Raw genomic sequence first — 221,256 nt, forward strand, 5'->3', positions numbered from 1 at the left:
AAGGCCACGATGAAACCACATCGAGGCCTTCACTCCAGCACGCCGAGCTACCGCACCGAGCACCTGCTCGCTACGGCGCTGGACCGTCAGACACGACCTACTGTGACCCAGACCCCTGGTGACACGGGTCACGAGGAGGGGACTCACAAGGGAACACAGTCCTACTCTCGGGTACATGGCGACCGAGAAGGATCGACCGTGGGTGATGCGGACCTACGCGGGCCACTCGTCCGCGGCGGAGTCGAACGCGTTGTTCCGGCGGAACCTGGCCAAGGGCCAGACCGGGCTGTCGGTCGCGTTCGACCTGCCGACCCAGACCGGGTACGACGCGGACCACGCGCTGGCCAAGGGTGAGGTCGGAAAGGTCGGCGTGCCGATCGCGCACCTGGGCGACGTACGGGCGCTGTTCGATCAGATCCCGCTCGCGCAGATGAACACCTCGATGACCATCAACGCGACCGCGATGTGGCTGCTCGCGCTGTACCAGGTCGCCGCGCAGGAGCAGGGCGCGCTGCCCGACGAGCTCACCGGCACGACGCAGAACGACATCGTCAAGGAGTACCTGTCCCGCGGCACGTACGCGTTCCCGCCGGACGCGTCGCTGCGGCTGACCACCGACCTGATCGCCTACACGGTCGCGAACGTGCCGAAGTGGAACCCGATCAACATCTGCAGCTACCACCTGCAGGAGGCGGGTGCGACGCCGGTGCAGGAGCTCGCGTTCGCGCTGTCGACGGCGATTGCCGTACTGGATCGGGTTCGCGATGCCGGTCAGGTACCGCAGGAGCGGTTCGGTGACGTCGTACAGCGGATCTCGTTCTTCGTGAACGCCGGGGTGCGGTTCATCGAGGAGACCTGCAAGATGCGCGCGTTCGTGCGGTTGTGGGACGAGCTGACCCTGCAGCGGTACGGCGTGACCGATGCGAAGGCACGTCGCCTGCGGTACGGCGTCCAGGTCAACTCACTCGGGTTGACCGAGGCCCAGCCCGAGAACAATGTGCAGCGGATCGTGCTCGAGATGCTCGGCGTCACCCTGTCGAAGAACGCCCGCGCCCGCGCGGTCCAGCTGCCGGCGTGGAACGAGGCCCTCGGCCTGCCGCGCCCGTGGGACCAGCAATGGTCGCTGCGGATGCAGCAGATCCTCGCGTACGAGTCGGACCTGCTCGAGTACGACGACATCTTCGACGGCTCGTACGTGATCGAGGCGAAGGTGGACTCGCTGGTCGCCGGGGCACGCGAGGAGATCGACCGGGTGCAGGCGATGGGCGGTGCGGTCGCGGCCGTTGAGAGCGGTTACTTGAAGCAGGCGCTGGTCGCGTCGCACGCCGAGCGCCGGCAGCGGATCGAGTCCGGCGAGCAGATCGTGGTCGGCGTGAACAAGTTCGAGAACACCGAGCCGTCGCCGCTGACCGCGGACCTCGACACCGCGATCCAGACCGTCGACCCGGCCGCCGAGGCCGCCGCGCTCGAGTCGCTGCGGTCGTGGCGGGCCGAGCGGGACGAAAAGGCGGTCGAGACCGCGCTCGGCAAGCTGCGTGAGGCCGCGAAGGGCACGGACAACCTGATGCCGGTCACTCTCGAGTGCGCCCGCGCCGGTGTGACGACGGGGGAGTGGGCCGGGGTGCTGCGGGAGATGTTCGGCGAGTACCGCGCGCCGACCGGGGTCTCCGGGTCCGTCGGTGTCTCGGCCGGTGGTGAGGCGATCGCGGCCGTCCGGGAGAAGGTTTCCGTCACCTCTGAGGAGCTCGGCGGACGGCTGCGGTTCCTGGTCGGGAAGCCCGGGCTCGACGGACACAGCAACGGTGCCGAACAAGTCGCCGTACGCGCTCGGGACGTCGGCTTCGAGGTGATCTACCAGGGCATCCGGCTGACCCCCGAACAGATCGTCGCCGCCGCGGTCGCCGAGGACGTCCACTGCGTCGGCCTGTCCATCCTGTCCGGCTCCCACATGGAACTCGTCCCCCAGGTAGTAGCCGGCCTCCGCGAAGCCGGCCTCGAAGACGTCCCCGTAGTAGTAGGCGGCATCGTCCCCGACGCCGATGCCCGAGCCCTGCGCGCAGCCGGCGTAGCCGCCGTCTACACACCCAAGGACTACGACCTCACCGGCATGATGTCCGACGTAGTAGAAGTCATCCGCCACGCCAACAAGCTCTGACCAATCTGGTGGGGTGGTAGATGTGGTGCATGGCTGATCAGGTGACGCGGACGTTGTTGAACGGGGCGGAGATTCCGGTGCTGGGGCTGGGGGTCTGGCAGGTGCGGGACGGGCGGGAGTGTGAGCGGGCGGTCGCGGCGGCGCTCGAGAGCGGGTATCGGCTGATCGACACCGCGCAGGCGTACCGGAACGAGGCGAGTGTGGGCCGGGCGATCCGGGCCAGTGGTGTCCCGCGGGAGGAGATCTTCCTGACCACGAAGTTCTACCCGGGCAGCCGCGACCCGCTGGCCGAGGCCGAGCGGAGTGTGGAGCGGCTCGGGACCGAGTACGTCGACCTGTACCTGATCCACTGGCCGCAGGGCGGGCCGACCTGGGCGTGGCCCGGAATGGAGAAGGCCAGCGAGGCGGGCCTGGCCAAGGGAATCGGGATCTCGAACTTCAGCACCGCGGAGCTTCAGGAGCTCCTGAAGGTGGCCCAGATTCCGCCGGCGGTGAACCAGATCCAGTTCAGCCCGTTCGAGTACCGGCGGGCCCTGGTCGAGGCTTGCGAGGAAGCGGGCGTCATCGCCCAGGCCTACAGCCCACTGGGAACCGGCCGGCACCTCGACAACCCCGTCGTCGGCCAGATCGCCTCAGCCCTCGGCCGCACCCCCGCGCAGGTCCTGATTCGATGGGCGATCCAGAAGGGCCTCTCGGTCATCCCGAAGTCCACCCACCCCGAACGTATCCAGGAGAACTTCGCCGTCACCGACTTCGAACTCGACGAGGCCGCCGTCTCCGCCCTCGACGCCCTGGACACCACCAACCAAACCCCCGACGCCCTCTCCCGCTCCGGCAAGTGGTGGTCCTGACCGGCCGACGCCCCAGGTGCTAGCCGGCCTTCTCCTGGATTAGGTCTTCTACTGCTTTGGGGAGGGTGGTTTCGAAGTCGAGGAGTTTGGCCCAGGTGAGGGTGATGGTGATGAGGACCATCTCGTCGTAGAGGGCTTCTACGCCGGACTTCCAGTCGGGGTACTGGTCGTCGGTCATCACCTTGTGGCCGGCTTCCAGGTAGCCCTGGGGGATGCCTTGGACCAGTTCGACGTCGGCGGTGCCGCGGAGGAGGAGGACCTTGGGCGGGAAGGCGCCTTTGTCGATGGTGATCGCGACGGCCGGGTTCTTGCGGAGGGCGGCGACCTTGGCCGCCTTCGGCACGGTGGCGATCTGGAGGCGGTCGCCGTCGACCCAGAAGCCGATCGGGACCACCCGCGGGTCGCCGTCGAGGGCGGTGTAGGCGAAGCGGGCCGGCTCGGGGCCGTACAGCAGCTCCTGGGCATAGGGCTTGGCGAGGATCTCGGCGATCTGGTTCTTGTTCATGGTTCGCGTCCTTTCGTGAGCGGCTACTCACCAGGGGGACGAACCCGGTACCCGGTTCTCGACATCGATAGGTTGACCAATCGTGGAGATCTTCGGATGCGGCGCGGGTACGGCGTACGTCGCCGACGACGGCGCGGTCGATCAAGCGGTCCACCCGGACGGCCGTCAGTTGCTGCTCGACCACGGAGTGTGGGGCAACGGCGTCGTCACGACCAACCAGGGCGGCCACCGTTTCGACGATCCGGTGCTGGTGCGGTGGCGGCAGAGCGGGATCGACGTGCTGCACCAACTGGGTCCGCTCGAGGTCCGCATCGGCCGGCGGTTCGGCGAGCAGTGGATCGAGACGTACGAGATCCGCAACACGAGCACCGAGCCCATCGAGATCGAGTCGATCAAGGTCAGCGCGCCGTACCGCGATCCGGCTGACCCTGGTCTCACCGTCCAACTGCTCGAAGGTCAGCCGTTCAGCACCGGCGAGCACTACCTCCACAGCACCGGCGGGGCGATCACGCTGGCGCCGGGGTCGTCGTACCGGTGGACCTGGCAGCTGTCCTGGGGTGAAATTCCACCGGCAGTTGACGAAGGATAGCTACCTTATCGCAGAAGTCTTTGGTAGCTTTTTCGCCACAACTGAATGCCACCGAGTGGTGGCTGACTGTGGTGGGGGGATGTCAGGTGGTTGGTGACACAACTGCCGGCCTCAGCCGGCGTCTGCACGAACCGTCCGAGCACGAGCGACTGGTTCGGGAAGTGCTGCCGGACGACGTCGCGGACGCGTACCTCGAGCTGACCGTCACCGGCGGCCGTCCGGCCCGCGAAGGCCACCCGGTCGATCAGGAGCTGGTAGATCGGCACCTCGCCTACCTGCATCGCGGCCCGGCCGCCGAGGTACTGCGTCCGGTCGACTCGCTGATCGCGGTGACCGGTCTGCTCACCGAGGTGCACCGTGAGGTCACCAAGCAGCATGATCGCCTGCTGCAGGGGTACGTCGCGGCCGCCGAAGTCCACCAGTTGCAGTTGCACGACCGGTCGGCCGGCGAAGTGTCCTCGGTGCTGGCGCAGGTGCTGACCGACCCCAACGAGATCGCGGAACGGTGGAAGACGTCCATTCACACCGTGCAGTGCGCCTACCGCTCGATCACCGTCGACGATCCTGACCTGCCGTTGCCGTCTCAGCTGAACGCCCAGTGCTCCGGCATGAGTTTCCGCGAGCTGTGTACGCCGGACTTCGTCGCCGACCCGCGGGGTGCGGAGGCGGTGCGGTCCGCGGTCGAGGCCGGAGTGCAGGTCCGGACCGTCCGGACGCTGCCGACCCGGATGGTGATCGTCGACGACCACTTCGCCCTGATCGGCCTGGTTCCTAACGGGGAGACGGCCGCGTTGCTGGTGCGGTCGTCCGTGCTGATCGGCGCGTTCACGCAGTACTACGACCGGCTGTGGGCTTCGGCGACTCCCGTCGTACCGGCGCGGTCGGCGGAGACCAAGGGACTCGGCGCCACCGAGCAGGAAGTCCTCGCGCTGCTGGTGCACGGGTTGAAGGACGAGGCGATCGCACGGCACCTGAAACTCAGCGTTCGGACGGTACGGCGGCACATCGCGACGGTGATGGAGTTCGTCGACGCACCGACCCGCTTCGCCGCGGGCGCCGCCGCCCAACGCCTCGGCCTACTGGGCGACCACCCGTGAAGAACGTGGCCAGTTAGGGAACTTGTCCACTTCTTCCCTGTCGGCGCCGCCCCGTTCCGCCGCACGCTGGTGACGTCCGCCCCGAGTTCCCGGCCACGACCGCCCCCGTCGCCGAGGCGCCGGCCCCTGCCGGCGTTCCCGGCCGCTGTGCCGTGCCCGGGAACGGTACGCAAGAGAGGTCCGCCATGTCCGCATTCCCGAGATCGCGCCTGCTGCGCGTCTATCCGGGGCGCCGATCGGCGCGCTGGATCGGTGTCACCGTCGGCCTGGCCCTGGTCGCCGGACTCCTCCAGGAGACCGGCGATGCCGAGGCCGCACCGACTGACCAAACCGCCCCGACAACCGCCTCCGAGGTGCCGCTGGAGCGCCCCGACGACGCCTCCGCCGCGGTGACCGCGCGGATCACCGGCAAGCCGGTGCTGATCACGAGCCGGACCACCGAGACGACCGAGTTCCGCGCACTGCCCGACGGCAGGATCGAGGCGACCATGGCGTCCGGCCCGGTCCGGATGCGCAGCGACTCCGGCACCTGGATCGATGTCGACGTGTCGCTGGTCCGCCGACCGGACGGCACGATCGAGTCGCTCGCCCACCCGTACGGCCTGAAGCTGTCCGGTCCGGCAGGCGTTGGCGACCACGAACTCGTCTCGATAGGTGCCGAAGGCAAGCGTTCCGCGCTCGGCTGGTCCGGCCCGCTGCCCGCCCCGGAGTTGGACGGCGCCACGGCCACCTATCGGGAGGTCAAGCCAGGCGTCGACCTGGTCGTCGAGGCCACCCGGACCGGTTATGAGCAGCACCTGCTGGTCAAGAACCGGGCCGCCGCGGCGCAGCTCAAGCAGATCCGGATGCCCTGGACGATGGAAGGCGGGCTGACGGCCAAGCCGGACGGCAAGGGCGGTCTCACTGTCCGCGCCGGTCGGCAGGCGTACGACGTACCCGCGCCGATGATGTGGGACGCGACCGTCGACGAGGCCTCCGGTGAGCACGTCCGCCGGGCGCCGGTCGGACTCGCGCTGGCCGGGAAGGCGCTCGTGCTGACCCCGGACGCGGCGTTCCTGAATCACCCGGCGACCGTGTACCCGGTGACGATCGACCCGTCGCAGAGCGCGGGTGCGAGCTTCGACGCGTTCGTCGAGAACACCTACACCTCCGACCAGTCCGGGGCGACCGAGCTCAAGCTCGGCACGTACGACGGTGGGTCCACGAAGGCCCGGTCGTACCTGCGGTTCGACAACCAGGAATGGCTGTGGGACAAGCAGATCCAGGCCGCGACGCTGAATCTGTGGGAGCACCACTCGTTCTCCTGCACGGCCAAGGGCTGGGAGGCGTGGCGCACCCCGGACGTCACCAACGCGGTCCGCTGGTCCAACCAGCCGACCTGGATCGAGCGAGTGGGTACGTCGACGCAGACGAAGGGCTTCTCCTCGTCCTGTGGCGACGGCTGGGTGACGATCCCGGTGACCGCGGCGTTCCAGCACACGGCGACCGCCAAGCTGGCGAAGACCAGCATCGGGGTGAAGGCCGCGAGTGAGAGCGACAGCTACGGCTGGAAGCGGTTCGCCTCCCGCGAGGCCGCGGCCAACCCGCCGTCGGTCACGATCACCTACCAGACCAAGACGGCGGTCGACGCGATGGCGACGGCGCCGGACACCACCTGTGCGACCGGTGCGACCCGCCCGTACATCTCGAGTACGACGCCGCAGTTGCGCGCACTGGTCAGCGACGGACTGAGCTCCCAGGTCTACGCGAACTTCGAGTACAAGCAGGTCGGCGCGGCGACGAGCACCACAGTGACCGAGGGCCCCGGCGCATCCGGCTCCTGGCTCGGCACCTACATCCCCGACGGCGTGTTCGCCGAGGGCGGCAGCTATGCCTGGCGCGTCCAGGGCAGCGACGGTACGACGGCCGGCGCGTGGTCCAACTGGTGCGAGTTCACCGTGGACACCATGGCCCCCGCAGTGGCGCCGACGGTCTCGTCGCCGACGTACCCGGTCGCGGAGTGGTCGGGCAGCGCAGGTACGGCGGGCACCTTCACCTTCGGCGCCTCAGGAGTCGGCGACGTGGCGGCCTACGAGTACGGTGTGGACTCGAACCCGCCGGACGAGGTAGTGAACGCGGCCAGTCTGGGTGCGACCACCTCGGTCTCGATCACGCCGACCGCGGACGGACCGCACACGCTGTGGGTCCGGACCCGTGACCGCGCAGGCAACCGGTCACCGCTGACGGCGTACCAGTTCTCTGTTGGTGGTGGAGCGGTGCTGACGCCGAAGGCCGGTGACATCAGTGCGGCGAAGACCGCCATCACGGGTGCTGGCCGGTCGACGGCGACCGGTGTCACCTACCAGTGGCGGCGCGGCGACACCGACACGTGGACCACCATCCCGGCGGCCCACGTGACCCAGGCCGCCGGCGGTGCTGCGGTGACCTGGCCGCTGCCGACCAGTGGCGGTGGCCAGTTCCCCAAGCTGAACTGGGACATCGAAGCGACCCTGGCCGCGGTCGACGCGCAGTCAATCCCGCGCGACGGCCCCCTGCAGCTCCGCGGAGCATTCACCGGTGGTACGGCGGCCAACTCGGGCGCAGTGAAGATCACCTTCGACCGCAACCTGGCGACCGCGGCGTCGAAGGAGATCGGTCCGGGTGAGGTCAATCTGCTGACCGGCAACCTGACGCTGACGGACACCGACGTGTCGGTGGACTCGTACGGCAGCGACCTGACCGTCAGCCGCACCTACAACAGCCGGCAGGCGGCCAAGACGGACCCGTCCGGCATGTTCGGGCCGGGCTGGATCTCCGGTGCGATCGTTGACGAGGCGCAGACGCCGTACACCTCGCTGGACGTCTTCGGCTCGCTGCTGCAGGTCGGTACGCCGGACGGCGATGTCGTCGGCTTCACCGCCCGCGACGGCATCAACTTCGACCCTGAGGTCGGTCAGGAGACGCTCAAGCTGACCTACACGAGCTCCACGGACACGTACCGGCTGACCGACGACCAAGGCTCGATCGTGGTGTTCGGCAAGGTCACTGGCGCCGCAGCAGGGAAGTACTTCCCGACGTCGACCACACTGCCCGGCAGCAACCAGACCACGACGTACGCGTGGGAGAAGGTGACCGTCGGCGGTCTGGACGTGGTCCGTCCGACCCGCGTGATCGCGCCGGTGCCGGACGGAGTCAACTGTGCGACGCTGTCTCGCGGTTGCCGGGCCCAGACCTTCACCTACGCCACGACGACCACTGCCGGCGGCTCGACGCTGGGTGACTACGCCGGACGGGTGAAGCAGATCTCCTTCACTGCTTGGGATCCGGACCTGGCGACGCCGGCGATGCGTACCGTGCCGATGGCTGCCTACGAGTACGACGCCACCGGACGACTCCGCGGCACCTGGGACCCACGGGTGGGGGCTGCGGCGAAGGAGTCGTACACCTACCAAGCCGATGGTGTGCTGGCTTCGGTGCAGCCTGCCGGTGAGGAGCCGGCGCAGTTCAGCTACACGACGACGGCCACGGACCCCGGCGCGGGTCGTCTGCAGAAGGTGACGCGGTCGGCGCTGTCCGCCGGTACCGCGGTAGAGACCGTCGTCTACAAGGTGCCGCTGTCGGGATCAGGCGCACCGAACGACTTGTCACCGGCGCAGACCAAGCGCTGGGGACAGGTGGAAGCGCCGACGGACGCGACCGCGGTCTTCCCCGCCGACCAGATCCCGAACGGCTCCAGCTACGAGCGGGCGACCGTCAGCTACCTGGACGCGAACGGGCGTGAGGTCAACGAGGCGCAGCCGGGTGGCCACATCTCGTCCACCTGGTACGACGCCTTCGGCAACGAGGTCCGCAAGCTCACCGCGGCCAACCGAGCCCGGGCGCTGAACCAGTCGGCAAGCGACGGCGACGTGGCCGAGCAGACGCTCGCGCAGAGCTACTCGACCGTCAACCTCTACTCGCTCGACGGTGTCCGGCTCGAGAGCGTGCTCGCACCCGAGACCGACGTACGGCTGGCCGATGGCACAGCAACCCGCGGCCGTCAGCTCACTCGCAACGTCTACGACCAGGGTGCGCCGACCAGTGGCGGTCCGTTCAACCTGGTCACCACAGAGCAGCTCGCGGTCCGGGTCTGGGGCACCGATGGTACGGCGGTCGAGGCTGACCGCCGTACGACGACCACGGCCTACAACTGGACGCTTCGGCAGCCGACTGTGGTCACCAAAGACCCGGGCGGCCTCGGTCAGACCGAGCGGACGACGCTGGACCCGGTGACGGGCCTGGTGACGGGCACGACCGGGCCGGCGGGTGGTACGACGACCAACACGCCGGCCACCCGCAAGACGATCAACTACCGGGCCACCTCGGGGTCAGGCTACGCAGAGTGCGACCTGCGCCCGGAGTGGGCGAACCTGCCGTGCCGATCGCAGCCGGGCGGTCAGGCAGCGACCGGACCGGAGATCCCGGCGGTCGTCACGACGTACGACATGTACAACCAGGAACGGACGGAGACGGAGAAGACCAGCGCGGGAACGCTGCGCACCACCACGACGACGTATGACGCGGCCGGACGGGTGCTGGAGACCGGCGTGACCGGTCCCGGTACGGCGGTGCCTGCCAAGCGGAACGTGTACGACCCGGTGTCGGGCCAGACGCTGCGGACCCAGTCCGTGTCCGGCGGCACAGTGGTCGCGGAGGTCGTGCGGACGTACGACACGCTCGGCCGGCTGACGTCGTACAAGGATGCCGATGGCAACCTTTCGGTGACCACCTACGACCTGCTGTCGCGACCGGCGACCAGCAACGACGGGAAAGCCACCAGGACCTACGGCTACGACGCACGGGGCATGACCACCTCGGTGAACGACAGCCAGGCGGGTGTCTACACCGGCAGCTACGACCCGGACGGCAAGCTGGTCAGCGAGACCTGGCCGAACGGCGTCAAGGTCGACACGACGTACGACGAGAACGGTGACAAGGCCGGCATCACCTACAGCAAGCCCGGCTGCGCTGCTGCAGACTGCACGCTGTTCCGGGAGGTGCTGAGCTGGTCGGCGCAAGGTCAGACGGCCAAGCGGGTGTCCACGCTGTCCAGCGAGGTCTACACGCAGGACAACGCCGGTCGGGTGACCAAGGTCGAGCAGACCGTCGGCGAGCAGTGCGTGACCCGCGTGTACGGGCTCAGCGCAGCGAGCGACCGCAACAGCGTCACCGAGTACGGTCCCGCTGCCGACGGCAGTTGCCAAACGACGACCGCTGCGTCGTCGCGGACCTGGACGTACGACACGGCCAGCCGGACGACCAGTCCGGGTTACCAGTACGACGCACTGGGCCGCACCACCACAGTGCCGGCAATCGACACCGGTGTTGCGGCAGCCGGTGACACGACAGTGACCTATCACGCCAACGACCTGGTGGACACGATCAGCCAGGGCGGACGGACCACCGACTACACCATCGACGTGATGGGGGAGCGGGTCCGCTCCTGGACGGACAACGTGACCGGCAGCCTGGTGCAGAACGTCCAGCACTTCGACGACGACAACGACAGCCCGGCCTGGACCCAGGAAGGTGCGGACCGCTACACCCGCGTCATCCCCGGTCTGGCCGGTCTGACCGCGATCTTCGAGAGCGACTCCGGTGTGCCGGAGTGGCAGGTCTCCGACCTGTCCGGCGACATCGTGGCGACCATCCACGCCGGTGAAGACGGGTTGTCGACCACCTCCGGGTCCACGGAGTACGGCGTACCCACCGACGCCGAGGCGGTCGGCAAGCAGCGGTACGGCTGGCTCGGAGCCGAGCAGCGGGCCGCGGATGCGCCGTCCGGTCTGGTGCTGATGGGTGTTCGGCTCTACAACCCGGTGACCGGCCGGTTCCTGCAGACGGACCCGGTGCTGAACGGCGGCTGCAACGCCTACGAGTACGCCTGCGCCGACCCGGTCGACAAGACCGACCTGGACGGCAAGTGGCCGTGCTTCAGCAAGAAGTGCGCGGCCAAGTGGCTGAAGAAGAAGTGGAAGCAGGCCAAGAAGAAGATCCGGAAGAACAAGTACGTCCGGAAGGTCTGGCGGTTCGGCAAGAAGGTCTACAAGAACAAGTACGTCCGCGCCTGCGTCGTCGGCGGGCTGGGCGTGATGTCGTACGACACCATCAAGAACGGCTGGAAGGCGTTGAAGAAGAAGTGGTTCCGCTGGGGCCTCGCCGGGTGTGCCGGCGGTGTGGTCGCGTACCACGCGAAGCGAAAGGGCTGGTACTGACCTGATGCGAAGCTGGGGCTGCCCTGAGCGGCAGCCCCACTCTCCTCAGCTCAGCGAGGGCAGCAGTTGACGGAGCACGTCCATCAGGTGCCGGTGGACGCTGGTGCCGTACGAGATCCGGATGGCGCCGGCCGCGGCCAACTCGGCCGGGGTCGGCCCATCCGGTGCGGCGTGGGCGTTGATCGGCCCACCGATCCCGGCGACCACCTCCGGCAGGACGTCGATCGGCGCGAAGATCGGATACGTGCAGTCGGCTCCGGCCCGGCGGTACTCGCGACCCCGCCGGACCGCCTCGGCGACGTCACGGGATGTGCCGGCGATGAAGCTGTCGATCCGGGCGTTGATGACCAGGTCCGCCCCCGCGGTCGCGCGAACCTCGGCCAGGTAGTCCGCGTGCTTCGCCGGCTCGGTCAGCACGTCGCCGACCGAGTCCTCCAGGTTGCAGCCGACCGCTCCGGTCTCGAGCAGCCGCTCGGCGAACTCCTTGGCAGGCAGGCCGTACCCCGCCTCCAGATCGGCAGTCACCGGTACGTCGACCACGCGAGCGATCCGCGCCACCGCCGAGAACATCTCCTCCGGCGGGGTCAGCTGACCGTCGTCGTACCCGAGGACCCGGGCCATCGCGCCGCTGCTGGTCGCGATCGCGGGGAATCCGGCCTCGGCCACGATCCGGGCGCTGACCGGATCCCAGGCGTTCGGCAGCACCAACGGCGTACCGGCGTGGTGCATGGCGCGGAACACTGCGGCTTGTGTGGGCATGCCGGTCAGCTCGGCTTGTAGTGGCCGGGTTCCATCCGCCCGGTGACACCGATCCGGGTCCAGGCGTTGATGGTGATGATCAGGGCGATCAACCGGGCCAGATCCTTCTCGTCGAACGCCTTCGCCGCGACGTCGTACACCTCGTCGGGGACGTGGTCGACGCTGATCAAGGTGATCGCCTCGGTCAGCTCCAGCGCCGCCTGCTCCTGCTCGGAGTAGAACTTGCGCGACTCCCGCCAGACCGGCAGCAGGCTGATCCGCTGCTGGTTGTCGCCGAGCTGCAGCAGGTCGAGGGAGTGCATGTCGGTGCAGTAGGCGCACCCGTTCAGCTGGGAGGCCCGGATCCGGACCAGGTGCGCGAGGCCGGCGTCGAGCCCGGTGTCGGAGACCGCGTCCAGCGCGATCATCGCCTGGTAGAAGTCGGGGGCCAGGTTGGCGAGCTTGACCCGCCGCGTCGTTGTGCTCATACCTCCACGCTAGGCGGAGATCGGCCCAGATCCCTGGTCCACTTTCCGGGCGATTCCAGGGGCCAATCAGTCGGACGCGGACTGGGCGTACGCGGCCGCGAACTCGGCCGACGGCGGGATCGGGGTGATCACGTCGACCAGCGTGCCGCTCGGGTCGACGGTCATGAAGTGCCGCTGGCCGAAGTCCTCACTGCGCAGGCTCAGCGCGATCTCGTGACCCGCCGTACTGATCGCCTCGTGGACGGCGTCGACCGGAGGGTCAAGCGCGCGCGAGACCGTCGAGGATCAGCGTCAGGCCGAACTCGAACTCGTTGCCGAAGTCGTACCCGCCCTTGTTCGTGTACTCGGTCGCGATCTCGACCATGTGCGGATACTCGCCGGTCGCGAACCGCTCCATGATCGCTTCCGAGACCTGCGCCACGCTGTCCGGACCCTCGAACGGCAGCGAGGCCTCCTGGATGGCGAACCCGTAGATGTAGCTGTCGAGCAGGGCATAGGCGTGCGCGGTCTTCTCCACCGAGAATCCCGCCGCCCGCAGGGTGCCGAGGACCGCGTTGTGGTGGCGCAGGGTCGCCGGTCCCGGCGACGTCCGCGACTCCATCAGTCCGATCGCCCAGCTGTGCCGGCGCAGCACCTGGCGAGCCGACTCCGCACGCTTGCGCATCTCGGTCCGCCAATCGCCGTCGGCGGACGGCAGGTCGATCTGGCTGAACACGTAGTCGACGATCCCGTCGAGGATCTCCTCCTTGTTGGCCACGTGGTAGTACACCGACATCGGCTTGACGCCGAGCTCCTGCGCCAGCGAGCGGATCGTCAGCCCGCCGATCCCGCCCGCGTCCGCGACCGCGACGGCGGCCTCCAGCACCCGGTCGCGGCTGAGCCTCGGGCGCTGTTGCCGAGTTGGCGCGGACTTTTCCATCCCCGGACCATAGCAGTTTCGTACAAAGTACGTTACCTTGGCCGTACTAAGTACGAAAGGTGCCGCAATGACCATGACCACCACCATGATGCGAGCAGTCGTCCAGGACGGGTACGGCGCGGCCGACATCCTGCGCGCCGACCGGATCGCCCGGCCCGAGCCCAGCCGGCTCGGCGACCACGACCTCCTCGTCCGCGTGCACGCGGCCGGCCTCGACCGCGGCACCTGGCACCTGATGACCGGCAAGCCGTACGCGCTCCGCCTCGCGTTCGGCCTCCGCCGCCCGCGCAACCCCGTGCTGGGACGAGACGCCGCCGGCACGGTCGAGGCGGTCGGCTCGGCGGTGCGCAGGTTCGCGGTCGGTGACGAGGTGTACGGCGTCGCGCCCGGCTCGTTCGCCGAGTACGCCGTGACCCGCGAGCACAAGCTCGCCCGCAAGCCGGCCAACCTGACGTTCGAGCAGGCTGCGGTCGTCCCGATCTCCGCGATGACCGCCTTGGACGCGCTCACCGTCGGCCGCATCACGTCCGGCCGGCACGTGCTGATCACCGGCGCATCCGGGGGAGTCGGCAGCTACGCCGTACAGCTCGCCAAAGCCTTCGGCGCGGAAGTCACCGGTACGGCGAGCACCGCGAAACTCGACCTGGTCCGATCCCTCGGCGCCGACCACGTCCTCGACTACACCCGCGAGGACTTCGCCGCGACCGGGACCCGCTACGACCTGATCATCGACATCGCCGGCAACCCGAAGCTGTCCCGGCTGCGGAGCGCCCTGACGCCGACCGGGACCGCGGTCATGACCGGTGGCGAGGGCGGCGGCAGCCTGACCGGCGGAATGCACCGGCAGTTGGGCGCCAGGATCATGTCGCTGTTCGTCCGCCAGCGGCTGACCAGCTTCATCAACAAGGAACGCGGCAGCGACCTCGAGCGGCTCACCGAGCTGATCGAGGCCGGGAAGGTGACACCGAGCATCGACCGGACCTACCCGCTGGACCAGGCGCCGGAGGCGATGCGCCAACTCGACGCGGGCAAGGTGCGCGGCAAGATCGCCGTCACCATCTGACCGGCACGTGATCAGCACGGCATAGAGTCCTTCGCATGGAGGACTCCGGAGCGGATCTGCACCTGGATCTGACGGCGGCGCGCGGGCGGAACGACCTGGTCCGCGCGCTGCACGACTCGATCCGGAGCGGGCGGCTGCCGGCCGGGACCCGGCTGCCGTCGTCCCGGTCGCTCGCGAAGGACCTCGGCATCGCGCGGAACACGGTCGCCGACGCGTACGGGCAACTCGTCGCCGAGGGCTGGCTGACCGCGCGCCAGGGCTCCGGCACGGTCGTCGCCAACCGCACCGGCACGCCGCCGGACGCCGTACCGCCGCTGTCGGCGTCGTTGTCGGAGGCAAAGAGCTTCCGGTACGACCTGACGCCGGGCGCGCCGGACCTGGCCATCTTCCCGCGGGGCGAGTGGCTGGCCGCCGCGCGCAAGGCGTTGCCCTCGGCACCCAACGAGGCGTTCGGGTACGGCGATCCGCGCGGCCGGATCGAGTTGCGGCGGATGCTCGCGGACTACCTGGCCCGGGCGCGCGGTGTCCGGGCCGATCCGGAGCGGATCCTGATCTGCTCGGGGTTCGTGCAGGCGTTGAGCCTGCTCAGTGAGGTGCTTCGATCGCAGGGTGGTACGTCGGTGTCGGTCGAGGAGTTCGGGTACGCGCTGCACCTGGACGTGATCCGGTCGCGCGGGCTGGAGCCGGTGCCGGTCCGGGTGGACGAGTTGGGTGCCTGTGTCTCCGGGCTGTCGGGTCAGGGCGCGTTGCTCACGCCGGCGCACCAGATGCCAACGGGCGTGCCGCTTGCGCCGGAGCGCCGTACGGCGGCTGTCGAGTGGGCGCGGGAAGCCGGGGCGGTGTTGATCGAGGACGACTACGACGGGGAGTTCCGGTACGACCGGCAGGCCGTGGGGGCGTTGCAGGCGCTGGATCCCGAGCGGGTCGTCTACACCGGCACCGCGAGCAAGAGCCTCGCGCCTGGGATCCGGCTCGCCTGGATGGTGTTGCCGCAGCACCTGATCGAGCCGGTGGTCGCGGCCAAGCGGACCGCGGACTACGAGACCGCGACGCTCGACCAGTTGACCCTCGCCGAGTTCATTGCCTCAGGCCACTACGACCGTCAGGTACGGCGTTCCCGCCTGCACTACCGGCGACGCCGCGACCGCCTGGTCGAGTTGCTCGCCCAACGCGCCCCCGAGGTCAAGGTCGCCGGCATCTCAGCCGGTTTGCACGTCCTCCTGGACGTCCCCGGTGACGCCGAGGACGTCATCACCCGGGCCGCCCGCCAGGGCCTCGGCCTCACCACCCTGACCAACTACCACTTCAACCCGACCCCAGCCACCCGCCAAGCAGTGATCGTCGGCTACGGCACCCCACCCGACCACGCCTACCAAGGCGCCCTCGACCTCCTCTGCCAGGTGCTAGGCGTTTAGCGACTGGGCCAGGGCGTGGATGTCGTCGGGGCCTACTCGGCAGCAGCCGCCGATGTAGGTGGCTCCGGCGGTGAGCCAGGTGGTGGCGAGGGAGGTGGTGTCTGTGGCTGCTCCGGTCCAGCGGCGGCCGCCGGCGTCCCAGGTCTCGCCGCTGTTGGGGTAGGCGATGGCCGGCTTACCGGTGACGGCTACGGCTGTTTCGACCGCGGGTTGGACGTCTTCCGGGGCGCAGCAGTTGATGCCTACTGCAACCACCTGCTCGAGGTCGGCGGTTGCGAAGGCTTCCTCGAGCGGTTGGCCGGCTCGGGTTTGTGATCCTGCGATGGAGTACGAGAACCAGGCGGGGAAGGCGAGTTCGGTCAGCAGGTCGGCGAGGACTGCGGCCTCGTCGGTGTCGGGGATGGTTTCGACGGCGAGGAGGTCGGGGCCGGCCTCGATCAGCAGCTCCAGGCGGGGGCCGTGGAAGTCACGCAGTACGGCGGGAGGCACGCCGTACCGGCCGCGATACTCGGAGCCGTCGGCAAGCATCGCCCCGTACGGGCCGACGGAGGCGGCCACGAGGCGACGTCCGCCGGGGAGGGAGTCGCGGACCTCGCGGGCGATGCGGACGCTGTCGCGGATCAGGCGTTCGGCTTCGGCACGCTCAACGCCGTGGCGTTCGAAGCCGGGGACGCTGGCCTGGTAGCTGGCTGTGGTCGCGACCGTCGCGCCGGCTTCGTAGTACGCGCGATGCACTGCGGCGATCTCCGCCGGCGCGTCCCGCAGCAACCGGGCAGACCACAGGGCGTCGGAGAGATCGTGGCCCCGGTCCTCCAGCGCGTTCGACATCCCGCCGTCGAGGATGATCGGCCGGTCAGATGTCATGGATGAGCTCGAAGACCTCGTTGGCGCAGCCCCACGACAGCGTCACACCGGAGCCGCCGTGCCCGTAGCAGTGGATGACGGGCTCGCCGGTCGTGGTGCGGACGAGCTCGCAGCGGATCGTCGGCCGGGCCGGACGGAGTCCGACGCGGTGCCGCAGCACCTTCGCCTTCCGCAGTTGCGGGACCAGTTCGGCAGCCCGGGTGCGGATCTGGTCGGCAGTCGCCGGATCGACGGCCAGGTTCCAGTCGTTGGGCTGACTGGTGCCGCCGACAACGACATCCTTCTCGCGCGGAATGACGTACGTCAGGTCGTCGGGCGCCCGATCGGCGATCAGCCAGTCGGTCAGCCCGCACTGCTCGACCGTCATCACCTGCCCGCGGACCGGTGTCACGGTCGGGTCGGACGCGGTCAGCCGGGCGCCAAGGCCAGTGCAGTTCACGACCACGTCCGCCGTCGTAGGCAGCGCCGACAGCGCGGCCCGGGTCAGCGTGCCGCCGGCCTGCTCGAGCCGCTTCACCAGCGCCTGCAGGTAAACCGGCATCTCGATCACCGGCGCAGTGAACGCCCACCCGTCCTCGAATCCGGTCGGCGGCGACGCGACCCTGGTCAGGTCCGGCAGTACGTCGGCCCAGCGCGGATCCGGCATCCGGTGCACCAGGAACTCGCGCCCGTGCCGCATCCGCACCGACGGCTCGATCTCGGCCAGCTTGGCGAACTCGTCGTACGACGTCCTGGACCAAGCCGCGACGCGGTCCTCGGGCGCGGACAGGTACGGGTACCAGATCGCGGCTGCCACCGCCGAGGTGGTCTCGAGCGGCAGGTCACGGCCGAGGACGGCCACCTCGTACCCACCTTCGGCCAGCCGGACGGCACAGCTCAGCCCGATCACGCCCGCACCGACCACGATCACGCGCATGACACATTGTTACCCGACCAGCGCTCTCACGCCATGTGAGTCAGTGCAGGTCGACCGCCAGCGAGTAGAAGCGGGTGATCTGGGTGGCGCCGTTGTTGTCGTCCGACAACAGATAGAGCTGCCGCCGCCCGCCCGGCAGATAACCACCGAGAGCGAGTGCCTCCACGTTGTCCAGCAGCGGGTTCGGCTGCGGTTGCTTGGCGACGGCACCCGACGGCGGGCAGTTCACCAGGTCGAACAGCAGTTCCTTCTGCAGGAACACCTTGTCCGGCGCATCCGCCAGCGACGCCTGCGCAGTCACGTCCGCGGCCCGTCGCAGTGACACCGTGAACACGCGGATCGTGTTGCCCACCCCCGCGACGAAGGTGCGCTCCATCGACACCAGCGTGTCGTGATCCACCACGGCCAGCTCGACCAGCGAGAGCCCCGGGTCGGTCTTGTAGGCGTACTGCGCGACCGGACGGTAGTCGTGGCCGGGCAGACCGGCGTACCGGATGATGCGGTTCCGGCCAAGGCCGTCGGGGGCGAGCGGTCCTTCCATCCCGGCGTACAGCGACAGTCCGTCCCTGCTGACCGCGAGGGACTCGAAGGTCGCGTTGGTCGTCGCCTCACCGGCGGGCGCGACCTGGAAGCGCGCGGGCACCGGCAGCGAGCCGACCTGCAGCCCGTCCGACAACCGGAACCGGCGGATCGACGGCTCCCGCTCGGACGTCGCGAGGACGGTCCGGTCGCCGCGCTCGACGACCAGTCCCTCGCCGTCGAAGTCGGCCCCCGTGTACGGCGTCCCGTCCGGCCGGCGCAGGATCGTCATCCCGTCCACACTGACCGTCGGCTTGCTGCTGATCGTCAGGTCGAACACCCGCGCCGGCGTGGTCCCGACGTTGTCCACCAACGCCACCGCGCTGTTCCGGTCCGTCACGTTCAGCGCGGAGAGCCCGGCCACCGGCTGACCCTCGAACGTCGTCTTGTCCAGCGCGTCGCTGAACCCCAGGAACCGCGCGTCCGGCGAGCAAGCACCACCCGCAGCGGGCGTTGCCGAGGCGGTCAGCGTGGTCGTGAGAGCGGTCAGGACAACAGCAGCGGCGAGCGGCTTCTGCCAACGCATTCAAGGCTCCTTGATCGAGACGACAGACCGATCGAAACCTACCCTGGGCAACACCAGGTGAACATCAGCGCACCAGACAGGGCCGCTTCGGGTCGAACACCCAGTCCTTCACCAGGTACTGCATCGCCACCGCGTCGTCCCGGGCTCCCAAGCCGTGCTCGAGATAGAGCTCGTGCGCAGCTTGCAACGCATCCCGGTCCAGTACGACGCCCAGCCCCGGAGCACTCGGTACGGCGATCGCGCCGTCGACGATCTGCAGCGGCTCCTTGGTCAGCGCCTGCCCGTCCTGCCAGATCCAGTGCGTGTCCAGCGCGGTGATCTCACCCGGCGCGGCGGCGCCCACGTGGGTGAACATCGCCAGCGAGATGTCGAAGTGGTTGTTCGAGTGCGACCCCCAGGTCAGCCCGAAGTCGTTGCACAACTGGGCGACCCGGACCGACCCGGCCATCGTCCAGAAGTGCGGATCCGCGAGCGGGATGTCGACCGCGTCCGTCCGGATCGCGTGCGCGAGCTCGCGCCAGTCGGTGGCGATCATGTTGGTCGCCGTCCGCAGGCCCGTCGCCCGCCGGAACTCCCCCATCGTCTCCCGCCCGGAGAACCCCGCCTCCGCGCCACACGGATCCTCGACATACGCGAGTACGTCGTCCAGACCCGAGCACAACGCGATCGCCTCGCGCACCGGCCACGCGCCGTTCGGATCGATCGTGATCCGCGCCGACGGGAACCGCCGCGCCAGCGCGGTCACCGCCTCGATCTCGGTGCCACCCTCGAACACGCCACCCTTCAACTTGAAGTCAGCGAACCCGTATCGCTCCTGAGCCGCCTCGGCCAGCGCCACCACCGCACCCGGATCCAACGCCGGCTGCCGCCGCAACGCCGACCACCGATCGCCGAACCCGTCGCCGGTCAGATACGGCAGATCGGTCCGTGCGGGATCACCCACGTAGAACAGGTAGCCGAGCACCGGCACCGACGCGCGCTGCTGCCCGTCGCCCAGCAACTCGGCCACCGGTACGCCGAGATGCTGCCCGAACAGATCGAGCAGCGCCGACTCGAGCCCGGTCACCGCATGCACCGTCGTCCGCAGGTCGAACGTCTGCAACCCGCGCCCGCCGGCGTCGCGATCGGCGAAGGTCTGCGAGATGGTCCGCAGCAGCTGCCGATAGCGCGAGATCTCCTTGCCCAGCAGGAACTCCACCGCATCGGTGATCGTCGCGGCGATCTTCGCGCCGCCCGGCACCTCACCGACTCCGGTGTTGCCCGAGCTGTCCGTGACGACGACCACGTTGCGGGTGAAGTACGGCCCGTGCGCGCCACTCAGGTTCAGCAGCATGCTGTCGTACCCGGCCACAGGCACGACCTCGACGGACGCGACGGTCGGAGTCACTTGACCTTCCCGATCAGGTCGGTGAGTTGGGCGAGCTCGTCGTCGGTCAGGTTCTGCAGGGGTGGGCGGACCGGTCCGGCGGAGCGGCCGATCGCGGTGACGCCGGCTTTGACGATCGAGACGGCGTACCCCTTGGTGCGGTCCCGGATATCGAGGTACGGGAGGACGAACTCGTTCAGCTTGCGGTAGACCGACGCGCGGTCCTGGGCCAGCACGTCGGCGTAGAAACCGAGCGCGAACTCGGGGACGAAGTTGAAGATCGCCGACGAGTACGTGCTCACGCCGAGCTGCAGCAGCGGCAGCGCGAAGGTCTCCGCGGTCGGCAGGCCGCCGATGTAGGTCAGGCGGTCGCCGACCCGGGCGTAGGTGCGGGTCATCAGCTCGATGTTCCCGACCCCGTCCTTGAGGCCGACCAGGTTCGCGTTGCGGTCCGCGAGCTCCGCGACCGAGAAGTCGGTCAGGATCGCGTTGGCCCGGCTGTAGACGGTGACGCCGAGCGACGTACTGCGGCAGACGGCGGACACGTGCTCGATCAAGCCACGCTGGCCGGCCTCGGTCAGGTACGGCGGGAGCAGCAGGACGCCATCGGCTCCGGCGGCTTCCGCGGCCTGGGCTTGCTCGACCGCGGTCGCCGTACCGCCGGTGGCCGGGGCGATCACCGGGACCTTGCCGTCCACCTCGGACACCGCAGTCCGCACGACCGTGTCGATCTCGGCCGGGGTGAGCGAGAACCCCTCGCCGGTCCCGCCCGCGGCGAACAGGCCGGCCACGTCGTACTGGCTCAGCCAGGCCAGGTGCTCGCGGTACCCGGCCTCGTTGAAGCTCAGGTCCGCGTGGAAGTGCGTCACCGGGAACGAGAGCAGTCCGGTCTTGAGTCGAGCGGCCAGTTCGGCGGGAGACAAGTGGGTCACGCCGTCACGGTAGAAGCGCTTTGCGATGCCTGTCCAAGATCATTTTTGGATGGATTGATGCTCTGGGAGCATCGTGAGCACGCGGTGAAGCACTGGATTCGTCGACTCCCGGTTCCAGATCGCGTGCAGCTCAACTGGCTCTCCCGGTACGCCGACCTCGCAGAAGGTGACGCCCTCGACGCCGAGGCTGCGGGCAGCCGCCGGGACCAGCGCGACCCCACGACCGGCGGCGACCAGCAAGATCACGGTGAGGATCTGCTGGACCCGCTGCTCGATCCGCGGATGGGAGTCGGCCAGGAACCGGACCGTCAACTCGTGGAAGTACCGCGCCTGGGAGGGCGAGTAGCTGATCACCTGCTCGCCGCCGAAGTCCTCCGGTGTCAACGGCCGGCCGCGGGCGGCGAGCCGATGGTTGCTCGGGACAACGGCACACAGCGGCTCCCGGGACACGATCCGGGAGTCGAGCACCCGGGAGTCGAACGGCGGCCGGCCGAGCCCGAGATCCAGCTCTCCACGCAGTAGACCGTCGATCTGCGCGGGCGTGACCCGCTCGTGCAGGATCACGTCGACCTCTGGCAACTCTTCGGACAGCCGCCGCAAGAGCGGGCCGAGCGTCCGGATCGCCGACGTCGCCGTGAAGCCCAGGCGGAGGGTGCCGGCGGCACCTTGGTCGACGCGGCGGGCCAGATCGCCGGCGGTCTCGACGAGCGCCAGCACTCTGCGAGCTTCGCCGAGAAAGGCGCGACCCGCTTCGGTCAGCACCACCCGGCGGTTGTCGCGTTCGAGTAGCTGAACCCCGACCGCCCGCTCCAGCTTCTGCACCTGGCGGCTGAGCGGGGGCTGCGTCATGTTCAGCCGCTCGGCAGCGCGGCCGAAGTGCAACTCCTCGGCGACGGCGACGAAGGCGCTCAGCTGATCGAGCGAGAACATGATTCCCGAAAGGTATCACTCGATGCCATATCGGCCTTGGGTGGGCATTACCGACCCACCCGACGCTCCCGCAATCGGCCCGGCTTCAGTCCGGATACCGCTCGCCGGTGAGGCGGTGCCGGGTGTTCGACAGGTGCACCCGCGCCGCCGCCCGCGCCGCGTCCGGGTCCGAGCGGGCGATCGCGGCGTAGATGTTCTCGTGCTCGAGGACGACGCGGGTGAGGTGGGTCGCGTCGGACATCTCGTAGGCCGGGTCGAGGCGGGTCCGCGGCAGCATGATCATCATCGGGCCGAGCGAGTCGATCAGGTCGGTGTAGAAGCGGTTCCCGGACGCGGCCGCGACCTTGAAGTGGAACGCGAAGTCCGCCTCGACCGACCGGCTCGGGTCGGCCCCGATCCGCCGGAAGTCGTCCAGCGCCCGCTCGATCGCCTTCAGTTGGTGCTCGGTACGTCGTACCGCCGCCAGTCCGGCCGCCTCACTCTCCACCCCGATTCGAAACTCCAGCAGCTCCAGCACATCCCGATGCGACCGCACCTGCCGCAACCCGTCAGCCCGCTCCGGCACCTCCAGCACGAACGACCCGCGCCCCTGAAACGTCTCCACCAAGCCGGCCGCCTGCAACCGCGAAACGGCCTCCCGCACCACCGTCCGGCTGACCCCGAACTCCTCGACCAAGCTGTTCTCGGCAGGCAGCTTGTCGCCGGGCGCGATCTCTCCACTGAGGATCCGGCCCTTCAGCTGCTCGACGACCTCGTGGGCCAGCCCGCGCTTGGTCATCGGGTGCCGAACTCGCAGGAGTCGACGGTCCACGCGGCGCACTGGTCGCTGGTGGTGAAGCCGAGGCCGGGGCGGTCGGGGACGAGCATGCGGCCGTCCAGGGTCTCCAACCGCTCGTTGAACAAGGGGTTCAGCCACTCGAAGTGCTCGACCCACGGCTCCCGCGGGTACGCCGCCGCCAGGTGCAGGTGGATCTCCATCGCGAAGTGCGGCGCCAACTGCAGACCGTTGTGGTCGGCAAGTGCAGCCAGTCGCAGGAACGGCGTGATCCCGCCGATCCGCGGCGCGTCCGGCTGGATGATGTCCGCGGCCCGCGCCTCGATCAGACGGACATGCTCACCGACACTCGACAGCATCTCGCCCGTGGCGATCGGCGTGTCCAGAGCGGCCGCGAGTTGCGCATGTCCTTCGGCGTCGTACGCGTCGAGCGGCTCCTCGATCCAGACCAGGCCGAACTCCTCCAGCACCCGCCCGAACCGCAGCGCCGTCGGCCGGTCCCACTGCTGGTTGGCGTCGACCATCAGCGGTACGTCGTCACCCAAATGCTCACGGACGGCCCGCACCCGGTCCAGGTCGATCCGGGGGTCCGGCTGCCCGACCTTGATCTTGATCCCGCCGATCCCGTCCGCCAGGGACTTCGACGCGCGCTCCTTGACCTCCTCGATCGGCGCGTGCAGGAACCCGCCGGAGGTGTTGTAGGCCCGGACCGAGTCCCGGTGCGCGCCGAGCAGTTTCGCCAGCGGCAGGTCCGCCCGCTTCGCCTTCAGGTCCCACAGCGCGATGTCGATCGCCGCGATCGCCTGCGTCGCCACTCCGGACCGGCCGACCGACGCACCGGCCCAGAGCAGCTTGTCGTACACCTTCCCGATGTCCGACGGGTCCTCGCCGATCAGGTTCGCCGCGATCTCCTTGGCATGGGCGTACTGCGCCGGCCCGCCGGCTCGCTTCGAGTAGCTGAACCCGATCCCGTGCCGGTCCTGCGCGGTGGTGACTTCCGCGAACAGGAACACGATCTCGGTCATCGGCCGCTGTCGCCCGGTCAGCACCTTGGCGTCGCTGATCGGCTGGTCGAGAGGGAGGACGACGGACGAGAGACGGACGTGGCGGATCTGATCACTCGGCATCCAGTCATCATACAAGTCGGCAACCTATACGATGACTGGAGCTCAGCCGAAGAGCTTGCGCCACCCCCGCCTGGTCCACTTCCACGACCACCCGAGACCCGGGCCGGACAGGTCAGAAGTGGACAGTTTCCGGTACTGGCCAGCGCGCGTTTGATCCCGTGGTAACACCGCGGATCCACTGTGGAAACACAAGTTGGAAAAGCTGACTGCTTCGCCCGACAGTGTGGTCGCGCGCGCCCGTTTGCCTGGGGAAGGGTTCAGCGATGGATGTGTCGGAGTTGACGCACCGCCGGTTGTTCGACGCGCTCGACAAGGACGGCGACGGCCGGGTCTGGGCCTGGGAGCTGCTCAGCCCGCTGGGCCGAGCCGGGATCCAGCCGGGCGATCCCCGGGTCCGGGCGGCGCTGGCGGACCTGCGTGACCAGGACGGCAAGCCGTTCGGGCTCGACAGCCAGCCGGTGCAGATCGACTACCAGCAGTTCGTCGCGATCGCGCAGCACGGCGACGGCATCGTCCAGCGTGCACTGCAAGGTGACCTGGCTGTGTCGCCGGCCGAGTTCGGGGAGCTCGCCCGCGGCCTGCAGCGGATCTACGCCGACGTCGAGCCGAACCGGGACGGCGAAGTCGCGCAGTACATCCCGACCTTGAAGGACGCCGATCCGGAGCGGTTCGGGATCGCGATCTGCACTGCCGACGGGCAGGTGTTCGAGGTCGGTGACTCGCAGTTGCCGTTCAGCGTGCAGTCGACCTCGAAGCCGTTCAGCTACGCGATGGCGCTGGAGGAGCTCGGCGCCGACGAGGTGCACCAGTGGGTCGGCCAGGAGCAGAGCGGCGGCACCTTCAACGACTACCGGCTCTCCCTGGACGGGGAACGCAGGCCGCTCAACCCGATGATCAACGCCGGCGCGATCGGCACCCTCGCGCTGGTCGACTCCGGCAGCGACGAGTCGGCCCGGATGCGCACGGTCAAGCAGACCTGGACGGCGATGATGGGACAGCCGCCGGGCTCCGACGTGGAGACCTTCCTGGCCGAACGGGACACCGGCGACGGGAACCGCGGCCTGGCCAGCCTGATGGCCGCCGAGCAGATGCTCAAAGGCGCGAAGGGCCGCGAGGGCGCCGAACGGGCCGCCGAGTTCTACTTCCAGGTCTGCTCGCTGGAAGTGGACGCGGCGCGGCTCGCGGCTGCGGGCGCCACGCTGGCGAATGGTGGCGTTGCGCCGTACAGCGGTGACCGCGTGTTCTCCCGGGAGACCGCGGGCCGGGTGCTGTCGGTGATGGGGCACAGCGGGATGTACAACGACTCCGGCAAGTTCGCCGACCAGGTCGGGCTGCCGTCCAAGAGCGGTGTCTCCGGGAACGTGATGATGGTGGTGCCGGAGAAGCGGCTCGCGGTGGTGGTGTTCTCGCCACGACTGGACGAGGCCGGCAACTCGGTGCGCGGCGTCGAGGCGTGCCGCCGGCTGGTGAACGAGTTCGGCCTGCACCCGTACAAGGGCCTTGGCGCCGAACGGACCCTGCAGGCCGATCAGCAGGCCGCCATCGCCGACACGGTGCGCCGGGCCCTCGGCGGCATGCCGACGCCGGGACGCGAAGGCGCCGGCTCCCAGGACAGCAAGCCAGGCGCCCACCGCGCCGGCGGCGCCGGCCGCAACCAATGGGGCCAAACGCTCTGAAAACCGCAGCAGCCCCCGTCGAGGAGATCGGGGGCTGCTGCGTTCAGCGGGCGGTCACTCCACGGTGACGGACTTCGCCAGGTTGCGCGGCTTGTCGACGTCGTGGCCGAGGGCAACGGCCGCGTAGTACGCGATGATCTGCAGCGGGATGGTGAGCAGGATCGGGTCGAGCTCCGGCTCGTTCTTCGGGACCACGATCTGCGCCGCCACCCCGTCCGGCACGTCCACCCCGGGGTGCGTGACGACGTACAGCGGGCCGGACCGGGCGCCGATCTCGTGCAGCGCGCCGATGTTGCGGTCGAGCAGCTCGTCGTCCGGCACGATCGCGACACTCGGCACGTCCGGCGAGATCAGCGCCAGCGGGCCGTGCTTCAACTCCGAGGTCTGGTACGCCTCGGCGTGCCGGTAGGAGATCTCCTTCAGCTTCTGCGCGCCCTCGCGGGCGACCGGGTAGCCGCGGGTCCGGCCGACGAAGAACAGGCTCTCGTGCTGGGACAGCCGGCCGGCGATCTTGGCCAGCTCCTCCTCCTGGGCGACGATCTCGGCGATGTGCCCGGGGATCTTCTTCAGGCCCTCGATCAGCCGGCGGCCGTCGGCGGGGGAGACGTCGCGGATCCGGCCGAGGTGGATGCCGAGCATCGCGAACGCGACCGCCATGTTGGTCAGCGCCTTGGTGGACGCGACCGAGACCTCTGGGCCGGCGTGCAGGTAGACACCGCCGTCGACCTCGCGGGCGATGCTCGAGCCGACCGCGTTGACCAGGCCGATCACCCGGCCACCCTTGCGCTTCAGCTCCTGGACCGCGACCAGGGTGTCCAGCGTCTCGCCGGACTGGCTCACCGCGATGTACAGGGTGTCGCGCTCGACCACCGGGTTGCGGTAGCGGAACTCCGAGGCCGGCTCGGCGTCGGCCGGGATCCGGGCCACCTCCTCGATGAACTGCGCGCCCATCTGGCCGGCGTAGTACGCCGAGCCGCAGCCGAGGATCTTGACCCGCTTGATCTCCCGGGCCTCCCGCGCGTCCATGTTCAGGCCGCCCAGGTGGACGGTGTGGAAGCGCTCGTCCAGGCGGCCGCGGATCGCCCGCTGGACGGCCTCCGGCTGCTCGTGGATCTCCTTCATCATGAAGTGCTCGTGCAGGCCGCGCTCGTACTCGTCGGCGGTCCACTCGACCGTGCTCTCGGTCTTGGTGGTGGCCCGGGCGTCCTGGGTGAAGGTGCGGTACCCGTCGGCGCGGACGGTGGCCAGCTCGCCGTCGTCCAGGTACACGACCTGGCGGGTGTAGCGGATCAGCGCGGCCGCGTCGGAGGCGACGTGCATCTCGCCGTCGCCGATGCCGAGGATCAGCGGGCTGCCGTTGCGGGCGACCACGATCCGGTCCGGGAACTGCAGGTCGATCACGGCGATGCCGTAGGTGCCCTCGACCCGGCGCAGGCTGGCCAGCACCTTGTCCTCGAGCGTGTCGCCCTCGGCCTGCTCGATCAGGTGCGCGAGCACCTCGGTGTCGGTCTCCGAGCGCAGCTTGACGCCGGCGTCCTCCAGCTGGGCGCGCAGCGCGGCGGCGTTGTCGAAGATGCCGTTGTGTACCACGGCGATCCGCTCGTTGCCGCTGACGTGCGGGTGCGCGTTGTCCTTGCTCGGGCCGCCGTGCGTCGCCCACCGGGTGTGGCCGATGCCGAGCTTGCCGCCGAACCGCTTCGGCAGCGACGCCTCCAGCTCGCGGACCCGCCCGGCGTCCTTGTGCACCTTCAGCTCACTGGACCCCAGTACGGCGACACCCGCCGAGTCGTAGCCGCGGTACTCCAGCCGCGCCAGTCCGTCCACCAGGATGGGCGCGGCCGGCTTGGTGCCGACGTACCCGACGATTCCGCACATGTGTTCATGCCTTTCGGAGGTTGTCGCTGTCTGAGGTCAGACCCGTCAGCCGTAGACGATCCGTCGCAGCTGCCGGGCGGAGAGTTCGGGTGAGCGGACCGGCCAGTGCCGGAGCTCGGTGCCGAGCCGGGCGAAGATCTCGTCGTTGCGGGCGCCGTAGGTCTGCAGCTCACGGTGCCGGCGCCGGACGTACTCCTCGGTCGTCTCGGTGAAGTAGGCCAGGACGTCGGCGACCACCCGGCGCGCGTCGTCCGGCGGGAGGCCGGTGGTCCGGCTGATCTGTTCGGCGAGTTCGTCCACCGGACCCGCCGCCGCCTCACTGATCACGCGCTAACTGTGCAGCGTTTCGGGGTCCAAAGCCAAGCTCTTGCCCGAAATCGGGCAAATTTCGCTGTAACGACAGGAGGTGATCAGGCCGCTCCCGGCCGTGGACCTTACTCCTGTTTTCCAGCGTGAGGGAAATCCCCACACCTGGTGCACCCGATCTTGCCGGTGCCCGGAGCCGGGCGTAGGACTGGCGTTGACGGGGCGACCCTCGGGGCTGGGGTTCGGCCGGCCCGTCGACATCCGCTCGACCGGGGAGGTCCCTGTCATGAACAGATCGCCTGTCGTGGCCGCCCTAGCGGCCCTCGCACTGGTCACCGCCGGCGTCGCCACCGCGACCGCCGGGCCGGCGGCCCCCACGCCGCTACCCAGCGGTTCGTTCGCCCTGTCCGGAGCCGCCGCTCAAGGCTTCGCAGTACCGGCCGGGATGGTGAAGCTCTGGACCGCCGACCGGGCCGGTGGCGGTACCCAGACCCGCTATCAGCAAGTGGTCGGCGCGGCCCAGGTCCTCGGCGGCCAGTTGACCGTGCTCAAGAACAAGGCCGGCAAGACCGACGCCGTCATCGGGGCGTACTTCCCGGGCCTGAAGGCCAAGAACAGCGCCTCGGTGTCCACCGCGAGCGCCCGCGGGATCGCGGCCAAACGCGTCGGCACCGCCGGAAAGTGGTCGTCCAGCCTGAAGATCGACCCCAGGGACGGGCGGCTGTTCCACCAGGTCGTGAGTCAGCGCCCCGATCAGCGCTGGGTCCAGTGGGTCGACGCCTCGTCCGGCTCGGTGAAGAAGCAGTACGACGCGGTCGCGCACGGCGACGGCACCGGCGTGAAGGGCGACACCAAGGAGTTCTCCACGACCCGGATCGGCGGCACCTTCTTCCTGCGGTCGCAAGACCAGCGTCAGGAGACCTATGACGCCGCCAACAAGCAGGTCCTGCCCGGCACGATCATGACTGACGCCGACGACCACTGGAACTTCAACCTGCCGACCTTCAGGACGCCCAGCCAGGCGCCCGGCGTGGACGCCCACTACTACGCGAACGTCACCGACGACTTCTACAGCGACGTGTTCGGGCGCAACAGCATCGACGACAACGGCATGACGATCATCTCGACCGTGCACTTCGCCAACCGGTTCTGCAACGCCTTCTGGAACGGCGAGCAGATGACGTACGGCGACGGGGACAACAAGACCTGTCTCCCGCTGTCCGGTGGTCTCGACGTAGTCGGGCACGAGCTCACCCACGGCGTCACCGAGTTCACCTCGAACCTCATCTACGAAGACGAGTCCGGTGCGCTGAACGAGGCCTTCAGCGACATGATGGGCAACACGATCGAGTTCTACGCGGCTCAGCACGGTCTCGACCCGGCCGGGTCGCCGGACTGGCTGATCGGCGAGGACGTCATCCTCACTCCCGACATCAGGCCGGGCTTCCGGAACATGGGTGACCCGCAGGAGGACGCCGACCCGGACCACTACAGCGAGTTCATCGTCACCGAGCTGGACAACGGCGGTGTGCACTCCAACAGCGGAATCCCGAACCACGCCTACTACCTGGCGGTCAACGGCGGCAAGAACGCCGGCTGCGCGCCCGGTAGCCTGAGCGGTCACACGCACACCCTGGACTGTGGCGTGACCGTGCCGGCGATGGGGCTGGCTACCGCGAGGTCGGTGTTCTACCAGGCGTTCACCAGCCTGCCGGAGTTCGCGAACTTCTGCGACGCCCGCAACGCCACAGCGGCGGTCGGCGGCGCGGCCGGCGCGGCCGCCTGGGATGCCGTCGGTGTGCACGCAGGATGTACGCCCGCGACGCCGCCTCCGCCGCCGTGCGTGAGTGACCCGGACGCCGACATCCCGTTCGAGTCGCCACATCCGTACGGCAACAACGGCGACTGCACCTGGACCTACGACAACGGGACCGCCGGGTTCGCGTTCCACTTCAGCCTGCTCGACACGGAGAAGAACTTCGACTTCATCACGGTGTCGGACGGTAACGGCGACGTCTTGGCGACGTACACCGGCCTCGACCGGAACGGTGCGACGTCACCGTGTATCAGCACCCCCACCGGCTCGGTCCGCCTCACGACCGACGGGTCGGTGGTCGCTCAAGGCTTCATCGTGGATGCGGTGGTGGCCTGCTAGAAGAGACGCAGTACGTCCGACTCCATGCCGCGTAGCGCGTCGTAGTCGACGGTCAGGCACTCCAGGCCTCGGTCCGTGGCGAGGACCTTGGCCTGGGGCTTGATCAGCTGGGCGGCGAAGATGCCCCGGACCGGGGCCAGCATCGGGTCCCGGTTCAGGAGCTCGACGTACCGGGTGAGCTGCTCGACGCCGTCGATCTCGCCGCGGCGCTTGATCTCGACCGCGACGTGCTTGCCGTCGGCGTCGCGGCAGAGCAGGTCGACCGGGCCGATCGCGGTCGGGTACTCGCGCCGGACCAGGGTCCAGCCGTCGCCGAAGGTGTGCACGTGCTCGGCCAGCAGCTCCTGCAGGTGCGCCTCGACACCGTCCTTGATCAGACCGGGGTCGGTGCCCAGTTCATAGGCGGTGTCGCTGTGCACCTCCTCGATGGTGATCCGGAGCTCCTCACCGGCCTTGTTGGTGACACTCCAGACCCCGTCCTCCTCGGTCAGCCTGCACGGCGGCGACATCCAGTTGAGCGGCTTGTAGGAGCCGCCGTCGGCGTGGATCAGCACGGAGCCGTCCGCCTTCACCATCAGCAACCGGGGTGCCATCGGCAGATGAGCCGTCAGCCGGCCGGAGTAGTCCACGGAACAGGTAGCAATCACCAAGCGCACGACAAAGCACCGTAGTCGACTCCTTACCGCGACTCCATGGCGCCGTGCCGGTGTTGGTGCGAAGCTGCCGGGTATGAGACCAGAGTCCAGCCCGCGGGCGCGATCGGAGTACGACGCTGTCGCGATCGCTCTGGAGTCGTCGGGGGTCGTGCCGGGCAGCATGTTCGGGATGCCATGCCTGAAGATCGGCCGCAAGACACTCGCCGGGTTGTGGGGTGATGCGATGAACTTCAAGCTGCCACCCGAGCCGCGGGCGCAGGCGCTGGCGTTGCCGGGTGCCGAGCCCTTCGATCCCGGGATGGGGCGGCCGATGAAGGAGTGGGTGCTGGTTCCGCTGGAGCACTCGGCCAGCTGGACCAGGTACGCGGAGCAGGCGATGGAGTTCGTCCGCGAGTGACAGCCGGGCGGATCGGCCTACGCTGAAAGCATGAGCAGGGCCGAGACCGATCTGCTGGTCATCGGAGCGGGGCCTGCCGGACTCTACGCGGCGTACTACGCCGGCTTCCGGCGGTACTCCGTCACGCTGATCGACTCGTTGCCCGAACTCGGCGGCCAGGTGTCGGCGCTGTACCCGGAGAAGGTGATCTACGACGTCGCCGGATTCGTCGCGATCAAAGGGCAGGAGCTGGTCGACGCACTGGTCGATCAGGCCGCGACCGCGAAACCGCAGTACCTGCTGGGCCATCGGGCCGAGGAACTCCTGGTCGACGACGAGGTCGTCACGGTCACCACGCACCTCGGCGCCGTCGTCCAGGCGAAAGCCGCGCTGATCACCGGCGGGATCGGGACGTTCACGCCGCGGCCGTTGCCGGACGCCGACGACTTCGCCGACCGTGGCCTGCGCTACTTCGTGAAGCGGCTGGACGACCTGGCGGGACAAAAGGTGCTGATCGTCGGGGGCGGCGACTCGGCGTTCGACTGGGCCGTGAGCCTGGAGCCGATCGCCGAGTCGGTCACACTGATCCATCGGCGGCCGGCGTTCCGGGCCCACAAGGCCACCGTCGACGCCGTACTGTCCAGCCGTGTCGAGGTGCTGACGCCGTACGAGGTGGTCCGTATCAACGGCAACGCCCGGGTGGAATCGGTGGAGATCTTCGACAACCTGACCGGCGAGCGGCGGACGCTGCCGGTGGACAGCGTTGTCGCCGCGCTGGGTTTCACCGCCGATCTCGGGCCCTTCACGCGCTGGGGGCTCGACCAGCGCAAACGGCATATCCTGGTTGACTCGGCGATGCGGACGAACCTGCGGCGCGTGTTTGCCGCAGGTGACATCGTCGAGTACGACGGCAAGGTCAAGCTGATCTCGGTCGCGTTCGGCGAGGCCGCCACCGCGGTCAACAACGCTGCGGGCCTGATCGAGCCCGGTGCGAAGGTGTTCCCCGGGCATTCCACGGGCGCGGAAGGCCCGTGAGACTGTGAGGCATGAATCTCATCTGTCCGGCGCGGATTCTGCTGCTGCCTGGGGACCTGCTGGACCCGGTGGTCGGGGAGCGGGTCGCTCAGGTCTACGCCGGGCCGTTCGAGGCGGCGGCCGGGACGCGGCTGGCGGACGGGCTTGGCGTGCGGCTGACCGTCGTACCCGAGCTGGTACGGCGTCCCGACGAGGAGTTGCAGGCGATCGCGGACCTGCATCGTGGCGAGACCGTGGTCGTGCTCGGCGTGGACCTCGGGCTGCACCTGCCCGCGATCGTCGAGCACACCGGCGACGGGTGGACGCGGGTGCCGACCAACAACGAGCTCACGCTGGCGACGTACGAGCAGGCCGCCGAGAAGTTCCGGGAGTCGATCCCGGTCGAGCCCAACGCGCTGCTCATCGACCTGCTCGACGGCGCGCTCGCCCCCGGTGCGCGGGTGCTCGAGCTCGGCAGCGGGACCGGTCGCGACGCGATCGAGCTGGAGCGGCGAGGTTTCGTCGTACGGCGGACCGACGCCGCGTCGGCGTTCGTGGAGATGATGCGCGCGGACGGGTACGACGCCGAGCGGCTGAACGCGATCACCGACGACTACGGCGGACCGTACGACGCGGTGTTCGCCGACGCGGTGTTCATGCACTTCGATCGGGCGCAGTTGACCGGCGTACTCCGGAAGGCGGCCCGCGCCGCGCCGGTGCTCGCCTTCACCACGCGGGAGGGCAAGGGCGAGGAGTGGTCGAACCGGAACCTCGACCTGCCGCGGCACTTCGTCCTGTGGCAGGAGGAGCCCCTGCGCGAACTGCTCGCCGCCACCGGCTGGATTGTCGACCAACTCAACCGAGGCGAGACCCGCATCGGCTGGTGGTTCCACGTACTGGCCAGGCACTCGTGATCCGGGCTGGAGTCTCCGGTGGTGTTCGACGAGGTGTGAGCTTGGACTCGGGGGTGACTCAGCTCATGGGCGGACCACTGGGCGGACTGGCATAGTTCGGGGCATGGCTCGGGAACTGAAGACGGTGGGTGTGGTCGGTCTCGGCACGATGGGCGCCGGGATCGCCGAGGTGTTCGCGCGCAACGGGCTGACCGTGGTCGGCGTCGAGCGCGACGAGGCGGCCGCCGAGCGCGGTCGCGGGCACATCCAGCACTCGACCGACCGGGCGGTGAAGCGCGGCAAGCTGTCGGTCGAGGACCAGCAGGCGCTGTTCGACCGGGTCACCTTCGCCACCTCGCTGGAGGCGCTGTCCGACTGCGACCTGGTGATCGAGGCCGTGATCGAGCGGCTCGAGCTGAAGCGCGAGGTGTTCTCCGCGCTGGACAAGATCGTCCGCGAGGACGCCATCCTGGCCACCAACACCTCCAGCCTGTCCGTCACCGAGATCTCGGTCGCCACCGAGCGCCCGCGCCGGGTCGTCGGCATGCACTTCTTCAACCCCGCCCCGGTGCAGGAGTTCGTCGAGGTGATCAAGACCGTCGTCACCGAGCCCGACGTGGTCGACGACGTGCAGGCGCTGGCCCGCCGGCTGGACAAGGTCCCGGTGGTCGCGGCCGACCGGGCCGGCTTCATCGCCAACGCCCTGCTGTTCGGCTACCTGAACCACGCGGTCTCGATGGTGGAGTCGCGCTACGCGACCCGTGAGGACGTCGACGCGGCGATGCGGCTCGGCTGCGGCTACCCGATGGGCCCGCTCGCGCTGCTCGACCTGATCGGCCTGGACACGGCGTACGAGATCCTCGACACGATGTACAAGCAGGGCCGCAACCGCCTGCACGCGCCGGCCCCGATCCTCAAGCAGATGGTCACCGCCGGCCTGCTCGGCCGCAAGACCGGCCGCGGCTTCTACACCTACGAGGCCCCGGACTCCCCGGTCGTGGTCGACGACGAGCACACTCCGTCGACGGCCGCCGAGGCGCCGGCGGTCCGCCCGATCAAGCAGGTCGGCGTGGTCGGCTCCGGAACGATGGCGGTCGGCATCATCGAGGTCTGCGCCAAGGCCGGGTACGACGTCCTCTACGTTGCCCGCGGCACCGAGAAGGTCGACCGGGTCCGGGCGGCCCTGGAACGCTCGCTGGAGAAGGGCGTCCAGCGCGGCAAGCTCTCCTCCGAGGAGCGCGACGCGGCCCTGCGCCGGATCGTCGGCACGGCGAAACTCGACGACCTGGCGACCGTCGACCTGGTCGTGGAGGCCGTGGTCGAGGAGCTGAGCGTCAAGCAGGCGCTGTTCGAGACCTTCGACGAGATCTGCAAGCCGGGCGCGATCCTGGCCACCACCACCAGCAGCCTGCCGGTGATCGACCTGGCGATGGCGACCAAGCGGCCGAGTGACGTGGTCGGCGTGCACTTCTTCAACCCGGCCCCGGTGATGAAGCTGGTCGAGATCGTCAGCACGGTCAGCACGTCGGCCGAGGTGGCCGACACGGTCGCGGCGCTGGCGGTTGCCGCCGGCAAGCACCCGGTGCGGTGCGGCGACCGGGCCGGGTTCATCGTGAACGCGCTGCTGTTCCCGTACCTGAACGACGCGGTCCGGATGCTCGAGGCGCACTACTCGAACGTCGACGACATCGACGCCGCGATGAAGCTCGGCTGCCGGCTCCCGATGGGCCCGTTCGAGCTCCTCGACGTGGTCGGCCTGGACGTCTCGCTGGCCATCCAGCGCACCCTCTACCTGGAGTTCCGCGAGCCCGGCTTCGCCCCCGCCCCTCTCCTGGAACACCTCGTCACCGCCGGCTACCTCGGCCGCAAAACCGCCCGCGGCTTCCGCGACTACAGCTAGGCCCGAAGGCACCGGACGCGGGCTAGCCTTGGCTTCATGGGCCAGGACGAGGCGCGGGAACACATCACGTCGGCGCTCGGCGGCAGTCCGGGCGAGCCGTTGAGCGACGAGGAGCGGGTCGAGCGCGAACGCGTCCGGAACCTGATCCAGGCCGTCGCCGCCTGCTACAACACGCTGGTCAGCCAGGAGACCGACACCGGCCGACGGACCGACCTGGTCGCCAAGCTCTCGTTCCACGACGAGGAGTTCCGCCGCCGCGACACCCTGACGCCCGCCGAGCGCGCCGAGATCCTGCGCACCTACCCTGAACTGCTGGAGCGCCTGCGAGCAGAGATCGGCGAATGACCGCCGACCTCGCGCTCACCCCGGCCGAGGCGGACGCAGTCATAGCCTCGACGTTGTCGGTGCCGGTCGTGCGTTCGGCGGGTGGTGGGCACTCCGGGCGGTCGGCGGGGGAGTCGCTGGACCGCTGAGCTGGAAGACTCACGCGGCATGCGGAGGATGAAGTATCAGCGGGACCTGGTCGGGGTCTGTGCGTCGCTGCTGCTGGTGTGTACCGGGATCGGGCTGATCGGGATACCTGGGGTCGTCGGTGCAGAGTGGCCCGGATGGTCCTCGCTGATGTTCCTCGTCGCGGTGCTGGTGCTCCCGGTGGCGTGGGTGCTGCTGCGGATCTCCTCCGGTACGGCGACAGTGGCCCGGTGGATCGCGTTGGCGGCGGTCGGCGCCGTACTGGTCCGGCTGGTCTGGTCCGCGTACGACGTGGGCCCGGCGATCGTGATCGCCGTACTGCCGTTGCTGGCGATTCTCGTTCTTGCCGCGGTGGTTCTCGTGTACTCGTGGCCGCAGGCGACGTCGCGGGCCCTGCAGGACGTTGCCCAGCGCAACGGCTGGCGGTTGCTCGACCCACGGGAGCTGGACCTGCCGCCGCTGCCGTTGCCGGTCGGGCGGGCCTGGAGTGTGCGGAACGTCGTACAGACTCCGAACGGGACGGCGTTCGAAGCGCGGTGGCTGCGGTGGCACGGGGTGCTGTGCCGGCGGCGTCGGTTGTCAGCGTTCGTCGCGCCGCGACTGTCCGCCGCGCTGCCGCCGATGGAGGTCCGCCCAGGCGGGCTGTCCCGGTCGGACATCACGCTGGAAAGCGTCGAGTTCAACCGCAGTTTCGATGTCATCGGCAACGATGCGCGCTACCTGACCGCCGTACTGCATCCCCGCACCATGCAGGCGCTCCTCGACGCCCGCCCGGTCTCGCTGGCGCTCGCGAGTACGGCGCTGGTCCTGTACGACGACCAGCCGCTGACCCCGGAGTCGCTCACCCGCGGCCTGGCGAACCTCGAGCGGATCAGCATTCCGGGTCACGTGCTCGACGACTGGGGTCAGTACGCGGGCCAGCCCAGCCGCCGCGGCCTCCGCTTCACCGATCGCGGATTCGACCTGTCGGCCGGTGCGCTGATGGCACGACTGACAGCCATGACCACCGGGCTGCTCGGCTTGACGCTGCTCACCTGCCTCGCAGCAGCCGCGACCGAGCCGGACTTCGACCCGCCCCGCTCGGTCAGCACCCTGCTCATCGCGGCCGGCCTTCTGCTGGCCGTCGCCGTAATTTGCGTGCTGGTCCCGAAGCGGAGACCTACGCTGGGCGGGTGATCGAGCAAAGGCGTGCACCGCTTCCGCGGTCGTTGCTGCCCGACGCCGAAGGGCAGTGGGTACGGCGCTGGACCGGCGACGACTGGCTTGCCGAGGCGGACGCGTGGGTGGGGAAGCAGTTGGCCGGGACTGGGACTGCTGTGACCGGTGCGCCGGTGCCGTACAAGATCCGCTTCTGGGCAGCCGTCTGGTGCTACCCGACCGACCACGGACTGTACTGGTTCAAGGAGAACAACCCCGGTCAGGCGTTCGAGGCTGCCCTGGTGGGTGCGATGGCGGAGGCGCTGCCGCAGCACGTCGTCGCCCCGCTCGCGATCGAGCCGGAACGCGGCTGGTTCCTGACCGCCGATCAAGGTCCGACGCTCGACGAGAACGATGTCGCCTGGCGTCGGCTCGTCGTCGAGTACGCCGCTCTGCAGCGCGACAGCGTGCCGGTGGAGAGCGCCCTACTCGCCAGCGGGCTCACATCACTCGCCCCTTCCCGCCTGCCCGACGCCGTGCATCGGGTCGCGGAGTGGTTCACGGACCTCGCCGACGATCATCCGCTGCGCCCTGACCAGTCGATACTTGACGGCGTACGGCGGGCCGCCGACAACCTGTCCGGGGTGGAGAAGTTGCTGCCCGGCGCCGTACCGATGGCTCTTGATCAGAACGACCTGCACGCGCGGAACGTCTTCCGGCCGGATCCGAGCGGTCCGTACCGGTTCTTCGACTTCGGTGACGCCGTGTGGGGTCACCCGTTCGCCACGATCGGGAGCGTGCGGAAGGACGTCGACGACGAGGTCATCACGTCGTACCTCGCGGAGTGGTCGGACTTCGCGCCACTCGACGTACTGCGCCGCGAGCTGGAGATCGCCGAGCCGCTGCACACGGTGCACCGGATGGTGTCCTGGCACCGGCTGCTGTTGCACGCGGACGAGCTCGAGTGCGCCGCCTGGATCGTGCACGTCGAGCACTGGCTCCGCGAGCTCGTGCGAACCTACGGCTAACGCAGGAACGGCGTCAGTACGGCGAGGAAGTCGTCGAGGCGCTCGGCGTGCACCCAATGGCCGGCTTCGGGGACCTCGGCGTACTGGACGTTCGGGAAGTACGACGCGATCGTCGCGCGGTGGTCCTGCTGGACGTAGTCGGACTTGCCGCCGTAGATGAACAGGGTCGGGCCGTCATAGCGTCGGCCCTCCGCCTCGTCCGGCCAGCCGGAGATCGCCGGCAGTGCGGCCTCGATCACCGGGAGGTTCGGCCGCCACCGGGCCCCGGCGTCGTCGAGGATCAGGTTCTGCAGCAGGAAGGCGCGAGTACCAGGAGTCTGGACCGCTTCGGCCAGTTGAGCGTCCACGTCGGCGCGGCGGTGGACGTTCGACAGGTCCGCGTCGCGCATCGCCCTGGCGTACTCGACGAAGGCCGGCGGGTAGGCCACGGGGGCAGCGTCGACCACGATCAGCCGCGCGACGACCTCCGGGTGCTCGAGGGCGGTGAGCATCGCGGTCTTGCCGCCCATCGAGTGACCGACCAAAGCGACCGGCCCGACACCGAGGGACTCGATCGTCTCCCGGACGTCGTCGGCCATCTCCGGGTAGCTCATCGTCTCGGTGTGCGGTGACGTGCCGTGGTTGCGCAGGTCGAACGCGAACACGCGGTGCTCCCCGGACAACCTCCGGGCCGCGGTCATCCAGTTCCGCCCGGAGCCGAACAGGCCGTGCATGACCACGACCGGCGTACCACTCTCGCCGTACGACGTGACCGGAAGCTTCATCGAAGACCCTTGGGGGTTAGCGGCGGCGCTGCCAGCAGGCGGAGTGCCAGTGGCGTCGCTCGTCGAGGGACTGGGCGCCGCCGATCGCGGCGAGCAGGCTGGGGTTCTCCGGCCAGACCACGACGTGCGGCGTGGCCGGCGGGATCAGCTGGTCGCACCCCGGGCAGCGGTACGCCTTGCTCGACGAGGACCCGGACACCCGCCGGACGATCCACTCACCGTCGGACCGCTCCTCCCGGGCCTGGGTACCACCGAGCAGCGGCCGGTCACTGACCGGCCGCTGCCACTTGGAAGGCTTCCGGCGCGACATAGCCCTTCAAGGCTATCCGTATGAGCCAGATCACCCCGGTGCAGGATCAGCTGCGTGCTACGGCGTAAGCCGCGGTGCCGATCAGCTCCATCGAGACCTGGAGCCGCTCCAGGCTGACGTTCTTCGCGATCGTGTCCTCCGGCGAGTGGTACGGCGGTTCGAGGAACGCCGGCGAGATCTCGCCGCGCCAGGAGAAGTTGGCCGACGCGATGCCGACCTCCTGGAACGACTGGTGGTCGGAGGCGCCCCGCTGGACCGGGCCGACCATCCTTGGGTCGTACCCGAGCCGTACGCCGGCCGCCCGGACCGCGTCCGTCGCCGTGTTCGCCAGACCGGTGAAGGACAGCAGCCAGTAGGTGATCGCCGGGTCCCAGCTGGTCGCGACCATGTCGTTCTGGAACACCGCCGCGTGCCGGTCCCGCTGGGCCTGGTCCAGCTGCGCCACGTGGTACCGCGACCCGACCAGGCCCTGTTCCTCCGAGCCCCACAGCGCGAACCGCAGCGTCGCGTTGGTCGGGATCCGGCTGAACACCCGGGCCAGCTCCATCGTGAGCACGGTGCCGGAGCCGTCGTCGTTCGCTCCCGGTGCCCCGATGACCGAGTCGTAATGACCGCTGACGGCCACGATCGGCGCGTTCGCGCCGCCCCTGCCGCGCCGCTCACCGATCACGTTGTTCGAGATCAGCCCGCGGTGCGCGGTGGTGGTGATGCGCAGCGGCAATGAGTTCACCACGGCGAGCGCCTCGCGGATCAGCCGCTTCTGCACCTGGGCCACCCCGATCACCGGGATCGTCGCCTCGGTCAGGCCGGTGGACGGCGAGAACGCCGAGGCCCGGCGCGGGAACACCTGGTCGGCCGGCAGCAGGATCACTGCCACCGCTCCGCGCGCCGCGGCCTCCGTGACCACGGCCTGGCGCGCGGTCGCGGTGTCGTCGGCGATCACGATCGAGCCGGCGACATCGGCCGGCCAGACCGGAGCCGTCGCCGGACCGACGTCCCGCACCGGCCCCTCGACCGTGACGTCGAGCTTGCCGGCCGGAGCGGCGCCCGCCTGCCAGCACAGGTCGTCCGGCAGGATGCCGCGGACGTCCTCGAGTTGGGCGGTGAACTTGTCCGCGACCGGGAACGGCTCCAGCCGGGTGTTGTAGCCGTACTTGTCGAGTTGGCCGGCGATGTAGTCGGCGGCCCGTTTCTCACTCTGGGTGCCACCGATCCGCGGTCCGATGTGCTCGGACAGCACCTGCAGGTGGCGCAGCGCCTTCTCCGACGACAGGCCGGAGACGATCTGCCGGTCGTACCTGTCGAGGGTCGGGCGGTTCACCGCACCGGGCCGTACGTCGTCGGCTCCCCAGGCCGGTACGGCGGGCAGGGCGGTGGCGGCGGTGACGCCGGCGACGGCGCCGAGCAGGCCACGGCGACTCAGACCGGATCTGTCGGTCATGCAGGTCTCCTCACAAGGTGGGCGGCCCCGAGACCCCAGACCGTAATCGATCCGCGACAGGTCTGCTATCGCTGATCGCGAAGTTCGCTGCCCACCTCGTGCATGTGCTGCAGGCCCATCCGGTAGGACTCGATCAGGCCGGTGCTCAGGTACGGCATGCCGATCCGTTCGCAGTACGCCTGGACGATCGGCTGCGCGGCGCGCAGGTTGGCGCGCGGCATGCTCGGGAACAGGTGGTGCTCGATCTGGTAGTTGAGCCCGCCCATCATCCAGTCGGTGACCAGGCCGCCGTGCACGTTGCGGGAGGTGAGCACCTGCTTCTCGAGGTGGCCCCAGGTGGTGTCGGCGTCGGGCATCTCCATGCCCTTGTGGTTCGGCGCGAACACGCTGCCCAGGTGCAGGCCGAAGACCATGTGGTGGATCAGGGCGAACAGCACCGCCTGGCCCGGCGACATGAGCAGGAACAGCGCGCTGAAGTAGAGCACCAGGTGAGCGGCGATCAGGCCGAGCTCCAGCCGGGCCTCACGCCGCGGGCGGCCGAGCAGGAAGGTGATGCTGGAGACCTTGAGGTTGAAGCCTTCCAGGGTGAGCAGCGGGAAGAAGATCCGCGCCTGGTTGCGGGTCAGCCAGCCGTACAGGCCGGTCCGGCCCTCGGCCTGCTCGAGCGTCCAGACCAGCACGCCCTCGCCGACGTCCGGGTCCTTGTCGGTGTGGTTCGGGTTCGCGTGGTGGCGGTTGTGCTTGTCGTTCCACCAGCCGTAACTCATCCCGCACAGCAGGTTGCCGTGCAGCATGCCGATCCAGTCGTGCAGCTTGCGGGAGCCCGAGATCTGCTGGTGTCCGGCGTCGTGGCCGAAGAAAGCCGCCCTGGTGGTCAGGACGGCCAGCGGGATCGCCAGCAACAGCACCCACCACGAGCCGCCCAGGAGCGCGACACCGGCCCAGGTCGCGGCCAGCAGGGCGACGTTGATCCCGATCGCCATGCCGTAGGCCGCCGTACGCCGTTCCAGTAAGCCGGCTGCCTTGATCTCGCGCAGCAGCGGAGCGAAGTCGCTGCCCTTGGTGGCAGCGGGGGATGTAACCAATGGCTGAGCCATTCAGGTCCTCGTCTCAGAGCGGTGGGGGCCTAGGCGTACAGCCGCGGCCAGCGTACGGCATCAAGCCTCATCGCCCTAACGGCCGAAAACATGAGTGCTATTACCCGAACTCGTTGGGGACACAGTTCCCCACAGGAAGTGGAGTTAACACCACCGCTCCAAGCCTCACGCTCGGTCATGATGGACGCATGACCACCGTTGCCACCACTCCGGCGCCGCCGATGCGGTACCCCAAGCTCGCCCAGCCGTGGATCGCGCTGTTCCTCGCGGTCCTGGCCGAGCTCGGGATCGCCTTCTTCGTGCTCAACGTGGTGGCCGTGCCGCTGATTGCGGTCTGGGTCGGAATCCCGATGCTGCTCGCGTTCGTCCCGGCCACCCGCTGGTTCGCGAACTGCCACCGGACCATGCTGGCCGGCTTCACCGGTGAGCGGATCCCGCGCCCGTACAAGAAGCCGCCGATGCCCGGCATCCTGATGTGGCTGCGGACCACGCTGACCGACCCGGCCACCTGGCGCGACATCATCTGGCTGATCGTGAACGCGACCATCGGGTTCACGCTGTGCATCCTGAGCGCCGTACTGTTCCTGGCCACGTTGTTCTACGCGGTCTACCCGCTCCTCGTCGGCGTGACTCCGGAAGGCGTTTTCACCGAGCCGTTCGGTGGGTTGCTCACGGTGAACTTCTGGACCAGCTTCCTGGTCACGCCGTTCGCGCTGATCGCGTTCATGATCTGGATGGCCGCCGGTGAGCGGCTGCTGAAGGCGAACGCTTTCATGGCCCGTTCGCTGCTCGGCCCGACCGAGAGCGCCAAGCTCGCGCTGCGGGTCCGGGAGCTGGCCGAGTCCCGCGCCGAGACCGTCGACACCCAGGCTGCCGAGCTGCGCCGGATCGAGCGCGACCTGCACGACGGCGCCCAGGCCCGGCTGGCCGCACTCAGCATGAACCTGGGCATGGCCGAGGAGATGGTCAACCGCGACCCGGAGCAGGCTGCCGCGCTCCTGACCGAGGCCCGCCAGTCGGCCAGTACGGCGCTGTCCGAGCTGCGTGACCTGGTCCGTGGCATCCACCCGCCGGTGCTCGCCGATCGTGGGCTGGAGGGCGCGGTCAAGGCCCTCGCCCTGTCCTGCCCGTTCAAGGTCGACGTCACCTTCGACGTCCCCGGCCGACCGCCCGCGCCGGTCGAGTCGGCGGCGTACTTCGCGGTGGCCGAGGCGCTCGCGAACGCGGTGAAGTACTCGGCCGCGACGAACGCCTGGATCCAGATCACGCACGAGGACGAGAAGCTGCACATCCTGGTCGGTGACGACGGCATCGGAGGCGCGGTGATCAAGCCCGGTGGCGGTCTGTACGGTATCGAGCGGCGGCTGGCCGCCTTCGACGGTACGTTGACCGTGGTCAGCCCGACGGCCGGGCCGACCACCGTGATCATGGAGCTGCCTTGCGAGTCCTCATCGCTGAAGACCACGCCCTCCTCCGGGACGGCCTGATCCGCCTGCTGGAGGCGCACGACTTCGAGGTCGTCGAGGCGGTCGACAACGGTCCCCGGCTGGTGCCCGCCCTGGTGGAACACCGGCCGGACGTGGCCGTTGTCGACGTACGGCTGCCACCCACCTTTACCGACGAGGGCCTGAAGGCCGCGATCGAGGCCCGCCGCCAGGTGCCCGGGCTGCCGATCCTGGTGCTGTCGCAGTACGTCGAGCAGCTGTACGCCCGCGAACTGCTGACCGGCGGTGGCGGCGCGGTCGGCTACCTGCTCAAGGACCGGGTCTCGAACGTCGCGGAGTTCCTGGACTCGGTACGGCGGGTGGCCGCCGGCGGGACCGCGATGGACCCGGAGGTGATCGGCCAGCTGCTGGCCCGCAACACCCGGGACGAGCCGATCGGCCGGCTAACTCCCCGGGAGGCTGAGGTGCTGGGCCTGATGGCCGAGGGGCGCTCGAACGCCGCCATTGCGAACGCCCTCTTCGTCACCGAGAAGGCGGTCAGCAAGCACACCAACAACATCTTCGCCAAGCTCGACCTCCCCCCGTCCGAAGACGACAACCGCCGCGTCATGGCCGTCCTCACCTACTTGTCCTCCCGCTGATCCCTCGCGGCGCTGAGCGGAGATCCTCGGGTAAGCGGTTGTCTGTAATCCATTGACCGTCACCTGAACATCTCGGTAAGTTTTCTACCCAGGATCCATGAACTGGGTGGTGGTGGCGATGGCAGTCCGGACCAGCGCCGAGCGTCTGCCCGGCGAGCCGGGGCTGTTGTGGGAAGGGACCTCGCGATGATCCGGTCCTTCGAGGTCGGCGACGGGCCGGCGTTGGCCGCAGCATGGACCGTCGCGGCACCGGCGGATCCGATCGGCTATCAGCGCTTCCGCGATCTGTTCCTGCTCGACCGCAACTTCGATCCCGCTGGGCTGAAGGTCGCCGTCGTAGGCGATCAGGTGGTCGGGGCGGCCTACGCCGTACGTCGGTTGGTCGCGACGTCCGGCTCGGATCTCGAGCCGTCGACCGGGTGGATCCCGTTCTTCTTCGTGCATCCCGATCATCGTGGCCGCGGACTCGGTCACGCGTTGCTGACCGCCGCCCTGGACTGGCTCCGGTCGCACGGGCGGTCCGAGGTGTTCTTCTCGTCGTACACACCGAACTACTTCCTGCCCGGTCTCGACATCGCGCGCTACCCGAGTGCTTCGAGGCTGCTGTCAGCGCTGGGCTTCGAGCGCCGGTACGACGCAGTCGCGATGGACCGGAGCCTGGTCGGGTACGAGATTCCTTCGGAGGTCCGGTCGCAGATCGCCGGGTTGTCGGTGGACGGCTACAGCTTTGGGACGCCATCGGGGGATGAGCTGACGTCGTTGGTCGCGATCGCGGGCGACTTCAACCCGGACTGGGCGCGGGCGATCCGCGAAGCCGTCGTCGCCGGGCTGCCGCTCGACCGGATCGTCGTCGCACGCGAACCCGGCGGTCGCCTGCTGGGCTGGGCGATGCATGGGACTTACGAAGGCGTCATCGACCGGTTCGGACCGTTCGGCGTGCTGCCGGCGTCGCGTGGCGCCGGGCTCGGCAAGGTGCTGCTGCACCTGACGCTGGAGCGCATGGCCGGACTCGGCGCGCACAGCGCGTGGTTCCTCTGGACCGGCGAGCAGTCCGCGGCCGGCCAGCTCTATCTGAAGACCGGATTCACCATCACCCGAACGTTCACCATCCTCCGGGCGCCCCTGGTCCCGGCCACCGTGGCCTGAAGTGAGGAGTTGCTTGTGACCAGAACAGTGCTCGCCGTCGGAGCGCACATCGGCGACATGGACCTGACCGCCGGACCCACGCTGGCCAAACTCGTGCTGGAAGGCGCGAACGCGACCATCATCGCGCTCACCCCCGGCGAGCGCGGTCACCCGCGGATGACGCCGTCGGAGTACAAGGTGCAGAAGATCGCCGAAGGTGAGGCGTTCGCCACCGCGATCGGCGCCGACTTCATCGTCCTCGACCACAGCGACGGCTTCCTCCCCGACACCGACGACGTTGCGACCGAGCTCGCCGCGATCATCCGAGAGAAGCAACCGGACACGCTGATCACGCACTGGAAGCACAGCATCCACCGCGACCACGAACACGCCGCCAAGCTGACCGAACGCGCCCGCTTCCTGGCCGGCCTCCCCATGGACCCGACGGAAGAAGTCGAGGGCGCCCGCCACTCGGTCCGCACCTTCCTGCACGCCGAGAACTGGGAAGACATGGAAGGCTTCCAGCCCACCCTGTACGTCCCGATCCCCGACGAAGCCTTCTACCGCTGGATCTCCGCCATCCGCCGCCAAGCCTTCGCCCGCGGCGAAACCTACGGCTTCCGCTACATCGACTACTACACGGCCCTCATGACCACCCGAGGCTGCCTAGCCGGCTACCCCCGAGCCTGCGCCTTCCACAGCACACCCACCCCGGAGATCACCAAACTCGGCCCGTAGTTCCTCCCCACGCGCCACTACGCGAGCTCCCACGCCGCCCGCTCGCCACCACTCCCACCCACCCGGCACAGCGATCCACCCGGTGATCACTGGCCGGCTTGAAGTACGGCGAATGCATCTTGTGCGATGTGTAGCGCCGCGCGCATGGTCTTCTTGTGATCCGGTAGGGCCGAGTAGGCGATCAGCGTCGCGCGGATCGCGCCGACGGCGGCCCTGGCCAGCACGGACGAGCGCAGCGGCGCGTCCTCGCCAGACCCGTCCAAACGCTCCATCAACGCCCCGGCGATGCCGTCCTCGAACTCGAGCAGGACGGCGTCCGGCCTGCGGGACGATGGGACGAATCTCGCCGGTGGACCGCTGAAGAGAACTCCGACGCCACCGCTGCGCTTGGCTGCGACGGCCAGCAGCGCGTTCAGGACTGCGGTGTAAGGCGGTTCACCGGCCGGGCGGGACCGGATGTGCTCGGTGAGAACCGGAAGCAGGTCGAGCACTTCACCGAGCACGAGATCCTCCTTCGACCGGAAGTACCGGAAGAAGGTCCGCTCAGTCACGCCGGCCGCGTCGGCGATGTCACGAACGGTCGTCTCGGTGTAGCCCCGCTCCTCGAACATTCGCAGCGCGGCCTCTTGCAGGGCGCCGCGGGTGGCCGCTTTGTGCTGCTCGCGGCGTCCAGGTGTGACCACCGTCGCAGTATCCCAGACCAGGAAGGAACTGTCAGTCCTGACACTTTTGGCGATAGTGTCAGTCCTGACACTTTGTGGATCGTGCTGTCGGGCGCCCCGCCCGGCGCGATCCGACGACTCAGAGAGGCAAGTAATGCGAATTCCTCGCAGGGCGGCGCGCGTCAGCGCCGCACTCATGGCGCTGACGGCCGCCGTTGCCGGCGCCGCAGCCGTGGGCCCAGTGCGGCCGTCGGGTGCGACCGCGGCCACGGATCAGCCGAACATCGTCATGATCCTGGCCGACGACCTGGACGCGCGGACGACGCCGTACTGGGATGCGATGCCGAAGACCAAGGCTCTGCTGGCCGAGCGCGGTACGACGTTCACCAACGCGTTCGCGCCGATGCCGATCTGCTGCGCGGCGCGTGGCTCGATCCTGACCGGCAAGTACGGTCACAACACCCACGTGCTGACCAACTCCGGCGACGAAGGCGGCTACACCTCCTTCGTCGAGCACGACAACGAAGAGCACACGTTCGTCAAGCAGTTGCACGACTCCGGCTACCGGACCGGGATGGCCGGGAAGTACCTGAACGGCCTCGAGGAAGACCCGACGCACATCCCGCCGGGCTGGGACGACTGGAACGCCGGGGTCACGAAGTCGCTCTACAGCGGCTACGACTACACCCTCAACGAGAACGGCGTGATGGTCGACTACGGATCCGACCCCGACGACTACCAGGTCGACGTCATCGCGAAGAAGTCGACCGACTTCATCGCCGACGCGGCCGCCGACGGCCAGCCGTTCTTCTGGTACGCCGCCGCGACCGCGCCCCACCTTCCGATGGAGGCCCCGCCGCGATACGCCGACAACCAGTTCGCCGACGCCACCGCCCCGCACCTGCCCAACTTCCAGGAGGAAGAGATCGGCGACAAACCGACCTGGCTACGCACCACCGCCGGCGAACGAGCCCTCACCGTCGCCGCGACCAACGACCGCGACCACCAGAACCGGATGGGATCGCTCCTCGCCCTCGACGACCTGGTCGCCGGCATCGTCACCACGCTCGAATCCACAGGCGAGCTCGACAACACCTACATCGTGTTCACGTCTGACAACGGGTACAACCTCGGCGCCCACCGGCTCGTGCAGAAGATGGCACCGTACGAGGAGTCCATGCGGGTGCCCCTCGTCGTCACCGGACCCGGCGTCCCGCGCGGCCGCACCAAAGACATCGCCATCTCGACCGACTTCGCGCCCACGGTCCTCGAGCTCGCCGGCCTGCCCACGCCGGACGACGTCGACGGCCGCTCACTCGTCCCGCAACTCCGTGGCGAGAAGGCAACCGACTGGCGGACCGACTTCCTCGCCGAGTACGGCGGCCCCGGGCCGCGCGGCCAGGACGGCGTCTACCAGGAATACGTCCCGGACCCACTGTCCAACGTGTTCTCCGAGGTGTTCCTGGTCGATCTGCCCTCCTGGAGCGCTGTCCGAGACGAGCGTTACCTCTACGTCCGCTGGTACGACGAAGAACGCGACGAGGACGACCGCGAATACGAGCTCTACGACCTCAGCAAAGACCCCTACCAGCTCGACAACCTCCTCGCCACCGAAGCCGGCCGCACCCAGTACGCCGACGAGGTCCGCCGCCTCGACGCACGACTCCAGCACCTGAAGGAATGCAGCGGAGCAAGCTGCCGCAACTAGCCGCAAGAGCCGCGGCCGGTGGCAGTTCCCACCAGGCCGCGGCTCGAGCATCTGCGCACACGTGAGTGTGTCCTCCGAACCCACCTCGGAGGACACTCACTCAGGTAGTAGGCCGAGTTGGCGCATTTGGGTGGCTACGTTGACTACGCCGTTGGTCTCGGTGATTTGGTTGTTGGTGAAGCGGAAGATGAAGATCTCGTTCCAGGTGATGCGGCGGCCCGTGGCGGGGACACCCATGAAGGTGCCGAGGTGGGTGCCGGTGACGGTGTTGCGGGAGACGAGTTTGTCGTCTTCGGCGATCAGGTCCTCGATCTCGACGTGGAGGTCGGGGAACGCGCTCAGGAGCATCGCCCAGACCTGCTTCTGGGCTTCCGCGCCGGTCGCGTCGACCGGGAGCGGTGTGCCGATCCGCACGTCCGGTGCGAGACCCTCGTCGATCGCCTTCGAGATCAGCTCCGGGTCGCGCGAGTTCATCGCCTCGTGAAGCCGCCGGAAGGTCGCCTTGTTGCGTTCTGCAGTGGACATGAAAGGGCTCCTACTTCTCCAGGACGGCCTGGATCTCGAGGTTGATGGTCACCTTGTCGCCGACCGCGACGCCGCCGCCGTCCAGCGGCACGTCGAGGTCGATCCCGAACTCCCGTCGGCTGAGCTGCGCGGTCGCCGAGAACCCGGCCCGGTACCCGCCGAACGGGTCCGGCCCGAATCCACCCACCTCGACCTCCAGCGGCACCCGCCGCGTGACGCCGTGCAGCGTTAGTTCGCCGTCCACGATCCAGCCTTCGGCAGTACGACGTACGCCGGACGACCGATATGTCATCGCCGGGTACGCATCGGTCTCGAAGTAGTCGGCCGAGCGCAGGTGGTCGTCGCGCAGCTCGTTGCCGGTGTCAACGGACGCGAGATCGATCGTCGCCTGGACCAACGACTCGAGCGGATCCGGCGTCGTCACGATCGTCACGTCGTACGTCGTGAACCGGCCGCGCACCTTGCTGAGCATCAGATGTCGCACGCTGAAGCCGACCTCGGAATGCGCGGGGTCGACCTTCCACGTGCCGATCAGGTAGTTGGGGATCGCGATCGCGACTGTCATGGTTCCTCCCTGGATGTCGGGGTCACATCCAGGCGACGAACGAGGCCGCGCCGCGGGGACAGCCCGCCTCAGAGTTCTTCCAGCCGCCGCTTCAGGAACCGCCGCTCGGGCGTCGAGGCGGCCAGACCGAGCGCGCGCAGGTACGCCGTACGCGCCTCAGCATCACGTCCGAGCCGCCGGAGAAGCTCCCCGCGGGTCGAGTGAAAGTAGAGGTAACCGTCCAAATCCAGGCGATCGACGGCCTCGAGCGCCGCAGAAGGGTCGCCGGCCTGCGCGACGGCGACGGCGTGGTTGAGTTCGACGACCAGTGAGCCGGTGAGCTCGACCAGCCGCCGATACAGCTCCGCAACCTGCGGCCAGTCGATCTGCTCGCGTGTCTGCAGCGACGCGATCGCCGCCTGTACGACGTACGCGCCGCGACCGCCCAACGCGATAGCTCGGTCGAGGTGCGCGCGCCCCTGGTCGAGCTGACCCTGGTCCCACAACGAACGGTCCTGGTCCTCGAGGAGGACGAGGTCGTCACCGGCGTACCGGGCCTGCCGGCGGGCGTGGTGGATCATCATCAACGCGAGCAGCCCGCGCGCCTCCGGCTGGTCCGGCATCAGCTCGACCAGCACGCGTCCCAGGCTGATGGCCTCGGCGCCGAGATCGATGCGGCCGCTGTAGCCCTCGTTGTAGATCAGGTAAATGACGGCCAGCACCGCATCGAGGCGATCGGGCAACAGTTGCTCGGCGGGCACCGCGAACGGAATCCCGGTCGCCTTGATCTTTGCCTTGGCCCGCGTCAGCCGGCGCTTCATGGTCTCCTCGGACACCAGGAACGCGCGGGCGATGTCCGCGGTCTGCAGTCCGCCGAGCGCCCGCAACGTGAGCGCCACCTGGCCCTCCAGCGCCAGGGCCGGGTGACAGCAGGTGAAGATCAGCTCGAGCCGTTCGTCCTTGATCACGGTCTCGTCGTACTCGTCCATCGCGACCTCGGTTGCCGGGAGCAACTTGATCTTCTCGGCCAGGGTGCGGTCCCGGCGGAGCCGGTCGATCGCCCGGTTGCGGGCGGTCGTGGTGAGCCAGGCACCCGGGTTGTCCGGCATGCCGTCAACGGGCCAGCGCTGCGCGGCGAGCGCGAACGCGTCCTGCGCCGCCTCCTCGGCCCGGTCGAAGTCACCGAGGAACCCGACCAGCGTGGCCAGCACCCGGCCCCACTCGTCCCGAAAGACCTGCTCCAGCGCGGTCAGCCCTGCACCACCGGCCTGACCTCCACGGTCCCACCCAGCCGCACCGCCGGAAACCGTGCCGCCAACTCGACCGCCTCGTCCAGGTTCGCCGCCTCCAGCAGGCAGAACCCGCCGAGCACCTCCTTGGTGTCGGCGAACGGCCCGTCCGTCATCAACGTCCGCCCACCCTGCACCCGCACGCAGGTAGCCGTCTCGACCGGCTGCAACCGAGCCGCTGCCACACACTGCCCGTCCCCGAACAACACCGCGTACTCCGCCACCACCGCGTCTCGCTCCGCCTCGGACAACCCCTCGTCGTACCCAGGCTCCGTGTAAATCATCAACGCAAACCGCATCCGGACCTCCTCACCCAGTACGACGAACAGACCCTCACGCTGGGGACACCACCGAGCCGACAATTTGTTCGGCCATCTGGTGGGCCAGGTTGGCTGGGGTGGTGTTGGGTCTGGTTGCGCCGGCGGCGAGGGTGCCGTCGACGAGGAGCAGGAGTTGGTCGGCGGCGGCTGCGGGCTCTTGGTGGCCGAGCTTGAGGAGTTCGTGCTCGAAGAGGCCGTGGAGGTGTTCGCGGTATTCGCGAGTGATCGCGTGCGCCGGGTGGTCGGGATCCGACAGCGCGAGGTCCGCGGACAGGTAGCGGCAGCCGCGGAAGCTCGGGTCGTCGATGACTCCGTCGAGCATGTCGAAGATTGCGAGCAGGCGAGTGGAGGGATCGTCGCCGGCGGCTTCCATGGTCCGGCGGTAGAGCTCCACGTCCTCCGCCGTTGTCTGGCGCAGCACCTCGGCGATCAGCCCGTCCTTGCCGCCGAAGTGCTCGTAGAGCGATCGGCGGGCGACCTTGGCCTCCTTGAGGATGGCGTCGACGCCGACGGCGACGCCGTACCGGTAGGTCAAGTCCCTGGCGGCGGTCAGCAGCCGTTCGCGCGGGCGGCTCGTGGTGCGGGGGTCCATGAAAGTCAGCGTGCCATGGGGTTGCCAGTAGATCAACCGGTCTATATGGTCTGAGTAGACCGATCGATCTATCTCAGGAGATCCGATGAGGACCACGGCAGAGACCATCGACCGCTTCAACCACGCGTTCGTCAACCACGACTCGGCCGCGCTGACCGACCTGGTCGCCGAGGACTGCGTGATGGAGGCGATCCAGCCGGCGCCCAACGGCGCCCGCTACGAAGGCCGCGAGGCGAACCTGATCTTCTGGCAGGCGCTGGCCGAGGACCGCAGCACCCAGTTCGAGGTGGAGGACGTGGTGGTTGCGGGCGACCGCGCGACGATCCGCTGGCGCTACCACTTCGGCGACGCGCCGGCGGACTCGGTGCGCGGTGTGAACCTGGTGCGGGTTCGCGACGGGCAGATCGTCGAAGCGCTCGCGTACAGCAAGACCGGCGAGGAGGTTCCGCTGGCGGCGATGGACGGCACCGACGACTGAACGCTCAGGCGCTCCGCTGTTTCGATACGCCGACGATATGTGCCAGCCCGTAGCATCGGTGGCGTGCGTGTCTTGGTCGTCGAGGACGAGCCCGACCTGGCAACGGCCATCCGCGATGGCCTGCGCCTGGAAGCGATCGCGGCCGACCTCGCCGGTGACGGGGACACAGCGCTGGAGCTGCTGAGCGTCAACGCCTACGACATCGCCGTACTCGACCGGGACATCCCTGGCCCGTCCGGCGACGAGATCGCCAAACGCATCGTTGCCTCCGGCAGCGGCATGCCGATCCTGATGCTGACCGCCGCCGATCGCCTCGACGACAAGGCCTCCGGGTTCGAGCTCGGCGCCGACGACTACCTGACGAAGCCGTTCGCTCTCCAGGAACTCGTGCTCAGGCTCAGGGCACTGGACCGTCGGCGCGGCCATAACCGACCGCCCGTGCGGGAGATCGCGGGCCTGCGGCTGGATCCGTTCCGCCGCGAGGTCTACCGCGACGGCCGGTACGTGGCGCTCACCCGGAAGCAGTTCGCCGTACTCGAGGTCCTCGTCGCTGCCGAAGGCGGTGTCGTCAGCGCCGAGGAGCTCCTGGAGCGGGCCTGGGACGAGAACGCCGACCCGTTCACCAACGCCGTACGCATCACTGTCTCGGCGCTGCGCAAGCGGCTCGGCGAACCCTGGATCATCGCCACCGTGGCGGGCGTCGGGTACCGCATCGACTCCGACCGTGCGGGAGGGGACCGTGGATAGGGAGCCCGGTTGGAGCGTCCGGCTCAAACTCACCCTCAGCTACGCCGGCTTCCTCATGCTCGCGGGTGCATTGCTGCTTGCCGCCGTCTGGGTGTTCCTGCTGCGGTACGTCCCCGACCGCGCGATGCTCTACGTCCCTGACGGCGACGCCATCTCTGGCGTCTTTCCCGTCCGGTCCGTCCTCCTGCGTACCTTCGCTCCAAGGGCAGCCGTGGTGATGGCGATCCTGCTGGTGTTCGGTCTCGTGGGCGGATGGCTGCTCGCCGGGCGCATGCTCGCTCCGCTGACTCGCATCACCGACGCCACCCGCCTGGCGGCGACCGGCTCGCTCGCCCACCGGATCGAGCTGAAAGGCCGCGAGGACGAGTTCCGCGAGCTCGCCGACGCGTTCGACGGCATGCTCGGGCGACTCGAGGCGCACGTCGCCGAACAGCGGAGATTCGCAGCCAACGCTTCCCACGAACTGCGCACCCCGCTGGCGATCACGCAGACCCTGCTCGAGGTGGCCCGCAACGATCGCAACCGCGACGTCGATGAGCTTGTCGAGAGCCTGTACGCCGTCAACACCCGAGCGATCGAACTCACCGAAGCACTGCTCGTGCTCAGCCGCGCCGACCAGCGGTCCTTCACCCGGGACCGTGTGGACCTGTCCCTGATCGCGGAAGAAGCTACCGAAACGCTGCTGCCGCTCGCCGAGGAACGCGGCCTCACGATCGAGACGTCCGGCGAACTGACGCCCACCATCGGCTCACACGCCCTGCTGCTGCAGCTGACCACGAACCTCGTGCACAACGCGATCGTCCACAACCTGCGCGAACACGGCACCGTGTGGGTCACGACCAGCCTGCACTCCACCACGGTCGCGCTCACGGTAGAGAACGCCGGCCGGCCGCTCGGCGCACAGTTGCTGTCCACGCTGCTCGAGCCGTTTCACCGCGGCAGCGAACGCATCCGCACCGGCCACGCAGGCGTCGGCCTAGGCCTCGCCATCGTCAAAAGCATCACCCAGGCCCACGACGGCACCCTGACCCTGACCCCCCGCCCCACCGGCGGCCTCCGCGTAACAGTCCACCTCCCCGCCGCGCCTGCGCCAAGCCGAGAAGCCGTGCCGGTGAAGCCGTAGGTCTGTCGCCGGGGCGGTATCGAACCGGATCGGCCCGGTATCAAGCCGGTATCAGTCCGGTTGACGCTCTGCGCCGACGGACGGACAGTCGAGAGGTGGGTATCGCTGTTCTGGGCCCGCTGACGATCGAGGGGGATCAAAAGCCTCTCGCTCGCCGCGACCGGGTCGTCCTGGCAGCGCTGGCGGTACATCCCGGCGATGTGGTCAGCGCTGATCAACTTGCCGACGTGCTGTGGGGTGAGCGGCCACCCGCGTCCTGGCCGAAGGTGGTCCAGGGTTGTGTGGTCCGGCTTCGCAAGGTCCTTGGCGCACATGCGATCGAGACAGCGCCACCCGGCTACCGCCTCGCCGTACCACTCGATGAGATCGATTCGCAGCGATTCGATCGCGCGGTGGTCCGCGCCCGCGGTCTGCTCGCGGCGGGCGAACCCGAACGATCCGGCCTGGTACTCGCGGACGCGCTGACACTCTGGCGCGGTCGGCCACTGACCGAGGTGGACGGTTGGGACACCGCCCGGATCGAGGTGTCACGGCTGACTGAGTTGCGCCAAGCCGCCGAGGAGCTCTATGTCGAGTCGGCGCTGCGATCGGGCCAGCACGACCAAGTGATGGCGAAGGCGCAGGCGCTGGTCTCCGAGGATCCGCTGCGCGAGCGCCGTTGGGTTCTGCTCGCGACAGCGCAGTACCAGGCCGGCCGTCAGGGGGAGGCGCTGCGCACGATCCAGCGACTTCGTGGTGCGCTGAACCGCGAGCTCGGCCTGGACCCCAGCACAGAGGTCGATGCGTTGGAGCAGGCGATCCTGCGCCAGGATCCGGCGTTGACCGTGCAAAGCCCGCTGCCGGAACCGAGCCCGGTGTGTCCGTATCCCGGTCTGCGGCCGTACGACGTCGACGACGCCGACGCCTTCTTCGGCCGGGACGCCGACATCGCGGCATGCCTGCGCACCCTGACCGAGAGTTCGGTGCTGGCGGTCGCCGGACCGTCCGGTTGTGGCAAATCATCACTGGTCCGCGCCGGGGTTGCGGCGGCGTTGCGGCGTGACGGCAGGCGGGTCGTCGTTCTCACACCAGGACCGCATCCGGTCGCCGCGCTCGCGGCTGCCTTGCCCACGAGAGGCTCGGCACCAGTCCTGCTGATCGATCAGTTCGAGGAGGTCTTCGCGCTGTGCCACGACGTTGCCGAGCGGGAGGCCTTCCTGGCAGCGCTCAACGCCCACCAGACCGTGGCGCCGCTGATCTTGTCGATCCGCGCCGATCGGCTTCCGGATGTCTCCTCCGACGCTGGATTCGCACGAGTCGTCGAGCGCGGGCTCTACTTGTTGTCCGGCCTGACACGTCCTGCCCTGCGGTCCGCCGTCGAGGAGCCGGCACGGCAGGCTTCGCTGGTCGTCGAACCTGGCCTCGTAGATCTGGTGGTCAACGACGTGGCCGATCAGCCGGGCGCGCTGCCGCTGATGGCACACGCCCTGCGTGAGACCTGGCGGCGCCGGGAGGGGCGCACGCTGACGGTCGCCGGGTACAACGCATCCGGCGGGATTCGCGGTGCGGTCGCGCAGTCGGCTGAACAGGTGCACGAACAGGCTTCGGCAGGCGAGCGTGCGGTTTTGCGCGACCTTCTGCTGCGGCTGGTAGCGCCCGGCCCGGAGGGAGAGCCAGTGCGGAGCCGCATGCCACGGCGGCTGGTGGTCTCCCGCCCCGAGGACGACACGATGCTCGATCGGCTGGTGGCGTCGCGGTTGGTGACGAGCGATGCAGGTGCTGTCGAACTCGCTCACGAGTCCTTGGTGCGCGCATGGCCGCGGCTGCGCCGATGGCTCGATGACGACCTCGATGGTCAGCGGATCCTGCACCATTTGGCGACGGCGGCCGACACCTGGAACAACGTCGGCCGAGCCGACAGCGAGCTCTACCGGGGTGTTCGGCTGGCCAAGGCCTTGGATTGGCGCGAGCGTGCGGCGCCCACGTTGACGGCTGTCGAAGAGGAGTTTCTGGCCGCAAGCAAACGACTGTCCGAACGAGAATTGCGTGCGGCCGAAGATCAAGCCCGTCAGCAGCGGAACATCAATCGCCGGCTACGTGGCGCTCTCGCTGCTGCCGCACTGCTTCTTGTGGGTGCACTGATCGCGGGTTTGGTCGCCGTACGTCAGGCCGACCGCCTGGAACTGGCTGCGATCAGCGATCTGGCTCGGCAGGCCTCGGCTCGCTCGCTGCAGACCGACGACATCAGCCTGTCGCTTCTGCTCGCCGTACAGGCCGCCCGTCTCGACGACTCCGCGGAAACCCGCGCGAACCTGGTGGCCGTGATGAACCAGCGGCCGCTGCTGACCCGGTCCATACCGTCGGCGTCGGGCCGGACCGAGACCATCGACGTGTCGCCGGACGGCAGCCGGATCGTCTCCGGCGACAGCAGGGGGACCTTCCACCTGTACGACGCCGAATCCGGACGGGTGCTCGCCTCGCACAGCTTCGGATCGATACCGCCCGGCGAGGAAGTCTTCGCCCGGCCACAGTTCAGTCCCGACGGGCGTCTGTTGGCTGTCATCGCCTTCGACCCGGCCGGCGATCCCTTCGCCCCCGAGTGGCCTGTTCGGTTGTTGAATGCCTACACCCTGGAACCGGTGGCACCACAGCCGGAGCTCGAGGGTATCGACCCGCTCGCCTTCACCAGCCTGGCCTTCAGCACGGATGGACGCTTCCTCGCTGCGGGCATGCACGTCGACCAGTCGTCGGTCGAGAACTACTCGTCCCCGACGGGGCTTGCCGTGATCTGGGATCTCACCGCTGTCGATCGGGCGCCGCGCACAGTGAGGATGCACGACAGACCTTTGAGCATCGAGCTGAGTCCCGACGGCGGAACTCTCTACAGCGCCTGGCCTCTCAGCGCCTACGACGTGCGGACAGGCAAGCCGAAGTGGCAGCATCGAGGAACGTTCGGTCAACTGGGCCTCGACCTCTCCAGGAATGGCGAACTGCTCGCGTACAACGAGTTCGGCGACAACTGGCCGTCCGCGGCGTTGGCCGACGCGCGAACAGGTGCGGTCGTCCGCGTGCTACCCACTCGATCGGACCCGGCTCGCGGCCTCGCGTTCTCGCCGGACGGCAAGCTGCTCGCGACGACTGAGTCCGGCGGCGATGCAGTCGTCTGGGATGTCGCCAGTGGGACCCGGCGGCACACGATCAGGACCGCCGAAGTGCCGTGGGCCGTCGGCTTCGGCCCGGACTCGCAAACCCTGTACACCGGTGGCGACGACGGCGTCCTGCGCAGCTACGACCTTGCGGGCCGGCGCCGCCACGTTCGTTCGACCACAGCCGTCCCGGCGCGTGCGTACGTCGATGTCCTTGCCTCCGACAACGGGCAACGGACCGCGTACCTGTGGCGGGAGGGCAATGCCACCTGGATAAGCGTCGCCGACCATGCCGCAGGCACGGTCACACCGCCGGTCCAGCTGGGCCTCGACTGGGACGTGGGGCCGATGGCACCGATGGCCTGGCATCCGAACGGCGCCCAGGTGGTCGTCCACGACGGGTCGTCCGTGCGGGTCGTCGACGCCCTGAAGGGCACCGTGGTCAAGGTGGTCGACGACCTCCCGGACCGCGCGAGGCTCGACGTGTACTCGATCGCGTACGTCGACAACGGCCGACAGATCGCTGTCGGTGGGTGGGAGCACATCATGTACTTCGACCCGGCGATCAAGCCGAACGACAAGGAGCTGTGGTCCACCGGCAAGACCACCTATCTGCCGGCAAGCTGCTGCATTGCCACGTCAGCGGATGGCCGCCTGATGGTGATCTTCGAAGACTTCACGGACGGCGATCGGCAGCGGTGGCGGGTCATTGACACCGGAACCGGGGCGATCGTCTCGGAGGGAGACGTCCCGCTACGCCTCAACTACGCGACCTTCTCGCCGGGTGCGGACCTCGTCGCCGGCACCGGTGCCGGAGGTGACGTCGTCACCATCGATGTCCGATCGGGCACGGTCAAGCGCGCGGCGACCACCGAACACACCGACCAGGGTCTCGCCGTTCGCTTCTCCTCGGACGGCAGCCGGATCGTTTCCGGCGCCGTCGACGGGACAGTCAGCCTGTGGGACGCCCGGACCCTCGCAACGCTCGGCACCGTATCGGTCGCTACCGAAGGCACGCCGACCGCAGTCTCGCCGGCCTTCCTGACGGACGGCACGGTCACGATCTCGTCGTACGACGGCAAGGTTCACCGCTGGGACATCGACCCCGAGAAGACCATCGCGTACGCGTGCACGATGGCGGGCCGCAACCTGACGGCCGACGAGTGGACCCAGGCCTTCGCCGACCGTCCGTACCAGAAGACCTGCCCCTGAAACTCGTTGGCCGACCGGGTGGTCAGGAGTCGTCGGCTTTGCGGACCCAGACTTCTCGGATGATGAGGAGGATGGCGGCGGCGCTGGGGATGGCGAGGAGGGCGCCTACTACGCCGAGGAGGGCGCCGCCGAGGAGGGCGGCGATGACGGTGACGGCGCCGGGGATGTCGACGGCTCGGCGCATGATGCGGGGCGCGATCACGTAGTTCTCGATCTGCTGGTAGATGATGCCGTACGCGAGGCAGGCGACGCCGATCCACAGGCCGCTGGTGAAGCCGATCAGGGCGACGATGACGACGCCGATCAGGCCGCCGACCATCGGGATGAAGGCGGTGAACATCACCACGATCGCCAGCGCCAGCGCGTACTCGCGCAGGCCCGCGATCTGCAGGAAGACGAACATGAAGAAGCCGGCGCACGCGGCGACCATGAACTGGCCGCTGACGTAGCCGCCGACCCGGCCGAGCACCTCGTCGCCGAGGATGGAGACGCGGGTACGGCGGCTGGCCGGGACCAGGCTGTACGCCGCCCGCTTGACCGACGGCAGCGAGGCCAGGAAGTACAGCGTCAGGATCAGGATCGTGAAGCCGGAGAACAGAGCGTTCGCGACCACCCGGCCGACGCCGAGGATGCCGCCGAACGCGCGCTGCGCCAGGGCCGGGTCCTGGATGTAGTCCTGGGCCTTCTGGATGAACTGGTAGCGGTCGTTGAGCTCGTTGAGGGTTCTCGACTTGGTCAGCAGGTCGAGGTACTCGGGGGCGTTCCTGATCAGGCTGTTGATCTGGTCGGTGACGACCGGGACGATCGCGAAGCCGACGCCGGCCACCGCGAGGATCATCAGCAGGAACACGACGCCGACGGACAGGCCGCGCTTCAGGCCGCGGCGCATGAACCATTCGACCAGCGGGTTCAGGCCGACGGCGATGAACATCGAGACCAGCAGCAGGATCAGGACCGAGCGGGCCTGGCCGAGGGCGTTCCACAGGCCCCAGGCGACCAGGACGCCGAGTGCGGCGAAGAAGCCGAACATGAACGGGTTCGAGCGCCGCAGCGGCGGGCCGGGCAGGCCCATGCCGACATCCGGGTGCCGCTCCTCGATCAGCAACTCACCAGCGAGGTCGCCATCCGCCTTACCACCGGCCGCCTTCTCCGCGTCGGCCTCGGACGCATCAGCCGCCTTCGCTGCAGCCTTGGCTTCGGCCTCGGACTCGTCGGCGGCCTTGGCCGCGGTCTCTGCCTCGGCTTCGGAGGAGTCGGCGGACTGTGCCGACTCCTCCGCGTCGTCGGCTGAGGCGTCCGCCTCCTCGGCCGAAGACTCCGCGCGGTTCGCCTGAACGCCGGCCTGGTCCGCCGATCCCTCGGCCTCGCCGGCCGAGTCGTCGGCATCGCGGGCAGACCGGTCGGCCTCGCGGGCGGACTGCTCGGCCTGCTGGGCGGCGGCTTCCGCTTCGGCGGCCGCGATCTGGGCCTCGCGGGTGGCTTCCGCGAGGTCCCGGTCGGGCGTCGCTGTGGAGTTTTCGTCGCCGGGTGGCGTCACATCTTGTCCTTCGGGGATCGCGAGCCGGCTGCGGCCTCGTCGGTCTTGTCGTCGTCGGCGGGCTCGTCGTCGACTGCCTTCTCGTCGGACGCCGCGGCCGCCTGCACCGAAGTCTCCTCGTCGGTGAGGTCACTCAGCCGGAACTCGTCGATCTTGGTCGAGTCGGCCCGCTCCTCGTCGTCGTCCACCGGACCGCCGGCGGACTTGCCGGCCAACTCGTCGGCGACCTTGGTGTCGACCCGCAGCCCGGTGTCGATCCGGGTCTCGTCCACCCGCGCGTCACCCGCGCCGGCGCCCACGAACGGGCTGGTCCCGGTGAAGGGGCCGTCCTCGTCGTCGTCGTCGTCCTCGTCCTCGTCCGCCTCCGGCGAGAGCGGAGTGGGCGTGGAGAACGCGCTGTCCCGCGGCGCGAACGGGCTGCTCGGCACCGCCGGCTCCTCATCCCGGTCGGCCTCCGCCGGCGGCACGGTCTCCCGGGGCGCGAACGGGCTGCCCGCCGGCGCCAGCGTCTCCGCCGGCGCGGCGAATCCGCTCGGCGCCGGTGCGGCCGGCGCGGCAGGCGACGCCGGGGGAGTGGTCTCGGGCCGGCCGAACGGGGTCACGTACGCCGGAGTGGCGGTCTCGGAGTCGAGCTCGGCGGCCTGCCGGGCGATGTTGCTGGCGATCTCGTTCAGCCCGGCGATCTGGGTGAGGATGCCGTCGCGGCGCTTGGCCAGCCGCTCGGTCTCCCGGGCGACGATGGTCCGCGACCGCTCGGCCTCGTCGGCGGCGTTGGTCAGCTCGGCGTCGGACCGGGTCCGCGCGGTGGTGAGCAGTTGCTCGGACTCGCGCCGGGCCCGGGCGATGGTCCGCTCGGCCGACTCCTCGGCCTCGGAGCGGATCTTGCGGGCCTGCTCGGTCGCCTCCGCGACGCGCCGCTCGGACGCCTCGGCGGCCTCGCGCATCTGGGTGGTCAGGTTCTCGGTGTCGGCGGCGATCTGCTGGTGCTTGTCGGCCAGCTCCTTGGCCTGCTGCTCGCGCTCGTCGGCCAGCCGGGCCCGCAGCGCCGCGGACTCGCGCTGGATCGCGGTCCGGATCTTCTCCGCCTCGTGCAGGGCGCCGTTCTTCAGCGTGCTGGCCTGCGACTCGGCGGTCAGCATCAGCTGCTCGGCCTTGCGCCGCGCGGTCTGCAGGACCTCGGCGCCCTCGGTCTCCGCGGTACGGCGGAACTCCGCGGCGTCACCCTCGGCGGTCCGGCGCATGCTGTCCGCCTCGTTCAGCGCGACGGTGCGGATGTCCTCGGCCTCGCGCTCGCCGGTCGCCCGGGTGGACGCCGCCTCCTTGGACGCGGTCGCCCGGAGCTCGTCGGCCTCCCGGCGGGCCTCCTCGAGCGCCTCGGACGCCTGGTCCTGGGCGAGCCGGAGGATCTGTGCCGCCCGGTCGCCGAGACCGGCGTACGACGGGTTGGCGCTCGCCTCCAGCTGCCGCCGGGTCTCCTCCAGCTGGCGCTGCATCGGGGCGACGCTGGCCTGGAGCTGGTCGGCCCGGTTGCGGGCCTCGACGAGTTGCATTTCCAGCGCGCGGACGTAGTCGTCCACGGCCTGCTTGTCGTACCCGCGACGGCTGACCGGGAAGCCCCCGGCCGCGGTCGCCGTACGGTCGAAGAACGGCAGGCTCGACTCGTCAGGCATTTCCCGAGATTCCCTTCTGGCGGCTCAGCGTGAATCCCCCACCTTAAGCCTGTCAGAACTAGGACGAAACCAGCCAATCGGGCCCCTGTGGAAGCCGCCGTGGAGAACTACCTGTTGCGGAAGCGATTAATGGCCGCCGCGTGCTTCTCGCGCAGTTCCGGGTCCCGGACGCCGAGACCCTCGGACGGGGCCAGGGTGAGGACGCCGACCTTGCCCTGGTGCAGGTTGCGGTGCACGTCGTACGCCGCCTGGGCGGTGTCCTCCAGCGGGTACACCTTGCTCACCGTCGGATGGACCATGCCCTTGGCAATCAACCGGTTGGCCTCCCAGGCCTCGCGGTAGTTGGCGAAATGGGAACCGATGATCCGTTTCAGGTTCATCCACAAATACCGGTTGTCGTACTCGTGCATGAACCCCGACGTCGACGCGCACGTCACGATCGTGCCGCCGCGCCGGGCGACGTAGACCGATGCCCCGAACGTCTCCCGTCCCGGGTGCTCGAACACGATGTCCGGGTCGTCGCCACCGGTCAGCTCCCGGATCCGGGCCCCGAACCGCTTCCACTCCTTCTGGTCCTGCGTGGTCGGGTCCGACCAGAACCGGTACCCCTCGGCGGACCGGTCGATGATCAGCTCCGCGCCCATCGCCCGGCAGATCTCCGCCTTCTCCGGTGACGACACCACGCAGACCGGGATCGCCCCGCCGTTCAGCGCGAACTGCGTCGCGTAGGAGCCGAGCCCGCCGGACGCGCCCCAGATCAGCACGACGTCGCCCTGCTTCATGTTGGCGCCGTTCGCCGAGACCAGTTGCCGGTACGCCGTGCTGTTCACCAGCCCCGGGGACGCAGCCTCCTCCCAGGTCAGATGGTCCGGCTTCGGCATCAGCTGGTTCGACTTCACCAGCGCGAGCTCGGCCAGACCGCCGAAGTTGGTCTCGAAGCCCCAGATCCGCTGCTCGGAGTCGAGCATCGTGTCGTTGTGCCCGTCCGGCGACTCCAGCTCGACCGACAGGCAGTGCGCCACCACCTCGTCGCCGGGCTTCCAGGCGTTCACGCCGGGACCGGTCCGCAGGACGACGCCCGCCAGGTCGGAGCCGACCACGTGGTAGGGCAGGTCGTGCCGGGCGGTCAGCGGCGACAGCTTCCCGTACCGCTTCAGGAACGCGAACGTCGACACCGGCTCGAAGATCGAGGTCCAGACGGTGTTGTAGTTGATCGCGCTCGCCATCACCGCGACCAGCGCCTCGCCCGGACCGAGCTCGGGGGTCGGGACGTCGTCGAGGTGCAGGCTCTTGCGCGGATCCTTCTCCTTGCTGTCCAGACCCTCGAACATGGTCGCCTCGTCGGCGTGCACGGTGATGCCGCGGTAGTGGTCCGGTACGTCGAGCACACCGACGGCGGCGGTGTCACCGGACAGAATCGCTTCGAGGATCTGCTTCACGTCGTACCTCCTGCAGCGGCGGTCTGGGTGAGCGGAACTTACCGCTGAGTATGCACGCCTGGCTGTGCGTTGTGACACAACGAGACGACCGTCACTTTTCAGTCCACCGTTGTCAGTGGTCTTATCAGCGCAGTCGCGTGTGCAGACGCACTTGCGTGAAGTCGTCCCCGGACCGCAGCTGGACCAGATCGCACAGCTGGTTCGCCAGCCAGACACCCCGTCCGCCGAGCCCGTCGAGCGGCGGCAGGACCCGGCCGACGAGCAGGTCGTCGATCCGGCCGCGGTCGGCCACGTCGCAGATCAGCGTCCCGTCCGCGACCCACACCGACAGCGTCCCGCGCCCGCCGCCGAACCGGATGCTGTTCGTGCAGACCTCGTGCAGCGCGAGCGCCAGGTCCTCCAGCCGGTCCCGGGACACCCCGTACGACAAGGCCTGGGCGTTCACCCACTGCCGGACCTGCCCCAGGTCGGCCAGCCCGAACTCCGAGCGCTCGGCCCGATCCGGTACGTCGCTCAGCGCCGTACGGAACGTCTTCTCCGCAAGGGCATCCGCGCCCGAGTGTGTCGCGGTCGGGTCGATGCCGACCGACGCCTCGTAAGTGCAGAGCAGCCGGAAGTTGGTGTCGGCCGCGAAAGCGATACCGATCAGCGCCTCATGCAGCAGGGCCTCGTCGTACTCCTCTGCGGTCCGGCTGGCGTAGGCAGGCTCGCCGATGCCACGGACCGCGCGGCCGCGGTGCTGCTCGATCACGTCGCGCCACAGCGGGATCAGCCGCGCCGGGTTGCGGCCGGCCTCGGTCACGTCGACGAAGCCAACGTGCTTGCTCTCGGCCCCGAGCGCCTCGCTGAGCACAGCGATCCGGGCAGGCGGCAGGGCAGCCACGATGGCCGCACCCGTCGCCAGGCCGTCGCGGACGAAAGGTGTCGCGAGTCGCACGAACTCCTCGTCCGACGTGTAGACGAAGGCGCCGTGCTGGAACCCCGTCGGCACACCGTCCAGAGAGTCGGTGGCGCTGTCCCTCAGCACCCGAACAGCGTAGTCCGCGAAGCGTCCCTCAGCAGGGTGTCGGCGCGTGCCGTCACCCGGTGTGGAAGAGCGGTAACGGTGAGGTTTCTTCAGCTTTGTCGAGAGATACCGTGCATCACTGGGAGCGCCGCTGCGGTGACGGAGAGCCTCAGGCGGGCTCGACCAGCTCGACCAGGACGCCGCCGGCCGACTTCGGGTGGATGAAGTTGACCCGCGAGCCGGCCGTGCCCCGCTTCGGCTCGTCGTACAGCAGCCGCGCGCCGCGCTCGCGCAGCGTCGCCGACACCGCGTCGAGGTCGCGCACCCGGTAGGCCAGCTGCTGGATGCCCGGCCCGCGCTGGTCGAGGAACTTCGCGATCGGCGACGCCTCCGACAGTGGCGCGAGCAGCTGGATCGAGGACCCGGAGTCGCCGACCGACAGCATCGCCTCGCGGACGCCCTGCTCCTCGTTGACCTCCTCGTGCGCGACGGTCATCCCGAAGACGTCGGCGTAGTACCGGACGGCCTCGTCGAAGTCGGCCACGGCGATGCCCACGTGGTCGATCGCTTCGAACAGGGTCTTGGTGGCGGCGAGGTGGTCCATAGCGCCAGCGTGGCCCAGTCGTCCGCGTGATTCCAACCGAAAGTGGCCGATGCGACACTGAGTCTGTGGCGGGGGACGTGCCCATCGGTCTCGGCCGGCTGCTGGCGGCCGTGCGGCCCTGGCGCGCGCCCGGCGCCTTCCACGCCCACGGCCTGACCCTGGCCACCCTGACGACGCTTGCCGCACGCAACCATCCCGGCGACGTCGCGCTGATCGACGACGACGGCCCGCTCACGTACGCCGAGCTCGAAGAGCTGACTCACATCCCGACCGACGGCGAACGCGTCCTCGTCCGCGAGCCCAACGGCCGATCCTTCGTCGCCGCGGTGGTCTCCGGCCTACGAGCCAACGCGGACGTCGTCCTGGCCGACCCCCGTGGCCCGTTCGTCGAAGTGGGAAAGCATCGGGCCGGGCGACGCGGTCAGGTGGTCGTCATGACGTCCGGAAGCACGGGTACGCCGAAGGTCGTCGAGCGGAAGGTGGCCGTGTCACAAGCCGTCCCGATCGCGACGCTGGTACGGCGTTTGCCCTTGCAGCACGGGGTTCCGCTGGTCGTCACCCAGCCCTTCTTCCACGGGTTCGGGGTCGGGTTCCTGGCGTTGGGGCTGGCCTTCGGGATGCCGGTCGTCGTACGGCGCCGCTTCCATCCCGACGAGGTCGCGGACTTCCTGCGTGACCACCCGGGCGCGCTGCTGACCGGCGTACCGCCGATCCTGTCGAAGGTCGCGCGGACCGGGGTCGAGGTGCCTCTGAGTGCTGTCGTCAGTGGTGCCGGGCAGTTGCATCCGCCCGTGGCGGAGCGGCTCACGAGAGCCTTCGGACCGATGCTGTTCAACCTCTACGGGTCCAGCGAGCTCGGATGGTCGACGCTCGCGACCCCAGCCGATCTGCGCGAGGCGCCGGGCACGATCGGTCGTCCGGCAGCCGGCGTGCAGGTCGAGATCCTCGGCGACGAGGGACGGCCGCTGCCGGCCGGCGACGTCGGTCGGCTGCACGTCGGCGGCCGGCTGGCCGGGACTCTGGCGGACTCCGGCGATCTCGGGCATCGCGACTCCGCCGGGCGGTACTTCGTCGACGGGCGGGCCGACGATCTGATCGTCACCGGCGGGGAGAACGTCTTCCCGGTCGAGGTGGAGAACGCGTTGCTCACGCACCCGGCCGTCGCCGACGCCCGCGTGGTCGGCGTACCCGACGACGAGTACGGCGCTCTGCTGCGGGCGGACGTCGTCCGGCGGGACCCTCTGGAGGCCCCGGAGCTGGTGGCCTACGCGCGGTCCCGGCTGACGCCGGCGAAGGTGCCGCGGTGGATCCTTTTCACCGATGAGCTGCCGATCACGTCGACCGGTAAACCCGCGGCACGTGTGACCTGATCGACAGGGTCGGACCAGGGGCGTACCAGTGCCGTCGCAGGTATCGTGACAGCATGTCTGACACGCGGAACCAAACCGTCATAGTCGCCGGTGCACGGACCCCGATCGGGCGGCTGCTGGGTGGCCTCAAGGGCTTCACCGGCGCCGAGCTCGGCGGGTTCGCGATCAAGGGCGCACTGGACAAGGCCGGCGTCGCGCCGGACCAGGTCGAGTACGTGATCATGGGCCAGGTGCTGCAGGCCGGCGGCGGTCAGATCACCGCCCGCCAGGCCGCGGTCAAGGCCGGCGTCCCGATGAACATCCCGGCGATCACGATCAACAAGGTCTGCCTGTCCGGCCTGAACGCGATCGCGCTGGCCGACCAGCTGATCCGCGCCGGCGAGTACGACATCGTCGTGGCCGGCGGCATGGAGTCGATGACGAACTCCCCGCACCTGCTGCCGAAGTCCCGCGAGGGCTTCAAGTACGGCGACGTGCCGCTGGTCGACTCGATGGCGTTCGACGGCCTGTGGGACGCCTTCACCGACCAGGCGATGGGCGCGCTCACCGACCAGGCGAACAACGACGGCCTGAAGCTCACCCGCGAGGAGCAGGACGAGTTCAGCGCCCGCTCGCACCAGCTGGCCGCGGCCGGCTGGAAGAACGGCGTCTTCGCCGACGAGGTGGTCCCGGTCGAGGTGCCGCAGCGCAAGGGCGACCCGATCGTGGTCGACAGCGACGAGGGTGTCCGCAGCGACACCTCGGTCGAGTCGCTGGCCAAGCTGCGCCCGGCCTTCGGCAAGGACGGCACGATCACCGCCGGGTCGGCCTCGCAGATCTCCGACGGCGGCTGTGCCGTGGTCGTGATGAGCAAGGCGAAGGCCGAGGAGCTCGGACTGAGCTGGATCGCCGAGATCGGCGCCCACGGCTCGGTCGCCGGCCCGGACTCGTCGCTGCAGAGCCAGCCGGCGAACGCGATCGTGAAGGCCTGCCGGAAGGAGGGCATCGAGCCGTCCGCGCTCGACCTGATCGAGATCAACGAGGCCTTCGCGGCGGTCGGCATCGCGTCCGCGCGGGAGCTGAAGGTCGACGTCGACAAGGTCAACGTGAACGGCGGCGCGATCGCCCTCGGCCACCCGATCGGCATGTCGGGCGCCCGCCTGGTGCTGCACCTGGCGCTGGAGCTCGGGCGTCGCGGCGGCGGCGTGGGAGCGGCGGCTCTGTGTGGCGGTGGCGGCCAGGGTGACGCGCTGATCGTGCGGGTACCGAAGAACTGATGCCACGACGCACCGCCCCAGTCGGCGAGTTGGTCGAGCGTGCCCGGGAGGGTGACTCCCGGGCCGTCGCCCGGCTGATCTCGCTGGTCGAGGACGAGTCGCCGCTGCTCCGCGAGGTGATGGCGGCGTTGTCGCCGTACGCCGGGAACGCGCATATCGTCGGGATCACCGGCTCCCCGGGGGTCGGCAAGTCCACCTCGACGTCGGCGCTGGTGTCGGCGTACCGGGAGACCGGGAAGCGGGTCGGCGTGCTCGCGGTCGACCCGTCGTCGCCGTTCTCCGGCGGCGCGCTGCTGGGCGACCGGGTGCGGATGCAGGACCACGCGACGGACGCCGGGGTGTTCATCCGGTCGATGGCGTCCCGCGGGCATCTCGGTGGGCTGGCGTGGTCGACGCCGCAGGCGTTGCGGGTGCTCGACGCGGCCGGGTTCGACGTCGTTCTGGTGGAGACCGTCGGGGTCGGTCAGTCCGAGGTGGAGATTGCAGGCATGGCGGACACGACGCTCGTGCTGCTGGCGCCGGGGATGGGTGACGGCATCCAGGCGGCGAAGGCCGGCATCCTCGAGGTCGGCGACATCTACGTTGTGAACAAGGCCGATCGGGACGGCGTGCAGGCCGTCACCCGGGATCTGCGGGCGATGCTCGCGCTGGCCGAACGGCCCGCGGGCGCGTGGTCGCCGCCGATCCTGAAGACCGTTGCCTCACGCAATGAAGGTGTCGCCGAGGTGGTGACCGCGATCGAGGACCGGCTGGCCTGGATGGCGGCCAACGGCGTCCTGGACGAGCGCCGCCGCAGCCGCGCCCGGGACGAGATCGAGGCGATCGCGATGACGGCGCTGCGGTCCCGGTTCGCGCACCTGCACGGCGACGCCCGGCTGGACGTGCTGGCCGCGAAGGTGGCCGAGGGCAACACCGACCCGTACACGGCTGCCGACGAGCTCATCGCGGCGCTGTGATCGTGGCACGATCTGCAACACTCGACCACACTCTGTCACATTGTGTCGTCGGGTGGGGCGGGAGTGACGCAAGTTCCGAAATCGGGCAAATCCGGGGAGATTTCCCCGTCGCGGCGCCTTCCGCATCTCACGGCGGCGCGCCGGTGGCTGCCATGCCCCCGAATCCGTTACAGAATGGGACTTGTAGCTGGTGGGCATTGTGCGGTGGGCTGTGTTCAGTCAGTGACAATTGGTGACGGTCCGTGATACAAATCCAAACACAGTCGACCGAGTGGTTGCGAACGAGGAGTGGTGACATGCCGAAGAAGCTGTTGATCTGGTCGGTCATCGCCTTTGCCGGCTTCTATCTGTTCACTCAGCCGGCGAACGCCGCCGACGCGGTGGGAGGCGCCTTCTCAGCCGTCGGGGACGCGTTCTCGAGCGTGATCACGTTCCTGACCGCGCTGTTCAGCTGATCTGCGTCCGAGTGTCCCGTGCCGAGCGATCGTGCGGGACACTTGGTTGTACGGGGTCACACAACAGCGTGACAGGGGAGTGAGCGGATGGCCGGAATAGGCCTGTTCCGGATCTTCGACCCGAAGGTCCGGCGCCATCTGATCTCGGACGAGGGCGAAGTCGTCATCGACGAGGTCCGGCAGCACTGGGTGGTGTACTCGGTGCCAATGCTCGAGGTCGCGCTGGCGACCGCCCTGCTGGTGGCGCTGGTGACGAACTCGATCGGCGGCACGCAGGTGCTGCTGGCGATCGTGCTGATCCTGCTGATGCATGCGTTCTGGCAGTTCCTCACTCACCACCGGGACCGGTTCGTGGTCACCAACATGCGGGTGATGCGGATCCGCGGCGTCTTCTCTCAGACGGTCGCGACCACACCGATCGCGCGTGTCCTCGACATCACCCTGAAGAAGCCGATCAACGGCCGGATCCTCGGCTACGGCCACTTCGTCTTCGAGTCGGCGGCGCAGGACCAGGGCTTCCGGGAGATCAGGTGGGTCAGCCGCCCGGACGACCGGGACCTGACCATCCAGCGGGTCATTCAGCGCACCGGTCTGCGCGCGTCGGCGAGTGTCGACGTGGTGGAGGGCGACGACGACTCCGACGACGACGGCACCGGTCCGATCGGGATGGACTCCGCGCAGGAGGTCACCACCACGGTGGCGCCCGCGCCGGTCCACCAGTCCCGTCCGGTGGCCGGCTCCGGCAGCAAGTCGATCTTCAACAGCGAGCGCGGCAACTGGACCGACGAGGACCGGGACTAACTGGACTTCTGCAGGAAGAGCTGCCGCCGCCGTTCGCGGTGTGCTCGTTCTGGGTCCGTGGCCGGGCCTTCCAGTGCTTGCATGAGCTCTGAAGCGGCTTCGGCGTACCGGTGATCGCGAGCGAGGAGCTCGGCGCGTACGGCGTGCCAGCGCGGGCTCGGCGGGAGTGCGTCGAGCCGCGCCAGCCCGGCCGCGGTGCCATCGGCCTCGGCTGCTGCGACCGCTTGGGCCAAGTGCGCGGACGTGCTCGGCGCGATCGACACGAGGAGGTCGTAGAGCCTGAGGATCTCGCGCCAGTCGGTCGCTGCGTAGCTGGGGACGCGAGCGTGCTCGGCGGCGATGGCGGCCTGCAACTGGTAGGGGTCGGCCTGGCGGTTCGACCGCTCCAGCGAGTCGTTGAGCAGCGTCACGCCGCGCGCGATCAGGTCCGCGTCCCACCGAGTGCGGTCCTGTTGGTCGAGCGTGACGACCTCGCCGTCGTCGTCGATCCGGGCCGGGCGGCGGGCCTCGGTGAGAAGCAGCAGCGCCAGGGCGGCGGTCGGCATCGACTGGTCGGGCAGTAGCTCGTGCAGCAGTTCGGCCAGGCGGATCGCCTCGGCGCAGACGTCGACGTCGTACGCGGTCTGGCCCTCGATCGGTGCGTGGCCGGCGGTGTAGAGGCTGTGGATCACCGCGCAGACGGCCGGGAGGCGATCGGGCAGCTCGTCCTCCGGCGGCACTCGGTACGGGATGTGGGCGGCCGCGATCTTCTGCCGGGCGCGGGTGAGGCGTTTGTTCGTGGCGACCTCGGTGGTCAGCAGCACCCCGGCGATCTGCGCGGGCGACAGTCCGCAGAGCGTCCGGAGGGCGAGGGCGACCCGGGTCGGCGGCGACAGCGTCGGGTGGCAGCAGGTGAAGATCAAGCGGAGCAGGTCGTCCTGCACGACGCTGTCGGGCACGATCCCGTCCGACTGGCTGAGCTCGATCAGTTCCAGCCCTTCGCGTTCCTTGCCGGGACGGGCCCGGTCGCGGCGAATCATGTCGATCGCCTTCCGGCGCGCGGTCACGGTCAGCCAGGCGCGCGGCTCGGGCGGTACGCCGGTCACCGGCCAGGCGCCGAGGGCCGCCAGGGTCGCCTCCTGGACGGCGTCCTCGGCGAGCTGGACGTCGCCGACCGTCCGGATCAGGGTCGCGAGGATCCGCGTGCCCTCGATCCGGATCGTCTCGGCGAGCGCGTCATCGGACACTGTCGGGCTACTTGTCGGGCTACTTGGCGGGCTACTTGGCGTTGATGACCGGCCGGACCTCGACGGCGCCGTTCCACGCGGCCGGGATCTGCGCCGCGATCGCGACCGCCTGCTCCAGGTCGTCGGCCTCGATCAGGTAGTAGCCGGTCAGCGCTTCCTTGGTCTCGGCGTAGGGACCGTCGGTCGTCACGACTTTCCCACCCCGGGCGCCTTCCACCCGTACGACGGTTGCCGTCGGCGTCGGATGCAGCACCGCACTCGCCTTGATGCTGCCCTCGTGGTCCACCCCGAACTGCCGGTACTCCGCCAGCTCACTAGCGTGCTCGGGCGCCCACCAGTCGACGTCCGGCGTGTAGGTCAAAGCAAGGTACTGCGCCATCGGAGGCCTCCTTCAGCTAGGACCACTCTGGTCCTTCGTCAAGGGAACGAACAGCCACCCCGGAACAGGACATCGCTCAGGTCGTGCACTCCGCGACCCGGGCCCGGAATTCCCGCACGACCCCTTCATCCCCTGCGGACTGGATCACGCTCGCGTCCAGCCGGCCCCACAACCACAGGAACACGGCATCGGCCGACCCGAAGATCTCGGCCGCCACGTCGCCCTCCGCGCCCTGGCTCACGACCACGCTCGTAGCGTCCGCGCGCACCGTCCACGACCTCCCATCAGCCGTGATCCGTACGGCGGCGTCGACCGGGTGCTCGGTGTCGCCTTCCTCCCACCACGGCCCGCCGAGGTTGGGGTAGAGCACCTCGTCGATCCCGTCGAGCGCCAGCTCGGGGTCGATCGGCGTGACCACGTCGTGCGCCTGCTCGACATCGATCCGGTGCACCACGCTCTCCAGGGCCATCCGCCGGAACCAGAACCCGGAGGTCTTGTCGTCCGGGTTGAACGTCCACGTCTCCCGCTCGGTCCCGGCCGCAACCAGCGCGTCCACGATCGCCGTGCGCGCCTCGTCGTACAACTCGAGCGCGTCGCGCGTGCCGAAGTCCGGCGGCCACGGGTCGGGCAATGCGCCGAGCCGCAGTACCTCCACCTTGTGCAGGTACACCGTGGCCACGTGCCGCACCACCGACTCGACCGTCCACCCCGGACAGCTCGGCACCGCGGGCTCCAGCCCCATCCGTGCGACCTCGCCGAGTCGCGCCGACTCGGCCCGCAACTGCTCGAGGTAGAACTCCGCCGACGTCATAGGCCAGAGCATGACACCCACGGCGGACAGAAATCAGATCGTGCGCGCGTTGAAGGCGTCCTCCCAGTCGGCGGTCTCCGCCTGGCTGATCTCGACCACCCGCTCGGCGAGCAACCGGACCGGGTCCGCGGCATCGGCGTACCGGCCGGCTCGTTGGGCGTACAGCCAGGCCTCGTTGCGGAGCTGCTGCGCGGTGCGGGTGTAGGTCGGATAGCTGTCGCGGTACCCGAACAGGGTGCGGATGCCCTCGGCCAGGGCGATCACGCCGCCGAGTGCCGGCGCCAGCCAGGTGGGCGCCGAGATGGCGACCGAGATCGCGATCACGAGGGCGGCGAGCAACTGCAGGGTGCCGAGTGCGCGGTAGGCGATCCGGGCCTGCCGCGCATGCTGGAAGTACCAGTTGAACCGCACACTGATCAGTTGCTCGGCGGGGGAGTCGTTGCCGAGGTCGGGGAAGTCCGAATGCCTGAGTTTCGCCCTGAATTTCGCGCTGAGGTTCGCCATGGTCTGCCTAGTGTGGAGCTAATCTTCGGCTCATGGCGAGGAAGAGGGCGTTGCCGTTCGATCCGATCGACGAGGCGTCGCGGCAGTGGGGCCGGCGCTGGGGCGCGGTCGAGCAGATGCGGGCCGTCACGTCGCTGATGCGGGCCCAGCAGATCGTCATCGGCGAGCTCGACGACATCCTGCGCAGGCACGGGCTGACGTTCGCGCGGTTCGAGGCGCTGGTGCTGCTCACCTTCTCCCGGCGCGGCTCGTTGCCGCTGGGCAAGATGGGGGAGCGGCTGCAGGTGCACCCGACCTCGGTGACGTCGATCGTACGGCGGCTGGAGGCAGCCGGACTGGTGACCCGGGAACCGCACCCGGACGACGGCCGCGCGGTGCTGTGCGAGATCACGCCCGAGGGGCGCGAGCTGGTCGAACGCGCGACCGCGGACCTGGTCGCCGCCGACTTCGCCCTGTCCGGGCTGACCGACGAGCAGCTCAAGATGCTCTGGTCCGTCCTCGAGCCGCTGCGCCACAACGCCGGCGACTTCACCTGACGGACCGTCTCACCAGCTGGGCTGCGGTTGGCCGCGTGAGGCCCCGCGGTTGGAAATAGTTGGACGTCCTAGTATTTTGGGACCAGTTTCCGAGGAGGTCTGACTGATGGATGCCGAGCAGATCGCCGCCGGCCGGAGCCGGTGGCAGCAGCGGTACGACGCGGCACGCAAGCGGGAGGCGGACTTCACCACGCTCTCCGGCACCGAGGTCGCGCCCGTCTACGGACCGCCCGACGGAGTGGACGACCCGCGGATGGAGCGGATCGGCTGGCCGGGGGAGTTCCCCTTCACTCGCGGTCTGTACCCGACCGGTTACCGCGGCCGGACCTGGACGATCCGCCAGTTCGCCGGCTTCGGCAACGCCGAGCAGACCAACGAGCGGTACAAGATGATCCTGAACGGCGGTGGCGGGGGCCTGTCGGTCGCCTTCGACATGCCGACCCTGATGGGTCGCGACTCCGACGACCCGAAGTCGCTCGGCGAGGTCGGCCACTGCGGGGTCGCGATCGACTCCGCCGCCGACATGGACCGGCTGTTCAAGGACATCCCGCTGCAGGACGTCACCACCTCGATGACGATCTCCGGCCCCGCCGTACCGGCGTTCGTGATGTACCTGGTCGCGGCCGAGCGGCAGGGCGCGGACCTGACCAAGCTGAACGGGACGCTGCAGACCGACATCTTCAAGGAGTACATCGCCCAGAAGGAGTGGCTGTTCCCGCCGGAACCGCACCTGCGCCTGATCGGCGACCTGATGGAGTACTGCGCGACCACCATCCCGGCGTACAAACCGCTCAGCGTCTCCGGCTACCACATCCGCGAGGCCGGCTCGACCGCTGCGCAGGAGCTGGCGTACACGCTCGCCGACGGGTTCGGGTACGTCGAGCTCGGGCTGTCGCGTGGGCTCGACGTCGACGTGTTCGCACCCGGCCTGTCGTTCTTCTTCGACAGCCACCTGGACTTCTTCGAGGAGATCGCGAAGTTCCGCGCGGCCCGGCGGATCTGGGCCCGCTGGCTGCGGGACGTGTACGGCGCCCGCACCGAGAAGGCGCAGTCGTTGCGCTTCCACACCCAGACCGCGGGCGTCTCACTGACCGCCCAGCAGCCGTACAACAATGTCGTACGGACCGCGGTCGAGGCGCTCGCCGCCGTGCTCGGTGGGACGAACTCGCTGCACACCAACGCGCTCGACGAGACTCTCGCGCTGCCGACCGAGGAGTCGGCCGAGATCGCGCTGCGCACCCAGTCGGTGCTGATGGAAGAGGTCGGGGTCACCAACGTCGCCGACCCGCTCGGCGGGTCCTGGTACGTCGAGGCGCTCACCGACGCCATCGAGGCCGAGGCCGAGGAGATCTTTGCCCGGATCAAGGAGATGAGCCCGGACGGCTCGATGACCGGCGGCATCCTGCGCGGGATCGAGGACGGCTGGTTCATGGCCGAGATCGCCGACGCCGCGTTCGAGTACCAGCAGAAGCTGGAGAAGGGTGAGAAGAAGATCGTCGGGGTGAACACCCTGACCGACACGGTCTCCGGTGAGCTGTCCATCCTCCGGGTCAGCCACGAGGTCGAGATCGAGCAGTGCCGGGTGCTCGCGGCACGCAAGGGGCACCGCGACGAGGACCGCGTCCGTCGTACGCTAGCCGCTCTGGTCGAGGCGGCCAGAGGGACCGGCAACCTCATCGAACCCATGCTGGAGGCGGCGCGTGCGGAGGCCACGATGGGGGAAATCTGTCACGTTCTTCGGGAACTCTGGGGCGAGTACCGAGAGCCCGCCCGCTTCTGACGACCCACCCGCAGCGACCACCACCGACAGCCGGCCCACTGCAGCAACGACGACCGCCTCGCTCGACGAGCGGGGCGTGGTCGTCTGCGGTTCGGATCGCACCATGCTGCGGGTCGTCACCGAGCTGGTCGGCTCCGGCGAACAGGTCACCGCGATCGTCAACCCCGCGTCCCGGCACTACGAACGGATCGGCGAGCTCGGCGCGAACGTGCTGGGCGTCCGCGTCATCAGCGAAGCGCTGCTCCGGCGCGCCGGGGTCGACGCGAAGGACGGGAAGCCGTCGACCGCGCGTGCCCTGGTGCTGCTGGACAACGACGACGTGCACAACGTCCACACCGCGCTGACCGCGCGGGACATGGATCCGGACCTGCGCATCGTCGTACAGATGGTCAATCCCCGATTGGGGGCGCAGTTGCACAGCCTGCTCGGCGACTGCGTGGTGATCTCGGGTCCGTCGCTCGCGGCGCCGGCGTTCGTGTCGGATGCGCTGGAGGACGACGAGCTCACCTGGCTCGACCTCGGCGGGCGCCGGCTGGTCGCGGGTCAGGCGGATCTGATCCGCGATCCGCATCTCGCCGTACTGGCCGACACGACCTCGTCGGCGACCCCGGAGTTGTTGCCGGCCTTCAGTGACGACCCGACCGGCGACATCGTGCTCGGCACCGGCGTCCGCAGCGTGTGGCGGACCAGGGACGTACGGCGAGCTGGCTGGCTGATGGCGATGCGCGACGTCTTCGATCGCCGGGTACGGCGGATCGCCGCCGTGATGCTGTTCCTCGTCCTGGCCGGGACGGTGCTGACGCACTACATCGCGAAGATCGACTGGTTGCGGGCGCTCTACCTGGCCGCGGGTGCGGTGACGTCGGCCGGGATCGAGGACGATACGTTCTCCGAGGCGGAGCCGTGGGCGAAGGTGGCCGCCGTACTCGTGCAGCTGACCGGCATCGTGCTGATGGCGCTGCTCACCGCGGTCGTCGTCGACTCGCTGATCGGCGCCCGGCTGTCGCGGGTGATCGGCGGTGTCCGCGGCCGGCCACGCAACCATGTCGTCGTCTGCGGTCTCGGTACGGTCGGTGCGCGCGTACTGGAGATCCTCGCCGAGCGTGGTGTCGCGGTGGTCGGGGTGGAGCACAATGAGGACGCGCCCGGTGTCCAGACCGCGCACCGGCTGCGGATCCCCGTGGTGATCGGGGACAGCAGCAACGAGGAGACGCTGCGGTCGGCCGGCGTCCAGCGATGTCAGTCGGTGCTCGCGATCACCAACGGCGACATCACCAACCTGGAGTCCGCGATGGTCGTCCGCGAGCTGAATCCGGAGGCGCGGATCACGATGCGGATGTTCGACCACGACCTGGCCGAGCGGGTCGAGCGGCGGCTGGGGCTCGGGCACAGCCGCTCGGTGTCGATGCTGGTCGCGCCGGCGATCGCGGCGGCGGTGGCGAACCGGCGCAGCCAGGTCACCGTGCCGGCCGGTCGTCGCGTCCTGCTGCTCACCGAGGTCACCGTCGAGCCGGGCTCGGTCGCGGGCGGGCTGCGGCTGGGCGAGCTGGATGAGGCCGGCGGTCTGCGGGTACTGGCCCGCCGGGACGGGACCGCCTGGGACTGGTCCCCGGCGGTGAAGGGCGAGATCCTCCAACCGGGCGACCGGATCGCCGTCGCCGGCACCCGCAGCGGCCTGGCAAGGTTGCTCCTGGCGACCCGGGCACAACACGCCTAGACCGCGTCGGGGAGGATGGACCTTGTGAACGTGAACGGAATGCGAGGGCAGTCGTGAGTCAGTCGAACTTCTCCCGTCCTGGGGCGATCGATCTGTCGTCCCTGCGCAGGCCCCCGGCGCCGGGCGGACCCGCTGGGGCTCCCGCCGCGCCCGGTGCTGCGGCCGGCGCGCCGCCCGCAGGTGGCGCCTCCGGGTCGTACGTGCTCAACGTGAGCGAGCCGACCTTCCAGGCCGACGTGATCGAGCGGTCGCTCCAGGTCCCGGTGGTGGTCGAGTTCTGGTCGCCGCGGTCCCCGGCCTCGACCGCGCTCAGCCAGATGCTGGCCAAGCTCTCCACCGAGTACGCCGGCAAGTTCCTGCTGGCCCGGATCGACATCGACGCGAACCCGCAGCTGGCCCAGGCGGTCGGAGTGCAGTCGGTTCCGCTGGTGATCGCCGTACTGCGGGGTCAGGTGGTCCCGCTGTTCCAGGGCGCGCCCGCGGAAGCCGAGGCCCGGCAGTACTTCGACCAGCTGCTCCAGGTGGCGGTCGCCAACGGCATCAGCGGTCGGGCCGAGCCGGTCGGGCCGGCGGCGGAGTCGCCGGAAGAGGAAGAGCCGGCGCCGAACCCGCGGTACGAGCAGGCGGAGAACGCGGTCGGCGCGGGTGACCTGGACGGCGCGATCGCGGCGTACGAGGAGCTGCTGAAGGAGACCCCGAACGACGCCGAGGCGAAGTCCGGCCTGGCTCGCGTGCAGCTGGTCAAGCGCACCCAGGACGTCCCGGGGGACGTCCGGACGCGTGCGGCCGACAACCCCGGCGACGTCGAGGCGCAGCAGTTGGTCGCCGACGTCGACCTGATGGGCGGTCACGTCGAGGACGCCTTCAACCGGCTGATCACCACCATCCAGGTGACCGCGGGCGACGAGCGCAACGCCGTCCGGCTGCACCTGCTGGAGCTCTTCGAGGTCGTCGGCGCCGACGACGAGCGCGTGATCAAGGCGCGTCGGCGGTTGATGGCCGCTCTGTTCTGACGACTCAGTCGCGATTCGACCCCCTTGGCCGTCGGCCGAGGGGGTCTTTTCGTGTGTCCGCTCCCGGCCGGGTGTGAACTCTTGCAATTCTTGCTCTCGCGGTTTGAGAATAATTCACATGAGCGTGAGTGGTGTCGTCGCGTCGCCCAGCCTGGAAGCCCGGATCAACGGGCTGCTGCCGGCGCTCAGCCCGGCCCAGGCGCGGATCGCGACCGAGGTACTGCGGGATCCCGCCGGGGTCGCGTCGTCGACGATCGGCCAGCTCGCCGCCCGCTGCGGGACGTCGCTGCCGAGCGTGACCCGGTTCTGCCTGGCGCTCGGCCTGTCCGGGTACGCCGAGCTCCGACTGGCGCTCGCGGCCGAGACCGGACGGACGAGCAGCAGCTGGGAGCGGGGGACCGGCGCCGAGGTCGGGCCGGACGACTCACTCGAGGATGTCCTGCGCACCCTGCTGCAGGCCGACACCCGCGCGCTCGAGGACACGGTCGCGTCGATCGACGTGAACGCGCTCGGCCGGGCAGTGCAGGCGATCTCCGACGCGCGTCGGATCGACATGTACGCCGTGTCCGGGTCGGCGTCGGTCGCCGAGGACCTGCGGTTGCGGCTGCACCGGATCGACCGCGCTGCCAGCACGTGGAGCGACGTACACAACGCGTTGACCAGCGCGGCGCTGCTCGGGCCCGGTGATGTCGCGATCGGCATCTCGCACAGCGGCGAGACGGTGGAGGTGCTGGAGCCGTTGCAGCGGGCGGGTCGTGGTGGTGCGACGACCGTTGCCGTGACCAACTATCCGCGGTCGCCGCTGGCGTTGTGCGCGGACGTCGTACTGCTGACCGCCGCTCGTGACGTCACCTTCCGGACCGGCGGGATGTCGGCCCGCCATGTGCAGATGCTCGTTCTCGACGCCCTCTATCTCGGGGTCGCGCAACGCGACTACCCGCTGGCCGAACAGGCCTTCGACGCGACCGCCGAGGCCGTCGCGTCGCACCGCAAACGGCCCTGAGCTTTCGACCCACCCGCCCGTGAGGAGAACCATGCAGAGCCCCCACCGCATCCTTGGTCCCAGCCGTCGCGCCTTGCTGCTCGGCGCCGGGGCCACCGCTTTGACCGCCGCCGCTTCTCCTGGGACGGCTGCCGCCACGTCCAGTGCGTCCGGCGCCTCGACCGCCGCCGTTGCGGTGCCGTCGCCGGACGACCTGCCGCTGACCGGTGGGCCGGAGTTCCCGATCGGGTTGTTCTGGCCGCCGCACCCGTACGCGAGCACCGCCGAGCGGTACGCCGAGATCAAGGCAGCCGGCTTCGACTTCGTCATCTCCGGCAACTACGCCGGCGACGGCAACATCTTCCGGTACCAGCTCGACCTGGCCCGCACCGCCGGGCTGCAGATGCTGATCTCGGACGACATCCAGATCCGGAACATGTCCCGCTGGTTCTCGATCTCCGACAACCCCGCCGACTTCCTCAGCGTCACCCCGGCCGAGGCGCAGGCGCTCTACATCCGCGCCCGGGACGCCTACGGCCCGTTCTCGTCACTGGCCGGTTTCAACCTGTACGACGAGCCGGGCGCCGGCTGGTTCGGCACGCTGGCCCGGGCGGTCGCGGTGTCGCGTGAGCTGGCCCCGCAACTGCTCCCGTACATCAACCTGTTCCCGTCCGACGACCCGGCGTACTACCGCAGCTTCGTCGACGCGGTGAAGCCGTCGCTGATCTCGTTCGACCGGTACCCGCTGCTGTCGCAGGGCCGTGAGGACGGGAACTACTTCCACAATTGGGCGATCGTGCGGGACGCGGCCCTGCACGGCGACATCCCGGCCTGGGTGTTCATCCAGACCCTTGCCTATGACAACCATCGGGAGCCGACCGCGGCCGAGCTGCTCTGGCAGGTCAACATCAGCCTGGCCTACGGCGCGAAGGGCATCCAGTACTTCACCTACTGGACTCCGGAGGCGGCGCGCGGCGAGGGGTTCGGGCCGGCGCTGATCACGGTCGACGGCCGGCGCACACCCCGGTACGCCGCCGCGCGCACGATCAACACCACCTGGCTGCACCAGGTCGGTCGCGAGCTCAAGCCGCTCGTGTCCGAGTCCGTCGTGCACGCCAACGAGACCCCACTCCCGAACGGCACCGTCGGATTCGCGCCTACGGGGTTGATCTCCGCCGTCTCCGGATCGGCCGTCGTGCTGGGGACTTTCGCTGCGCGGGACGGCTCGGCCGATCGATGGGTGCTGGTCGCCAACCGGTCGCATTCTCTGGATGCTCGAACCACTGTCACGCCCAACCCGGGCGGGGTCTCCTCGGTCGGCGTCTTCGACCCCCGCACTCAGACCTATGCCGGCCGCAGTGCCAGTCCGGTCCCGCTGAAGCTGGCCCCTGGCGCCGCCACCCTGCTCAAGCTTCAAGCCCGCTGACCCCGGTGTAGATGCCGAGAGCCCGGAACCGCAGCGCCGGCGCCGCGTACTCCTCCAGCGCGTGCGCGGTCCATCCGACGATCCGCGCGAGCGCGAACACCGCGTCGCCGGCGTCTGCCCGGAACTCGAAGGCGTGCATCATCGCGGCGATGGCCAGATCGCTGTTCGGGAACGCAGTCAGCCGCGCGCTCAGCACCTGGATCGTCTCGACGATCGGGTGATCGCCGAGCAGGGTGAGCAGCACCTCGGCGCGCGGATCGCGGTTCTGGTAGATCCGGTGCCCGAAGCCTGGCACCGGCTCTCCCGAACGAAGCTGGTCGGACAACGCCTGCAGTGGATCGCGCTGGGCCTTCTCGAGGAACTCGAACGCCAGCGTCGGCGCGGCGCCGTGGTACTGCCCGTCCAAAGCGCCGAGTCCCGCCGACACCACGGCGTACAGATTCGCGCGAGCACTAGCCGCCACCCGAGCCGCAACAGTCGACACAGCCAGCCCATGGTCAGCCAGCAAGATCAGCGCCGCCTCCAGCACCTCCGGCCCCACCGCCTCCCGCGCTTCCGGGTGCGGGGTTCGCTGTGCGAGCTTCGGCCATAGCCGCCTGCCGAGGGACCGCTCGGCTACGACCGGCCCGGGGAGTGCAGCTGTCAGGACGCCCATCAAGTTCTCCGCAGCCAGGATCACCGACCGCGGTGTGAGGTCGAACCGCATCGGATCAGCCGCTCCCAGTGCGGCGACCGCCACCCGCAGCCGGTCTGTCAGCCGCGCAGAGTCCGGCAGCACGTTCATGGCTGACCTGGCCAGCAGCACCGAGTCCCGCGACACGGGGAACGGCTGCCGATCGGTCAGCTCACCGGTCCACAGCAGGTGCGCCACCGACTCGGCCGACTGGCTGGTCGCAAGCTCACGCACGGAATGCCCGCAGTAGTACAGCTCGTCGTCCTTCAGCAACGTCAGCTCGGTCTCGATCTGCTCGACCACCCCGGAGTGCTCCACCGACTTGCTCGCCAGCCGCTCGACGTCGGCTGCCGCGAACAAGCTGCCGCGCCGCCCCCGCGCCCGCACGCTCGTCAGCAACCCCCGGCTGACGTAGGCGTAGATCGTCTCCGGCTTGACCTTCAGCCGCCGGGCGACCTCCGCCGTCGTCAGGTAATTCTCGTCACTCTGCGGGCCCATCCAGCGCTCCTCCGAGCTTCATGTTGACTGGATCAATATTGACAACCATTGATCTCCTGTCAACTCTGAAGATATGTCAACCACGATCAATGTTCCGCCCGGCCTGCGCAACGTCGTCGTCACCGAGACGACCCTCGGCGACGTCCGCGGTGACGAAGGGTTCTACCACTACCGCGAGTACTCGGCGATCGACCTCGCCAAGTCGAAGACGCTCGAAGACGTCTGGTTCCTGATGTTCGAGGGCCGGCTCCCGACCGCCGCCGAGCGGGACCGCTTCGTCGCCGAGCTCGCGCCGCTGCGGGTGCTCCCGGACGAGGTTCGCGCCGTCCTGCCCGCGATCGCGACCGCCGGCCCGGTGTTCAACCCGCTCGCCGGTCTCCGCACCGTCCTGTCGCTCCTGGCCGCCGTACGGCGTCTCCCGCCGCTGTGGGACGCGGATCCGGTACGGCGGAAGGCCGACGCGATGCTGGTGTGCGCAGTGACGCCGACGATCCTGGCCGCGCTGTACCGCCTCCGGGAGGGGCACGAGCCGCTGGAGCCACGCGCCGACCTCACCGCCGCGGCGAACTGGCTCTACCTGGTGACCGGCGTCGAACCGACCGCCATACAGGCCACTGCCATCGAGCACTACCTCGTGGCCACCGTCGACCACGGGTTCAACGCATCGACGTTCACTGCACGGGTGATCGCGTCGACCGGTGCCGACGTGGTGTCCGCCATCGCCGGTGCGATCGGAGCCTTCTCCGGACCCCTGCACGGCGGCGCACCGGACCGGGCGCTGGCCAGCCTGGACGAGATCGGTACACCGGACCGGATCGACGCGTGGGTGCGCGCGAAGGTGTCGGCGGGGGACCGGATCATGGGGTTCGGGCATGCGGTCTACCGGACCGAGGACCCGCGGTCGCTGATGCTGCGTGACATCGCCCGCGGACTGGGCGGAGACCTGGTGGACTTCGCCACCACGGTCGAGCAGCGCATCGTCGACGTACTCGCCGAACTGAAGCCTGGCCGCAACCTCTACGCCAATGTGGAGTTCTACGCCGGCGTGGTGATGGAGCTGTGCGGCCTGCCGCGGGCGATGTTCACCCCCACCTTCGCCGTCAGCCGCGTGATCGGCTGGTCCGCCAACATTCTCGAACAGTCCACCGATCCCAAGATCATCCGCCCCATCGCAACCTACGTCGGCCCGCAGCCCTCGGTCAGGCTGCCGGTTTGAACTGCATCGCGTCGTCGGTGATGGGGCCGAAGCGGAGGAGCACCAGGTCTCGGGGGTAGTTCTGGCGGAGGCGCCAAGGGCCGTGGGTGCCTTGGCGAGGCAGGATGGACGCGGCTCGCTGGATGTAGCCGGAGGAGAGATCGACGACCGGGCGGCGTGGGGCGTCGTACTCCGACTGGTCGATCTCGGGCACGCAGATGCTGTTGCCGGTGGCGGTGAGGTGGTTGAGCAGGCGGCAGACGTACTGCGACGTCAGGTCGGAGCGGAGGGTCCACGAGTTGTTGGTGTAGCCGATGCACCAGGCGAGGTTGGGCACTCCGCTCAGCATCATTCCCTTGTAGACAAAGGTGTCGTGCGGATCCACTGCCTGCCCGTCCACCGTCAGCTGGATCTTGCCGAGAGCAACCATGCGCAGTCCGGTCGCGGTGACGATCACGTCGGCTGCCAGCTCCTGACCGGACCGCAGTCGCAGACCGGTCGGCGTCAAGGTCTCGATCTCGTCGGTGACCACGGTGGCCGAGCCCTTGCGCAGTACCTTGAACAGGTCGGCGTCTGGGACCAGACACAGCCTCTGGTCCCACGGCTTGTAGCGCGGGGTGAAGTGCGGGTCCACGGGGATCGAGTCCGGCAGTTGCTTGGCCACTGTGTTGTTGAGGAACCGCGCAGCCTGCGCCGGCCACTTCCGAAAGGCGCTGTACACCGCTGAACTGAAGGCGACGTTCTTGCCTCGGATCACTCGGTGCGCAAGCCTTTCCGGCAGTACGGCGCGCAGCCGGTCGGACAACGCGTCGTGCGCGGGCCTCGACGCGACATAGCTCGGTGAGCGCTGCAGCATCGTCACGTGCTCCGCCGTACGCGCCATGGCGGGCACGAGCGTCACAGCCGTCGCTCCGCTGCCGATCACGACCACTCGCTTCCCCGAGTAGTCCAGGTCCTCCGGCCAGTGCTGCGGATGCACGATCTGGCCCTCGAACTCGCTCTGCCCCGGGAAGTCGACCACATAGCCCGAGTCGTAGTCGTAGTACCCACTGCACACGTACAGGAACGAGCACGTGTACGACGCCTTGGTCGTCTCCACAGTCCACCGCGCATCGGTCGACGACCACGACGCCCGTACGACGCGCTCGCCGAAGCGGATGTGCTTGTCGATGCCGTACGTGACCGCGGTCTCGTGCAGGTAGTCCAGGATCGACGGACCGTCCGCGATCGCCTTGGCTGCCTTCCACGGGTGAAACGGGAAGCCGAGCGTGAACATGTCGGAGTCCGACCGGACCCCGGGATACCGGAACAGGTCCCAGGTCCCGCCAATGCTGTCCCGCGCCTCGAGAATCGCGTACGACCGCCCCTGACTCTGCGTCTGCAGCCGGTAACCCGCACCGATACCGGAGAGTCCGGCGCCAACCACGAGAACATCCAGGTGCTCCACAAAGGCCTCCTGGGCCGCCGCGTTTATGCTTTCGATGACAGTACCGATCCTGGCTTTGCTGGACATCGAGGGGGGATCGCATGACGTCCACCGGCTGGCGGCTCGACGCAATCACGTACTCCGGGGGCACGCAGGACGGGCCGCGCGCCACCGTGAAGCTCTTCAAGTCCGGAGAACCGGTGCAAGCCGAGGGTTCTGGCACCGGGCTGATCGACGCGGTCTGCAGTTCGATCTCGCAGGCAACGGGAGTGGAGGCACGGGTCGTCGCGTTCCGGGCGTACTCGGTCGGCCCGGGCAGTGCGGCGGTCGGAGAGGTCGAGCTCGAGGTGGAGTTGCCGCGCCGCAGGCTTGCGGTCCGGGCGTCGTCCACCGACGTCGTGGAGGCTGCCGGGCTGGCCCTGATCGCGGCCCTGAACCAGTACAACGCGGAGCCGCCGCCACGAGGCTGAGGAAAGTTCTCGCCAGGGTTGTCGATTCCGTCGGGGATCGATCGTCAGGACGATGTCCAGTAGAAGCTCTAGGCAAGGGAGCCGGAGATGGCGCAGTACATGTTCCTGCTGTTCGACAGCGAAGAGTGGTACGACAACATCACGCCTGAGGAGTGGCAGCAGGCGATGAAGCTGCACGGCGCGTTCTCGGAGGCAGTGGAGAAGGCGGGCGCGCGGATCCTCGGTGGCGAGGCGCTGGAGCGGTCGAGCACCGCGAGCACGGTGCGGCAGCGCGAGGGCGCCGAGCCGCTGGTCACCGACGGGCCGTTCATCGAGACCAAGGAAGCCCTCGGAGGCTTCTACGTGATCGAGGCGCGCGACCTCGACCAGGCGCTCGAGCTCGCCAAGATCTGCCCGTCGGGGAACGTCGAGGTCCGCCCCGTGATGCCGACCTCGGGCGACGCCCAGCCGCCGGCGTGACGCAGCCGGCCTGAGACCGACATGGCGCGGCAGCCGGGTATCCCGACGGACCTCTCACCGTCGGCGTACCCGCCTGCGCCGGTCGAGGTGGCCCGGGTCGTGGACCGGGCGCACCGGGAGAGCTGGTCCACGGTGCTCGTGTCGGTGGTGCGGCTGACGCGGGACCTGGATCTGGCCGAGGACTGCACGCAGGACGCGTTCGTCCAGGCGCTGCGGACCTGGCCGGACGGCATCCCCGCGAACCCGGGTGGCTGGCTGACCACAGTCGCGCGGCGGCTCGCCCTCGACCGGATGCGGCGGGAGACGAACCTGCGGCGGAAGCTTCCGTTGCTGGTCGAGGATCCGGTCGCGCCGGACGACGTGGAGCAGCCGACGGATCCGCTGCGTCTGGTGTTCACCTGCTGCCACCCGGCGCTGGCGCGGGACTCGCAGGTGGCGTTGACGTTGCGGCTGATCTGCGGCCTGACCACGCGCGAGGTGGCGGCCGGGCTGCTGATCAGTGAGCCGACGGCGGCTGCGCGGATCACCCGGGCGAAGAAGAAGATCGCGGCGGCCTCGATCCCGTACCGGATCCCGGCCGACGAGGAGTTGCCGGCGCGACTGGACGCCGTACTGACAGTGGTGCACCTGGTCTACACGGCCGGGCATGTGGCGGCTGGGTCCGAGCTGACGCGGACGGACCTGACCGGGCGAGCTGTCGAGTTGGCGCGGTTGCTGGTGCGGTTGATGCCGAACGAGGCGGAGCCGCAGGCGTTGCTGGGGTTGCTGTTGATGACGGAAGCGCGTGGGGACGCGCGCGTGACCGAGGACGGCGAGTTGGTGCTGCTGGCCGATCAGGACCGGTCGCGGTGGGACATCCGCCTGCTGGCGGAAGGTGTGTCGCGGGCAACGGCCGCCCTGGAACGGGGACAGGGGCGGTTCGCGCTGCAGGCAGCCGTGGCAGGGCTGCACGTGACCGCGCCGTCGTGGGAGAAGACGGACTGGCGTCAGGTCGTGCGGATGTACGACGCGATGATGATCAGCTGGCCGACGCCGATCGTCGCGCTCAACCGGGCCGCCGCCCGCAGCCTCGTCCCAGGCGCCGACCTCGATCACGTCCTCGCCGAGCTAGATGCCCTCGGCAACGAGCATGCGCTGAAGTCGTACGCTTACCTGCCCGCTGCCCGGGCCGACGTCCTGGCCCGCCTCGGCCGAGTGACCGAAGCAGCCGACGCGTACCGCCTCGCCATCACCCTCACAGCGAACGAGACCGAACGCCGCTTCCTCAGCCACCGCCTGGCGGCAACTGAAGTGGCAGGCTGAATCTGGTCAGGAGTTCGGGCTCGTTGAAGACGTAGATGTGCGTCAGACCCGTGGGCGTAGGAGTGAGTACGGCGAGACCGAAAGCCTGGTGTGTCCCGGTGGCGTCTCGGACGTAGGCAGCCGCGGCCGGCTGGCCGTTGGCCGTCGTACTGATCATGCGCCAGTCGCCTGGGGAGCCGACGGCCTGTTCCAGCAGGCGCAGACAAGTGACGCGGCCGGCGAACCAGGTGGTGGTGCCGACCAACTCGATGGCTGCGTCCGCCCGGAGGGCACGTTCGAGCGCCGCGACGTCGGCCTTCTCGAAGCCTTCGATGTAGGTGTCGAGCAGCGCCCGGGCCTGTGGGTCGGTCGGTTCGATGACCGACGAGCGATCCGGTGCAGCCTCGTCCAGGCGTGCCCGGGCCCGTTGGAGGGTGCTCTTCACCGCCGCGACCGTGGTGTCGAGCATGACCGCGACCTCCGCCGCCGGGAACGCGAGCACCTCGCGCAGGATCAGTACGGCGCGCTGCCTCGGCGCAAGGTGCTGCAACGCCGCAATGAGCGCCAACCGAAGGCTCTCCCGCCCGGTCACCACCAGCTCCGGATCCAGCGAGTCCGGAAGCGGCTCGACCCACGCGACGTCGGTCGGCGACGCGGGACCGGTCGGGTCGTCGCCGGGCGCGCCGAGGCCGGACGGCAGCGCCCGCCTGCCGCGCTGTTCGAGCGCGGTCAGGCAGGCGTTGGTCGCGATCCGGTACAGCCAGACACGCAGCGACGACCGCCCCTCGAAGGACGAGTACGAGCGCCACGCCCGCAGGTACGTCTCCTGGACAAGATCCTCGGCCTCGTCCACCGACGCGAGCATCCGGTAGCAATGCGCCAGCAGTTCCTTCCGGAACGGCTCGGTACGGCGCTCGAACTCAGACCTGCCCGTCATCACGCCTACCTGTGTACAGCAGGTGCGGCCGAACCCACTCCGCCAGCCGCCGGATCGCGTCGTCGGCCTCCGGCGCCCGCCCCGCCGCCATCTGGAACGTGTGCTGCATCTCCGGAAACACATCGACCCGTACGTCGACCCCGGCCGAGCGAGCGTGTGAGGCAAGCAGGTGCGCGTCGTCCAGCAGCACCTCGTGCCCGCCCACCTGGATGTAGATCGGCCCGAACCCGGCCAGCTTCCCGTACAGCGGGTTGGCCAGCGGATCCCGCCGATCCCCATCCGGCCCGAGGAACGTGTCCACCAGCCCACGCACAAGCTCCCGGTGGAAGAACGCGTCCCGCTTCCGGTTGGCGTCGTACGACGAACCACTCACCTCCATGTCCACCCACGGCGAGATCGCCAGCGTGGCAACCGGCAATGGCAGCCCAAGCTCCCGGGCTCGCAGCTGCGTGGTAATCGCGAGCCCGCCCCCGCACGAGTCACCGCAGAACGCGACCGCCTCGACCCCTTGCTCCAGCAGCCATTGGTACGCCGCGACCGCATCCTCGACCTGAGCCGGATGCATGTGCTCAGGCGCCAGTCGATAGTCGAAGACCAGCGCCCGCGCCCCGACCGCCCGAGCCAGGTGCCCGAACAGCTTCCGGTGCGAGTACCGCGACCCGCTGATGAACCCGCCACCGTGCATGCACAGCAGCACCCGGTCCGGCGGTGCATCCTTCGGCACGACCCACAGCGCGGGCAGTTCCGCGACCGCGAGGTAGTCCACACCCGGCGGCTCGCTGGTCAGCCCCGCCCACGCGTGGTCCCCGGTCTCCCGGTCCGGCGCCTGTGCGAGGCGGGCCGCCTTCCAGTGCCGTCGTACCGCCTCTGACTCCTTGCTCGGCATCCTCGCCGCCCTTCCGTCGACAAACCGTTCGGCATACAGACCGGTGTGCGGCCGGAAAGGAATCGGTGACCGGGATTGCGCGACATGCTTGACTGGAGTATGAGTGCGCCTGGAGCCGGGCCGCCGCTGTCGGCCTCGGAAGAACGGACGTGGGGGATGGTTGCCCACGTCGGCGTGTTGGTCGCGGCCTGGTTCGCGATGGGATTCCTGTGCCCGCTGGTGATCTGGCTGGTGTACCGGTCCCGGTCCGACTTCGTCCGGCGGCACGCGCTGGAGTCGCTGAACTTCCAGCTGTCGCTGCTGATCTACACCGCGATCGCGGTGGTGCTGATCCTGATCACGTTCGGCCTGGGCGTGCTGATCATCATCCCGCTGGTGCTGATCGGCGCGGTCGCGGCGCTGGTGGCGATCGTCCTGGCCACCATGGCCGCATCGAGCGGCCGCGAATACCGCTACCCGCTGACGATCCGCCTGGTGCGCTAATCCAGTTGGCCCGCCCCGACCGGGTTTGGCAGAGTTCGCCGGGTGGAGCTGATCGGCCAGGGGATGGAAGGCGCCGTCTACGACCTCGGTGACGGCCGGGTGCGCAAGACCTGGTTCGACCGGCGGCCGGACGACGTACGCCCGCTGCAGGCGTTCCTGGACGAGCTGCCGCCACTTCCGTTCCGTACGCCGCGGATCCGCGAGGTCAGCTCGGACGCCGAAGGGCTTGCGGTCAGCGTCGAGGACAAGCTGACCGGTACGGCGCTCCAGGACGCCGGACTCGCCGAGCAGCAGGCTCTCGACGCGTTCGTCGCCGTGGTCGAGGCGCTCGGCACAACCACAGCCGGCCCGGCGAGCAAGGCGCTCCCTGTGCTCAACCAGCCGTTCTGGAGCGACGACCTGTCCTGGGGCGAGGCGCTGGCAGCTCTGGTACGGCGTCGCGCCGCCGAGTCCCACCACCACCTGAAGCGCGACGTCCCCGACTTCGACGAGCGCCTAGAACGCCTGACTACCAAGCTGGCGACGATCGAGCCGAGCCGGCTGAGTGTCGTCCACGGAGACATCTGCCCGCCCAACCTGCTGATGGACGGCCCGCGGACCGCCGCCGTACTGGACTGGGGCTTCTACTCGACGGCCGGTGACAACACCTTCGACGCCGCGCTGGCCGCCGGGTTCTTCGACATGTACGGCCCGGACGCGCAACGGCTCGACAACCTGCTGCTCGACCGCTTCGAGGCGCTCGGGCACGACCGGGAGCGGATGTACCTGTACCGGTCGGCGTACGCGATCACCACCGCGACCATCTACGACGCCGACGCCGCCGACGGCCACTACACCTGGTGCGTCGCCAACCTCAACCGGCTGGCGGGCTGATCGGCTTCCCGTCGCGGAGGTTGTGTAGGACCGTCGGCTTGGCGAGGAGCTGCGGCAGCCGGCGCGCGTTCAGCGGGGACACCAGCCCTTGCAGGGCGTCCGGCTCATGCCACGCGACACCGCGGATCTCGAAGCCGTCCGGCTGCAGGGTGTCGATCAGCGACGGGTCGTGGACGCCACCGTCGTACAGGATCTCGACGGCGTCGCCCCAGCCCTCCCACCGCGGCAGCCAGTCGATCGCGAGTACGCCGACCAGCGGCAAGGCGACTCCGATCTCCTCTTCCATCTCGCGGGACGCCCCGGTCGCCGGATCCTCGTCCGGCTCGACCACGCCACCGGGCAACTCGAGGTCCTTTTTGTAGCTGACCTGGCACAGCAGCACCCGGCCGGACGTGTCCCGCACGACCACGTGCGCGATGACGCGCTTCTTGGGCAGCGCGGAGTCCATCAGGGCCGTCCAGCCCGTGATCGTGTCCGGGCGCGGGTCGTCCTTGCGCATCCCGTAGATCGCGACGTCCCGGCGCTCGTCCTCGACCAGGGCGGCGCCGCGCAGGATCCCCTCGCGCCGGAAGCCGGACCGGATCGCGACCCGCGCCGACGCGTGGATCTCCGGGTCCACCTCGACCTGCAGCCGCTCCAGACCGAGCTCGTCGAAGGCGTACTCGGCCACCAGCCGGACCGCTCGCTGCGCAGTCTCCGGACCGCCGTCCATCGCCCAGGTGACCACGCCGACACCGAGCGTAGTCCGCCGTACCTCGACGGTTCCGACCGGTCCGCCGCGCTCGACGTCGAAGGTCACCACCTGCTGATCCTGCTGCGACAGACGCAGCGTCAACTCACCATCGGTCAGCGGGGAAACGGCGGTCACCCCGTGAACGCTACCCGGTGTGGCGCAGGTACACCGTGGCCAGGGGTGGCACGATCAGCTCGGTGCTGGTCTCCATGCCGTGCCAGCTGGGTCCGTCGGCGGTGACGCTGCCGAAGTTGCCGACCCCCGAACCGCCGTACGCGCCGGCGTCGGTGTTGACGGCCTCCTGCCACTCGCCGCCGTACGGGAGGCCCAAGCGGTAGCCGTGGTGCGGGATCGCGGAGAAGTTGGCGACGCACGCGATCGTCGGCTCGCCGTCCTCGCCGTACCGGACGAAGGAGAACACGTTGTTGCCGGCGTCGTTGGCGTCGATCCAGCTGAACTTCTCCGGCGCGTGGTCGGTCCGCCACAGCGCCGCGGTGTCGCGGTATACGCCGTTCAGGTCGCGGACCAGCTGCTGCAGACCGCGGTGGTCGGCGTGGTCCAGTAGCCACCAGTCGAGCTCGCCCTTCTCGGACCACTCCGACTCCTGGCCGAACTCGCAGCCCATGAACAGCAGCTGCTTGCCCGGGTGCGCCCACATCATCGCCAGGTACGCGCGCAGGTTCGCCAGCTGCTGCCAGCGGTCGCCGGGCATCTTGCGCAGCAGCGAACCCTTGCCGTGCACAACTTCGTCGTGCGACAGCGGGAGCACGAAGTTCTCCGAGTAGGCGTACATCATCGAGAACGTCAGCTCGTGGTGGTGGTACTGCCGGTGGATCGGCTCGTGCTCCAGGTAGCGCAGCGAGTCGTTCATCCAGCCCATGTTCCACTTGAACCCGAAGCCGAGCCCGCCAAGGTGGGTGGCCCGCGTGACGCCGGGCCATGAGGTGGACTCCTCCGCGACGGTGATCACCCCGGGGACCCGCTTGTACAGCGTCGCGTTCATCTCCTGGAGGAACGACACTGCCTCCAGGTTCTCGCGCCCGCCGTACTGGTTCGGCACCCACTGGCCTTCGTTGCGGGAGTAGTCGAGGTAGAGCATCGACGCGACCGCGTCCACCCGGAGGCCGTCGATGTGGAACTCCTCGGCCCAGTAGATCGCGTTCGCGACCAGGAAGTTGCGCACCTGCGGCCGGCCGAAGTCGAACACCAGCGTGCCCCAGTCCGGCTGCTCGCCGCGGCGCGGGTCCGGGTGCTCGTACAGCGGGGTGCCGTCGAAGCGGGCCAGCGCCCACGCGTCCTTCGGGAAGTGCGCCGGGACCCAGTCGACGATCACGCCGATCCCGGCCTGGTGCAGCTTGTCGACCAGGAAGCGGAACTCGTCCGGGTCGCCGAACCGCGAGGTCGGGGCGAAGTACGACGTCACCTGGTAGCCCCACGAGCCGCCGAACGGGTGCTCCATCACCGGCATCAACTCGACGTGGGTGAACCCCATGTCGTTGACGTAGGCAACGAGCTCGTCGGCCAGCTCACGGTAGGACTTGCCCTTGCGCCAGGAGCCGAGGTGCACCTCGTAGACGCTCATCGGCTCGGCGTAGGCCTGCGAGGCCGCCCGCCGCTCCAGCCACGCGGCGTCGTCCCACTCGTACGACGATTCGTGCACGACGGACGCGTTCGCCGGGGGAGTCTCGGCCAAGTTCGCCATCGGGTCGGCCTTCTGGCGCCACACGCCGTCGCGACCGCAGATGTCGAACTTGTATCGCGTCCCCGGGCCGACGCCCGGTACGAACAGCTCCCAGACACCGGAGGAACCCAGCGACCGCAGCGGATGCGCGCGACCGTCCCAGAAGTTGAAGTCCGCGGTGAGCCGGATGCCCTGCGCGTTCGGCGCCCAGACGGCGAACGACGTCCCGGTGATGGTGCCGGACGGGCCGTCGTACCGGCGGACGTGTGCACCGAGCACGGTCCACAGCTGCTCGTGCCGGCCTTCGCCGATCAGGTGCAGGTCGACCTCGCCGAGCGAAGGCAGGTAGCGGTACGGGTCGTCGAGCTCGATCGCGGGACCGTCGGTGTAACTCACCTCGAGGCGGTAGTCAGGCACCTTCTCGAGATCGAGCACGCCGACCCAGACGCCTTCGAACTCGTGCCGGAGCTCCAGCCGCTGGTCGTCGTACAGCACCGTCACGGACTGCGCGAACGGCCGCAGCACGCGAACAGTCACACCGCTGTCGCCGAGATGCGGTCCGAGCACCTGGTGAGGATCGTGGAACGTCCCGCCGACCAGTCGCTCGAGCACGGCCCGATCGACCGGAACCGCTGTCACCACAGGCTTGTCCGCCGCGACCACCGGCTGCTCGAAAGCCTCCACCGCCGGCCCGGCATCCCGCTCACTCGATCCCATGAACCCCATCCTGCCCGATCACTCGGCCATCTACCGAACCCCCGTACCCGTCGATGCCCGACGTACACAAAGTCAGGGGCGAGGGCTTCTTGGGGGTATCAGTGTTCGGCCAACTGGGCGGCCGCGGCCAGGGGGATCGGCAGCCAGGACGGCCGGTTGCGGGCCTCGTACAGCGTCTCGTAGACGAGTTTGTCGGCCAGGAACGCGCTCAGCAGCACCCCTTGGTGCCGCGGATCCGTGCCGGCGACCTCGGCGTACCCGTCGCAGAACGCCTGCTGGTTCCGGCTCGCCCACTCGGCGGCCCGGTAGGCGATCTGCTGGTCGCCCAGGTGGTCGGCCAGCAGCGACCGGGCCGCGTAGTCGAACGACCGCAGCATCCCGGAGATGTCCTTGATCGGGGTGTCCAGGGCCCGCCGCTCGACCAGCGACTTGGCCGGCTCGCCCTCGAAGTCGATCAGCTTCCAGCCGTCGATCGTGCGCAGTACCTGGCCGAGGTGGAAGTCACCATGGATCCGCTGCACCGTGACCGGCTGGTCGTACGCCGCGAGCGCGTCGAACGCCCGGGCCAGACCGGGAGCGTACGGCGTCAGCTGGGGGATCGCCGCCGCCGCGGCATCGAGCCGGCGCCGCATGGCCGCGGCGTGCTCGACCAGCTTCGCGGGCTCCCAGATGTCGGTGCCGAGCGCCTTGGCCAGCTCCGAGTGGACCTGTGCCGTGCTCGCGCCGAGCCGGTGCGACTCGGCCGCGAAGTCACCGCCGACCTCCTCGGCGTGCAGGTCCGCCTCGGCGTACAGGTCCCGCACCGACGAGGTCGCGAACGACCATCCGTCGGTCGCGTTCTTCTGGAACGCCGTCATCATCGCCAGCTCGCCGGCGTCGGTCCCGCCGCCCGCGCGCGGCCAGCTGCCGCGCGCCGACCCGAGCACCTCGGGGACGAGCTCCGACCCCGCCTCGGTGAGCGCCGACTCGATCTCGACCCCGGGGTTGCTCCCGGGCTCGAGCCGGCGGAACACCTTCAGCAGCGCCACGTCGCCGAACACCAGCGACGTATTGCTCTGCTCGACCGTCAGCACCAGCGACTGCGAGTCCTCCGGTACGACGGTCGCGTGCTCCGGAGCGTGGACGGGATGGAACTCCAGCCCGTCCAGCTGCCGTCCGTGCGTGAGGCCGTCCAGCCAGTACGGCGTGGCCTCCTTGTCGTGCAGGGCGTCGTACACCCAGACCTCGATGTCGCCGAGGTCCTGCTCGACCCACTCGCCGACCAGCGCGTGGCCGAGGTTCTCGACCGGTTCGCGGTGGTAGCTGAGCGGCAGCTGGTACACCCGGATCGGGATGTCCGACCCGGGCGGACCGGAACAGTAGACGAATCCGATCCGGACCGCGGGCCAGGCGTCCGCGCCGGACAGCCACACGGAGGCGGCCATCGCGTCGACATGGACGTCGTGTCCCTTCTCACCGAACCACCGCTGGCTCGCGCAGAAGGACTGGACCTGGTCCAGATGGGAAATCACTACATGCTCTCCTCGTGGTCAGCCGGCTTGTGCACCGGCAGCCGGAACCAGTAGAAACCATGGGCTCCGAGCGTCAAAAGGTAGGGCAACTCACCGATCGTCGGGAAGTGCACCCCGCCGAGCAGCTCGACCGGCTCCACGCCCTGCCACTGGCGCAGGTCCAGCTCGATCGGCTGCGGGAACCTCGACAGGTTGTTCACGCACAGCACCACGTCGTCACCGAACTCGCGGACGTACGACAGCACGCTGGGGTTGGAGCCCCCCAGGTCTGTGAAGGTACCCATGCCGAAACACGGGTGCTGCTTGCGGGTCTGGATCATCCGCCGGGTCCAGTGCAGCAGCGACGAGGCGTTCTCCATCTCGGCCTCGACGTTCACCGCCTGGTAGCCGTAGACCGGGTCCATGATGACCGGCAGGCTGAGCTTGCCCGGGGTCGCGGTCGAGAACGACGCGTTGCGATCCGGCGACCACTGCATCGGGGTCCGGACGCCGTCGCGGTCGCCGAGCCAGATGTTGTCGCCCATCCCGATCTCGTCGCCGTAGTACAGGATCGGCGAGCCGGGCAGGCTGAGCAGCAGCGCGGTGAACAACTCCATCTTGTTCACGTCGTTGTCCAGCAGCGGGGCCAGCCGGCGGCGGATGCCGATGTTGGCCTTCATCCGCGGGTCCTGCGCGTACTCGCCCCACATGTAGTCGCGGTCCTCGTCGCTGACCATCTCGAGGGTGAGCTCGTCGTGGTTGCGCAAGAAGATGCCCCACTGGCAGGTGTCCGGGATCTCCGGGGTCTGGGCCAGGATCTCCGAGATCGGGAACCGTGACTCGCGCCGTACCCCCATGAAGATGCGCGGCATCACCGGGAAGTGGAACGCCATCTGGCACTCGTCACCGCCCGACGACCGGTCCCCGAAGTACTCCACCACGTCGGCCGGCCACTGGTTCGCCTCGCAGAGCAGGACGCGGTCGGTGTAGTTCGCGTCCACCTCCTTGCGGACCCGCTTGAGGAACTCGTGGGTGCGCGGCAGGTTCTCGCAGTTGGTGCCCTCGGTCTCGAACAGGTACGGCACCGCGTCCAGCCGGAAACCGTCCACGCCGAGGTCGAGCCAGAACTTCAGCGCCTCGATCATCGCGTCGCCGACGGCCGGGTTCTCGAAGTTCAGGTCCGGCTGGTTGGAGTAGAACCGGTGCCAGAAGTACTGGCCGCGGACCGGGTCCCAGGTCCAGTTCGACGACTCGGTGTCGACGAAGATGATCCGGGCGTCGGTGTACTTGTCGTCGGTGTCGGACCATACGTAGAAGTCGCCGTACGGGCCGTCCGGGTCCTCCCGGGACGCCTGGAACCAGGGGTGCTGGTCGGAGGTGTGGTTCATCACGAAGTCGACGATGATCCGGATCCCGCGCGCGTGCGCTGCCTCCATGAACGCGGCGAAGTCGGCGATCGTGCCGACCTCGGGCATCACCCCGGTGTAGTCGGAGATGTCGTAGCCGCCGTCGCGCAGCGGCGACGGATAGAACGGGGGTAACCAGAGACAGTCCACGCCGAGCCACTCGAGATAGTCGAGTTTCTCGGTCAGGCCCTGCAGGTCGCCGATGCCGTCGGCGTTCGAGTCCTTGAAGGACCGCACGAGGACCTCGTAGAAGACGGCCCGCTTGAACCACAGCGGGTCACTCTTCGTCAGTCCGTGGTGCTGCTCCGGCAGCATGTCGGTCACGCTCACCTCCATCGGGTGTCTCCAAACCTAGCGGTACTGCGGCCTGCCGCCACGGACCGTGGCGGCAGTGTGGGTGGACTTTCCCGGGCGTGCACTGGTGTCCCATACCCCGTAACTGCGTTCGTACTCGGAATTGGGGGGACCGCACGATATGTCCGGTCTGTCGTCCGGTGATGTGGTGACGCCATGGGGTGGGCGGCTCCGGCCAGGCGTTGCGCTCAGTGTGACGGTCGTTTGCCAGTACAAGCAAATAGGGGCCTCATGCCCTTATCCGGCGAGTCTTCGGCGCCCGGGGGAAGGGTGGCCGGACGGCGTCAGCGCGGCGATCGCCCGTCGCGTTCACGAGCCGCGGACGGCGATTTCCGCCGCCCGCCCCGCCGCCCGCCGACGGCCCCCCGGCCAACCGCCCCCCGCGCGTCCGCAACCCCTTCCCGCGGATCCACAATCTCCTCCGCGCCCTGCGCCACCCCGGACGCTCGCGACGCGACCAGCTTGGGGTCCAGCAGCTCCTCCGGCGTCAGATCGACATCGCTGAGGATGCTCCGCAGAGTGCCCTTCGCGACATCCCGGCCGGCATGCACCGGGACCGTCGTCCCGCGCCCGTCGGCGTGCTTCATGATGTGATGACTGCCCCTGACCCGGTCGACCTCGAAGCCGTGCTTCTTCAGCTGGCCGACGACCTTCTCGCCGCTCAGCGACGGGACCCTAGGCATCGGGTGTCTCGACGGTCACGGTGATCAGCCTGGGGACGCCGAAGGACTCGACCAGGCCGGTGAGGGCTTCGCGGAGGTCGTCGATTGCGGCTTCCGGGGTGTCTCCCTCACCGTTGGCGCCGACGCCCTTCGCGAGGAGCGCGTGGGCGCACCAGACGCCGTCCTCGTCCTGTTCGAGGGTGTAGGGGACAGTCACGTCCTGCTGCACTGTCGTGCTCCTGTCCGTTTGGCGGTCAGCTGCGGCCGTCTCGGCCGCCGCGTCTGCCTCGGGTTTGTTGTTTGCCGGACTGGCGGTCCTGCTGGCCGGAGCCGCCGCGACCCTGGCCGCCGCCGGGGCGGGCGACGCCGTCGTTGGCCAGCCGCTGCGCCTGCTCGGCCTCCTTCGCGGCCTTCTCCTGCTCCGCGGCCTGGCCGACTTGGCGGCTGATGGACCGCCAGGTTCCGGCCGCGATCTCGTCGCCGTGGTTCGGGACCGTGACCGAGACGCCGCTCTCGTTCTTCCAGACCTCGTGGCTGCCCTTGCCCCGGCCCGACTGCTTCTCGAAGCCCTGCTTCTTGAGCTCCCGTTCGGCCTCGCGGCGCTTCTTGGGCGCCGCCATCAGCCGTCGACCTCGACCGTGACGGTGACCTGCTCCGGCACGCCGACCGCGTCGGCGAGCGCGGCGATGGCTTCCTTGAGGTCTTCGATCGCGGCCTCGCGGGTCGCGCCCTCACCGTTCGCGAACGACTGCGGAGTCAGGGCAGCTTCGGCGCACCAGGTGCCGTTCTCGTCCTGCTCGATGGTGTAGGGAACCGTGATGTCGCGCTGCAACTTGCGCCTCCTGAGTCGGTCGGTTTCCGCGATCGTAGGTCGGCCACGGGTCAGCGCGCAGGCGTCGATCACGTGGTGTCGACGACAGTCGGCAGGTGCCGATCAGTCGTGGGGATTGGCCGACTTGCGGGGGCGGCGGGTGTACTTGGTGAAGCCGGCGCGTTCGGCGTCGGACTCGGTGCGGAACCAGACCTGGGGTTTGGTCCGGCCGTAGTACGGCGAGTCGGGGGTGTGGAACAGCATCGACTGGGCGTTGCCCTTGATGGTGAACCCGTCCGGCGGACCCTGGTGCGGCACCGCATCGGCCGAGCCCTCACCGTACCGTCCGGGAGGTACTACGTCCGGCACCTGCGGCTCGGTCGCGTTTGTGTCGTCCTCGGGCTCGTCGTCGAACAGGGTCGGCTCGGCCACCCGCTCGGCGTCCATTCGCCGGGAGAACGCGGGCTCCGGTTCGCGCCGTACGTCGGGAGCCGGAGCGGACACGGTGTCCGCTGCTCCGACGGTGGCCCCGACCAGGACCTCTTCCCTCTCCTCCACCGGCTCCGCGGCTGCGGACATGGCCGGCGCGAGCTGCTCACGCCGTGCCAGCAGCAACCAGGTGATCGCCGCGCCGAGCAGGAACGCGAGCAGGGACCACAACCAGTTGTGGCGCAGCAGCCAGCTCATCAGCGCGCCCCTCTCGAGACCAGGCGGTGCAGCAGCCACGCGCTCGCGCTGCCGAGCACGAACGCGGCCAGCAACAGGATCCAGGTCTGTGCGATCAGCCAACTCATGGGTTCCCTTGCAGTACTCGTAGCTCGGCCCGGCGGTTGGCGATCCGGCCGGCCGAGGTGCTGTTGGAGGCGACCGGGAAGGCCTCGCCGTACCCGTTGGCGATCAGCCGGCCGCGGGCGACGCCGAGCCGCACCAGCGTCTCCTTGACTGCGGTCGCGCGCCGCTCGGACAGCGGCAGGCTGCTGGCGGGGGAGCCGAGGTTGTCGGTGTGGCCCGTGATCTCGACCCGGATGCCCGGGCACGACTTCAGCAGCGCCGCGGCCTTGGTGACCGCGGGCTTGGAGGCGTTGTTCACGATCGACGTGCCGGACAGGAAGATGATCGTGTTCCGGCGGCCGAACTCCGAGAGCCGGCTCTGGAAGGTCCGGCATGCCTCGCTCTGCTCGCTCTTCGGCGGCGCCGGCGTCTGCAGCTGGTCCGCGATCACCGCACCCGGGACCGCCTTCGCCGCCGCCCGCGCGACGGTGGCCTTGGTGGCCTGGTCCGGCACCTTCCCGGTCAGCGTGATTGTGGTGCCGTCGTACCGGACCGAGGCGTCGCCGGTCCCGATCGCGAGCGCGTGGATGAGCGCCGCCAGCGTCGTCGCGTCGGCCAGGCCGGTCGCCGGGTCGATCGTGATCCGGTTGTCGAACTCGCGGTCCTCGCCGAGCACGTTGTCGACCTGCGCGGCGATCGCGTCCTTGACGGTCTGGTCCTTGACCACGGCCCGGACCCGGATCGCGTTGTTCGTCCGGCCGACTTCGAACGGCGTCATCGCGGGTTCCGCGGCGGGCGCCTCGGTGGCCGTCGGGGACGGTGTACCGCCCTCGACCCGGACGGCGCGGACGCCTTCGACGCCGCCGACCACTTCCTTGACCAGCCCCGGATCGACCCCAGCCGGTACGGCGACGGTCGCGTCCCGCCCGTCCACGTCGACCTCGGCGCCGGTGATCCCGCGGGCCTGGAGTGCGGCGATCGACCGGTCCCGGAGGTCGTCCTCGGTGGTGCCCGCTCTGGCCGGAATGAGCACAGCCGTGAGCAGCACGGGTACGGCGAGGGCCGCGAGCAGCCAGACGACGATCGGCCGCCGAACGAGTCCGGGCACAGTTCCTCCGTCGGATGCGGTCAAAAGTGACCGTGCGCGAGGACATTACTCCGCGCGGCGCGCGGTCTGCACGCCGGTCCGGGGAGCGTCGCGATGATCACGGGATCATTTTTATTCAGGTTTCTTCTTTTCTTAACCCCATGTGCTCGGTAATGTGCGGACAGTCCTCTTCCGCCCCCATGGAGGCACACCTATGAGAATCAGGATCCTGGCCGTCGCTGCTGCGATGGCCCTGCTCGGCGCGGGCGCCGTACCTGCCGCCGCCCGGTCTACCGAACCGCACGACAGCGCGCGGCGATCCGGAAGCTGAAGTCGAAGGGCATCCCGGCCTCGAAGCTGCTGCTCGGGATCGGGTTCTACGGCCGCGGCTGGACCGGGGTCACCCAGGCCGCGCCCGGCGGCCGGGCGGCCGGCGCGGCGCCGGGGAAGTACGAGGCCGGGATCGAGGACTACAAGCTGATCTCGACCCGCTGCCCGTCCACCGGGACCGTCGGCGGTACGGCGTACGCGTTCTGCGACGGACAGTGGTGGGGGTACGACACGCCCGCCACGATCCGCAGCAAGATGACGTACGCGAACCAGCAGGGACTGGGCGGCGCCTTCTTCTGGGAGCTGTCCGGTGACACCTCGAACGGCACCCTGATCACGGCGGTCAAGACGGTCGGCTGATCCTCCCGGTACTGCGTCCGGGTCCGCCGCGCCGTTCCCCGCGGCGGCCCCGGACGCACTCTTGGCTGTCCTTTCTCGGACAGGTCGCATTTGTGCCATGCCACTGCGGGGGGAATCCCTTGACTTACTTCGCGTCGTAAAAGGTACTTGTGCCTGGCGTTTGACCAGGAGGGGACTCTGATGGAGAGGTCGTCGGGTTCGTCGTTGATCATCGGGGTGGCCACGTCCACGGCCGAGCGGGTCCAACTCGTCCGGCTGCTCGGCGGTGCGGAGGCCTTGTTGCTGGTGTCCAGCGCGGACCAGGCGCGGGCGTTCCTCGAGCTCACCGAGCTGGAGTCGCCCGCGGGTCCCGTCGTACTGACTCCGGCGGTGCTGCCCGATTCGATGCGGTCCGCATCCGGGCAGACCGCTGCCGTTGCCCAGATCGAGGCAGTGCGCCCGTCGGCGGGGGAGAGCGAGCTGTACCTGGACGTGGACCGGCGGGTCGTGCGGTGGAAGGACCGCGAGGTGCCGCTGACCCGGCTGGAGCACGACTTCCTGCACTGCCTGGTCGAGGAGCCCGGCCGGGTCTGGACCTACCAGCGCCTGCACCACGCCGTCTGGGGCAACGAGCACCTCGGCCACGGCTCCCACATCCACTCGGTCGTCAAGCGGCTCCGCCAGAAACTCGCCAACCTCGGCGCCACCGTCACCATCCACGCCGTCCGCGGCGTCGGCTTCCACCTCCTCCCCACCGCCTGAGGCACAAAGAACCGGCCCCACCCGAACTTCCGGGTAGAGCCGGTCCTTGCGTTACTCGGCTACCTGATGGACTTCAGTGCGAAGTCCTCGGTGACCGGCTCGCCTGCGAGCAGGCGGGTGGTGCGGGTTTGGGGCTTGTAGCCGTCCTTGGCGGCGATCAGGGTGAGCGGGTTGTTGCGACGGTCCAGCCAGTAGGCGTACTTGCCGTCGTCATCGGTGATGAAGGTGTAGGACTGGGCCCACGAGTCGACCTGCACGATCGCCCCCGGGAGCGGAGCCGTGACACCGGTCGAGCTGACGCCCGTGACGGTGCCCTGCAGCTTGCTCCAGGAGGTCGGCGGGGTGACGTTCATCGTCACGGCCACCGGAGCGACCTGGTACGGCGTGTTCTCGCCGATCGTGACCGACCCGCTGTAGGTACCCGGCTGGTCGACACTCGCGGTGAGCGTGACCTTGACCGTCGTCGACGCGCCCGGGGCCAGCGTGGCCTCGGTCTTGTCGATGGACAGCCAGCTCACGTCCGCCGACGACTCGGCGCAGTCCTCGAGACCCGGCAGGGCCTCGCTGTCCACCGTGGCGGTGAAGCCACCGGAGGAACCGCCGACCTTGTAGAAGCCGCAGGCCGCGCCACCGCGGTACCGCGGCAGGTTGGCGTTCGGCAGCGCCGACCAGGCGTCGGCCGCCGGGTCGTACGCCATACCGGCGTTGGTCACCGCACCGGCCTGGACACCGCCGACGACCAGCAGCTTGCCACCGGCGACGGCGTACGACGCCGCCCAGTGGTCAGCCGGAGCCTGAGCGATCGGCGACCAGGCGTTGGCACCCGGGTCGAAGACGTACGCCGACTTTTCCGAAGTGCTGCCGTCGTTACCGCCGGCGCAGTACAGCTTGCCGTCGATGGCGCCGCAGGACGCGAAGGCGACCGACTTCGGGTAGTTCGGCAGCGTCTCCCAGCTGTTCGCCGTCGCGTCGTACCGGACGACGCTGTTGCTCATCGGGAGGCAGCTGGAGGTCGTGCAGCCACCGACGGCGTACAGCTTGCCGTCGACGACAGCCTGACCGGCCGCAGCCCGCGGAGCCGGGTTCGGAGCGACTGCGGTCCAGGCGTTGGCGGCCGGGTCGTACGACCAGGTGTCCGCGGCCGGACCGGAGGAGCCCCAGCCGGAGCTGGCGATGATCTTGCCGCCCACGACGCCGACGGTGATGGCGTTGCGAGCACCCGGCAGCGGGGCGATGGCGGTCCAGGAGAGCGTGGCCGGGTCGTACACGTAGCTGTTCCCGGTCGACGCACTACCGTTGCCACCGGCAATCGAGTAGATCTTGCCCTCGAGGTTGACCACCCGGTTGTCCATCACGTTCGACGGGTAGTCGGCGATGTCGATCCACGGAGCCGCGAGCGGCTTCGCGACAGCCGGAGTACCGGCCGTCTTGCCCGACAGCACGCTGGCGAACGAGGTCGGGACCTCGAGCCGCTGCAGCGGGGCACCGGTGCTGGTCAGCACCTGGGTCTTGCTGGTGGTGGTGCCGTTCGCGTTCTGCAGCACGAAGCCGCCGTCACGCTCACCGAACTTCACCTCGACCGGCGCACCGCCGGTGTTGGTCACGGTGAACGACTTGGTCACCTTGCCGGTGGGCAGCCTCAGGTTTCCGGAGATGCTGCCCGGCGTGACGGCCAGCTTGCCCGCCGCCAGCGTGTAGTCGGCTGCCGTGGTCCAGTCGGCCTCCACGTTCACGCTCTGCTGCGCGCTGACGTAGTTGCCGGCCTTGGCGGTGAAGCCCTGCGCGCCGGACTCCGAGGAGTACAGCCAGTAGAAGCCGTCGGCCAGGCCGGTGTCCTCCGGCGTCGCCACGGTGGTGGCGGTCTCGGCGGCGTTGCCGTCGCGGGTGACGACCGCACCGTTCACGGCGCCGTTGGTGTTGGCGTCCTTCACGTTGCCGACGACGATGCCGCCGCCGTTCGGCTCACAGGTGACCTGGCTGCCGATGAGGACGTTGTCGACGATCCACCACCACTCGTACTGCGCGTTGTAGTAGTGGAACCGGACCTGGACGGCGGACTGGCCGGCCGCCTGCGGGATCGCGATCTCCTTGACACCGCGGACGTCCGCCGCCTGGGCGAGCACCGTGGTCCAGGTGGCGCCACCGTCGATCGACAGGTCGATGTCGGCCTTCTCGCCGCTGAGGTAGTTCAGGTCCTGGTTGAACCGGATCACCGGAGCGGTGACCGAGGTCAGGTCCACGACCGGGCTGACCAGCGAGGTGTCCTGCTGGCCACCGGGGCCGTACTCGTCGCTGTCGATGATCGCGAACTTGCCGCCACCGCCGGACAGGTTGCCCCGGTTGCCCGGGTTGTCGAACTTCCAGACCTGGCCGTTGCCCTTGTTGTCGACGACGGTCCAGCCACTCGGCGTGGCGCCGGACTCGAACGTCTCGTAGACGCCGTCGGAGCCGTACTTGTAGCCGGGCGCCGTGCTGCAGGCGTCGGTGCGGACCGGGACCGCGATGTTCTTGGTCAGGTTGCCGGTGCCGACCGTGATCGGCTCACTGACCGTCTGGTACCCCGGGTACTGCGACTCCACCTTCAGGGTGTACGCCGCGCTGGACGGCACCTGCAGGCTGAAGCGGCCGTTGGTCGGGGTGGTGTAGTCGAACACGCCGCCCGGACCCACGACGCTCACCTTCGCGTACAGCGGCCAGCCGTGGCCGGAGCCGTCCGAGATAGTGCCGCCGACGTTGACCTGCGGAGCGCTGGCCAGGGCGTAGTTCTTCGTGGTGGTGGCGCCGGTGGTGATCGTGGCGGTGTCGGTCTGGGTCACGTACCCGAACGACGCCACGGTCAGGTTGTAGCTGCCGGCCGGAAGGACCGACGAGAACGCACCGGTGCTGCTGGTGGTGAGGACGCGGTCGGGCTGGCCGTCGGCCTTCACCGTCACGCTCGCGCCGGCCAGCGGGGAACCTCCGGTCGCCGCGGTCACCGTACCGGCGAGGGTGCCGGTGTCACCGATCGGAGCGGCGTTCAGCAGAGCCAGCGCGTCCAGACGGCCCTGGCCGTAGACGTTGTTGTTCTCCGCCGTGCCGCCGCACTGGGCGTCGGCCTTGTCGATCGCGGTGCTGTTCAGCAGCGCGCGGGTCGCGTCGACGTCACTCTTCAGCGCCGGCGCGGCCGACCACAGTAGGGCAACGGCGCCTGCGAGGTGCGGGGTGGCCATCGACGTGCCGTTGAAGTTGCCGTAGGTGCTGCCCGGCAGGCTGGACCGGACGTTCACCCCCGGGGCCGAGATGTTCGGCTTGATCGTGTTGTTCTGGCCGACACCACGACCGGAGAACGACGCGATGTTGTTGTTGATGTCGTAGGCCCCGACCGAGTAGTTGCTGGCCAGGGAGCCCGGCGACCCGCTGCTCTGGCAGCCGAGCGAACCGCTGTTGCCGTTCGCCCACGCGCCGAAGATGCCGGACGCCTTCCAGGCGTTGGTGATGTCCTCCATGAACGGGTCGTTGGAGGGCAGCTGCGAACCCCAGGAGTTGTTGATGATGTCGGGCCGCTTGCTCGCGTCCGGGTTCTGCCCGTTGAGGTCGGTCGGCTCGAGCATCCACTGACCGGAGTTGATCAGGGCCGCGTCGCTCGGGCAGCAGCCGTTCGCGGCGATCCACTTGACCGCCGGGGCGACGCCGATCTGGTTGGCCGCGCCGTCGTCGCCGACCATGGTGCCCATCGTGTGGGTGCCGTGGCCGTTGCCGTCGGACGGTGCGTTCGGCGAGGTGCCGGCCGCGTCGAACCAGTTGTAGTCGTGGTTGAACGTTCCATCGGCGTTCTTGCCGCGGTAGCTGTTCACCAGCGCCGGGTGGTCGTACTGCACCCCGGTGTCGATGTTGGCGATCACGATGCCCGCGCCCTTGTCGCCGTACTGCGACCAGACGTCGTCGGCGTTGATGTTGGCGATACCCCACTCGACCGCGTTGATCTCGTGGGTCTGCTCGCCCGGCGTGACCGGCGGCACCTCGATGGCGACCGGGTTGTACAGCCCCTCGACCTCGGCGTGGCCGGCCAGCTTCTGGGCCAGCTCGAGGGTTCCGCTGTTGATCCGGATCGCGTTGGTGCCCCAGAACGACTGGTACTTGACCTTCTGCGCGTCCAGCTCGGCGCGAACCTTCACCTGGCTGTCGGCGGCGGTCTTCTTCAGCGCCGCCGCGACTGCGGTGCCGCGCTCGTTCCAGTCGGTGATCCGGCTGGCGGCGGTCAGGTCGGCCTTGGCGGCGAACCGGACCCAGTAGTCGGTCGCGGACTTCGCGTCCTTGCCGTCCAGCTTGGCCATCAGGTCCGGCTTGATCTTGCTCGCCGCCTGTTCGGGCTTGGTGGGCGCGGCCTGGGCCTGGCCGGCGGCGGCCATCCCGGTCGCGACGACGGCCACCGTCGCCAGGGCGCCTACCAGGGATCTGGCAAGGCCCCTTCTTCGTTGATGTGACATCTCTGCAGCCCCTCACTGGTAACGACCCCGAGTTGACTCCCCCGAGTCATCTGGTGCAGAGGTGCAGGCCGGTCCGCACGGGTGGTTGGTCCTGGCGCGAACGCTGCGTGCCCCCCAGGTCGCGGCATGTGACACCGAGAGCCTGACGTGGACCTTATGTGTCAGAACAACGTGGTAACAAGCACACTTCGTGAGCAAGATGTGACTAACCGTCGCACCGATCAAGGCAAAGTGGTCAAAGAATGGCAGTTCGTTGACGATCCAAGGCAGAGGTTGACATCGTGATCAGATGGTCACCGCCCGTGTCCCCGCCCCTGCGGACGTCGATCTGACCACGACCGACCGGAAGGCCTTTCCACTGCTGATCGCGGTGGCGGCCTCACCGGAGGACCGTGTCCGGCTCGCCGAACGTGTCGACGACGTCGCGCCGCTGCTCCTCGTGTCCAGCCTGGACGAACTGCGCCGGCTGCTGGTCCCCGGCCGGCAACCACCGCCGGCTCCCGAACAACCCGAGCCGCCGGAGCCCGCCGAGGTCGACTCGACGTCCGCCAAGGCGACCGACGGCGATCCCGACGCCGACGTGCTGACGATCGACCGGCTGCGGTCGGTCGCCCAGTGGCGCGATCGGGAGGTGCAGCTCACCGAGCTCGAGCACGACCTGCTCAGCCGGCTGATGTCGGCGCCGCTGCGGGTCTGGACGTACGACGCCCTGCACCAGACCGTGTGGCGGAACCGGCACCTGCGTGGCACCGCCGACATCCACTCGGTGGTGAAGCGCCTGCGCCGCAAGCTCGACGACCTCGGCACCACGGTCACCATCGACGCGGTCCGCGGGATCGGCTTCCGGCTCACCGACCACCAGCGCCCGACGGTCACCAACCTGCGCGCGGGGTAGTTTCTGCAGCTGTGACGTTCTCAGCGCTGAGCCATCTCGAGTGTCCCAGGTGCGGTCTGACTCACGACGCCGACCAGGTGATCGGGCTGTGCCCGTGCGGATCACCGTTGCTGGCGCGGTACGACGTACCCGCGGTGACGCTGACCAAGGACGAGCTGGCCGCGCGGCCGCCGGATCTGTGGCGGTATCACGAGCTGTTGCCGGTGCGGGCGCCGGAGAACGTGGTGACCTTGGGGGAGGGGATGACGCCGTTGCTGCCGCTGCCGCGATACGGGCGCGAGGTCGGCGTCGATCGGTTGCTGATGAAGGACGAAGGTCTGATCCCGACCGGGACCTTCAAGGCCCGGGGCGCGGCCGTCGGGGTGTCTCGCGCGTACGAGGTCGGCGTCCGGCGGATCGCCATGCCGACGAATGGGAACGCTGGGTCGTCATGGGCCGCGTACGCCGCTCGCGCCGGGATGGAGGCGTTGATCGCGATGCCGATCGCGGCTCCGGAGATCTGCCGGCGCGAGGTGAAGGTGGTCGGCGCGCGGCTGCACCTGGTCGACGGGCTGATCGGGGACGCGGCGGCGTACATCCGCGAGCAGGAGGGGTACTTCGACGTCTCGACGCTGAAGGAGCCGTACCGGATCGAGGGCAAGAAGACGATGGGGCTGGAGATCGCCGAGCAGCTCGGCTGGCGGATGCCCGACGTCATCCTCTACCCGACCGGCGGCGGGGTCGGCATCATCGGGATCTGGAAGGCCCTGGTCGAGCTTCGTGAGCTCGGCTGGGTCGAGGGGCCGCTGCCGCGACTGGTCGCCGTACAGTCGACCGGCTGCGCGCCGATCGTGCAGGCCTACGAGAAGGGGCTGCCCGAGAGCGAGCCGTGGCCGGACGCGCAGACCGTTGCCTTCGGCATCACGGTGCCGAAGGCCCTCGGCGATTTCCTCGTCCTGCAGGCGATCGCGGACACCGGCGGCTGTGCCGTTGCCGTCGACGACGAGTCCATCCTGGCCGAGCAGCACCGCCTCGCTCAGCTCGAGGGCGCCTTCATCTGCCCCGAAGGCGCTGCCACGTTTGCCGCCGTACGCCGGCTCCGCGAATCAGGCTGGATCGGTGTGGACGACCAGGTCGTCGCCCTGAACACCGGCGCCGGAATCAAGTACCCAGAGACCGTTCCTCTGTGACCTCGTCCTTGGCGCGGTCACGTTGCACCGACGTCATGACCACCAGCCCGGCGACGACGCCGAGCGGAAACCATAAGCCGAAAGCGGGCGAGTCGGTGGACCAGTCTCCGGGGACCATCAAGATCACCGCGAACGCCATCGTTGCGGCGGCCGGATAGCGGAGGCGCTCGGCGATGTCCCGGGGGCTTTACCACTGCCACAGCAGCCCAGCCGCGAACCCGGCCAACGCCATCCCGCCCGTCCAGAGCCGCTCCGACTGACTGACCGCATGCTCCGCCGTCTCCGGTAGCAGCACACCGATCAAGTTACCGATGGCCACCGGCACGACCCACCCCGTCCTGCGGCGGGTCTCCGCAGACACCCGATCCAGAACCGACATCCTCGCCCCCTCCTGTGTGAGGGCGAGGATCTCACGCCACGGGTCAGCCTGGGATCAGGCTTGGCCGCGACGGACGGCGAGGATGTGGGCCGGTTCGCCGTTGGGGTCGAGCTTGATGTAGTTCTGCTGGCCCCAGCGCCAGGTCGCTCCACTGATCTCGTCGTACACGGTGAAGGTGTCCTCGGGGCGCATGCCGAGCGCGGCCATGTCGAGATGGACCATCGACTCGCGGACCGAGTGCGGGTCGGTGTTCACCACCACGATGACCGTGTCACTGTGCCCGTCCGGCCCGGTGATCCGCTTCGAGTAGCACATGATCGCCTCGTCCTCGACCGAGTGCAGCGCCAGGTTGCGCAGCTGCTGCAGGGCCGGGTGCCGGCGGCGGATGTTGTTCAGCAGCGTCAGGTACGGCGCCAGCGTGCGACCCTCCGCGGCAGCGGCGTCCCAGTCCCGCGGACGGAACTGGAACTTCTCGGTGTCCAGGTACTCCTCCGAGCCCGGCCGCAGCGCGACGTGCTCGAACAGCTCGAACCCGGCGTACACACCCCAGGTCGGTGACGAGGTCGCCGCGATCGCCGCCCGGATCTTGAACGCGCCCGGGCCGCCGTACTGCAGGTAGGCGGTCAGGATGTCCGGCGTGTTGACGAAGAAGTTCGGCCGCAGGAAGTGCGCGGTCTCCTGGGTCAGCTCCTGCAGGTACTCCTCCAGCTCCCACTTCTCGTTGCGCCAGGTGAAGTAGGTGTAGGACTGGTGGAAGCCGACCTTGGCCAGCTCGCGCATCATCGGCCGCCGGGTGAACGCCTCGGACAGGAACACCACGTCCGGGTCGGTCTTGCGGATCTCGCCGAGCAGGTACTCCCAGAAGTTGACCGGCTTGGTGTGCGGGTTGTCGACCCGGAACACCGTCACGCCGTGCGAGATCCACAGCTTCACGATCCGCAGCACCTCGGCGTAGATGCCCTCGGGGTCGTTGTCGAAGTTGATCGGGTAGATGTCCTGGTACTTCTTCGGCGGGTTCTCGGCGTAGGCGATCGAGCCGTCCGCGCGGACGCTGAACCACTTCGGGTGGTCCTTCACCCACGGATGGTCCGGCGACGCCTGCAGCGCCAGGTCGATGGCGACCTCGAGACCGACCTCGCGGGCCCGTCCGACGAAGTACTCGAAGTCCTCGAAGGTGCCGAGCTCGGGGTGGATCGCGTCGTGACCGCCGTCCTCGGAGCCGATCGCCCACGGCGAGCCGGGGTCACCCGGCTTCGGGTCGAGGGTGTTGTTCGGCCCCTTGCGGAACGAGTGGCCGACCGGGTGGATCGGCGGCACGTACAGGATGTCGAACCCCATCCCGGCGACCGCCTCCAGCCGCTGGGCCGCCGTACGGAAGGTGCCGGAGGTCCACTGCCCGGTCGCCTCGTCGTACGACGCGCCCTCCGACCGCGGGAAGAACTCGTACCAGCTGCCGAACAGCGCGCGCTGCCGGTCGACCCACACCGGGAACGTCTCCGACGAGGTGATCAGCTCACGCACCGGGTAGCGCCCGAGCGAGGCCCGGACCTGCGGTGAGATACCCGCGGCGAGTCGCGCCTCCGGCGGCAGCGCGCCGTTCGCCAGCGCCTGCGCGGCATCGCCCAGCGTGGCCCGGTCGGCCCGTACGGCGGGGGGCACGCCGGCGGCCGCCCGGTCGAAGAACGCGGCGCCCTCGGCGAACATCAGGTCGACGTCCAGACCGGCCGGCACCTTGATCTCGGCGTTGTGCCGCCAGGTCCCGTACGGGTCGCTCCAGCCCTCGACCGCGAACGTCCACGCACCCTGCTCCTGCAGCGTCACGTCGACGGTCCACCGGTCACTGCCCTGGCCGACCGGCGCCATCAGCATCCGTCTGGTCTGTCCACTCGGCGAGGTCAGCACGACGTTCGCGTTCACCGCGTCATGGCCTTCGCGGAAGACCGTGGCCGCGATGGTGAAGGTCTCGCCGACCGCTGCCTTGGCCGGATAGGCTCCGGCGTCGACGGTCGGGGTGACGTCGGTGATCGGGATGCGCCCAGTCATGGCGTAGACGAACCTTCCCTAGCTGAGAATCAGGATCCGGCGGATATCTGGACAACTTCAGGACTGACGTTATCGGTTCCCACCGATGACTGGTTACATGTAGTGGTCACGGTTCGGTCCACAGCGTGGACCCCGGGTGACCGCTGGCTGGAAAAGTCTCTGCAAAATCTTGCCTGCGTTGCAAGATCGATGCATCCCGAGGGTGCCTCGCACCGATAGGGCCGGTACGGTGTCCCGGTGCGAGCGATACGACGATTCTCCGTCCGCCCTGTCCTGCCCGAGCCGCTGACCGGGCTGGGCACCCTGGTGAACAACCTCCGCTGGGCCTGGCACCCGGAGACGCAGGACGTCTTCGAGGCCGTCGACCCGCAGCTGTGGCGGAGCACCGGCGGTGACCCGGTCAAGCTTCTCGGTGAGGTCCCGGCGGCCCGGCTCGACGAGCTGGCCAACGACCACGCCTTCCTGCGCCGGCTGGAGCTGGCCGTAGCCGACCTGAACGGCTACGTGACCGACGACCGGTGGTTCCAGACCGAAGCCGGCTCCCCGGTCAGCTCGGTGGCCTACTTCTCCCCGGAGTTCGGCATCACCCACGTGCTGCCGCAGTACTCCGGCGGTCTCGGCATCCTGGCCGGTGACCACCTCAAGGCGGCCAGCGACCTCGCCGTACCGCTGATCGGTGTCGGCCTGCTCTACCGCCACGGGTACTTCGCCCAGTCGCTGAACCGCGAGGGCTGGCAGCAGGAGCGCTACCCGCTGGTGGACCCGGACGGGCTGCCGATCAGCCTGCTCCGCGACGGTGACGCTCCCGCAACCGTCACCCTGACGCTGCCCGGCAACCGCGAGCTCCGTGCCCAGATCTGGGTCGCCCAGGTCGGCCGCGTGCCGCTGCTGATGCTCGACTCCGACATTGAGGAGAACGAGCCGGCCGAGCGCGAGGTGACCGACCGGCTGTACGGCGGCACCACCGAGCACCGGCTGCTTCAGGAGTTGCTCCTCGGCGTCGGCGGTGTCCGCGCCGTCCGCACCTTCTGCCGGATCACCGGACACCCGGCGCCCGAGGTGTTCCACACCAACGAGGGCCACGCCGGCTTCCTCGGCATCGAGCGGATCCGTGAGCTCGCCGCCAACGAGGGCGTCGACTTCGACACCGCGCTCGAGGTGGCCCGCGGCGGCACCGTGTTCACCACCCACACCCCGGTGCCGGCCGGTATCGACCGGTTCCCGGTCGAGCTGATCCAGCAGCACTTCTCGCCGGACGCGTTCGGCGAAGGGGTCCCGGTCGAGCGGATCCTCGAGCTCGGCGCCGAGGACTTCGAGGGCGGCGACGACGGCGTCTTCAACATGGCGATCATGGGCCTGCGGCTGGCGCAGCGCGCCAACGGCGTCTCCAAGCTGCACGGCGTGGTCAGCCGGGGGATGTTCTCCGGACTGTGGCCGAGCTTCGACGCGTCCGACGTACCGATCACCTCGATCACCAACGGCGTGCACGCGCCGACCTGGGTGGCGCGCGAGATCAACGACCTGACGCTGGCGACCACGGACACCGCCGCTGTGTCATTTGATGGCGACGGGATCTTCGCCGGGCTGGACAAGACCACCGACGCGCAGATCTGGGAGACCAAGCGGCTGCTGCGGCAGCGCTTCATCGACGACACCCGGGCCCGGGTCCGGCAGTCCTGGCTGAACCGCGGCGCGTCCGACGCCGAGCTCGGCTGGGTCGACTCGATCCTCGACCCCGACGTCCTGACCGTCGGGTTCGCCCGGCGCGTTCCGTCGTACAAGCGGCTGACGCTGATGCTGAGCGACCCGGCCCGGTTGAAGGCATTGCTGCTGCACCCGGAGCGGCCGATCCAGATCGTCATCGCTGGCAAGGCGCACCCGCACGACGAGGGCGGCAAGAAGCTCATCCAGGAGATGGTCCGGTTCGCCGACGACCCGGAGATCCGGCACCGGATCGTGTTCGTGCCCGACTACGACATCGCGCTCGCGCAGCCGATGTACCCGGGCTGCGACGTCTGGCTGAACAACCCGCTCCGCCCGTACGAGGCGTGCGGCACGTCCGGCATGAAGGCGGCGCTGAACGGTGCGCTGAACCTCTCGATCCGCGACGGCTGGTGGGACGAGTGGTACGACGACGAGTTCGGCTGGGCGATCCCGTCCGCCGAGGGCATCGAGGACACCGACCGGCGCGACGACCTCGAGGCGCACGCGCTGTACGACCTGATCGAGAAGCAGGTCGCGCCACGCTTCTACGACGGTGACGTCCCGGGCCGCTGGATCGAGATGCTGCGGCACACGATCAAGGAGCTCGGCCCGAAGGTGCTCGCCACCCGGATGGTTCGCGACTACGTCGAGCGGCTGTACGTGCCGTCCGCTCTCTCGTCGCGCTCTTTGAACTCGACGTACGACGGTGCGCGTGAGCTGGCCGCGTGGAAGAAGAAGGTCCGGGCGGCCTGGCCGCAGATCCGGGTCGACCACGTGGAGCTCCAGGGGCTGGGCGACGTACCGCAGCTCGGGACGACCGTCGGGATCCGCGCGTTCGCCGCGTTGGGCGATCTGGCGCCGGCGGACATCGACGTCGAGGTGCTGCACGGTCGCGTCGACTCCAACGACGAGATCAAGGAACCGGTCCGGGCGTCGCTGTCGCTGGCGGAGACGTACGACGGCAACCGGCACCGCTACGAGGGCGAACTGAAGCTGGACCGCACCGGCCCGTTCGGCTACACCGTCCGCGTCGTCCCGAAGCACTCGGGCCTGGCAAGCCCGGCCGAACTAGGCCTCGCCGCCGGCCCCTCCGACCCGGAGGACCCGTCCACCCCGGACCTCCCAGCCGGCTCCGAGTTCTAACCCCACCAGCCCCGCCTGCCTCACCAGGCGGGGCCTATTTCTTCCCCACCCACCCACCACGCGCTCTCCTACGTCACGCACTCGGCGGAGGCATCCGGCGTACGACGGTCGACGGACTGCGACCGAGGTGCAGGTCATCAGGCGTGGGCTTGACCACCTACTGGGGAGCTCGAACAAGTCACCAGCTGTCCACGGTCCCCAGAAGGTGTTCACACCCCCCCGCCGTCGCCGGGCCTACGCCGCCGGGCGTACCAGGTCGACCCAGGCGTAGGGCGCGCCGGTGGGGGAGGTCATGTAGGAGCGGCCGGTGGGGTGGAGGTCCGGGTTGGACCGGTAGCGTTCGGCGAGTTCCTTGGTGGCCGTCTCGTCACCGTTGTCGGAGGCAACCAAGAGGGTGGCGATCTCGTCGGTGAGGGGTACGTCGGCGCCGTCCAGGGTGTCGGTCATCGTGCCCCAGTTGTCCCAGAGCAGGAGTTCGTCGCCTTGGAGGTGGGCGAGTTGGTAGTGGACGTAGTTGCGGATGAACCAGCCGCCGCCGATGTCCGATCCGGGGCCGATGCCGAACCGCGACTCGTCGAGGTCGCCGGCGCGCACCCCGAGCCACACCTCCGCGGCCGACAGGAAGGGCCCACGCGGTGCTTTCAGGAACGGACCGCGCGGCATGTCGTGCAGGTCGAACTTGTAGTCGCCGGACGGGTCGAGTTGGGCGTCGATCATCACCCAGCGGTCGCCGTTCCAGTACTCGGCGACGACGTGGTCGTGGTAGTAGTCCTCGCGGAAGTAGTCCCCGAACCCGATCCGGCTGCGGGCCGGAATCCCCTTGTGCCGAAGGGCCGACACGGTCAGCAGGGTGTAGTCGCGGCAGCAGCCGACGACGCGGTCGAACGGCTCGCGCGGCTCGGCGAGCGCCGTACCGTTGCGCTTCTGATCAGTGGTCAGCATCGACGACACCCACCGGTGGTCGATCTCGGCGAGCCGCTCGCCGGTGAACTCGATCCCGCCGCCGCGGTAGTGGATCACCAGGTTGCGGATCACCGCCGCGATCCCGGCGACGTCGTCCGGCAAAGCGTCGTACAGGTGCGCATGCGCACCCGGGTCGCTGTACGTGGTCTGTACGGCGTAGTCCATGAGAGCTCCCTCAGACAATGGGCTGGGCGATGTCGACGGCAGGCTGGTCGCGAGGGATCAGGTGACAGTCGGGCTGGTAGATCTCACGCGGCGGACCGGCGGTGGCGACCCGCGACGTACGGGTCCAGTCGGTGACGAGGTCGTACGCGAGCATGATCCGCGGGTACGCGCACTCGTCCATCGTGATCGTGCAGTACGCCTCCCGGTGGGCCGGCTCGACCCGGATCGCGATCGGCCCGGACGGATCCACCAGCCCGTCGAACGGCACGCACACCTCGACGGTCGCCTCGGCCTCCGGCGTCACCGCGCCGTGGTAGATCACCCACGACTCGCCGGTCAGGGTCGCGCCGACGTCGGTGAGGTACCGGCGGATGGTGTCGGTCGAGGTCACGATCACGCCGACCAGCGACTGCTGGTCGGTCTCGTCCCGGATCGTCGCGATCTTCGTCTCCGGTACGGCGCGAGTCAGCACCGGTCGCGGGGACAGACCGGGCGTATCCGAGCGTGAGAGGCGGTCCCGGAGGTACTCGAGCGTCGCCCGCCGGGCCGCGGTCGTCGCCTCCTCGGCCGCCCACCACCGATCCAGCCGGATCAGACCTTCCTCGTCCGTTCCCGCGAGTACTTCGGCGATCGTCGTGAGCGGCATGTCCAACTGCCGCAGCACACTGATCCGCCGCGCCCGCTCGAGCTGCTCCTCGCCGTACAGCCGGTACCCGTTGGACGGGTCGACCTGCGCGGGTGGCAGCAGCCCGGACACGTCGTACAACCGCAAGGCCTTGTGAGACAGCCCCGTACGGCGCCCGAACTCGCTGATCGTCAACACGCGCCCATCAAACCCCCTGCCCCAGGGGCAAAGTAAAGAAATCAGGTTGGGAACGCGTGCAGGTCCGGCTCGACCCAGCCTCGCCGTGCGGCTGGGGAGGCCAGGGTGCGGGAGTAGTAGAAGCGGGTCAGGAGGCGTTTGTCCATCAGGCCGGGGTTGCGGGTCAGTAGCTCGTCGAAGGACTCTCTCGGCGCTTCGGCCATGTGATACGCCGTCAGCTCTACCCATGCGCGGCTGACTGTTGCGTTGTACTTCTGCGGTGCCCCGGCGTAGCGCGCCGTCCGCTGGATCCCGTCGCTGATCAGCTCGACCGCAGCAGCAGTTCCACACCGCCGTACGGCGAGCCACGTCAGCTGCACGTGCTCCCGGTGACCGAAGCGGTCCGCGCCGGCCATCACTTCATTCATCAACTCGTCGAACTCGCTCATACCGCCCCCAATGCCGTCAGCACCCGTCGTGCTTGCTTCACCGATCCGGCCGCGACCCCAGCCAGCGCCCGCTCTTCCAAGTCCGCAAAGGCCTGCTGCACCCGACCCGCACTCTTCACACCAACCGAGGTCAGCGAGATCTCCACCGCCCGCCGGTCGCCCGGTCGCGGTGCCCGCTGGATGTGCCCCTTCTGCTCCAGTCGATCCAGTACGCCGGTCAGCGTCGTCGGCCGCACTCCCGCGGCAGCCCCCAGCTCCGTCACGGTCCGCCCGCGACCGTCAGCCAGGTTCGCCAGAACGTTCACCTCGGACGCTGTCAGCCCCAGGTCGGCCAGCTCCGTCCCCAGCACCTGCAACGTCACATGGGTGGCTCGCTGCAGCAACACCAGCAACAACTCATCTTCCACGGATCCAGATTATCCGGATCCGTAGTATTAGCCAAGGGTGTTGGCCGGCAGAGCAGCGAGCAGGGCGTCGGCGTGCCGGCGGTAGCCGAGGTTGTTCGGGTGGAAGCTGTCGGCGGCGAGCAGTCCGCGCCACGGCGGACGCGCATGCCGGGAAACCTCAGCAACGGTCAGCCCACGCCCTGTGGCGGTCGTGCTGATGAACTGGTTGATGCCGGTGACGTACGGGCTGCACACCCCGCCCACCCGCCAGAACCGGTCCGGCACCGTCAGGTCCATCACCACCGACGACGACGGCAGCCGGCCGATCACCGAACCCAGATGCGTCCGGAACCGCCGCGGCGGCGTCGCGAGGATGTCGTTGTTCCCGATCCCGCAGGTGACCAGATCCGCGCGGAGTCCTTCGATCAGCGGCAGTTGATCGTCCAGCACATGACGCGTCTGCGCCCCCGACCGAGACAGGTTGAGCACCCGCCACGGCTGACCCGTCCGACGCAGTGCGTTCAACACCTGGCCGACGTACCCATGCAACGGCGACGACGCCCCCAACCCCTGCGCAGTCGAGTCCCCGAGCACAACCCACAGCGGTCCGTCAGCCGCGAGCGCCTGCTCGTTCTGCCGTCGCCAGAAGTCCGCATAGGTCCGCGCCTGCACGTCGAGCAGCGCCACCCCGTCGACCCACTTCTGAAACGCATAACGAGAGCGAGTCCGCTCAGCCTCACCCCACCGCGTCACCGCTCGGTGCAGCACACCGATCGGCGTCGTCCGTTCCCGAACCGCCCCACGACGCAGCAAAAACATCGGTCCCCCAGACGTGAACAGAAGGTGACCAGTGAATGTACTGCAGGAAGGTTAACGATCCTCAGAGCGCGCGGAGGAGCACCAGACAGCGAGGCGCGAGGGGGACGGTGGCGCTGGCTTCGACCTCGGTGACCATGGAGTTGCTGGTGTCGAGGACGACCTCGTACGCCGGGGCCCACGAGGCATCCGGTACGACGACCTGCCGGGTCTCCGGAGTTGCGTTCAGGGCAAGCAGGAACGAACTGTCGGTCAGCGCGTTGCCGGCGGCGTCGGTGGCGCGGAGGGCGTCACCGGCCAGGAACATCCCGATCGTCCGGAGGTTCCCGTCGTACCAGTCGGCTTCGGTCATTTCGCCGCCGTGTGGTGCGATCCACGACAGGTCCTTGCGGCCGCCGCCTTCCATCACCGGCTGTCCCGAGAAGTAGTGCCACTGCCGCAGCACCGGGTGCGCCGCCCGCAACGCGATCAGCTTCTTGGTCAGCTCCAGATGGCCGGACCAGGTAGCAGGCAACGACCAGTCGAACCACGAGATCTCGCTGTCCTGGCAGTACGCGTTGTTGTTGCCGCCCTGCGTCCGCCCGCACTCGTCGCCGGCGGTGATCATCGGCACGCCGGTGGACAGGATCAGCGTGGACATCAGGTTCGCCATCTGCCGTTTGCGCAGCGCGATCACGGACCGGTCGGTGGTCTCGCCCTCGACGCCGCAGTTCCAGGACCGGTTGTCGTCGGTGCCGTCCCGGTTGTCCTCGTGGTTGGCCTCGTTGTGCTTGTGGTCGTAACTGACCAGGTCGCGCAGGGTGAACCCGTCGTGGGCGGTGACGAAGTTGATCGACGCGTACGGGTAGCGCCCGTCGTCGCCGTACAGGTCGCTGGACCCGGACAGCCGGTAGGCGAGGTCCTTGACGCCGTCGGAGGTGTTCCGCCAGACGTCGCGCACGCTGTCGCGGAACTTGCCGTTCCACTCCGACCACGGGGTGCCGAAGTTGCCGACCTGGTAGCCGAACGGTCCGATGTCCCACGGCTCGGAGATCAGCTTCACCCGGCCGAGCACCGGATCGGCCGCGACCTCGGCCAGAAAGGGATGGTCGACGGTGTCCACCTCGTGCCGCTCGTTGCGGATCAGCGTGACCGCCAGGTCGAACCGGAACCCGTCGACGCCCATCTCCTCGACCCAGTACCGCAGCGAGTCCATCATCAGCCGGCGGACCTGCGGGTGTGAGGTGTCGACCGAGTTGCCGGTGCCGGTGACGTCGTACATCGTCCCGCCGTGCCCGAGCCGGTAGTAGGCCCGGTTGTCGATCCCGCGGAAGCTCAGCGTCGGCCCGTCGAAGCCGCCCTCGGCGGTGTGGTTGTAGACCACGTCCAGGATCACTTCGATGCCCGCGGCATGGAACGCGGCCACCATCGCCTTGAACTCCGCGACCTGCTCACCGCGCGAACCCGACGACGAGTACGGCGCGTGCGGCGCGAAGTACCCGAGGCTGTTGTAACCCCAGTAGTTCGGCAGCCCGCGGGCCGCGATCGACGGTTCGGTGAGGAAGTGGTGGATCGGCAACAACTCGACCGAGGTGACCCCGAGGTCGGTCAGATAGTTGATCACCGACGGGTGAGCGAGCCCGGCGTACGTGCCGCGTTGGTGCTCGGGTACGTCGGGATGCAGCTTGGTGAACCCCTTGGTGTGCAGTTCGTAGATGACCGTCTCGCCCCAGTGCACCGGACGGCTGATCGGGGGCGGCGGCTCGGACTGGGCAACCACCACGCCGACCGGCACGTGGCCGGCCGAGTCGCCGTCGGAGGAGTCGTAGATCAGCGGACTGGAGTAGTCCAGCGAGCCGTCGATGGCACGCGCGTACGGGTCGAGCAGGAGCTTGGACGGGTTGAACCGCAGCCCGTGGGCCGGATCGAACGGACCGTGCACGCGATAGCCATACCGTTGCCCAGGGCCCACTCCCGGCACGAAGCCGGTCCAGAACTCACCGGTATGGGCCAGATCCAGGTTGCGCTGGCTGCCGTCGTCGGCGATCAGCGCGAGCTCGACGCGTTCGGCGGCGGGAGCCCACAGCGTGAAGGTCGTGCCATCGGTCTGGACCACTGCCCCCAGGTGGAGCCCGGTGTCGAGAGCACTCGGGGCGGCGGTCGCTTCGGTCACCGGCACATTCTGCACAACACCTTCCAGACCGTCGCGGGTACGGGGTGAGTTATCGATAACGATGTTGGTTGTGTTCATGAGAGGGTAGTTGCGAACGTCTGTGCGCAATGATACAAACGCAAGAACCGTTACTAAGTTACCTGAAGCCACCCGCTGACGGTGATTCGGTGGCCGGCCCCCACTCCTGGCCGGCGTCGTTGCCCCGCCATGTTCCCGCTCTCGAGCTCGGAGCCGAGGAGAGACAAACGATGCGATTCTCGTCCAGGCTGGCCGGTGCGCTGGCCGCCGCCGTACTGGCACCCGTCCTGATCCTCTTCGTGCTGCTGCAGCGTCGCGTGGTCGAAGGCATCGCATTCTCCGGACTCAAGTAAGGGACCTCATGTCGGAACAGTTGGCCGATCTGACCGTCGGCCTGATCGGCGCGGGCAACATCGCGCACGTGCACGTCTCGGCCTGGAAGGCACTGGGCGCCCGCGTCCTGGTGCACTCCGAGGCCGGAGCGGCCGAGCTCGCCGAGCAGTACGGGCTGGAGGTCGCGCCGTCGCTGGACAGCGTGCTGCAGCAGGTCGAGTTCGTCGACATCGTGACACCGTCGCCGACGCACAAGGAGATCGCGCTGGCCGCGATCAAGGCCGGCCGGAACGTGATCTGCGAGAAGCCGCTGACGCTGACCGCGGCCGACTCGCACGAGGTGATCGCGGCCGCCGCCGCGGCCGGCGTGAAGGTCTACCCGGCCCACGTCGTGCGGTACTTCCCGGCCTACAGCGCGGCGTACGGCGCAATCCGCGCCGGCCGGATCGGTGACGTCGCGGTGGCCCGGTTCTTCCGCCAGGCGTCGTCGCCGGCCGGTGCCGGCTGGTACCGCGACGTGGCCCGCTCCGGCGGCGTGATCATGGACCTGATGGTGCACGACCTCGACCAGGCCCGCTGGCTGTGTGGCGAGGTCACCAGCGTGTACGCCGTACAGAACCCGCCGACCGTGGACGGGATCAGCCCGGTCAACGTGGCGGCGCACGTCACGCTCACCCACCAGAGCGGTGCGATCAGCCATTGCCGTGCGACCTGGGGTGCGACCGGGACCAAGTTCCAGTCCGGATTCCAGGTCGCGGGCTCGACCGGCGTACTGAAGTACTCGTCCGAGGCCGACTCCGGGTACGCCGAGGAACTGCAGGACGGCGCGATCGGTGGCGACCTGCTCATCCCGGCGTCGACGCTGGGGGAGAGCCCGTACCTGATGCAGCTGCGCGAGCTCGCTGTGGGCCTGCGCGGCGGACCGGAGCCACGGGTGCTGGCGTCCGACGGCGCGACCGCGGTCTACCTGGCCGAGGCGGCCCGTTCGTCCATGGCGACCGGCCGCACCATCGACATGACAACCTTCGACCCCTCGGGAGCAGTGGCATGAAGGTCGCGATCGCCTCGTTCGCGCACACGCACGCCTCGTCGTACGCGTCCTTACTCGGCGCGATGCCGGACGTCGACGTCCTGACGGCAGACCCGGACGGCGCGTCCGCACCGGACGCCGGACCGCGTGGCGCGGAGTTCGCCGCGAAGCACGGTGTCGCGTACGTCGACTCGTACGACGAACTGTTCGACTGGGGCCCCGATGCCGTCGTGGTGACCAGCGAGAACGCCTACCACCGCGAGCTGGTCGAGCGGGCGGCGGCCGTCGGCGCGCACGTCCTGTGCGAGAAGCCGCTGGCCACCGAGGTCGCCGACGGTGAGGCGATGCTGGCCGCGTGCGCCGAAGCCGGTTCGATCCTGATGGTCGCCTACCCGGTCCGGTTCGCGCCGTCGTACCTGCGGCTGCGGGCCTCGGTCGAAGCCGGGAAGCTCGGCGCTGTGTTCGCCGTACTGGGGACGAACAACGGGAAGATTCCGTACGACCAGCGGCAGTGGTTCACCGACGCCGAGCTGGCCGGTGGGGGAGCGTTGGTCGACCACACCGTGCACTGCGCCGACCTGATCGACGGGCTGACCGGTGGTGCGTCTGCCACCCGGGTCTACGCGGCTGCGAACCACATCCTGCACCAGGACAAGGGCGTCAAGGTGGAGACCGGTGGCCTGGTCACGATCACCTACGACAACGGGCTGCTGGCAACCATCGACTGCTCCTGGAGCGTGCCGGACAACGGTCCGACCTGGGGTGGCGTGTCGTTGCAGGTGACCGGGACCAACGGGTCGGTGGAGATCGAGCCGTTCCTCCCGCACGTCGGCGGGACGGACGCCTCGGGGGAGGTGTACCTGGCGATCGGGGGCAACCTCGACGAGTCGATGCTGCACACGTTCCTGCACGCGGTCCGCGAGTCCGGCCCGGCGGTGCGGGGTGCGACGCCGGCCGTCGTACCGCAGCCCGATGGTGCGGTGGGCTTGCGGACACTGCGGATCGTGGACGCGGCACGGCGGTCCGCGGTCTCGGGTCAACCGGTCGATCTGTAGCCTCCCCGCAGTACAAGTACGTGCAGTGGTCCGGTACGGTTCCGGGGATGTGACCGGCGGGTAGGACCCCTGAGGCTGTTAGGAGCGAGACGATGGGCGAGTTCGTCAACCTCACCGTGAGTGACGGTGTCGGCACGATCCGGCTGGACCGGCCGAAGATGAACGCGCTGAACGTCCAGGTCCAGGAGGAGATCCGGGCCGCGGCGGTGGCGGCGACGGCGTCCGACGAGGTCCGCGCGGTGGTGATCTACGGCGGCGAGCGCGTGTTCGCGGCCGGCGCGGACATCAAGGAGATGGCCGACATGTCGTACGCCGACATGGTCAAGCGCTCCGGACCGCTGCAGTCCTCGCTGTCCGCGGTCGCCGCGATCCCGAAGCCGACGGTCGCGGCCATCACCGGGTACGCCCTCGGTGGTGGCTGCGAGCTCGCGCTGTGCGCGGACTACCGGATCGCCGCCGAGGACGCGAAGCTCGGCCAGCCGGAGATCCTGCTCGGCATCATCCCCGGCGCCGGCGGGACGCAGCGGCTGTCCCGGCTGATCGGCGCGTCCAAGGCCAAGGACCTGATCTACACCGGCCGGTTCGTGGACGCCGCCGAGTCGCTCTCGATCGGCCTGGTCGACAAGGTCGTCCCGGCGGCCGAGGTGTACGACGCGGCGGTCGCCTGGGCGTCGCAGTTCGCCAACGGCGCCGCGCTCGCGCTGCGGGCGGCCAAGGAGGCGATCGACGCCGGGCTCGGGGTCGACCTGCACACCGGGCTGGAGATCGAGCGGCAGCAGTTCGCCGCGCTGTTCGCGACCGAGGACCGTGCGATCGGGATGAAGTCCTTCGTCGAGAACGGCCCGGGCAAGGCCGAGTTCAGGGGAATCTGATGACCACGTCCGCTGAGAAGCCCGCCGCCACTGCCGAAGAGGTCGAGGCGGCCTGGAACGACAACAAGCTCGCCCAGGTGCTCTACCACGACTGGGAGGCGTCGACGTACGACGAGAAGTGGTCGATCTCGTACGACGAACGCTGCGTCAGCTACGCCCGGGACCGGTTCGACGCGATCGCCGGATCGAACGGCTGGCCGTACGGTAAGACGCTCGAGATCGGCGCCGGCACCGGCTTCTTCACGTTGAACCTCAAGCTGGCCGGCGTCCTGGACGAGGCGCACGTCACCGACCTGTCGCCGGGCATGGTCGAGGCGGCCAAGAAGAACGCGAAGACGCTCGGGTTCGCGATCGAGGGCAAGGTCGCCGACGCCGAGAAGCTGCCGTACGACGACGACACCTTCGACCTCGTCATCGGGCACGCGGTCATCCACCACATCCCGGACGTCGAGCTCGCCTTCCGCGAGATGCTGCGCGTGCTCAAGCCGGGCGGCCGGTTCGTGATCTGCGGCGAACCCACCCGGTACGGCGACTACGTGGCCCGGCGCCTGTCGCGCCTCACCTGGTGGGCCACCACGAACCTGACCAAGCTGCCGGCTCTGGCCGAGTGGCGCCGCCCGCAGTCGGAGCTCGACGAGTCCTCACGAGCTGCCGCGCTGGAGGCTGTGGTCGACCTGCACACGTTCGACCCGGACACGCTGGCCCGGATGGCGTCCCGTGCGGGCGCTGCCGACGTACGAACGGTCACCGAAGAGCTCCTGGCGGCGTGGGTCGGGTGGCCGATCCGGACGTTCGAGGCCGCCGTACCGGAGCAGAAGCTCGGGTTCGGGTGGCGGATGTTCGCGTACAAGTCGTGGCTGCAGCTGTCGAAGGTGGACAAGGCTTTGTCGGCCGTCGTACCGGACGAGCTGTACTACAACGTCTCGATCACCGGTGTCGCCCAGACCGGGGCGGAGGGGCGGGGGCGGAATTCAGAGCAGTAGGGTGACTGGATGCGGTTGCTGACCGCGGCGAATCTGCGCTGGGTGGTGCGCCATCGGGCATGGACGCCGTACTACCTGAAGCGCTACTGGCGGTTCGCCTGGTTCAAGCTGCGTCACCCCGGCGTGATCACCGAGGGATTCGTCTTCCTGGGCAAGAACCTGGAGATCGTGGCGCGGCCCGGGCACGGCCGGATCATCCTCGGCAAGTGGGTGCACCTCGGCGACGAGACCCGGCTGCGCGCGCACGAGGGCACGCTGCGGATCGGCGACAAGGTGGTGTTCGCCCGCGACGTCACGGTGAACTGCTACCTGGACGTCGAGATCGGCGCCTCCACGCTGATCGCGGACTGGACCTACATCTGCGACTTCGACCACAAGACCGACGACCTGCACCTGCCGATCAAGGACCAGGGCCTGGTGAAGTCGCCGGTCCGGATCGGCCCGGACTGCTGGCTGGCCACCAAGGTCACCGTCACCCGCGGAACCGACATCGGCCGCGGCGTGGTGATCGGCGCGAACAGCGTTGCCCGTGGCAACATTCCTTCGTACGCCGTCGCCGCCGGGGTGCCGGCCGTGGTGGTCGCCGACCGCACCACCCGGTACGCCGCCGACGCGGCCCGCCGGGCCTACCTGGCCGGGCTGGCCGCGGCGAACGACCGCACCGCGGCCCGGTTGCTCGCCGGCGGCGATCCGGTGCCGCCGAGTGGGAACGGCGTACCGGGGGAAGCTGAGGGTGACGGCGACGGTGCGGCTGGTGAGGGAGTTGGCGACGAGGGGTTCTCAAGTTACTCACCAGTCGGGCACTATGTCCCCCACGTTCGGCCGGACGCCGACCGGTTGACCGTCGGAGAGGAGATCCAGCGTGGCTGACCAGACCGGGAGCGGGGAGCCGGCGCCGTCGCTGCTCGACCAGGCGGCCGCCGACGACTCGATCACGCGGGCCCGGACCCGCGCGGTGGACCCGGTGCCGGTCGTGACGGAACCCGGCAGCGCTACGTTGGAACCAGCGCTTGAAACGAGTGCTGGACAGGCGGCGGTTCGCGAGGTGGGTGTGAACCGGAGGCTGGACCCGGAAGTGCAGGCAGTGGACGGCAGGACGGCGGCACCGGCCCCGCTCGCGGGCGCCCGGCGCAGGCTGTCGCCCCGCCCGGTCCCGGTCAGCCGGCGCAGGAGACCGCCGGCCACGATCGCGACGGCGGCGGACGAGGAACCGACCCCGGCTGAGGAGATGGACGACGTGGGTACGCACGACGAGAAGGCAGCGAACGCGGAGAAGGCGGTGAAACCGCCGTCGGACGCAGCGGCCGGCAGTGGCGACGCGGGCGAGGCGAACAGCCGTGGGTCGACCGCGACGGTGACCAAGCCGGCCCGGCCGAAGACCGCGGCGGAGATCGTCGCCGAGCAGCGGGCCCGGGAGCAGGCCGCGGCGTCGGCTGCCGCCGAGAAGGATGCCGGGGCCAAGGATCCGGCGGAGACCGCGGTGACCAAGCCGGTGACGAAGGTTCCAGCGACGTCAGCCGCTGCTTCGGCTTCCGGTTCGGCTTCGGCGAAGACTGGTGCGGTGGGCAACAAAGCGGCTTCCTCTTCAGGCAAGGGCAAGCAGGCGATGAGCTCGGTCGGCTCCGGAGTGCGGAGGCTGCGGAACCTGATCGCCTCGCTGATCTGGCTGATTGCGGTGCTCGCGGCCGCCGTACTGGCGCTCGGTGCGCTGTTCACCGCGCTGGATCAGACCAACCAGAGCAACGAGATCGTGCGCTGGGTGCTGGAGCGCGGGCACGACCTGGTGGGCCCGTTCAAGGACCTGTTCCGGCTGGAGACCGCCAAGAACACCCTGCTGGTGAACTGGGGGATCGCGGCGCTGGTCTACCTGATCGCCGGCAAGATCATCGAGCGGTTCGTCCGCCCGTAGGTTTCGCGACGAGGATCAGATCGAGCGATTCGTCCAGATCACCTGGGCGAATCTCGAAATCGTCGTACCTCGTGCTGGTCACCAGTTGCCTGAGCTCGGGTGCCCAGTCGTCGTGCTCGGTCGCCAGTTGTGCGTCGACGCATGGACCGTGCTGCTGCTCCCATTCGCGCAGCCTGGCGCCGTGGTGAAGCCCGAGGGCGTGCGTGATCTCGAAGTGCGGCTCGAGCAGCTCGGTGAACTCGACGGCCGTCAGCTCACGCGTGTGGTACCAGTTCCCGCTGGGGAACGTCAGCCGGTTCGGGGTGCTGACGACGAGGGTGCCTTGTGGCGCGAGGATGCGCGCGCACTCGGTGATGAACCGTGGCTGCTCCCAGAGGTGCTCGATCGTCTGCATCGAGGTGATGAGGTCGAACGTCGCGTCGGCGAAGCCGGTCTGGACGAGGTTGCCCTGCACCACATTGATCTGTGGATAAACCCGGCGGACGTGCCGAAGGGTCGTATCTTCATAGTCGAGACCGGTCACGGAGTCCGCACCCGCCAGGCGGAGCAGCTCCGCGCCGTAGCCCTCGCCGCAGCCGGCGTCGAGGACGCGACCGGTCCCGAGCGAATTGTTCGACGACAGGTTGGCCGTGATCCAGCGGTAGGCGGCGTCATGACGCGCGAACCAGTAGTTCTCGTGCCAGATCCCGGGCGCTGTTCTCTCGCCGGTGAGCGGTAACGTCTCGGTCACCTGAGTCAGCCTAATAGGCGACACCGTGTGCGGTTCGGTGTGTGTTTCCACGTCACACCCGTGTCCACTTGTCCTGTGCCCCGCGGCTCGGATAAGCACGGTGTGATGGGACTCGCACGGGATTATGTTTCTCGTGAGTAACATCCGTGGCAGGCTTGGGAAAGACCGTTAACCAGAAGGGGTCCCACACGCTATGAAGATCGTCGTCTGCGCGAAGTTCGTGCCGGATGCCACCGCGGACCGCCGCTTCCGCCCGGAGGACAACACGGTGGACCGTGCCGGTGTCGACGGGCTGCTGTCCGAGCTGGACGAATATGCCGTCGAGACCGCCCTGACCGTGAAAGAGGCGGGAGACGCCGAGGTCACGGTGCTGACCGTCGGGCCGGAGCAGGCCGCCGACGCGGTGAAGAAGGGTCTGCAGATGGGCGCCGACGCCGGGGTCCACGTGCTCGACGACGCGATCCACGGTTCGGATGCGGTCGCCACCTCGCTGATCCTGTCCAAGGCGCTGGCCAAGCTCGAGGCCGACCTGGTCGTGTTCGGGATGGGCTCGACCGACGGGTCGATGGGTGTGGTTCCGGCGATGGTGTCGGAGCGGCTCGGGCTGCCGGCCGTGACGCTGGGCTCCGAGGTCACCGTCGACGGCCAGACTGTGCGGATCCGCCGCGACGGCGATACCGCGAGCGACACGATCGAGGGCACGCTGCCGCTGGTGCTGAGCGTCTCCGACCAGGCCAACGAGCCGCGGTACCCGTCGTTCAAGGGCATCATGGCGGCGAAGAAGAAGCCGGTGCAGACCTGGTCCCTGGCCGACCTGGAGCTCTCGGCCGACCAGGTGGGTGGCTCCGCCGCGTGGACCGAGGTGGTCGAGGTGACCGCCCGTCCGCCGCGCACCGCCGGCACGATCGTCACCGACGAGGACGGTAGCGGCGCTACCCAGCTCGTCGAGTTCCTGTCCACCAACAAGTTCCTCTGAGGGGCGATCAGTTCATGTCCAACGTTCTGGTTCTCGTCGACCACACTGCAGGCAAGGTCCGCAAGACCACGGCTGAGCTCCTCACCATCGCCCGCCGTCTCGGCGAGCCGGTCGCGGTCTTCGTCGGCGACGGCGTACAGGATGCGCTGCCGGCGCTCGGTCAGTACGGCGCGACCAAGGTGATCGCGTTGTCCAACCCGGAGCTGACCCAGTTCCTGGTGGCCCCGAAGGCCGAGGCGCTGCAGCAGGTCGCGGCCAAGATCGAACCGTCGGCGATCCTGATCTCGTCGAACGCCGAGGGCAAGGAGATCGCCGCCCGGCTGGCGGTCAAGCTCGACTCCGGCCTGATCACCGACGCCGTCGACGTGACCGCCGGTGACGGTGGTCCGGTGACCACGCAGTCGGTGTTCGCGGGCAACTACTCGGTCCAGGCCAAGGTCACCCATGGCACGCCGATCATCACCGTCAAGCCGAACGCCGCCACCCCGGAGGCGGCCGAGACCTCGCCGGAGGTGGAGGAGTTCGACGTGTCCATCTCCGACGTTGCCAAAACCGCCCGCGTCACCGACTCCAAGCCGCGGGAGGCGACCGGCCGTCCGGAGCTGACCGAGGCCGCGATCATCGTGTCCGGCGGTCGCGGGACCGGCGGTGACTTCGGCCCGGTCGAGGCGTTCGCGGATTCGCTCGGCGCCGCCGTCGGCGCGTCCCGCGCGGCCGTCGACTCGGGCTGGTACCCGCACGCCTACCAGGTCGGCCAGACCGGCAAGACCGTGTCCCCGCAGCTGTACGTCGCGGCGGGCATCTCCGGCGCCATCCAGCACCGCGCCGGCATGCAGACCTCGAAGACCATCGTCGCCGTCAACAAGGACGAGGAAGCCCCCATCTTCGAGCTGGTCGACTTCGGCGTCGTCGGCGACCTGCACAAGGTCCTCCCCGCCGCCACCCAAGAAATCACCACCCGCAAGTCCTGACCCCCCGGCCGGGTCCCCGCCCCGGGGACCCGGTCACCCGACCGGAGCCTTCCTCCTGGGAGCCGGTCACCCACCGGAGGTAACCCCTCGACCTCCGGACCTCGCGACGGCCCGGCTCGGATCCCCTCCCGAGCCGGGCCGACGCATGCCGACCAGCCGGCGGCTAGCATGCGCTGGATGCGGATCTGGGTGAGTGGTGCACGAGGCAAGCTCGGCAGCGAGGTTTGCCGGCAACTGGTCGCCGCCGGACACGAGGTGGTCGAAGCCGATCTCGTCCCGCCATCACCGGCCGCCGGGCTGGTTGATCTGCTCGACCGGGAGGCTGTGGCGCGGTCGTTGCGGGGTGCCGAGGCGATTGTGCACTGTGCCGCGATTCCCAGCCCGCAGAACATCGAGCCCGCAGAACTCCTGCACATCAACGCGATCACCACCTTCAACGCCCTCGAAGAAGCGTGGAAGCAGGGGATCCGGACTGCGGTGCTGGCGTCGAGTGGGTCGATCTACGGTACGGCGTGGTCGCCGGAGGAGCTCGCCGTACCGACAGTGCCGATCGACGAGGACACCGCGCTGCGGTACGTCGATCCCTACGCGCTGAGCAAGGACGTCCTCGAACGCACCGGAGGGATGTACGCACGCCGCGGCATGCAGGTCACCGCCTTGCGCTTCCACTGGATCCTCACGCCCACCGAAGTACGCCGCTACATCACCGAGGCGCCACCCGAGGACAATCGCCGCAACCTCTGGGGGTACGTCGACCTCGACGAGGCCGCCCGCGCCTGCGTACTGTCCCTCAACCCCCGCCCAGCCCCCTACGCCGCACTCCTGATCGCGGCCGAGGACACCGGCATGCTCCAACCCACCACCGACCTCCTCGCCCAGTACCTACCCGACACCGAGCTCCTCGCTGACCTCACCGGCACCACCTCCCTTTACGACTGCCGCCGAGCCGCGGACGTCATCGGCTGGACCCATCACAGCCGCTGGCGCGACTAGCTCCAGACAGCACGGCGGGAGTCGATGCCGGTGCCGTACTCCGGGTCCCCGCCTCTGACAAGCAGCCAGTGGTGTGAAGTGCGGGCTCGGTAGAGCCGGAGGTCGGCAGGTGCCCGCAGCTCCTCGGCGGTGAAGGTGCGGAGTCCGCGGAGGCGCCCGGAGTAGAAGGCGGCGCACCGTTCGAGCTCCTCGTCGGGGACGAGCTCGACCCGGGCCCGGAAGTAGACCGCGGACGCCTGCCCGACCGCGACGCTCGAGTCGAAGATGGCGATGCTGACGTCGGGGTTGCGGGCGACGTTGAGCGAGTGCTCGGCCTCCGGTGACGACACCCAGTAGAAGTCGGTGTGCCCGTCCGGGGTGAAGTACACCGGCGTCACCCAAGGCCGTCCGTCCGCGTCGACGGTCGCCAGCGTCATGTACTTGTTCGCCTCGATGACCGCGGTCGCCCGCTGGTCGAGGATCTCCTGTGTCATGTCTGCTCCTTTCCGGTACGTCGACCAGCCTGCGAGCCCCCGCTACCGAAAGTCATCCGTGCCCACCACGGAACCACCACTGACCGGACCGGGCAGCGGGCATGATGGGCCCGTGACCGGTGCGACAGAGGTGTCCGCCCGCGAGGCCGAGGTGCTCGCAGCCCTCGCCGGCGGCCACTCGAACGCCCAGATCGCGCGGCAGCTCCACATCAGCGTCCGCACGGTCGAGAGCCACGTCTCCTCGTTGCTCCGCAAGTACGGCGTCTCCGACCGCCACGAGCTGGTGGGCCTTGCCGAGCTCGCGGAGGAGAAGCGCGACTTCGCCAACCTCGCCGGCCCGGGTACGACGTTCGTCGGCCGCCAGCAGGAGCAGGCCGAGCTCCTGGCTGCGCTGGAAACCAGCAGACTGGTGAGCCTGCTGGGCCCAGGTGGAGTCGGCAAGACGCGGCTGGCCCAGCGCGTCGCAGCCGAGGCAGCTGGCAATTATCCGTACGGCGGTGCGTTCGTCGACCTGGTTCCAGTCCGGCCAGGCTTCGTGGTGGCCGCGGTCGCCGAGACCCTCAGCGTACGCGAGCAGCCCCCGCACACCCTCCTAGACGCACTGCTCGAGCGACTGCAGCGCGGTCGGACTCTGCTTGTGCTGGACAACTGCGAGCACCTGGTGCTGGACGTCGGCGACCTGGTTGCCCGCATCCTGGCTCAGGCGCCGCAGACCGCCGTACTGGTGACCAGTCGGGAGCGGATCGGGGTGACGGGAGAGCGGTCGTTGCAGCTGGGGCCGCTGGCGCTCGGGTCCGAGGCCGAGCAGCTGTTCCGGGACCGGGTCGCACCAGACTTCGCCGCCGACGAGGACGTCGCTGCCCAGCTGTGCGCGGGACTGGACGGCGTACCGCTGGCCATCGAGCTCGCCGCAGCCCGCGCCGGCTCACTGGGACCGGACGGGTTGCTCGCTGCGCTGGATGACCGACTGAGGCTCGTGGCGGGCGGACGCGGGCCCAACGAGCGGCATCACTCGCTGGCGCAGGTCATCGGCTGGAGCTACGACCTCCTCGACGACGCTGAACGAGCACTGTTCCGGCGACTAGGTGTCTTCGTGGGCGGCTTCGACCTCAGCGCTGCAGCAGCCATCAGCCCGGACACCAGCCGCGGCGAGCTGAGCGATCTACTCGGCCGGCTGACCGACAAGAGCCTGCTGCACCGGACTCAGCTCGCCGGCACGAGCAGGTGGCGCATGCTGGAGACAGTCCGCGTCTTTGCGCTGGATGAGCTCAGCAGATGCGGTGAGTACGACGCTGTCGCCGTACTGCACCTTGCATGGGCCGACAGCACCGCCGCCCGGCTGGAGCAGCGGCTGGAGCACCACGAGGACTGGCAGAGCGAGTTCGACCAGGTGACCGCGGACCTGCGGGCGGCGGTGAGCCGGTCCGACACCGACGTACGGCGGATGGCGCGTCGACTCGCGCACCTGACCTTCGCCCGCAGACGGTTCCTCGAGGCCCGCGAGCACTACCTGACCGCGGCAGCGCACGCCTCGGACGCCAGCCAGTTGTATGACGATCTCCGCGACGCCGCCGACGCCGCACTGGCTGTGGCCGACGCTGCCCACGCCTACCAGCTGATGATGCGTTCGGCGGCAGAGAACAACCATCAAGACGCACTCGCCTACGCGGTCACCATCCTCAGTCGCTACGAGGCCATGCCGCTCCCGCCCGACCGCGGCGCCGGACTACTCCCAACGAATGCGGACATCGTGCCAGTCCTGATCGCACGGGCCTGGGCGTCGAGGCAGGAGGTCGGCCCAGCGGAGACCGCCCTCGCCGCAGCTCGCAAGGCCGGCGACCCGCTGGACCTGATGAACGCACTGGACGCGTACGGCGTCGCAGTCGCGAGCGCCGGCCGCCTAAGCGACGCACGCCGGTCCGCCGAGGAGAGACTCGAGCTGGCCGCCACACTGCCGGACCACGAGCCGCGGGCGGTCGCGGAGATCACGGACGCGTTCCATGTCGCGTCCACGACGGCTGTGGCGGTCGGCGACCTGCCGGAGGCCGTCCGGCTGGCCCGCCTGACGGACGACCCCGTGCACGGCCACCCGTACATCACCGCCCCGCGCAAGGTCCGCGCCTTCGCCCTCAGCGGCCTGTTCGACGAGGCAGTGACGGCCGCGGACGTCATGTGGAACGGCTGGACCGCCGCCGGCCGCCCGCCGCGGTCATGGATGGCGTCAGCCGCCTCCTGCGCAGCCCTGGCCCACGGACTACTCGGTACCGGTCAGGACGCGCTCTGGCAGACCCGCGCGCTGGAGATCGCCGAGGTCTCCACCGCAGCCGACTCCCCAGGCCTGATGGCGAGTGCAGCCTTTGTCGACGCCCGCCTGGCCCTGCACCGCCTTGACGCCGGACAGCTGGCGGCCACGCCGGCCATGTCGGTTGAGCAGGCCTTCGCGGAGTTCCTCGAGCCGTGGTGGGTGCCATACGCGTGGGCCTCCGGTGCGGAGCTGGCGGCTGCCCTCCGCTACCCGGACGCCGAGCAGTACCTGGAGCGTGCGGTGAGCGAGAACACCTGGTCGGACGCCGTACTGCTGCGGGCCAGGGCCCGGCTGACCGGTGAGCGGGCGGCGCTGGAGCAGGCGGCCGAGCAGTTCGAGCGGATCGGGGCGCAGTTCGAGCACGCCCGCACGCTGAAGCTGCTGTCCCACCGCTGAGGCCCGAGGAGCGGGAACAACCGCGGCGGACATACCCTTGAAGCCGATATGACTGCTTCCGACCGTCGCACGGTGTACCTGGACCACGCGGCGACGACTCCGATGCTGCCGGCGGCGATCGAGGCGATGAGCCATCACCTCGCGCGGACCGGCAATGCGTCGTCCCTGCACGGCTCCGGACGCGCCGCCCGCCGGACGGTCGAGGAGTCCCGCGAGACGATCGCCGCCGCGCTGGGCGCGCAGCCCAGCGAGGTCGTGTTCACCTCGGGCGGGACGGAGGCCGACAACCTCGCCCTGAAGGGCCTGTGGTGGGCCCGCCTGGCCGAGGATCCGCGCCGTCGCCGGATCCTGCTCAGTGGCATCGAGCACCACGCCGTCCTGGACCCGGCCGTCTGGCTGGCGCAGCACGAGCGGGCCGAGATCGAGTGGCTGCCGGTCGACGAGCTCGGCCGGGTGCAGCCGGACGACGTACGGCGGGCCGTCGAGCGGGACCCGGAGAGCGTGTCGTTCGTCACGTTGATGATGGCGAACAACGAGGTCGGGACGCTCCAGCCGGTCCGCGAGATCGCCGAGCTGGCCGGTGCGTACGACATCCCGGTGCACACCGACGCGGTGCAGGCGATCGGGCAGGTGCCGGTGGACTTCGCCGAGCTCGGTGTCGACGCGATGACCGTTTCCGCCCACAAGCTCGGCGGTCCCTACGGCATCGGCGCGCTCGTCGTCCACAAGGAGACGCAGCTGACTCCGGTGCTACACGGTGGCGGCCAGGAGCGCGACGTCCGGTCGGGCACGCTGGACGCGCCCGCGACGGCCGGGTTCGCGGTCGCGGCGGAGCACGCGGTCAAGCACCAAGCCGACGAGGCGAGCAGGCTGAGCGAGCTCCGGGACGCGCTGATCGGTGGCGTCGTGAGCACCGTCGAGGGCGCCCAGCTGTCCGGTGACCCGACGGACCGCTTGCCCAACAATGCACACTTGTCCTTCAGCGGCTGCGAGGGCGACTCGCTGTTGCTGCTGCTCGACGCGCGCGGGATCGAGGTCTCCACCGGGTCCGCGTGCAACGCCGGCGTCGCCGAGCCGAGTCATGTCCTGCTGGCCATGGGGTACGACGACCAGCGGGCGCGTGGGTCGCTCCGGTTCACCCTGGGGCACACCAGCACCCGGGCGGACATCGACGCCGTACTGGAGAACATCGTGCCGGTGGTGGAGCGGGCCAAGTCCGCCGGTCTGCAGAACGTGGGAAGGAACACCTGATGCGGGTACTCGCAGCCATGTCCGGCGGGGTCGACTCCGCCGTCGCGGCGGCGCGGATGGCCGAAGCCGGGCACGACGTGGTCGGCGTGCACCTGGCCCTGAGCCGGAACCCGCAGTCGTACCGCAGTGGCGCTCGCGGCTGCTGCACGATCGAGGACTCCCGCGACGCCCGCCGCGCCGCGGACGTGATCGGCATCCCGTTCTACGTGTGGGACCTGGCCGAGCGGTTCCACGCCGACGTGGTCGAGGACTTCGTCAGCGAGTACGCCGCCGGCCGCACGCCGAACCCGTGTCTGCGCTGCAACGAGAAGGTGAAGTTCAGCGCCGTACTGGAGCGGGCGCTGGCGCTGGAGTTCGACGCGGTCGCGACCGGGCACTACGCGCGGATCGTGGACACGCCCGACGGCGCTCGCGAGTTGCACCGGGCGGTGGACCCGGCCAAGGACCAGTCGTACGTGCTGGGCGTCCTCACGCAGGAGCAGCTGCAGCATGCGTTCTTCCCGCTGGGGGACACGCCGAAGACCGAGGTCCGGGCGGAGGCCGAGCGGCTGGGACTGTCGGTGGCGGCCAAGCCGGACAGCCACGACATCTGCTTCATTGCCGACGGCAACACCCCGGGCTTCCTCAGTAAGCACCTCGGTGAGGCCCCCGGTGACATCGTCGACGCGCAGGGCAACAAGCTGGGCGAGCACAAGGGCACACACGGGTTCACCGTCGGGCAGCGCAAGGGCCTGAAGATCGGTACGCCGGCGGCCGACGGCAAGCCGCGGTTCGTCCTGGACATCAGCCCGGTCGACCGCACGGTGACCGTCGGATCGCGAGAGGAGCTGGCGGCTTCCCGGCTGGTCGCTTCCAAGCCGCGCTGGTGTGGGCCGGCGCCGACCAGCACGCTGCAGGTGAAGGCGCAGCTGCGTGCGCACGGCGAGGAGGTCGCGGTCACCGCGCGGGTCGAGGGCGACCAGGTCGTCGTCGACTTCGACGAGCCCGCGTCGGCGGTCGCGCCAGGCCAGGCGGTCGTCTTGTACGACGGCACGCGGGTGATCGGGTCGGCCACGATCGACACCGTGTCGCGGGTGGCGGCACAGCACGCATGACCACGACCGGCCTGGGTTCGCTCCCTGGTGACGACATTCGCGAGTGGACCAAGGTGTTGCTCGAGGCCGTGGACATCCCGTTCCTGGCTGAGCTGCCGGTGCGTCCGTACGGCGACATGGTCAGCCGGGCGGTCGCCGTACTGACCGAGTTGGCTGCTGACCTGCAGCCGGTTGGCTGGCGGCTCACGGGTGGGAGCGACCCGCGGGCGAGCCTGGACCAGCGGCGGGCGCGTTCCCTGCTTGCTGAGGATCTGGATGCGCTCGAAGAGCTAGCTGACGGCTACACCGGGCCACTGAAGCTGCAGCTGACCGGGCCGTGGACGCTGGCGTCGACTGTGGAGCTGCCGCGCGGTGACAAGGTGCTGGCGGACTACGGCGCCCGGCGGGACTTGGCTGAGGCGTTGGCGCTGGGGCTGGGCGAGCATGTGGCCGAGGTACGGCGGCGGGTGCCTGGGGCGGACCTCGTCGTACAGGTGGACGAGCCGGGACTGCCCGCCGTACTCGCTGGAGCTGTTCCTACGGCTTCTGGCTGGAGCAAACACCGCTCGGTGGACGGACCGGGCGCTGTGGAGCTGCTGAGTCTGGTGACCGGTGCAGCACCCGCTGTGGTGCACTGCTGCGCGGCCCGGCCGCCGATCGAGGTCTTCACCAAAGCCGGAGCGACCGGCGTCGCCGTGGACGTCTCGCTGCTGACCGAGCCCGGCTGGGAGCAGATCGCTCTCGCTGCCGAAGCCGGCAGCACCATTTACGCGGGCCTGGTCGCCACCACAGGCCCGATCCCCAACCCCGAGCAGGCTGCAGCACCCCTGGTACGCCGCTGGCGCGAGCTCGGCCTGGACCCGGAGCTCCTCAAAAAGGTCGTGATCACGCCGGCATGCGGTCTGGCAGCGTCACCGTCTCCCGCCGACGCTCGCAGTCGCCTGGAGCTGCTGCGCCGTACAGCTGATGTCGTCGCCGAGGCCGCGGAGAACACTTAAAACGTCGGTGGACCGCTGTAAATTCTCCCCCATGAGCACGGAGGAGATTCCCGAGACGACTGCTGCTGAGCAGCCGGCGGCGCCGGCTGACGTGCGGGCGCGGCATGCCGCCCTGAGCCAGGAGATCGAGGAGCACCGGGTCAGGTACTACCTGGCCACCTCGACCATCTCGGACGCGGACTTCGACGCGCTGATGCACGAGCTGCAGGACCTCGAGGAGCAGTACAACGAGCTCCGCACGCCCGACTCGCCGACGCAGAAGGTCGGCATCCCGATCTCCAACCTGTTCACGCCGGTGCAGCACCCGACCCGGATGGAGAGCCTGGCGAACGCGTTCTCCGCCGAGCAGATGGAGGCGTGGGCCAAGCGGCTCGAGCGCGAGGTCACCCTGAAGCAGATCCACGACAGCGGCTTCCTCTGCGAGCTGAAGGTGGACGGCCTGGCCCTCGACCTCGTCTACGAGAACGGCAAGCTGGTCAGCGGCGCGACCCGCGGCGACGGGCGCACCGGTGAGGACGTCACGCTGAACGTCCGCACCATCAAGAGCATCCCGAACGAGCTGAACGGCAAGGACCTGCCGGCCTTCCTGGAGGTCCGCGGCGAGGTGTACTTCCGGGTCGAGGACTTCGAGGAGCTGAACGCGCAGCTGGTCGAAGCGGGCAAGGACCCGTTCTCCAACCCGCGCAACAGTGCCGCCGGCTCGCTGCGGCAGAAGGACCCACGGGTGTCCGCGACTCGTCCACTCCGGTTCGTCGTCCACGGTCTCGGCCGGGTCGACGGCTACCACGTCGGGCGGCTGTCCTCGGCGTACGAGCAGCTCAAAGCCTGGGGCCTGCCGGTGAGCGACCGCGCCCGCAAGGTCGAGACGCTCGACCAGGTGAACGAGTTCATCGCCTACTACGGCGAGAACCGGCACTCCGTCGACCACGAGATCGACGGCGTCGTGGTCAAGGTGGACGAGGTCGACCTGCAGCGCGCCCTCGGGTCCACGTCGAGTGCCCCGCGCTGGGCGATCGCGTACAAGTACCCGCCGGAGGAGGTCACCACCAAACTCCTCGACATCGAGGTGAACGTCGGCCGCACCGGCCGCGTCACGCCGTACGGGAAGATGGAGCCGGTCCGGGTGGCCGGGTCGACGGTCGAGTTCGCGACCCTGCACAACGCGCAGGAAGTGAAGCGCAAGGGCGTCTGGATCGGCGACACCGTCGTGCTGCGCAAGGCCGGTGACGTGATCCCGGAGATCCTCGGGCCGGTGGTCGAGCTGCGCCCGGACGACGCGCGTGAGTTCGTGATGCCGACCGAATGCCCCTCCTGCGGTACGGCGTTGCGCCCGATGAAGGAGGGCGACGTCGACATCCGCTGCCCGAACTCGCAGTCCTGCCCGGCGCAGTTGCGGGAGCGGATCTTCCACCTGGCCGGGCGGTCCGGGTTCGACATCGAGGTGCTCGGGTTCAAGGCCGCCGACGCGCTGATCGGCGACGGCCTGATCACCGACGAGGGCGACCTGTTCGGGCTGACCGAGGAGGAGCTGTCCCGCAGCGCGTTCTTCACCACCAAGGCCGGCGCGCTGTCGGCGAACGCCCAGCGCCTGCTCGCGAACCTCGAGACCGCCAAGACCCAGCCGCTGGCCCGCGGCCTGGTCGCCCTGTCGATCCGGCACGTCGGCCCGACCGCCGCGCAGGCGCTGGCCGCGGTGTACGACGACATCGAGGCGGTCCGGGCGGCTAGTGAAGAGGAGCTGTCCGAGATCGAGGGCGTCGGGCCGACCATCGCGCACGCGGTGATCGAGTGGTTCGACGTCGACTGGCACCAGGCGATCGTCGACAAGTGGCAGGCCGCCGGCGTCCAGCTGCGCCAGGAGCGCACCGGGCCGAGCGTGCCGCAGACGCTCACCGGCCTGTCCGTCGTCGTGACCGGCACGGTCGAGGGGTTCAGCCGGGACGAGGCCACCGAGGCGATCGTCTCCCGCGGCGGCAAGGCGGCCAGCTCGGTCTCCAAGAAGACCTCGTTCGTGGTCGTCGGCGACTCCCCGGGCTCCAAGTACGACAAGGCCGTCCAGCTCGGCGTACCGATCCTGGACGCGGCCGGCTTCCAGGTTCTGCTCGATGAGGGCGCCGACGCCGCGACCAAGGTCGCCGGCACTCCTGAGCCTGGCGACGGATAACGAACACCCCAAGGGATCCGTCGGCTGCGCTGAGCCGTCGGACTGTTAACTTTGCACGTCTACACGTGGGTCAAAAGGAGCGAATATGACGACGCCGCCGCAGGGACCGTGGGGTCCTGGGCAGCCGGGGGGCCAGTCCGGCGGGCAGCAAGGGGGACAGGGAGGCCAGCCCGGTCAAGGGGGTGGCTGGGGACAGCAGCAGCCTCCGGGCCAAGGTGGTGGCGGTTGGGGTCAACGCCCGCAGCAGCCACACCAGCAGCCGCCGCAGCAGGGCCAGCCTCCGCAGCAAGGCGGTGGCGGTTGGGGTCAGCAGCAGCCTGGCCGACCGCAGCCTGGACAGCCGGCTCAAGACCAGCGCCCCGGACAGGGCCAAGGTCAGGGGCAGGGCCAAGGTCAGCAAGGCGGCTGGGGTCAGCGTTCCCCGCAGCAGCAGGGCGGTAGCTCCTACCAGCAGCAGCCATGGAGCCAGCAGGGCAACCAGCAGCAGGGTGGCTGGCACCAGCAACAGGGCCAGCCCGGGCAGCAGCAGTGGCAGCCCGGCGGCGGTGGCAACAAGGGCCCCGGTGGCCTGAACAAGGACAAGATGCCGCTGCTGATCGGCGGTGGCATCGTCGGCATCGTGCTGATCGGCCTGCTCGTGTTCCTCGGGATCAAGGCGCTCGGCGGTGACGAGGAGCCCGAGGCGAACCCGACCACGTCGCAGTCCGGTGAGCCGACCGGCAACCCGTCGACCGGCGGCGACAACGGCTCACTCGGTAACGCGACCGGCCAGGCCAAGAACGCGACCGAGAAGCTGCAGGGCCAGGGCTTCCAGTGCAGTGACCTGTTCAACACCGGCCAGGGTGCGCACCGCGGCTGCTTCAAGTACGACGGCCCGACCGAGGCCGAGGCGGTGTTCCAGTTCTCACCCGACGGCACCATCATCGGCGTCCTGGTGAAGTCGGAGAACGAGGAGAACGTCAACAACGCCAAGGTCACCTTCGACGCGGCGCTGCAGGCGATCGGTAACGACACCTTCGGCGGCAGCGAGGTCAAGAAGATCCAGGACGCGGTCGGCACCGGCCAGAAGTCGCAGAAGGTCGGCAGCACCTGGGGCGAGTTCGAGCTGCGCAACGACGGCGACCAGTACCAGCTGTCCGGCGGCAAGTCCGGGTCGGACTCGTTCGAGCTGCCGCGCAAGAGCTTCACCACCACCGAGGACCAGCTGATCGCCGCGCTGAAGGCGAAGAAGTACGTCTGCACCAGCTCGTGCAGCAAGCAGGTCGGCAAGTACGGCTCGCAGCGGATCTACTCCTACGCCAGCAAGGGCGAGGGCATCCGGTCGCTGGAGATGAGCTCGTCCGGTGACCCCGAAGACGTCAAGCAGGCGCTCCCGGCGGCGGTGAACGACGCGTTCGGCGCGCTGAAGGGCGACGACGTCGCGGCCCTGAAGGCGTTCGTCCAGGCGCACAACGACGGGAAGTCGTACGCTTCTTACGTGGCCGGATGGCGGGTCGAGATCATCGCGAACAACGAGGACTCCTACTCGTCCTCGCGGATCTCGATCAGCTACGAGACCTTCTACGTCTGAGCACGCGAGTCGGGAGTCGGATGAAGTTCCCCAAGGAGAAGCGGGAGTCGCGGACGGTGGTCACGCCACCACCTGAGGCGCTCCAGCGCGTCGACGGCGGCGGGCCATGGGGACCGACGCAGTTCGACCTCCCGGACCGCAGCGGCAGCAACAGCCAGTCGGTGCTGATCGTGATCCTGGTCGGCGTCGCCGTACTGCTGGTGCTGGCCGGCCTGTGGGTCTTCGCTTACTTCCGCTTCAGCTAGGGCACTGAAAAGGCCTCCCTCGCCACCAAGTGGTGAGGGAGGCCTTTCGTTTGCGGTACGGCGGTTACGCGGTGGCGCGGATGGTGACGGCGAGTGAGGCCAGGTAGCTGAGCCGGGCGACCTCGGAGCCGAGGAACTCGGGTCCGCCGCGCCGCCCGATGACCAGGACGCGGCGACCGGACTCCAGCGGAGCGACGACCAGCACCGACTCGGCCAGCCCCTTGTGCTGGTCCGGCGCGGCCATCGTGGTCGCCTTGTCCAGCGGCAGCCACTTCTCGGCCACGGTGCCGAACTCCGGGGTCGCGCTCGTCTCCAGCGCGACCTTCACCTCGCTGCCGGTGCCGTCCAGCAACGCGGCCCAGTCGGCGTGCAGGACGGCCGGGGACTGCTCGACCAGGATGTCGATCGCGTCCGCCGGAGCCGACGTCATCTGCTCGACGGCTTCCAGGTCCATGTGCAGTCCGCCGCCGGCGCCGTACCGGGAGAACCAGATGACCTCGACACCCGGTACGCCGTTGCAGGCGGAGACCAGGCGGTCGGGCAGGACGCCCGGCGGCAGGTCGACCACGATGTCGTCGACGGCGGTGCCGTTCTCACGCCGGTGCTCGACGATCTCGATCGCGTGGATGTCGGCGTTCACCTCGCCGAGGGCGGTGGCCACCGTCCCCAGCGAACCGGGACGGTCCGGGATGATCAATCGCAGCAGGAACACCGAACGATCATCTCCCAGCCGAGCACCATGCGCGTAACGCCTTGTCGCGGCCAATGTTACAGAGCGGAGCCCGGGGACACGCCCGGCCCATCCACAAGCCGGTCCCGGACCGACGCAACATGACCGTCACGCCTGCCCCCTAAGATGGCTCGGGTAACACCGAGAACCTCTCGTGTGTCCTTGCGAACCATTGGATCAGTTCATGCCATCGATTACCCGCGAAGAGGTCGCGCATCTGGCGCGGCTGGCGCGGATCGAGCTCACCGACGCCGAGCTCGACCACCTCGCACCACAGCTCGACCAGATCATCACCTTGGTCGGGCAGGTCAGCCAGGTGGCCGCGGACGACATCCCGCCGACCTCGCACGCCCTGCCGATCACCAACGTGATGCGCCAGGACGAGAACGTGCCGTGCCTCACACCGGAGCAGGCCCTGTCCGGCGCGCCGGCCGCCGAGGAGCAGCGATTCCGGGTGCCGCGGATTCTGGAGGAGGACTGATGAGCGACCTGACGCGGAAGACCGCGGTCGAGCTCGCGGAGCTGATGACGTCCGGCCAGGCCAGCTCGGTGGAGATCACCCAGGCGCACCTGGACCGGATCGGCGCCGTCGACGGCGCCGTCAAGGCGTTCCTGCACGTCGACACCGAGGGCGCGCTGGCCCAGGCCGCCGAGGTCGACAAGCAGCGCGCGGCGGGGGAGAAGCTCGGCCCGCTCGCCGGGGTGCCGCTGGCGCTGAAGGACGTGCTCACCCAGGAGGGTGTGCCGACCACGGCCGGCTCGAAGATCCTCGAGGGCTGGAAGCCGCCGTACGACTCGACCGTGGTCAAGCGGTTGAAGGCGGCCGGCATCGTGATCCTCGGCAAGACCAACATGGACGAGTTCGCGATGGGCTCCTCGACGGAGAACTCGGCGTACGGCACCACCCACAACCCGTGGGACCTGGGCCGCATCCCGGGTGGATCCGGTGGCGGGTCCTCGGCCGCGATCTCGGCGTACGAGGCGCCGCTCGCGATCGGCACCGACACCGGTGGCTCGATCCGGCAGCCCGGCGCGTTCACCGGGACGGTGGGCGTCAAGCCGACGTACGGCGGCACGTCGCGGTACGGCCTGATCGCGCTGGCCTCCAGCCTGGACACGCCCGGCCCGTGTGCGCGGACGACGCTCGACACCGCGTTGCTGCACGAGGCGATCGCCGGGTACGACCCGATGGACTCGACGTCGATCAACCAGCCGGTCCCGCCGGTGGTCGAGGCGGCCCGTCGTGCGGACGTCAACGGGCTGCGCATCGGCGTGGTCAAGGAGCTCGGCGGTGAGGGCTACCAGCCGGGTGTCGAGGCACGCTTCCACGAGTCGGTCGAGCTGCTCACCAAGCTAGGCGCCGAGGTGGTCGAGGTGTCCTGCCCACACTTCCAGTACGCGCTGCCGGCGTACTACCTGATCCTGCCGAGCGAGGCCTCGTCCAACCTGGCCAAGTTCGACGCGATGCGGTACGGCCTGCGGGTCGGCGACGACGGCGAGAACAGCGCGGAGAAGGTGATGAGCCTGACCCGGGAGGCCGGCTTCGGCGACGAGGTCAAGCGGCGCATCATGCTCGGCACGCACGCGCTGTCCAGCGGGTACTACGACGCCTACTACGGCCAGGCGCAGAAGGTGCGGACGCTGATCCAGCGCGACTTCGCCAACGCCTACGAGCAGGTCGACGTGCTGGTGTCCCCGGCCACGCCGACGACCGCGTTCCCGATCGGCGACCGCGCCGACGACCCGATCGCGATGTACAAGAACGACCTGTGCACGATCCCGGTCAACCTGGCCGGCAACGCGGCCGCGTCGTTCCCGTGCGGCCTGGCCGACGAGGACGGCCTGCCGGTCGGCTTCCACGTGATGGCGCCGGTGCTGCGCGACGAGTTGCTGTACCAGGTCGGTTCCGCGCTCGAGGCGGCGCTGGCCGAGCAGTGGGGTGGCGTCCTGATGGCACAGGCTCCGGAGCTGGAGGTGACCCGATGACTGCACCTACTGCTGACACGGTTCTCGAGATCGACGACGCACTTGCACAATATGACCCGGTGATGGGCCTCGAGGTCCACGTCGAGCTGAACACCAAGTCGAAGATGTTCTGCGGCTGCCCGACCGAGTTCGGGGCGCCGCCGAACACCCAGACCTGCCCGGTCTGCCTCGGCCTGCCGGGGGCGCTGCCGGTGGTGAACGCCCGCGCGGTCGAGTCCGCGATCAAGATCGGCCTGGCGCTGAACTGCGAGATCGCCGAGTGGTGCCGGTTCGCCCGGAAGAACTACTTCTACCCGGACATGCCGAAGAACTTCCAGACCTCGCAGTACGACGAGCCGATCGCGTACAACGGCTGGACCGAGGTCGTCGTCGACGGCGAGACGTACCGGATCGAGATCGAGCGCGCGCACATGGAGGAGGACACCGGCAAGTCCACCCACGTCGGTGGTGCGACCGGCCGGATCCACGGCGCCTCGCACTCGCTGGTCGACTACAACCGGGCCGGAATCCCGCTGATCGAGATCGTCACGAAGACGATCGAGGTGCCCGGTGACAAGGCGGCCGCGGTGGCGCGGGCGTACGTGAGCATGCTGCGGGACCTGCTGCTCGCGCTGGACGTCTCCGACGTCCGGATGGACCAGGGCTCGCTGCGCTGCGACGCGAACGTTTCGCTGAAGCCGTCCGGGTCGACGGTCTTCGGCACCCGCACCGAGACCAAGAACGTGAACTCGTTCCGTTCGGTCGAGCGCGCGGTGACGTACGAGATCACCCGGCAGGCGGCGATCCTGTCCTCCGGCGGCAAGGTCGTGCAGGAGACCCGGCACTGGCACGAGGACACCGGCATCACCACGTCCGGCCGGGAGAAGTCGGACGCGGAGGACTACCGGTACTTCCCGGAGCCGGACCTGGTCCCGGTCGCCCCGGCCCGCGAGTGGGTCGAGGAGATCCGGTCGACGTTGCCGGAGGCACCTTCGCTGCGGCGGGTCCGGCTGCAGGAGGAGTGGGGCTTCACCGACCTGGAGATGCGCGACGTCGTGAACGGCAACGCGCTGGAGCCGATCGTGAAGACCGTCGAGCTCGGGGTGACGCCGGCCGCGGCGAAGAAGTGGTGGCTGGGTGAGCTGGCCCGGGCGGCGAACGAGTCGGGCCAGGAGCTCGACGCGCTCGGCGTCGGTCCGGCGGAGGTCGCCGAGGTGCAGAAGCTGGTCGACGAGGGTTCGCTCAACGACAAGCTGGCGCGCCAGGTCTTCGACGGCCTGATCAAGGGTGAGGGCACGCCCGCCGAGATCATCGAGAAGCGCGGCCTGGCCCTCGTCTCCGACGACTCCGCCCTGATCGAAGCCATCGACCGGGCCATCGCGGCCAACCCCGACGTGGTCGAGAAGGTCAACTCGGGCAAGCCGGCTGCCGCGGGCGCGCTGATCGGCGCGGTCATGAAGGACATGCGCGGTCAGGCGGACGCGGCCAAGGTCCGCGAACTCCTGAACGCCAAGCTCGGGATCTGATCGCTCTTCGGGGCCGGCCGCCTGGCCGGCCCCGAAGTCGTTCTCAGGCGGCGTCTCGCTCCTCGTGCGGAGCGTCCGCAATCACTTCGCGCTCGACCCGGCCGTCGTCGACGTCGGACGCGTCGGCCAGCAGCGTCCGGGCGACCGAGAGCTCCTCGACCGGGCAGCGGACCTCGTAGCGGGTCGGCACCACCTCGGTGATCTCGACCTCCGGACGGTTCCGGATCAGTCCGCGGAACAAACCCCACAGCGTCCCGAGCAAGCCGCCGTACACGAGTCCCCAGATCACGACCACCAGCCCGGTCAGCGTCGTCTCCGCGACCAGCGTGACGAACACCCCAGCCAGCAGCCCGAGTACGGCGCCGTGCAGCGCGCCGGCCGCGGTCAGCTTGACCACCGGGACACGTGGGCGTTTTCGCACCTGCCGGAGCTCGGCGCCGACGATACTCATCGACCCGGAGTCCATCCCGTAACTTCGCAGGTAGTCCACTGTCCGCTGAGCATTCTCGAAGCTGCTCGCCGACGCGATGACGCTGCTGGGTACGACGGACACCTGATCGGGCCGCATGACTATCAGTCCTCCCTCTGACCTGTGGGCTCTTCCACAAGTACCAGACGACCAAAGCGGCTAAACGGTTGGCGCGATCAGCGGCTGATCGTGACCCGCAGGATCCGGTCGTCGCCGTCGCGGGTGTCGCCGCGGCCGTCGGTGTTCGAGGTGGTCAGCCACAGCGAGCCGTCCGGCGCGGTCTCGATCGTGCGCAGCCGTCCGTACCGGCCGACGAAGAACGCCTGCGGCTCGCCCGTTCGCTTGCCTCCGGCAACTGGAATGGCCCACAGCCGTTCTCCCCGCAGCGACGCCATGAACACATGTCCCTGCGCGAACGCGATCCCGGACGGCGAGGCGTCACTGGTCCGCCACTGGGCGATCGGGTTCGTCATGCCGTCCAGGTCCTCGATTCCCTCCGCGGCCGGCCAGCCGTAGTTGGCGCCGGAGGTGATCGCGTTCAGCTCGTCCCAGGTGTTCTGGCCGAACTCGGCGGCGTACAGCTGGTTCCCGTCGAAGGCGAGGCCTTGCACGTTCCGGTGGCCCTTGGAGTACCAGACCTGGCCGCCCGGGTTGCCCGGCGCGGGCTTGCCGTCCGTGGTGATGCGCAGGATCTTGCCGCCCAGCGACCCGTCGTCCTGCGAGTTCGGCCGGTCCGCGCCGTCACCGGTCCCGGCGTACAGGAATCCGTCCGGCCCGAACCGCAGCCGGCCGCCGTTGTGGATCGCCGCCGCCGGGATCCCGTCCAGGATCACCTGCTGGTCGCTGAGCCCGTTGTTCTGGAAGGTGATCCGGGCGATCCGGTTGTCACCGCCGGCGCTGTAGTAGGCGTAGATGTACGGACGGCGCGGGTACTGCGGGTCGACGGCCAGCCCGAGCAGACCGCCCTCGGACGACGGGTCCACGTCGTCGACCTCGCCGACCTCGCTCACCTGCCCGCCCGCGATCCGCTTGATCTTGGCCGAGTCGCGCTCACTCACCAGCGCGCTCTGGTCCGGCAGGAACGCCAGGCCCCACGGCACCTCGATCCCGGTCGCCACGGTCGACGCGACGGTCAGGTTCACCGGCCCAGTCGGGGCAGCGGTGGTCGCCGGCGGAGCCGACGTCGTCCCCGGACTCGTCGGGGTCGGCGTCGTACTAGCCGAAGGACTGGTTGCCGTCCCCGCGCCGGACGGCTCGCCGTCGTCCCCGGAGCACCCGGCCACGAGCGCGAGCGCGGCCACCACCACTGCAGCACGAGCCTTCACGCCGTCTCCTCAGGTCGATATGCCTCCCAAGTTAGCGGCTCACACCAGCCCGTACGGCGGGGATCACCCGACCTGCAACCAATTCGAGAGACCGCATCGCGGCCTTGTGCGACAGCCTCGGCAGCCGGAGCCAATGCGCGAAGTGCACGAACCGGGTCGCCTCGTGCAGCGCGATCAACCGGGCGGCGACATCGTCCGGTGTGCCGACGAGGTAGTCCTCGCGGTGCAGCGGGGGTGGTTCGGTCCCGCCGTACGACGCGATTTCGCCTTCCAGGTAGGCGATTCCCGGCGCGGCGTCGGCCCAGGCGCGGTTGGCGTCGTCGTCCACGTGCATGATGCCGGTGCAGATCAGTGGCGGTGGATTGTCGACGACCTCGTCCAGCAGCTTCCGCCGGGCGATCAGATCCGCGGGCGTCGCGCAGTAAATGATCACCCCGGCACCCAGCCGCGCTGCACGCCTCAGCCCCGCCGCGGTCACCCCGGCCACGTAGATCGGGATCTCACCCATCGGCCTCGGTGACACTCCACCGGCCCAGGCGTCCCGGATGACCTGCACACCTTCTTCGAGCAGCTTCCCGCGCCGCCGCCGGTCGACCCCGAACGCGGCGAACTCCCGCTCCGAGTACCCCTGCCCGACCCCGAGCACCATCCGCCCACCCGACACCTGATCCACCACGGCAGCGTCCTCTGCGACCTGCAACGGATGGTGCAGCGGCAACACCAGAATGTTCGTCCCCACCCGGATCCGCGTGGTCCGCGCCGCCAGCACTCCCGCCATCACCAACGGCGAAGGCAGCATCCCGTCCCCAGTCAGGTGATGCTCCGACAACCACACCCCGTCGAACCCCAACCGATCGGCAACCACCACCTCAGCCACGCGATCCGCCCCGTACCCACCCTCCCGAACATCCATCAACACGCCGAACTCGATCACCCGACCCACCCTCGCCCGCCCCTGCGCGCGCGTCCAATGCCGATCCGGCGCACAGTTCATGCGCCCGGGACATCAGCTCAGGCACATCAGCTCGGGGACATCAGCTCAGGGACATCAGCTCAGCCAGGTCGGTCGCAACGGGAAGTGGGCGTCGGCGTCGGTGTCCAGTTTGACGGCGAGGATCTGGTGGAGTTGGGTGTTGTTGCGTTCGAAGCCGACGCGGCAGGCGGCCAGGTACAGGCCCCAGATCTTGGCGGTGGGGTAGCCGACTTCGGCGACCGCCTCCTCCCAGTGCGCCTGGAGGTTGTCGGACCAGGCGGCGAGGGTGAGGGCGTAGTGCTCGCGCAGGTTCTCCTCGTGGCGGACCTCGAAGCCGGCGTCCTGGGCCTCGGCGATGATCCGGCCGGAACCGATCAGCTCGCCGTCGGGGAAGATGTAGCGGTCGATGAACGCACCGGTCGAGCGGTACCGGTTGTCGGGCCGGGTGATGCTGTGGTTGAGCAACCGGCCGCCTGGCTTGAGCCGGTCGAGCAGGAAGCCGAAGTACGACGGGTAGTTGCGCACGCCGATGTGCTCGGTCAGGCCGATCGAGCTGATCGCGTCGAACTCCCGCTCCGCGACGTCGCGGTAGTCCAGGAACCGCACCTCGGCGAGCTCCTGCAGGCCTTCGCGTTCGATCGCCTCGGTCGCCCACTCCGCCTGCGCCGACGACAGCGTGACGCCGAGCGCTTTGACGCCGTACTCACGGGCCGCGTGCCGGACCATGCCGCCCCAGCCGCAGCCGACGTCGAGAAGTCGTTGCCCAGGGCGCAGATCGAGTTTGCGCGCGACCAGGTCGTACTTCGCCGCCTGCGCCTGCTCCAGGGTCGCGTCCAGGGACGGGTAAACGGCGCACGTGTACGTCATCGACGGCCCGAGGATCCACTCGTAGAAGCGGTTCGACACGTCGTAGTGGTGGTGGATGGCCGCGCGGTCCCGGGTCCGCGAGTGCCGCAGGCCCTCGAAGGTACGGCGCCACTTCGGCAGGTGCTCCTGCGGCGGTGGAGGCGGCGGTTTCAGGTGGCTCCAACCCAGCCCGCGGACGATCCGCAGCGCCTCGGCCGGTGTCGGGCGGTGGAAGTGCAGCTGGTTGAGCATCATCTGCATCAGCGCGTACGGATTGCCCGGATGCACGCCGGTGATCTCCAGGTCGCCCATCACGTACGCGCGGACCAGTCCGAGGTCACCCGGTGCGGTGAGGACGTAGGACAGGCCGCGTTCGGAGGCGAGATGCATGTGGATCGGCGAATCTTCCGGTCCGGTCGCGCTGCCGTCGTACGCCGTGAACCGGAACGGCAGCCCGTCCGGTGTCACGGCGGTCAGCGCCTCGGCGATCGATACCCGGGTCTCGAGGGTGGTCATCGGCGTGTCACCGCCTTCTCGTAGAGCCCGGTCAGCCGGGCGTCGGGGTCGTAGCGTTTCTTCACCTCGGTGAGGGCCGGGACGTTGTAGAGGCGGTCGAACGTGTCTCGGTCGTAGTAGGCGTCGGAGTACAGCGACTTGTGCCCATCGAAGTCCGCGACGGCTGCCTCGATGCGGCGGTTGACGTCGCCGTCGGCCGCACCGGGAGCGATCGGCACGGTGCCCCAGAAGCCGACGTTCACGTACGTCGTCTCCGGCGTCAGCGGGTAGAGCGGCCAGGGCGTCGTACCGCGCAGGCGCAGCGGGCACAGCCACACCGGGCGCATCCCGACCTCGGCGTCGAACCAGCGCAGGAACGCGGCCAGCCGGGTGACCGGGATCTCGACGTCCTGGACGACGCGTTCACGATCCGGCCGGCCGCGGCGGCGGTTGATGCGGGCGGCGACGTGGTGCCGGTTCTCGAAGCCGACGATCTTGTAGAACACGTCACTGCGCCGCCAGCGCTTCGGCCACAGTCGCCGTACCACTGGTTGCTGCGCACCGAACGCGGCCGAGCACCAGAACCAGTCGGTGTCCCACCGCCACAGGTAGTCGTGTGCGGTGAGGAAGTCCTTCTGCCGTTGGCGAATCGAGCGGTAGTAGATCTGCTGGCCGGTGTAGTCGCTCGCCCTTCCCCGCGACGAGTATGGCACCGCGGCGTCGCTGTTGCGGCCGAGGGTCAGGTACACCTCGGACGGGCTGAACGAGACGCCGTCCACGAAGTGCACCGGCTCGCCCTCGTACATGCCGGAGGCAACGATCTCCTCGATCGCCGGGGCCAGCCGATCGAGTCCCACGCGGACGTGCCGCAGGGCGACGTACGGCGAGATCCGGTCGAGCTCGATCCGCAGCCGGGTCGCGTACCCGAGCGTGCCGTAGGAGTTGGGAAACGTGCGGAACAGCTCGGCGTGCTCGCCCTCGGGCCGCGCTGTCACGATGTCGCCGGCGCCGGTGAGGATGTCGAGCTCGAGCACGGACTCGTGCGGCAGTCCGGCCCGGAACGACGACGATTCGATCCCGAGCCCGGTCACCGCGCCGCCGAGGGTGATCGTCTTCAGTTGCGGCACGACCATCGGCGTCAGCCCGTGCGGCAGGGTCGCGGCGACCAGGTCCTCGTACGTGCACATGCCCTGGACGTCCGCGGTCCGCGCGGCCGCGTCCACGCTGATCACCCCGGTCAGCCCGGACACGTCGAGGCCCGGCCGTTCGGTCTCGGTCCGCGGCCGGAACAGGTTCGAACTGCGCTTCGCCAGCCGCACCGGCTCCCCCTGCGGGATGCGCTGGTACGACGAACGCAGCCGCCCAACGGCCTGATCGTGATCGAGGGTCGAGGCCAGATCCGATGTCGAAGGCACCGATCCAATGTAATCCGGGGCGGTGGGGTGGGGAAGGAAATTGTCTGCGCGGGCGAGTAGGTTCGGGGGCATGGCTGATGTGAAGGCATGGTTGCCGTGGGAGGACGCGGAATCCACCCTCGGCGGAGTGCCCGCGGGTTTCGACGTGGAGTGGTACGCCGGTGGCGAGCGGCCGGGGTCACTCGACCAGGTGGAGTTCTACGTCCCTGCGTACATGGGCGGCTCGGACGTGGTCGAGGTGGTCCGCGACATGCCCGCGCTGAAGGTGGTGCAGCTGCAGACCGCGGGCTTCGAGAACCTGCTGCCGCATCTGGCCGATGACGTGACCTTGTGCAACGCGCGTGGGGTCCACGACGCGTCGACGGCCGAGCTGGCGGTAGGGCTGATCCTGGCGTCGTACCGTCGCCTGCCGCGTGCTGTGCGCAACCAGGACCAGCAGGTCTGGCCGGCGTCGTACGACGAGATGGACGACTCGCTCGCGGACCGGACGGTGCTGATCCTCGGGTACGGGTCGATCGGGGAGGCGCTGGAGCGGCGGCTGACTGGGTTCGAGTGCGAGATCATCCGGGTCGCCCGGCGGCCGCGGGAGGGTGTGCACCCGATCAGTGAACTGCCCGACCTGCTGCCGCTGGCGGATGTCGTCGTACTGCTGACCCCGGCGACGGCGGACACGCGGGGCATGGTGGACGGCAAGTTCCTGGCTCAGTTGAAGGACGGCGCGCTGCTGGTGAACGTCGCGCGCGGCGTCGTCGTGGACACCGACGCGCTGCTGACCGAGCTGGCCGGCGGCCGGATCCGCGCCGCGCTCGACGTGACCGACCCCGAGCCGTTGCCCGCCGGGCACCCGCTGTGGTCGGCTCCGAACGTGCTGGTCAACCCGCACCGCGGCGGCGCCTCGACGGCGTTCGCGCCGCGGGTCGCCCGACTGGTCCGCGCTCAGCTGGAGCGGTACGCGGCCGGCGAGCCATTGATCAACGTGGTGGGGGGTCCACCGCGGTAGAGGAGGACGACGATGTCCGAGGCCGTACTGCTGATCGGGACCAAGAAAGGGCTCTGGATCGGCCGCAGTGATGCTGCGCGCAAGGACTGGACGCTGGACGGTCCGGTGAAGCAGTTCGAGATGCAGGGTGTGTACGCGGTCGGGATCGATCCCCGCGGCGACCGGCCGCGGGTGTTCGCCGGCGGGACGAGTGAGCACTGGGGACCGGCCGTGTTCCACAGCGACGACCTCGGCGCGACCTGGGACGAGCCGCCGGAGGGCTCGATCGGGTTCCCCAAGGACTCCGAGACCTCGCTCGAGCGGGTCTGGCAGATCCAGCCGGGTCCTGCATCGCAGCCGGGCGTCGTGTACGCCGGGACCGAGCCGTCGGCGCTGTGGAAGTCGACCGACGGGGGAGTGACGTTCGAGTTGGTCCATGGGCTCTGGGACCACCCGCACCGCAAGGAGTGGGGCGCCGGGTTCGGCGGGCAGGCGATCCACACCGTGCTGCCGCATCCGACCGATCCGGACCGGGTCAGCGTCGCGATGTCGACCGGCGGCGTGTACCGGACCGAAGACGGCGGCGCGTCGTGGTCGCCGGCCAACCACGGGATCAAGGCGTACTTCTTCCCCGACCCGTACCCGGAGTTCGGCCAGTGTGTCCACAAGCTGGCCGCGCATCCCGACGTACCGGAGCGGATGTTCGCGCAGAACCACCACGGCGTCTACCGCTCCGACGACGGCGGGGCGATCTGGAAGTCGATCGCGGACGGGCTGCCGTCGGACTTCGGGTTCCCGATCGCGGTGCACCCGCACGAGCCGGAGACGGTGTACGTCTTCCCGCTGATCGCCGACGGGAACCGGATCCCCACCGAGGCGAAGTGCCGGGTCTTCCGGTCCCGCGATGCCGGGTCCACCTGGGAACCGTTGTCGGAGGGGCTGCCCGACGTCCCGTCGTACGCGCCGGTCCTGCGGGACGCGATGAGCACGGACACGGCCGAGCCAGCCGGGGTGTACGTCGGCACGCGCGACGGCTGCGTCTACGCGAGCGCGGACGCCGGCGACACCTGGACCGAGGTCGCGCGGCACCTGCCGGACGTGCTGTCCGTCCGCGCGGCGGTGATCGGCTGACATGGCGATCGCGGTGAAGCTGCCGACCGTGCTGAGACCGTTCGCGGGTGGCGCCGAGCGGGTCGAGGCCCACGGCACAACCGTCGGCGAGGTCGTTGCCGCCCTGGACCCGGTCCTGCGGCGACGGCTGACCGACGAGCAGGGCGCCGTACGGCGGCACGTGAACATCTACCTGGGCGACGACAACATCCGCGACCTGGATGGCCTAGGTACGGCGGTTCGGGACGGCGACGAGCTCGTGATCCTGCCGAGTGTGGCGGGCGGCTGACGGCGGCCGAAATTAAGACTGCAGTTCGCCGGTCAGGTTGGCTAGCGTCGGGCGGCATGACCGACGTACTCCTCCTGACCGGCTCACCAGGCTCCGGCAAGACGACCGTGGCCCGGCTCGTCGCGACCGATGCCCCGCGGCCGACCGTGCACGTGACGACGGACGAGTTCTACCGCGCCATCCGCACTGGCTTCATCGCGCCGTACCTGCCCGGGGCCGCGCGGCAGAACGACGTCGTGGTCGACGCCATCGTCGCCGCGGTCGTCGTCTACGCGCGCGGCGGCTACGACGTGGTGGTCGACGGCGTCATCGGCCCGTGGTTCCTACCGCCGTTCCTGAAGGCTGCCGCCGACGAGCACTGGTCCCTGTCGTACGTCGTACTCCGCCCCGACCTGGACACAACCATCAGCCGCGCCCAAGGCCGGGCCGCCGGCGAACTGAAGGACGTCGAAGCCATCACCGGCCTGCACACCGCCTTCGCCGACCTGGCCGACCTGGAATCCCACGCCCTCGACACTGCCGCGCTGACCCCGGAACAAACCGCCGCCGCCGTCCGCGAGGCCGTCGCCGCAGGCACGCACCGCCTCTGAGATCCGCCGCCCTGACGCCACCTCGTCGCGGGAGTTGTCATGACGGTGGTGATTAGAGTGAGGCCATGGTCGATGTGAAGCCACGTAGCCGGACAGTGACCGATGGACTCGAGGCGACCGCGTCGCGCGGGATGTTGCGGGCGGTCGGGATGGGTGACGACGACTGGGCCAAGCCGCAGGTCGGGGTCGCGTCGAGCTGGAACGAGATCACCCCGTGCAACCTGTCCCTGGACCGGCTCGCGAAGGCGGTCAAGGAAGGCGTGCACGCGGCCGGCGGCTACCCGCTGGAGTTCGGCACGATCAGCGTGTCCGACGGCATCTCGATGGGCCACGTCGGCATGCACTACTCACTCGTCAGCCGGGAGATCATCGCCGACTCGGTCGAGACCGTGATGGAGGCCGAGCGGCTCGACGGCTCGGTGCTGCTGGCCGGTTGCGACAAGTCGCTGCCGGGCATGCTGATGGCCGCCGCCCGGCTCGACCTCGCGTCGGTCTTCCTGTACGCCGGTTCGATCATGCCGGGCCGCCTCGGCGACAAGGACGTCACGATCATCGACGCCTTCGAGGCCGTCGGCGCCTGCGTGCGCGGCCTGATCACCCAGGACGAGGTCGACGCGGTCGAACGCGCGATCTGTCCCGGCGAAGGCGCCTGCGGCGGGATGTACACGGCCAACACGATGGCCGCCTCCGCCGAAGCGCTCGGGATGTCGCTTCCCGGCTCGGCCGCGCCGCCCGCGGTCGACCGGCGCCGGGACGGGTACGCCCGCAAGTCCGGCGAGGCCGCGGTCGGCCTGCTGCAGAAGGGGATCACGGCCCGTCAGATCCTCACCAAGGAAGCCTTCGAGAACGCCATCGCCGTCGTGATGGCGTTGGGTGGCTCGACGAACGCCGTACTGCACCTGCTCGCGATCGCGCGTGAGGCCGAGGTGGACCTGTCGCTGGCGGACTTCAACCGGATCGGCGACCGGGTGCCGCACCTCGGCGACCTCAAGCCGTTCGGCCGCTACGTGATGACCGATGTCGACCGAGTCGGCGGCATCCCGGTGGTGATGCGGGCGCTGCTCGACGCGGGTCTGCTGCACGGCGACTGCCTGACCGTGACCGGGAAGACGATGGCCGAGAACCTCGCCGACATCGCCCCGCCGGACGTCGACGGCGTGATCATCCGCGCGCTGGACAAGCCGATCCACGGCAGCGGCGGGATCACCATCCTGCACGGCTCGCTGGCGCCGGAGGGCGCGGTGGTGAAAAGCGCCGGCTTCGACTCCGACGTCTTCGAGGGTACGGCGCGGGTCTTCGACGGCGAGCGTGGTGCGATGGACGCGGTCGCCTCCCTGAAGCCCGGCGACGTCGTGGTGATCCGCTACGAGGGCCCGAAGGGCGGCCCCGGGATGCGCGAGATGCTCGCCGTGACCGGCGCGATCAAGGGCGCCGGCCTCGGCAAGGACGTGCTGCTGCTCACCGACGGCCGCTTCTCCGGCGGTACGACGGGACTCTGCGTCGGCCACGTCGCCCCCGAAGCCGTGGACGGCGGGCCGATCGCGTTCGTCCGGGACGGCGACCGGATCACCCTGGACGTCAAGAACCGGACCCTCGACCTCCACGTCAGCCCCGAGGAACTCGAAAGCCGGCGCCAAGGGTGGACCCCGAAGGCGCCGAACATCACCAAGGGCGTCCTCGGCAAGTACACCCGGCTGGTCCGGTCAGCTTCTGAGGGCGCGGTCTGCATCTAGCCGACGCCGGCGCAGTACGACGGGCAGCACCAGGCAGGCGAGCGCGATCAGCAGGATCAGCGCGGACACCGGACGCGTGACGAACACGCTCGGATCGCCCTCGCTGAAGGCCAGCGCTCGCCGGAACTGCACCTCCATCAACGGCCCGAGGACGGCGCCGAGGATGAGCGGCGCGACCGGATACCCGGCGCGCCGCAACCCGAACCCGACCAGACCGAAGCAGTAGGCAACGAACAGCTCGAAGACACTCGCGCCGGTCGAGTACACGCCCAGCGTCGCGAACACCAGGATGGCGGCGGTGAGCAGAGGCGCGGGCACCCGCAGCAGCTTCACCCACACCCGGACCAGCGGCAGGTTCAGCACCAGCAGCATCACGTTGCCGATGTAGAGGCTCGCGATCAGCGTCCACACCAGCACCGGCTGTTGGTCGAACAGTTGCGGACCCGGCTGCACGTTGTAGATCTGGAACGCGATCAGCAGGATGCTCGCGGTCGCCGAGGTCGGAATACCGAGCGTCAGCAGCGGCACGAGGACGCCCGAGAAGGCCGCGTTGTTCGCCGCTTCTGGACCGGCCACGCCCTCGATCGCACCCTTCCCAAACTCCTCCGGGTGCTTCGACAGCCGTTTCTCCACGTTGTAGCTCAGGAATGTCGGCAACTCGGCCCCACCGGCGGGCAACGATCCGATCGGCAGGCCGAACGCCGTACCCCGGAGCCAAGGCTTCCAGGACCGGCGGAAGTCCTCGCGCGTCATCCCGATCCGGCCCTCGACCGTCACCGCGGGCCCGGCGCCGCGATCGCGGGACGCCGCGGTGGCGACGGCCTCGGCGACCGCGAACAACCCGACCGCAAGTGCCACCACCGGTAACCCCTCGAACAGCTGCGGTACGCCGAACGCCAGCCGCGGTTGACCGGTCAGCTGGTCGATCCCGATCAGCCCGATCACCAGCCCGAGGAACAGGCTGGACAACCCGCGCACGATCGACGACCCCATCAGCGACGTCACGGTGACGAACGCGAGCACCATGATCGCGAAGTACTCGGCAGGCTGGATCAGCTTGGCGATCGACGACATCGCCGGCGCCAGGAACGTGATCACCACGGTCGAGATGGTCCCGGCCACGAACGAGCCGATCGCCGCCGTCGCCAGCGCGGCCCCGGCCCGGCCCGCTCGCGACATCGGATAGCCCTCGAGCGTGGTCGGGATCGACGCCGTCTCACCGGGGATGTTCAGCAGGATCGCCGTCGTCGACCCGCCGTACATGCCGCCGTAGTAGATCCCGGCGAACATCACGAACGCACTCGTCGGCTCGAACACGAACGTCAACGGCAGCAGCAACGCGATCGTCGTCGCCGGCCCGAGCCCGGGCAGCACGCCGACCAGCGTGCCGATCGTGACACCCAGCAAGGCCAGCAACAGGTTGGCCGGACTCAGCGCCTGCCCGAAACCGTCGAACAGACTGGACAGCACGTCCATCTCAGATCGCCAGCCTGACCAGGCCCGGCGGCAGCGAGATGCCGAGCACCCGATCGAACAGCACGTACGTCGCCATCGCGAGAACCACCGCGATCACGGCGTCCCGTAGCAGCCGCCGACTGCCCAGCACTCGTGCACACACGACGAAGAACACCGTGGTCGCCTGCCAGTACCCGACCGGCACGAGCACTGCGGCGTAACCGGCCAGCGCCACGAGCAGAATCAGCATCGGCCGCCACTGAATCGGCTCGTGGTCCTCCTCGTCGTCGGTCGACGTGAACGCCTGCACGACACCGATCACCGCGACGACACCCAACCCGAAGCCGACCAGCAGTGGGAAGGCGCGCGGTCCGACGGCCTGGTAGCCGCCGCCCTCCGGGATCCGGAAGGCCGACACCAGCACAACCACCGCGGTCAGCAGGAATCCGATCGCGACCAGCCGGCGCGACCAGCCGACCTCGGTCACTTGGCCAATCCCATCTCGGTGAGGATCGCGGTGATCTGGGTGCGCTGGTCGGTGAGCACCTTCTTGAAGTCGTCGCCCGGCGTCCACGCCTCGACCCAGTTGTTCTTCTTCAGCACGTCCTGCCAGCAGGAGCTCTGCCGCATCTTGTCGACCATCGCGATGACGTCCTTCTGCTGCTCGGCGGACAGCCCCGCCGGGGCCATCACACCGGCCAGCGTCGACACCGACTTGTCCGCCAGCCCGAGTTCCTTCAACGTCGGCGCGTCGATGCCCTCGATCCGCGCGTCGCCGTCCACCGCGAGCACGCGCAGCGCACCGGCCGCGATCTGCGGCTTCAGCTCGACCACGGTGTCGATCCCCGCGGTCGCGGCGCCACTCAGCAACAGGTTCATCGACTCACCACCGCCGGCGGTCGGGACGTAGTTCACGTCCTTCACCGCGACGCCCTGCCCCTTGGCGAGTCCGGCGACGGTCAGCTGCCCCGGTCCACCGAGCGATCCACCCGTCCACTTGATCCCGCGCGGGTTCTGCTCGAGTGCCGCGAGCAGTCCGGGCAGGTCGGCGTACGGCGACTTCTCCGGTACGACGATCGCGCTCGGGCCGCGGCTCAGTCCGGCGATCGGGGTCAGCGTGGTCAGGTCGACGGGCGAGTGGTTGTTCACGATGCCGCCGAGCATCGTGGCCGAGTCCATCACCATCAGCTGGTACGGATCCCCGTTGTGCTTGGCGAACTGGGCCAGCCCGATGGTGCCGCCGGCGCCGGGCACGTTGGTCACGGTCGCCTTCTGGGTGGTGATCTTGCACTGGCTGAGCGCGTTCGCGATGCCGCGCGCACGGGTGTCCCAGCCGCCGCCCGGGCTGCCCGGCGCGAGGATCGACAGCGGCTTGCTCGGGTAGGACTCGGCGGTGTCGGTGGTGCTCTCGCCGACGGCGCAGCCGGTGGTCAGGACGAGCAGGACGGCGAGGGCGGGCAGGCGTTTCATCGGGTCTCCTGGAGGATCGTGGCGAAGAAGTCCTTGACCGGTTCGAGGACGCGCATCGGCTCGTGGCCGACGCCGGGGACGAGATCGAACCGGACTGCGATCCCGTGCTGGGTGAAGTTGTCGCGCAGAGCCTGGAGCCGCTCGATCCGGGTCACACCGTGCGCGTCGGCGCCGTCCATCCAGTTCGAGCTGCCCGGGTTGTTGATCTCCCAGGTCTCGACGTCGTCGGCGCCGACCACCATCTGTACCGGTACCTGGCGGAGCTCCTCGACCCGGGGTGGGTGGCCGAACTCCTCGGCGAACGTCGCGGTGCCGATCCACCACGGCCGATCGGAATCGAGGTAGGTGATCCGGCCGGGCGCCCCGATCGACAGGCCGGCCAGCCGGTCCGCGTGCAGGTAGCCGAACCGGTGCACGAACTGGCCGCCACCGGAGAACCCGTGCAGCAGAAAGCGTTCGGTGGCCACGTTGAACCGCGCTCCGGCCTCGTCCACCATCGCCAGCAGCACCTGGTCGAACCGGATGTCGCCGTACCGGATGAACTTGAAGTTGTGCAGGTCGTCCGGATCCCCGATCCCGGCCGGGAACAGCGGCGCCAGCACCAGGCAGCCGTGCTCCTCGGCCCAGTCGGCGAAGTTGTCCCGGTACTGCGGCCCCCGCCGTCCGGTCCCGTGCTGCAGTACGACGAGCGGCACCGGCGGACCGTCCGGCGTATGGGCCGTCGGCACGTACAGGCAGTAGGAGAACCGCTGGTCGTAGCGGGACGCGAAGATCGTGGTGGATCCGGCCAGGTAGAAACCGACGGGATCGTGAACCGGCAGGGTGTTCGACATGAACGGCAGCCTGGGGAAGCAGGCTCGCGTGAACAAGGACATTGCCGCGAACGCGGTAATCTGCCCCGTGGCCGTCACGCTCTTGCTGCCTGCAGCGGACCTGAGGTCGATCACGGTCCGTACGTCGCCGCTCGCCGAGCTGTGCGCGTGCCTCCACGCCCTCGACGAACCCGACCACCACCCGGCCGCGTCCCGTTGGGTCGCCCGCGTCCACGCCCACGCCGACGAGGACCTGCTTTCCCGCGCCACCGCCTGGGCCCCGCTCTGGAGCGCCTTCCGCGCCCGCTACCTGCTGCCGCTCACCGCCGGACCACGCCGAGCCCTCGACGAAGAACTGCAGGACATCGAGGCGATCCCGCTCGACGACTTCGAGACGATGACCCTGCAAGCCCTGATCGGCAAGAACAACGCGGCCATCGGCGATGGCGTCCTGCACCGCCTGCGACTGATCTCGTCCAGCCGGCTCGAGCTAGGGACCCTGGTACGGCGGGATGCCGCCGGGTTCCGTGGTCGGCTGCTCGACTTCCTCACCGCCTTCGCCGAGGCGGCGTTCACCCCCGAGTGGCCCGCGATGAAGGTCGTCCTGGAACGCGAGGCCTCAGCTCGCGAGTGGGACCTGCACCGTCGCGGCCCGTTCGCGCTGGCCGACCTGCCCGCGGCGACCGCGGGCGATGGACGGATCGTCCTGGACAAGCTCTACAACGCGACGGTCCAGATCGACGCGCAGCGCCCGTGCCTGCTGGTGCCAACGCTCTACGGCCAGCCGCATTTCGTGGTGAAGCACTACCCGCGCTACCCGGTGGTGATCCAGTACGGCACGAGTCCGTCGACGGCTCCCTCACTGGAGACGATCCGGCACCGGCTCGCCGTACTGCAGGATCCCACCAGGCTCAGGCTTTGCTACGCGATCCTCCGTAACCCCGTGGCCACCTCGGAGTTGGCCAATCAGTTGGGGATGAGCGCGCCGCAGGTCTCGCGGCATCTGCGGAAGCTTCGCGAAGCCGAGCTCGTGCACGTCCATCGGCGCGGGTCGGTCGTCTACTACCAGCTGGACGCGGCGGCGATCGAGCGGCTCGGACCGCAGCTGCTCTCGGTCCTCTATCGGTAAGACGGCCATCTCAGATCATGGGACGGTTAGCCGTCGAACTTGACCCGGTCGCGGTGTGTCGGCGAATGTTGCCTACATGCGATCGATTCTCCTCGTACTTGTGCGGCGCGCCGACTGACGCGACCACAGAGTCGAGCGCGCCCCTTCAGCCAACCCGGCGGAAGGGGCCTTTTTGTTGGACACAGTTGTTGCCAATGCGACTATCTGCGACCCAGATGCGCACCGGCGACAAGCAAGAGCGAGGATGGATCGGTCGCGACAAGCCAATCGTGACAGGACAGAGGAAGGCACTCATGAGTGAGCAGCTGACCGGGGCACAGGCTCTGATCCGCGCACTGGAACATGCCGGAGTGGACACCGTCTTCGGCATCCCGGGTGGCGCGATCCTCCCGGCGTACGACCCGATGCTCGACTCGACCCAGATCCGCCACATCCTGGTACGTCACGAGCAGGGCGCCGGCCACGCCGCCCAGGGGTACGCCTCGGCGTCCGGCAAGGTCGGCGTCTGCATGGCCACCTCGGGCCCCGGCGCGACCAACCTGGTGACGCCGATCGCCGACGCCTACATGGACTCGGTCCCGCTGGTCGCGATCACCGGCCAGGTGGCCAGCGCCGCGATCGGCACGGACGCCTTCCAGGAGGCCGACATCCGCGGCATCACGATGCCGATCACCAAGCACAACTTCCTGGTCAACGACCCCAACGACATCGCCACCACGGTCGCCGAGGCGTTCCACATCGCGTCCACCGGCCGCCCCGGCCCCGTGCTGGTCGACGTGACCAAGGACGCGATGCAGGCCCGGGTCGACTTCCACTGGCCGACAGAGCTCTCGCTGCCCGGCTACCGGCCGGTGACCCGCCCGCACCCCAAGCAGGTGCGTGAGGCGGCCCGGCTGATCGCGGCCGCCGAGAAGCCGGTGCTGTACGTCGGCGGCGGCGTGATCCGGGCCCAGGCCGACGCCGAGCTGAAGGAGCTCGCCGAGCTGCTCGGCATCCCGGTGGTCACGACGCTGATGGCCCGTGGCGCGCTGCCCGACACCCACGAGCTGCACTTCGGCATGCCGGGGATGCACGGCTCGGTGTCCGCGGTCGGCGCCCTGCAACGGTCTGATCTGCTGATCTGTCTCGGTGCCCGCTTCGACGACCGGGTGACCGGCAAGCTCGACTCGTTCGCTCCCGAGGCGAAGGTGATCCACGCCGACATCGACCCGGCCGAGATCGGCAAGAACCGGGCCGCGGACGTGCCGATCGTAGGTGACTGCAAGGAGGTCATCACCGACCTGATCGCCGCGCTGCGGACCGAGATCACGAACACCGGCCGCACCCCGACGTACGACACCTGGCGCAAGCAGCTCGAGGCAGTCCGGGCGAAGTACCCGGTCGCGTACGACGAACCCGACGACGGCACGCTGTCGCCGCAGTACGTGATCGAGCGGATCGGCAAGATCGCCGGCCCGGACGCCGTCTACACCGCGGGCGTCGGCCAGCACCAGATGTGGGCCGCGCACTACCTGCCGTTCGAGAAGCCCGGCCACTGGCTGAACTCCGGCGGCCTCGGCACCATGGGGTACGCCGTCCCGGCCGCGATGGGCGCCAAGGTCGCCCGGCCGGACAAGACCGTGTGGGCGATCGACGGCGACGGCTGCTTCCAGATGACCAACCAGGAGCTCGTCACCTGCGCGCTCGAGGGCATCCCGATCAAGGTTGCCGTGATCAACAACCAGTCGCTGGGCATGGTCCGGCAGTGGCAGACGCTGTTCTACGACCAGCGCTACTCCAACACCGACCTGCACTCGGCCCGGATCCCGGACTTCGCCAAGCTGGCCGAGGCGATGGGCGGCGTCGGGCTGCGCTGCTCCGACCGGGACTCGGTCGACGCGACGATCGAGAAGGCGATGGCGGTCCACGACGCGCCGGTGGTGGTCGACTTCGTCGTGCACCGCGACGCGATGGTCTGGCCGATGGTCGCGGCCGGGATGAGCAACGACGAGATCCAGATCGCCCGCGACATGGCGCCGACCTGGGACAGCGAGGAGCTGTAAGCGATGAGCAAGCACACATTGTCGATCCTGGTCGAGAACAAGCACGGTGTGCTGGCCCGGGTCGCGGCGCTGATCTCGCGCCGTGGGTTCAACATCGACTCGCTCGCGGTCGGCCCGACCGAGCACCCGGAAGTGTCCCGGATGACCATCGCGGTCAGCGTGGACGAGCAGCCGTTGGAGCAGATCACCAAGCAGCTGAACAAGCTGGTGAACGTGATCAAGATCGTCGAGCTCGAGCCCAGCCAGACGGTTCAGCGCGAACTGCTGCTGGTGAAGGTCAAGGCGGACACCCTGACCAGGGGACAGGTGCTGGAGACCGTCCAGCTGTTCCGTGCGAAGGTGGTGGACGTGGCGCCGGACGCGATCACGATCGAGGCGACCGGTAATCCCGACAAACTCGAGGCCATGCTCCGGGTGCTGGAACCGTTCGGCGTCCGCGAGCTGGTGCAGTCCGGCATGGTGGCGATCGGACGGGGCAGCCGCTCCATCTCCGACCGCGCCCTGCGGCCGGTCCCGGTGCCACCGCCACACGTCGCTTCGGGCACCCCGAACGTCCAGGCACAACCAGCCGGCGATCGACCGCACCCGGTTCCGGCGCCGCCGCCGGGCCGATCCGTGGCCCGGCACAGCTGAGTCGCAGCGCCGTACCGAATTCACTACAGAGGAGAAGAGCCCAAAGTGGCAGCTGAAATGTTCTACGACGACAATGCCGACCTGTCGGTGATCCAGGGCCGCCACGTGGCCGTACTCGGCTACGGCAGCCAGGGCCACGCCCACGCGCTGTCGCTGCGCGACTCCGGCGTCGACGTCCGGGTCGGCCTGCCCGAGGGTTCCAAGAGCCGTGCCAAGGCCGAGGCCCAGGGCCTGCGCGTGGTCACCCCGGCCGAGGCCTGCGAGGAGGCCGACGTGATCGTCGTCCTCGCGCCGGACCCGGCCCAGCGCAAGCTCTACACCGAGGCGATCGAGCCGAACCTGGTCGACGGCGACGCGCTCGTCTTCGGTCACGGCTTCAACATCCGGTTCGGCTACATCAAGCCGCCGGCCGGTGTGGACGTGTTCATGGTCGCCCCGAAGGGCCCGGGCCACCTGGTCCGCCGCGAGTTCTCCGAGGGTCGCGGCGTACCCGTGCTGGTCGCGGTCGAGCAGGACGCCGGCGGCAAGGCGTGGGACCTGGCGCTGTCGTACGCCAAGGGCATCGGCGGCCTGCGGGCCGGCGGTATCAAGACCACCTTCACCGAGGAGACCGAGACCGACCTGTTCGGTGAGCAGGCCGTCCTCTGCGGTGGCGTGTCGGCGCTGATCCAGGCCGGCTTCGAGACGCTGACCGAGGCCGGCTACCAGCCGGAGGTCGCGTACTTCGAGTGCCTGCACGAGCTCAAGCTGATCGTCGACCTGATCTACGAAGGCGGCATCGCCAAGCAGCGCTGGTCGGTCTCCGACACCGCCGAGTACGGCGACTACGTGTCCGGCCCGCGGATCATCGACGCGTCGGTGAAGGCCCGGATGAAGGAGGTGCTCGCGGACATCACCGACGGCACCTTCGCCGCCCGGTTCATCGCCGACCAGGATGCCGGCGCGCCGGAGTTCGCCGAGTTCCGCAAGCAGAGCGAGTCGCACCCGATCGAGGCCGTGGGCAAGGAACTGCGCGGCCTGATGGCGTGGGTGAAGTCGCACGACGAGGACTACGTCGAGGGCACCGCCGCCCGCTGACGCGCAAGAAGCAGAGGTCCGGGGCACCCAGGTGGGTGGCCCGGACCTCTGCTTTTGGCACAATCAGTGACGAGCCTGATGTGGGTGGGGGGAGGTGACCGGTGGTGGAGGACGGCAGAGAGTTGCCGCGGCCGCCTCGGCGGGTCCCTGCGGGCGCGCCGCCGCTCACCCAGCTCCAGGTCAGCACGCCGCGGGCGCCGCAGCCGCCACCGCGCCAGCCGTGGAAGTTCGGCCGGTTCCTGGCCGGTTTCGTCATCGTGCTGCTGATCCTCGGCGCCGGCGCGAGTGCCGGCTGGTACGTCCGCGCCGAAAGCCTGCGCCTCGACACCGAGCAGGTTCTTGAGTCGGTCAAGTCCGGCGTCGTCCGCGTCCTGGCCACGACCTGCGAGGGCACCGGCGAGGCAACCGGCGTACTGATCGATGACAAGCATGTCCTGACCGCGGCGTCCGCGCTCAGGCAGCCGCTGTCGATCGCGATCGTGACCGAGGACGGCCGGGTCCGCCGGGCCAACCAACTCGGCACCAGCGCGGACGGCGTCGCCGTACTGCGGCTGATGACCCGACTGGACACCGAGCCGGTCCCACTCGCGACTTCGAACCCGGACCCCAAGGCCGAGCGCGCCCTCCTCGGCTACACCGCCGCCGGCCAGCTGACCTCGCGATCAGTCGGTACGACGGAACAGCCACAGGCCCTCAGCTCGGTCCTGAACACGGCCAAACTAGGCGGCCCCGTCGTCGACAAGTCCGGCGAGGTGGTCGGCCTGGTCACCGGCGACACCCTCACCACCAGCACGATCGTCCCCCTCGACAAACTGCAGGGCTACGTCGCGAAGAGGCCCGTAGGTCTCACCGCCGAACCGCCAGGGACCTGCGACCGATCGCGTGGCCCGCAGAACGCGATGCTGCCGGAGCTGCTGGTCGCGGCGACGCCACTTGCGTTGGAGTCACAGAAGGCGCTCGGCAACTACCTGACCCTGGAGAACAAGCACGACTTCGCCGCCTTGCAGCAGCAGGTGTACTCGAAAGCGATGACCCGTGGCTACTCGGAGAAGAGAGACCGCGACAACCACGAGACGTCGTACTTCTTCGACGCCAAGATCAGCGAGGTGACCCGGTTCGACGACGACGGCGCGAACGTCCGGATGACCTTCAACATCCTGTTCTCGCCGAACGCCCGGGGTGCGAAGGGCGGGACCTGCAATCAGCTGGACCTGCGCTACCAGCTCGTCCGGGAGCGCGGCCAGCTCCGCCTGCTCGGACCCGCCCAGACGGCTGGCCAGACGCGGAGCTGCGACACCGACTGACCGGATCCTGGGTGCGCAGGCGTGTGGTTGGGGCGACTTGGTACCATCGGTGACAGCGGGCACAGCGCGGTGCTCTGATCAACGAGCCCCTACCGCTTCTGCAGGAGACTTCTCCCATGACTGACGTAACCCGGCCCGTCGTCCTGATCGCCGAAGAGCTCAGCCCGGCCACCGTCGAGGCCCTCGGTCCCGACTTCGAGATCCGGCACGCCAACGGCGCCGACCGCGCCGAGCTGATCCCGGCCATCGCCGACGTCGACGCCATCCTGATCCGCAGCGCCACCAAGGTGGACGCCGAGGCGCTGGCCGCGGCCAAGCGGCTCAAGGTCGTCGCCCGGGCCGGTGTCGGCCTCGACAACGTGGACGTGAAGGCCGCCACCCAGGCGGGCGTGATGGTGGTCAACGCGCCGACCTCCAACATCGTCTCCGCCGCCGAGCTCGCGGTCGCGCTGCTGCTGGCCGCCGCGCGCCGGGTCCCGGCCGCCGACCAGTCGCTGAAGGCCGGCGAGTGGAAGCGCAGCAAGTACTCCGGGGTCGAGCTGTTCGAGAAGACCGTCGGCATCGTCGGCCTGGGCAAGATCGGCGTCCTGGTCGCGCAGCGGCTGGCCGCCTTCGGCATGAACGTGATCGCCTACGACCCGTACGTGCAGGCCGGCCGGGCCGCGCAGATGGGGGTCCGGCTGGCGACGCTGGACGAGCTGCTGTCGGTCAGCGACTTCATCTCGGTGCACCTGCCGAAGACCCCGGAGACGATCGGCCTGATCGGCGACGAGGAACTGCACAAGGTCAAGCCCGAGGTCATCATCGTGAACGCGGCCCGCGGCGGCATCGTCGACGAGCAGGCGCTGCACAGCGCGCTCAAGGAGGGCCGGGTGGCCGCCGCCGGTCTCGACGTGTTCGCGACCGAGCCGTGCACCGACTCGCCGCTGTTCGAGTTCGACAACGTGGTCGCCACCCCGCACCTGGGCGCGTCCACCGACGAGGCGCAGGAGAAGGCCGGGATCGCGGTCGCGAAGTCGGTCCGGCTGGCGCTGTCGGGTGAGCTGGTCCCGGACGCGGTCAACGTCCAGGGCGGCGTGATCGCAGAAGACGTCCGGCCCGGCATCGCGCTGACCGAGAAGCTCGGCCGCATCTTCACCGCGCTGGCCGGCGGCGTCGCGCAGCAGCTCGACGTCGAGGTCCGCGGCGAGATCACCCAGTACGACGTGAAGGTGCTCGAGCTGGCCGCGCTGAAGGGCGTGTTCGCCGATGTGGTCGAGGACAACGTCTCGTACGTGAACGCGCCGCTGCTGGCCGCCGAGCGTGGCCTCGAGGTCCGGCTCGTCACCGACCACGACAGCCCGGAGCACCGCAACCTGATCACCCTGCGCGGCACCCTCGCCGACGGCGTGCAGGTCTCGGTCAGCGGCACGCTGGTCGGCGTCCGGCAGTCCGAGCGGCTGGTCGAGATCGACGGCTTCGACGTCGAGATCGAGCTGTCGGCGCACCTGGCCTTCCTCACCTACGAGGACCGGCCGGGCATCGTCGGCCAGATCGGCCGCATCCTCGGCGACGCGGACGTGAACATCGCCGGCATGCAGGTCAGCCGGGATCGCAAGGGCGGCAAGGCGCTGGTTGCGCTCGCCGTCGACTCCGCGATCCCGAGCGCCGTCCTGGACGACATCGCCACCGCCGTCCAGGCCGACACCGCCCGGACCGTGGACCTGGACGACTGATTCAAAAGAACGACTGCTTTACTAGGAGGTAGTCAGCCGCCCGCAGGCGCATGGCGGCTGATCAGGGCCCGAGTCCAATGACTCGGGCCCGCCTTCATTCTCAGCGGCGGGTCGCCAGCAGGACGGCGGCGTCCGGAGCGACCATCACCTCGACGGTGGTGAACCGCTGGTCCATCAGCCACTCCTGGCGCAGCGTGTCCACGCGGCCCTCGTACATCGGCGGCCACACGGCGGACGGCGTGAAGTCGTCGAGTACGACGAACCCGCCGGGCTCGACCACGTCCGCGATGATGTCGCGGGCGCCGATCTTCGCCTCGCGGGCGTCCACGAACAGCAGGGCGAACGGGCCACGCTCGAGGAGTGCGGTCCAGTCGGCCGAGACGACCTCGATCAGCTCGTCGTCGGCGAACAGCTCCGCCACCGCCTGCGCCAGCTGCGGATCGCTCTCCGCGGTGACGATCCTCGTCTGGTCGCCGACACCGCTGCGCAGCCAGGCTGAGCCGACGCCGCAGCCGGTCCCGAGCTCGCCGACGATGCCGGTCTTCGACGCTGCCAAAGTGGCGAGCAGCCGGCCGGTCTCGTTCCTGGTCGAGCTGACGAATCCACGCCGTCCGGAAAGGCTGAGGGCCGCCGACACCAGCCGCGGCAGTTCTGGAGGAGCACTCACCGGGTGAGAGTCGCACAGCATCGGTCCAGTCATTGCACCGACATCTCACATTCCGGGACAAGCTGCCCGCATAGTGGCGATTTAGTCGGACGTCAGAGTAAATTCGACGGCATCATGCCGCCCGCGACCGTCGGTTAGCTCCGGCGGTTGACGCGACCCTCGGAGTGCAGCATGTACGACATGTACCCAGCCAACTGGCCCGCGATCGACGGGCGGGAGCGCAAGGCGGCCAGGCGCCGCCGACCGGCCCGCCGTACCGTCGACTCCGCACCCGAGGTCAAGGCTGCTCAAGAAGCCATCAACCGCGTCTACAACGGAGAACCGAAGAAGTGACCGATCAGAAGACCTTCAGGCTGGCCGTCGTTCCCGGTGACGGGATCGGACCCGAGGTGACGACCGAGGCGCTGAAGGTGCTCGACGCGGTCGCCGCGCAGCACGGCGTGACGTTCGAGCGAACCGAGTACGACCTCGGCGCCCGGCGCTGGCACGCCACCGGCGAGACGCTGCCGGACGCCGAACTGGAGGCGATCCGCACCCACGACGCGATCCTGCTCGGCGCGATCGGCGACCCGACGGTGCCGTCCGGCGTCCTGGAGCGGAACCTGCTGCTGAAGCTGCGGTTCACCCTGGACCACTACGTCAACCTGCGCCCGTCCAAGATCTACCCGTCCGTCGGCTCCCCGCTGGCGAACCCGGGTGAGGTCGACTTCGTCGTCGTCCGCGAGGGCACCGAAGGCCCGTACACCGGCAACGGCGGCGCGCTCCGTGTCGGCACGCCGGCCGAGATCGCGACCGAGGTGTCGGTCAACACGGCGTACGGCGTCGAGCGGGTCGTCCGGGACGCGTTCGCCCGGGCCCAGGCGCGGCCGCGTAAGAAGCTCACGCTGGTGCACAAGAACAACGTGCTCGTGTACGCCGGCCACCTGTGGAAGCGGACCGTGGACGCGGTGGCGGCGGAGTTCCCGGAGATCGCGGTGGACTACCTGCACGTGGACGCGGCGACCATCTTCCTGGTCACCGACCCGGCCCGGTTCGACGTGATCGTCACCGACAACCTGTTCGGCGACATCATCACCGACCTGGCCGCCGCGATCAGCGGTGGCATCGGGCTGGCCGCGAGCGCCAACATCAACCCGGACCGGACCGCGCCGAGCATGTTCGAGCCGGTGCACGGCTCCGCTCCGGACATCGCCGGCCAGCAGAAGGCGGACCCGACCGCCGCGATCCTGTCCGCCGCGCTGCTGTGCGACCACCTCGGCCTGACCGAGGCCGCCGCGGCGATCGAGGCCGCCGTCACGGCCGACATCGAGGAGCGCACCGGAGCTGCCCGGACGACCGCCGAGATCGGCGACGCGATCGCCAAGCGGGCAGCAGGCTGAGGCTCGCATGACCACCTGCGCTAGAGGTACGGTGCGCTCATGAGCGCCGATCTGCAGTTCACCGTTGAGCCAACCACCCATGCGGCCAGCGACGACCAGCGCAGCGCGATCCTGGCGAACCCGGGATTCGGGCAACACTTCTCCGACCACATGGCGATCGCCACCTGGGACAAGGAGAACGGCTGGCACGACGCGAGGATCACCGCCTTCGGACCGCTGGAGCTGTCTCCGGCGACCGCGGTGTTCCACTACGCCCAGACCATCTTCGAAGGGATGAAGGCCTACCGGCATCCCGACGACTCGATCCACCTGTTCCGCCCCGAGGCCAACGCGGCCCGGTTCGCGCGGTCCGCGCACCGGCTCGCGCTCCCGGAGCTGCCCGAGGCGGCGTTCCTGGACTCGCTGCGCAAGCTGGTCGAGCTCGACCGGGCCTGGGTGCCCGGTGGTGGTGAGACGTCGCTCTACCTGCGGCCGTTCATGTTCGGCTCGGACCCGTTCCTCGGCGTCCGGCCGTCGGCCCAGGTCACCTACTGCGTGATCGCCTCGCCGGCCGGCTCGTACTTCGCGAACGGCGTCAAGCCGGTCCGGATCTGGCTGAGCGAGGAGTACACCCGGGCCGCCCCCGGCGGCACCGGCGCGGCCAAGACGGGCGGCAACTACGCGTCGTCACTGCTCGCCCAGGCCGAGGCCATCGAGCAGGGCTGCGACCAGGTCGCCTTCCTGGACGCGGTGGAGAAGAAGTGGGTCGAGGAGCTCGGCGGGATGAACCTGTACTTCGTCCTCGACGACAACTCCGTGGTCACCCCGGAGCTGTCCGGCACCATCCTCGAGGGCGTCACCCGGGACTCGATCCTGAAGCTGGTCACGGATCTCGGCCACCACGTCACCGAGCGCCGGATCTCGATCGACGAGTGGCGTGACGGCGCCGCCTCGGGCAAGATCCGCGAGGTCTTCGCCTGCGGCACGGCAGCGGTGATCACGCCGGTCGCGTCGCTGAAGTGGAAGGACGGCGAGGTGCAGGTGGCCGACGGCAACGGTGGCCCGACCACCGCCGCGGTCCGCAGCGCCCTCCTCGACGTCCAGTACGGCCGCGCCGCCGACCCCCACGGCTGGATGACCCGCGTCTGCTGATCCCTGCTTGTCTTGGCGACCCGCTCCTGGTTTCAGGAGCGGGTCTTTTCACAGCATCTTTCAGGGTCTGGGTCGTGGACTGGTGGTCGCTCTTCGTGGTCGGGGTTGGATAGGGTCGGGGCCCATGAGCAGCTTCCCGGACGACGTCGAGGCCTACTACGCGGAGCTCGCCGAGCGGCGCGGCTGGTCGCCCGAGACGGCGGCCGCGATCCGGTCCACCGTGCAGCTGATCCGGGATCTCGACCGCGGCACCGCCCCACGGACGTACGGCGCGCTCGCCGACGACAACGGCACCGACTGGCTGTACGAGGCGGTCTGGCACGAGCGTGAGTGGGTAGTGGTCCGCCAGCTCGGCGCCGCCGAGGACGGCACGCTCACCCGGTACTGGTGGCAGCGCCTCGAGGACGATGAGGGCATGCTCACAGACCAGGCCCTCGACCGCGACGAATGGGGCCTCCGCGCGCTCACCCGCGAGGACTTCTACACCGCCTGGGACGACCCGGGCTGGTCCCTCACCGCCTGATTCCTGAACTCTGGCGTACTCCGCAGTACTGAATGTTCGTGATTCGAGACGCTGCCGCCACCTGGCGGACATGTTGTGGCAGACTGCCGAATGTCATGAAGAACTGCCGGGGCATTATTCCCTAGGCGCGCTCAGCAAGCTGTACCTGAGCGCGCAGACCTCTCGCACCTTGCGGGAGGTTTTTTGTTTGCCCCCAACAGTCCAGCCGCGACCCCTCCGGAAGGCCGACCATGAGCATCTCGGACGAGTTCCACGTCTACGACACGACTCTGCGCGACGGCGCTCAGCAGGAGGGGCTGGCGCTGTCCGTGGCCGACAAGATCGCGATCGCGCAGCACCTGGACGACTTGGGGGTGGGGTTCATCGAGGGCGGCTGGCCGGGCGCGGTGCCGAAGGACACCGAGTTCTTCGAGCGCGCCCGTACCGAGCTGCACCTGCGCAACGCGACCTTCGCCGCCTTCGGTGCGACCCGCAAGCCCGAGTCCGTCGCGGCCGACGACCCGCAGGTCGCCGCGCTGCGTGACTCCGGCGCCCCGGTCGTCACACTCGTTGCCAAGAGCCACGATGCGCACGTCGAGCGCGCCTTGCGGACGACGCTCGACGAGAACCTCCGGATGGTCGCCGACACCGTGACGCATTTGCGGGACAACGGCCAGCGGGTCTTCCTCGACACCGAGCACTTCTTCGACGGCTACCGCGCCAACCGGGCCTACGCGCTCGAAGTAGTCCGAGTAGCGGCCGAGGCCGGCGCCGACGTGGTCGCGCTCTGCGACACCAACGGCGGGACGCTGCCTCGGGAGCTCCAGGACATCGTCCGCGACGTCCTCGAATCCACCGGCGCCCGGCTCGGCATCCACTGTCACAACGACGCCGGCTGCGCGGTGGCGAACTCGATCGCCGCCGTCGAAGCCGGCGTCACGCACGTCCAGGGCACGATCAACGGGTACGGCGAACGCACCGGCAACGCCGACCTGCTCGCGATCGTCGCCAACCTCGAGCTGAAGCGGGAGTTGGAGCTGCTCCCGCCCGGCAAGCTGGCCGAGTCGTTCCGGATCGCGCACGCGATCGCCGAAGTGACGAACGTGCCGCCGTCGACCCGGCAGCCGTACGTCGGTGTGTCCGCCTTCGCCCACAAGGCAGGGCTGCACGCCAGCGCCATCAAGGTGGATCCCGACCTCTACCAGCACACGGATCCCGCCCTGGTCGGCAACGACATGCGGATGCTCGTCTCGGAGATGGCCGGCCGGGCGAGTGTCGAGCTGAAGGGCCGCGAGCTCGGGTTCGACCTCGGCAACGACCGCGACCTGGTCAGCCGGGTGACCGAGCGGGTCAAGGAGATGGAGGCCCGCGGGTACACCTTCGAGGCCGCCGACGCGTCGTTCGAGCTGCTGCTCACCGAGGAGGTCACCGGTCAGCGAGCCAGCTTCTTCGACGTCGAGTCGTGGCGGGTGATCACCGAGTCGCGCGCCGACGGCGAGGCGGTGTCGGAGTCGACCGTGAAGCTGGTCGCCGGCGGCGAGCGGGAGATCGTCACCGGTGAGGGCAACGGCCCGGTGAACGCGCTCGACCACGCGCTGCGGACGGCGATCGAGCGCGCGTACCCGGTCGTGAACAAGTTCGAGCTCGTCGACTACAAGGTGCGCATCCTCGACCAGGGCCACGGGACGGACGCGGTGATCAGAGTCCTCATCGAGACCGCGGACGGCGAAGGCTCCTGGGTGACGGTCGGCGTCGGCCACAACATCGTCGAGGCGTCCTGGGAGGCCCTCGTCGACGGATTCACCTACGGTCTCCTGCGCCACAAGGAGGTCGCCCGGTGACTGTCCTGGCCGCACAGCAAACGCAGACCGTCTTCACCGCGACCGTCGTCGAGACGGGCGGTCTGCTCGCGCGCATCGCCGTACTCCTGAACCCGTACGACGTCCGCGAGCTCTCCCTCTCCCTCGACGACGGCCTGCTCCGGATCGTCGTCGAAGGCAACGGCTTCGACGCCAACCGCGTCGCCGCCCGCCTCGAAAAGATCATCGGCATCCTGGACGTCGACGTCACCGGGTGAATTAGGTCAGAAAGGTTTACTAATACCCGAGTCGTGGGTAGCTTCCTGTCGCCAACCGCCCACAGGAGGCAGTCATGACCCGTCTGCACCGCCCACTCCTCGTCACCCTGATCACCACATCGGTCGCCGCAGCCGCCCTCGTCGTACCGGCCGGTCGTGGTACCGCCGCACCACCACCAGAACCGCAACCGGCCGCGTTCACGCATCCCGGCGTGCTGGTCGACAAGGCTCAACTCGACTTCGCCCGGCAGCAGGTGCTGGCGGGTGCTCCGCCGCAGAAGGCGGCGTATGACGCGATGAGGGCGAGCACCTACGCCGCCTTGTCGTATACGCCGAAGCCGCGCGCCATCGTCGAGTGTGGCTCGAACTCGAACCCCAACAACGGCTGCTCCGACGAGCGCAATGACGCTCTCGCGGCGTACACGCACGCGTTGCAGTGGTACATCACCCGCGACGTCCAGTACGCCCGCAAGGCGATCGAAATCATGGACGCCTGGTCCGCGGTGCTGCAGGACCACACCAACTCGAACGCCCCGCTCCAGACCGGTTGGTCCGGCGCCTCGTTCTCCCGCGCCGGTGAGCTGATCAAGCACACGTACGGCGGCCCGTGGGCCCAGCGTGGCCGGTTCGAGCGGATGTTGCGCGACGTGTACCTGCCCGAGATCCGCGACGGTGCCGGGTGCAAGAACGGCAACTGGGAGCTGATCATGATGGACGCGGCGATCGGGATCGCCGTCTTCCTGGACGACCGGCCGGCGTTCGACAACGCGATCCAGATCTGGCGCGGGCGGGTGCCCGGGTACATCTACCAGAAGAGCGACGGCCCGTTGCCGAAGGCGCCGTCCACCTGCTCGTCGAAGGACACCCGCGAGGAGATCGTCGCCTACTGGCAGGGGCAGTCGACATTCACGGACGGGCTCGCGCAGGAGACCTGTCGCGACTTCGGCCACACCGGCTGGGGCCTCACCGCCGCAACCCACGTCGCCGAGACGGCGTGGCACCAGGGCGTCAACCTGTACGGCGAAGTCAACAAGCGACTCACCGACGGGTACTACTTCCACACCCGCCTGGAGACCGGCACCCCACCGCCGTCAAACCTCTGCGGCGGAACGGTGAAGCTGGGCCTGGGCGCAGTCACCGAGATCGTCTACAACCATTACCACAACCGCCTCGGCCAGCAGCTGCCCACAACCTTGCGCTACACCGAGTCCAAACGCCCCGCCGGCGCCAACTACTTCTTTGCGTGGGAGACGTTGACGCACGCCAACAACCCCCGCTGACCAGGATCCCCCGAGCCTTGGTGGGCTCGGGGGATCGCAGCGGTCAGTCCCAGGTCAGGCCGCTGGAGGATTGGTACTCGATCACGCGGGTTTCGAAGAAGTTCTTCTCCTTCTTCAGGTCCATCACCTCCGACATCCAGCCGAAGGGGTTTCGGGTCTCGCCGAAGATAGGGGACAGGCCGATCTGCTCGGCGCGGCGGTCGGTGATGAAGTGCATGTACTGCTCGCACAGCTCCGCGGTCAGCCCGAGCATCCCGTTCGGCATCGTCGCGCGCCCGTACGCCACCTCGAGCTCACACGCCTCGGTCAGCATCTGCCGCACCTCGGCCTGGAACGCTGACGTCCACAGGCGCGGGTTCTCCTGCTTGATCTGGTTGATGCAGTCGATGCCGAAGTTCAGGTGGATCGACTCGTCGCGCAAGATGTACTGGTACTGCTCGGCGATCCCGACCATCTTGTTCCGCCGGCCCAGCGACAGGATCTGCGCGAACCCGGTGTAGAACCACATCCCCTCGAACACCACGTAGAACGCGATCAGGTCCCGCAGGAACGCGGTGTCGGCTTCCGGCGTCCCGGTGCGGAAGTCCGGATCCTCCAGGTGCTGGGTGTACTTCAGCGCCCACGCGTCCTTGTCCGAGATCGACGGCACCTCCCGGTACATGTTGAACAACTCGCCCTCGTCCAGGCCGAGCGACGTACAGATGTACTGGAACGTGTGCGTGTGCACGCCTTCCTCGAACGCCTGGCGCAGCAGGTACTGCCGGCACTCGGGGTTGGTCAGCTGCCGGTAGACGGCCAGCACGATGTTGTTCGCGACCAGCGACTCCGCGGTGGCGAAGAAGCCGAGGTTGCGCTTCAGCATCAGCCGCTCGTCGTCGGTCAGGCCGTCGCGCGCCCCCGGTGGACGTCGCCAGAGTGCGATGTCGGCCTGCATGGACACCTCGGTCGGCATCCAGTGGTTGTTGCACCCGGCAAGGTACTTCTCCCAGGCCCACCGGTACTTCAACGGCAGCAGTTGGTTCACGTCCGCCCGTGCGTTGATCATCGCCTTGTCGTCGACGTGCACCCGGTCCGCGCCCACCGAGATCTCGCCCAATCCGGTGGTCACTGGCACGCCTCGCATTCCGGGTCGTCGATGGCGCACACGGCAACAGGTACGGCGTTCAGCCGCCCGTCGGTGCCTTGCAGAGTGGACTTCTCCACGTGAGTCGCTGACTGGGAACGCAGGTAATAAGTCGTCTTGAGGCCATGACGCCATGCCGACCGATAGAGCTCGTCCAGCGCCCGGCCGGACGGCGCGGCCATGTAGAGGTTGAGCGACTGCGCCTGGTCGATCCACTTCTGCCGCCGCGACGCCGCCTGCACCAGCCACCGCGGCTCGATCTCGAACGCGGTCGCGTACAGCTCGCGCAGGTCGGCCGGGATCCGCTCGATCCCGGCCAGGATGCCGTCGTGGTACTTCAGGTCCGACACCATCACCTGGTCCCACAGCCCGCGCGCCTTCAGGTCGGCGACCAGGTACGGGTTGGCCACCGTGAACTCGCCGGACATGTTCGACTTCACGAACAGGTTGCTGTACGCCGGCTCGATCGACTGGCTCACCCCGCAGATGTTGGAGATCGTCGCGGTCGGCGCGATCGCCATCACGTTGGAGTTGCGCATCCCGTCCCGCAGCACCTTCGCCCGGAGCGCGTTCCAGTCGAGGTGTTTGCTCTCGTCAACGATCACGTCACCGTCGCGGGCGCTCCGCAGCAGCGCGATCGAGTCGATCGGCAGCACCCCCTGACTCCAGAGCGAACCGTCGTACGTTGAGTAGCGGCCGCGCTCGGCGGCGAGGTCGCTGGAGGCCTCGATCGCGTGGTAGCTGATCTGCTCCATCGAGGTGTCGGCGAAGGCGACGGCGGCGTCGGAGGAGTACGGAATCCGCAGCCGGAACAGCGCGTCGGCGAACCCCATCAGGCCGAGGCCGACCGGGCGGTGCCGCTGGTTCGCGCGCTCGGACTCCGGCGTGGTGTAGAAGTTCACGTCGATGACGTTGTCGAGCATCCGGACCGCGGTCTTCACCGTGTCGCGCAGCAGGTCGGCGTCGAGCCCGTCGCCGGCGAGATGCGCGACCAGGTTGACCGAACCGAGGTTGCAGACCGCGGTCTCGTCGACGGTGGTGTTGAGGGTGATCTCGGTGCACAGGTTCGACGAGTGGACCACGCCGTCGTGCTGCTGCGGCGACCGCACGTTGCAGGCGTCCTTGAAGGTGATCCACGGGTGCCCGGTTTCGAAGAGCACGGTCAGCATCCGGCGCCACAGCTCGACCGCCCGGACCCGGCGGAACACCTTGATCTCGCCACGGTCCGCCGCTTCCTCGTATCCGCGGTACGCCGCGGCGAACGCAGCGCCGTACAGATCATGGAGGTCGGGCACCTCGTCGGGGGAGAACAGCGTCCACTGGCCGTCCGCCTCGACGCGCTGCATGAACAGGTCAGGCACCCAGTTCGCCGTGTTCATGTCGTGGGTCCGGCGGCGCTCGTCGCCGGTGTTCTTGCGCAGGTCGAGGAACTCCTCGAGATCGATGTGCCAGGTCTCCAGGTAGGCACACACCGCGCCTTTGCGCTTCCCGCCCTGGTTGACCGCGACTGCGGTGTCGTTGGCGATCTTCAGGAACGGTACGACGCCCTGCGACTCACCGTTGGTCCCGCGGATCTTGGCCCCGATGCCGCGAACCGGGGTCCAGTCGTTGCCGAGGCCGCCGGAGTACTTGGCGAGCAGGGCGTTGTTGCGGATCTTGGTGAAGATGCCGCCCAGGTCGTCTTGGACCGTGGTGAGGAAGCAGGATGAGAGCTGCGGCCGGGTCGTGCCGGAGTTGAACAGCGTCGGCGTGGACGACATGAACCGGAACGAGCTGAGCAGCTCGTAGAACTCGATCGCCCGCCCCTCCCGGTCGTCCTCGCGCAGCGCCATCCCCATCGCGACCCGCAGGAAGAAGGCCTGCGGCAGCTCGTACCGGACTTTGTCGATGTGCAGCAGGTAGCGGTCGTAGAGGGTCTGCAGGCCGAGGAACGCGAAGTCCAGATCCCGCTCGGGCTTGATCGCGGCCGCGAGCCTGGTCAGGTCGAAGCTCGCGAGCTCCGGGTCGAGCTGACCCGCCTCGATCCCGGTCCGGACGTACTCGGGGAAGTACGCCGGGTACGCCGTGGTCATGTCGGCCTGGCTCGCCTGCCGCGGCTCACCGTGGACCCGGCCGAGCGTCTCGCGGCGGATCTGGTCCAGCAGTAGGCGGGAGGCGGCGAAGCTGTACTGCGGCTCGGTCTCGACGTACGACCGGGCGGCCATCACCAGCGCGAGCTCGACCTCGTGCTGGGCGATGCCGTCGTAGCAGGAGCCGAGCGTCTCGTCGAGGATCAGCTGGGCATCGACCGAGTCGAGGCCGTCGGCAGCCTCGGCGACGATCACGCGCAGCCGGTCGAGGTCGAGCGGCGCCACGCTGCCGTCGGCGGCTCGCACGGTGATGGCCGGCTTCTCGGTGACGCCGGACGGGTCGGCAGGCGTGCGAGCGCGGGTGCGCTCCTCTCGGTAGAGGACGTAGGCGCGGGCGACCTGGTGCTCGCCGGCGCGCATCAGCGCCAGCTCGACCTGGTCCTGGACATCCTCGACCTGGACCGTACGGCGGATGTCGCCACGGCTGGTGAGCGCGTCGACGACCCGGCCGGTCAGGTCGGTCACCAGGTCGCGGACCCGGTGCGTGGCGCCCGCGTCGGTGCCCTCGACGGCGAGGAACGCCTTGGTCATGGCGATAGCGATCTTGGACTGGTCGAACGGCGTACTGCTGCCGTCGCGACGCACGACGGTCAGCTCGACCGACCGGGTCGGCTGGTCAGCCGTCGGTCGTGATGCGGAAGTGAGGGTCACAGAAGCTCTTTCCACGCGAGTTCGGAGGGCCTGGACTCGCGGGCGGGGAGCATGACGGGACAGGCAGCACCGGCCGGGACTGCGCCTGTCACGCCCTGCGACCCGCCCTCGAGGTCTCGGACCGCGCGCACCGGCGGTGCACGCGCCGGTGGCAGGTACTCGGACTTGCGGAAGGCTTCCGCTCACCGTTGCGGGGCAGCTCCGGAGTCGCACCGGATTCCCCTGTTGCCTCGGAGTCACCCACATCTTGTGGTGTTGATGCCTCCAAACCACCAGCAGCAGTGATGCTAGGGGGAGGCTCCGACATTTTGTGGCACCGCCACGCCGCGTGTCGCACATCTTGTGGTCCCCACCGCTCCGCGTCTCAGGCCGCCGCCGCGTAGAGGTCCTGCAGCGTCATGATCTCCGAGCCGTGGTGGATCAGCTCTCGATTGAGACGCAGTACGACGTGGCCGAAAGGCTCGGCGGCGTCGAGCTCGGTCGCCTGGCTGAGGCCGACCGTCATCACCTGCTCCTCGTCCAGCGCGGCGACCGAGTCACGCCAGGCCTCGACCCAGTGCGTCAGCCAGGCCACGGCGTCGCGGGCGTTCCCGTGCAGTGTGATGTCGGCACGTCCTTGCCGGCGCTCGCCGAAGGTCCACTCCCAGCGCTCGAAGAACATCTCGGTCAGGTGCGCGATCAGCCAGGCGATCGTGCGCGGCCCACGATGATCCGGCTCGTCCGGCCACTGCGCGACCCAGTCGCCGGACCCGAGCGATCGGAACCGGCCGGCGTAGTGCCGCCGGACGACGGTCAGCGCCTCGCCGCTCGGCTGCCAGAAGTACTGCTCGTCGGTCAGTTCCGCGAGCCGGCCGGACAACACCATCCAGCTGAAGCCGAGCTGCCCGCGGACCATCGCCATCGCCGATGGGCGGTACAGGATGTCCCATTCGAACGGCTCCGGCATCACGGTTCCTCACGCTCCCGATCGGATTTTGCGGCAAGATCGAACATGTGTTCGAATTGTTGCCCGAACGGGAGGAGAAAGTCAATGAGCGCGGTGTGTCGGTTCTGGCCTCGACGGCACGGGTCTGCTAGGCGGTTCGATGCGGGTATCGGCTGCCGGGCTGGCGAAACGCCGCTCCAGCAAGGTGAAGGCCTCGATCAGTTCGGGGGCCTCGTAGACGCGGTTGCGGCGGCCGTCGGTGACCTCCCGCAGGATGCGGGCTTCGACCAGCCGGGCGAGCGCCTGGTTGGCGGCCTGTTGCGACCGGTCGATCAGCTGGGCCGCGCCGGCCAGGGTGAGCACCGGGGCGGCGGGCAGCGTCTCGATCAACAACTCCACGGCCGAGCCGGCCCGCACAGGTGCGGCGCGTTCTCGCCAGGCGGCCTTGAGGTCGGCCGCCGTTCGCTCGAAGCGAGCGGCCTCCGCGGTGGCGTGGGTGCACGCGGCGGCGAACATCAGCAGCCACTGGTTGGCTGCCGTGCGGGCCCGTGGCGTGGTCGGCTTGCCAACATGCCGGAAGGCGGTGAGCGCCTCGATGTACTGCGTCGCGTGGGTCGCGAGCGACAGCGACACCGGCGGGACCGTCCGCTCGACCAGTCCTTCCGCGCGCAGGATCAGGTGGATCAGTGCGCGCCCGGTCCGTCCGTTGCCATCGGCAAAAGGATGGACAGTCTCGAACTGTGCGTGCGCGATCGCGGTCTTCGCCAGCACCGGCAGGCGGGACTCACGGACGAACGCCATCAGGTCGGCGAGCAACTCCGGGATCAGCTGCGCCGGCGGCGGGACGTAGTACGCCTCGGCGGGGGAGCGGCCGCCGATCCAGTTCTGCAGGTACCTGACCTCGCCGCCGAGTTCCGGCGTCGGCGAGTGCGCCATCAGTCGTCGGTGGGCTTCCATCAGGTGCTCGACCTCGAGCTTGTCGCCGGCCTGCACGGACTCGGTCACCCAGGTCATCGCGTCCACCGCGCCGAGCACTTCCTCGGCGGTCACGTCACGCTGTCGCTCCCGCAGTACCTCGGCCTTCAGCAGGCGTCGTGCGCCGACGACCAGTCCCTCGATCTGCGAGGAGCCGACCGCCTCGGCCCGCAGCAGCAGTCGCGCCAACGCCTCGCTGTTCGTCAGTACGGCGGCCGTCGCGTCCAGCCGGGCGAGATCCCCGGCCGCGTCCTCCAAGGCGGCCAGCACCTCGTCGCTCAAGTCGAACGTCCGCCCGACCAGGGGATCGGGGAAGTACAGCTCGTACGACCCGCCCAGCCGCTCTGCCCGGGTGAACCCGTCGGGGTGCCCAGGCCACCGATGCAACTCCACCCGCGCCATGACTATGTCCCTTCCGTGTTCAAGCTTACTCCATAACCTTGAACAAGGTGCCGAGGAGGTGAAGGAGAGTGAGACCGAATCGTGATTACTCAGCGTTGCAATCCGGGGTAGAGTCACGCGGAGTGACGCGCCGGGGGAACAGCCGAGAGGCTGCGGCGCCGCCACGTCTGACCGTTTTCCGAGGGGGGAATCGTGACGCAGTACCCGCAGAAGCAGCATGCCCACTTCCAGCCGCCACCGCCGTACCAGCAGCCGCCGAAGAAGAAGCACACGGTCCGGAACGTCTTTCTCGTTCTGCTGGCCTTGAGCTTCCTCGGCCTCGGTGGCTGTGTGGCCTTCGTCGCCTCGGCCGGCGACGAGATCGCGAAGAGCGTGGAGGAGTCGACGGCGCGCATCGAACCGCAGGAAGTCACTGTGGGGAAGGCATTTTCGATCGGCAAGCACCAGACGCTGGCCGGTTGGACGGTGACCAGCCAGGCCGAGATGTTCTCGGTCACCGGCAAGGTGAAGAACATCAGCGACACCACCTCGACCGCCTTCCTGCACTTCAAGTTCCTCAGCAAGACCGGCGAGGTGCTGGGCAACGTCCAGTGCAACAGCAGCGACCTGGAGCCGGGCCAGACCCAGGTGCTGAACTGCGTTCCGGACGGGCGGTTCAGCAGGGCGTACGTGAAGGTCACCGCCGAAGCGACGTTCTGACGACGGGGGTGTGCCCCGCCGTCCGGCGGGGCCCACGTCATGACTGTGAGTGAGTACGTCCGATGAGTATGAGCGCGGACGTATGGACCTGGGCTTGGGCAGACTGGGCCGTGGCTGAACGTCAGAGGACGGAGGGGTCAGTGAGCCTGGACGCGGAGACTCGGGAAATGGTGGCGGCCAACGAGGCGGACTGGGACGCGCGGGCGCCGTTGCACGCGGCCAGCCAGTTCTACAGCCAGCCGGCGGAGTACTGGTTCGCGGACTACGAGTGGGAGGATCTCGGTCCACTCGACGGCCGCGACGTACTGCACCTGCAATGTCACCTCGGGACCGAGACGATCGCGTTCGCACGTCGTGGGGCCCGGACCGTTGGGTTGGACCTGTCGGCGAAGTCACTCGAGGAAGCGCGCCTGATCGCGGCCGAGGCGGGGCAGTCGGTCGAGTATGTGCACGCCAACGTGTACGACGCCGCCGAGGCCGTGCGGGGTCGTCAGTTCGACATCGTCTACACCGGCAAAGGAGCTCTCTGTTATCTGCCGGATCTGCAGCCCTGGGCGAAGGTTGTCCGCGACCTGCTCAAGCCCGGCGGCGCTGTCTACATCGTCGAGTTCCACCCACTCCTGAACGCGCTCCGGCCAGTGTCGCTGCCCGGCGAGTCCGAAGACCTGACGATCCGCACCGACTACCTCGAAGGCCGCGGCCCGATCGCGCACGACTCGACTGTCACCTACACCGGCGACGAGGTCCCCGGCCGTCAACGCAGCTACGAATGGCGTCACGGCCTCGGCGAACTCGTCACCACCCTCGCCGCTACCGGCTTCACCATCACGAGCCTCCGCGAGTCCGAAGTCCTCCAATGGCCCCGCTGGCCATCCATGCAGCAAACCCCACAGGGCTGGTGGCACCTCCCCACCGAGGCTCCGCGCGTCCCACTCCTCTTCGCACTCAAAGCGATCAGGGCCGCCCTGTAGTCCGCGTCTCAAAATCAAAAGTGAGCTGTGTCATCTGCTGCGGTGTCACGCTCGGTCCAGCTGGCGTGTCCGGACGTACGAACATCAGTCGGACCAAGCCGAGGGGTCATCGTGGTCAACCTGGACGACACATCTCACTCCGCGACCGCCCGGCCGGCGCGCAAGCGACGCTGGCGCCGTTGGTTGGCGGCTGTGCTGGCAGTGGTGGTGGCTGCGCTGCTGTTCGGCGCGTACGGCTGGCAGCCGGCCGAGGACGGCCGCGCATTCCGCTCGCCCTATCTGGCTCAGGTCGGATCGCGGTACGCCGAGACGCCGATCGCCCGCTTCCACTACATCCAGGCCGGATCCGGCGCGCCGGTGATCCTGCTCTCGCCCGGCGGTACCTCTGTCATCGGCTGGAAGGATCAGGTTGACGTGCTGGCGCGCGACCACACGGTGTACGTGGTCGATCTTCCCGGCCAGGGCTACACCCAACTCAAGGATTCCGGCTTCGCCTTCGACCTGGATGCCATGGTCTCCGCCGTCGGCACGTTCATGGACAGCCTCGGCGTCCGGCAGGCCGCCCTGGCAGGCAACTCCTGGAGTGGCGGCTGGGCCCTGGCCTTCGCCCAGCGCCACCCAGATCGTGTCACCAAGCTTGCGCTGCTGGACGCCACCGGGCTGGACGAGCGGGGCACCCTGATGTGGGAGTCCCTGAAGATTCCCGTCGTCGGCGAACTGGCGGTCAAGCTGTCCACCGGCAAGTCCACGGTCCGCGGTCTGGCCGAGGGCATGCTGGTCAACAAGGACCGCCTGACCGAGCAACTGCTGGAAGAGTGGTGGGCTCCGATGACCTTCCACGACAACATGCGCGCCACCTATCTCCTGGAACGACGCCTGGACTGGGCACGGTCCGAAGACGCGCTCCCCGCCACCAAGACCCCGACCCTGGTGCTGTGGGGCAAGCAGGACACCATCCAGCCTGTCGAGCGCGCCCACCGTTTCGCGGAACTACTCCCGAACGACCAACTCGTGATCCTGGACGGCTGCGGCCACGTCCCCCAGCTCGACTGCCCGGAACAGGTGAACCGTCACCTCCAGGAATTCTTCGCAGTACGACCGTGACGGCTGCGACACATCGTCGGCCGGAGCTGCCGAGCCGCGCCGTCGTGATCAGCCGTCTGACCAGAGGAGGAACGCTGTGCAAACCGTTGTGCTGGAGCCTGTCGGGACTGTTCTCGGAGGGCGCCGCGAGGCGTCGGACGACGATTGGAACGCCGAGCAGGCGCTGATCCGTCTCGACAGGACCCGCTTCGGGCTGGAGTCTGTCGCCGGGTTGGACTCCTTCTCACACCTGGAGGTGGTGTTCCAATTCCATCTCGTCGAGCCTGCCTCGATCACTACCGCTGCCCGCCACCCGCGGGGCAACCCGGACTGGCCCAAGGTCGGCATCTTCGCCCAGCGCGGCAAGAACCGCCCGAATCTGCTGGGCGTCTCCCGCTGCCGGCTGCTCGCCGTCGACGGTCTCGACCTCCAGGTGCGCGGCCTGGACGCCATCGACGGGACACCGGTTCTGGACATCAAGCCCTACATGGCCGAGTTCGGCCCACAAGGTCCAACGGCGCAACCGGAGTGGGCAACCGAGCTGATGCGCGACTACTACTGACCCGGTACGGCGGCGACGACCGCGCCAGCCGTTTCTAGAATGCGCTGATGAGTGACAGGGCACAGCGTGAGAGTGATCTGATCGACTACTACACCAACGAGGTGCGGGACCGCCGCGATCGGGAGCTGCCCGACTCCAGGGTCGACGTACGGACGAGCTTCCTCGGTCAACTGCACGCCGAGGGCCGCCGATCGGTGGTGGAGATCGGCTGTGGACCTGGCCGCGACGGACAGGCGTTCGCCGCCGCTGGGCTGGACTACACCGGCGTCGACCTGGCGCCGGCGAGCGTCGAGGCTTGCCGCTCACTTGGTCTGCAGGCGTACGTCGGGTCGGCGCTCGGGTTGCCGTTCGACGATGGCGTGTTCGAGGCGGGCTGGACGATGAGCACGTTGCTTCACGTCGCAGACGAGGATCTCGACGCTGCGTTGGCGGAGATCGTGCGGGTGCTGCGTCCGGGTGCTCCGTTGGGGATCGGCCTGTGGGGTGACGAAGTCGGCGGAGAGCGGGTCTGGCAGGACGACACTGGTCACGGGCCCGGTCGGTTCTTCAGCATTCGCACCGACACAGCTGTCCAGGAAGCCCTGGCTCGCCACGGCGCAGTCGAGCACTGGCAGACCTGGCGCAACGACAGCCCGATGCATTACCAGTGGGCCGTGCTTCGCACACCGGCCTGAGCTCGTCCGGGCGGGGCTGCTCCTGCTAGCGGCGTTGCTGCGGCCCGCGGATCGCGACGTACAGCAGTGAGACGCCGGCGGCCGCGATGATCGGGCCGACGATGGCCCAGAAGCTGCTGCCGGTCATCGAGCTGCCCTCGAGATAGCCGAGCCCCTGGAACGTGAAGACGGCGCCGCAGACGGTGAGCAGGACGCCGAGCGCAATCGCCACAATCTTCCCCATGACACGAGCCTAGACGCTGCCGGGCGACTCTGGGGCGACGACCAGACGCTGATGTGCGAGCCCATGATCACAACTCGGTCGCGGGGCAGGCCGAAGTACTCCGCGGCGTCCGCGGTGATCCCGGAAGTGGCCACGAACAGGCGCTTGCGCCACCGCGGCATATCGGGGGAGTCGCCGACCCCGAGCTCGATGGTGGACAGGAAGTACGACGTCTCCGCCAGCTCGACCGACAGCTCGCAGGTCTGATCGGCCCCCACCCGCAGCGCCAGCGGGACGGTCTCCTTGCCCGGTTCAGGAACACCGCCGCGCCCGCGAGCCGGCGGACCGGCCGCTCGTGCAGCGCGTCTACGGTGAACACCGTGATCCCGATCAGCAGTGGCAGCCAGGCGCTGTGGGTCAGCTTGGTCAGGTTGGCGGCCAGGAAGAGCAGTTCGACGGTCAGGAACACGGCGGCGCCGCCGATCACCACCCAGATCGGCTTACCCCACTGGCGCCTGACGATGTAGAAGAACAGCACGGTGGTGATGGTGACCGTCCCGGTGACCGCCATCCCGAACGCGTACGCGAGGGCCGCCGACGTCTGGAAGGCGAACACGAGCGTGAGCACGGAGATCATCAGCGCCCAGTTCACCCAGGGCACGTAGATCTGGCCGACGGTCTCGTCGGAGGTGTGCTTGATCCGCAGTCGCGGCAGGTACCCGAGCTGGACGGCCTGGTGATCGGAGCCCGGCCGAAGTGGCCGAGGTCTGCATTAGCGCCCAGCAGCACGTACTTGATCGTCACGATCAGCGTGACGGCCCAGAAGATCAGCGAGATGATCCCGAACACGCTGTCGGTCGACGCGGCGACCGGATGCGGCTGCGGGTCCCCTGAGCATGGCTGGTCAAGGCCGCATTCAACCACCCGGCTGGAGAAGTTCGTCGCACAAGGCAACGAGTTGCCGCCGCAACGGCAACGCACGGGCGGCGAATGAACGCTGCGCGGTCGCGTACTCCGCCTTCCCGGCCGGCGTCTCGATCATGACCGGCTGATAGCCAAGAGCCGACAGGTCGTACGGCGAGGCACGCATGTCCAGCGTGCGGATGTCCCGGGCGAGCTCGAAACATTCCAGGACCAAAGCGCTCGGCGTGAACGGCATCAGCTTGCCGGCCCACTTGTAGAGGTCCATGTTGGCGTGCAGACAGCCACCCTGCTCCAGCGCAGGCTGGGTCTGCCGAGTGGGTTGCAGGACGTTCAGCCCGCGCGCCGGCGCCGTGAAGAACCGGAACGCATCGAAGTGCGAGCAGGCGATCTTGTGCGACTCGACCACCCGATCGGTGCCCTCGGCACCTAACCGCAACGGCCACTTCTCATGCCGTACGTCGGACGTCCGGTAGACCATCGCCCATTCGTGCATCCCGAAGCACCCGAACTGCGGCTGCCGGTCCGCGGTCGCTGCCAGCAACTCACGGATCCACTGAGTGCTGTCGCGCCGGCGCTCGACCTCGCCCGGATCCAGGCCGGTCACCCCGTCGACGGACGTGTAGCCGCGGCGTCCGTCGTACTCGGGGGCGTCGAGGAGCCGGACGCCGGGGCCCGGGTGCCAGACGCGGAGCTGGTTGGGGCGGGTGGGGTAGTAGGTGAAGAGGAAGTCCTCGACCGGGTGCGCTTCGCGGCGACGCCGGCGATCCAGGTGGTCCGCGACCAGCGAGTCGACGCGGGCGCCGTGGGCGTCAGCCGACGACGTCCATTCCGAGCGGGTCAGGGTGGCAGTCACAGGTCCAGTGCGAAGGCGTAGAGATCGATGTCGGCGAGCGGCGACCAGTCCCGCTCGGGCAGGCGGACGAAGCCGAGGCGCTCGTAGATGTGGTGTGCGGCCGCCATGTACGACGCACTGCTCAGCACGATCCGGGACAGCCCGAGCTCTCGGGTGCGCTCGATGCAGCGCACGGTCAGCGCTGTCCCGATGCCCAGCCCACGGGCCCGACCGGGTACGGCGAGCAGCCGGAACTCACCCTCGTCGTCCAGGCCGATCTCCCGGTAGACCGACCCGGGTGGACAGTAAGTAACCGTGCCGAGCAGACCAGTAGCGTCCGCCGCGACCCAGAGCTCCGCCTTCGCAGCCCGGTCCGCCGCAGCGCGCACGGTCTGCGCGTATCCGGGCTTCAGGAACCCGTCGTGCGCATACGCCTCCGCGGCCAGCACACCGACCGCGTCGTACTCGGTCGGCAGCGCAAGGCGGATCTCGACAGTCACCGGATAACTGTCTCATCCCGGCCCGACGGTAGGCTCGGGCCGTGCGTATCGCCAGATTCTCCGTGGACGACGAGCCGAGGTACGGCGTCGTCGAGACCGACGACCCCGAAGGGCTCGTCGGCACCGTCTCCGTGCTCGACTCGGACCCGCTCTACCGGCCGGTCCAGTTCACCGGGGAGAAGCTGCAACTGGCCGACGTCCGGCTGCTCGCGCCGGTGATCCCGCGCAGCAAGGTGGTCTGCGTCGGGCGGAACTACGCCGCGCACGCGGCGGAGCTCGGCAACGAGGTCCCCAAGGAGCCGATGATCTTCCTCAAGCCGAACACGAGTGTGATCGGCCCGCGCGACGGCATCGTGTACCCCGAGCAGACCAACAACCTGCACTTCGAGGGCGAGCTGGCGATCGTGATCGGCCGGATCTGCCGGGACCTGCCCAAGGAGCGGGTCAACGAGGTGATCTTCGGTTACACGGTGGCCAACGACGTCACCGCGCGCGACCTGCAGCAGAGCGACGGGCAGTGGGCCCGGGCCAAGGGGTACGACACGTTCTGCCCGCTCGGCCCGTGGATCAGCACCGAGCTCGACGTGTCCGACCTGCAGGTCACCACGACGGTGAACGGCGAGCCGAAGCAGGACGGGCGGACCTCGCAGTTCATCTTCGGCATCCCGGAGGTGCTGGCCTACATCACCTCCTTCACCACGCTGCTGCCCGGCGACGTGGTGCTCACCGGCACCCCGGCGGGGGTCGGCCCGATGCTGCCCGGCGACGAGGTGTCGGTCAGCGTCGAAGGAATCGGAACTCTGACGAACAAGGTGATCGTGCGTGACTGACGACGTGCTGGGCGACCTGGAGCCGACCAAGGTGCGGGTGCGCTTCCCACCGTCCCCGACCGGGCTGCTGACGGTCGGCAACATCCGCAGCGCCCTGTTCAACTGGGCGTTCGCGAGGCACTACGGCGGCACGCTGGTGCTCCGGATCGAGGACACCGACCAGGCCCGGAACACTCCGGAGGCCCTCGGCTACACCCTCGAGTCGCTGCGCTGGCTCGGCCTGACCTGGGACGAGGGCCCCGAGGTCGGCGGCGAGTACGGCCCGTACAAGCAGTCCGAGCGGATGGACGTCTACGCCGACGTCGTGGCCAAGCTGCTGGCCGCCGGCAAGGCGTACCACTGCTACTGCTCGCAGGAGGAACTCGACCAGCGCCGTGAGGCCGCCCGCACCGCCGGGCAGCACAGCGGGTACGACGGGCACTGCCGCAAGCTCACCGAGGAGCAGGTCAAGGCGTACGTCGACGAGGGCCGGCGGCCCGTGGTCCGGCTGCGGATGCCGGACCGGCCGATCGTGTTCGACGACCTGGTCCGCGGCGAGATCACCTTCCTGCCGGAGAACCTGGGCGACTACGTCCTGGTCCGGGCGAACGGCTACCCGCTCTACCCGCTGGTGAACCCGGTCGACGACGCGCTGATGGAGATCACCCACGTGCTGCGGGGTGAGGACCTGCTCCCGTCGACGCCCCGCCAGATCGCGCTCTACGAGGCATTGGCCGAGATCGGCGTCGGCGGCGGCCGGACGCCGCGGTTCGGGCACCTGCCGTTCGTGATGGGCACCGAGGGCAACAAGAAGCTGTCCAAGCGCGACCCCGGCGCCGGCCTCGGCGAGTACATGGAGCGCGGCTTCCTGCCCGAGGGCCTGCTGAACTACCTGGCCCTGCTCGGCTGGTCGATCGCCGACGACCGCGACGTGTTCACGATGGCGGAGATGGTCGAGGCCTTCGACATCCGCAAGGTGAACGCGAACGCGGCCCGGTTCGACCCGAAGAAGTGCGAGGCGATCAACGCCGCGCACATGCGGATGCTCCCGGCCGACGACTTCGGCAGCCGGATGATCCCGTTCCTGGCCAAGGCCGGGGTGCTCCCGGTCGAGCCGTCGGCGGACCAGCTCGCCGTCCTGCAGGCCGCCGTACCGCTGGTGCAGGAGCGGATGAACTCGCTGTCGGAGTCCGTCGAGATGCTCGGCTTCCTGTTCGTCGACGAGGCCGCGTTCACCCTCGACCCGGATGCCGCCGGCAAGGTGCTCACCGGTGACGCGGGCGCCGTCCTGGAGGCGGCGGTGAAGGCGCTGGCCGACGTCGACTGGACCACCGAGGCGATCGAGGCGGCCCTGCGGACGTCGCTGATCGAAGGACTCGGCCTGAAGCCGAAGAACGCGTTCGGGCCGGTCCGGGTGGCGATCTCCGGGCGCCGGATCTCACCGCCGCTGTTCGAGTCGCTGGAACTGCTCGGCCGGGAGAAGTCGCTGCACCGGCTCGAGCGGGCCCGCGCGTCCCTGCTGGCGGAGTGATGCCTGACGCGACCCCGGCGCCGTACCACCGGCTGCTGCGCAACCCGATCACGCCGAGCGGCTACGTCGTCCTCGGTGCCTTCACGATCTATGCCGGCTGGATCTTCGCCAGCCTGGTGATCGCGCTCGTCCAGCAGGGCATCCGCAAGGATCCTGAAGGCACCGTCTCGTGGTTCGGGCTGCTGGCGACGAACCTGTCGCTGATCGTGCTGATCCCGCTCTGCATGCTGGTGGCGCAGAAACTCAACCGCCAGGCGCCGGGGCTGCTGTCCTCGGTGATCGGTCGGGTGCGCTGGCAGCCGCTGGCCGTATTCGCGGCGGCCGCCGTACTGATCGAGCTGGTGATGGTCGGCGTGATCCAGTTCGGCGGTGTCGAGACATTGGGCGACGGCGGCGGCGGGATCGCGCCCGACGCGGCTGGGGTGATTGCGGTCACGTTGCTCACGTCGACGTTCCAGGCCGCGGGGGAGGAGTACTTCTTCCGCGGCTACCTGCTGCAGGCGGTCGGTGCGCTGGTGCGGAGCTCGGTGATCGCGATCCTCGTCACCACCTTGCTGTTCACGATGGCGCACGGGATCTGGCCGTGGGAGAGCCCGGCGCTGTTCCTCGACCGGTTCGCGTTCGGGCTGGTGGCCGGCTTCCTCGTCGTGCGCACCGGCGGCCTGGAGGCGTCGATCGCGGTGCACGCGGCGAACAACGTGGTGACGTTCGTCTTCGCGGCTCTGACCGACAGCGTGGGCGACAGCCTGGGCGCCAAGGACGCGCCCTGGGGGCTCGTGCTCGCCGACGTGGCGAAGTTCGTCGCGTTCGGCCTGGTGGCGCTGTGGATCGCGCGGCGGATGAAGCTGGCGACTGTGTGCGACCTGCCGTTGACCGCCGCGCCGATGCCAGGCAAGAGGCTGGTGTGACGGGAGTGACAACCCGCCCGGGGGACCTCGTTTTGGTGTCTCGGCCCTTGCTCGGGTACTCTCTTCGAGCCAGGTTGTGAGGGCGGAGACAAGCTCACAGCGGCAGTGAAATGCCTTTGGGGTATGGGGTAATTGGCAGCCCGTCTGATTCTGGTTCAGTTAGTCTAGGTTCGAGTCCTAGTACCCCAGCGGATTGGACCGCGCCGGTGAAAATCGGTAGAGTTCAGCCTCGTTGCCCGGTCCGAAAGGATCGGTCGACAACCCTCTGGCCCCGTTGTGTAGCGGCCTAGCACGCCGCCCTCTCAAGGCGGTAGCGCGGGTTCGAATCCCGTCGGGGCTACCAGAGTAAGCGCCTCACACCCTCCGGTGTGAGGCGCTTAATGGTTTCCGGACCCGTCGCACCCGGGCGCATGATGGTGGAGTGGGCGGGGCGATGGTCGGGCGCGAGAGGGAGCTCGCACTGATCGAAGGCTTGATGGCTCGGCTGCCGGGGGCGGCGTCGGCCGTTGCCGTCGTGCGCGGTGAAGCCGGGATCGGGAAGACGACGCTGGTTCGCGCCGCCGTCGCGGATGCCGACGCTGCCGGTCTTCGGATCCTGAGCGGTGCGTGCGCGCCGTTGTCCGGAACGGTGGCGTATGGCGGACTGGACGCGGCACTCGGGGTCGGTCAGGCAACCGCCGGCGAGGTGTTCACCTCGGTCGCGGCGGGTCGCGCCTGGGCCGCGGAGTCGATGCTGCGAACGGTTGGCGAGATCGCCGAGGGCGGCGCGGTGCTCGTTGTCGAGGACCTGCACTGGGCGGACGTGTCGACGCTCGACTTCATCGCCCACCTGAGCCGCAACCTGCCCGCGACCGGTCTGCTGGTCTTGCTGACCTGGCGGGACGAGGAAACCGATCCCGAGCGAGCACGGTGGCTGAGCGAGCAGGTGCGCGGTCCGTTCGTCACCGACCTGCCGCTTCGCCGGCTCACCCTCGAGGAGACCACCCGCCAGCTGCCGGAGTGCTCCGCAGAGTTGCTGGCCGCGGTGTACGGACGCAGCGCGGGCAACCCGTACCTCAACGCGGAGCTCGCTCGTGATGGCGCGAATCCGTCGGAGTCGCTGCGTCAGGTGTTGGTGTCGAGGCTCGGCGCCGTCGAGATGCCGGCCCGGACCGTGGTCGCTGCCGCCGCGACACTTGGCCGCCCGCTGACCGACGACGAGATGCTTGCCGCGGCCTCGGGTGACCCCGACGCCGTTTGGCAGGCCTGCGAGGCCGGCCTGATGGTGCGCGATCCCGGACGCGGGTCCTCCGCTCGACACCCCGTGCTGGCCGAGGTCGCATACGAACGGTTGCTGTCGCGCGATCGACGACAGCTGCACACCAGGATGGCGGGACACCTGGAGACAGTTCTGCCTGTGCGGCCGACCGCCGCCGCGGTCGCGGAAGTGGCCGAGCAGTATCGGCGCGCGGATGAGCCTGACGACGGGCTCGTCTGGTCGGTGCGCGCCGCGGTGGCCGCCGAGCAGCACTACGCGATCGCTGAGGCCGGCCACTGGTACGCCGTCGCCGCGGAGCTGTGGGATTCGGCCCGCAAGGTGCGGGACGACGTACCGGAGAAGCTGGCACTGCTGGTGTCCGCGGCGACTCACCTTGCGTCGGTCGGTCAGACAGACACCGCCGTGGCGCTGTTGGACGGCGATCTGGCGGCCATGTCCGATACCGACGAGGAAGTCGTGCGGGCGGCCCTTTCCCGCTGCTGGCTCGGAACCACTGTGGGAAACACTGAGCAGGCGCTGCGCGACGTCGAACTCGCTCAGCGGTTGACGTCTGTGCACGACGAAGCAACGTGGGCCCGGGTCTGCGCTGCCCGCGCGATGGCGCTCGGCACCTGCTCGCGATGGGACGAAGCGCTCGGCCCGGCAAGGACCGCGCTCGAGCTCGGCGCCAAGTGCGGAGACCTCCGCACCGTCGGGATAGTGCATGGCATGCTCGGCTCCGCGGTTGGTCTCGAAGGTCGCCTGTCCGAGGCGCTCGGGCATCGAGAGACGGCCCTCGCGATCGCGTACAAACTGGCCGAGCCCGAGGATCTCGCTCTGGCCGGAGTCGTGCTGACCGACCTCTACTGGCGGCTCGGAGACCCGGACCGAGCCGCGAAGGTCGCGGCACTCGTCCGGCGAGAGGTCGGCCGGCTGATGCTGGGACGGCACTGGCTGGAGGACATCATGGACGGCAACGTCGTCCAGGCCTTCTACGACGCGGGTCGGTGGGACGAGGCGATCGACTGGATGCCTGACCCGAGGGATGCGTCCGACCTGGGATTCTTCCAGGGCGTGCTGCAACTGGTGCACCTGGCGCGTGGTGACCTGGCAGCCGCCGAGGAAATGCAAGCCCAGGTCGAGGTACTCAGCGAGCGTGACCAACCGCAGTTTCTGGTCATGTACGGCGAGGCGCGCGCCCGACTCCTGCTCCTCACCGGACACCCCGGCGAGGCGCTCGACGTGGTCCTGTCGGTCGCGCGGACGATGCCGGACCACATCTTCGGACCTGACGATGCGGCAGACCTGCTGACGGCCGGCCTCGAGGCGGCCGGCACCGCCGCTGCGCCCGAGCGGCTCGAACAGTTGGTCGGATTGCTCGGCGAGGTGATGACGACGGGCCGCACCGGGGCCGCCGTGAGCGCGGTCATCAGCGGCGAGCGATCCCGGGCGACGGGCGCCAACGAACCAGACCCATGGTTGATCGCGGCAAGGGAGTGGGCCGCGGCCGGCCGGCCGTACGACGAGGCGCGGGCACGCCTGCGTGCGGCCGAGGCGATCCTGGCCAGCCGGTCAGGCGCTGACGCCCGGCGGACCGCCGCCGAACAACTCACCGCCGCACGACGGATCTCCGAACGTCTGGGTGCGATGCCGTTGCTCGAACAGATCGACAAACTTGCACGACTCGCCCGCGTCGACACGGGATCACCTGACCCGGCCGCCGTCCAAGCAGAGCCTGAGGTGCCGCAGGGACTGACGGACCGGGAGCAGCAGGTGCTCGCTCTACTCGCAGCAGGCCGCACCAATCGGGAGATCGGCGATGCCCTCTACATGAGTCCCAAGACCGCGAGCGTGCACGTGACGCACATCCTGGCGAAGCTCGGCGTCGAGAGCCGGGTCCAGGCTGCCGCCATGGCGGTTCGCCTGGGCCTCGACAAACCCCAGCCGTCAGGCGGGGGACGGAGTGGTCGTGGTGGCCGGGCCGCTGAGGGTTCGGCGGACGCTTAGGCCGGCGACGATCAGGACGACGCCCCAGAGCAGCGCGACGCAGCCGAGGAACACGGCGATGCCGACGGCGGCGGCTCCCGGGTTGGCGACGAACAGGATGCCGATCAGGATCGACAGGGCCGCGTTCAGGACCAGCAGCCAGCGTGGCATCACGTGGTTGCTGCTGAACGCTCCGAAGAGTTCGAACAGGCCGCGCACGATCAGCCAGATGCCGAGGATCCAGGTCAGCGTCACCGCCGCCACACCCGGGCTGAAGATCGCGAAGAACGCCGCCACCAGGGCGATCACCCCGAGCAGCACCAGCCACACCCGGCCGCCCTTGGACTCCGGCCGGAACGCCTGGATCAGCGACCCGATGCCGTCCATCAGGGCCCAGAAGCCCCACAGCAGCGCCAGGGCGATCGCGGTTTCGATCGGCCAGACGATCGCCAGGATGCCGAACACGACACCGATGGCTCCCCGGATGAGCAGTGACTTCCAGCCGATTGTGAGCCACTCACGCTCCATGTCCCCACCTCCCAAGGCCATCGTGACCGCGCGACCGGCGGCGCACAACGGCCCGGGCGTACTGTGCCGGTATGGCGCTGGCGGTGTGCCTGCTGTTCGATCGGCGCTCCGACCGGATCCTGCGGGCGTTGTGGGACCGGCTGGAGGACCTCGGCGTACCGACGCTGAAGTCGCACACGCACGGGCGGCACGTGCCGCACCTGTCCCTTGCGGTGCTGCGGGAATGGGACCAGGAGAAGGTGACAGAAGCCGTCCAGCCGTTGATGGACGGGCCGGTCAGTCTGTACTTCGACGCGCTTGGGACGTTCCGGCGCGGCCGGGCCTGGCTGGTGCCGGCGGTCGGCGTCGACGTACTGGAGCTTCAGGAGAAGGCAGTCTCGGCGGTCCGGGAGACCGGCGCCGATCTTCACCGCCACTACGAACCAGGGCGCTGGGTGCCGCACTGCACCCTCGCGCCCCGTGTGCCACTGGCTTCGCTACCGATCCTCGCGGCGGCCGTGTACGACGTCCTGCCGCTGGAGACCACCGCCGACCATGCCGCTCTGATCGACAGCGGCACCGGTCAGGTCTGGCTACTCTGACGCGCGGCGCAACGCCTCCGAGAGGCGCTCGGCGGCGGCCATCACGGCTGGGGCGTGCATGCGACCGGGCTGGCGGGACAAGCGCTCGATCGGGCCGGAGACGGACACCGCGGCGATCACCTTGCCGCTGGGGGAGCGGACCGGAGCCGACACGGACGCGACGCCCTGCTCCCGTTCGCCAACCGAGTGGGCCCAGCCACGGCGCCGTACGCCGGCCAGCGCAGCGGCGTTGAAGGTCGCGTTGTGGAGGCCGCGGTGCATCCGCTCCGGGTCCTCCCAAGCGAGCAGTATCTGAGCGGCGGAGCCGGCGGCCATCGTCAGCTGACTGCCGACCGGCACAGTGTCGCGCAGGCCGGAAGGACGCTCGGCGGCAGCAACACAGACGCGGTACTCACCCTGACGGCGGAACAGTTGGGCCGACTCACCGGTGATGTCGCGCAGTCGCGCCAGCACCGGACCGGCTGTCGCCAGCAGTCGGTCCTCACCGGCAGCGGAGGCCAACTCGCTCAGTCGCGGGCCGAGCACGAACCGTCCCTGCATGTCCCGTCCGACCAGCCGGTGGTGCTCGAGCGCCACCGCGAGCCGGTGCGCCGTCGGGCGCGCAAGACCGGTGGCCGCGACCAGCCCGGCCAGGGTCGCCGGCCCGGACTCGAGCGCGGACAGAACGAGGGCTGCTTTGTCGAGAACGCCGACTCCGCTAGAGTTGTCCATGAGACGATATTGCCGTCTCGAATCGTGGAACGCAAGTCGCTTCCGTGGCCCAGTTCAGAGCACTGTGAGCGATGAGGCACTTCACCACACACATCTCAAAGGAGAGTCTGATGGGTAGGACGTTGTCGGAAAAGGTCTGGGATGCGCACGTCGTGCGCCATGCCGACGGAGAACCCGACCTCCTCTACATCGACCTCCACCTGGTGCATGAGGTGACCAGCCCGCAGGCGTTCGACGGGCTCCGGCTGGCCGGCCGCCAGGTCCGGCGCCCGGACCTGACCATCGCCACCGAGGACCACAACGTCCCGACCTTCGACGTGGACAAGCCGATCGCCGACCCGGTGTCGCGCACGCAGGTGGACACGCTGCGCAGGAACGCCGAGGAGTTCGGGATCCGGATCCACACCCTCGGCGACCCGGACCAGGGCGTCGTGCACGTGATCGGCCCGCAGTTGGGCCTGACCCAGCCCGGGATGACCGTGGTCTGCGGTGACAGCCACACCTCCACCCACGGCGCGTTCGGCGCGATTGCCTTCGGCATCGGCACAAGCGAGGTCGAGCACGTGCTGGCCACCCAGACCCTGATGCAGGCCCGGCCGAAGACGATGGCCGTCACGGTCGACGGCGTCCTGCCCGACGGGGTCTCGGCCAAGGACCTGGTGCTGGCGCTGATCGCGAAGGTCGGCACCGGCGGCGGCCAGGGCTACATCGTGGAGTACCGCGGCGAGGCGATCCGCGCGCTGAGCATGGAAGCCCGGATGACGATCTGCAACATGTCGATCGAGTGGGGCGCCAAGGCGGGCATGATCGCGCCGGACGAGACCACGTTCGCCTACCTGCAGGACAAGCCGCACGCGCCGCAGGGCGTCGACTGGGAGGCCGCGGTCGAGTACTGGAAGAGCCTGGCCACCGACGACGACGCCACCTTCGACCGTGAGGTCGTGCTGCGCGCCGAGGACATCACGCCGTTCGTCACCTGGGGCACCAACCCGGGCCAGGGCATCCCGCTGTCGGAGAACGTGCCGTCGCCGGGCGACTTCGACAACGACAACGACAAGCGCGCCGCCGAGCGGGCGCTGGAGTACATGGGCCTGACCGCCGGGACGCCGATGCGCGAGATCCACGTGGACACGGTGTTCCTGGGCTCCTGCACCAACGGCCGGATCGAGGACCTGCGGGCCGCGGCCGGCGTGCTGGCCGGCCGGAAGGTTGCCGAGGGCACCCGGATGCTGGTGGTCCCGGGCTCCGGCCGGGTCCGGCTGCAGGCCGAGGCCGAGGGCCTGGACCGCATCTTCAAGGAAGCCGGCGCCGAGTGGCGGGGCGCGGGCTGCTCGATGTGCCTGGGCATGAACCCGGACCAGCTGGCTCCCGGCGAGCGCAGCGCCTCCACCTCGAACCGGAACTTCGAAGGCCGCCAGGGCAAGGGCGGTCGCACCCACCTGGTCTCGCCGCTGGTCGCCGCCGCGACCGCGGTCACCGGAACCCTCGCGGCCCCGGCGGACCTGGAGCCGCTGGAAGTCGCCGTACCCGAGAACGTCTGAGGAGAGCAGAGACATGGAAGCCTTCACCCAGCACATCGGTACGGCGGCCCCGCTGCGCCGCAGCAACGTGGACACCGACCAGATCATCCCGGCCGTCTACCTGAAGCGAGTCACCCGGACCGGCTTCGAGGACGGGCTGTTCGCGGCCTGGCGCAACGACTCCTCCTTCGTCCTGAACCAGCCGGAGTACGACGGGGTGTCGGTGCTCGTGGCCGGTCCGGACTTCGGCACCGGGTCGTCGCGCGAGCACGCGGTCTGGGCGCTGATGGACTACGGGTTCCGGGTCGTGGTGTCGTCGCGGTTCGGCGACATCTTCCGCGGCAACTCGGGCAAGGCCGGCCTGCTCGCTGCCCTGGTGACGCAGGACGTCGTCGAGCAGCTGTGGACCACGATCGAGACCGACCCGGGCACCAAGGTCACGGTCGACCTGGAGAACAAGACGATCTCGGCCGGTGACGTGTCCGCGCCGTTCGAGATCGACGACTACACCCGCTACCGGCTGCTGAACGGCCTGGACGACGTCGGCATCACGCTGTCGCACGAGTCCGACATCGCCGCCTACGAGGCGACCCGGCCGAGCTTCAAGCCGGCCACCCTGCCCGCCAAGGCCTGAGCCGTTCGAGTTGTCGCCGCCGTAACGCCGAGGACATCGGCGGCGATAACTCGGGTGTTACCCTTGCTGGGTTGTCAGAACAAGGTTGCGAGATCCGGGAGGTGAGGCGCGCATGAACAGCGAGCCCTCCAGACATACCGATCTCGCTCGACCTTTCAGGGGCTGATTCCTCTTCTTCTGATGCGGCCTGGGTGCCGCGGGGGTCGGGCAGACGTGCGCCCACACACACCCGCGACACCGCATTGGGGGACTCATGTCCGACCTCCGTATCCGTCCGCTGCGCGCGTTCAGCCGCACTCCCTTCCGCGCTCCCCGCCGGCCCGCTCCGGAGCAGGCCGAGCTGCAGATCCGCGACACCACGCCGAAGCCCCAAGGGCACAGTGTCGTCGACAGCGCGATCTACTGCGACGGCCGCCGGGTCGCGTCGCCGGAGTCGCTGGCCGAGACCTACCGCGTGCTGCACAAGGCGCCACACAGCCTGGCCTGGATCGGCCTGTACCGGCCGGACCGCCGCGAGCTCGACTCCCTGGCCCGGGAGTTCGACCTGCACGAGCTGGCGATCGAGGACGCGAACGAGGCCCATCAGCGGCCGAAGCTGGAGCGGTACGGCGACACGTTGTTCGTCGTACTCAAGGCCGCCCGCTACCGGGACGCGACCGAGGAGGTCGAGTTCGGCGAGGTGCACGTGTTCGTCGGCCCGGACTTCGTGGTGACGGTCCGGCATGCCGAGGCGCCCAACCTGGCGGCGGTACGGCGCCGCGTCGAACGCGACCCCGAGTTGCTGCAGCGCGGCACCGAGGCGGTCCTCTACGCGATCATGGACAAGGTCGTCGACGGTTACGCACCGGTCGTTGCGGGCCTGGAGAACGACATCGACGAGATCGAGACCGAGGTGTTCCGCGGCGACCCGAAGGTGTCGCGGCGCATCTACGAGCTGTCCCGTGAGGTGATCGAGTTCCAGCGCGCGACCCGGCCGCTGGTCGGCATGCTGGAGTCGCTGCGCGGCGGTTTCGAGAAGTACGGCGTCGACGAGGAACTGCAACGGTCGCTGCGGGACGTGGCCGACCACGTCACCGAGGTGGTGGAGAAGGTCGACGGCTTCCGCGAGCTGCTCCGCGACATCCTGACGGTGAACGCGACCCTGGTCGCCCAGCAGCAGAACGAGGAGATGAAGAGCCTCACGATCGCCAGCAGCGAGCAGAACGAAGAGGTGAAGCGGATCTCCGCGTGGGCGGCGATCCTGTTCGCCCCGACCCTGATCGGCACCGTCTACGGGATGAACTTCGACGTGATGCCGGAGCTGCACTGGCAGTACGGCTACCCGTTCGCGATCGGCCTGATGGCGTTGGTGTGTGGAGGTCTGCACCAGATCTTCAAGCGCCGCGGCTGGCTGTAAGGCGGTGACGCGAGGCCTCGACACGGCCCAGTCGGGACTGCGAACCTTGCGGGGAAAGGGTCGCTGAGGGCGGTTGCGAGGTGGTGACTGTTGGGGAGCGGATCGTTGCTCTGCAGGGATTCCGGGAGCTCCCGGAGGCCTCCAGAGGGCCGAATCGGGCCAAATTGTGGCACGAATCGCCCAAAACAAGGAAGAATTGCCGCGTTGGTGTTTGTGAACGGCGTGTTGAGTCCATAACGTTCACGTGAGATCGAGCGCTGTGCTCGACGCCTAGTGTTCACGGAGGGAAGCAGTGAACAAGAGTCAGTTAGTCGATGCGCTCGCAGTGCACTTCGACGGAAACCGCCGCCAGGCCCAGCACGCGTTGGAGTCGGTGATCGACACCGTAGAGCGCGAGCTGACCAAGAAGGGTGGCAAGGTCGCCATCACCGGGTTCGGTGCCTTCGAGGCCATCGAGCGTGGGGCGCGTATCGTGCGCAACCCGCGCACCGGTGAGACCAAGCGTGCCAAGAAGACCGTGGTTCCGAAGTTCCGCGCCGGTGCGGAGCTGAAGGCCGTTGTCTCCGGTGCGAAGAAGCTGCCGAAGCTGGTCGTTCCGAAGCCGGCCGCGACCAAGGCGGCCGCCCCGGCGAAGAAGGCCGCTCCGGCCAAGGCTGCGGCGACCAAGACGGCGGCGACCAAGACGGCAGCGACCAAGACCGCCGCCGCCAAGAAGACGGTGGCCAAGAAGGCCCCGGTGAAGAAGGCCCCGGCCAAGACCGTCGCGAAGAAGGCGCCGGCCAAGAAGGCCCCGGCCAAGACCGTTGCCAAGAAGGCGCCGGCCAAGAAGGCCCCCGCCAAGAAGGCTCCGGCGAAGCGCGCAGCTTCTCGCTGACCTTCAGCACTGCAGCACCGCAACATCAGCGAAGGCCGGTCACCCCGCTCCAGGGATGACCGGCCTTCGACGTGTCAGCACAGTGCCGTGTCAGGATGCCGGGGGCAACCTTCAGAGCTCGGTGATGAAGTCCACCTTGGTGACGGTCAGATCGGCCCCGGATCCGCTGGTCTCCAGCCGGACCCGCTGGCCGACCCGCAGATGACGGACGGGGGTGTCGGCCACCGCGTGCACGGTGAAGGGCAGTTCGATCCCGGTGTCGGTCAGCACCGCACCCGCGAAACTCTCGCTGTCGTAACGGCTCACGGTTCCCTGCATGTCAGCAGGCTAGACCCTCGGTCCCGGTGGCGGCACCGAGCACCAGCGACATCACGTCGGCGGTCGCCGGACCCACACCGAGTTGTACGGCGTGGGCCAGATCGGCCGCGGTGTCGACGTCACGCCGTACCGAGTCGATGCCGGACAACTCGATCGGCACCGCGCCAGACACTTGGTGGGCTAGTGCGGAACCCACGCCGAAGCGGGGATCCAGCGCGACACCGGGCGCTGCGGCGAGCAACGTTGTGCCGGTCCCGGGAAGGTCGACGACGAACGATCGCGGCGCCACACAAGCCGCCAGCACGGCGGTCAGCTCGGCCGGCCGCAGGGCCGGGAGGTCCGCGGAGAGGGCAACGACCCCAGTGTCCGGGAACTCCGCAGCGGCCACAGTGGCACCATGCAGCAAGGCTTCGTTCAGCCCCACGGACGGGAGGTCCGGCACCGCCAGCGCGCCGACCGCGGTCACGTCCGCGGCGACGACCGGGTCGTCGGTGACGACCAGGACGGCGCGGACCAGCGGAGAGGCGAGGGCGGCCGCAGTAGTGTCGACAGCGAAGGCGCGGGCGAGCTCAGGCCGGTGCTGGGGGTAGGCCGCAGCGAGCCGGCTCTTCGCGATCGCCGTACGCTTCACCGGGATCGCCAGGATCCAGGGAGCGACCTGTAGGTCTGCCATCAGGCAGGATTCTCCCATGACCGATGGCAGTGACGAGCACCAGGAGGCAGTAGTGAACAGCCGGCCGAGTGACCCCAGGCCGCCCCGGGGCTTCTGGTTCGGCTTGGTGGTCGCGATCGTCAAGCCGTTCATGCTGGTGTTCACCAAGCCCGACTTCACCGGGCGGGAGAACCTGCCCCGGTCCGGCGGTGTGGTGTTCGCGCCGAACCACATCTCGCACTTCGATCCGCTGGTGCTCGGGTTCTTCATCTGGGAGTGCCGGCGGATCCCGCGGTTCCTGGGCAAGGCGTCGGTGTTCAAGATCCCGGTGCTCGGCCGGATCATCTCCAGCGCCGGGCAGATCCCGGTGTACCGGGAGTCGGCGCAGGCGGCCGACGCGTTCCGGGACGCGGTCGCGGCCATCGAGCGCGGTGAGTGTGTTGGCGTTTACCCGGAAGGCACGATCACCCGGGACCCGGAGATGTGGCCGATGACCGGCAAGACCGGCGCGGCGCGGATCGCGTTGATGACGGGGTGTCCGGTGGTCCCGATCGCCAACTGGGGCGCGCAGGAGGTCCTGGAGTCGTACACCGGCAAGCTGCGGATCCGGCTGCTGCCGCGCAAGACCATCAAGGTGCGGGCCGGGAAACCGGTCGACCTGAGCGCGTTCGAGGGCAAGCCGATCACCAACCAGCTGTTGCACGAGGCAACCGAGCTGATCATGCAGGCGGTCGCGGACACGCTCGGCGAGCTGCGCGGTGAGACGCCCCCCAAGGAGCTCTACGACCTGCGCAAGGCGCGTGCCAAGGACGCCGAGGACGCCAAGAACGACGGTGAGGAGAAGGCATGACGAAGGTTGCGGTGTTCGGTGCCGGCTCCTGGGGTACGGCGTTCGCCACGGTGCTGGCCAACGCGGGCAACCAGGTGTCGGTCTGGGGCCGGCGTGAGTCGCTCTGCGAGGCGATCAACACCAAGCACGAGAACCCGGACTACCTGCCCGGCATTCGCCTCCCGGACTCGATCACCGCGACCCATGACCCGGCCGCGGCCGCTGCCGGCGCGGAAGCCGTCGTGCTCGCGGTGCCGAGTCAGTCGCTGCGCGACAACCTGAAGGACTGGGCCGGCGTGCTGCCGAACGCTGTACCCCTGGTCAGTCTGATGAAGGGTGTCGAGGTCGGTACGACGAAGCGGATGAGCGAGGTGATCGCGGAGCTCACCGGCGCCGGGCCGGAGCGGATCGCGGTCGTCTCGGGTCCGAACCTGGCCCGCGAGATCGCCGAAGGCCAGCCGGCCGCGTCGGTCGTCGCCTGTGCCGACGAGGGCACCGCGACCCGGTTGCAGAAGTTGTGCCACTCGCCGACGTTCCGCCCGTACACGAACAACGACGTGATCGGCTGTGAGCTCGGCGGCGCCTCCAAGAACGTGATCGCGCTGGCCGTCGGGATGGCGGTCGGCCTCGGCTTCGGCGACAACGCCCGGGCGTCCGTGATCACCCGCGGCCTGGTCGAGATCGCCCGCCTGGGTACGGCGCTCGGCGCGCACGAGCACACGTTCTCCGGCCTGGCCGGGCTGGGCGACCTGGTCGCGACCTGCTCGTCGCCGTTGTCGCGGAACCGGACCTTCGGCGAGAAACTCGGCCAGGGCATGACCGTCGCCGAGATCGCCGGCGCCACCCGGCAGGTCGCCGAAGGCGTGAAGTCGTGCGCGTCGATCTCCGAGCTCGCGCACCACCACGACGTCGAGATGCCGATCGCCGAACATGTCACCAAGGTGGTGGCCGGCGAGATGACGCCGAAGGACATGCTGTTCAGCCTGGTGTCCCGGTCGGCCAAGTCCGAGCGCTGGTGATCGTCCCGGCGGCCTTCGCACGGTCGACCGTCGAGCGCGAAGGCGAGACCGGCCAAGCCTGGCTGGAGCAGTTGCCGGGGATCGTCGAGGACCTGCTGTCTGGCTGGGACTGCGTCGTCGACGGCGCGGCGATGCACGGCCAGGTCGGTGTCGTCGTCCCGGTCCTGGCTCCCGCACCGGCAGTGCTCAAGGTTTCGTTCCCGCACCCGGGCAACGTGCATGAGCCGGACGCGTTCGAGGCCTGGGACGGTCGCGGCGCGGTCCGGCTCTACCAGCGCGATGACGACCGGTTCGCGCTACTGCTCGAGCGGGCGCATCCGGCGAACCTCGCCGAAGGTCCCGATGGTGCCGACGTTGCTGTGGAAGCCGGCCGGCTGCACCGTCGCCTGGCCGTGCCCGCGCCGCCCGGCTTGCCGCGGCTGCAGGATCGCGCCGACGAATGGGAAGCCGAGCTCCGCAAGGACGCTGCGGAACTGTCGCATCCGTTGCCGGACTCGGTGCTGGACGCGGCGGTCGCCGTCATCCACGATCTCGGCCGGGACCAACCGGACATCCTCATCCACGGTGACTTCCATGCGCGGAACATCCTGCGCGCCGACCGGGAGCCGTGGCTGGCTGTGGATCCCAAGGGCTACGTGGGTGATCCGGCGTACGACGGCGCCATGTTCCTCAAGGCCCGGACGCTGGCCTACCTGGAGTCCGACGATCTGATGAAGGAGCTTCGGCGCGAGCTGGCGCTGTTCGCCGAAGCTGCCGAGATCGACCCGGAACGCGTCCGGCTGTGGTCGCAGCTCCACTGCGTGCAGGCCGCGTTGCACGGCAGGCGGTACGGGTTCGGCCGCGCGCGCAGCGGGCCGTTGCTGGACCGGCTCAACGCTCTCGTGGATCAGTTGGCCGTCAGCTGGTGCTGAAGGACGAGCGTTGCGGCGCCTCGGATCGCGGCGTCCTGGCCGGACCGGCTGGTGACCACGAGCAGGTCAGTGGTGGCCAGGGGCAACGATCTGGCATAGATCGCTTCCCGGATGCCGGCCAGCAGGCTGTCACCGGCCTGCGACAGTGAGCCGCCGACCACGATCACCGACGGGTTCAACAGGCTGACGCACGCCGCCAGCACTGTGCCGATCTCGCGTCCTGCTTGCCGAACCGCTGCGGTCGCGGCCGTGTCGCCGGCGCGCACCAGCTCGACGATGTCCTGGCTGCTGCCGACCCCGAGCTGGCCGGCGATCGCTGCGACCGAGGCGATCGCCTCCAGGCAGCCCGTGTTCCCGCACCGGCAGACCTCGTCGTGATCGAGCGCCTGGATGTGGCCGATGTCGCCGGCTGCACCTTGCGCGCCCCGATGCAGCCGCCCGCCACTGATCACGCCGGCGCCGATCCCGGTCGCCACCTTCACGAACAGCAGGTGCTCGACGTCGGCGTACTCGGTCGCATGCTCGCCGAGCGCCATGATGTTCACGTCGTTGTCGACCAGCACCGGTCCGGTGAGTTCTCGGCCGAGTCGCCCCGCGACGTCGTACGAATCCCAGCCCGGCATGATCGGCGGGTGGTTCGGCCGCCCGGTGCTGTGCTCCACGGGTCCCGGCAGTCCGACACCCGTACCGGCCAGATCCTTGACCGACCGCCGCGCGGACTTCAGCAGGGTGCGGCCGATCCGCACGACCTCGCTCAGCACCGTTTCCGGCCCTTCCGCGATGTTCAGCGGCATCATGGACCGGTCGAGGATCTCGCCAGTCAGGTCGGTCAGCGCGACCGACAGGTGCGTCGCGCCGATGTCCGCGGCCAGTATCAGCCGAGCGGCCGGGTTGAACCGGAACCGGGCCGGCGGCCGGCCGCCGGTCGACGCGGCCTCACCCGACGGTACGACGAGACCGGCCGCGACCAGCTCCTCGATCCGCCCGGTGACCGTCGACCTGGCCAGCCCGCTGAGGTCGATGAGCTCTGCGCGGGTCCGCGGTTGCCCGTCGAGGAGCAGACGCAGGACCGCGCCGCTTCCCGCCGTACCGAGATCACTCATGCGCAGGACTTCCGTCGGAGGGGCGTGGACTTTTGCTTGACAGGGTTCAAAAGTGTCACATAGCGTCCTTCGACGTGTCCACCACTGCGCGCAAGCTCCGGGTCGGGATCGTCGGCGGCGGCTTCATGGGCCGCGTCCACGGCAGGTCCGCGCTGGTCGCGGGCGCCCAGGTGGTCGGCGCGATCGGATCAAGCCCTGAGCGGGCCGAGGCGGCCGCGGAGGCGACCGGCGCCGAGCGCGGGTACGCCGACCTCGACGAGCTGCTCGCCGCGGACATCGACGTGGTCCACGTCTGTACGCCGAACAACACACACCTCCCGGTGACGCTCAAGGCGCTCGAAGCCGGCAAGCACGTGATCTGCGAGAAGCCGCTCGCAACCTCGGTCCAGGACGCGGCCGGACTGCACGCCGCCGCCCTGGAGACCGAGCGGGTCGGGACGGTTCCGTTCGTCTACCGCTACCATCCGATGGTTCGCGAGCTCCGCACCCGGATCGCCGAGGGCGAGGCCGGCGTGATCACCAGCCTGCACGGGTCCTACCTGCAGGACTGGCTGGCCGGCGAGGACGACCAGAACTGGCGGGTGGACGACGAGGCCGGCGGTCCCTCGCGGACCTTCGCCGACATTGGGTCGCACTGGTGCGACCTGACCGAGTTCGTCACCGGCGACCGGATCGCCGCGATCAGCGCCCAACTGCGGACCGTTCGGTCGCAGCGTGGGGGCGTCGACGTCCGGACCGAGGACCTGGCCACCGCGCAGTTCCGCACCGAGGCGGGCGTCGTCGGCACGATCGTGGTCAGCCAGGTCGCGGCCGGCCGCAAGAACCGCCTCTACCTCGAGGTCTCCGGGACCGAGTCGAGCTTCGGCTTCGATCAGGAGGACCCCGACCGGTTGTGGGTCGGTCGTCGTACCGCGTCGCAGCTGCTGACCAGGGATCCCGAGACGCTGAGCCCGCCCGCGGCGCGAGTGAACCGGCTGCCGGCTGGGCACGCGCAGGGGTACCAGGACGCTTTCGACAGCTTCGTCGCCGACAGCTACGCCGCCGTACTGGGTGACCGCCCGGACGGCCTGCCCGATTTCGCCGCCGGAGCGCGGTCCGCCCGGCTGATCGACGCCGTACTGCGGTCGGCGGCCGCGGACAGCGCCTGGATCACCGTCGAGAACCCTTAATCGCTGAGGAGCCAGTCAGATGCCACGTCCGATCACGTTGTTCACCGGTCAGTGGGCCGACCTGCCGTTCGAGGAGGTCTGCCAGTTCGCGTCCGAAGCGGGGTACGACGGTGTCGAGATCGCCTGCTCGGGTGACCACTTCGACGTCCAGCAGGCGGTCGAGGACGACTCCTACGTCCAGGGCCGGCACGACATCCTGGCGAAGTACAACCTGAAGGTGTTCGCGATCTCGAACCACCTGGTCGGCCAGGCGGTCTGCGACGACCCGATCGACTTCCGGCACCAGGCGATCGTGCCGTCCCGGGTGTGGGGCGACGGCGATCCCGAAGGCGTCCGGCAGCGGGCCGCCGAGGACCTGAAGAACACCGCGCGGGCCGCGGCCAAGCTCGGGGTGAACACGGTGATCGGCTTCACCGGATCGTCGATCTGGCAGTACGTCGCGATGTTCCCGCCGGTCCCCGCCGAGCGGATCGCCGCCGGCTACCAGGACTTCGCGGACCGCTGGAACCCGATCCTGGACGTGTTCGACGAGGTCGGTGTCCGATTCGCGCACGAGGTGCACCCGTCGGAGATCGCCTACGACTACTGGACCACCCATCTGACCCTGGAGGCGATCGGCCACCGCGAGGCGTTCGGCCTGAACTGGGACCCGAGCCACATGGTGTGGCAGGACATCGACCCGGTCGCGTTCCTGTGGGACTTCAAGGACCGGATCTACCACGTCGACTGCAAGGACACCCGGATGCGGGTCGGCGGTGGGCGCAACGGCCGGCTCGGCTCGCACCTGCCGTGGGGCGACCCGCGCCGCGGCTGGGACTTCTACTCGACCGGTCACGGCGACGTGAAGTGGGAGGACTGCTTCCGGGTGCTGAACTCCATCGGCTACGACGGCCCGATCTCGGTCGAGTGGGAAGACGCCGGGATGGAGCGCAAGGTCGGCGCCGCCGAAGCCGTCAACGTGATCCGGGCGCTCGCCTTCGACAAGCCCGCGGCGGCCTTCGACGCGGCGTTCTCGACGGACAAGTAGGCCGCTCAGCTCATCCCGTATTGCTGCCGGTCGGGCTCGATCAAGGCGATCACCCGCTCCTGCTCGCGCGGGTAGGGCTGGCCGATGTACATCGCCGCAAGCTGGTCCACGATCTCCCAGGCCGCGTCGCCTTCGAGCCACTCGACGACGCGGCCGCGGACGATCACCGGCTCGAACGGGTTGTCGAGCGGAGTCAGCGACAGCGCGACGCGCGGGTCGCGCTGCAGGTTGCGCGCCTTCTGTGAGCCCGGCCCGGTGAGGAACGCGATGCGCTCGCCCACCGGCATGACCCACAGCGGAACGGAGTGCGGCGCGCCGTCGGGAAGCACGGTGGCCAAATGGGCGACCGCAGTCGTCTCGAGCACTCGGCGTACGTCGGGATTCAGCATGGCAATCAGCTCCTGGCGAGAGTTGGTGGAGAGGATCATCGCTGCACCTCGTAGTGGAGGTGCGTGACACCCGGGGCCGGTACGGCGTCGATCAGGCGGAGCCGGATGTGGTCCGGCAGGTCCTGGAAGTACGGGCGGCCGCCGCCGAGCAGGATCGGCAACTGATGCAGGACGAGCTCGTCGACCAGCCCGGCTCGCAGCGCGGCAGTCACAACGCCGCCGCCCATCAGCGCGACGTCCTTGTCACCGGCAACCTTCTTGGCGGCGGCGATCGCGTCCTCGACCCCGGTGGTCACGATCGTCTGACGGTCGCCCGCCTCCGGCGCCGGCCGGTGGGTGAGGACGACGAGCGGCGCGGTCGGGTGTGGGCTTCCGCCGCCGAACGCCTCGGAGTCGTCGTAGGTGTTGCGTCCCGCGAGCGAGGCGCCGACGCGACTGGCGAGGGTGTCGAACAGCCGGGCGCTGGGCTCGCTGAGCTTGAAACCGTCCATCACCCGGCTGGCCGTGTCGCCGTCGAAGTACCAGTCGAAGAGCATCCCGCCGTCGCCGAGCCCATGACCGGCTCCCGGGTCACGACCGGTGATGTAGCCGTCGACCGAGACCGACAGCGCGCTGAAGACCTTGCTCATCGCCGTCCTCCTGATCTGGGGTTCCTTGAAGAGACTCCATGATCGTAGCAGCTGGAGTTCCGTAAGGGAACCCCAACTGTTAGGCTCATTCCATGCAACGCACCAACTTCGGTGAACTCATCTGCTCGATCGCGCGCACCCTCGACGTGATCGGGGAGCCGTGGTCGCCACTCATCCTGCGCGACGTGTGGGTCGGGATGCGCCGGTTCGACGAGCTCCAGGCGGACCTCAAGATCTCGCGCAAGGTGCTGACCGAACGGCTCCAGCACCTCGTCGGCCACGGGGTGCTCGAGCGTCGTCCGTACGACAACCGGCCGCGGTACGAGTACCACCTGACCGAGAAGGGCACCGAGCTCGTCGACCTGCTCATGGTCATGAAGGGCTGGGGCGACAAGTGGCTGGCCGGCGAGGCAGGGCCTCCGGTCCTCTACCGCCACCACGCCTGCGGCGAGATCGCCGACGTCGACCTGCACTGCACCCACTGCGACAAACCCATGCACGCCAACGACGTCGACATCCTCCCCGGTCCCGGCGTCAAGGCGTCATCTGCTTGAGCCGGTGCCGGATCAACCCGTCGAGCCGCTGCCACGCCGGCGACGATGCGTTGATCGTGCTCTGCAGGAGTTGCGGGACAGCAGTGCCAGTCGCCTGCCCAGGCAGGTTGCTGGGGTCGTAGCGCTGGACTGTTGCCTCGACGATGCGGTCGGCGAGCTCGGACAGCGACGGATCGGCCGGGTCGAGGTCGTGGGCCTGGTCGTAGGTGAGGTACAGCTCCTCGAGCGCTGGGTCCGTTAGTGCGTCTGCCTGGTCGCGGAAGAGGTCGCCGGCGATCTCCGGATGCGTCGCGAAGACGACGATCCACAGCTCGCGTTCCAGCTCGACCCACCGGGTGGTGAACCCCCGCTTCTCGAGGTGCTGCAGGTGGGTCTCTACCTCGGCGGGCAGCAGCTTGAGGTCGCCGGCGGCCAGCTTCCGCAGTCGTCGCTGAGTGTCCCGCAGGTCCCGGATCCGCGCGGTCAGGTCGGCATCGATCTGCTGCAGTGCCTCTCCGAGATCGACCTGGTCGAGGTCGCGGATGCGTGCCAGCGGTACGCCTGCCTCGGCCAAGGTCCGGATCCTGACCAGGTCGACGATCGCTTGCGCGCCGTACCGGCGATACCCGGAGGCGTCGCGTTCGGGCTCGGGGAGGAGGCCCTTGGCGTGGTAGACGCGTACGGTCTTCGTCGAGACTCCGACGTACCGGGCGAGCTGTCCGATGGTGAGCACACAGCCATTGTTGACCTTGACCCTGGGGCAATGTTCGACGATCGAGGCATGACCGATTGGGAGACTCTGCGGGCGCTGGCTGACGAGGGCAACGAGAAGGCGCAGGACCGGCTCGCGGATCTGGCTGATCAGCGTGGTGACGTCGAGGTGCTGAACGAGTTGCTGGACGAGGGGTGCGAGCGGGCGGGGGAGCACCTCACTCGTCGTGCGGCCGCGGCCAAAGACCTACTGGAACTTCAGCGGATCTGTGACGCGGGGTACGACGAGGCCGGCGAGGTGCTCGACCGGCTGCTCGGTTAGGCGCGGTCGGAGGCCGAGCCAGACGAGTACGACGCACACGAGGGTCAGCATCACGTCGACCGAGAGGGCAAGGTGGGTGCCCGCCAGGTGGTTGGCCTGGGTGGCGGCGATGGCGGCCAGGACCGGCGTACCGACGGTGCCGCCGACCTCCTGGGTCATCGACGTCAGACCGCTCGCCAGCCCCTGGTCCTCGTCCGCAACGCCCGACGTGCCGGTCACCGTGTAGGCCACCATCGCGGCCACGTGCCCGTAGAACCCGATGAACAGCGCCGGAATCAGCACCACCAGCGCAGTCACCCGGTCGGTGCCGAGGAACACCAGCGGCAGTGTCGCCAGGCCCTGTACCGCCATGCTCACGGTCAGGACGGTGCGGTAGCCGAACCGCCCGATGATGCGCCCGGCAACCACTCCGGCGAACACCGAGGCCACGCCCGGGATGCCGAAGACCAGACCTGTGGCGAGCGGTGACAGACCGAGCGTCTGCTGCAGGTAGAGCGTGGTCAGGAAGATCATCGCGGGCTCCATCGAGCAGACCACCAGCCCCGCGAAGTTGCCCCACGTCACCGATGGCCGCCGCAGGATGTGCACCGGGACCAGCGGCGCCGGCGACCGCCGCTCGATCCGCCAGAACGCCACCAGGAGCAGTACGCCGACGATCGCCGTCGGAAGGCTGCGCTCGATGACGGCATAGATCACGGCCAGCAGACCGCCGGTCACCGTCACTGCGCCCGGTACGTCGAGCCGCGTCCGCACAGCCGCCCTGCTTTCCGCAATCACGAACGGCGCGAGCACCAGCACGGTCAGCGCGACCGGCACGTTGATGAAGAACGCCGCCCGCCAGCCCACCAGGCTCACGAGTGCGCCACCGACCAGCGCGCCAACCGCAAAGCCAGCGGACAGCAACGCACCTCGCAGACCCAACACCCGCTCACGCTTGGAGCCGTCAAAGGTCGTGGTGAGCAACGACAGTGACGTGGGCAGCGCCATCGCGGTCGCCAGCCCCTGCAGCACCCGAGCGGTCAACAGCTGCTCAGCGCTCATCGACAGACCGCCAAGCACGGACGCGCCGGCCAGTAGGACCATCCCGGCCAGGAACAGCCGCCGCCGGCCGAAATAGTCCGCCAGTCGCCCGAACAGCAGCGCGAACCCAGCCGCCGGCAACGCGAACGCCGAAGTGATCCAGGCCAGCCCGTCCGGCCCCAGCCCGACACCCGCACCGGCCTGCGGCAACGCGACGTTCAGGATCGAGAAATCGACGGACATCATGAACCCGGCGCCGAGCAGCACCAGCAGGACCACGCGTTGGCGTGCACTGAACATGAGACGCTCCCACCATTTAGCAACCAATGAGTTGCAACTTTATGGCAACCAATCGGTTGCGTCAAAGGTGGCGGCTGGATCGTGCGTGGGGAGTGGGGTTGTCAGCTCACGCGGGAGCGGCTGCGGGTACGCAGTACCGGGGCGAAGATCGCGAGGCCGGTCGCGAGCACGGTCACCACCAGGAACGAGACCGTCAGGTTGCTGGCCTGCGCGATGCCGCCGATGATCGACGGCGCCACCAGGCCGGAGGCGTACGTGATCGTCGCGACTCCCGCGATCGCCTGGCTCGCGTTGGCGCCGGTGCGTGCCGCCGCGGCGAAGGCGAGCGGTACGGCGACCGCGATGCCGATCCCGATCAGCCCGAAGCCGGCCATCGCCACCGCCGGATGCTGGGCGATCACGACCAGCACGCCGCCCGCGGTGGCGATCACACCGCTCCAGCGCACCGTCCGTACGGCGCCGAACCGGTCGATCACCGCATCGCCGCTGATCCGGGCGATCGCCATCGTCAACGCGAACCCCGTGGTCGCGGCGGCGGCCACGCCCGCGGAACTGTCGAGGATGTCGCGCAGGTACACGGCCGACCAGTCCAGGCTGGCCCCCTCTGCGAAGACCGCGCAGAACCCGACCGCCCCGATCAGCAACGCCGACCGCGGCGGCAACGCGAACCGCGCCGGCGGCTCCTCGTCGTCCGCGGGATGCAGGTTCAGCACGAAGTGGCACACGATGAGACCGATCGCCGTCAGTACGGCGGCGGCCAAAGCGTGATGGAGTTGCGCGCTCATCCCGGTGTGCGCGGCCACGGTTCCGACGGCTGACCCGATCAGTGCGCCGACGCTCCACATGCCGTGCAGACCGGACATGATCGACTTGTCGAGCCGGTGTTCGACCTCGACGCCGAGCGCGTTCATCGCGACGTCGGCCATGCCTGCTGTGCCGCCGTACACGAGCAACGCTGCGCACAGGGTGGGCAGGTTTGGCGCCAGCGACGGCAGTACGAGTGCGAGCGTCCAGAGGGCGAGCAGGCTGCGGAGGGCGTTGCGGGTGCCCAGCGTGTGGCTGACGCGGGCTGCGAGCGGCATCATCAGCGCCGCGCCGAGCGCCGGGAACGCCAGGGCGAGCCCGAGTTGGCCGGCCGAGACCCCGGAGTGTTCCTGGATCCAGGGCACCCGGGTGGCGAACGATCCCGTCACCGCGCCGTGCACGCAGAAGACGGCCGCCACCGCATACCTCGACCGTACGACCAGGTCAGCCACAGGCAAACACTCTCTTTGTTTGATCGAACATCCGGATGGTAGATTTCTGCGCGTGAGGAGTGCAGAACGGCACCAAGTGATCGTAGAACGACTGCGCAGAGTGGACCGAGTGACGGTCCAGGAACTGGTCGAGGCGACCGAGGCGTCCGACATGACGGTCCGCCGCGACCTCGACTTCCTGGCCGCTCAAGGTGTGCTGAAGCGAGTCCACGGCGGAGCTGTGTCTGCGATGCCGTCGGGCGTCGAGCCGCCGTACTCGCTGCGTGCCCAGGCCGCTGTCGCCGCCAAGCAGGCGATCGCCGCAGCCGCGGTCGAGCACATCCACGACGGCGAGACGATCGTGCTCGACAGCGGGACGACGGCGCTCGAGGTCGCGAAGCTCCTCCACGACCGCGCGGTCACGGTCATGCCGCTCTCGCTGCACATCGCGACCGAGTTGGCCGAAGCGCCGCGGATCCGGTTGTTGATGCCCGGCGGGGAAGCGCGCAAGGGGGAGTTGGCCCTGGTCGGCCCGCTGACCATCGCGTCGCTGCGGGCGCTGCGGTTCGACCTCGCCGTACTCAGCCCGTGTGCCTTCAGTCTCGACGCCGGGCTGACCGCCTTCGACCTCGGCGACGCCGAGGTCAAGCAGGCGGCGCTCGACGTCGCCACCCGCACGATGGTGCTTGCCGACGGCGCCAAGTGGGACCGCGCCGCGCTGGCGTACGTGTGCCCGGCCGACCGGCCGGACCTGATCATCACCGACCCGACCGCCCCGGAGGACCAGAGGACGATGCTTGCCCAACGTGGAGTGCTGGTTGAGGTGACCTCTTGACCGCTACCGATCTGCGCCCGCAGACCGCACCGCCAAGAGCCGCTCGCATCGCCACCTGGACCTACTTCGGCCTCAACGGTTTCGCCGTCGGCATGTGGGTTGTCCACATCCCCAACATCGAGCACGCGACCGGGATCACCCACAGCACACTCGGACTGCTGCTGCTCGCCCTCGGTGGCGCCGCCTTCCTCGGCATGCAACTCGCCGGTCCGCTCGTCGACCGCCTCGGCCAGCGCCGCCTGGTCCCGGCTGCCGGTGTCCTGCTCGGCCTCGCGCTGCCCTGGCCCGGTTTCGCGGAGAACTGGTGGACACTCGGCCTCGCGTTGATGATGCTCGGGTTCGCCAACGGCTCGATCGATGTCGGGATGAACGCCCAAGCCGTGGTGGTCGAACGCGGTTACCCGCGCCCGATCATGGCTGCGTTCCACGCGATGTGGTCGATCGGTGGGGCGTTCGCCGCGCTGATCGGGGCCGCCACGCTGCGGGCCGACGTACCGACCAAGGTCACGCTCGGCCTGGCCGGCGTCCTGTGTGTCGTGGTGTCGCTGGTGGTGAGCCGATTCCTGATCGAGGCGGCGCCCGAGGAACACGAGGAGCAGCAGGATCGCGCGAAGCCGCCGGCCAAGCTGGTGTGGGCACTCGGCGCCCTCGCCTTCGGCCTGATGCTCGCGGAGGGAGTCGCCAACGACTGGGCGGCCCTGCAGTTCCGCGACGTCCTCGACACCTCGGTCAGTACGGCGGCCTACGCGTACGGCGCCTTCGCCGTAGCCATGACCGTCGGCCGGTTCCTCACCGACCGAGTCGCGGCCGTGGTCGGTCCGGCAGCGATCGTCCGGTACGGCGCCGCGATGGCGGCGATCGGGCTCACCATCGTCATCGTCGTACCGTGGGTGCCGGTCGCGCTCTTCGGCTGGGCGTTGTTCGGTCTCGGCCTGGCCGGTGGCGTGCCGCAACTCTTCACCGCCGCCGGCAACCTCGACCCGCGCGCATCCGGCGCGTTGATGGCTCGCGTCGTCGGACTCGGGTACGTCGGTCTGCTCGCCGGACCCGCCTTGATCGGCGGACTCGCGCACTGGATGCCGCTGAACATCGCGTTCATCCTGCCGGTGGTGCTGTGCGTGCTGACGTTCTTCGGTGCGCCGGTGCTCAAGTCAAGGTCTTGAGGGCCTGCTCGAGATCGGCCCACAGGTCGTCGGGGTGCTCGATCCCGACGGCCAGCCGGATCAGGTCGTCCGGGATCGTCGGCACCTCGATCGGCCAGCGGCGGCGGCGTTCGAGCATGGACTCGACGCCGCCCAGGCTGGTTGCGTGCACCCAGAGCGCCGTACTCTCGCAGACCCGCTGAGCACCCTCGGCGTCACCGCCGAGCTCGATGGACAGGATCGCGCCGAAGCCGGACATCTGGGCGGCTGCTCTGGCGTGGCCTGGGTCGGACGGCAGGCCTGGGTACCGCACGCGGCTGACGCGCGGGTGTTCGAGCAGTCGCTCGGCGAGGAAGGCGGCGTTGGACTGGGCGCGCTCCAGCCTCAACGCGAGTGTCCGCAGACCTCTGAGGGCCAGCCAGGCTTCCATCGGTCCGGGGATCGCGCCGAGGCTGCGTCGGCGGAGCTCGATCGCGTTCCAGAGGTCGTCGTCGGGGGTGACGACCGCGCCGAGAACGACGTCGGAGTGCCCGGAGATGAACTTCGTTGCCGAGTGCATCACGACGTCCGCGCCGTACTTGAGCGGCTGCTGGAGGAGCGGGGTCGCGAACGTGTTGTCGACGACAACCGTCGCGCCGGCCGCATGTCCGGCCGCGCAGATCGTGGGCAGGTCGGCGACCTCCATCGCCGGGTTGGTCGGCGACTCGATCCACAGCAGGTCCGCGCCGACGGTCGCTGCGACGACCGCGTCGGTGTCCGCGATGTTCACTCGCTCGACGGTGAGGCGGTTGGTTGCGGCTTGCTGGTCGAGCAGCGCGAGTACGCCGGAATACGCGTGCTGCGGCGCCACCACCTTGCCGCCGACCGGCACCAGATCGACGATCGCGGCCACCGCCGCCATCCCCGACGCGAACGTCAGCCCCCGCCCACCTTCGAGCTGCCCCAACGTCTCCTCGAGCGCCACCCACGCATCGTTCCCGAACCGCCCGTACCCCCGATCCCCGCCAGCCACATACGTAGAACTGAACACCGGCGACTGATTCACTGCCGCATTGGCCACCCGCTCAGGACGACCTGCGTGGACAACAACGGTGGATGGATCGAGCTCAGAAGACATACAGCGATTCTCCCGGCACCGCCCCAGCACAAGCCGAGCGCCCCACCAGCCGGCTGCGCCGGGGTCGACACCTCCGCCGCCGGGCTCCGCCGGGGTGCCTCCGCAGAGCGCGGCTCCGCCGGTGCCTGCGTGGTGAGATGGCTGCCTGGCGCGGGGTCAGCTGGGGGCGGTGTTTGCGGATGGGAGGGGGATGCCGCCTCCGCGGAGGAGGGTCATGGCTCGGCGGGCGAGTTCCTCACCTCGGTGGTTTCCGGGTTTTCGACCCAGCTGCGGACGACGGTCTCGATGATGTTCATGGCGATGCCGGCGGACAGGGCGGCGGTGAACTCGACGGATCGGGGGTCGTCGCCGGGCGAGCGCCGTACCAGCTCGTCGGTCAGTTCGTTGCGGAAGCGCCAGATCATCTCGTTGAGGTGAGCGCTGACCGACGCGGTCTGCGCGGCCAGGTCGAAGACTGCGCGCACCCGGTCCGGGTTGCTGTCGAGCTGCTCCAGCACCCGCTCGATCACCGCCTGCAGACCGTCCGGCAGCTCCACGTCGGGCTGCTCGCGAAACCACGCGACCGCACCCAGCAGGCAGTCCTCGACGAACTCCAGGACGAGCGTCTCCTTGGTCGGGAAGTACCGGTACAGCGTGCTCGGGCCGACCTCCGCGGCCGCGGCGATCTGCTCCACCGTGGTCCGGCCGAAGCCGTGGTCGGTGAACAGCTCGAACGCCTTGTCCGCGATCAGCCGGCGGGTCCGCTCCCGCTTCAGTTCGCGCAGTCCCATCTCCACCTCCGCGGGCAGAGTACCGATTCCGGCGTGACCGCCCTCCCCGGCGCCTGGGAGTGATCGGATGACCACGGTGAGTGGGCCACTACGGATCGCGATCTGAAGAGCTCTTAACCGAACCCAGGTCGGAACCTGACCGCGAGGCCGCTACAGTCGAGCCGGTGAGTGAGTACTCGAGGGAACAACGCAAGCCCCGTGTCGCCGTCGTCTTCGGCGGCCGGTCGAGCGAGCACGCCATCTCCTGCGTGACCGCGGCCAACGTGCTGCAGGCGATCGACCGGGACAAGTACGACGTGGTCCCGGTCGGCATCAGCACCAGCGGCCACTGGGTGCTGGAGAGCGGTGACCCGGAGCGGCTGTCGATCACCGACGGCAAGCTCCCGGAGGTCGACGTGACGGCGATGCCGGTGCTGTTCGGCGCGAACCGCGAGCTCGTGGTCAGCGAACCGGGCCAGGTGCCCAACACGCTCGGCGAGGTCGACGTGGTCTTCCCGCTGCTGCACGGTCCGTGGGGTGAGGACGGCACCATCCAGGGCCTGCTCGAGATGTCGGACATCCGGTACGTCGGCTCCGGCGTGCTGTCCAGCGCGGTCGGCATGGACAAGCACTACATGAAGGTCGTCTTTCAGGCGGCGGGCCTCGAGGTCACGCCGTACGTCGTCATCCGCGACCGCGACTGGACCCGCGACCCGGAGGCCAGCCGCGCGGCGGTCGACGCGCTCGGCTACCCGGTGTTCGTGAAGCCGTGCCGTGGCGGGTCGAGCCTGGGGATCAGCAAGGTCAACAGCCTGGCCGAGCTCGACGCGGCGGTCGCCGAGGCTCGGGCCCACGACCCGAAGGTGATCGTCGAGGCGTCGGCGAAGAACCCGCGCGAGATCGAGGTCGGCGTGCTCGGCGGCCTGGACGGCGCCCCGGCCGAGGCCAGCGTGTGCGGTGAGATCGCGGTCTCCGGTGGTGGGCACGACTTCTACGACTTCGAGACCAAGTACCTGCCCGAAGGCGAGGAGTACACCGCCCTCTCCGTCCCCGCCGACCTCCCCGAGGACATCGCAGCCGACATCCGCGCCAAGGCACTGACCGCCTTCGACGCGATCGAAGGCGAGGGACTGGCGCGCGTCGACTTCTTCCTCGACGCCGACGGCCGGGTCGTCATCAACGAGATCAACACCATGCCCGGCTTCACCCCGACCAGCATGTTCCCGCGCCTCTGGGCCGCCACTGGCGTCGACTACCCCGCCCTCGTCGACCGCCTCCTCACCCTGGCCATGACCCGCCCCACCGGCCTCCGCTGAACCCGGTCAGCCTGCCGCGGTCATAGGCGCCTCGCCCGTTCGTAGAGGTACCGCTGCTGCGGCAGGCTCGTGGTCCGGTCGGCCGCCTCTTCGTATGCCGCGCGCGCACCCGCCACGTCCCCGGAGATCTCCAGCAGGTGCGCCCGCACCGCCGACAGCCGATGATCAGACGCGATCCGCTCGTCGCCCTCGATCGTGGCGAGCAACTTCAACCCGTCGTCGGCCCCGCGCGCCATCGCGACCGCGACCACCTGGTTCAGCGCGACCATCGGATTGTCGACCTGTTGCAGCAGAACGTCGTACAACGCAACGATCTGTGCCCAGTCCGTCTCGGCCGCGGTCGGCGCCTCGTCGTGTACGGCAGCGATCGCCGCCTGGAGCTGATAGGGCCCAACAGGTCCCCGAGGCAACGCCGCAGTGATGAGCTCAACTCCTTCCTGAATCAGCTCAGGTATCCACAGCGACCGATCCTGCTCGTCCATCGGAACCAGCTCACCCAGCGGACCGGTCCGCGCCGGCCGCCGCGCATCGGTCAGCAACATCAGCGCGAGCAACCCCGCGACCTCACCGTCGTCCGGCAGCAACCGGTGCAGCATCCGCGCCAGCCGGATCCCCTCCGCTGCCAACTCCACCCGCTGCAGGCTCGGACCCGTCGTACTCGCGTAGCCCTCGTTAAAGATCAGGTACACGACCTTCAGCACCGCGCCCAGCCGCTCGTCCCGGTCTGCCGGTAGTGCGAACCGGGCTCCGCTGTCCTTCACGCTCGCCTTGGCCCGGCTGATCCGCCGCGTCATCGTCGCCTCCGGCACCAGGAACGCCCGCGCGATCTCCGCCGTGGTGAGACCGCCGACCGCCCGGAGCGTCAACGCGATCTGCGACGCCGGCGACAACGACGGATGGCAACACATGAACAGCAGGACCAGCGTGTCGTCGGTGTCCGCCACCGGCTCACTCGGATCCGTCGCCCACTGCGCCACCCGGTCCTCGCGCCGCTGACGTGCCTGCTCACGCCGAAGCAGATCCGTCAGTCGGCGCGAAGCGACCGTGATCAGCCACCCTCGCGGACTGTCCGGAACCCCATCCACCGGCCACTGCTGCGCCGCGGCCAGCAAGGCCTCCTGCACCGCGTCCTCCGCGGTGTCGAAGTGCCCGTACCGCCGCACGAGCGCTCCGAGCACCTGCGGAGTGAGCTCGCGGAGCAGATCCTCGACTGCCGCAGCCATGACCGATCAGTCCACGATCTCGCCGCGACCCTCGATGATCGGCCGGACGTCGGCGTACGCGGTCGCCCGGACGAATTCCGGCGCCGGTGTGTCGCCGAGCCGGGCCGCGATCTCGGTCGCTCGGTCGAACGACTCGCACTCGACGATCCAGTACCCGGCGAGCACTTCCTGGGTTTCGGCGTACGGCCCGTCGGTCACCACCGCGGCGCCATCCCTCGAACCCAGCCGCCGCGTGTGCACCGGCGCCGCCAGCCCGCGGGTCTCGACCAGCTCACCGGACTCGACCAGGTCGTTGTTGAACTTCTCCATGAAGGCGCCCATCGCCGCGAAGTCCTCCGCGGTCCAGGCCGGCTTGCCGGTGTCCTTGCCCGCCATCCCGTCGTAGTCCTGCTGCGACGCGTAGGTGAGGATCATGTACTTCATCGCAATCTCCCGTCGTCCAGGGCACCACCGCGGTGCCGCTCGCCTGGTACGTCGCCCCCGCCGGATCGAACCGGACACCGCCGACGAACTTTTTCGGTTTCGCCTGGAGTATGCCGTTGTCAGGTGCAGGGAGTGATGACTTTGTTGTACCTGTGGACAGCGTCGGAGACGTCGGTCAGGGCGTTCGCTTCCGGGGCGTACTTCGACGGGACCGCGACCTCGAGGTACAGCTCACGGCCGATGGTGGTGAAGATGAAACCGTTCTCGACTTCCTTGGCGAACCAGCCGACGCCGTTCACCTCGAAGCACTGCGACTGCGCCTCGGCCATCCCGGCAGGCGGGTTCACGCCACACGTCACCTCGATCGGCGGATCGCCGTACGCGGTGGTCAGCGGACTGACAGGCTCGGTCTTGCGCCGCTCCGCGTCCAGCACCTTCTGCGGCAGTGCCTTCACCAGCGGCTCACAGGCCGCGGCGACCTCGGGGGCGGCAGACGGTACGGCGACGGGCGCGGGACCCGGGCTGCACCCGGCCAGCACGATCAGGCCGAGTGCAGCGAACAGGACTTTGGGCATGCGAAAGAAGGGCGGAGCCCCGAGGCGCTCAGATGTGGACGACGGGGCAGGTCAGGGTACGGGTGATGCCGGGCACGTTCTGGACCTTGGCAACCACCAGCTTGCCGAGCTCGTCGACGTTGCGGGCTTCGGCGCGCACGATCACGTCGTACGGACCGGTGACGTCCTCGGCCAGGGTGACGCCCTGGACCTCGGCGATCTGTGCCGCGACGTCGGCAGCCTTGCCGACCTCGGTCTGGATCAGGATGTAGGCCTGGACCACCACGTCGTTCTCCACTCAGTCGTCCTCAGCGGGCACCGGCCGTGCTCTGCAGGGGTACTGCGAGACGGCCGGGCGTACTCTTCGTTGCCCGGTCACGGTACCGCCTAGACTCCGGTTGGCGATATGGGAGGTCTGCTGACGTGACAGAGACGTTGGGGAGCACGGGTGAGTTCGGCCTGATCGCGGCCGTCACCAAGGGGCTGTCCACAGGTGAGGACGTCCTGGTCGGGCCGGGTGACGACGCGGCCGTGGTGGCGGTGCCGGACGGCCGGATGGTGATCACGACCGACCTGCTGGTGGAAGGCAGGCACTTCCGCCAGGACTGGTCGTCTGCGTACGACGTGGGCCGCAAGGCAGCCGCGCAGAACCTGGCCGACATCATGGCCATGGGCGCCAGACCGACCTCGCTCGTGGTCGGGTTCGGCGCACCCGCGGACCTCCCGACCGCGTGGGCGCTGGAGCTCAACCAAGGCCTGGTCGACGAGGCCGAGCTGGTCGACGTGAGCATCGTCGGCGGCGACACTGTGCAGTCGGACAAGATCGTTGTGTCGGTGACAGCGTTCGGCTCGCTGGACGGCCGTCCGCCGGTACTGCGCTCCGGCGCGCGCCCCGGGGACGAGGTCGCCTACATCGGGCGGCTCGGGTGGGCCGAAGCGGGCTGGGCTGTGCTCGCGCGCGGGTTCCGCTCGCCGCGCGCCGTGGTCGAGGCGCATCGCCGGCCGCAACCGCCGTACGCCGAAGGACCTCGCGCCGCCCAGTCCGGTGCGTCGTCGCTGTGTGACGTCAGCGACGGGCTGCTCGCCGACCTCGGGCACATCGCCGTGGCGAGCCAGGTGGCTATAGACGTGCACTCGCAGGCGTTGACTGTGCCCGAGCCGTTGCAGGCGGTGGCCGCCGCTACCGGTGTGGACGCGCTCAAGTTCGTGCTGACCGGCGGCGAGGACCATGCGCTGGTCGGCACCTTCGAGCCCGCCGACGTGCCCGAGGGCTGGACCGTCATCGGTTCAGTTGCAGAAGGCAACGAGGACCGCCCGGCCGGAACCGTGACCGTGGACGGAGCGGCGTACGCCGCCGAGTCCGGTCACGCTCACTTCAGGAGTTGAGATGCTGCCCAGAGTGCTGACGATCGCCGGATCTGACTCCGGCGGTGGCGCCGGGATCCAGGCGGATCTGAAGGCGATGCTGGCCAACGGCGTGCACGGGATGAGTGTGCTGACCGCGATCACCGCGCAGAACAGCCTCGGCGTGCAGGGCGCGTGGGAGCTGCCGGAGGAGCAGGTCCGGGCGCAGTTCCGCAGTGTGGTGGACGACATCGGAGTCGATGCGGTCAAGACCGGCATGCTGGCTTCCGCGTCGATGGTCCGCGTGGTCGCCGACCTGCTGCGCACGCTGCCTCCGTCCGTGCCGGTCGTGGTCGACCCGGTGTCGGTGTCGAAGCACGGCGACGCGTTGCTGGCTGCCGATGCGATGGACGCCGTACGATCGGAGATCGTGCCGCTGGCAACCGTCCTGACGCCGAACCTCACCGAGCTCGGACCGGTCGCCGGCATGGAGTTGGAGACCGTGGAGGACCGCGAGCTCGCCGCGAAGCTGCTGCTGGACGCAGGCGCCGACTGGGTGCTCGTCAAGGGCGGCCACGACCCGGGTGCGGCGTCCGTCGACGTGCTGCACGGTGACGGCGTACGGCGGGCCTACAGCGCCGTACGCGCCGACAACAGGCACACCCATGGGACCGGATGCACGTTGGCCAGCGCGATCGCGTCGTACCTTGCGCGCGGGTACGACGTACCCGGTGCAGTGGGGGCGGCGAAGGAGTATGTGACCGGGGCGATCGTGGCCGGGTTTGCGCTTGGTGGTGGAATCGGTCCGGTCGATCACGCCTGGCGATTTCGAGGGAGTAGCAGTTGAGCAAGCAGCAGCCGCCGGTTGACGGGTACTGCGAGCAGTGTGGGTTCAACTACGACACAGGTGACCTGCAGGGCACGGTGACGTTGCTCATCCGGCAGGCGGCCGACTGCAGCATGGCGCTGACGAAGGCGGCGGCCGGTCCGGACCCTGACGTCGTACGGCTGCGGCCGGAGCCCGACGTGTGGTCGGCGATCGAGTACGCGTGCCACGTGCGCGACGTACTGGAGGTGCAGCGGCAGCGGATCGCGCAGTGCCTGGCCGAGGACCGGCCGGTGTACGCGCCGATGGACCGGACCGGTCGAGTGAAGCAGGCCAAGTACGAGGACCAGGACCCGATGGAGGTCGCTGCCGCCCTGGTGCGGTTCGCCCGCGAGTTCGGTGCGGCTGCACGCGTGCTCACGCCGCCGCAACTGGGCAAGCTGGGGCTCTACAACTACCCGGTGCGGGCGCCGCGGACACTGGGCTGGATCATCCGCCACACCGCGCACGAGATTCAGCACCACCGCCACGACATCACCACGATCCTGGCGAAGGTGGAGCCGCCCATCGTGCCCAAGGCGCCGGCCGAGGAGGTCAGCGCTGACGAGGCTGATGAGGTCAGCGTCGATCAGCCCAGCTAGCGATCGACGGCTCGGTCGTCAGGTGGTCGAGGGCCAGCGCTGCGGCGCCACGCAGTGGACCGTCGGGCTGGTGCGTGGCTGAGAGGACCGGCGGGGGAGAGGCCCGATGGAAGTTCATCAGTCCAGCTCGGTATGCCTGCTCGAAGGTTGACTCGGCTGCCGCCCGGAGCGGGATCGCCAGACCGCCCACGGTGACTACCTCCGGGTCATGCGCGTTGACGAGACCTGCGATGCCTGTGGCGAGTGCAGTCACCACTCTGGCGACCGCACGGCTCGCAGCACGGTCAGTACGATGTAGCACGGCCTCTGCGTAGCCATACGGGTCATCAGGTGCTGGCTCCTTGAGGTGACGAGCCAGTGCGCGTCCGTCAATCTCCAGGTCCCAGCAGCCGCGTGCACCGCACGGACACTGCCGTCCACGGTCGCCGAACGGGATGTGCCCGTACTCGCCACCCGCTCCGGACGCGCCCTGTGCCGGTACGCCGTCGATCAGCAACGTGCCGCCGATGCCGACCTCGACGATGAGGTGCAACGCCGTACCCGCGCCGGCGGCGGCACCCGTGCGAGCCTCCGCCACACCACTCAGCGTTGCGTCGTTGCCGACTAGCAACGGGAGGTCTGTGATGGTCTGCAGGTCCACTTCGGCCCAGCCGAGAGTGGGCGCCTGCATCAGGCGGTTGTCACGGATGGTGCCGGCTGCTGCCAGGCTGACGACTTGCAGGCGATCGCCGTACTGCTCCTGCACCTGCAGCACCGCCTTGTGCAGGTTGCCGAGCACGACCTGCGGTCTCCGACTTCGGTGCCGCTTGGACTGCTGCTGCACGAACGAGCCGTCGAGGGCGACCACGGCGCTCCGCCAGCTGCCCTGGCGCAGATCCAGTGCAAGCACCACAGGGCCGCGCGGATGCGCCCGCAGGACAGTAGTGGGCCGCCCACGTCCCTGACTGGGCGCCGGGACCTCTGTGAGCAGCTGCACGTCGCGCAGCCGGGCAGTGACCTCGGTCGCCGAGCTGGTGCTCAGCCGCAACTCCCGCGCAACCGCAGCGCGTGTGATCCCGGGCCGACGGCTCACCCTCGCGAGTACGTCGGCAGCGGTCTGCCACTGCCCCCGGCGGACACCTGTCGTCATGCCATGGTTCTACCTTATGCTCGGAGAACGAGTTTAATGGAGGGGTGATGGGGATCCGCGACATCCGCGCCGTGCTGTTCGACATGGACGGCACACTGGTCGACTCCGACGCCGCCGTGGAGCGTGCGTGGACGGTCTGGTCGGGGGAGTACGACGTACCGGCGGCCGACGTACTCGCCATCGCTCACGGCAGCCCGGCCGAGTCCACCGTCGTACGCATGCGCCCGGATCTGTCAGCGGCCGATCAGGCGGCGGCCGCGGCCAGGCAGCTGGAGCTCCAGTACGACGACCTGTCCGATGTGACCGCGACACCGGGTGCCGTCGAGGTGCTCGGTGTGCTGGATCGGCTCGGCCTCCCGTGGGCTGTCGTCACCAGTGCGGACAACCGGTTGGCGAAGGTGCGGCTGGCTGCTGCTCGTGTGTCACCACCAGTGTTGGTGACCGTTGAGGACATCAGTCGGGGCAAGCCGGACCCTGAGGGGTATCTGCATGCTGCTGAGCTCCTCGGCGTACCGCCTCAGCAGTGTCTGGTCGTGGAGGACGCAGCGGTCGGCCTGGCGGCTGGTCGCGCGGCAGGAGCCGTGACCGCAGGTCTAAAGGGTCTGGAGGCGGACATCCGGCTGACCGACCTGCACCAACTCGCCGACCTGATCAGCAGTGCCCGGACGGAGGGCGCGGGGTCTGACGACCTGACCGCCGGATGACCGGGCGGGCAGACGAGGTCCGGATCGGTGTCGGGCTCTCGTCCATGGGGTACCTGCTGGCCGGGCTGGGTGCCTGCATCGCGCTGCTCGCACGCGACCTGAGCGAGTCCACCGGACGACTCGCGCTGCTGTCGTCGGCGTTCGCAGTGGGGCTGGTCGTGGTCGCTGTGGTGGGCCCGATGCTGCTGCGGTCGTTGGCGCTGATCACCGTGCTGCGTGTTGGGTCGCTGGTGTGCGCAGCCGGCGCTGTGCTGCTGGCGCTGGCGCCTGCGTACGGCGTGGCGGTCGCAGGCGGGCTGTGTATCGGACTGGGTGGAGCACTGCTCGTTCTGGTTGCTCCGCTGGTGTTGCACGGCCCTACGGCTGCGTCGCGTTTGAGTCGGGTCAATGCGGTCGCCAGTGCGACCGGGATCCTGGCGCCGCTTGCGATCGGGGCGGTCGACTCTGTTGGTCCTACGGGTCGGTTGGCGCTGCTGGCCGCCGTACCGCCGCTTGTCGCCCTCGCGATATTCAAGGGTCCTGTCGAGTCGCGCCCTGACGAGCCAGCTTGTGAATCGAGTGGCACTGCGACTCTGGCGGTCGCTCTGGGGTGGCTGCGCGTGGTGCTGGCGGTCGGCGCCGAATTCTGCTTCGTCGTGTGGGCAGTCGCGCGGCTGGCGGCTACGGGCTTGCCGATGGCGACAGCGGCGTTGCTGGGCAGCGCGTTCCCCATCGGCATGGCGGTCGGCCGCGCGATCGGGCCGATCCACGTGCGCGGCCTGTCTCCCGTCGTACCCGGTGGCCTGCTCGCGATCGGCGGCACTCTGCTCGTCAGCCTCTTCGACACCCCCACCGCGGTCACCATCGGTCTAGTCCTGGCCGGCACTGGCGTAGCCCCTCTCTACCCGGTCACGCTCGCTGCGCTCGTCGCCACCCCGGGCCCCAACCCCACCCGCCTCTCAGCCATCGGCGCTCTTGCTTCCGGGACCGCCATCCTCATCACCCCCGCAGCGCTGGCCCTCCTTGCCCGCGCCGTCCCCCTCCGCATGGCCTACCTGATCGCCGTGCCCCTGCTCGTCCTCCTGATCGCCCTCAGCCCGCGCGCACACCGCCGTGAGCCCCGCCACTCCGCCCCGACGGACGCCCGCGGACTGGCTCACCAGCACCCGTCGATCGACGGCCTCCCCGCCCGAACCGACTAACCCACAGCCGGAGTCCACCCGGACAGCCGCCGCCACACGGCTCGACAAGGCACCCCGTCTGCATACCCGCTTTGGGAGCGCGGCTTGATGTGACGTTTCCCCTTGTGGATAACAGATTCCAGCCACAACCGAGTTGGAATCAACTCACGCCATGCCATAGAATCAAACACATGTTCGAAGGAGATCTCACCACCCTGGTGACCGCCGACCTGCTGGAATCGGCCGCCGCGCACCGCGCCGAGGCCAACCGCCTCGACGCCCGCCTCCTCGAACACGCCCAGCTCTACGCCGACCACCACCACCCCGACGC

General features: G+C 69.1%; 210 protein-coding genes, 2 tRNA genes, 3 pseudogenes and 1 riboswitch. Of the genes and pseudogenes, 117 read left to right on the plus strand and 98 right to left on the minus strand.

Annotation, left to right across the window (positions count from 1 at the left end; genetic code table 11):
* Positions 1–175 precede the first annotated feature (175 nt).
* Positions 176–2,155 (plus strand): methylmalonyl-CoA mutase family protein, encoded by a 1,980-nt coding sequence (locus ACIBL3_RS26990; protein WP_396356375.1) that lies wholly within the window; start codon positions 176–178, stop codon positions 2,153–2,155.
* 29 nt (positions 2,156–2,184) lie between these two features.
* Positions 2,185–3,006, plus strand: coding sequence for an aldo/keto reductase (locus tag ACIBL3_RS26995; protein ID WP_396356376.1), 822 nt, complete (start codon positions 2,185–2,187; stop codon positions 3,004–3,006).
* Between the two features lie 19 nt (positions 3,007–3,025).
* On the opposite strand, the gene ACIBL3_RS27000 is transcribed toward ACIBL3_RS26995, so the two are convergent.
* Entirely contained in the window at positions 3,026–3,511 is a 486-nt protein-coding gene (locus ACIBL3_RS27000; protein ID WP_396356377.1) for a pyridoxamine 5'-phosphate oxidase family protein, read from the minus strand.
* Between the two features lie 82 nt (positions 3,512–3,593).
* Here ACIBL3_RS27000 and ACIBL3_RS27005 point away from each other — a divergent pair, with 82 nt between their 5' ends.
* From ACIBL3_RS27005 to ACIBL3_RS27015, 3 genes are all read left to right on the plus strand, one after another.
* Complete coding sequence (locus tag ACIBL3_RS27005) at positions 3,594–4,100, plus strand: hypothetical protein (RefSeq protein ID WP_396356378.1); 507 nt, start codon at positions 3,594–3,596, stop codon at positions 4,098–4,100.
* 86 nt (positions 4,101–4,186) lie between these two features.
* Positions 4,187–5,197, plus strand: a complete 1,011-nt coding sequence (locus ACIBL3_RS27010; RefSeq protein ID WP_396356379.1) for a response regulator transcription factor — start codon at positions 4,187–4,189, stop codon at positions 5,195–5,197.
* Positions 5,198–5,382: 185 nt separating this feature from the next.
* Positions 5,383–11,430 (plus strand): DNRLRE domain-containing protein, encoded by a 6,048-nt coding sequence (locus ACIBL3_RS27015; RefSeq protein ID WP_396356380.1) that lies wholly within the window; start codon positions 5,383–5,385, stop codon positions 11,428–11,430.
* Positions 11,431–11,475: 45 nt separating this feature from the next.
* On the opposite strand, the gene ACIBL3_RS27020 is transcribed toward ACIBL3_RS27015, so the two are convergent.
* From ACIBL3_RS27020 to ACIBL3_RS27030, 3 genes are all read right to left on the minus strand, one after another.
* Positions 11,476–12,189, minus strand: coding sequence for an isocitrate lyase/phosphoenolpyruvate mutase family protein (locus ACIBL3_RS27020; RefSeq protein ID WP_396356381.1), 714 nt, complete (start codon positions 12,187–12,189; stop codon positions 11,476–11,478).
* Between the two features lie 5 nt (positions 12,190–12,194).
* Positions 12,195–12,656 (minus strand): carboxymuconolactone decarboxylase family protein, encoded by a 462-nt coding sequence (locus ACIBL3_RS27025; RefSeq protein WP_396356382.1) that lies wholly within the window; start codon positions 12,654–12,656, stop codon positions 12,195–12,197.
* A 259-nt stretch (positions 12,657–12,915) separates the two neighbouring features.
* The gene (locus ACIBL3_RS27030; RefSeq protein ID WP_396356383.1) at positions 12,916–13,575 is read right to left on the minus strand and encodes a TetR/AcrR family transcriptional regulator; all 660 of its coding nucleotides are present in this window, start codon (positions 13,573–13,575) and stop codon (positions 12,916–12,918) included.
* A gap of 67 nt (positions 13,576–13,642) precedes the next feature.
* Between ACIBL3_RS27030 and ACIBL3_RS27035 the strand changes: the two genes are divergently transcribed.
* Together ACIBL3_RS27035 and ACIBL3_RS27040 are read left to right on the plus strand one after the other, a co-directional pair.
* A complete protein-coding gene (locus ACIBL3_RS27035; protein WP_396356384.1) occupies positions 13,643–14,638 on the plus strand; it encodes an NAD(P)-dependent alcohol dehydrogenase in 996 nt (331 codons plus the stop codon).
* 35 nt (positions 14,639–14,673) lie between these two features.
* Positions 14,674–16,053, plus strand: a complete 1,380-nt coding sequence (locus ACIBL3_RS27040) for a PLP-dependent aminotransferase family protein (RefSeq protein WP_396356385.1) — start codon at positions 14,674–14,676, stop codon at positions 16,051–16,053.
* Here ACIBL3_RS27040 and mmuM read toward each other — a convergent pair.
* The 8 genes from mmuM to ACIBL3_RS27080 form a co-directional block, all read right to left on the minus strand.
* Positions 16,042–16,917 carry a homocysteine S-methyltransferase gene (mmuM, locus tag ACIBL3_RS27045; RefSeq protein ID WP_396356387.1) on the minus strand — a complete coding sequence of 292 codons (876 nt, stop codon included), beginning with the start codon at positions 16,915–16,917 and terminating at the stop codon, positions 16,042–16,044. The two genes, ACIBL3_RS27040 and mmuM, sit on opposite strands and share 12 nt — an antisense overlap.
* On the minus strand, positions 16,907–17,833 hold the full coding sequence (locus ACIBL3_RS27050) for an FAD-dependent oxidoreductase (protein WP_396356388.1): 927 nt from the start codon (positions 17,831–17,833) through the stop codon (positions 16,907–16,909). The genes mmuM and ACIBL3_RS27050 overlap by 11 nt, the downstream gene beginning before the upstream one ends.
* 40 nt (positions 17,834–17,873) lie before the next feature.
* Positions 17,874–18,938, minus strand: coding sequence for an esterase-like activity of phytase family protein (locus ACIBL3_RS27055; RefSeq protein ID WP_396356389.1), 1,065 nt, complete (start codon positions 18,936–18,938; stop codon positions 17,874–17,876).
* A gap of 64 nt (positions 18,939–19,002) precedes the next feature.
* On the minus strand, positions 19,003–20,325 hold the full coding sequence (locus tag ACIBL3_RS27060; RefSeq protein WP_396356390.1) for an enolase C-terminal domain-like protein: 1,323 nt from the start codon (positions 20,323–20,325) through the stop codon (positions 19,003–19,005).
* Positions 20,322–21,236 carry a 5-dehydro-4-deoxyglucarate dehydratase gene (gene kdgD / locus ACIBL3_RS27065; RefSeq protein ID WP_396356391.1) on the minus strand — a complete coding sequence of 305 codons (915 nt, stop codon included), beginning with the start codon at positions 21,234–21,236 and terminating at the stop codon, positions 20,322–20,324. The genes ACIBL3_RS27060 and kdgD overlap by 4 nt, the downstream gene beginning before the upstream one ends.
* Before the next feature lie 39 nt (positions 21,237–21,275).
* Entirely contained in the window at positions 21,276–22,166 is an 891-nt protein-coding gene (locus tag ACIBL3_RS27070) for a LysR substrate-binding domain-containing protein (protein WP_396356392.1), read from the minus strand.
* Between the two features lie 85 nt (positions 22,167–22,251).
* Positions 22,252–22,944, minus strand: a complete 693-nt coding sequence (locus ACIBL3_RS27075; protein WP_396356393.1) for a FadR/GntR family transcriptional regulator — start codon at positions 22,942–22,944, stop codon at positions 22,252–22,254.
* Positions 22,941–24,068, minus strand: a complete 1,128-nt coding sequence (locus ACIBL3_RS27080) for a mandelate racemase/muconate lactonizing enzyme family protein (RefSeq protein WP_396356395.1) — start codon at positions 24,066–24,068, stop codon at positions 22,941–22,943. Before ACIBL3_RS27080 ends, ACIBL3_RS27075 begins: the two co-directional genes overlap by 4 nt.
* Positions 24,069–24,331: 263 nt before the next feature.
* On the opposite strand from ACIBL3_RS27080, the gene glsA reads away from it, so the two are divergent.
* Positions 24,332–25,744: a glutaminase A gene (glsA, locus tag ACIBL3_RS27085; RefSeq protein ID WP_396356396.1), complete on the plus strand. Its 1,413-nt coding sequence runs from the start codon at positions 24,332–24,334 to the stop codon at positions 25,742–25,744.
* A 54-nt stretch (positions 25,745–25,798) separates the two neighbouring features.
* On the opposite strand, the gene glmS is transcribed toward glsA, so the two are convergent.
* Both glmS and ACIBL3_RS27095 read right to left on the minus strand, forming a co-directional pair.
* Positions 25,799–27,619 carry a glutamine--fructose-6-phosphate transaminase (isomerizing) gene (glmS, locus tag ACIBL3_RS27090; RefSeq protein WP_396356397.1) on the minus strand — a complete coding sequence of 607 codons (1,821 nt, stop codon included), beginning with the start codon at positions 27,617–27,619 and terminating at the stop codon, positions 25,799–25,801.
* A gap of 45 nt (positions 27,620–27,664) precedes the next feature.
* On the minus strand, positions 27,665–27,946 hold the full coding sequence (locus tag ACIBL3_RS27095; RefSeq protein ID WP_233711914.1) for a hypothetical protein: 282 nt from the start codon (positions 27,944–27,946) through the stop codon (positions 27,665–27,667).
* 265 nt (positions 27,947–28,211) lie between these two features.
* Between ACIBL3_RS27095 and ACIBL3_RS27100 the strand changes: the two genes are divergently transcribed.
* Positions 28,212–30,080, plus strand: coding sequence for a M4 family metallopeptidase (locus ACIBL3_RS27100; RefSeq protein ID WP_396356398.1), 1,869 nt, complete (start codon positions 28,212–28,214; stop codon positions 30,078–30,080).
* Here the strand turns inward: ACIBL3_RS27100 and nucS are convergent.
* The gene (nucS, locus tag ACIBL3_RS27105) at positions 30,077–30,736 is read right to left on the minus strand and encodes an endonuclease NucS (RefSeq protein WP_396356399.1); all 660 of its coding nucleotides are present in this window, start codon (positions 30,734–30,736) and stop codon (positions 30,077–30,079) included. The genes ACIBL3_RS27100 and nucS overlap by 4 nt on opposite strands.
* 73 nt (positions 30,737–30,809) lie before the next feature.
* On the opposite strand from nucS, the gene ACIBL3_RS27110 reads away from it, so the two are divergent.
* The 8 genes from ACIBL3_RS27110 (at position 30,810) to ACIBL3_RS27145 (ending at position 37,555) form a co-directional block, all read left to right on the plus strand.
* On the plus strand, positions 30,810–31,133 hold the full coding sequence (locus tag ACIBL3_RS27110) for a hypothetical protein (protein ID WP_396356400.1): 324 nt from the start codon (positions 30,810–30,812) through the stop codon (positions 31,131–31,133).
* 30 nt (positions 31,134–31,163) lie between these two features.
* Positions 31,164–32,147 (plus strand): NAD(P)/FAD-dependent oxidoreductase, encoded by a 984-nt coding sequence (locus ACIBL3_RS27115; protein ID WP_396356401.1) that lies wholly within the window; start codon positions 31,164–31,166, stop codon positions 32,145–32,147.
* Positions 32,148–32,158: 11 nt separating this feature from the next.
* Entirely contained in the window at positions 32,159–33,040 is an 882-nt protein-coding gene (locus ACIBL3_RS27120) for a class I SAM-dependent methyltransferase (protein ID WP_396356402.1), read from the plus strand.
* 103 nt (positions 33,041–33,143) lie between these two features.
* Positions 33,144–34,919 carry a 3-hydroxyacyl-CoA dehydrogenase family protein gene (locus ACIBL3_RS27125; RefSeq protein WP_396356403.1) on the plus strand — a complete coding sequence of 592 codons (1,776 nt, stop codon included), beginning with the start codon at positions 33,144–33,146 and terminating at the stop codon, positions 34,917–34,919.
* A 36-nt stretch (positions 34,920–34,955) separates the two neighbouring features.
* Positions 34,956–35,264, plus strand: a complete 309-nt coding sequence (locus ACIBL3_RS27130; RefSeq protein WP_396356404.1) for a hypothetical protein — start codon at positions 34,956–34,958, stop codon at positions 35,262–35,264.
* On the plus strand, positions 35,261–35,392 hold the full coding sequence (locus ACIBL3_RS27135) for a hypothetical protein (RefSeq protein ID WP_396356405.1): 132 nt from the start codon (positions 35,261–35,263) through the stop codon (positions 35,390–35,392). The genes ACIBL3_RS27130 and ACIBL3_RS27135 overlap by 4 nt, the downstream gene beginning before the upstream one ends.
* Before the next feature lie 28 nt (positions 35,393–35,420).
* On the plus strand, positions 35,421–36,566 hold the full coding sequence (locus tag ACIBL3_RS27140; RefSeq protein ID WP_396356406.1) for a hypothetical protein: 1,146 nt from the start codon (positions 35,421–35,423) through the stop codon (positions 36,564–36,566).
* A complete protein-coding gene (locus ACIBL3_RS27145; protein WP_396356407.1) occupies positions 36,563–37,555 on the plus strand; it encodes a hypothetical protein in 993 nt (330 codons plus the stop codon). The genes ACIBL3_RS27140 and ACIBL3_RS27145 overlap by 4 nt, the downstream gene beginning before the upstream one ends.
* Here the strand turns inward: ACIBL3_RS27145 and ACIBL3_RS27150 are convergent.
* The 4 genes from ACIBL3_RS27150 to ACIBL3_RS27165 form a co-directional block, all read right to left on the minus strand.
* A complete protein-coding gene (locus ACIBL3_RS27150; RefSeq protein ID WP_396356408.1) occupies positions 37,552–38,319 on the minus strand; it encodes an alpha/beta fold hydrolase in 768 nt (255 codons plus the stop codon). The genes ACIBL3_RS27145 and ACIBL3_RS27150 overlap by 4 nt on opposite strands.
* Positions 38,320–38,335: 16 nt before the next feature.
* Entirely contained in the window at positions 38,336–38,629 is a 294-nt protein-coding gene (locus ACIBL3_RS27155; RefSeq protein ID WP_396356409.1) for a hypothetical protein, read from the minus strand.
* A 46-nt stretch (positions 38,630–38,675) separates the two neighbouring features.
* On the minus strand, positions 38,676–40,070 hold the full coding sequence (locus ACIBL3_RS27160; RefSeq protein WP_396356410.1) for a M28 family peptidase: 1,395 nt from the start codon (positions 40,068–40,070) through the stop codon (positions 38,676–38,678).
* A gap of 65 nt (positions 40,071–40,135) precedes the next feature.
* Positions 40,136–41,167: a fatty acid desaturase family protein gene (locus ACIBL3_RS27165; protein WP_396356411.1), complete on the minus strand. Its 1,032-nt coding sequence runs from the start codon at positions 41,165–41,167 to the stop codon at positions 40,136–40,138.
* Positions 41,168–41,355: 188 nt separating this feature from the next.
* Here ACIBL3_RS27165 and ACIBL3_RS27170 point away from each other — a divergent pair, with 188 nt between their 5' ends.
* The 4 genes from ACIBL3_RS27170 (at position 41,356) to ACIBL3_RS27185 (ending at position 45,116) form a co-directional block, all read left to right on the plus strand.
* Positions 41,356–42,654: a sensor histidine kinase gene (locus ACIBL3_RS27170; protein WP_396356412.1), complete on the plus strand. Its 1,299-nt coding sequence runs from the start codon at positions 41,356–41,358 to the stop codon at positions 42,652–42,654.
* Complete coding sequence (locus tag ACIBL3_RS27175; RefSeq protein WP_396356413.1) at positions 42,606–43,253, plus strand: response regulator; 648 nt, start codon at positions 42,606–42,608, stop codon at positions 43,251–43,253. Before ACIBL3_RS27170 ends, ACIBL3_RS27175 begins: the two co-directional genes overlap by 49 nt.
* A 186-nt stretch (positions 43,254–43,439) precedes the next feature.
* A complete protein-coding gene (locus ACIBL3_RS27180) occupies positions 43,440–44,399 on the plus strand; it encodes a GNAT family N-acetyltransferase (RefSeq protein WP_396356414.1) in 960 nt (319 codons plus the stop codon).
* A 15-nt stretch (positions 44,400–44,414) separates the two neighbouring features.
* Entirely contained in the window at positions 44,415–45,116 is a 702-nt protein-coding gene (locus tag ACIBL3_RS27185; RefSeq protein WP_396356415.1) for a PIG-L deacetylase family protein, read from the plus strand.
* A gap of 86 nt (positions 45,117–45,202) precedes the next feature.
* Here the strand turns inward: ACIBL3_RS27185 and ACIBL3_RS27190 are convergent, their stop codons facing one another.
* Positions 45,203–45,799, minus strand: coding sequence for a TetR family transcriptional regulator (locus tag ACIBL3_RS27190; RefSeq protein WP_396356416.1), 597 nt, complete (start codon positions 45,797–45,799; stop codon positions 45,203–45,205).
* Between the two features lie 175 nt (positions 45,800–45,974).
* Here ACIBL3_RS27190 and ACIBL3_RS27195 point away from each other — a divergent pair, with 175 nt between their 5' ends.
* Complete coding sequence (locus tag ACIBL3_RS27195; RefSeq protein WP_396356417.1) at positions 45,975–47,486, plus strand: sulfatase; 1,512 nt, start codon at positions 45,975–45,977, stop codon at positions 47,484–47,486.
* 96 nt (positions 47,487–47,582) lie between these two features.
* Here the strand turns inward: ACIBL3_RS27195 and ACIBL3_RS27200 are convergent, their stop codons facing one another.
* The 5 genes from ACIBL3_RS27200 to ACIBL3_RS27220 form a co-directional block, all read right to left on the minus strand.
* Entirely contained in the window at positions 47,583–48,011 is a 429-nt protein-coding gene (locus tag ACIBL3_RS27200) for an ester cyclase (protein ID WP_396356419.1), read from the minus strand.
* Positions 48,012–48,021: 10 nt separating this feature from the next.
* Complete coding sequence (locus tag ACIBL3_RS27205) at positions 48,022–48,576, minus strand: YceI family protein (RefSeq protein WP_396356420.1); 555 nt, start codon at positions 48,574–48,576, stop codon at positions 48,022–48,024.
* 68 nt (positions 48,577–48,644) lie between these two features.
* Positions 48,645–49,766, minus strand: a complete 1,122-nt coding sequence (locus ACIBL3_RS27210; protein ID WP_396356421.1) for an RNA polymerase sigma factor — start codon at positions 49,764–49,766, stop codon at positions 48,645–48,647.
* Between the two features lie 38 nt (positions 49,767–49,804).
* Positions 49,805–50,143: a YciI family protein gene (locus ACIBL3_RS27215; RefSeq protein ID WP_396356422.1), complete on the minus strand. Its 339-nt coding sequence runs from the start codon at positions 50,141–50,143 to the stop codon at positions 49,805–49,807.
* A 34-nt stretch (positions 50,144–50,177) separates the two neighbouring features.
* Positions 50,178–50,756 (minus strand): TetR/AcrR family transcriptional regulator, encoded by a 579-nt coding sequence (locus ACIBL3_RS27220; protein ID WP_396356423.1) that lies wholly within the window; start codon positions 50,754–50,756, stop codon positions 50,178–50,180.
* Between the two features lie 85 nt (positions 50,757–50,841).
* Between ACIBL3_RS27220 and ACIBL3_RS27225 the strand changes: the two genes are divergently transcribed.
* The 4 genes from ACIBL3_RS27225 (at position 50,842) to ACIBL3_RS27240 (ending at position 57,441) form a co-directional block, all read left to right on the plus strand.
* A complete protein-coding gene (locus ACIBL3_RS27225) occupies positions 50,842–51,234 on the plus strand; it encodes a nuclear transport factor 2 family protein (RefSeq protein ID WP_396356424.1) in 393 nt (130 codons plus the stop codon).
* A 63-nt stretch (positions 51,235–51,297) separates the two neighbouring features.
* Complete coding sequence (locus tag ACIBL3_RS27230) at positions 51,298–51,981, plus strand: response regulator transcription factor (RefSeq protein WP_396356425.1); 684 nt, start codon at positions 51,298–51,300, stop codon at positions 51,979–51,981.
* Positions 51,974–53,104, plus strand: coding sequence for a sensor histidine kinase (locus ACIBL3_RS27235; protein ID WP_396356427.1), 1,131 nt, complete (start codon positions 51,974–51,976; stop codon positions 53,102–53,104). The genes ACIBL3_RS27230 and ACIBL3_RS27235 overlap by 8 nt, the downstream gene beginning before the upstream one ends.
* 95 nt (positions 53,105–53,199) lie before the next feature.
* A complete protein-coding gene (locus ACIBL3_RS27240) occupies positions 53,200–57,441 on the plus strand; it encodes a BTAD domain-containing putative transcriptional regulator (RefSeq protein WP_396356428.1) in 4,242 nt (1,413 codons plus the stop codon).
* 22 nt (positions 57,442–57,463) lie between these two features.
* On the opposite strand, the gene ACIBL3_RS27245 is transcribed toward ACIBL3_RS27240, so the two are convergent.
* The 5 genes from ACIBL3_RS27245 to mce form a co-directional block, all read right to left on the minus strand.
* Positions 57,464–58,978, minus strand: a complete 1,515-nt coding sequence (locus ACIBL3_RS27245) for an AI-2E family transporter (RefSeq protein ID WP_396356429.1) — start codon at positions 58,976–58,978, stop codon at positions 57,464–57,466.
* The gene (locus tag ACIBL3_RS27250) at positions 58,975–60,648 is read right to left on the minus strand and encodes a transposase (protein WP_396356430.1); all 1,674 of its coding nucleotides are present in this window, start codon (positions 60,646–60,648) and stop codon (positions 58,975–58,977) included. The genes ACIBL3_RS27245 and ACIBL3_RS27250 overlap by 4 nt, the downstream gene beginning before the upstream one ends.
* Positions 60,649–60,755: 107 nt before the next feature.
* Positions 60,756–62,087 (minus strand): crotonyl-CoA carboxylase/reductase, encoded by a 1,332-nt coding sequence (gene ccrA, locus ACIBL3_RS27255; RefSeq protein ID WP_396356431.1) that lies wholly within the window; start codon positions 62,085–62,087, stop codon positions 60,756–60,758.
* Between the two features lie 124 nt (positions 62,088–62,211).
* The gene (locus tag ACIBL3_RS27260) at positions 62,212–63,114 is read right to left on the minus strand and encodes an anti-sigma factor RsbA family regulatory protein (RefSeq protein ID WP_396356432.1); all 903 of its coding nucleotides are present in this window, start codon (positions 63,112–63,114) and stop codon (positions 62,212–62,214) included.
* A gap of 148 nt (positions 63,115–63,262) precedes the next feature.
* Positions 63,263–63,697 (minus strand): methylmalonyl-CoA epimerase, encoded by a 435-nt coding sequence (gene mce, locus ACIBL3_RS27265; RefSeq protein WP_360536750.1) that lies wholly within the window; start codon positions 63,695–63,697, stop codon positions 63,263–63,265.
* A gap of 65 nt (positions 63,698–63,762) precedes the next feature.
* Here mce and ACIBL3_RS27270 point away from each other — a divergent pair, with 65 nt between their 5' ends.
* The 5 genes from ACIBL3_RS27270 (at position 63,763) to ACIBL3_RS27290 (ending at position 68,535) form a co-directional block, all read left to right on the plus strand.
* The gene (locus ACIBL3_RS27270) at positions 63,763–65,067 is read left to right on the plus strand and encodes an AMP-binding protein (RefSeq protein WP_396356433.1); all 1,305 of its coding nucleotides are present in this window, start codon (positions 63,763–63,765) and stop codon (positions 65,065–65,067) included.
* Between the two features lie 53 nt (positions 65,068–65,120).
* The gene (locus ACIBL3_RS27275; protein WP_396356434.1) at positions 65,121–66,323 is read left to right on the plus strand and encodes an acetyl-CoA C-acetyltransferase; all 1,203 of its coding nucleotides are present in this window, start codon (positions 65,121–65,123) and stop codon (positions 66,321–66,323) included.
* On the plus strand, positions 66,323–67,279 hold the full coding sequence (meaB, locus tag ACIBL3_RS27280) for a methylmalonyl Co-A mutase-associated GTPase MeaB (RefSeq protein ID WP_396356435.1): 957 nt from the start codon (positions 66,323–66,325) through the stop codon (positions 67,277–67,279). Before ACIBL3_RS27275 ends, meaB begins: the two co-directional genes overlap by 1 nt.
* A gap of 296 nt (positions 67,280–67,575) precedes the next feature.
* The gene (locus ACIBL3_RS27285) at positions 67,576–67,734 is read left to right on the plus strand and encodes a hypothetical protein (RefSeq protein ID WP_396356436.1); all 159 of its coding nucleotides are present in this window, start codon (positions 67,576–67,578) and stop codon (positions 67,732–67,734) included.
* Between the two features lie 87 nt (positions 67,735–67,821).
* The gene (locus tag ACIBL3_RS27290) at positions 67,822–68,535 is read left to right on the plus strand and encodes a PH domain-containing protein (RefSeq protein ID WP_396356437.1); all 714 of its coding nucleotides are present in this window, start codon (positions 67,822–67,824) and stop codon (positions 68,533–68,535) included.
* On the opposite strand, the gene ACIBL3_RS27295 is transcribed toward ACIBL3_RS27290, so the two are convergent.
* The 4 genes from ACIBL3_RS27295 to ACIBL3_RS27310 form a co-directional block, all read right to left on the minus strand.
* Complete coding sequence (locus ACIBL3_RS27295) at positions 68,532–69,761, minus strand: RNA polymerase sigma factor (RefSeq protein WP_396356438.1); 1,230 nt, start codon at positions 69,759–69,761, stop codon at positions 68,532–68,534. The two genes, ACIBL3_RS27290 and ACIBL3_RS27295, sit on opposite strands and share 4 nt — an antisense overlap.
* Before the next feature lie 31 nt (positions 69,762–69,792).
* The gene (locus ACIBL3_RS27300; RefSeq protein WP_360524134.1) at positions 69,793–70,140 is read right to left on the minus strand and encodes a YciI family protein; all 348 of its coding nucleotides are present in this window, start codon (positions 70,138–70,140) and stop codon (positions 69,793–69,795) included.
* Between the two features lie 76 nt (positions 70,141–70,216).
* Positions 70,217–70,951: a maleylpyruvate isomerase family mycothiol-dependent enzyme gene (locus ACIBL3_RS27305; protein ID WP_396356439.1), complete on the minus strand. Its 735-nt coding sequence runs from the start codon at positions 70,949–70,951 to the stop codon at positions 70,217–70,219.
* A 33-nt stretch (positions 70,952–70,984) separates the two neighbouring features.
* Positions 70,985–71,455 carry a DUF4231 domain-containing protein gene (locus tag ACIBL3_RS27310; protein WP_396356440.1) on the minus strand — a complete coding sequence of 157 codons (471 nt, stop codon included), beginning with the start codon at positions 71,453–71,455 and terminating at the stop codon, positions 70,985–70,987.
* A 32-nt stretch (positions 71,456–71,487) separates the two neighbouring features.
* Between ACIBL3_RS27310 and ACIBL3_RS27315 the strand changes: the two genes are divergently transcribed.
* From ACIBL3_RS27315 to ACIBL3_RS27340, 6 genes are all read left to right on the plus strand, one after another.
* On the plus strand, positions 71,488–71,991 hold the full coding sequence (locus ACIBL3_RS27315) for a MarR family winged helix-turn-helix transcriptional regulator (RefSeq protein ID WP_396356441.1): 504 nt from the start codon (positions 71,488–71,490) through the stop codon (positions 71,989–71,991).
* 106 nt (positions 71,992–72,097) lie between these two features.
* Entirely contained in the window at positions 72,098–73,771 is a 1,674-nt protein-coding gene (locus tag ACIBL3_RS27320) for a methylmalonyl-CoA mutase (protein WP_396356442.1), read from the plus strand.
* A 76-nt stretch (positions 73,772–73,847) separates the two neighbouring features.
* Positions 73,848–75,488, plus strand: a complete 1,641-nt coding sequence (locus ACIBL3_RS27325; RefSeq protein ID WP_396356443.1) for an NAD-binding protein — start codon at positions 73,848–73,850, stop codon at positions 75,486–75,488.
* Between the two features lie 53 nt (positions 75,489–75,541).
* Positions 75,542–76,501 (plus strand): tetratricopeptide repeat protein, encoded by a 960-nt coding sequence (locus ACIBL3_RS27330; RefSeq protein WP_396356444.1) that lies wholly within the window; start codon positions 75,542–75,544, stop codon positions 76,499–76,501.
* Positions 76,502–76,619: 118 nt separating this feature from the next.
* On the plus strand, positions 76,620–77,504 hold the full coding sequence (locus ACIBL3_RS27335) for a MurR/RpiR family transcriptional regulator (protein WP_396356445.1): 885 nt from the start codon (positions 76,620–76,622) through the stop codon (positions 77,502–77,504).
* A gap of 31 nt (positions 77,505–77,535) precedes the next feature.
* Positions 77,536–78,909, plus strand: a complete 1,374-nt coding sequence (locus ACIBL3_RS27340; protein ID WP_396356446.1) for a hypothetical protein — start codon at positions 77,536–77,538, stop codon at positions 78,907–78,909.
* Here ACIBL3_RS27340 and ACIBL3_RS27345 read toward each other — a convergent pair.
* Complete coding sequence (locus ACIBL3_RS27345) at positions 78,890–80,080, minus strand: citrate/2-methylcitrate synthase (protein WP_396356447.1); 1,191 nt, start codon at positions 80,078–80,080, stop codon at positions 78,890–78,892. The genes ACIBL3_RS27340 and ACIBL3_RS27345 overlap by 20 nt on opposite strands.
* A 73-nt stretch (positions 80,081–80,153) precedes the next feature.
* Between ACIBL3_RS27345 and ACIBL3_RS27350 the strand changes: the two genes are divergently transcribed.
* Positions 80,154–81,296, plus strand: coding sequence for a citrate/2-methylcitrate synthase (locus ACIBL3_RS27350; RefSeq protein ID WP_396356448.1), 1,143 nt, complete (start codon positions 80,154–80,156; stop codon positions 81,294–81,296).
* Here ACIBL3_RS27350 and ACIBL3_RS27355 read toward each other — a convergent pair.
* On the minus strand, positions 81,280–82,722 hold the full coding sequence (locus ACIBL3_RS27355) for a flavin-containing monooxygenase (RefSeq protein WP_396356449.1): 1,443 nt from the start codon (positions 82,720–82,722) through the stop codon (positions 81,280–81,282). The genes ACIBL3_RS27350 and ACIBL3_RS27355 overlap by 17 nt on opposite strands.
* 80 nt (positions 82,723–82,802) lie before the next feature.
* Between ACIBL3_RS27355 and ACIBL3_RS27360 the strand changes: the two genes are divergently transcribed.
* The 3 genes from ACIBL3_RS27360 to ACIBL3_RS27370 all read left to right on the plus strand — a co-directional run bounded on the left by ACIBL3_RS27360 (position 82,803) and on the right by ACIBL3_RS27370 (position 84,932).
* Positions 82,803–83,171, plus strand: a complete 369-nt coding sequence (locus ACIBL3_RS27360) for an alpha-isopropylmalate synthase regulatory domain-containing protein (protein WP_396356450.1) — start codon at positions 82,803–82,805, stop codon at positions 83,169–83,171.
* An 87-nt stretch (positions 83,172–83,258) separates the two neighbouring features.
* Positions 83,259–83,630 (plus strand): YciI family protein, encoded by a 372-nt coding sequence (locus tag ACIBL3_RS27365; RefSeq protein ID WP_396356451.1) that lies wholly within the window; start codon positions 83,259–83,261, stop codon positions 83,628–83,630.
* Positions 83,631–83,651: 21 nt separating this feature from the next.
* Positions 83,652–84,932 carry an RNA polymerase sigma factor gene (locus ACIBL3_RS27370; protein WP_396356452.1) on the plus strand — a complete coding sequence of 427 codons (1,281 nt, stop codon included), beginning with the start codon at positions 83,652–83,654 and terminating at the stop codon, positions 84,930–84,932.
* Here ACIBL3_RS27370 and ACIBL3_RS27375 read toward each other — a convergent pair.
* A complete protein-coding gene (locus ACIBL3_RS27375; protein WP_396356453.1) occupies positions 84,895–85,848 on the minus strand; it encodes a sigma-70 family RNA polymerase sigma factor in 954 nt (317 codons plus the stop codon). The two genes, ACIBL3_RS27370 and ACIBL3_RS27375, sit on opposite strands and share 38 nt — an antisense overlap.
* Positions 85,832–86,734, minus strand: a complete 903-nt coding sequence (locus ACIBL3_RS27380; RefSeq protein WP_396356454.1) for an alpha/beta hydrolase — start codon at positions 86,732–86,734, stop codon at positions 85,832–85,834. The genes ACIBL3_RS27375 and ACIBL3_RS27380 overlap by 17 nt, the downstream gene beginning before the upstream one ends.
* A gap of 99 nt (positions 86,735–86,833) precedes the next feature.
* Between ACIBL3_RS27380 and ACIBL3_RS27385 the strand changes: the two genes are divergently transcribed.
* Both ACIBL3_RS27385 and ACIBL3_RS27390 read left to right on the plus strand, forming a co-directional pair.
* On the plus strand, positions 86,834–87,217 hold the full coding sequence (locus tag ACIBL3_RS27385; protein WP_396356457.1) for a DUF4870 domain-containing protein: 384 nt from the start codon (positions 86,834–86,836) through the stop codon (positions 87,215–87,217).
* Between the two features lie 42 nt (positions 87,218–87,259).
* Positions 87,260–88,090: a phosphotransferase family protein gene (locus ACIBL3_RS27390; protein ID WP_396356458.1), complete on the plus strand. Its 831-nt coding sequence runs from the start codon at positions 87,260–87,262 to the stop codon at positions 88,088–88,090.
* Here ACIBL3_RS27390 and ACIBL3_RS27395 read toward each other — a convergent pair.
* The 10 genes from ACIBL3_RS27395 to ACIBL3_RS27440 all read right to left on the minus strand — a co-directional run bounded on the left by ACIBL3_RS27395 (position 88,071) and on the right by ACIBL3_RS27440 (position 97,823).
* Positions 88,071–88,958, minus strand: coding sequence for an NUDIX hydrolase (locus ACIBL3_RS27395; protein WP_396356459.1), 888 nt, complete (start codon positions 88,956–88,958; stop codon positions 88,071–88,073). The genes ACIBL3_RS27390 and ACIBL3_RS27395 overlap by 20 nt on opposite strands.
* Positions 88,959–88,968: 10 nt before the next feature.
* Positions 88,969–91,221, minus strand: a complete 2,253-nt coding sequence (gene glgB, locus ACIBL3_RS27400; RefSeq protein WP_396356460.1) for a 1,4-alpha-glucan branching protein GlgB — start codon at positions 91,219–91,221, stop codon at positions 88,969–88,971.
* A gap of 98 nt (positions 91,222–91,319) precedes the next feature.
* Positions 91,320–92,732 (minus strand): aminoglycoside phosphotransferase, encoded by a 1,413-nt coding sequence (locus ACIBL3_RS27405; RefSeq protein WP_396356461.1) that lies wholly within the window; start codon positions 92,730–92,732, stop codon positions 91,320–91,322.
* Positions 92,732–94,453 carry a maltose alpha-D-glucosyltransferase gene (treS, locus tag ACIBL3_RS27410; protein WP_396356462.1) on the minus strand — a complete coding sequence of 574 codons (1,722 nt, stop codon included), beginning with the start codon at positions 94,451–94,453 and terminating at the stop codon, positions 92,732–92,734. Before treS ends, ACIBL3_RS27405 begins: the two co-directional genes overlap by 1 nt.
* Before the next feature lie 302 nt (positions 94,454–94,755).
* Positions 94,756–95,154: a type II toxin-antitoxin system HicA family toxin gene (locus tag ACIBL3_RS27415; protein ID WP_396356463.1), complete on the minus strand. Its 399-nt coding sequence runs from the start codon at positions 95,152–95,154 to the stop codon at positions 94,756–94,758.
* Entirely contained in the window at positions 95,147–95,362 is a 216-nt protein-coding gene (locus ACIBL3_RS27420) for a type II toxin-antitoxin system HicB family antitoxin (protein WP_396356464.1), read from the minus strand. Before ACIBL3_RS27420 ends, ACIBL3_RS27415 begins: the two co-directional genes overlap by 8 nt.
* 25 nt (positions 95,363–95,387) lie before the next feature.
* Complete coding sequence (locus tag ACIBL3_RS27425) at positions 95,388–95,753, minus strand: type II toxin-antitoxin system HicA family toxin (RefSeq protein ID WP_396356465.1); 366 nt, start codon at positions 95,751–95,753, stop codon at positions 95,388–95,390.
* Positions 95,753–95,965: a hypothetical protein gene (locus ACIBL3_RS27430; RefSeq protein WP_396356466.1), complete on the minus strand. Its 213-nt coding sequence runs from the start codon at positions 95,963–95,965 to the stop codon at positions 95,753–95,755. Before ACIBL3_RS27430 ends, ACIBL3_RS27425 begins: the two co-directional genes overlap by 1 nt.
* A gap of 102 nt (positions 95,966–96,067) precedes the next feature.
* Positions 96,068–96,631 carry a hypothetical protein gene (locus ACIBL3_RS27435; protein WP_396356468.1) on the minus strand — a complete coding sequence of 188 codons (564 nt, stop codon included), beginning with the start codon at positions 96,629–96,631 and terminating at the stop codon, positions 96,068–96,070.
* Positions 96,632–96,734: 103 nt separating this feature from the next.
* Positions 96,735–97,823 (minus strand): OmpA family protein, encoded by a 1,089-nt coding sequence (locus tag ACIBL3_RS27440; protein WP_396356469.1) that lies wholly within the window; start codon positions 97,821–97,823, stop codon positions 96,735–96,737.
* A gap of 348 nt (positions 97,824–98,171) precedes the next feature.
* On the opposite strand from ACIBL3_RS27440, the pseudogene ACIBL3_RS27445 reads away from it, so the two are divergent.
* Both ACIBL3_RS27445 and ACIBL3_RS27450 read left to right on the plus strand, forming a co-directional pair.
* Positions 98,172–98,387 (plus strand): annotated as a pseudogene (locus ACIBL3_RS27445) (chitinase); the annotation flags it as partial.
* A gap of 285 nt (positions 98,388–98,672) precedes the next feature.
* Positions 98,673–99,233 (plus strand): winged helix-turn-helix domain-containing protein, encoded by a 561-nt coding sequence (locus ACIBL3_RS27450; RefSeq protein ID WP_396356470.1) that lies wholly within the window; start codon positions 98,673–98,675, stop codon positions 99,231–99,233.
* Positions 99,234–99,292: 59 nt separating this feature from the next.
* Here the strand turns inward: ACIBL3_RS27450 and ACIBL3_RS27455 are convergent, their stop codons facing one another.
* Entirely contained in the window at positions 99,293–103,642 is a 4,350-nt protein-coding gene (locus ACIBL3_RS27455) for a S8 family serine peptidase (RefSeq protein ID WP_396356471.1), read from the minus strand.
* A gap of 346 nt (positions 103,643–103,988) precedes the next feature.
* Between ACIBL3_RS27455 and ACIBL3_RS27460 the strand changes: the two genes are divergently transcribed.
* Positions 103,989–104,594 (plus strand): winged helix-turn-helix domain-containing protein, encoded by a 606-nt coding sequence (locus ACIBL3_RS27460; protein ID WP_396356473.1) that lies wholly within the window; start codon positions 103,989–103,991, stop codon positions 104,592–104,594.
* A gap of 11 nt (positions 104,595–104,605) precedes the next feature.
* On the plus strand, positions 104,606–105,763 hold the full coding sequence (locus ACIBL3_RS27465) for a threonine synthase (RefSeq protein ID WP_396356474.1): 1,158 nt from the start codon (positions 104,606–104,608) through the stop codon (positions 105,761–105,763).
* Positions 105,764–105,950: 187 nt separating this feature from the next.
* On the opposite strand, the gene ACIBL3_RS27470 is transcribed toward ACIBL3_RS27465, so the two are convergent.
* Positions 105,951–106,142 carry a hypothetical protein gene (locus ACIBL3_RS27470; protein WP_396356475.1) on the minus strand — a complete coding sequence of 64 codons (192 nt, stop codon included), beginning with the start codon at positions 106,140–106,142 and terminating at the stop codon, positions 105,951–105,953.
* Positions 106,143–106,196: 54 nt separating this feature from the next.
* Entirely contained in the window at positions 106,197–108,185 is a 1,989-nt protein-coding gene (locus tag ACIBL3_RS27475) for an alpha-1,4-glucan--maltose-1-phosphate maltosyltransferase (RefSeq protein WP_396356476.1), read from the minus strand.
* Positions 108,186–108,422: 237 nt separating this feature from the next.
* Here ACIBL3_RS27475 and glgP point away from each other — a divergent pair, with 237 nt between their 5' ends.
* The gene (glgP, locus tag ACIBL3_RS27480; protein ID WP_396356477.1) at positions 108,423–111,032 is read left to right on the plus strand and encodes an alpha-glucan family phosphorylase; all 2,610 of its coding nucleotides are present in this window, start codon (positions 108,423–108,425) and stop codon (positions 111,030–111,032) included.
* Between the two features lie 234 nt (positions 111,033–111,266).
* Here glgP and ACIBL3_RS27485 read toward each other — a convergent pair whose 3' ends face one another.
* From ACIBL3_RS27485 to glgX, 6 genes are all read right to left on the minus strand, one after another.
* Entirely contained in the window at positions 111,267–112,160 is an 894-nt protein-coding gene (locus ACIBL3_RS27485) for a transglutaminase-like domain-containing protein (protein WP_396356478.1), read from the minus strand.
* A 10-nt stretch (positions 112,161–112,170) separates the two neighbouring features.
* Positions 112,171–112,983, minus strand: coding sequence for a MerR family transcriptional regulator (locus tag ACIBL3_RS27490; protein ID WP_396356480.1), 813 nt, complete (start codon positions 112,981–112,983; stop codon positions 112,171–112,173).
* Positions 112,984–113,024: 41 nt separating this feature from the next.
* Entirely contained in the window at positions 113,025–113,411 is a 387-nt protein-coding gene (locus ACIBL3_RS27495) for a hypothetical protein (RefSeq protein ID WP_396356481.1), read from the minus strand.
* A complete protein-coding gene (locus ACIBL3_RS27500; protein ID WP_396356482.1) occupies positions 113,408–113,818 on the minus strand; it encodes a MarR family winged helix-turn-helix transcriptional regulator in 411 nt (136 codons plus the stop codon). Before ACIBL3_RS27500 ends, ACIBL3_RS27495 begins: the two co-directional genes overlap by 4 nt.
* Positions 113,819–113,845: 27 nt before the next feature.
* Complete coding sequence (locus tag ACIBL3_RS27505; RefSeq protein WP_396356483.1) at positions 113,846–114,616, minus strand: SGNH/GDSL hydrolase family protein; 771 nt, start codon at positions 114,614–114,616, stop codon at positions 113,846–113,848.
* Positions 114,617–114,677: 61 nt separating this feature from the next.
* Positions 114,678–116,765 (minus strand): glycogen debranching protein GlgX, encoded by a 2,088-nt coding sequence (gene glgX / locus ACIBL3_RS27510; RefSeq protein ID WP_396356484.1) that lies wholly within the window; start codon positions 116,763–116,765, stop codon positions 114,678–114,680.
* 248 nt (positions 116,766–117,013) lie between these two features.
* On the opposite strand from glgX, the gene ACIBL3_RS27515 reads away from it, so the two are divergent.
* The 7 genes from ACIBL3_RS27515 (at position 117,014) to ACIBL3_RS27545 (ending at position 122,965) form a co-directional block, all read left to right on the plus strand.
* A complete protein-coding gene (locus ACIBL3_RS27515) occupies positions 117,014–117,136 on the plus strand; it encodes a hypothetical protein (RefSeq protein ID WP_396356485.1) in 123 nt (40 codons plus the stop codon).
* Between the two features lie 8 nt (positions 117,137–117,144).
* Positions 117,145–118,167, plus strand: coding sequence for a Gfo/Idh/MocA family protein (locus ACIBL3_RS27520; RefSeq protein ID WP_396356487.1), 1,023 nt, complete (start codon positions 117,145–117,147; stop codon positions 118,165–118,167).
* Positions 118,164–119,201, plus strand: coding sequence for a Gfo/Idh/MocA family protein (locus ACIBL3_RS27525; protein ID WP_396356488.1), 1,038 nt, complete (start codon positions 118,164–118,166; stop codon positions 119,199–119,201). Before ACIBL3_RS27520 ends, ACIBL3_RS27525 begins: the two co-directional genes overlap by 4 nt.
* A gap of 92 nt (positions 119,202–119,293) precedes the next feature.
* The gene (locus ACIBL3_RS27530; RefSeq protein WP_396356489.1) at positions 119,294–120,073 is read left to right on the plus strand and encodes an enoyl-CoA hydratase/isomerase family protein; all 780 of its coding nucleotides are present in this window, start codon (positions 119,294–119,296) and stop codon (positions 120,071–120,073) included.
* Positions 120,073–121,056: a methyltransferase domain-containing protein gene (locus ACIBL3_RS27535; RefSeq protein ID WP_396356490.1), complete on the plus strand. Its 984-nt coding sequence runs from the start codon at positions 120,073–120,075 to the stop codon at positions 121,054–121,056. Before ACIBL3_RS27530 ends, ACIBL3_RS27535 begins: the two co-directional genes overlap by 1 nt.
* A 9-nt stretch (positions 121,057–121,065) precedes the next feature.
* Entirely contained in the window at positions 121,066–121,926 is an 861-nt protein-coding gene (locus ACIBL3_RS27540) for an acyltransferase (RefSeq protein ID WP_396356491.1), read from the plus strand.
* Entirely contained in the window at positions 121,919–122,965 is a 1,047-nt protein-coding gene (locus ACIBL3_RS27545; RefSeq protein WP_396356492.1) for a hypothetical protein, read from the plus strand. The genes ACIBL3_RS27540 and ACIBL3_RS27545 overlap by 8 nt, the downstream gene beginning before the upstream one ends.
* Here ACIBL3_RS27545 and ACIBL3_RS27550 read toward each other — a convergent pair.
* Positions 122,940–123,695, minus strand: coding sequence for a class I SAM-dependent methyltransferase (locus ACIBL3_RS27550; protein WP_396356493.1), 756 nt, complete (start codon positions 123,693–123,695; stop codon positions 122,940–122,942). The two genes, ACIBL3_RS27545 and ACIBL3_RS27550, sit on opposite strands and share 26 nt — an antisense overlap.
* 193 nt (positions 123,696–123,888) lie before the next feature.
* On the opposite strand from ACIBL3_RS27550, the gene ACIBL3_RS27555 reads away from it, so the two are divergent.
* The 3 genes from ACIBL3_RS27555 (at position 123,889) to ACIBL3_RS27565 (ending at position 126,635) form a co-directional block, all read left to right on the plus strand.
* Positions 123,889–124,671 carry an electron transfer flavoprotein subunit beta/FixA family protein gene (locus tag ACIBL3_RS27555; RefSeq protein WP_396356495.1) on the plus strand — a complete coding sequence of 261 codons (783 nt, stop codon included), beginning with the start codon at positions 123,889–123,891 and terminating at the stop codon, positions 124,669–124,671.
* 14 nt (positions 124,672–124,685) lie between these two features.
* Positions 124,686–125,642, plus strand: coding sequence for an electron transfer flavoprotein subunit alpha/FixB family protein (locus ACIBL3_RS27560; protein ID WP_396356496.1), 957 nt, complete (start codon positions 124,686–124,688; stop codon positions 125,640–125,642).
* Positions 125,643–125,819: 177 nt separating this feature from the next.
* Positions 125,820–126,635: an NAD-dependent epimerase/dehydratase family protein gene (locus ACIBL3_RS27565; protein ID WP_396356497.1), complete on the plus strand. Its 816-nt coding sequence runs from the start codon at positions 125,820–125,822 to the stop codon at positions 126,633–126,635.
* On the opposite strand, the gene ACIBL3_RS27570 is transcribed toward ACIBL3_RS27565, so the two are convergent.
* The gene (locus tag ACIBL3_RS27570; RefSeq protein WP_396356498.1) at positions 126,632–127,108 is read right to left on the minus strand and encodes a pyridoxamine 5'-phosphate oxidase family protein; all 477 of its coding nucleotides are present in this window, start codon (positions 127,106–127,108) and stop codon (positions 126,632–126,634) included. The genes ACIBL3_RS27565 and ACIBL3_RS27570 overlap by 4 nt on opposite strands.
* A gap of 112 nt (positions 127,109–127,220) precedes the next feature.
* On the opposite strand from ACIBL3_RS27570, the gene ACIBL3_RS27575 reads away from it, so the two are divergent.
* From ACIBL3_RS27575 to ligA, 5 genes are read left to right on the plus strand one after another with little or no spacing between them, the layout of a single operon-like run.
* On the plus strand, positions 127,221–129,809 hold the full coding sequence (locus tag ACIBL3_RS27575) for an ATP-binding protein (protein ID WP_396356499.1): 2,589 nt from the start codon (positions 127,221–127,223) through the stop codon (positions 129,807–129,809).
* A 48-nt stretch (positions 129,810–129,857) separates the two neighbouring features.
* A complete protein-coding gene (locus ACIBL3_RS27580; RefSeq protein ID WP_396356500.1) occupies positions 129,858–131,060 on the plus strand; it encodes a cysteine desulfurase family protein in 1,203 nt (400 codons plus the stop codon).
* Positions 131,060–132,154 (plus strand): tRNA 2-thiouridine(34) synthase MnmA, encoded by a 1,095-nt coding sequence (gene mnmA / locus ACIBL3_RS27585; RefSeq protein WP_396356501.1) that lies wholly within the window; start codon positions 131,060–131,062, stop codon positions 132,152–132,154. Before ACIBL3_RS27580 ends, mnmA begins: the two co-directional genes overlap by 1 nt.
* Entirely contained in the window at positions 132,151–133,131 is a 981-nt protein-coding gene (locus ACIBL3_RS27590) for a methionine synthase vitamin-B12 independent (RefSeq protein ID WP_396356502.1), read from the plus strand. Before mnmA ends, ACIBL3_RS27590 begins: the two co-directional genes overlap by 4 nt.
* Positions 133,132–133,162: 31 nt before the next feature.
* Positions 133,163–135,295 (plus strand): NAD-dependent DNA ligase LigA, encoded by a 2,133-nt coding sequence (ligA, locus tag ACIBL3_RS27595; RefSeq protein ID WP_396356503.1) that lies wholly within the window; start codon positions 133,163–133,165, stop codon positions 135,293–135,295.
* Between the two features lie 70 nt (positions 135,296–135,365).
* On the opposite strand, the gene ACIBL3_RS27600 is transcribed toward ligA, so the two are convergent.
* Positions 135,366–135,794 (minus strand): hypothetical protein, encoded by a 429-nt coding sequence (locus ACIBL3_RS27600; RefSeq protein WP_396356504.1) that lies wholly within the window; start codon positions 135,792–135,794, stop codon positions 135,366–135,368.
* Positions 135,795–135,878: 84 nt separating this feature from the next.
* Here ACIBL3_RS27600 and ACIBL3_RS27605 point away from each other — a divergent pair, with 84 nt between their 5' ends.
* Complete coding sequence (locus ACIBL3_RS27605) at positions 135,879–136,865, plus strand: hypothetical protein (RefSeq protein WP_396356505.1); 987 nt, start codon at positions 135,879–135,881, stop codon at positions 136,863–136,865.
* 20 nt (positions 136,866–136,885) lie between these two features.
* Positions 136,886–137,110 (plus strand): hypothetical protein, encoded by a 225-nt coding sequence (locus ACIBL3_RS27610; RefSeq protein WP_396356506.1) that lies wholly within the window; start codon positions 136,886–136,888, stop codon positions 137,108–137,110.
* A gap of 64 nt (positions 137,111–137,174) precedes the next feature.
* On the opposite strand, the gene ACIBL3_RS27615 is transcribed toward ACIBL3_RS27610, so the two are convergent.
* Positions 137,175–137,822: an ACT domain-containing protein gene (locus ACIBL3_RS27615; protein ID WP_396356507.1), complete on the minus strand. Its 648-nt coding sequence runs from the start codon at positions 137,820–137,822 to the stop codon at positions 137,175–137,177.
* A gap of 202 nt (positions 137,823–138,024) precedes the next feature.
* On the opposite strand from ACIBL3_RS27615, the gene gatC reads away from it, so the two are divergent.
* From gatC to gatB, 3 genes are read left to right on the plus strand one after another with little or no spacing between them, the layout of a single operon-like run.
* Complete coding sequence (gene gatC, locus ACIBL3_RS27620) at positions 138,025–138,321, plus strand: Asp-tRNA(Asn)/Glu-tRNA(Gln) amidotransferase subunit GatC (RefSeq protein WP_360523932.1); 297 nt, start codon at positions 138,025–138,027, stop codon at positions 138,319–138,321.
* Positions 138,321–139,826, plus strand: a complete 1,506-nt coding sequence (gene gatA / locus ACIBL3_RS27625; protein ID WP_396356508.1) for an Asp-tRNA(Asn)/Glu-tRNA(Gln) amidotransferase subunit GatA — start codon at positions 138,321–138,323, stop codon at positions 139,824–139,826. The genes gatC and gatA overlap by 1 nt, the downstream gene beginning before the upstream one ends.
* On the plus strand, positions 139,823–141,331 hold the full coding sequence (gene gatB / locus ACIBL3_RS27630) for an Asp-tRNA(Asn)/Glu-tRNA(Gln) amidotransferase subunit GatB (protein ID WP_396356509.1): 1,509 nt from the start codon (positions 139,823–139,825) through the stop codon (positions 141,329–141,331). The genes gatA and gatB overlap by 4 nt, the downstream gene beginning before the upstream one ends.
* 43 nt (positions 141,332–141,374) lie before the next feature.
* On the opposite strand, the gene ACIBL3_RS27635 is transcribed toward gatB, so the two are convergent.
* The 5 genes from ACIBL3_RS27635 to ACIBL3_RS27655 all read right to left on the minus strand — a co-directional run bounded on the left by ACIBL3_RS27635 (position 141,375) and on the right by ACIBL3_RS27655 (position 146,854).
* Entirely contained in the window at positions 141,375–141,899 is a 525-nt protein-coding gene (locus ACIBL3_RS27635) for a general stress protein (RefSeq protein ID WP_396356511.1), read from the minus strand.
* Positions 141,900–141,976: 77 nt separating this feature from the next.
* Positions 141,977–143,125 (minus strand): PQQ-dependent sugar dehydrogenase, encoded by a 1,149-nt coding sequence (locus tag ACIBL3_RS27640; RefSeq protein ID WP_396356512.1) that lies wholly within the window; start codon positions 143,123–143,125, stop codon positions 141,977–141,979.
* A gap of 31 nt (positions 143,126–143,156) precedes the next feature.
* The gene (locus ACIBL3_RS27645; RefSeq protein WP_396356513.1) at positions 143,157–144,059 is read right to left on the minus strand and encodes an LLM class flavin-dependent oxidoreductase; all 903 of its coding nucleotides are present in this window, start codon (positions 144,057–144,059) and stop codon (positions 143,157–143,159) included.
* A 114-nt stretch (positions 144,060–144,173) separates the two neighbouring features.
* Positions 144,174–145,460: a class I SAM-dependent methyltransferase gene (locus ACIBL3_RS27650; protein WP_396356514.1), complete on the minus strand. Its 1,287-nt coding sequence runs from the start codon at positions 145,458–145,460 to the stop codon at positions 144,174–144,176.
* Positions 145,457–146,854 (minus strand): FAD-binding oxidoreductase, encoded by a 1,398-nt coding sequence (locus ACIBL3_RS27655; RefSeq protein WP_396356515.1) that lies wholly within the window; start codon positions 146,852–146,854, stop codon positions 145,457–145,459. Before ACIBL3_RS27655 ends, ACIBL3_RS27650 begins: the two co-directional genes overlap by 4 nt.
* 70 nt (positions 146,855–146,924) lie before the next feature.
* On the opposite strand from ACIBL3_RS27655, the gene ACIBL3_RS27660 reads away from it, so the two are divergent.
* From ACIBL3_RS27660 to ilvD, 5 genes are all read left to right on the plus strand, one after another.
* A complete protein-coding gene (locus ACIBL3_RS27660) occupies positions 146,925–147,854 on the plus strand; it encodes a 2-hydroxyacid dehydrogenase (RefSeq protein ID WP_396356516.1) in 930 nt (309 codons plus the stop codon).
* 12 nt (positions 147,855–147,866) lie between these two features.
* Entirely contained in the window at positions 147,867–148,964 is a 1,098-nt protein-coding gene (locus tag ACIBL3_RS27665) for a WD40/YVTN/BNR-like repeat-containing protein (protein ID WP_396356517.1), read from the plus strand.
* A 1-nt stretch (position 148,965) separates the two neighbouring features.
* Entirely contained in the window at positions 148,966–149,232 is a 267-nt protein-coding gene (locus ACIBL3_RS27670; RefSeq protein ID WP_396356518.1) for a MoaD/ThiS family protein, read from the plus strand.
* Positions 149,233–149,288: 56 nt separating this feature from the next.
* A complete protein-coding gene (locus tag ACIBL3_RS27675; RefSeq protein WP_396356519.1) occupies positions 149,289–149,822 on the plus strand; it encodes an AAA family ATPase in 534 nt (177 codons plus the stop codon).
* Between the two features lie 65 nt (positions 149,823–149,887).
* Positions 149,888–151,555: a dihydroxy-acid dehydratase gene (ilvD, locus tag ACIBL3_RS27680; protein WP_396356520.1), complete on the plus strand. Its 1,668-nt coding sequence runs from the start codon at positions 149,888–149,890 to the stop codon at positions 151,553–151,555.
* Here the strand turns inward: ilvD and ACIBL3_RS27685 are convergent.
* Genes ACIBL3_RS27685 through ACIBL3_RS27700 form a run of 4 tightly spaced genes read right to left on the minus strand, consistent with a single transcriptional unit; the run spans position 151,526 to position 155,313 of the window.
* Positions 151,526–153,031, minus strand: coding sequence for a tripartite tricarboxylate transporter permease (locus ACIBL3_RS27685; RefSeq protein WP_396356521.1), 1,506 nt, complete (start codon positions 153,029–153,031; stop codon positions 151,526–151,528). The two genes, ilvD and ACIBL3_RS27685, sit on opposite strands and share 30 nt — an antisense overlap.
* Position 153,032: 1 nt before the next feature.
* Positions 153,033–153,497: a tripartite tricarboxylate transporter TctB family protein gene (locus ACIBL3_RS27690; RefSeq protein WP_396356522.1), complete on the minus strand. Its 465-nt coding sequence runs from the start codon at positions 153,495–153,497 to the stop codon at positions 153,033–153,035.
* Positions 153,494–154,480, minus strand: coding sequence for a Bug family tripartite tricarboxylate transporter substrate binding protein (locus ACIBL3_RS27695; protein ID WP_396356523.1), 987 nt, complete (start codon positions 154,478–154,480; stop codon positions 153,494–153,496). Before ACIBL3_RS27695 ends, ACIBL3_RS27690 begins: the two co-directional genes overlap by 4 nt.
* Positions 154,477–155,313, minus strand: a complete 837-nt coding sequence (locus tag ACIBL3_RS27700) for an alpha/beta hydrolase (protein ID WP_396356524.1) — start codon at positions 155,311–155,313, stop codon at positions 154,477–154,479. Before ACIBL3_RS27700 ends, ACIBL3_RS27695 begins: the two co-directional genes overlap by 4 nt.
* Between ACIBL3_RS27700 and ACIBL3_RS27705 the strand changes: the two genes are divergently transcribed.
* The 6 genes and pseudogenes from ACIBL3_RS27705 to serA all read left to right on the plus strand — a co-directional run bounded on the left by ACIBL3_RS27705 (position 155,312) and on the right by serA (position 163,192).
* Positions 155,312–156,421 carry a DUF5937 family protein gene (locus ACIBL3_RS27705; RefSeq protein WP_396356525.1) on the plus strand — a complete coding sequence of 370 codons (1,110 nt, stop codon included), beginning with the start codon at positions 155,312–155,314 and terminating at the stop codon, positions 156,419–156,421. The genes ACIBL3_RS27700 and ACIBL3_RS27705 overlap by 2 nt on opposite strands.
* 293 nt (positions 156,422–156,714) lie before the next feature.
* Positions 156,715–158,463 (plus strand): acetolactate synthase large subunit, encoded by a 1,749-nt coding sequence (locus ACIBL3_RS27710; RefSeq protein WP_396356526.1) that lies wholly within the window; start codon positions 156,715–156,717, stop codon positions 158,461–158,463.
* 3 nt (positions 158,464–158,466) lie between these two features.
* A pseudogene (ilvN, locus tag ACIBL3_RS27715) lies at positions 158,467–158,970 on the plus strand (acetolactate synthase small subunit); the annotation flags it as partial.
* A gap of 183 nt (positions 158,971–159,153) precedes the next feature.
* Positions 159,154–160,173: a ketol-acid reductoisomerase gene (ilvC, locus tag ACIBL3_RS27720; RefSeq protein ID WP_396356593.1), complete on the plus strand. Its 1,020-nt coding sequence runs from the start codon at positions 159,154–159,156 to the stop codon at positions 160,171–160,173.
* Between the two features lie 104 nt (positions 160,174–160,277).
* Positions 160,278–161,477: a serine protease gene (locus tag ACIBL3_RS27725; protein WP_396356527.1), complete on the plus strand. Its 1,200-nt coding sequence runs from the start codon at positions 160,278–160,280 to the stop codon at positions 161,475–161,477.
* Positions 161,478–161,593: 116 nt separating this feature from the next.
* Positions 161,594–163,192, plus strand: coding sequence for a phosphoglycerate dehydrogenase (gene serA, locus ACIBL3_RS27730; RefSeq protein ID WP_396356528.1), 1,599 nt, complete (start codon positions 161,594–161,596; stop codon positions 163,190–163,192).
* A 100-nt stretch (positions 163,193–163,292) separates the two neighbouring features.
* On the opposite strand, the gene ACIBL3_RS27735 is transcribed toward serA, so the two are convergent.
* On the minus strand, positions 163,293–163,859 hold the full coding sequence (locus ACIBL3_RS27735) for an O-methyltransferase (protein WP_396356529.1): 567 nt from the start codon (positions 163,857–163,859) through the stop codon (positions 163,293–163,295).
* Between the two features lie 171 nt (positions 163,860–164,030).
* On the opposite strand from ACIBL3_RS27735, the gene ACIBL3_RS27740 reads away from it, so the two are divergent.
* The 7 genes from ACIBL3_RS27740 to ACIBL3_RS27770 all read left to right on the plus strand — a co-directional run bounded on the left by ACIBL3_RS27740 (position 164,031) and on the right by ACIBL3_RS27770 (position 170,228).
* On the plus strand, positions 164,031–164,192 hold the full coding sequence (locus ACIBL3_RS27740; RefSeq protein ID WP_396356530.1) for a hypothetical protein: 162 nt from the start codon (positions 164,031–164,033) through the stop codon (positions 164,190–164,192).
* A complete protein-coding gene (locus tag ACIBL3_RS27745) occupies positions 164,189–165,238 on the plus strand; it encodes a 3-isopropylmalate dehydrogenase (RefSeq protein ID WP_396356532.1) in 1,050 nt (349 codons plus the stop codon). Before ACIBL3_RS27740 ends, ACIBL3_RS27745 begins: the two co-directional genes overlap by 4 nt.
* A gap of 39 nt (positions 165,239–165,277) precedes the next feature.
* The gene (locus tag ACIBL3_RS27750) at positions 165,278–166,369 is read left to right on the plus strand and encodes a branched-chain amino acid aminotransferase (RefSeq protein WP_396356533.1); all 1,092 of its coding nucleotides are present in this window, start codon (positions 165,278–165,280) and stop codon (positions 166,367–166,369) included.
* 124 nt (positions 166,370–166,493) lie between these two features.
* Positions 166,494–166,892 carry a hypothetical protein gene (locus ACIBL3_RS27755; protein ID WP_396356534.1) on the plus strand — a complete coding sequence of 133 codons (399 nt, stop codon included), beginning with the start codon at positions 166,494–166,496 and terminating at the stop codon, positions 166,890–166,892.
* Positions 166,893–167,122: 230 nt separating this feature from the next.
* A complete protein-coding gene (gene cimA / locus ACIBL3_RS27760) occupies positions 167,123–168,712 on the plus strand; it encodes a citramalate synthase (protein WP_396356535.1) in 1,590 nt (529 codons plus the stop codon).
* Positions 168,709–168,948 carry a hypothetical protein gene (locus tag ACIBL3_RS27765; RefSeq protein WP_396356536.1) on the plus strand — a complete coding sequence of 80 codons (240 nt, stop codon included), beginning with the start codon at positions 168,709–168,711 and terminating at the stop codon, positions 168,946–168,948. The genes cimA and ACIBL3_RS27765 overlap by 4 nt, the downstream gene beginning before the upstream one ends.
* A 74-nt stretch (positions 168,949–169,022) precedes the next feature.
* The gene (locus ACIBL3_RS27770) at positions 169,023–170,228 is read left to right on the plus strand and encodes an alginate lyase family protein (protein ID WP_396356537.1); all 1,206 of its coding nucleotides are present in this window, start codon (positions 169,023–169,025) and stop codon (positions 170,226–170,228) included.
* Positions 170,229–170,271: 43 nt separating this feature from the next.
* On the opposite strand, the gene ACIBL3_RS27775 is transcribed toward ACIBL3_RS27770, so the two are convergent.
* The 4 genes from ACIBL3_RS27775 to ACIBL3_RS27790 all read right to left on the minus strand — a co-directional run bounded on the left by ACIBL3_RS27775 (position 170,272) and on the right by ACIBL3_RS27790 (position 176,433).
* Positions 170,272–171,351, minus strand: a complete 1,080-nt coding sequence (locus ACIBL3_RS27775; protein WP_396356538.1) for a ribonucleotide-diphosphate reductase subunit beta — start codon at positions 171,349–171,351, stop codon at positions 170,272–170,274.
* Entirely contained in the window at positions 171,333–174,131 is a 2,799-nt protein-coding gene (locus ACIBL3_RS27780) for a ribonucleoside-diphosphate reductase subunit alpha (RefSeq protein WP_396356539.1), read from the minus strand. The genes ACIBL3_RS27775 and ACIBL3_RS27780 overlap by 19 nt, the downstream gene beginning before the upstream one ends.
* A gap of 132 nt (positions 174,132–174,263) precedes the next feature.
* A riboswitch (cobalamin riboswitch) is annotated at positions 174,264–174,390 on the minus strand.
* A gap of 105 nt (positions 174,391–174,495) precedes the next feature.
* Positions 174,496–175,077: a DinB family protein gene (locus ACIBL3_RS27785; protein ID WP_396356540.1), complete on the minus strand. Its 582-nt coding sequence runs from the start codon at positions 175,075–175,077 to the stop codon at positions 174,496–174,498.
* Between the two features lie 81 nt (positions 175,078–175,158).
* Positions 175,159–176,433, minus strand: coding sequence for a Fic family protein (locus ACIBL3_RS27790; RefSeq protein WP_396356541.1), 1,275 nt, complete (start codon positions 176,431–176,433; stop codon positions 175,159–175,161).
* A 192-nt stretch (positions 176,434–176,625) separates the two neighbouring features.
* Here ACIBL3_RS27790 and ACIBL3_RS27795 point away from each other — a divergent pair, with 192 nt between their 5' ends.
* From ACIBL3_RS27795 to ACIBL3_RS27815, 5 genes are all read left to right on the plus strand, one after another.
* Positions 176,626–177,132 carry an FxLYD domain-containing protein gene (locus ACIBL3_RS27795; RefSeq protein ID WP_396356542.1) on the plus strand — a complete coding sequence of 169 codons (507 nt, stop codon included), beginning with the start codon at positions 176,626–176,628 and terminating at the stop codon, positions 177,130–177,132.
* Positions 177,133–177,272: 140 nt separating this feature from the next.
* A complete protein-coding gene (locus ACIBL3_RS27800; protein ID WP_396356543.1) occupies positions 177,273–178,103 on the plus strand; it encodes a class I SAM-dependent methyltransferase in 831 nt (276 codons plus the stop codon).
* A 111-nt stretch (positions 178,104–178,214) separates the two neighbouring features.
* Positions 178,215–179,207 (plus strand): alpha/beta fold hydrolase, encoded by a 993-nt coding sequence (locus ACIBL3_RS27805; RefSeq protein ID WP_396356544.1) that lies wholly within the window; start codon positions 178,215–178,217, stop codon positions 179,205–179,207.
* A gap of 76 nt (positions 179,208–179,283) precedes the next feature.
* Entirely contained in the window at positions 179,284–179,748 is a 465-nt protein-coding gene (locus tag ACIBL3_RS27810) for an SAM-dependent methyltransferase (RefSeq protein WP_396356546.1), read from the plus strand.
* A gap of 47 nt (positions 179,749–179,795) precedes the next feature.
* Positions 179,796–180,422, plus strand: coding sequence for a class I SAM-dependent methyltransferase (locus tag ACIBL3_RS27815; protein ID WP_396356547.1), 627 nt, complete (start codon positions 179,796–179,798; stop codon positions 180,420–180,422).
* 25 nt (positions 180,423–180,447) lie between these two features.
* Here the strand turns inward: ACIBL3_RS27815 and ACIBL3_RS27820 are convergent, their stop codons facing one another.
* The 6 genes and pseudogenes from ACIBL3_RS27820 to ACIBL3_RS27845 form a co-directional block, all read right to left on the minus strand.
* Positions 180,448–180,636 carry a hypothetical protein gene (locus ACIBL3_RS27820; protein WP_396356594.1) on the minus strand — a complete coding sequence of 63 codons (189 nt, stop codon included), beginning with the start codon at positions 180,634–180,636 and terminating at the stop codon, positions 180,448–180,450.
* Entirely contained in the window at positions 180,546–180,902 is a 357-nt protein-coding gene (locus ACIBL3_RS27825; protein WP_396356548.1) for a hypothetical protein, read from the minus strand. Before ACIBL3_RS27825 ends, ACIBL3_RS27820 begins: the two co-directional genes overlap by 91 nt.
* Positions 180,903–180,994: 92 nt before the next feature.
* A pseudogene (locus ACIBL3_RS27830) lies at positions 180,995–181,351 on the minus strand (KUP/HAK/KT family potassium transporter); the annotation flags it as partial.
* On the minus strand, positions 181,273–181,605 hold the full coding sequence (locus tag ACIBL3_RS27835; protein WP_396356549.1) for a KUP/HAK/KT family potassium transporter: 333 nt from the start codon (positions 181,603–181,605) through the stop codon (positions 181,273–181,275). The gene ACIBL3_RS27835 and the pseudogene ACIBL3_RS27830, both read right to left, overlap by 79 nt.
* Positions 181,541–182,401, minus strand: coding sequence for a 3-methyladenine DNA glycosylase (locus ACIBL3_RS27840; RefSeq protein WP_396356550.1), 861 nt, complete (start codon positions 182,399–182,401; stop codon positions 181,541–181,543). The genes ACIBL3_RS27835 and ACIBL3_RS27840 overlap by 65 nt, the downstream gene beginning before the upstream one ends.
* Positions 182,398–182,880 carry a GNAT family N-acetyltransferase gene (locus tag ACIBL3_RS27845; RefSeq protein WP_396356551.1) on the minus strand — a complete coding sequence of 161 codons (483 nt, stop codon included), beginning with the start codon at positions 182,878–182,880 and terminating at the stop codon, positions 182,398–182,400. Before ACIBL3_RS27845 ends, ACIBL3_RS27840 begins: the two co-directional genes overlap by 4 nt.
* Before the next feature lie 41 nt (positions 182,881–182,921).
* On the opposite strand from ACIBL3_RS27845, the gene ACIBL3_RS27850 reads away from it, so the two are divergent.
* The 6 genes from ACIBL3_RS27850 to ACIBL3_RS27875 all read left to right on the plus strand — a co-directional run bounded on the left by ACIBL3_RS27850 (position 182,922) and on the right by ACIBL3_RS27875 (position 189,372).
* Positions 182,922–183,710, plus strand: a complete 789-nt coding sequence (locus ACIBL3_RS27850) for a fumarylacetoacetate hydrolase family protein (RefSeq protein WP_396356552.1) — start codon at positions 182,922–182,924, stop codon at positions 183,708–183,710.
* Positions 183,703–185,220: a glutamate--tRNA ligase gene (gene gltX / locus ACIBL3_RS27855; protein WP_396356553.1), complete on the plus strand. Its 1,518-nt coding sequence runs from the start codon at positions 183,703–183,705 to the stop codon at positions 185,218–185,220. Before ACIBL3_RS27850 ends, gltX begins: the two co-directional genes overlap by 8 nt.
* A complete protein-coding gene (locus ACIBL3_RS27860) occupies positions 185,220–186,128 on the plus strand; it encodes a lysostaphin resistance A-like protein (RefSeq protein ID WP_396356554.1) in 909 nt (302 codons plus the stop codon). Before gltX ends, ACIBL3_RS27860 begins: the two co-directional genes overlap by 1 nt.
* 117 nt (positions 186,129–186,245) lie before the next feature.
* Positions 186,246–186,317, plus strand: a tRNA-Gln gene (locus ACIBL3_RS27865).
* Positions 186,318–186,395: 78 nt separating this feature from the next.
* A tRNA-Glu gene (locus tag ACIBL3_RS27870) sits at positions 186,396–186,471 on the plus strand.
* A 90-nt stretch (positions 186,472–186,561) separates the two neighbouring features.
* On the plus strand, positions 186,562–189,372 hold the full coding sequence (locus ACIBL3_RS27875) for a LuxR C-terminal-related transcriptional regulator (protein ID WP_396356555.1): 2,811 nt from the start codon (positions 186,562–186,564) through the stop codon (positions 189,370–189,372).
* Here ACIBL3_RS27875 and ACIBL3_RS27880 read toward each other — a convergent pair.
* On the minus strand, positions 189,313–189,879 hold the full coding sequence (locus ACIBL3_RS27880; RefSeq protein ID WP_396356556.1) for an HdeD family acid-resistance protein: 567 nt from the start codon (positions 189,877–189,879) through the stop codon (positions 189,313–189,315). The two genes, ACIBL3_RS27875 and ACIBL3_RS27880, sit on opposite strands and share 60 nt — an antisense overlap.
* A gap of 71 nt (positions 189,880–189,950) precedes the next feature.
* On the opposite strand from ACIBL3_RS27880, the gene ACIBL3_RS27885 reads away from it, so the two are divergent.
* Positions 189,951–190,460: a 2'-5' RNA ligase family protein gene (locus ACIBL3_RS27885; protein ID WP_396356557.1), complete on the plus strand. Its 510-nt coding sequence runs from the start codon at positions 189,951–189,953 to the stop codon at positions 190,458–190,460.
* Here ACIBL3_RS27885 and ACIBL3_RS27890 read toward each other — a convergent pair.
* Complete coding sequence (locus ACIBL3_RS27890) at positions 190,452–191,171, minus strand: IclR family transcriptional regulator (RefSeq protein WP_012922430.1); 720 nt, start codon at positions 191,169–191,171, stop codon at positions 190,452–190,454. The two genes, ACIBL3_RS27885 and ACIBL3_RS27890, sit on opposite strands and share 9 nt — an antisense overlap.
* A gap of 110 nt (positions 191,172–191,281) precedes the next feature.
* On the opposite strand from ACIBL3_RS27890, the gene leuC reads away from it, so the two are divergent.
* From leuC to ACIBL3_RS27910, 4 genes are all read left to right on the plus strand, one after another.
* The gene (gene leuC / locus ACIBL3_RS27895; protein ID WP_396356558.1) at positions 191,282–192,712 is read left to right on the plus strand and encodes a 3-isopropylmalate dehydratase large subunit; all 1,431 of its coding nucleotides are present in this window, start codon (positions 191,282–191,284) and stop codon (positions 192,710–192,712) included.
* 13 nt (positions 192,713–192,725) lie between these two features.
* A complete protein-coding gene (gene leuD, locus ACIBL3_RS27900) occupies positions 192,726–193,325 on the plus strand; it encodes a 3-isopropylmalate dehydratase small subunit (RefSeq protein ID WP_396356559.1) in 600 nt (199 codons plus the stop codon).
* Positions 193,326–193,578: 253 nt separating this feature from the next.
* Positions 193,579–194,721, plus strand: a complete 1,143-nt coding sequence (gene corA, locus ACIBL3_RS27905) for a magnesium/cobalt transporter CorA (protein WP_396356560.1) — start codon at positions 193,579–193,581, stop codon at positions 194,719–194,721.
* A gap of 292 nt (positions 194,722–195,013) precedes the next feature.
* Positions 195,014–195,595, plus strand: coding sequence for an HU family DNA-binding protein (locus tag ACIBL3_RS27910; protein ID WP_396356562.1), 582 nt, complete (start codon positions 195,014–195,016; stop codon positions 195,593–195,595).
* A 111-nt stretch (positions 195,596–195,706) separates the two neighbouring features.
* Here ACIBL3_RS27910 and ACIBL3_RS27915 read toward each other — a convergent pair whose 3' ends face one another.
* On the minus strand, positions 195,707–195,913 hold the full coding sequence (locus ACIBL3_RS27915) for a hypothetical protein (protein WP_396356563.1): 207 nt from the start codon (positions 195,911–195,913) through the stop codon (positions 195,707–195,709).
* A 1-nt stretch (position 195,914) separates the two neighbouring features.
* Complete coding sequence (gene cofC / locus ACIBL3_RS27920) at positions 195,915–196,586, minus strand: 2-phospho-L-lactate guanylyltransferase (RefSeq protein ID WP_396356564.1); 672 nt, start codon at positions 196,584–196,586, stop codon at positions 195,915–195,917.
* Between the two features lie 16 nt (positions 196,587–196,602).
* Here cofC and ACIBL3_RS27925 point away from each other — a divergent pair, with 16 nt between their 5' ends.
* The 3 genes from ACIBL3_RS27925 to ACIBL3_RS27935 are packed head-to-tail and all read left to right on the plus strand — an operon-like array spanning position 196,603 to position 199,324.
* Complete coding sequence (locus ACIBL3_RS27925) at positions 196,603–197,415, plus strand: lysophospholipid acyltransferase family protein (RefSeq protein WP_396356565.1); 813 nt, start codon at positions 196,603–196,605, stop codon at positions 197,413–197,415.
* On the plus strand, positions 197,412–198,413 hold the full coding sequence (locus ACIBL3_RS27930) for an NAD(P)H-dependent glycerol-3-phosphate dehydrogenase (RefSeq protein WP_396356566.1): 1,002 nt from the start codon (positions 197,412–197,414) through the stop codon (positions 198,411–198,413). The genes ACIBL3_RS27925 and ACIBL3_RS27930 overlap by 4 nt, the downstream gene beginning before the upstream one ends.
* Entirely contained in the window at positions 198,410–199,324 is a 915-nt protein-coding gene (locus ACIBL3_RS27935) for an aminoglycoside phosphotransferase family protein (RefSeq protein WP_396356567.1), read from the plus strand. Before ACIBL3_RS27930 ends, ACIBL3_RS27935 begins: the two co-directional genes overlap by 4 nt.
* Here the strand turns inward: ACIBL3_RS27935 and ACIBL3_RS27940 are convergent.
* On the minus strand, positions 199,300–200,427 hold the full coding sequence (locus ACIBL3_RS27940; RefSeq protein WP_396356568.1) for an ROK family protein: 1,128 nt from the start codon (positions 200,425–200,427) through the stop codon (positions 199,300–199,302). The two genes, ACIBL3_RS27935 and ACIBL3_RS27940, sit on opposite strands and share 25 nt — an antisense overlap.
* Positions 200,428–200,501: 74 nt before the next feature.
* Between ACIBL3_RS27940 and ACIBL3_RS27945 the strand changes: the two genes are divergently transcribed.
* Together ACIBL3_RS27945 and ACIBL3_RS27950 are read left to right on the plus strand one after the other, a co-directional pair.
* A complete protein-coding gene (locus ACIBL3_RS27945) occupies positions 200,502–201,596 on the plus strand; it encodes a Gfo/Idh/MocA family protein (protein WP_396356569.1) in 1,095 nt (364 codons plus the stop codon).
* Between the two features lie 19 nt (positions 201,597–201,615).
* Positions 201,616–202,623 (plus strand): sugar phosphate isomerase/epimerase family protein, encoded by a 1,008-nt coding sequence (locus ACIBL3_RS27950; protein WP_396356570.1) that lies wholly within the window; start codon positions 201,616–201,618, stop codon positions 202,621–202,623.
* A gap of 5 nt (positions 202,624–202,628) precedes the next feature.
* Here ACIBL3_RS27950 and ACIBL3_RS27955 read toward each other — a convergent pair whose 3' ends face one another.
* Both ACIBL3_RS27955 and ACIBL3_RS27960 read right to left on the minus strand, forming a co-directional pair.
* Entirely contained in the window at positions 202,629–203,051 is a 423-nt protein-coding gene (locus ACIBL3_RS27955) for a PPOX class F420-dependent oxidoreductase (protein ID WP_396356571.1), read from the minus strand.
* Entirely contained in the window at positions 203,048–203,641 is a 594-nt protein-coding gene (locus tag ACIBL3_RS27960; RefSeq protein ID WP_396356572.1) for a dihydrofolate reductase family protein, read from the minus strand. Before ACIBL3_RS27960 ends, ACIBL3_RS27955 begins: the two co-directional genes overlap by 4 nt.
* Positions 203,642–203,733: 92 nt before the next feature.
* On the opposite strand from ACIBL3_RS27960, the gene ACIBL3_RS27965 reads away from it, so the two are divergent.
* Positions 203,734–204,195 carry a winged helix-turn-helix transcriptional regulator gene (locus ACIBL3_RS27965; protein ID WP_396356573.1) on the plus strand — a complete coding sequence of 154 codons (462 nt, stop codon included), beginning with the start codon at positions 203,734–203,736 and terminating at the stop codon, positions 204,193–204,195.
* Here ACIBL3_RS27965 and ACIBL3_RS27970 read toward each other — a convergent pair.
* Positions 204,176–204,907 (minus strand): MerR family transcriptional regulator, encoded by a 732-nt coding sequence (locus tag ACIBL3_RS27970; protein WP_396356574.1) that lies wholly within the window; start codon positions 204,905–204,907, stop codon positions 204,176–204,178. The two genes, ACIBL3_RS27965 and ACIBL3_RS27970, sit on opposite strands and share 20 nt — an antisense overlap.
* Positions 204,908–204,955: 48 nt before the next feature.
* On the opposite strand from ACIBL3_RS27970, the gene ACIBL3_RS27975 reads away from it, so the two are divergent.
* The gene (locus ACIBL3_RS27975; RefSeq protein WP_396356575.1) at positions 204,956–205,207 is read left to right on the plus strand and encodes a hypothetical protein; all 252 of its coding nucleotides are present in this window, start codon (positions 204,956–204,958) and stop codon (positions 205,205–205,207) included.
* Here the strand turns inward: ACIBL3_RS27975 and ACIBL3_RS27980 are convergent.
* A complete protein-coding gene (locus ACIBL3_RS27980; RefSeq protein WP_396356576.1) occupies positions 205,133–206,527 on the minus strand; it encodes an MFS transporter in 1,395 nt (464 codons plus the stop codon). The two genes, ACIBL3_RS27975 and ACIBL3_RS27980, sit on opposite strands and share 75 nt — an antisense overlap.
* 101 nt (positions 206,528–206,628) lie before the next feature.
* Positions 206,629–207,783 (minus strand): MFS transporter, encoded by a 1,155-nt coding sequence (locus ACIBL3_RS27985; protein ID WP_396356577.1) that lies wholly within the window; start codon positions 207,781–207,783, stop codon positions 206,629–206,631.
* 76 nt (positions 207,784–207,859) lie between these two features.
* Here ACIBL3_RS27985 and ACIBL3_RS27990 point away from each other — a divergent pair, with 76 nt between their 5' ends.
* Both ACIBL3_RS27990 and ACIBL3_RS27995 read left to right on the plus strand, forming a co-directional pair.
* Positions 207,860–208,597, plus strand: coding sequence for a DeoR/GlpR family DNA-binding transcription regulator (locus tag ACIBL3_RS27990; RefSeq protein ID WP_396356595.1), 738 nt, complete (start codon positions 207,860–207,862; stop codon positions 208,595–208,597).
* Positions 208,594–209,760 carry an MFS transporter gene (locus tag ACIBL3_RS27995; protein ID WP_396356578.1) on the plus strand — a complete coding sequence of 389 codons (1,167 nt, stop codon included), beginning with the start codon at positions 208,594–208,596 and terminating at the stop codon, positions 209,758–209,760. Before ACIBL3_RS27990 ends, ACIBL3_RS27995 begins: the two co-directional genes overlap by 4 nt.
* On the opposite strand, the gene ACIBL3_RS28000 is transcribed toward ACIBL3_RS27995, so the two are convergent.
* Entirely contained in the window at positions 209,744–210,856 is a 1,113-nt protein-coding gene (locus ACIBL3_RS28000; protein WP_396356579.1) for a trans-sulfuration enzyme family protein, read from the minus strand. The two genes, ACIBL3_RS27995 and ACIBL3_RS28000, sit on opposite strands and share 17 nt — an antisense overlap.
* A gap of 212 nt (positions 210,857–211,068) precedes the next feature.
* The gene (locus ACIBL3_RS28005) at positions 211,069–211,626 is read right to left on the minus strand and encodes a TetR/AcrR family transcriptional regulator (protein WP_396356580.1); all 558 of its coding nucleotides are present in this window, start codon (positions 211,624–211,626) and stop codon (positions 211,069–211,071) included.
* 164 nt (positions 211,627–211,790) lie between these two features.
* Here ACIBL3_RS28005 and ACIBL3_RS28010 point away from each other — a divergent pair, with 164 nt between their 5' ends.
* Entirely contained in the window at positions 211,791–212,921 is a 1,131-nt protein-coding gene (locus ACIBL3_RS28010; protein WP_396356581.1) for a D-alanine--D-alanine ligase family protein, read from the plus strand.
* Positions 212,922–212,941: 20 nt separating this feature from the next.
* Here the strand turns inward: ACIBL3_RS28010 and ACIBL3_RS28015 are convergent, their stop codons facing one another.
* From ACIBL3_RS28015 to ACIBL3_RS28030, 4 genes are all read right to left on the minus strand, one after another.
* The gene (locus ACIBL3_RS28015) at positions 212,942–214,144 is read right to left on the minus strand and encodes an RNA polymerase sigma factor (RefSeq protein WP_396356582.1); all 1,203 of its coding nucleotides are present in this window, start codon (positions 214,142–214,144) and stop codon (positions 212,942–212,944) included.
* A gap of 6 nt (positions 214,145–214,150) precedes the next feature.
* Positions 214,151–214,567 carry a YciI family protein gene (locus tag ACIBL3_RS28020; RefSeq protein WP_396356583.1) on the minus strand — a complete coding sequence of 139 codons (417 nt, stop codon included), beginning with the start codon at positions 214,565–214,567 and terminating at the stop codon, positions 214,151–214,153.
* A 119-nt stretch (positions 214,568–214,686) separates the two neighbouring features.
* Complete coding sequence (locus ACIBL3_RS28025) at positions 214,687–215,142, minus strand: DUF3515 domain-containing protein (RefSeq protein ID WP_396356584.1); 456 nt, start codon at positions 215,140–215,142, stop codon at positions 214,687–214,689.
* 28 nt (positions 215,143–215,170) lie between these two features.
* On the minus strand, positions 215,171–215,404 hold the full coding sequence (locus tag ACIBL3_RS28030) for an Lrp/AsnC family transcriptional regulator (RefSeq protein ID WP_040455366.1): 234 nt from the start codon (positions 215,402–215,404) through the stop codon (positions 215,171–215,173).
* A gap of 140 nt (positions 215,405–215,544) precedes the next feature.
* On the opposite strand from ACIBL3_RS28030, the gene ACIBL3_RS28035 reads away from it, so the two are divergent.
* Genes ACIBL3_RS28035 through ACIBL3_RS28045 form a run of 3 tightly spaced genes read left to right on the plus strand, consistent with a single transcriptional unit; the run spans position 215,545 to position 217,932 of the window.
* A complete protein-coding gene (locus tag ACIBL3_RS28035; protein WP_396356585.1) occupies positions 215,545–216,507 on the plus strand; it encodes a thiamine-phosphate kinase in 963 nt (320 codons plus the stop codon).
* 1 nt (position 216,508) lies between these two features.
* The gene (thiD, locus tag ACIBL3_RS28040) at positions 216,509–217,312 is read left to right on the plus strand and encodes a bifunctional hydroxymethylpyrimidine kinase/phosphomethylpyrimidine kinase (protein WP_396356586.1); all 804 of its coding nucleotides are present in this window, start codon (positions 216,509–216,511) and stop codon (positions 217,310–217,312) included.
* Complete coding sequence (locus tag ACIBL3_RS28045; RefSeq protein WP_396356587.1) at positions 217,309–217,932, plus strand: DinB family protein; 624 nt, start codon at positions 217,309–217,311, stop codon at positions 217,930–217,932. The genes thiD and ACIBL3_RS28045 overlap by 4 nt, the downstream gene beginning before the upstream one ends.
* On the opposite strand, the gene ACIBL3_RS28050 is transcribed toward ACIBL3_RS28045, so the two are convergent.
* Positions 217,910–219,061 carry an ROK family transcriptional regulator gene (locus ACIBL3_RS28050; protein WP_396356588.1) on the minus strand — a complete coding sequence of 384 codons (1,152 nt, stop codon included), beginning with the start codon at positions 219,059–219,061 and terminating at the stop codon, positions 217,910–217,912. The genes ACIBL3_RS28045 and ACIBL3_RS28050 overlap by 23 nt on opposite strands.
* A 47-nt stretch (positions 219,062–219,108) precedes the next feature.
* On the opposite strand from ACIBL3_RS28050, the gene ACIBL3_RS28055 reads away from it, so the two are divergent.
* Complete coding sequence (locus ACIBL3_RS28055; protein WP_396356589.1) at positions 219,109–219,765, plus strand: HAD-IA family hydrolase; 657 nt, start codon at positions 219,109–219,111, stop codon at positions 219,763–219,765.
* Entirely contained in the window at positions 219,762–220,946 is a 1,185-nt protein-coding gene (locus ACIBL3_RS28060) for an MFS transporter (RefSeq protein WP_396356591.1), read from the plus strand. The genes ACIBL3_RS28055 and ACIBL3_RS28060 overlap by 4 nt, the downstream gene beginning before the upstream one ends.
* Positions 220,947–221,256 lie beyond the last annotated feature (310 nt).

It is taken from the genome of Kribbella sp. NPDC050124 (assembly GCF_044460355.1).
GTDB lineage: Bacteria > Actinomycetota > Actinomycetes > Propionibacteriales > Kribbellaceae > Kribbella.

Excerpts from the sequence above, each read along its gene's own strand:
- ACIBL3_RS27320 (WP_396356442.1), top strand. The coding sequence starts at position 72,098 with ATGGATGCCGAGCAGATCGCCGCCGGCCGGAGCCGGTGGCAGCAGCGG.
- ACIBL3_RS27125 (WP_396356403.1), top strand. The coding sequence starts at position 33,144 with ATGGCTCGGGAACTGAAGACGGTGGGTGTGGTCGGTCTCGGCACGATG.
- ACIBL3_RS27150 (WP_396356408.1), bottom strand. The coding sequence starts at position 38,319 with ATGAAGCTTCCGGTCACGTCGTACGGCGAGAGTGGTACGCCGGTCGTG.
- ACIBL3_RS27415 (WP_396356463.1), bottom strand. The coding sequence starts at position 95,154 with ATGCCTAGGGTCCCGTCGCTGAGCGGCGAGAAGGTCGTCGGCCAGCTG.
- ACIBL3_RS27375 (WP_396356453.1), bottom strand. The coding sequence starts at position 85,848 with ATGACGGGCAGGTCTGAGTTCGAGCGCCGTACCGAGCCGTTCCGGAAG.
- ACIBL3_RS27675 (WP_396356519.1), top strand. The coding sequence starts at position 149,289 with ATGACCGACGTACTCCTCCTGACCGGCTCACCAGGCTCCGGCAAGACG.
- ACIBL3_RS27605 (WP_396356505.1), top strand. The coding sequence starts at position 135,879 with ATGCCGCTGCTGATCGGCGGTGGCATCGTCGGCATCGTGCTGATCGGC.
- cofC (WP_396356564.1), bottom strand. The coding sequence starts at position 196,586 with ATGGCAGACCTACAGGTCGCTCCCTGGATCCTGGCGATCCCGGTGAAG.
- glmS (WP_396356397.1), bottom strand. The coding sequence starts at position 27,619 with ATGTGCGGAATCGTCGGGTACGTCGGCACCAAGCCGGCCGCGCCCATC.
- gatC (WP_360523932.1), top strand. The coding sequence starts at position 138,025 with ATGCCATCGATTACCCGCGAAGAGGTCGCGCATCTGGCGCGGCTGGCG.
- ACIBL3_RS27565 (WP_396356497.1), top strand. The coding sequence starts at position 125,820 with ATGCGGATCTGGGTGAGTGGTGCACGAGGCAAGCTCGGCAGCGAGGTT.
- ACIBL3_RS27975 (WP_396356575.1), top strand. The coding sequence starts at position 204,956 with ATGACCGATTGGGAGACTCTGCGGGCGCTGGCTGACGAGGGCAACGAG.
- ACIBL3_RS27450 (WP_396356470.1), top strand. The coding sequence starts at position 98,673 with ATGGAGAGGTCGTCGGGTTCGTCGTTGATCATCGGGGTGGCCACGTCC.
- ACIBL3_RS28000 (WP_396356579.1), bottom strand. The coding sequence starts at position 210,856 with ATGTCTTCTGAGCTCGATCCATCCACCGTTGTTGTCCACGCAGGTCGT.
- ACIBL3_RS27000 (WP_396356377.1), bottom strand. The coding sequence starts at position 3,511 with ATGAACAAGAACCAGATCGCCGAGATCCTCGCCAAGCCCTATGCCCAG.
- ACIBL3_RS28015 (WP_396356582.1), bottom strand. The coding sequence starts at position 214,144 with ATGGCTGCGGCAGTCGAGGATCTGCTCCGCGAGCTCACTCCGCAGGTG.
- ACIBL3_RS27555 (WP_396356495.1), top strand. The coding sequence starts at position 123,889 with ATGAAGATCGTCGTCTGCGCGAAGTTCGTGCCGGATGCCACCGCGGAC.
- ACIBL3_RS27015 (WP_396356380.1), top strand. The coding sequence starts at position 5,383 with ATGTCCGCATTCCCGAGATCGCGCCTGCTGCGCGTCTATCCGGGGCGC.
- glsA (WP_396356396.1), top strand. The coding sequence starts at position 24,332 with ATGGATGTGTCGGAGTTGACGCACCGCCGGTTGTTCGACGCGCTCGAC.
- ACIBL3_RS27790 (WP_396356541.1), bottom strand. The coding sequence starts at position 176,433 with ATGGCGCGGGTGGAGTTGCATCGGTGGCCTGGGCACCCCGACGGGTTC.
- ACIBL3_RS27315 (WP_396356441.1), top strand. The coding sequence starts at position 71,488 with ATGGCGAGGAAGAGGGCGTTGCCGTTCGATCCGATCGACGAGGCGTCG.
- ACIBL3_RS27020 (WP_396356381.1), bottom strand. The coding sequence starts at position 12,189 with ATGCCCACACAAGCCGCAGTGTTCCGCGCCATGCACCACGCCGGTACG.
- ACIBL3_RS27485 (WP_396356478.1), bottom strand. The coding sequence starts at position 112,160 with ATGGACTACGCCGTACAGACCACGTACAGCGACCCGGGTGCGCATGCG.
- ACIBL3_RS27025 (WP_396356382.1), bottom strand. The coding sequence starts at position 12,656 with ATGAGCACAACGACGCGGCGGGTCAAGCTCGCCAACCTGGCCCCCGAC.
- ACIBL3_RS27570 (WP_396356498.1), bottom strand. The coding sequence starts at position 127,108 with ATGACACAGGAGATCCTCGACCAGCGGGCGACCGCGGTCATCGAGGCG.
- ACIBL3_RS27350 (WP_396356448.1), top strand. The coding sequence starts at position 80,154 with ATGTCAACCACGATCAATGTTCCGCCCGGCCTGCGCAACGTCGTCGTC.
- ACIBL3_RS27225 (WP_396356424.1), top strand. The coding sequence starts at position 50,842 with ATGAGGACCACGGCAGAGACCATCGACCGCTTCAACCACGCGTTCGTC.
- ACIBL3_RS28005 (WP_396356580.1), bottom strand. The coding sequence starts at position 211,626 with ATGGGACTGCGCGAACTGAAGCGGGAGCGGACCCGCCGGCTGATCGCG.
- ACIBL3_RS27155 (WP_396356409.1), bottom strand. The coding sequence starts at position 38,629 with ATGTCGCGCCGGAAGCCTTCCAAGTGGCAGCGGCCGGTCAGTGACCGG.
- ACIBL3_RS27660 (WP_396356516.1), top strand. The coding sequence starts at position 146,925 with ATGGCTGATGTGAAGGCATGGTTGCCGTGGGAGGACGCGGAATCCACC.
- ACIBL3_RS27635 (WP_396356511.1), bottom strand. The coding sequence starts at position 141,899 with ATGCGGCCCGATCAGGTGTCCGTCGTACCCAGCAGCGTCATCGCGTCG.
- ACIBL3_RS27170 (WP_396356412.1), top strand. The coding sequence starts at position 41,356 with ATGACCACCGTTGCCACCACTCCGGCGCCGCCGATGCGGTACCCCAAG.
- mnmA (WP_396356501.1), top strand. The coding sequence starts at position 131,060 with ATGCGGGTACTCGCAGCCATGTCCGGCGGGGTCGACTCCGCCGTCGCG.
- ACIBL3_RS27365 (WP_396356451.1), top strand. The coding sequence starts at position 83,259 with ATGGCGCAGTACATGTTCCTGCTGTTCGACAGCGAAGAGTGGTACGAC.
- ACIBL3_RS27300 (WP_360524134.1), bottom strand. The coding sequence starts at position 70,140 with ATGGCGCAGTACCTTGCTTTGACCTACACGCCGGACGTCGACTGGTGG.
- corA (WP_396356560.1), top strand. The coding sequence starts at position 193,579 with ATGTCCGACCTCCGTATCCGTCCGCTGCGCGCGTTCAGCCGCACTCCC.
- ACIBL3_RS27505 (WP_396356483.1), bottom strand. The coding sequence starts at position 114,616 with ATGTTTTTGCTGCGTCGTGGGGCGGTTCGGGAACGGACGACGCCGATC.
- ACIBL3_RS27710 (WP_396356526.1), top strand. The coding sequence starts at position 156,715 with ATGAGTGAGCAGCTGACCGGGGCACAGGCTCTGATCCGCGCACTGGAA.
- ACIBL3_RS27685 (WP_396356521.1), bottom strand. The coding sequence starts at position 153,031 with ATGGACGTGCTGTCCAGTCTGTTCGACGGTTTCGGGCAGGCGCTGAGT.
- ACIBL3_RS27955 (WP_396356571.1), bottom strand. The coding sequence starts at position 203,051 with ATGATCCTCTCCACCAACTCTCGCCAGGAGCTGATTGCCATGCTGAAT.
- ACIBL3_RS27965 (WP_396356573.1), top strand. The coding sequence starts at position 203,734 with ATGCAACGCACCAACTTCGGTGAACTCATCTGCTCGATCGCGCGCACC.
- ilvD (WP_396356520.1), top strand. The coding sequence starts at position 149,888 with ATGGTCGATGTGAAGCCACGTAGCCGGACAGTGACCGATGGACTCGAG.
- ACIBL3_RS27815 (WP_396356547.1), top strand. The coding sequence starts at position 179,796 with ATGAGTGACAGGGCACAGCGTGAGAGTGATCTGATCGACTACTACACC.
- ACIBL3_RS27070 (WP_396356392.1), bottom strand. The coding sequence starts at position 22,166 with ATGTTCTCGCTCGATCAGCTGAGCGCCTTCGTCGCCGTCGCCGAGGAG.
- ACIBL3_RS27700 (WP_396356524.1), bottom strand. The coding sequence starts at position 155,313 with ATGTCGAACACCCTGCCGGTTCACGATCCCGTCGGTTTCTACCTGGCC.
- ACIBL3_RS27345 (WP_396356447.1), bottom strand. The coding sequence starts at position 80,080 with ATGGGCCCGCAGAGTGACGAGAATTACCTGACGACGGCGGAGGTCGCC.
- ACIBL3_RS27610 (WP_396356506.1), top strand. The coding sequence starts at position 136,886 with ATGAAGTTCCCCAAGGAGAAGCGGGAGTCGCGGACGGTGGTCACGCCA.
- ACIBL3_RS27195 (WP_396356417.1), top strand. The coding sequence starts at position 45,975 with ATGGCGCTGACGGCCGCCGTTGCCGGCGCCGCAGCCGTGGGCCCAGTG.
- ACIBL3_RS27110 (WP_396356400.1), top strand. The coding sequence starts at position 30,810 with ATGAGACCAGAGTCCAGCCCGCGGGCGCGATCGGAGTACGACGCTGTC.
- ACIBL3_RS27050 (WP_396356388.1), bottom strand. The coding sequence starts at position 17,833 with ATGCGCGTGATCGTGGTCGGTGCGGGCGTGATCGGGCTGAGCTGTGCC.
- ACIBL3_RS27040 (WP_396356385.1), top strand. The coding sequence starts at position 14,674 with ATGGAGGACTCCGGAGCGGATCTGCACCTGGATCTGACGGCGGCGCGC.
- ACIBL3_RS27115 (WP_396356401.1), top strand. The coding sequence starts at position 31,164 with ATGAGCAGGGCCGAGACCGATCTGCTGGTCATCGGAGCGGGGCCTGCC.
- ACIBL3_RS27030 (WP_396356383.1), bottom strand. The coding sequence starts at position 13,575 with ATGGAAAAGTCCGCGCCAACTCGGCAACAGCGCCCGAGGCTCAGCCGC.
- ACIBL3_RS27695 (WP_396356523.1), bottom strand. The coding sequence starts at position 154,480 with ATGAAACGCCTGCCCGCCCTCGCCGTCCTGCTCGTCCTGACCACCGGC.
- ACIBL3_RS27290 (WP_396356437.1), top strand. The coding sequence starts at position 67,822 with ATGGCCGGAATAGGCCTGTTCCGGATCTTCGACCCGAAGGTCCGGCGC.
- ACIBL3_RS27875 (WP_396356555.1), top strand. The coding sequence starts at position 186,562 with ATGGTCGGGCGCGAGAGGGAGCTCGCACTGATCGAAGGCTTGATGGCT.
- mmuM (WP_396356387.1), bottom strand. The coding sequence starts at position 16,917 with ATGACATCTGACCGGCCGATCATCCTCGACGGCGGGATGTCGAACGCG.
- ACIBL3_RS27460 (WP_396356473.1), top strand. The coding sequence starts at position 103,989 with ATGGTCACCGCCCGTGTCCCCGCCCCTGCGGACGTCGATCTGACCACG.
- ACIBL3_RS27560 (WP_396356496.1), top strand. The coding sequence starts at position 124,686 with ATGTCCAACGTTCTGGTTCTCGTCGACCACACTGCAGGCAAGGTCCGC.
- ACIBL3_RS27310 (WP_396356440.1), bottom strand. The coding sequence starts at position 71,455 with ATGGCGAACCTCAGCGCGAAATTCAGGGCGAAACTCAGGCATTCGGAC.
- ACIBL3_RS27035 (WP_396356384.1), top strand. The coding sequence starts at position 13,643 with ATGACCATGACCACCACCATGATGCGAGCAGTCGTCCAGGACGGGTAC.
- cimA (WP_396356535.1), top strand. The coding sequence starts at position 167,123 with ATGAGCATCTCGGACGAGTTCCACGTCTACGACACGACTCTGCGCGAC.
- ACIBL3_RS28055 (WP_396356589.1), top strand. The coding sequence starts at position 219,109 with ATGGGGATCCGCGACATCCGCGCCGTGCTGTTCGACATGGACGGCACA.
- ACIBL3_RS27385 (WP_396356457.1), top strand. The coding sequence starts at position 86,834 with ATGAGTGCGCCTGGAGCCGGGCCGCCGCTGTCGGCCTCGGAAGAACGG.
- ACIBL3_RS27885 (WP_396356557.1), top strand. The coding sequence starts at position 189,951 with ATGGCGCTGGCGGTGTGCCTGCTGTTCGATCGGCGCTCCGACCGGATC.
- ACIBL3_RS27135 (WP_396356405.1), top strand. The coding sequence starts at position 35,261 with ATGACCGCCGACCTCGCGCTCACCCCGGCCGAGGCGGACGCAGTCATA.
- ACIBL3_RS27200 (WP_396356419.1), bottom strand. The coding sequence starts at position 48,011 with ATGTCCACTGCAGAACGCAACAAGGCGACCTTCCGGCGGCTTCACGAG.
- ACIBL3_RS27360 (WP_396356450.1), top strand. The coding sequence starts at position 82,803 with ATGACGTCCACCGGCTGGCGGCTCGACGCAATCACGTACTCCGGGGGC.
- leuC (WP_396356558.1), top strand. The coding sequence starts at position 191,282 with ATGGGTAGGACGTTGTCGGAAAAGGTCTGGGATGCGCACGTCGTGCGC.
- ACIBL3_RS27205 (WP_396356420.1), bottom strand. The coding sequence starts at position 48,576 with ATGACAGTCGCGATCGCGATCCCCAACTACCTGATCGGCACGTGGAAG.
- ACIBL3_RS27100 (WP_396356398.1), top strand. The coding sequence starts at position 28,212 with ATGAACAGATCGCCTGTCGTGGCCGCCCTAGCGGCCCTCGCACTGGTC.
- ACIBL3_RS27055 (WP_396356389.1), bottom strand. The coding sequence starts at position 18,938 with ATGCGTTGGCAGAAGCCGCTCGCCGCTGCTGTTGTCCTGACCGCTCTC.
- ACIBL3_RS27140 (WP_396356406.1), top strand. The coding sequence starts at position 35,421 with ATGAAGTATCAGCGGGACCTGGTCGGGGTCTGTGCGTCGCTGCTGCTG.
- ACIBL3_RS27370 (WP_396356452.1), top strand. The coding sequence starts at position 83,652 with ATGGCGCGGCAGCCGGGTATCCCGACGGACCTCTCACCGTCGGCGTAC.
- meaB (WP_396356435.1), top strand. The coding sequence starts at position 66,323 with ATGCCACGACGCACCGCCCCAGTCGGCGAGTTGGTCGAGCGTGCCCGG.
- ACIBL3_RS27250 (WP_396356430.1), bottom strand. The coding sequence starts at position 60,648 with ATGCCTGACGAGTCGAGCCTGCCGTTCTTCGACCGTACGGCGACCGCG.
- ACIBL3_RS27180 (WP_396356414.1), top strand. The coding sequence starts at position 43,440 with ATGATCCGGTCCTTCGAGGTCGGCGACGGGCCGGCGTTGGCCGCAGCA.
- ACIBL3_RS26995 (WP_396356376.1), top strand. The coding sequence starts at position 2,185 with ATGGCTGATCAGGTGACGCGGACGTTGTTGAACGGGGCGGAGATTCCG.
- ACIBL3_RS27525 (WP_396356488.1), top strand. The coding sequence starts at position 118,164 with ATGAAGGTCGCGATCGCCTCGTTCGCGCACACGCACGCCTCGTCGTAC.
- ACIBL3_RS27470 (WP_396356475.1), bottom strand. The coding sequence starts at position 106,142 with ATGTCGGTTCTGGATCGGGTGTCTGCGGAGACCCGCCGCAGGACGGGG.
- ACIBL3_RS27915 (WP_396356563.1), bottom strand. The coding sequence starts at position 195,913 with ATGCAGGGAACCGTGAGCCGTTACGACAGCGAGAGTTTCGCGGGTGCG.
- ACIBL3_RS27940 (WP_396356568.1), bottom strand. The coding sequence starts at position 200,427 with ATGAGTGATCTCGGTACGGCGGGAAGCGGCGCGGTCCTGCGTCTGCTC.
- ACIBL3_RS27285 (WP_396356436.1), top strand. The coding sequence starts at position 67,576 with ATGCCGAAGAAGCTGTTGATCTGGTCGGTCATCGCCTTTGCCGGCTTC.
- ACIBL3_RS27335 (WP_396356445.1), top strand. The coding sequence starts at position 76,620 with ATGAGCGTGAGTGGTGTCGTCGCGTCGCCCAGCCTGGAAGCCCGGATC.
- ACIBL3_RS27220 (WP_396356423.1), bottom strand. The coding sequence starts at position 50,756 with ATGGACCCCCGCACCACGAGCCGCCCGCGCGAACGGCTGCTGACCGCC.
- ACIBL3_RS27740 (WP_396356530.1), top strand. The coding sequence starts at position 164,031 with ATGTACGACATGTACCCAGCCAACTGGCCCGCGATCGACGGGCGGGAG.
- ligA (WP_396356503.1), top strand. The coding sequence starts at position 133,163 with ATGAGCACGGAGGAGATTCCCGAGACGACTGCTGCTGAGCAGCCGGCG.
- ACIBL3_RS27650 (WP_396356514.1), bottom strand. The coding sequence starts at position 145,460 with ATGACCACCCTCGAGACCCGGGTATCGATCGCCGAGGCGCTGACCGCC.
- ACIBL3_RS27590 (WP_396356502.1), top strand. The coding sequence starts at position 132,151 with ATGACCACGACCGGCCTGGGTTCGCTCCCTGGTGACGACATTCGCGAG.
- ACIBL3_RS27750 (WP_396356533.1), top strand. The coding sequence starts at position 165,278 with ATGAGCGCCGATCTGCAGTTCACCGTTGAGCCAACCACCCATGCGGCC.
- ACIBL3_RS27075 (WP_396356393.1), bottom strand. The coding sequence starts at position 22,944 with ATGACCAAGCGCGGGCTGGCCCACGAGGTCGTCGAGCAGCTGAAGGGC.
- ACIBL3_RS27580 (WP_396356500.1), top strand. The coding sequence starts at position 129,858 with ATGACTGCTTCCGACCGTCGCACGGTGTACCTGGACCACGCGGCGACG.
- ACIBL3_RS27380 (WP_396356454.1), bottom strand. The coding sequence starts at position 86,734 with ATGCCGAGCAAGGAGTCAGAGGCGGTACGACGGCACTGGAAGGCGGCC.
- ACIBL3_RS27665 (WP_396356517.1), top strand. The coding sequence starts at position 147,867 with ATGTCCGAGGCCGTACTGCTGATCGGGACCAAGAAAGGGCTCTGGATC.
- ACIBL3_RS27705 (WP_396356525.1), top strand. The coding sequence starts at position 155,312 with ATGAACGGCAGCCTGGGGAAGCAGGCTCGCGTGAACAAGGACATTGCC.
- treS (WP_396356462.1), bottom strand. The coding sequence starts at position 94,453 with ATGGAGGTGAGCGTGACCGACATGCTGCCGGAGCAGCACCACGGACTG.
- serA (WP_396356528.1), top strand. The coding sequence starts at position 161,594 with ATGACTGACGTAACCCGGCCCGTCGTCCTGATCGCCGAAGAGCTCAGC.
- ACIBL3_RS28020 (WP_396356583.1), bottom strand. The coding sequence starts at position 214,567 with ATGAAGTACATGATCCTCACCTACGCGTCGCAGCAGGACTACGACGGG.
- ACIBL3_RS27930 (WP_396356566.1), top strand. The coding sequence starts at position 197,412 with ATGACGAAGGTTGCGGTGTTCGGTGCCGGCTCCTGGGGTACGGCGTTC.
- ACIBL3_RS27880 (WP_396356556.1), bottom strand. The coding sequence starts at position 189,879 with ATGGAGCGTGAGTGGCTCACAATCGGCTGGAAGTCACTGCTCATCCGG.
- ACIBL3_RS27275 (WP_396356434.1), top strand. The coding sequence starts at position 65,121 with ATGTCTGACACGCGGAACCAAACCGTCATAGTCGCCGGTGCACGGACC.
- ilvC (WP_396356593.1), top strand. The coding sequence starts at position 159,154 with ATGTTCTACGACGACAATGCCGACCTGTCGGTGATCCAGGGCCGCCAC.
- ACIBL3_RS27215 (WP_396356422.1), bottom strand. The coding sequence starts at position 50,143 with ATGCGGTTTGCGTTGATGATTTACACGGAGCCTGGGTACGACGAGGGG.
- ACIBL3_RS27890 (WP_012922430.1), bottom strand. The coding sequence starts at position 191,171 with ATGGACAACTCTAGCGGAGTCGGCGTTCTCGACAAAGCAGCCCTCGTT.
- ACIBL3_RS27130 (WP_396356404.1), top strand. The coding sequence starts at position 34,956 with ATGGGCCAGGACGAGGCGCGGGAACACATCACGTCGGCGCTCGGCGGC.
- ACIBL3_RS27080 (WP_396356395.1), bottom strand. The coding sequence starts at position 24,068 with ATGCCGAGTGATCAGATCCGCCACGTCCGTCTCTCGTCCGTCGTCCTC.
- thiD (WP_396356586.1), top strand. The coding sequence starts at position 216,509 with ATGCTGCCCAGAGTGCTGACGATCGCCGGATCTGACTCCGGCGGTGGC.
- ACIBL3_RS27425 (WP_396356465.1), bottom strand. The coding sequence starts at position 95,753 with ATGGCGGCGCCCAAGAAGCGCCGCGAGGCCGAACGGGAGCTCAAGAAG.
- ACIBL3_RS27495 (WP_396356481.1), bottom strand. The coding sequence starts at position 113,411 with ATGAGCGAGTTCGACGAGTTGATGAATGAAGTGATGGCCGGCGCGGAC.
- ACIBL3_RS27925 (WP_396356565.1), top strand. The coding sequence starts at position 196,603 with ATGACCGATGGCAGTGACGAGCACCAGGAGGCAGTAGTGAACAGCCGG.
- ACIBL3_RS27860 (WP_396356554.1), top strand. The coding sequence starts at position 185,220 with ATGCCTGACGCGACCCCGGCGCCGTACCACCGGCTGCTGCGCAACCCG.
- ACIBL3_RS27340 (WP_396356446.1), top strand. The coding sequence starts at position 77,536 with ATGCAGAGCCCCCACCGCATCCTTGGTCCCAGCCGTCGCGCCTTGCTG.
- ACIBL3_RS26990 (WP_396356375.1), top strand. The coding sequence starts at position 176 with ATGGCGACCGAGAAGGATCGACCGTGGGTGATGCGGACCTACGCGGGC.
- ACIBL3_RS27785 (WP_396356540.1), bottom strand. The coding sequence starts at position 175,077 with ATGCCGGAGCCGTTCGAATGGGACATCCTGTACCGCCCATCGGCGATG.
- ACIBL3_RS28050 (WP_396356588.1), bottom strand. The coding sequence starts at position 219,061 with ATGACGACAGGTGTCCGCCGGGGGCAGTGGCAGACCGCTGCCGACGTA.
- ACIBL3_RS27530 (WP_396356489.1), top strand. The coding sequence starts at position 119,294 with ATGGGCGAGTTCGTCAACCTCACCGTGAGTGACGGTGTCGGCACGATC.
- ACIBL3_RS27520 (WP_396356487.1), top strand. The coding sequence starts at position 117,145 with ATGTCGGAACAGTTGGCCGATCTGACCGTCGGCCTGATCGGCGCGGGC.
- ACIBL3_RS27160 (WP_396356410.1), bottom strand. The coding sequence starts at position 40,070 with ATGACCGACAGATCCGGTCTGAGTCGCCGTGGCCTGCTCGGCGCCGTC.
- gatB (WP_396356509.1), top strand. The coding sequence starts at position 139,823 with ATGACTGCACCTACTGCTGACACGGTTCTCGAGATCGACGACGCACTT.
- mce (WP_360536750.1), bottom strand. The coding sequence starts at position 63,697 with ATGGACCACCTCGCCGCCACCAAGACCCTGTTCGAAGCGATCGACCAC.
- ACIBL3_RS27540 (WP_396356491.1), top strand. The coding sequence starts at position 121,066 with ATGCGGTTGCTGACCGCGGCGAATCTGCGCTGGGTGGTGCGCCATCGG.
- ACIBL3_RS27305 (WP_396356439.1), bottom strand. The coding sequence starts at position 70,951 with ATGACGTCGGCGGAGTTCTACCTCGAGCAGTTGCGGGCCGAGTCGGCG.
- ACIBL3_RS27670 (WP_396356518.1), top strand. The coding sequence starts at position 148,966 with ATGGCGATCGCGGTGAAGCTGCCGACCGTGCTGAGACCGTTCGCGGGT.
- ACIBL3_RS27435 (WP_396356468.1), bottom strand. The coding sequence starts at position 96,631 with ATGAGCTGGCTGCTGCGCCACAACTGGTTGTGGTCCCTGCTCGCGTTC.
- glgB (WP_396356460.1), bottom strand. The coding sequence starts at position 91,221 with ATGGGATCGAGTGAGCGGGATGCCGGGCCGGCGGTGGAGGCTTTCGAG.
- ACIBL3_RS27535 (WP_396356490.1), top strand. The coding sequence starts at position 120,073 with ATGACCACGTCCGCTGAGAAGCCCGCCGCCACTGCCGAAGAGGTCGAG.
- ACIBL3_RS27165 (WP_396356411.1), bottom strand. The coding sequence starts at position 41,167 with ATGGCTCAGCCATTGGTTACATCCCCCGCTGCCACCAAGGGCAGCGAC.
- ACIBL3_RS27475 (WP_396356476.1), bottom strand. The coding sequence starts at position 108,185 with ATGACTGGGCGCATCCCGATCACCGACGTCACCCCGACCGTCGACGCC.
- ACIBL3_RS27960 (WP_396356572.1), bottom strand. The coding sequence starts at position 203,641 with ATGAGCAAGGTCTTCAGCGCGCTGTCGGTCTCGGTCGACGGCTACATC.
- ACIBL3_RS27515 (WP_396356485.1), top strand. The coding sequence starts at position 117,014 with ATGCGATTCTCGTCCAGGCTGGCCGGTGCGCTGGCCGCCGCCGTACTG.
- ACIBL3_RS27755 (WP_396356534.1), top strand. The coding sequence starts at position 166,494 with ATGAGCAGCTTCCCGGACGACGTCGAGGCCTACTACGCGGAGCTCGCC.
- ACIBL3_RS27120 (WP_396356402.1), top strand. The coding sequence starts at position 32,159 with ATGAATCTCATCTGTCCGGCGCGGATTCTGCTGCTGCCTGGGGACCTG.
- ACIBL3_RS28025 (WP_396356584.1), bottom strand. The coding sequence starts at position 215,142 with ATGCCCAAAGTCCTGTTCGCTGCACTCGGCCTGATCGTGCTGGCCGGG.
- ACIBL3_RS27775 (WP_396356538.1), bottom strand. The coding sequence starts at position 171,351 with ATGCGAGGCGTGCCAGTGACCACCGGATTGGGCGAGATCTCGGTGGGC.
- ACIBL3_RS27950 (WP_396356570.1), top strand. The coding sequence starts at position 201,616 with ATGCCACGTCCGATCACGTTGTTCACCGGTCAGTGGGCCGACCTGCCG.
- leuD (WP_396356559.1), top strand. The coding sequence starts at position 192,726 with ATGGAAGCCTTCACCCAGCACATCGGTACGGCGGCCCCGCTGCGCCGC.
- ACIBL3_RS28060 (WP_396356591.1), top strand. The coding sequence starts at position 219,762 with ATGACCGGGCGGGCAGACGAGGTCCGGATCGGTGTCGGGCTCTCGTCC.
- ACIBL3_RS27980 (WP_396356576.1), bottom strand. The coding sequence starts at position 206,527 with ATGTTCAGTGCACGCCAACGCGTGGTCCTGCTGGTGCTGCTCGGCGCC.
- ACIBL3_RS27770 (WP_396356537.1), top strand. The coding sequence starts at position 169,023 with ATGACCCGTCTGCACCGCCCACTCCTCGTCACCCTGATCACCACATCG.
- gatA (WP_396356508.1), top strand. The coding sequence starts at position 138,321 with ATGAGCGACCTGACGCGGAAGACCGCGGTCGAGCTCGCGGAGCTGATG.